The sequence below is a fragment of the Mesorhizobium sp. WSM4819 genome, from assembly GCF_055811215.1.
In genome coordinates this window covers 111,821-321,084 of the sequence record NZ_JBVVQO010000003.1, presented here as the reverse complement: position 1 = coordinate 321,084, position 209,264 = coordinate 111,821, and the positions used below count along the sequence as shown (strand labels likewise).

Here is a 209,264-nt window from a genome sequence, read left to right as displayed (position 1 = left end):
AGTGAATCACGCTTCGCCAGGCGGCGAAATCGCAAACTGGAATTGCAAGGAAACTATCCACAAACTGGCCGTTACCTACAATTCGGAAGCCTGAAAAGTAGACTATTCCTATGCGATATCAGCGGCTTCCGTATTCTTCACGGCCGACTAAAGTTGATCGGCGCAAGCAAGCCGACCGCGATCCGTGCGATCGAGGCGCTGGCCGAAGCCGATATTCTCGTGGAAACCACCGGGAAGAAGCGCGACCGCAGCTTCGCCTATCGCGCCTATCTGGAGTGCCTGAGAACCGGAACGGAATTGGACAGCGGCGGCTGATCGCTATGCGAAATCATACCACGCAAAGCCCACATCCTAGGACCTGCATGAAGCCCCATCTTGTGCAGCGTCCTTTGCTTAGACGCGGAACCATACGGAGCGATACGGGAAGATTTCTGATTTTGGCCCGCGAAAAAGACAATGAAATCAAAGTTCTTGATACATCCTCCGGGCCCACCAAAATTATTCAATATCAACCAGTTATGGTCAACTTCGCTTAGAAGCGGGCCAATCTGGATTCTATGCCCCCAGGAGTCAGGTGCATCGACTCAATCCGTGAGCGGGAAGGGCGAGTTATGCCCGCTCTTAAATTCTATTGTCGTCCAGTTCGTCAGTCAGGTTTGTGCAGCCATGTATAGTCCAGCTATTTCAAGGCTGGAAAGACGCTTGGGCGACGCGTGCGGCAAAAGGCGGTAACGACGTGCTAATGGGATGGTTGGCGCGACCGATCGAGCATGCCGCGGCGGCAAGTAAGCTGGTGTCAACACAGCTGGGCGTACTGCCAACAGGCGAGAGGCACAGCCGTTGCTCGCTGCTCAAAGCGGCGTCTTCCGACTTTCGCGGGATATCACCCATGCTCGCAACGGGTCTGCCATAGACTTTCGCATCGCCTGACCGGTGCTTCCGTCCGATGGTGGCGCAGGCCGAGGCCGTGCAACTTCCTCCGTAGACGCCAGGTGGCGGTCCATGGAGGCTCATGCCAAATCCACGGGCGCCAGCGGCGGAGGTGGCCGATACGGCCGTGGTCAGCAGGAGACAAACATGACCCTGGACAACATTTCACACCCCTCGATCCAGCATTGTGCCGACAGCCTGAACGCGAAGCACGGCAACGGTAGACCGGAGCCCGAATTGGTTCCGTCGCGCTACGCACTGCAGGTCGGCGACATCGATGTGCTGATCGTCAGCGATGGAGTGCTGCCGATACCAGCCCCGGTTATGGCATACAACGTCGACCCGGCCGTCCGGGCGGCCTGGCTGGACGACATGTTCCTGCCGCCGGACGTGCTCGAGTGGCCGCTGAACGTGGTCGTCGTGCGCAGCGGCGGCCAGACCATACTCGTGGACGCCGGGCTGGGGGCGGACCCGGACTTGCACTTGCCGCGGGCCGGGCGGTTGGTCTCGCGACTGGAGGCCGCCGGCATCGATCTCGCGTCCGTCACCGACGTGGTGCTGACCCATATGCATATGGACCATATCGGCGGCCTGCTCATCGACGGGGTGAAGGACCGGCTGCGTCCGGATCTGCGGATTCACGTGGCGGCCGCCGAGCTCAAGTTCTGGGAGTCGCCCGATTTCTCCCGCGCCTCCATGCCAACGGGGTTCCCGGATGCGCTTCGGCGGGCGGCCAAGCGGTTCGTGAACGAGTACCGCAGCCAGTTGCGGCCGTTTGAGACGGAGCACGAGGTGGCGCCGGGGGTGGTTGTCAGACTCACTGGCGGCCACACCCCCGGGCACAGCGTGGTCCGCCTGGCGTCCGGCGGCGATAGGCTGACCTTCGCCGGCGACGCCGTGTTCCAGGTCGGGTTCGACCAACCCGACTGGCACAACGGCTTCGAACACGACCCTGAGGAGGCGGCCCGCGTCCGCATCAATCTTTTGCGGGAGCTGGCCGCGACCCGTGAGCCGCTGGTGGCCACTCACCTGCCATTCCCGTCCATCTGCCATGTGGCGATGGACGGCGATGTCTTTCGTTGCGTACCGGCTGTCTGGGACTACTGACCCGCTTGTCGGGTCAGAGCCGCACCAGGTCGGATCGAGACTTATCGCGCCATGATCGTATGCTCGTGCAATGTGTTGAGCGATCAGGATGTCCGCTCCGCCGTCAAGGCGGAGCGGACGTGCTCGATCCGCCAGGTCTATGGCTGTCTCGGCTGCAGCGCCCAGTGCGGCCGTTGCGCGCGTACTATCCGCCGCATCATTGACGAGGCGCTCGCCAGCGCTCGTGCGGCATCCTGCAACGGCCGCACGCAGTCCTGACTTGGCCGCCTCGGCCGTCCGGCGCAGCCTTTCAGTCAGGAACCCATAGACCAACGTATCGGATGCATGCGTCCTCGGCATGATAGTTCGAACACTGGAAAGGCTGGCATGCTTGGGTCCTCCACAACCCAACCAAGGAGCATCGGGAATGACGCTCGGATTCGTTCTTTCGAGGATGCTGCAGATCTTCCTGAGGGTCTGGGCCGTCGACACGACGGCGCAGCCGGTTAGGCGCGGCGGTAACGGGTTTGCGCGCGCGATGGTCCGGCCGATCTACTTACGCGTCCCGTCGAGGAAGGTTCGTGACCGCGAGTGAACCCGCTCATCCGTGTTAAAGGACGGCTGGCCAAGGAGCGCCGGCCGATATCGATACCGGCAATTTCAAAACCAGAGGCACTCCGATGAGCGGTGGGCATTCCACCTATATTCCCAAGACCAGGATCGGACGCTGGTTCGACGCGCGCCTGCCGGTGCCGCGCCTGGTGCATGGTCAGTTCATCGTCTACCCGGTTCCGCGCAACCTGAACTACGCCTATTCGTTCGGCGGCATCCTGTCGATGATGCTGGCCGCGCAGATCGTTACCGGCGTCGTGCTGGCCATGCACTACGCGGCCGACACGACACTGGCTTTCAATTCCGTAGACAAGATCATGCGTGACGTGAATTCCGGCTGGCTGTTGCGCTACCTGCACTCCAACGGCGCGTCGTTCTTCTTCATCGCGGTCTACATCCATGTCTCCCGTGGCCTCTATTACGGCTCCTACAAGGCGCCGCGCGAACTGCTGTGGATCCTCGGCTGCACCAACCTTCTGTTGATGATGGCTACGGCGTTCATGGGTTACGTGCTGCCCTGGGGACAAATGTCGTTCTGGGGCGCGACCGTCATCACCGGCTTCTTCAGCGCCATTCCGCTGGTCGGCGAATGGATCCAGCAGCTTCTGCTCGGCGGCTTTGCGGTGGACAATCCGACTCTAAACCGCTTCTTTGCGCTGCATTACCTGCTGCCGTTCATGCTGACGGGCGTCGTCATCCTGCACATCTGGGCGCTTCACGTCGCCGGCCAGACCAATCCGGCAGGCATCGACGTGAAGTCGGAAACCGACGTCGTGGACTTCACGCCCCATGCCACAATGAAAGATGTGCTCGGGGCCGTGGTGTTCCTGCTCGCCTTTGCGTACTTCGTGTTCTACGTGCCGAACTATCTCGGGCATCCAGACAACTACACCGCCGCCGACCCGCTGAAGACGCCGGCGCATATCGTGCCCGAGTGGTACTTCCTGCCCTTCTACGCGATCCTGCGCGCCGTCACCTTCAACATCGGGCCGGTCGACTCGAAGCTCGGCGGCGTGCTCGCCATGTTCGGCGCCATCGCCGTGTTGTTCTTCGTGCCCTGGCTCGACACGTCGAAGGTGCGCTCGGCCGTCTACCGGCCCTGGTACAGGCGGTTCTTCTGGCTGTTTGTCGCCAACGCCCTCTTCCTTGGCTGGCTGGGGTCCAAGCCGGCGGAAGGCTGGTATATCCCCGCCATGCAGGTATCGACCCTCTACTACTTCGCGTTCTTTCTAGTCGTCATGCCGCTTCTGGGCGCGATCGAGACGCCGCGCCGGCTGCCGAGCTCGATAACCGAAGCGATCCTGGAGAAAGGCAAGGATTAACACCCAAGGTTCGCTCGTCATGCTCCGAGGCGAGGATTGTGCGAGGATTTTATGGATTCGGATCAGGTCACGAGCTGGTGGAATGCTCCCCATCTCTACATGGTGCTGGTCGGTCTCGCCGGCATAGTCGTTTGGCACGTCATTCCGCGGCGGCTCTCCACCACCAGGCTGATTGTCCAGATCGCATTCTTCCTTACCATGTCGGTCCTGCTGCTTGACGGAGCCGTGCTCCCCTACGAACCGACACGGGGCACCGAGACAACCGCTAGCGCAATCCTCGTCGGTTCGGCCAAGTTGCTGTGGTGGGTTCACCTCGCCTGGGCGCTGATCGGATTTGTCCGCATCTATCTCGTGTTCGAGCGCAAGCCGCGCGAGGCGCGCCTTCTGCAGGACCTCGTCGTCGGCGCCGTCTATGTTGGGATGCTGCTGTCAATCCTGGCTTTCGTCTTCGGTGCGCCGGTCGGAACGCTGATCGCCACCTCGGGCGTCTTTGCCATCGTACTCGGACTGGCGCTCCAGAATACGCTGAGCGACGTCTTTTCGGGCATCGCGCTCACCCTCGGCCGACCTTATGTGCTTGGGGACTGGATCGTTCTGAGCGACGGCACCGAAGGCCGCGTCGTGGAGACCAACTGGCGATCGACCCACCTGCTCACCTTGGCCCACAACGTGGTGGCGCTGCCGAACAGCTTCCTCGCGAAGCTCGGGCTGACCAATGTCAGCAGCCCTGAGGAGAGCCATGGGCTGTCCATCACGATAAGATTGGCGCCGACCAAGATGCCGGCGATCGTCGCGGACGTCATGAACGCGGCCTTACAAAGCAGCAACACAATACTGAGGGAGCCGCCGCCAGTGGTCGCCATCAAAGCTCTGGATGCGACGGCGATCGAGGTCGATCTGTTTTTTCGGGTCGCAAATGTTGGCCAGCGTATTCCAGCGACGAACGAAATCTTCGATCTTGTCTACCGTCATTCCAAGTCCGCGGGTTTGCGGCTGGCAATGCCATCCTCCTCTTCGATTCTCATGAATGACCTGCCGAACGAAGAGACGGCAAATCTCCCAGAAGTCACGCCGATCAAGCTTATAAATGCCATACCAGTATTCTCGGCGTTGACGGACAACGAAAAAGAAGCCCTCGCGGCAACGGTTACGGTGCGCACCTATCGCAAGGGCGACATCATAGCACGACAGGGAGAGATGCTGCCCTCCCTCATGATTGTTCGGACGGGCATCATCGTCCGAGAGCGCGGCGAAGATGACGCCCAGCCGCAGGAGATCGGCCACCTCGCTCCCGGCGACTTTTTCGGAGAGACGGGTCTGCTCGCGGGCATTGGCGAGACCTCGACCTTGCGCACAATGAGCCACGTCGTGGTCTACGAGATTGACCAGCAAAGCTTCGCGCCCCTGCTGCTCGATCGGCCCGAAATGGCTGAAGATCTTGCGGCGGTCCTCTCAGCCAGGATGTCCCTCGGCGGTAGCCGCACCGGACAAGAGCACACGGATTCGAAATTCGCGCTGCTCAAAGCCATGCAGACGATCTTTCACCCAGCACCGTTCCGGCGCGTTTCGAGCGCCGGCAGACCGGGCCTACAAGAAGGGAGAAAGCCATGAGCATCCGACAACCGGCGTCGCAGATATCGATTTGCCGGTGTCCGGTGAACCTGTGAGCGGTTTCAAGGTACGGCGCGTATTGCCCTCCAGGGGCGCCCTGTGAGCCGGCACCCTATTGGCTTGCAGTTAATCCTGACGGGCCTCCATGGCGGGCAGGCGCAATATCACTGTCGTGCCCGAGCCGAAGGCGCTTTCGATATCGACGCGCCCGCCGTGGCGCTCGGCAAAATGCTTCACCATCGGCAGGCCGACGCCGCCCAGGCCCGTGCCCTTGGTAGTGAAAAAGGGATCGAAGGCGCGGAGCACGGTCTCCCGCGTCATTCCGATTCCACTGTCTTCGATACGGAGCTCGACGACGGTGCCAGGATCCTGAACGACCGCGGCGGCGTTTATCGAGATCAACCCGCCGTACGGCATCGCGTCGCGCGCGTTGAATACGAGATTCAAGACCGCGTTCTGCAAACCCAGCGGATTGCATTTCGCAGCGGGTAGATCGCGCCCAAAGCGAACTTCGAGACGAACGTTCGTCTCCCATGCGCTTCGGACAAGGTTTTCGAGCTCGGCCAAGCAGGCGCCCACGCTCGCATGTTCCGGCGCTCGATGACTTGCCGCGGCCCGGCCGACCGTCTCCCTGACAAGTGCGGCAGCTTGCTGCAGGGCGGTCCTGGCGCTGGCGATTACGGGGTCGAGAGCTGGAGCCGTCGAGACGCTCGGGTCGCGGGCGACCCGATTCAGTGCAGATGAAGCGACCTGAATAAGATTGCCCAGATCATGAACAATGCCGGCCGTCGACTGCTCTGCCGGCGGGTCGGACAGGGGAACATCAGTAGTTCGGTCAAAGACATGATTGTCGGCCGTGATTGATCTTGTTTCCGCGCCTGACATTTTCATGCCCTCTTTTGTTCGGTCGACCCTGGCAATCCGGTCGTGTGAGGACACTATATTGAGGAGCATTTCCGGGTCGATTGGATGGAGGACGAGGGCGAGCCATACGGCGGTATATGTCTCGCTGCAGTTTTCGCCGGATTGATCGCCATGGCGGCGCGGCCTTGCCCCGGCGATGCATTCGATCGATGCCGGGAACCTACCCGTGCGCCGACCACCGGCTACAGCTGCCACTCCCCCGGGTGCATCACCTAGACTTTCGGATCGCCTGACCGAGCCGTCCGTCGAATATTTTCGCGCGCCAAGTGGGCGCATTCTTCTCGGTATCGGACGACCCGCCGCACAGGAGAAGACACGTGCACAAGATCATCAGAGCTCTGGCCCTTGTTTACGCATGTTGCGTGTCAGACAGCGCGACGACGCAGGCCGCGGACCATCAGGCAAAACCGACGATCGTGCTGGTGCACGGGGCCTTTGCTGAATCGTCGAGCTGGAACGGCGTCATCGCCGAGCTCAACCGGGAGGGTTTCCGGACCATCGCTGCGGCCAACCCACTTCGCGGCGTTGCAAGCGATGCGGCCGCCGTATCGGCCGTCATCGGATCCATCGGCGGACCGGTCGTCCTGGTCGGCCATTCTTACGGCGGGCCAGTCATCACCGAGGCAGCTAACGGGAAGAACAATGTGAAAGCGCTGGTCTATGTGGCCGGATTCGCCCCCGACAAAGGCGAGTCCAGTCTCACGCTTTCGGGGAAGTTCCCAGGCAGCACGCTTGGCGAGGCGCTCCTGCCGGTGGCGCGACCGGATGGAGGACAGGACCTCTACATCCAGCCGGAAAAGTTTCACCTGCAGTTCGCGGCCGATGTGACGGCAGCGCAGGCCAGCCTGATGGCGGCGACACAACGCCCGGTGGCTGACGCCGCCCTGGCAGAACCCTCCGGCGCGCCTTCTTGGAAGACAATTCCATCCTACGCGATCTACGGCTCGGCGGATCGGAATATCCCGCCGGCGGTCATGAAGTTCATGGCCGAGCGCGCGCATTCGGTGAAGACCATCGTCGTCGAGGGCGGGTCGCACGCGCTGATGGTCTCGCGTCCAGAAGCGATCGCCTTGCTCATAGAGGAAGCTGCATCGGCGCAGTGACGAAACCGGTCGCCTCGCGCCGGCTGCATTCAACAAGTGCAAGCCCCCAGGAGACATCGACATGAAAATCGTGGTCATTGGCGGCACTCGGTACATCCGGTTAGCGACCGTCGAGAGGTTGCGTCAACAGGGGCATGACGTCGTGGCGGCGTCGCCGCAACGTCGTGCCCTCACAACGGTGGCACCTCATGATCCCGGCCACGCTGGCAGACCTCTTCGGGAATTCCTCGAGAACACCGCCTCCGTCCTGCGCCACCTATGGCACGGCCGACAGCTTTGGCTTCGGCTACTACGGCAGCGCCTCGGAGTTCCTGGGTCGGGGCCAAGCGAGGGACGGCTGCGAAGACAGTGTCGCTTGAGCCAAGCCCTTGCGCTGGCGGTCGAGCGAGTCGCAGACGCGCGTCGCTCTCATCGAGGAATTCAGGGCCGGCACGGTTAGAGCCGCCGGCGTTGTTCCAAGTAGATCTTTTCGAAGTCAGAACAGGAGAATGACATGAAAATCGTAATCATCGGTGGCACCGGACTTATCGGCTCCAAGACCGTCGCAAGGCTGAGCGTGAAGGGCCACGACGTGTTGGCGGCGTCGCCAAGTGGCGGCGTCAACACCTTCACCGGTGAAGGATTGGATGAGGCTCTTGCCGGGGCGGCGGTTGTCATCGACCTCGCCAATTCACCGAGTTTCGAGGACGAGGCCGTTCTCGAGTTCTTCGAAACAGCCGGAAAGAACCTGCTCGCGGCGGAAAAGGTTGCCGGGGTGAAACACCACATCGCGCTCTCGATCGTCGGGGCGGAGCGCCTGCCCCGCAGCGGTTACCTGCGCGCCAAGATGGCTCAGGAGAAGCTGATCAGGGAGTCGGGAATTCCCTACACGATCGTTCACTCGACCCAGTTCTTCGAGTTCCTTGGCGGCATTGCGCAGTCGGCAACCGTCGGTGACACGGCTTCGGTATCGTCGGCCTATTTCCAGCCCATCGCCTCCGACGACGTCGCAGATGTGATGGCTGACGTGGCGCTCTCCCAGCCGATTAACGGCGTGATGGAGATCGGCGGCCCCGAGCCCTTCCGCATGAACGAACTGGTCGCGCGTTTTCTGCAGCTCGCCAACGATCCCAGGAAGGTGATCGGTGATCCTCATGCGCTCTATTTCGGGACCGAGCTAGACGACCGATCGCTTGTCCCGGGCGCGGGCGCCCGCATCGGTTCGACGCCGTTCGAATACTGGTTCGACCACGCCCCGTCTCGGCGAAGCGGTGTTGCGGCGTAACGGCGGCATCTGAAGACAACCCGCAAGGGAAACGACGATGGACCACAAGCTGCCCATTGCGCCTCAGGCAAGTCGCCGAGCCCTCCTCCTCGGCGCAGCGGCCGCCGGCATTGCAACCGGCCTGCCCAAATATGCGCTCGGGCAAGGGCCAGCCGGCCAGGAATCGAACTCATCCATCTCTCAAGAAGGATCGAAAGATATGAGCACTACCACCACCAAGGATGGCACCGAGATCTACTACAAGGACTGGGGTCCGAAGGATGCTCAACCGATCGTCTTCCACCACGGCTGGCCGCTCAGCGCCGACGACTGGGACACGCAGATGCTTTTCTTCGTCGGGCATGGATATCGCACCATAGCCCATGACCGGCGCGGGCACGGCCGTTCCGCGCAGGTGAGCGACGGTCACGATATGGATCACTATGCTGCCGACGCGGCGGCGGTGGTCGAGCATCTCGGCCTGAGGGACGCAATCCACGTCGGCCACTCGACCGGCGGCGGCGAAGCCGCTCATTACGTCGCCCGCCACGGCAACGGGCGCACCGCGAAGCTCGTCCTCATCGGCGCGGTGCCGCCAATCATGGTGAAGACGCCGGCCAATCCTGGCGGCCTTCCGATCGAAGTGTTCGACGGGCTGCGCAAGTCGCTCGCCGACAACCGCGCGCAGTTCTACATCGATTTCCCATCGGGCCCCTTCTACAGCTTCAATCGGCCGGGCGCGAAAGCGATCCCGGGCATCATCCAGAACTGGTGGCGGCAGGGCATGATGGGCAGCGCCAAGGCGCACTACGACGGCATCAAGGCCTTTTCGGAAACCAATTTCACCGACGACCTCAAGATCATCGACGTGCCGACACTCGTCATGCACGGCACGGACGATCAGATCGTGCCCATTGCCGATTCCGCGCCGTTATCCGCAAAGCTTCTGAAGAACGGCACGCTCAAGATCTATGAGGACTTTCCGCACGGGATGTGTACCACCCATGCCGATGTGGTGAACGCCGAGTTGCTCACCTTCATCAGGTCCTAGGCTCACGCCGTGTCCTCAGGCGAGAGCCCGATCGCCGGCCGTCCTCCCCTCCGGCCGGCGATCACCCCCAATCTCAACCGCAACTGGAGCCAGACAAATGATCAGGACCATACTTTACAGCACCGCTGCTTTCGCGGCGTTCATCGCCACCGCGGCGCTGGCCGACAATGCGGCTGGCGCTTTCAAGAACGTGAAGCTGGTCTACGACCATCCGCTTCCCAACGTTCCGGGCAAGAGCATGAGGGGCGTGCTCGTTCACTACGAGCCTGGCGGCAGTTCGCCCGCACATCTCCACCCCAAGTCGGCCTTCATCTACGCCACGGTTCTCGAAGGCGCGATCAAGAGCCAGGTCAATGACGGGCCGGTGACCACTTATCGCGCTGGCGAAAGCTGGTCGGAGTACCCCGGCGATCGCCACAGGGTCAGCCAGAATGCCAGCGAGACCGAGCCCGCACGGCTGCTGGCCGTCTTCGTCGTCGACACCGGCGAGACCGAACTTGTGCTGCCTTTCGAAGAGTAAGGTCGGGATTCATCGCCCTGCTGAACGGGGAAACCGCCGCCGAAGCATTGATGCAACCAAGGACGGCCGCAAATGCTCATCGATAAACTGCATGCCTTCACGTCGTCGCGCCTCGCCGTGATCGACGTCAATGCGACGGTGCAGGCGGCCGCGCTGTCGCTTTCCAGGCCCGGCATCGGCCTGGTTGTGGTGTGCAATGCTGGCTGGGTCGCGGAGGGTGTGCTCAGCAAATCCGATCTGGTGCGCCATCTCACCGGCCTGGGGGCCAAGACACCGCCAGTGTCCGACCTGATGAACAGATCCATTGTCTCGTGCAGTCCGCAGGACGATGTCCACGACGTATGGCAGACCATGGCGGCGCGAAGCTTGCAGAACATTCCGGTCATCGACGTCGGCGCCAGGCCTCTCGGCATACTGGACATACGCGACGCAATGAAAGTGTTGTTCGAGCAGGAAGAAATGCAGGAGCGGATGCTCTTCAACTATGTCGCCGGGGTCGGTTACCGCTAGCCGCTTTACCTGCAGCGATGCCTCGCGCCTCCAAGCATCTCCTCCAAAAAAAGGATCGTTGAACATGAAACTATACTACAGCCCGCTTGCGTGCAGTTTGGCCGATCACATCGCCCTACTCGAAGCTGGCGCGCCATTCGAGCGGGAGAGCGTTAACCTGAAGACCAAGCGAACGGCATCGGGGGCCGATTTCAACGATGTAACGCGAAAGGGCTACGTTCCGGCGCTGGTGCTGGACAGCGGAGAAATCCTCACCGAGAACATCGCCGTCCTCGATTGGCTCGCCACGGAGTATCCAACGCTCGGTATTCCAGGAAACCTTGGCCGCACGCGCGTGCTAGAAGCGCTGGTTTTCATCTCGACCGAGGTGCACCGCAGCTTCAAGCCGATGTGGCAAGCAAGCAGCGAAACCCAAAAGGCACAGGCAAGAGCGACGATCTCCAAGCTGCTGGACATACTCTCCGAGAGGCTTGCGGGCCACTACCTGTTTGGCGCAACGCCCAGCGTCGCGGATTTCTATCTGTTCGTTATGCTCTTGTGGGCCGAGCGCTATGATGTCGGCATTCCCGCGCCATTCGTTGCATTGCGTCGCCGCATGGCGAGCCGTCCGGCAGTGCAAGCGGCCATGCGGCAAGAGGGCCTGATCTCATTGATAGACAGTGAAGCGAATGCTCACACCCGTGAAGAGCGCGATCATGTCACTGGATAACAAGGTTGTCATCGTCACCGGAGGAAGCTTTGCCAGGCAAGGTGCGAAGATCCTCATCACGGGATGCCGCCCAGCAATGGTGGAGGAAGCGGCCGCTGAGCACCCGAATATAATGAGTCTCGTCGCCGACGCTGCGAAGCCCGAGGATGCCCCTCGCACCATTGCGAAGGCAATCGACACATGGGGACGTCTGGACATCCTCGTAAACAATGCCGGCGCTGGCGCTCTCTTGCCTCTGGGCGATGCTACCGCTGAGCGGATCGCGGACATCTTCGCGGTGAATGTCGTTGGCCCAAGCCTGCTGGCGTCGGCAGGCCTTCCGCATCTGACGGCGGCGAAGGGAGCGATCATAAACATATCGAGCACGTTCGGTCACAAGCCCGCGACGGGTCTGTCCCACTACGCCGCCAGCAAGGCAGCGCTCGAACACCTGACGCGCTGCTGGGCGCTCGAACTCGCGCCACAGGGAGTGCGGGTCAACGCCATCGCTGCCGGTCCAACCGAATCGGGAGCACCGACGGGTATGATGGGGCTCTCTCCGGAACATGCAGCGGTTATCGAGGAAGCGGAGCGAGAGCAGATACCGCTCAAACGACGTGGCAGTCCGGACGACGTAGCCAGGTGGATCGTGCATCTCGCCGATTCGGCGTCCGAGTGGGTGACCGGGCAGGTAATCGCCGTGGATGGGGGCCTTGGCCTCACATGACGGACGTGCCGACGAACAGCCGTTCGAAAATCGCTGAGGAGACTATAGACATGAACCGAGCCAGCGGTCGAATCCTTGGAGGGGTTTTGGTTCCCGATACGCCGCTTGTGCAGCGGGCCCTCGACTATGCTCGGCGCGAATGCGAATCCTATCTGTTCAATCATGTCGTCCGTTCTTGGCTATTCGCGGCGCGGATTGGACAGCTTCGGAACATCGATCACGACGCGGAAGTCGTCGCCCTGGCGACGCTGCTGCATGACATCACGCTCAACGAGCGCTTTAACGGCCCGCGCCGCTTCGAAGTCGAAGGCGCCGATCTAGCCCGGATCTTCGCACAGCAAGGCGGTGTCGACGAGCGCCGAGCCCAGCTGATCTGGGACAGCGTCGCCCTAAACTCGACACCGTCGATAGGCCTCTACAAGGAGGCGGAGGTGGCGCTCTGTACTGCCGGCATCTGCCTGGATGTGATCGGCCTGCAATACGAGCTTGTCCCTGCAGCGGAGATCGCAAAGATCGTCGAGGAATTCCCGCGGCTCAAGATGAAGCGTCGCATGACCCGGTGCTTCTGTCACATCGCCGAGACCAGGCCGGAAACGACCTACGACAATTTCGTCCGGGATTTCGGTGAACGCTATGTATCTGGATACCGAGCTCCTTCTTCCGTCGATCTCGTGTCGAACTCGCCATTTGAAGGTTGAATACGGCTGGAGCCGGATTGTCCGGATTCGTCGCACCCGGCGAATTCGGCTGTCTACCTTCGCCCGTGGCCGGCGACTCGTGCCCTTCCGGTGAGCCGCTGCCGGAACTGTTTCATGCCGCTGTCCTGGCCCCGCCGACCTCGCGCATCGGCGCGGGCAGAGTTTCCCATTCCCGGATCAACTCACCGATGGAAGCGGCCTCCATCTTGCGCATGACGTTGCCGCGGTGCAGCTTTACCGTCACCTCACTAATGCCGAGGTCGAAGGCGATCTGCTTGTTGAGGCGTCCCCGCGCAACCTGACAAAGAACCTCCCGCTCGCGTGGCGTTAGCGTCTCAAAGCGTTCGACATTGCGCTTGACGACCGCAGCTTCCGCCCGCCGCGCGGCATCCATCGCAATGCCCGCAATAACAGCGTCAAGCAGCGTTTGGTCCCGCACCGGCTTGGTGAGAAAATCCACAGCCCCGGCCTTCATCGCCTGGACGGTCATCGGAATGTCGCCATGCCCGGTCAGGAAAATGACTGGCTTGGGATTGCCGCTTTGGGCCAGATGCCGCTGCAGATCGAGACCGCTCGCTCCCGGCATACGCACATCGAGGATCAGACAACCGGCGCTATCCAGTACGTCGGCATCGAGCAATTCGCGCGTCGAGCTGAAACAGACATGCTGGAACCCGGCGGAGAGTATCAATTCGGACAGCGCCTCCTGAACAGACGCATCGTCATCCACAATGATTACGAGTGGCTGCTCCGCGTCGCTCCTGCGCTGCGATGACGACGGCGCCGATCTCCGTAAGTGCGGCAGCTGCTCAACTCTCATGTTCACCTCCATTTTTCGATTTGCGTAATGCATTGCCGATGGTTGCCAGCATGTCCTGCGCATCGAAGGGCTTTCGGAAGCACCCGCTGACGCCCTGGGCTCTGTCCGCATCGGCAATCTCGTGGCGCCCGGTGATCAGGAACACCGGCAGGTCCGGGCGCACCTTCTTCACCAGACCACAAAGTTCGAAGCCGTCCATGCCGGGCATCCCGATGTCGGTTATGAGCACGTCAAGGCCGGATAGCCCGCTGATGAGCAATGATCGCCCCGACGAGAAGCTGCGGGCCGCATAGCCGGCGGACTCCAGCAGATCCTCCAGCGACTCGAGTAGCCTTGGATCGTCATCGACAACGGCCACGACAGGTCTTCCCTTGGTCACGCCCGGTGCCCTCCCGCTCGGCGCGAGTGGGTGATCGGTATCTCCAGTCGCTGCGCGATACGTACGAGATCGGCGAGCGATGACGCCGCCATTTTCTGCATCACGTTCCTTCTATGGATCTGCAGCGTGACCTCGCTGATTCCGAGTTCAGCGGCTGCCTGTTTGTTGAGAAGGCCGCTCACCACGAGCGGCAGCACCTCGCGTTCGCGCGGCGTCAGGTCGAGATAGCGTTGCTTCAGCGCCACCAGTTCAGCACGCGCGGACCTCCTTTCCCGATCCTCGGCGAGCGCCGCCTGGATTGCAGCCATGAGATCCGCATCACTGAAAGGCTTGGTGAGAAAGTCCACGGCGCCATGCTTGATCGCCTGGACGGAGGACGGGATGTCGCCGTGCCCTGTTATGAAAACGATCGGCGGATGATCTCCCTTTGATATCTGCCTCTGCAGATCCAGGCCGTTGATGTCGGGCAGCTCGACGTCGAGGATGAGGCATGCCGGGATGTCCGGCTTGTTTGCACCGATGTATTCGCTGGCCGATCCGAACGCAGCGGCGCGGATACCGTACGAATCCAGCAGCTCGCTTAGCGCCTCCCGCAGGCGCGCATCGTCGTCCACGATGAAGACGATATGGTCATCTGTGGTCATGGCGCCGCTTTCACTTCAATCGGCAAGGTGAAGACGAACGTCGCCCCCTGTGGTTCGTTCTTCTCCGCCCACAGGCGTCCGCCGTGCGATTCGACGATCGAACGGCAGATCGCGAGCCCCATGCCCATTCCGTTCCCCTTCGTCGTGAAGAACGGTTCGAAGATGTTGTCGGGAAACTCGATCCCCGCGCCACGATCGCTGATCTGCGTCTGAACCACATCGCCTATGCGGCGCACACGGACCTCAAGAACCCGGTCGCCCGTAACGGCGTCCATGGCATCCATGCCGTTGCGAATGAGGTTCACCAGAACCTGCTGGATGTGTACGCGGTCCAGCGCGACGAGCGGCAGGTCGCTTTCGACATCGATATCCATGCGGACGCGCCGCCGCGCCGCTTCCTCGGCCATGAGGTTGCGCGCCTCGACGATAACGCCACTGAGCGCCGTAGAACTCCTTGCCTCGCCGGACTGTTTGAACAGAGCACGGATGCGACTCACGACGTCGGCGGCCGCATTTGCGTCACGAATAATGCGCTCCACCGTCTTCTGCGCACGCTCGAGATTTGGTGGCTCAGCCATAAGCCATCGCTGGCAGGCATGCGAGTTCGCCACCACGGCCGCCAGCGGCTGGTTCACTTCGTGCGCGATGGAAGCAGAGAGCTCGGCAAGGCTCGCGGCCTGACTCGCTCGTGCAAGGCTCTCTTGCGCCAGCCGCAGCTCTTCCTCCGCCCGAACCTCATTTTCAACGTCGAGGCAGATGACATTCCACTGCACGATAGTCCCTTCGGTATCACGCATCGGCGCGGCACGTGTCTCAACCCAGCGATACTCGCCGTCGAACCGCCGCAGGCGGTGCCTGCGCGCATAGGGCTCGCCGGTGGACAACGAATGAGCATATCCTCCCTTGACCCCCGCCAAGTCGTCGGGATGCACACCGGCGTCAAGCGTGCCGGCCAGCCGGGACTTTCCGGTGCCGTCCAATCGCTCAAGCTCATACCCCAGGAACTCGCGGAGCTGTTGGCTACGATAGACCGGCTCGCCATCCGGCGCCGCGCAATCGATCATTGCCGGCAGCGTTTCCACGAGTTGCCAGAGGAAGCGCTCCCGCTCTTGCAGCGCTTCCTGAGAAGTCACGAAATCATGGATATCGACGTTGGCGCCGAACCACCGGATGATGCGGCCGCTCTCGTCACGGAGTGGTTCAGCACGCCCCTCCGTCCAGCGGTATGAACCATCCCACCGGCGGTTGCGAAACTTCAGCTCGAACGGTTCGCCCGTGCTGAAGGAATGGGTCAAGGCCTGCAGCAAAGAGGCCCTGTCTTCTGGATGGACGATGGTCCGGATCGCACTGGGCAGGCCTCCGTCGGCATCAAAATCATCCAGCTTCAGGCCGATATAGTCCATCATCGTTTTGTTGATGTATGCAGGGTCCCCGCCAGGCGTGACGCACCAGATCTGCACGGGCACGGTGTCGATGAGCTGTTGAAGCTGACGTTCCCGGTCGCGCAGCGCTTCCTGCGCGCGCATCTCATCGTCGATGTCAATGGAAATGGCATACCATTGCATGATCGCGCCGCTTTGGTCCCGCACCGGTTCCCCGCGGCCGTCCACCCAACGATACGCGCCATCCGCATGACGCATCCGATACTTCATGGAGTAGGGCTCCCCGGTGGCGAAGGAGTGGCGGACGGTCTCCAGCAGACGTGCGGCATCTTCCGGATGGACGAGGGTCGTTATGGCTGCCGCCAGTCGGCTCATGTCCGGCTTGTCCAATTGGGCCAGGTCGTTCAAGCCGAAGAAGTCGAGCAAGCGCTTGTTGAAGAAGGTCGGCTCGCCTTTCGGCGTCAGACGCCTGATATGGACGGGAACCATATTTACGAGCTGCGAGAGCTCGCGCTCCCTGTCGCGCAAGGCTTCCTGCGCACGCACCTCATCGTCGACGTCGAGCGAAACGCCGTACCATTCCGCGACCTCACCGTCTTCGTTACGCCGAGGCTCTACCCTGCACTCCGCCCAGCGGTACGCGCCGTGCTGTTCGCGCCAACGAAATCGCATCGTGGACATGCCACCGGTTTCGAAGCAATTCCGTAGGGTGTTCTGTACCTTGGGAGCATCTTCGGGATGGATCAGTTCCTGCAGCAGTTGCTCGATGCGCGGCTCCCCGAGAGCTTCGAAATCCGCAATGACGGAGCGGAAATGGTCCTGGTAGCGCTTGTTGAAGTAGACCGGCCCGCCCGTAGGCTTTGCGCTCCAGATCCGGACTGGTACGGCATCGATCGTCTCCTGAAGCTGCCGCTCGCTCCGCCGCAGCGCCTCTTCGGCATGCATCTGATCGTCTATGTCGTGACAGAGCCCGTACCACTGGACAATGCGCCCGTCCTGGTCCTTCATCGGCTCGGCGCGGCTCGACATCCAGCGGTAGACCCCGTCTTGACCGCGCAAGCGATATCGCATCGCAAGGACCTCGCCGGTGGCGAGACAACGGCGGAGCGTGTCCGAGAACGCTGCTCTGTCGTCCGGATGGACGCCGGCCTCTATCATCGCCGTCATGCGGCTCATGCCCGGCTTGATCGTATCCGCCACGTCCAGGCCGAGAAAATCGACCATGCGCTTGTTGAAGAAAATCGGCTCGCCGTCGGGCGCGAGACGCCAGACGTGGCTTGGAACCATATCGACAAGCTGCGAAAGCTCCCGCTCCCGGTCGCGCGATGTGACCAGCGCCAGCTGACGCTGCCGAGATATGGCCGCTACGATGAGCGCCGAAAATGCCGAGATTGCCAGGAAAAGCTGCAGCATGACCTGCCTTTCCCTCTGGAACTCGGGAGCGCCGACAAACTGGCTGTCTCCAGATATCGTGAGCGCCATCGTGATCAGGGCGAGGAGCGTCAAGGCGACGGCGGCGCCTCTGAACTCGAAGCGCGCCGCGGCCCAAAGAAGGGGCGGCATGATGATGTAGGGGGTGGGCAGATAGACGTCGCTCAAGGAGAGCGCGGCGACTCCCAGGAAGATCAGACCCAGGACGCCGGCTTCCACCCGCTGCGCGGAAGAGAGTTGGGTCTTGCTGCGCCAATACTGGATCACGACCAGCGCTGGTGGCGCTACGAGCAGGATTCCGGTAGCGTCTCCAATCCAAAACAGCGGCCATACCGCCGTGAAAGTTTGTGATGCTATGCCAAACCATGCAAGCGTCGCGCTTCCGACTGTCGCGCTTACCAGGGGCGCAACTCCTGCGCCCAGAACGACGAATGCGAGAACTTCCTGCAAGGCTTCCAGCCGGACCGGGCGCCCGCATGTCCGGTTCACCAGCGTTGCGCCGACAGCCGCGCCAAGGGCGTTGCCGACATAGATCAGGAAGCCGGCAGGCAGCGGACTGTGGAACCACACGAGCTGCGCGAACATCTCCGCCAAGCAGCCCGCCAATATCCACCACGGCCAGCTGTAAGGAGAGGTGAGAATGAGCGTTGCGATGAAAACGCCGCCCGGAGGCCAAATGGAAACGGTTATTCCGGGGACGATTGCGAGTGCTTGGGCGAACCCGCAGCCTAGTACATATGCCGCGAAAAAAAGCGCCAGGTGCAGGAATTGGGGGCGCTGCGACCAGACGGACATCATCGGCTTCTCCTGCCGGGCAAAGAAAGGCTGGGGATTGTCAGCGATGGGTGTAGCACGTCTCCGCGATATCTGGGCTGGCGAACTCATGGCCCACTCTAATCCGGCCATTCTCTGGCTGCACCTCATGGAAATCCATGAGGCGTGGCCGAAGCATACCTGGCCTAGCCCTCAGGATGATACCGCCTAGACCAGCCGAGTGGCGACATGGCCTCTCGCATGATGGCTCGGCCCGGCGCGTCCCGGCATGATTTGCAGGCGATAAATCGCCTTCAAGGAGACATTCATGAATATCACCACCAAACCGACGGCGCAGGCCGGGACCAAGCATGGGCCCCGTGTTGACTGGGCCGAGCAATCTCCGGAACTCGTGAAGAAGTTCACCGGGGTTGCCACGGCTCTCCGTGCAGGCTCGATCGAGGAGTCCATCCTCAATCTTGTCAATATTCGTGCTTCGCAGCTCAACGGCTGCTCCTTCTGCCTCGATATGCACGTCAAGCAGGCAAAGATGCACGGCGAGCGAGAACTGCGCCTCTACCACTTGGCCGCGTGGAGGGATTCGACCCTGTTCGCCCCACGCGAGCGCGCCGCACTCGCATGGACGGAAGTCCTGACCAAGCTGCCGGACCAGGGCGTTTCCGATGAGATCTATGAGCGCGTCCGCACGCAGCTGTCGGAAAAGGAGATCTCCGATCTTAGCTTCGCTGTCATGCTGATCAACTCGTGGAACCGCCTCAACGTCGGCTTCAAGACCGTGCCGGGTTCCGCCGATGCAATGTATGGCCTGGACAAGGCGGGGCTCAATTAGCCCGCTACAGACCGGCGGCGCGGCTGTCGCCGTGTCGCCGCTGATCCTTGGCTGTGCGCAATGATCCGCCGGGGACGCGCTATCGACAACCATGCGTATCGCCGGATCGCTGCGGCCGGGCTTCCGCCGCGTTTGGCGCCACTGCCGGCCAGTGCGCCATTCCCATGCTTATTTCACGACAATCCGAGAATTCACCCAGGACTTGTCCGGACACTCGCCCTGCGAGCTAGCCCGGTCGTCTCGAGTTTCATTCCATCGCGCCGGCCAGTTTCGAATTCCAATGCCAGTTCATCGGCCTCGGGCCCTTACCCATGTCATGGCTGCCAATCGGTCACACCGTACTGCGGGCATCCACGACATGGCTGGCGAGAATCTTTCCAGGGGCGTTTGTCACGCTGGCAACTTCGCGTCTTCCATTTGCCTGAGACTCCCTTCGACAAGGGCGTTCGAGGCCAAGGTTGACGGCGGCAAGCTCGGGGTCATGTCGGGCGTCGGCGCGATCGGCATCGGAACCGCCCTCAGCGCCAGGGACGACTGTTCCGCGCGCTTTCTCATGTATCGGGCGAGGCCGATCTTGATCGTGACCAGCACGGGCGCGGCAACCACGAACAGCAGCGCGACTGCGTTGAACGCAGTGTCGAAGGCGATCACTGTGGACTGACCGGCGACCGCTCTGCCCAGCAGGCTCGTTGCAGCCCGGCCAGCTGCCACGGGATCCATTCCTTTTGCCGCGAGCATGGCTGTCGTCGTTGCCAGACGCTCGCTGACCGCGGGAATGCCCGCGGTGACGTTGGCGCCGAGCACCGCGACATTGGCGGCGACATTATTCTCGATCAATGTCTGCAGCCAGGCGACACCCATGAGTCCGCCAAGCTGGCGACCCGTGTTGAAGAGGCCTATGCCGGATGCGATGTTTTGGTCGTTGAGCTTGGTGAAGGCGATGAGGGTGATCGACAGGAACAGGAGGCCGAGGCCGAGGCCACGCAACAGGATTGCCAGCATCATGTCATCCGCGCCGCTCTCGATGGTCGAACCGGACAGCATCCACATCGCGACCATGATCATTAGGATTCCAAAGGGCACCGTGGTGATCGGAGGAATGTGGCGGGCCTGCATCACGAATGCAGCGAGGAGGAGGGCACCGATAAAAAGCGCGCCGCTCGGCAACAAAAGCAGACCCGCCTCGGTGGGCGTGAACGCGAGGACTGACACGGCGAATGACGGAATAAGGAACGCGCTTCCGAACAAGGCGGCGCCGGCGACAAAACTGACGATGAAAGCGAAGGTGAAATCCTCCGACCGGAACAAAGTGAAATCAAGCAGGCCCTGGCCTTTGGCCATAGCCTGTTGGCCGATAAACGCCAGCAGCGCGGCCGTGCCGATCACTGTCAGCCACAGGATGCGGGATTCCTCGAACCAGTCCCATCGGCTGCCCTGGCTAAACACATAGGTGAAGCAGAAGAGTGTGGTGAAGACGAGCGAGAAGCCGATCCAGTCGAACGGTCGGCGTGCCACTTTGACGGGCGCTGGGCAGTCCGCGAGCAGCAGGAAACCGGCCGCCGCCAGCGACACTGGAACGACACTGAAGAAAATCCAGATCCATGACTGGCTGTCGAGCAACCAGCCCTGAAGGGCAGGGGCGATCGTCGCGGGGGCAACGACCGAACCGATTGCGAACAGGGCCTGGAGAAACGGTTGGTGGCGTCGCCGATAGGCAAGAAAAATGATCGCCTGCCCCGCGACGAGCAGGATGCCTCCGGAGAAGCCTTGCATCACGCGGAGCAGGACGAGCAGGTCCAATCGAGCCGTGATGGCGGCAATGGCGCAGGCCGTGCCCATGACCAGGACCGAGCCGACGATCAGGCTGCGTGGGTTCATACGGTTCATCAGCCAGGCCGCGGCCATGAACCCGATCAGCTTCGGAGCGGTATATCCGACATCCAGCCAGGCGAACTCATCGGGTGTTGCATAGGTGTCGCCGATGATGTCGCCGCGCCCGAGCGACAGGACCGTGCTGGCGATCGCCTCCGTCAGGGTGGCGAGCACTATGCCCGCGACGAGAAGCGTTCCTGTCGCGGGTCGATCGCGGCATGGCGTGGCGACAAGCGCCGCGGTCACGAGCCGCTCCCGACATCGATCTCGACGCGGGCGGACAGGCCCGGGACGAGGCGGCCAGGCAGTGGGTTGCCGACAAGCCGGATCTTCACCGGAACACGCTGGACGATGCGAACGAAGTTCCCTGTCGCATTGTCGGCGGGAAGCAGGCTGAACGCTGATCCGCTGCCGGGCGAAAAGCTGTCCACCACGCCTTCAAACATCTCGTCCGGGTAGCCGTCGACGGTAACTCGCACACGCTGACCGGCCCCTATATGTTCGATCTGGGTTTCCTTGAAGTTCGCCACGACCCACAGATCGTTGACCGGAACGATATCGAGCAGGGAGGCACCCGGCGCCACAAGCCGGCCGATGCGAACCTGGCGGTTGCCGACGACGCCGCCGATCGGCGCACGTATCACGGTGTTGTCGAGGTCGATTTGAGCGAGCTCCTCTGCGGCCCGTGCTTGCGCTACTGCGGCTACAGCGGCTTCTCGCTGGGCGTCGAGAACAGCGATGCGCTGCCGCTGTGCCTCCAGCGCTGCCGATGCCGCCGCCACCGCCGCTTCGGCTCTCGACCGCGCAGCGTCGCTTTCATCGACCTGGGCCTGGCTTACGGCGTTGGCGCGAATAAGTTCGCGGCGGCGGTCGGACGCCTTTGTCGCGAGATTCAGCTCGGCCTCGGCCGAACGCATCTGGGCTTCGGCCTGCCTGATGAGGGCGTGCTGAAGCTGGACTTCGGCATCGACATTGCCGAGGCGCGCCTGGGCGGCCTCGACATTGGCCACGGCTTGCGCCAGCCGCGCGCGGTAGTCGCGGTCGTCGATCCGGAACAGGACGTCACCGGCTTGGACGGCCTGGTTGTCCCGAACCTCTACCGCGGTGACATACCCCGCAATCTTCGGCGAAAGACCGGTCACGTCCCCGCGGACGTAGGCGTTGTCGGTCGACGTCTCGCTCGAACGGGCCCAAGCCCATCCCGCACCCAGGGCGAGCACGGCCGAGAGGCACAGTAGCAAGCCGATCGTCTTTTTCCTGCTATGTTGCGGCATGACGGCCTCCGGTAATAGGTGTTACCATTGACGTTTATGGTAATGATTGTTACCAGTCAAGGGATGCATTGGGAGTGGATGAATGGCTGCGGCTGTAAAGACCACGCGGCGCAAGGGCAGCCGGGAGGCGCTTCTTCAGGCGGCCACCGAGGTCTTTTTCGAACAAGGCTACGCCGCGACAAGCATCGACGCGATCATCGAACGTGCCGGCGGATCGAAACGCAACATCTACAATGAGTTCGGCAACAAGGAGGGTCTGTTCTCCGCAATCGTCCGGGAAAGTGCAAACAAAGTGCTGGCGCCCCTGGTGATCGAGGAAATAGAGGGCCACGATCTGCAGGCGACGCTGACGGCGTTCGGCCGTCATTCCGTGGACGCCTACATGTCGCCCACCTTGATCGGAATTTACCGAATTGCCGTCACCGAGGCCAATCGCTTCCCCGATCTCGTGAAATCGTTCTACGAACAAGGGCCCGGTCGGACTACGGTCCGGCTGGCCGAAGTGCTCGAAGCTGCCAGGGAACGAGGAGAAATCCAGGCGGATGATTGCTTGCGCCTGGCCGGGCACTTTGTAGGCATGATCCGCGACAACATTCATCTGCAGGTGGTTCTCGGCCTCCGGCCACCGCCGTCGGACAAAGAAGCGCAGGAGGCGGTCGCTTCCGCCGTGGAAGTCTTTCTGAACGGCGTTCGGCGCGGTCAGAAGTAAAAGGGCAATCGTCATCGTCAGCACCGGGCTGTTTGCCGAGAGGTCGGGCGGTGTGCTGCGTTTGACCAACAAGCCTCGACGCCGACGTGCCTCGCGGGCCTCGTGAACGATCCGCCTCACATCATCGGCGCAGACGTTGTCGCGCCTCATCAGATGCTGGACGATAGGATCGTCCAGCATCTCTTCGAGTGTTGGTTCTGGAGTCACGGGGTCCATGATCTGTTCCCTTGCCGGCTCGGGCTTGCGGGGGCGGGTTTTCACTCGCAGCCCGCCGAAGCATCCCAGGGGACGGTCGCAAAAACAGCTCGCGCGCCCCGTCCACTGGTGCCTCGCCTTCAATGACATCATCTGGCGTTGAACTTGGAAGGTATCTGCGCCTTGCGGCCGCTTGAAAGCTGGAAGATCGCGATCGTCGTGACGCAAAGCCCAACCAGGACGTGCGTCCACATCGCCGCCTGCGCCGATCCGAAGCCGAGCAGGAACGGAGCCGCTATTGCCCAGCACCCCAAGACGAGATTGGACCACTCGGCCCAGGCTCCGTAACGGTAGAGCGCCACTGCCGAGCAGCAGGCAATCAGCACGCCGACGATCCCCGCATTCCAAGCCGCGTCAGGCAGCTCGGTGAACGCGAAGGCAGCGCAGGCCAGACCTGCGCCCAGAACGAGGTTGGTCCATTCCAATCCCTTGCTCGGTACTTCACTTAACATTTTCATCTCCTTCTCCAGTCCGGCTCCGCACTCACGCCATCGATGTCGAGGGCTGCCGGATGCGAGGAGAATGACGCGGTCCTGCGCAGCGGCCTATTCTACGCAGGCATCTGTCGGGCGATGCTAAGGTCTAGTGCGGCCGAACGCGGTGTTGGCGGAGGATATCGGAGCGCTTGGGGTCACAGCGTTCTTGGGCGTAGGGATTCCGCCTTGCTTACTGTCAAGCACGCTCCTGCCGAGCAGCACTGACGTTCAGGATGCCGATCACAGCCGTCCGTCGGCGAAAACAGGGCGGTCTTTCCACAGGTTCCCAGTCGCCAAGCCAGAGTATCCGAGGTCATAAACGGCCTGCATATAGCTGGTGTTGAAAGGATCGAGCATCGAATAGGGGACTTGGGCGTCAATGGTCGCCAGATGGAAACGTGCCCCGGTCAGTTTGGCGTAATTGTAGAGGATGGCCAGTTCGCTCTGTGTCTGGGACTTGAGGAGGATGGAGTATGCTCTTGCGATCACGGACAGCGTTTTATTCCGCGTGGTAGCGAACTCCGGTATGACCGCGTTGTTTACGATCACATGGAAATCAACACTCTGGCGTTTCGCCGGCACGAGAGGGTTCGTGCTTGCCAAAATTGCCTGTGGAAGTATCAAGACCTGCGACGTGGACCCACCATCGGAATGCATTTCCTGGAAGTGACGCCCTCCCGACTCGGCCTCGATCATGACCGCCGGATAAACGCCCGGGATACTTGCCGACGCTATCAGCACGTCCTGGAACAGCTTCAACGCGTCCGGTCGGCCGCTGTTGGCGATGGCGCCCATGTTCCAGACCACGGCACGTTGGGTATCGAGATTGGTCGTGAGGACCAGGAGGCGACGGCCTTCCCGATGTTGGGCTGCAACCTGCTGCAGGACCGCTTGTGTGATGGAGTTTTCGACCATCCGCCTCATTGGCGTGGATCTCAGCAAGCTTGATCCGATCAAGCCCACGGGAAATTTGGTTGCAAGAAGGTCGTCAGCGACGCCGCTCGTAAAGAGATGCACCAGGGTGTGGTCATAAGCCGATCCGAGGAACGCGAATGGCGCGATCAGGGCGCCAGTGCTTACGCCGGTGACTATATCGAATTGCGGGCGGGTCCCGGCCGCGCTCCACGCCGAAAGCACGCCGACACTGAAGGCGCCTCCCGCACCGCCGCCGGAGATCATGAGGACATCGAGGCCATCCGGCTCGGTTGCCGGCGTCCAGTCGCGCACATCTCCCGCAGCGATCCGAGCGTCGCGATATATCCTGATCTCGCCATAGCCGGCGATCGAAGCCTTCTCTGCTTCCGCCGCGTCAAGGGGTATGTCCGTGGCGGCGATCCGAGTGTCGCAACCCGGGAACCAAACCAATGTCGCGACCAGTGCTGCCAGCCCAACGAGCACCGATACTTTCAAAGGACGCAAACCGGATCTCCAACGTACCTGGTGTCGTAAACGTTGGAGCAAGTCCGCTATGCCTAATGGCCGCGGCACACTGTCAGCGCGACATGCCCAACGCATCATGCGCATGGCGTGCTCATCGCTCGACGCGGCGACGTCGTGATGAGCCGGATGGAGCAGGCTATGTGGAAGGTGCGGTCGTAGTCGATTAATTCAAGGATGATGGCGGGCCATACCACGGTATAGGTCGCCTGCTGCAGTGGCCTCGGGAGACGCTAGTTCTATGCGCTGTGATGACGATGGCTCGGTGCGTGTTTCCATCGTCTGAAGTGCGCGCGTGACCCCCGGTAGCCCCGACAGCTCCAGTCCGCCGGACTGAACCACGAAGCAGGCGGCGAGTGTGAGGACATGGAGTGTCGATGCTGCTTTCATCGCTGGTTCCGTGACAATGCCGCGATGGCGGCGGCCTAGTATCCCTTCGGCGGAACGAAGAGGCAGATGGTCCTGCTGTCGGCGGCCCCGGCCACCGAGCACCAGTGATAAACGCCGTCTGGCGAATGCTTCACCCGGCCGTCACTATAGGCGACGACCTCGCCGGTCCCCTTGATGACATAGCCTCGGGTCGCTCGCTGATGGCCTTGTCGCTGACCTGGCGGCAGTCGATGCCGGAGCAGCACGAGTGCGGGTAGCTCCAGCCCAGCGGCTTGGCGGCTGTCGGCAATGCGTCATGCGCACTGACCGGACATGAGAACAGAATCACCGGGAACATGGAGGCGGCAAGAGAAGCGCGGTGGGACGGCATTCCGCTCGAATTGCGCATTGTTTTCCTCCATGGAGGCTTTAGCCAGTACAGAGGAGAATGCGGCGGGCCGCGGCGCCAACCTATTCTACAAGGGTCTTTGTGATGCGATGCAAAGGTACAGAATACTTGCGCTTGGAGCTCATGAAACCAGTCAGGATAGGCACTGTACAGCGGCTTCTGGCGCGATGTGATGGCGATGCGCCACTTTGAAAGCGGCGGAGGGCAGGGAGACTGGAACCCCCGGTCCAACGCACCTATACCGAAGTCTAGGTCAGCCGTTCAAATCGGTAGGTCCGATCACCCTTTGCAGTGTTGCGTTGCCCGCCGCGATACAGGTACGCAAGACCTGACGTACAGACAACGGATTGGCGGGCATGGCTGGCCATCGACGAGTTCCGGCGGCCTCGCGTGAGGCGCAGGTCCTGGTTGACGTGTGACAAATGCGCGGCTGATACTGACTGCGTGAACGCGGCCTTTCGTGTCCAGCATATCTCCCCGAGGCAGGAGTCGTGGGCGTGGCAACTTCAGGGATCGCAGACAGTCCGATAACAATTTTGGTCGACGATGACGCAACGGTTCGCGACGCGTTGGAGGAGTTGCTGAATTCTGTCGGCATAGACACGATGTCGTTTTCTTCGGGCCAGGAATTACTGGACGCAAAACTGCCGGACCGCCCAGGCTGCCTCGTTCTCGATGTGCGAATGCCGGGTCTGAGCGGCCTCGATCTTCAGCATCTCCTTGCAGCCAAAGGCATACTAACGCCGATCGTATTCTTGACGGGTCATGGTGACATCGCCATGAGTGTCGAGGCGATGAAGGCGGGGGCAGTGGATTTCCTGACCAAGCCGGTGCGTGACCAGACGTTCCTCGATGCCGTGTCCACCGCTATCGCCAAGGACGTCGCGCGAAGAGCAGCATCGACCGTGTCGCGCAAGAACTTGGCCGTTTATGAGACCCTTACGCCCCGCGAGCGGGAAGTGCTGAGGCTTGTGGTCTCCGGTGCGATGAACAAGCAGATTGCATCGGATCTCGGCATCAGCGAGATCACCGTAAAGCTCCATCGGAGTAACATGATGAAGAAGATGAACGCGAGGTCCATCTCGCATCTCTTCAACATATGGCAGTCGCTTCCGGTCGACAGCCGGTGAGCGGCTGCGGGAGAGGACAGGTGTTCAATCAGACGTTGGGCTCCGTAACTGACTTGGAAAACGACCGCGATAGGGAGCGGGGACACAGAGGCGGTCGCTAGAGGTCTGAAATGGAGCTGACGTCAACGAAACAGCGCCGCGCCGTGGCATTGGCGATCGGAGCTGCGAGCGTTTTGCTGGCATGGTTCGTCAATGAGCCATACGTTCTGCTGGTCGCAGTTGCAGTCATATGCATCTGCATCGGCTGGGAGGCCGGCTTGGTGGCCGTTACCGCCGCCGGTCTGCTTTCATCCGTGATCCTGTTTTCGCTGGAATCGGGGGCCACAAGCGGCGTGGTCCGTTTGACGGTATTTGTCGTGGCGGCGTCAGCCCTATGGTTCGTGATAACGATTTTCAGGACCATGAGCTTCTATGACCGGGTCTACCATGACACTGGACCGAGCATCGCCGATATTCCGAGCCTCGGATGGTCGGCCTCTCCGGAAGGCCGCCTTCGCGTGGTCAATCCTGCGGCGCTCGAGTATGTAGGTGTGACAGCCGATGAGATGCGCCGGATCATGGATGGCGATGATTATCATTGGACACAGTTCATCCATCCGGACGATGTCGAGGCGAGCATGGCGCGTTGGCGTCACAGCTTACAGACGGGCGAGCCTGTGATCGACGAGCATCGTTTGCGTCGGTTCGATGGGACATATCGATGGTTTCGCGACACCGGGATTGCTTCGCGTGATGAGCACGGAACGATCACCGGCTGGCATGGCCACACGACGGATATCGACGATCAGAAGAAGGCCGAAGCTGCGTTGCGTGAGCGCGAGCGCGAACTGCGCCTGCTGGTCGATACAGTTCCCACCATGATCTGGCTGATGACGCCGGCAGGAGTACCGTACTATTTCAACAGACGGTTCGTAGATTGGGCGGGCATCAACTCGATTAAGGAGGAACCGCGAGGCACGCGGCAATTCGCCCCGCATGTAGAGTTGTTCCATCCAGATGACCGGGCGGCCGTCAAGGCTGTGTTCGAGAAGTCCTTTGCCCGTGGAGAGCCACTCCAGCACAAAGGTCGGCTGTGCCGGAAGGATGGCGAATATCGCTGGATTGATTCGCGGTTCGAACCGCTACGCGACGAAGACGGCACTATCCTTCGCTGGTACGGCGTCAACTTCGACATCGACGATGAGGTTCGCGCCCAAGAATCCCTGCGTCTGGCGGACGAACGGCTCGCGCGCGCCTTGCGCGCAGCCAGCCTGTCCGAACTATCCGTGTCCATTGCGCACGAACTCAACCAGCCGCTCCAGGCGGTCGTGGCCAACACCGGCGCCTTCCAGAGATGGCTGAACGCTGATCCGCCAAATTTCAATCACGCCAGCCGTGTCGCCCAAAAAATCATCAGAAACGCCGACGCGGCGGCACAGGTGATCACCCGCATCCGGGCCCTGTTCAACAAGACGGAAGGCGAACCGCAAGCGATCGATCTGAACGCGGTGATCCGCGAAGTGTGTGATCTCCTGGCCGACAGGCTCGCATCGAGTGGCGTCAAGCTGGAACTTCACCTCGATCCCCGCCTTCCCGCGACGGTCGCCGATCATGTCCAGATGGAGCAAGTCGTTCTCAACATCGTCCGCAACGGCATTGAAGCGATGCAGGAAGTCGACAGCAATGTGCGATGCCTCCGAATCGTTTCGCGGTCTCAGAACGACGGAACAGTTGAAGTCGAAGTGCGAGATAGCGGCCGCGGACTTAGCGATCCAGAACGGATTTTCGAAGCGTTCTACACAACCAAGCCGGATGGAATGGGGATGGGTCTGGCAATCTGCCATTCGATTGTCGAGGCGCACCGCGGACGGCTTTGGGCGGAAAATGCCGAGACCGGTGGAGCATCCATAACTTTCAGCCTCCCCGTTGCCGTTGCCGACTCGGCCCAGACGCCCAGCACGACTATAGGCGCCTGAGTGGCCGCTTCAGAGATTGATCCGGGAATCGGCCATCGACTGTCCGATCTCGATGAGCGTGCTGATTAGAATGTACAAAATTCCAAAGACGATTGCGACCCCCAGCACTGCCGGAAGATCGGCGCTGGCAAAAGCCTGGACCGTGTAAAAACCCAGACCAGGCCACCCGAAAACGCGCTCGACGACAAGCAAATTGCCGAAGAGAATGGGAACCTGCAATCTGAGCATGGACAGTGGGGCCGTGGCGGCATTGCGCAAACCGTGGCGCAACAGCACCTTTATCTCGCTGAGACCCTTGCCACGCGCGGTCCGGATGTATGGCTGCCTCATCACCTCGTGAAGCGCACCGTTCAGGCTTCGCCCAACCGCGACGCCGATTGGCAAGGCCAGCGCAAGCGCCGGCAAGATCATGTGCAGCAGCGCGTCGATGCTGACTTCGGGCCGGCCCACCAGTAGTCCGTCGATGACGTAAAGTCCCGTTGGGCCTGCGAAGTCGCGGTAGGCAAGCCGACCCGCTCCGGGAAGCCAATCGAGACGGAACCAAAAAAAGTAAGCGAGAAGCAAGGCCGACAGAAAGATCGGCGTTGAGCCTATCCCCACTATTGCGAACCTTATCCCGCCAGATCCCGGAATCAGGAACTGAAGCGCCGCCATGACGCCGGCGAGCGCCACTCCCAGAACGATCGACGCCAGTCCAAGTTCAAGCGTAGCGGGAAGATATTCCCGTATGTCGTCAAACACCGGCTGTCGCGTCCTTACCGACGTCCCCAGATCCGCATGCGAGAGGCGCAATAGAAAGCGCCCGTACTGAACAAGGACCGGGTCGTCCAGTCCGAGGTGCTCACGCATCGCTTCGACCGTTTGCGGTGGAGCGCTGGGCCCGGCAATGGCCCGCGCCGGATCGGCGGGAATAATGCTTTGGAGACCGAAAACAATGAAGCTCATCACCAGGAGAACGACGACGGCGCCGACGATGCTTTTGGTGAGATATGCCAGCACTACGCCCCCCTCAGCGCGGCGCGAATGCCGTCGCCCGCAAGGTTGGCGAGGAGACAGAGGAGAAAGATGATCGCCGCCGGCAGGATCGGCAGCCACCAATGGACCGTGAGACTGTCGAGGCTGCGCGCCGTCATCGCTCCGAGCTCAGGCGCCGGTGCTGGCAATCCAAGGCCAAGGAACGACATCAGCGACAAAGTCATGACGATGTTGGCCACATCCAGCGATGCCCCGATGAGCAAGGCTGGGACCACTCCCGGCAACAAGTAACGCAACAGCAGGCGTGGACCGCTGACCCCGGCAATACGCGCCGCCTCGACATGTGGACGGGCCTTCAGGCGACGGATTTCATCACGGGATATGCGCGCATACCAGGGCCACCAGACAATGGCGATCGCGATCATCGTGTTGCCGAGCCCGGGGCCAAGGGAAGCCACGACAGCGAGCGCGATGAGCGTTGCCGGAAGAACCAAGAACAGGTCGACGATCCGCTGGATCACCAGATCGACCTTGTCGCCTACCAGGCCCGAAATCAGTCCGACCAAGGTGCCCACGGTGAGACTGAAGCCGATAACGGCAAGCGCTGGCAGCCACGTATATTGAGCGCCGAGGATGACGCGCGAGAACAGGTCGCGGCCGATTTCGTCGGTGCCGAACCAATGTCCTGCCGAAGGCGGCAGGTAGGCTCCGGCGACGCGCAGCTGCGGGTCGAACGGCGTAATCCAGGGCGCCAGCACGGCCACAACGGTGACGACAGGCACCCCGATGATACCGACGCTTTCAAGCCAGCCGGCCCGCCGGAAGAAATCGCGCCAGTTGAATCGACGCCGCGCAGGCAGCGTGTCCGGGCTTGGCCCTCCGGTCATCGTCCGTGTCCCGGCTGAAGGGACGGCATCGCCGCGACGAGAGATCGCGTGTAGGAGGACTGCGGTGCGGCAACGATGGCATCGGGATCCGCAATCTCAACCAGTTGGCCGTCCTTCAGCACGGCAACACGGTCGGCGATGATCCTGGCGGCCGCTAGATCGTGGGTGACGAACAGCATGGCCATGTCGAGCCGCCGCCTAAGGTCGCTAAGAAGATTCAAGGTGGTGGCCGCCAGCGACACGTCCATGGCGCTGATTGGCTCATCGCATAGCAAAAGCCTTGGGGGGACGATCACTGCGCGAGCCAAAACCGCGCGCTGGCATTGACCCACCGATATCTCGGCGGGCAGCGCGTCCATCAGGACCGGGTCGAGGCCGACCAGCTTCATGGCCTCCCCGACGCGACGGCGGCCGTAATCGCTGTCCGGTGAAATGGCCCGCAGGCGCTCGCCGATCTGCTCGCCGATCGTGAGCCACGGCGTCAGCGCCGCCACGGGGTCTTGAAATACGACTTGCGGAGGAAGCTTGTCGAAGCGTGTGACAGTGCCGCTCTCGGGGACCACAAGCCCGGCAGCAATCCTCAGGAGGGTAGACTTGCCGGCGCCACTCTCGCCCACCAGGGCCACGCACTCGCCAAGCTTGATCGAGAGGGTGACCGACCTGAGAACAGGCTGCGGTTGACGCCGTCCCCAAAACGATCTGGCGCCAGTCGGGAATGTTTTTCCGATGTTAGACAGCCTCAAGGCGGCGGTTTCCTGGATTGCCTGGGCCGGCCATGATTTCGCACCAGCGCGCTGCGTTGTGAGAATTGCGGTTTGCTCGTGATGAAGGCAGGCGACTGCGCCACCATGGACAGAAGCAGGCTCCAGCGGTGGGCGGATCGCCGTGCAATCCGGCTGGGCGATCGGGCAACGTTTCGCGTAGGCGCAGGCGTTTTCAACATTTATGGAGGGCGTGTGCTCGGACGGGAGCGTGGGAAGCGGGCGCAGTCGATCGGAGTCCAGATCGAATCGAGCGGCGAGCAGGCCGGCGGAATAGGGATGCGCGGCATTGCGGGCCACATCCTGCGTGCGGCCCATTTCAACGATGCGTCCGGCATAGAGAACGAGGACGCGGTCGGCCAGTGATGCCGCCACGGTTAGATCGTGCGTAACGAACAGAATTGCCGTCTGCTGATCGCGGGCAAGATCGCGCAACAGGTCGAGAATCTGCGCCTGGATGATGACGTCGAGCGCGGTGGTAGGTTCATCGGCGATGAGAAGCTTCGGTCTTGCCATCATCGCCATGGCAATAAGCACTCGCTGACGCTGCCCCCCCGACAGGCGATGCGGAAGCGCATCGGCGATGCGTTCCGGATCAGGCAGGCCGGTTCGGCTGAGCCAGTCTTCGATCGATCTCTCGGAGCCCCCATTGGATTCGCGCATCTGGCGGCGGATCGTCATGGTGGGATTGAGCGCACCCATCGGATCTTGCGAGATGGCGCGGACGAGGTGGCGGCGGGCCGCCTGCCAAGTATGCCTTCCCGCGCCGACAAGCTCGATCCCCGCAAGCCGGATCGAGCCTGCCACCTGCGGAAGGTATTCGCGCGGCAGGAGCCCCTGAAGCGTCAACCCGATGCTTGTCTTGCCGGAACCGCTTTCCCCGACCAGCGCGGTGATCTCGCCCGGAAACATGTCGAAACTGATGCTATCGAGGATGCGGGAGGGATGGCCTTCGCGGCTAAGAATGACCGACAGGTCTTTGACCGCGAGGACGGGCTCGGTCACGGATTCGGACATTCGGTGCGAAAGCTTGACCATAAGGGACGAGCCTGGCCTGGTTCTGGAATTCAGGGTCCCCAGCGAACGGTGGCGAAGTCGATGTTGCCGGGTGGGTTCACGGGACGGAGTCCAAGGTCCTTCAGACCCTTGGCGTGGACAACCACATCGTTAACGTCGACGAGCGGGATGACGATGCCGGCATCGAAATACATGTGCCCCGCTCTCTCGTAGAGAGCGTCGCGTTCCTTGACGTCGGTCAACTGCCCGGCCTGGTCCACGACGGCATCGGCTTGCGGCAGCACCTGCCCAAAAAAGTTGAGGGAACCGTTCTTGGTGAAGAAAGCCTTGGCCTGGCTCTCCGGATGAGCGGCGTCCGGTCCCGCGATCGTGAGTAGCAAATCGGGAGGGTTTGGGTCGTCTTTCAGGGTGTAAGCAGCGCCTGCGGGCAGCACGTAAGCAGTTGCCTTTACGCCGATCGACGCCAGTTGCGCTATCATCAGGTCGGCGATGCGGCCATAGCTTGGGGCCGCGCTGTACAGACCAATGGTCAAGTTGACCGCGCCATGTCTGGCGATCGCATCTTTCGCTGCCTCGAAGTCGGTCGGAAACCGGATCGGATTCACTGGGTCGAGCATCACGTTCGGATAAACCGACCTCGACAAGCTTGCGAACTCTCCAAAGGCGTCCTTGATCCACAGCGCCGGGTTGATCGCTGTCAAAACGGCCTTGCGGACCTCCGCATCGTCGAGTTGCGAGTTCGGCTTAACGAAGAGATAATACGGTATCATGCTCGGGGCGGCGGTGATCTCCAGACCCCCCGGCAGGCTGGTGAGTTGCGCGAACGGATAGTCGATCGGCACGGCATCGATTGTACCAGCCTGCAATTGAAGTATCTGCTGGCTGATATCGGGCACGACCGCAATCTGGATCTGCCGGAAGAACGGTTTGTCGCCCCAGTAGTCGTCGTTGCGCTCGAGCACATAGCGCTGACCGCGTTTGAATTCAGCCAGTTTGAATGGACCCGTTCCGGCCGCATGCTCATTGAGCCAGGTCGTCGCGAAATCGCGGTTGTCATGCTCGGCGAGCGCTACCGGACTGATGATCTTAGGCCCCCACGGACTGGAAAGGGTATCAAGGAACGACGGCTGAGGATGACCCAACGTGAGCACGACCGTCGATTCGTCGGGCGCCCTCATGTCCTTCACGTTGGCCAGGAAGTAGCTCAGCATAAGTCCACCATCGCGGCGGCGCTCGAACGACCGTATGACCGCCGCCGCATTGAATGGCGTGCCATCATGGAACTTGACACCGTCGACCAGGTGAAAGGTGTAGGTCAGTCCGTCGTCCGAGATCTCCCAACTCTTGGCGAGCAGACCAACAATCCTGGTCGAATCCGGCTCGTAGTCGACGAGCCCTTCATAGACATTGTTGATTGCGCTGATCCCGCCGACCTCGAACCCGTTGTCCGGATCGAAAGTGCCGATATCTGCCACGTAAGGTACGCGCAGCACCTCTTGCGCGTAGACTGGCGCAATCAGGACCAGCAAACCGAGAGCGAATCCCAGCATGCGCAGTCCGAAGCTGGGTTTGTAAGATCGTTCGGTCCGGTATGCGTCGATCTCCATCGAGGATTCCCGTTGGCCTGGTACTTCACTTGGGACTGCGGGAAGGCCACCCGCAGTCAATTCCTGGCCAACGAGGCATTCCACGCTCATGTCCAACTCATCGTCACCCGATGCCATCAAGGTCTTCTTGCGGCGCTTGGCATCGATGCGAATACCCGGACATTTTCGCCAACGCTACCTCAGCCCGCTGATCGCGGTCTATGAGCATCAAGCAGAGGTCACCCTATCCCCAGGGTATAGATCGTGGCACCCTCGGACTGGTATGTGAACGCTTGCAGACGCGCATCCGCTAAAGAACGCGCTTGCAACCGACTAAGCCTGACGGGAAAGCTGGCTGCTGCCCCGCCACGCGCGTGGAGTGCTGACGGGACTGCCTATGTGTCGGTGGTCGAGTCGTAGCCGCGCTCCGGCGTGCCTCAAAAAGTCGCGGCGAACACAAAAATGCGGATGGGCGCCCCGTGCGACGAGAACTTGCCGGACCGGTATGCTCGCAATAGTGTCCGAGCAGGCCGGCAAGCTGCTGGCATTATGAGGCGGGCTGGTGGCTTTTGACTTGCGCCATCCCATCCCAGCGGCGCCGGGCTTAGCCGTCGCACCCGACCGAGCAGAGCGTCCTAGAGGGAGGTCATAGTCTCCCATACTTCGGCATCGTCCAACCGATCCTACCGTTTGATAGGCTGGTGCCGCGGGTTCCACGAACATTGGCTGCATCGGACGGCGGCCCTTGCCGGTTTGGCAGGGGGTGCGTCCAGCCACCCCCTTGAATCTTCCGACCACCCCGGAGGCGTCGATGAGCACCGTCTCTTTCCTCAACATCGGCATGCACGGCTACATTAACCCGACGCTCGCGGTCGTGGCAGAGCTCGCCCGGCGCGGTCACACGGTGACCTATCACACCTCCCCTGCGTTTGCGGCCCAGATTGAGACCGCTGGTGCGAAGGTCTACCTCTACTCCGGGGGCGACCTGCCCTTGCCGGATCCGCCGATCCCCCTCGCGATGCTGGAAGAACTCGCTCGGACCGCCCTCGGCCTGTTGCCCGGCGTGCTCTCGGATTTCCGCGCCATACGGCCCGACCTGATCGTGCATGGGGCGGCCTGTCCATGGGGCGCGGTGGCCGCGCGTGAGCTCGGTGTGCCGGCGGCCGCCACGTTCACCACGTTCGCCTTCAACGGGCAGGTGCCCAGCCCCACCCGCCTCTCCCGTGACTTGGTGGCCGCCGCAGCCGCCCGCCCTCGCATCGGCTGGAGCTACGTTTGCGCGCGCTGGGCCCTGCACCGCGGCTACGACACCGGCGGGCTGCCCCTGATCGACCTGATGAACGCCCGCGAGCCGCTGAACCTGGTCTTCACATCCAGCGCGTTCCAGCCTGGAGCCGACGCATTCGACCCCTCGTACCGGTTCGTCGGGGCGAGCGTCGGATCCCGCCTGACCGATCCGGGATTCGACGCCGCCCGGCTGGAGGACCCCGTGCTGTACGCTTCGCTGGGCACGGTGTTCGATGGGGGCCCCGCCCTGCTGCGGACCTTCGCGACCGCGCTGGCACCGCTGGGCGGCACCGTTGTCGTCTCGACCGGGTCCACGGAACCGGCAGACCTGGGTCCGCTGCCAGCCAACGTGCTGGCCCGCCAATCCGTGCCGCAGCTCCAGGTGCTGGACCGGGCGGCGCTCTTCGTGACCCACGGCGGCATGAACAGTGTCAACGAGGCGATGCGGACCGGGGTGCCGACACTCGTCGTGCCACAGGGGGCGGACCAGCCAATGGTGGCGCGGCGGGTTGTAGAGCTCGGTGCCGGCCTCGAGCTCCGCACGGACGACGCCACTGCAGAGACGGTGCAGGCGCTCGCCCTGACTCTGCTGGACGAGCCGCGCTTCCGCGAGGCGGCAGCCGCACAGGGCGCCGCACAAAAGCAGGCCGGCGGCGCCCGGCGTGCCGCCGACGAGCTCGAGCGGTATCTCGACGACGTGCTCGGAGGCATCGCGACCGATCGAGCACAGGGGCGCTGAACCATGTCGACGACGGTCGCCGTACTACTGGTCCTCGCCGGGCTTTCCGAGAGTGCCGGGCGGGTGCTGCCCCTGGTGGCGCGCAGGCCCAAGCTGTCCCCGCGCCTCGTGGCTGGTCTGATGGTGACCGGCACCGTCGTCGAGGGCACGGTGATCGCGCTGTGGCCCCTTGCCATATGGACCGTCGCCGACTTGGTGCAGCCGGTCGTGGCGCCTGACGCGGCCCCGCTGCCCAGCACGACCGGGCTGGCCTGGACACCCGCCCTGGTCGCCCCGCTGCTCCTGGCCGCCGTCCTCGCGTTCCCGCTCCTCGGGCCGTTCCTGCACATGCTGCTTATGGCCGGTGTCGGAGCAGGGCTGGCCGGCCCGCTCGCCGCGGCGTCGGGACTGGGCTGGTGGACCGCGGTCGGGTGCATCGCGGTTGCGGGGATCGGGCTCGCGGTCACGGTCGAGGTTGTCCGGCGGCTGATCGCCAGGATCATCGCCGGCGCGCGGGAGCGGGAGTCGATCGTGTGAGCGAGCTCCTCCTGCTCGTCGCCCTCTTGGCGCTCGGCCCTTTCCTGCTCGCCGAGGGCCTGCTCGCCCGCTACGAACTCATGGTCTATACCATCGGCCGGCGTGCACCGGCCGCCACGCTCCCACCGGAGGTGCCCTACGCCAGGGGGGCCGATCCAGGGCGGCCGCCGGACGCGTACGTGGTCTACCTGGACGGGATCGGCAAGCGCCGCTTCACCGATACGCGCGATGGCGGCCAGCTCGTCAAGGCCATCATCGCCGGAGCACCGGAGTTGCGCGTGCTGGGCCAGGTCCAGCCCTACTCGCCCCTGGCGGACCCGCTCGTAGGGCGCCCGGTGTGGGATTGGCTACGGCGGCACGTCGGCATCACGCTGTTCCTGCACAACGTCATGCAGACCTTTGTGGCCGCCGATCGCCGATACCGCCCGCTGTACAACCGAGCAGTGGGTGCCCAGATCGCCGACCAGCTCCGGCTCGCAGGCTACGAGCCCGCCAGCGGCATACCGGTCGTCCTGCTCTGCTACAGCGGTGGCGCCCAGGTGGCCACCGGCGCGGTCGAAGAGCTGTTCGCCCAGCTCCGCACTCCGCTGTTGCTGATCACGCTCGGCGGTTTCCACAACGGCGCCAACGACCTCACGCATGCGCGCCACCTGTACCGGCTCACCAGCGCGAACGACTGGATCGAGCGGGTGGGCATCGGACTCTTCCCCCAGCGTTGGCGCCTGTGGCGGCGCAGCCCTTGGAACCGGGCCCTGGACGCAGGGAAGATCACGGTGTGTTCGCTCGACCCGGCAACGCACGTCGGCCCGCAGAGCTACATCAGCCCTACGGCGCGGCTCGTCGACGGGCGCAGCTATCTCGATCGCGCTACCGAGATCGTGATTGAGATCATCCGGCGCGACTGCACAACGAAAATGCTCGGAGGGAGATAAAGCTACGAACCGAGGCTGACACCTTCCTCGACGAGAGCTTGGTTGGGCCCACCATTTTTCTTTGTTATCAAAAGGTTATAATGGGTGCTGCCAAGCCGATTTGGCAGCATTTGGCAGCGCGCCGGCAGCAACGAAAAAGGGCGGCTCGCGCCGCCCCGGTTTCTTTGCTGACGATCCGCAGCGGCGGCGGCGCTGCCGCCGGCGATCATGGTAAGCCTCAAGCCGCTTTGTGCCCTCGACGGCATGCCCAGCGTCGCGATCGCCTCGACGGTCACTTCGTTGTGATGGCGTCTGGCACGAACCGATCGGTCCCCTAGCTTGGTGCTGATCCGATCACCCTAGTTTTGGTAACCGCTGTAACAAATCCGGATGTACAGCATGGCAGAATTGAGCCGCAGTCAAGTTCCGGGATCCACGAGATCGGGCATCTCTCGTCGGACGTTCCTGAAGCACGGTGGCACCTCGGCCGTAGGGGCGGCGTTGCTGGAAGCAGGGGCAGCGCAGGCAGCCGTTGATGGTTCTATGCAGGACGATGCCAACGAAGTGCTTGGCCCTGGTCTGATCCCGATCGATCTCACGATAAATGGACGACGGGTCCCGGTGCAGGCGGAAACCGCCACCACGCTGGTCGACTCGTCCGCAATCACCTCGGCCTGACCGGCACCAAAATCGGCTGCGATCGCGGAGCCTGTTCCGCCTGCACGGTCTGGCTCGACGGTCAGCCTGCCAGCAGTTGCATGACGCTGGCGCTCGACGCCCGGGGCAGGAACATCACCACGATCGAGGGGCTGGCCGAGGGCGGCAAGCTTCATCCGGTGCAGCAGGCGTTCATCGAGCATGACGCCCTTCAATGCGGATTCTGCACGCCCGGAATGGTAATGAGTTGCGCAGCGCTCATAGATCGTAAACCCGACGCCGGCATCGACGAAGTGAAGGCCGCGATAAGCGGTCACCTGTGCCGCTGCGGCACCTATCCGAACATCTTTGCGGCAGTGCTCGCCGTCGCCGGCGAGAATCGGAGGAGGGGCACCTGATGGCTACCGAAAATCAGGCACGGGCCGACCGGCCTTCGTTACGGTCCCAGTCCTTGCTCTACGGTATCGTCGGGCAGGAGATGAGGCAGGTGACTCGGCAGGTGCCGGACGATGAGCCGCCGCAGTTGCCAGTGAACGCCGAACTGCGCTCCATCGGCAAGTCGATCCCGCGGCTCGATGCCGTGCAGAAGGTGACGGGCGCGGCGAAATACACATTCGACGTGCAACTGCCGGGAATGCTCTACGCACGGCAGATCGTCTGCCCATGGCCGCATGCCAGGGTGATCTCGATCGACACCTCGGCGGCGGAGCGTCACCCCGGCGTCCGTGCTGTACATGTGCTCGAGACACTGCTGCAATCCGCCAGGCCTCGCGATCCGGAGGCCGAGGCCCGCAACAAATACCCGACGGTCCGCTTCGCCGGCCAGACCGTTGCCGCGGTCGCCGCCGAGACGCAGCGGATCGCCGACCAGGCGGCGAAGCTCGTCAAGGTCGAATACGAGCGCTTGCCGCATGTCACTGACCTCGATGCGGCAATGGACGATGAGGCACCGATCGTCTTTCCAGGACCGGTCGAGCAGCCATCAACGGCCGGCGGCGGCGGCGCACCGGAAGGCTTGCCGCAGAAGGGCAATGTGCGCGGTCCCAACTTCGGCATGCCGGGTATGACGCCCACGGGCGATATCGACCAGGGCCTGGCGGAGGCGGACGTGATCGTCGAGGCCGAATATCGCACGCAGGTTCAGACTCATGTGCCGATGGAGACACATGGCATCGTCGCGGATTGGCAGGATGACGGGCTGACCATTTATGCCTCCACGCAGCACACGCACAGCGTGCGCGATGAGGCCGCCGAATATTTCGATCTGCCCAAGAGCAAGATCCGGGTAATCAGCGACTTCACCGGCGGCGGGTTCGGCGCCAAATATGGGATCAACAATTTCGGCCTCCTCGCCATTCATTTGTCGCAAAAGGCCGGCGCGCCCGTGCGCATGATGCTGGACCGCCGTGAAGAGCATGTTTCGGCGGGCAATCGACCCAACAGCTTGCAGCGCGTACGGATCGGCGCCAAACAAGATGGCACCCTTACCGCCATCGACGTCATAAGCTGGGGCACCGGCGGCATCGCTGGGGGCGCCGGCATAGGCTTCTGCTACAATGCGCTATATCCGTGCCCGAACATGCGCACCGAGCAGACGTGTTCACGAATGCCGGCCCGTGCGCGGCCTTCCGCGCACCCGGACAGGTGCAGGGCATCTTCTCGCTCGAGCAGGCGATGGACGAACTCGCGGATCGGCTGCAACTCGACCCGCTGATCCTGCGCGATCGCATCGACACAAAGCCCACCGACGACATGCTTGCACGGGCACATGAACGCAAGGTCGCGGCCGAGCGGTTCGGCTGGAGCCGCCGGCGTCCGCCGAACGCCGACGCCGGGCCGATCAAGCGGGGGATCGGCATGGCGCAGGCGCAGTGGGTGTATGTCGTCAGCCCTCCGACGACGGTGGAGGTGCGGGTCGCCGATGACGGGTCGGTCTCCGTCTACAACAGCACGCAGGATGTCGGCACCGGCACGCGGACTGTGCTTGCCCAGGTGGTTGCGGAGGAGTTCGGCCTTAATGCCGAGGACATCGGCGTCTTTATCGGCGACACGCGGTTCCCGTGGGGACCGCCGTCCGGCGGAAGCCGGGTGACTGCGTCGGTGACCGCGCCTGCCCGCAATGCGGCCTATGCGGCGGCACGCGACCTGGCCTCGCGCCTCGCGCCGCTTTTCGACGACGCCGATCCCGATGACATTTTCTTCGCCGACGGCAAGGTGGGCGTCCGCGGCAAGGAGGGAGCCGCAAGGCCGCTCAAGGATGCAGCCAAGGAAGCCAAATTCGGCGAAATCTCGAAACTCGCCAAGCGGCACGACGACTATGAAGATTTGCGGTGCCGGGAGAGCTCGCCATCAGCCGGCATGGGCTGGGCGGTGTCCAATTCGCCGAGGTGGCGGTCGATGTCGAGACCGGCGTGGTCAAGGTCGAGCGCATCGTCGCTGCCAGCGATTGCGGCAGGCCGATCAACCCCAAACTGGTCGAGAGCCAGGTGATCGGCGGCATCATCCAGGGTATCAGCTACGCGATCTACGAGGACCGCATCATGGACGCGGCGAGCGGCCATCAACTCAACGCCAATGTCGATCAATATAAGATGGTCGGATCACGCGAGACGCCGGCGATCGAGGTGCTGCTCATGGAGCAGATCGGGGCGCAGTCGTCGACCGACGCGCGAGGCATCGCCGAGGCAAGCAATGTGGCGACCAGCGCCGCGATCGCCAATGCATTCTACAACGCCACCGGAAAGCGGATTCGCACTTTGCCGATGAACCCGGCAAATGTGCTGGCGACGCTCAGCGCCTGAGATCGGCCAGAAGGAGTCCATCATGGCCATGAACAGCTTCGAATGGGTGGATGCCACGACGGTCGAGCAGGCAGCAGGTCTGCTTGCCGAAAGCACCGAGCAACGCCCCGTCATCGCGAAGGCGGGCGGGATCGACCTTCTGGACTTGATGAAGGAAGGGATTCTAGCGCCGATGCGACTCGTAAATCTGAAGACCATCCGCGGTCTCGACGAAGTCGACACGGAAAACGGGCTGTCGCTCGGCGCGCTTGTGACGCTGGACCGCATCGACAACGATCCACAGATCCGCGCGCGCTACTTGGCGCTGTCGGATGCTGCCGGACATGCGGCGACGCCGCAGGTCCGCAACGCCGCAACGATCGGGGGCAATCTGCTGCAGCGGCCGCGCTGCTGGTATTTTCGGCACGATCATTTTCATGGCGAAGGTGCAGATGAGATGGGGAGCAGGGGCGCTGACGAGAACCAGCATCACGCGATCTTCGACAACGACAAAAACGCGATGGTTCAAGCCTCGACGCCGGCGACGGCACTGGTCGCCTATGATGCAAGCGCCGAACTTGCCGGCGGCGCCAACGGCTCACGCGTCGTAAAGCTCTCGAATTTCTTCTTGCCACCCGAAATGCAGCGCGCTCACGATGCGAGGATCGAGACTGGCGAGGTTATGACGCGCGTGATCGTTCCGCCGCTGAACGCCGGGGCGAAGGCCGCCTACCGCAAGCAGACGGAGCGCGACAGCTACGACTGGCCAATCTGCGATGTGGCGGTGGTGCTGACGATGCATGGCCAGACAGTGCAAAATGCTTCGATCGTCATGGGATGGGTCGCACCAACGCCTCGCCGTGCCGTCGAAAGCGAACGTCTCCTAATCGGCAACAGGCTTACCGACGACTTGGCGCGACAGGCGGCACGTGCCGCGGTGGCCGGCGCTACCCCGCTGGCGAAGAACGGCTACAAGGTGCCAGTGCTGGAGACGGTTGTTCGCCGCACGATCCTGGCCGCTGCCGCGGGCTAGCGACCTGGGGGCGTCCAAAATGGGTTCGGCAACTTCGCAGCCACACGCGGCGCCGGCAGTCTGCCGACGGTTGCGCTCCAAGGGCGCACCCGGGACAGGTTACGGGAGCGGCGTCGACTTCAACGCAGGCTACAGTTCGACCGCAACATTCTGGTGTACCGCCACGGCCGGCGTCGTCGGGCCTGATGACTCCTACGTCCATCCGCACGTATGCATAAGCGATCGGATATGCTTCCTGAGTCCTTCAGAGCAGGATCAAGCTTCATGACATTGGTGGAGAAGGCGACAGGCAACTGTTGTGGGTTTGATTGACTCAACTCTGGGTAGCGAGTCGTCTCTCTGTGAGCGCCGTGACGACGGTTGGCACGCGGCTCACGGCAACCGGCCATTGAGCGTGCATGGTGCCACCAGGAGTGAATAGCTCGACGTTGCCATCAATCGCGGAGCAATACGGAACGATGCGAGAGGTTTTCGAAACCAGCCCATGAAAAAACCCGCCGGTCCGGCTTCAGCCTGAACCCGGCGCCTCATCGGCTCGGCGTCTACTCGGCTGCTCCGCTCTCGGAAGCCAGGGTTGGGCCGGCTTCAGGCCGCCTGCGCCGGAATGTCCTGCGCAGAGCAACGTAGAAGACCGGCGTCAGGAAGAGGCCGAACAACGTCACGCCCAGCATGCCGGAGAACACGGCCGTGCCGAGCGATTGGCGCATTTCCGCGCCAGGCCCGCTGGCGATCACTAGTGGCACCACGCCGAGGATGAAGGCGAACGCCGTCATCAGGATCGGCCGCAGCCGCAGCCGGCAGGCCTCGACGGCCGCCTCGACGGCGTCAAGGCCGCGCTCCTCACCTTGGCGCGCGAATTCGACGATCAGGATAGCGTTCTTCGCCGCCAGGCCGATGAGCACGATCAGCCCGATCTGCACAAGGATGTTGTTGTCGAGACCGCGGAAAGCGACTCCCAAGAGGGCGGCCAGCACGCTGAGCGGGACGATAAGCACGATGGCGAAGGGCGTAATCCAGCTTTCGTATAGCGCGGCGAGCACCAGAAAGACGAACAGAACCGACAGGCCGAAGATGAAGACCGCCGTGTTGCCGGTCTGCCGCTCCTGGAAGGCGAGTTCAGTCCATTCGAAGGAAGTGCCCTGCGGCAGCGATTCGGCTGCGATCCCCTCCATCAGGTCGAGCGCCGTGCCCGTGGCGACACCGGGCGCTGCATTGCCCTGAAGCGGCACGGAGACATACATGTTGTAGCGCTGCACGAGCGAGGGACCGGTGACGTCGCGGATCTCGATCAGTGTGCCGAGCGGCACCAGGTCGCCGGCCGCCGAGCGCACCTTCAGCTTCAATATGTCGTCGCGATCGATGCGGAAAGCCTGGTCGGCTTGCGCCCGCACCTGGTAGACACGACCGAAGGCATTGAAATCGTTGACGTAGGCGGTGCCTAGATTGATCGACAGCGTCTCGAAGATGTTGGGGATCGGCACGTTCAGCATGCGCGCCTTGTCGCGGTCGATCGCCAGGAAGAATTGCGGGCTGGAGGCCGAGAAGGTGGTGAAGACGCCCATCAACCCGGGCGTCTGGTTGGCCTTGCCGGCGATTTCGTTGGCCAACGCCAGAATCGGCCGCATGTCGGCGCTGTTGCGCTCCTGGAGCATCATCTTGAAGCCGCCGGAGTTGCCGATGCCCCGCACTGGCGGCGGCGGCAGCGCGATGATGAAGGCCTCCTGGATGCTTTGCAGGCTGCCAAACAGGGTGCCGATGATCTTGTCGGAAGTATCGCCGCTCTCGAGCCGTTCCTCGAAGCTCTTGAATGGCGCGAAGATCACGCCGGAATTGCTGGCGTTGGTGAATGTCGCGCCGTTGAATCCTGCGAAGGCGACGGCGTTGGCGACACCCGGGGTCCCGCGGATGATATCCGACGCCTTCTGGATGATTGCGTCCGTTCGGGCGAGCGAAGAGCCCTCCGGCAATTGCACGACGACGATCGCATAACCCTGGTCCATGTTCGGGATGAAGCCGCGCGGCACCGTCTGCAGCATGTGATAGGTCGCGTAGAGCAGGCCTGCGAAAACGAGCAGCATGGCGGCAAGCGCCAAAGTCGTGCCGACCAGTCTGTGCACCAGCCAGGCATAGCCGTCCGCCATCCTGTCGAACCCGTTGTTGAACCCGTTCGCCAGAGCGCGGCCGAACCTTGCCAGGAAGAAGTTCGAATGTTCCTCGCTGTGCGGCTTGAAAAGCACGCCGGCGAGAGCCGGCGAAAGCGTCAGCGAGTTGAATGCGGAGATTGCGGTCGAGACCGCGATGGTGATGGCGAACTGCAGGTAGAACTGGCCGGAAATCCCGGGAATGAAAGCCGCCGGAACGAAGACGGAGATCAGCACCAGCGAGATCGCGAGGACCGCGTTTCCCACTTCATCCATGGTCTTGTGCGCAGCGGCGCGCGGAGCGAGCCCCAGCCGGATGTTCCGCTCGATATTTTCCACAACCACGATGGCGTCGTCGACAACGATGCCGACCGCCAGCACCAGCCCGAACAGAGTGAGCATGTTGAGCGAGAAGCCGAAGGCGAGCAGCACGGCAAGCGTGCCGATCAGCGAGACCGGTATCGCCACGATCGGCACGATCGCCATGCGCCACGACTGCAGGAACACGATGATGACGATCACCACCAGCAGGATCGCCTCGGCGATGGTGACATAGACCTCGTTGATGGATTCGGCGATGAACTCGGTCGGATTGTAGATGATCTCGTAGGCCAGCCCCTTCGGGAAATCCTTCGAAAGCTCCGCGATGGTCGCCTGGATTTCTTCCGCCGAGGCCAAGGCATTGGTGCCCGGCCGCTGGAAGATGCCGAGCGCCACCGCCGCCTTGTTGTTGAGATAGGAATTGGTGACGTAGTCCCTGGCGCCGAGTTCTATGCGCGCCACGTCCTGCAGGGAGATCAAGCGGCCGTCCTCGGCCGACTTGACTATGACGTAGCGGAAGTCGCGCGCGTCTTCAAAGCGCCCTTGCGTGGTGACCGTATACTGGAAGGCCGAGCCGTCGCCAATCGGCGGCGCGCCGATCGAGCCGCCCGACACCTGGACGTTCTGGTCGCGCAGCGCCTCGACTACGTCGCCTGCGGTCATGCCGTAGGCGGACAGCTTTTCCGGGTCGAGCCAGACGCGCAGCGAATATTCGCGCTCGCCGAAGATCTGCACGTCGCCGACGCCGTCCAGTCTCAGCAGGACGTCGCGCACGCGCGAACGCGCATAATTCGAGACGTAAAGCTGATCATATGTGTCGTCGGGCGACAGCATATGGACGACCATCATCAGGTCGGGCGAACTTTTCGCCGTGGTGATGCCGAGCCGGCGCACCTCTTCCGGCAGGCGCGCTTCGGCGATCGAGACGCGGTTCTGGACCAGCACCTGCGCCGCATCGAGATCGGTGCCGGGGCGGAAGGTGATGGTGAGCGACATCGAGCCGTCGCCGGAGGAATAGGACGACATGTAGAGCATGTGCTCGACGCCGTTGATTTCCTGTTCGATCGGCGTCGCCACGGTCGCGGCGACCGTCTCGGCGTCGGCGCCCGGATAGGAGGCGCGCACCACGATGGTCGGTGGCGCGATTTCGGGATATTGCGCGACCGGAAGCTGCGTATAGGCGATGCCGCCGACGAGCACGAGCACGATCGACAGCACCGCCGCGAAGATCGGGCGGTTGACGAAGAAATGGGCGAAGTTCATTGCGTCTGCCCTTCGGCTTCAACCTTGGGCGGCAATTTGGTCATCTCGGACTTGACGGTGACGCCCGGCCGCACTCGCACCAGCCCGTTGACTACCACGGTCTCTTCGCCGGTGAGGCCCTCGCGGATAACGCGATAGCCGTCGATGCGCGGGCCGGTGCGGACCGGCTTGGCCGAGATCAGGCCTGCCTGGTCGACAACGAAGACGATGCGGCGGTTCTGGTCGGCGCCGATCGCCTCGTCAGGCAGAAGCACGCCCGGATGCGGCAACGAGCCGGGCACGTTGATGCGGCCGAACATGCCCGGCTGCAGAACGCCGTCCTTGTTGTCGAAGCGCGCCCTGGCCCGCATCGTGCCGGTAGCTTGGTCCAGACGGTTCTCGGCGAAGTCGAGCTTGCCCTTGAACGTCGCTTCATCACGGTCGGCGACACGGACGACAACATCGACGCCGCCGGCGCCTTCCTGCATGACGCCGCCGCGCTCGCGGGCGTCGCGCGCATAAGAGAAGTAGGTCCGTTCATCGATGTCGAAATAGAAGTTGATCGGGTCGATCGAGACGATGGTGGTCAGCACGGTCTGGTCGGCCTGCACCAGATTGCCCGGCGAGATGAGCCGGCGGTCGACCCGGCCGGAAAACGGTGCCTTGATCTCGGTGAATTCGAGATCGAGACTTGCGTTTTCAAGTGCCGCCTCCGCGCCGTCCAGTTGCGCTTGGGCGGCGAGATATTCGCGGCGGCGGTCGTCCAGTGTCGAAACCGGTATGTTGCCTTCGCGCGACAGGGTCTCGGCGCGCTCGAACTGCATCTTGCTGAATTCGACCAGGGTCTTGGCCGAGTCGACCTGCGCCTGCGCCTGGTTCAGCGCCGCCTTGAACGGCCGCTGGTCGATGGTGAACAGGAGGTCGCCCTGCTTGACCAGCGTACCGTCCTGGAAATGGACCTGGTCGAGATAGCCGCCGACGCGGGAGCGCAGCGAAACCTGGTCGACGGCTTCGAAACGGCCGACGAACTCATCGTCCTCGACGATATCGCGCACCAGCGGCTTGGCTACCGTGACGACGGGCGCGGGAGGCGCTTCCTGCGCCTGTGCGGCCGGGGCCGCGAGCAAGCCTAGCGCCGCGAAGGCCGCGGCGGCGGGCCATTTTGCAGGGACGTTTCTGCTGGAGGGGGCGGCCAGAGAATCGTGGCGGAGGCGTGCAGTGTGAACCATGGTTACCCCTCGTAATCGGTCCTTCATGCGAAGTCCGTAACATCTAGGCAGCTTTTGTGCCGCACAAATCAATTTTTTGAAAGCATTGACAGGAAGCTTTTAACCGGGGAGCGCGAACGCACATCTCATCTATTCGTCGAGCGCGATGCTCGCACCACGTATCGTCGATATCTTCAAATGTCACCAGCCAGCAGCTTCTCCTTCGACAGCAGCCCGGCATCTTCAAGCGCCTCGAAATCCGGCAAACCCCGCAGCGTGTCGAGGCCGAACTCCAGCAGGAATTTTTTTGTCGCAACGTAGCTGTATGGCGCGCCTGGTGTCTGGCCATTGAGCAGGCGGTCACCCGGCTCTGTGAGATATTGGGACTAAGCCTTGGGTGGTGCTTCCACTCCGGACATTGCGAGAACCGGCGGAGGGAGCCGAGCGCCTTCGATCTTGACCGCAGCCACGTCAGCATTGAGCTGGTGCAGCTCGTCCTGCGTAAAGGTGATGGCAGCGGCCGCAATGTTCTCGGCGAGGTGGGCGGCCTTCGTCGTACCGGGGATCGGCACGATGAACGGCTTCTGTGCCAGCAGCCAGGCCAGCGCCAGCTGGGCGGGTTTGACCTGCTTGCGTTGCGCCCAGGTCCGCACGACATCGACGAGCGCCATGTTTGCCGCCAAGGCATCCTCAGCCATGCGGGGAACCCAGGCGCGGAAGTCTCGCTCGGGGTCGTCGCCAAAGCGGGTTTCTGCCGTAATCGTGCCAGTCAGGAAACCATAGCCCAGCGGGGCCCAGCTGACGAAGCCGATGCCCAGTTCCTCGCACAGAGGCAGCACGTTGGCCTCGGGACCACGCCAGATCATCGAATATTCGTTCTGGATGGCGGCGAGCGGCAGGATCGCGTGCGCGCGTCGGATGGTCTCCAGTCCCGGCTCCGAGAGCCCGAAATGCAGGACCTTGCCCTCGGCGACGAGATCCTTGACCGCGCCGGCGACGTCTTCGATTGGCACAAGCGGGTCGACGCGGTGCTGGTAGAGCACGTCGATGCGGTCGGTGCGCAGGCGTCGCAAGCTGCCTTCGACGGCGCGCTTGATATGCTCGGGCCGGCTGTTCAGGCCCTCTCCGATTTTGCCGGTCTCAAGATCGACGTTGAACCCGAACTTGCTCTCGACAACGACGGTCTCGCGCAGCCCCTGCAGCGCATCGCCAACGATCTCCTCCGAAAGGAAGGGTCCATAGACTTCCGCCGTATCGATGAGGGTGACGCCTTGGTCCACCGCGCGCCTGATAAGCGCAACGGCGGCGGCGCGATCTATGCGGCTGCCGAAATAATCCTGGGCGGTGCCGTCGTCAGGGCTAGGTTTCCACTGGCATCCGAGCCCCACCGGAAACACTTCGAGGGCGCCCAGCTTGCGGCGCTGGCTCGCGGGTTGCGGGCCGGCCGTTTGCGCCGCCGCTTCGCCAAGCGAAGACAGCAGCCAGGGCGCAACGCCGAGAAAAGCTGCCGACGCCAGAAATTGCCGCCGCTGCGGGTTGTCAATGTTCGAGGGAGACTGGTTGTTTGAGGGAGACTGGTTGGTTCGGTGAGATTTCGTCATGTCACGATCCTTGGCTTGGGACAGGCCATGAGGCCGACGCGCATGCTCGGTGCGGTCGCCGGCCTCAAAGGGTGGTTTGCTGAAGATAGACACGGCCGGCGCCACGGGCAGGGTCGATTCTTGCTCACTTCGTGGCTCGCCGGGTTCAGGCGAAGCTGCCGCCCGAAAGCCTATCGGTGCCGGATCGACTGAGCCCGCGCCTGCCTATGTCCGATGGCGGCACGCCGTACTGCCGCCGGAACAGTTGACGAAAATGATGCAGGTTCGAGAACCCCGCAGCCGCAGCCGCCTGCGGCACGGTTGCCTGGGTCGACCGCAGAGCGTGCAACGCTCGATCCAGCCGACTTGCAGTTACAAAGCGATGCGGCGGCATGCCGAAGGTGTTGGCAAAACTGCGCGCGAAGTGAAACGGGCTGAGTGCGGCGACCTCGGCAAGATCTCCCAAGGTCAGCGGTTTGTCGGCGGTGTCCAGCACCAGTTCCACCACACGCTGACGCCGCCGCGCGTCAAGCGTTCGTCGGATAAGATCGCGTCCACCGAAGTGCCGCCGCAGCACCTGGGCATAGGCGGCGCGAACCAGCGTCTCGGCCTCCATGTCCGACATCGGTATCCACCCGCGCAGGGCGGCGCGCAGTCTGGTCGCGACCGCCTGGATGATCGGGTCCTGCCAGCCATGCACGTCGTCGAGATCGGCGTGGCCTTCGACACGCATGTCCCGCGCCATCTCGCGGCGCAGCGCGGTCGCCCCGGTGATTTCCAGAACGTCGGAGGGGGAGTCCGTCTCCAACCAGGCGATCGGCGTGTCGCCGCCAAGCCCGATTGTCATAGCTGGCACGGGCCGTGGCCTTGCAATGCCATCGGCTACGCGCACAACGGCAGCCGCCTGGCCGGTGAAAGCCATGCCGATCGACCCGGGCGCCGACGTCGACTCGATCTCGCCGTCGCGCCATGCCGGCAAAAGGCAATGCGCCAATCGGAAGGTCTTGCGTTCCCGGCGGATGATCTCGGGTTGCGCGCGGCTCGTCATCCCTTTAGCTCCTCCCGCTGGTGTGGTGGGCGAAAACCGCCGCCTGAGCGGCACCGCGGCTAAAATACGCCGCTGATTTGCGGCATTTTTTCGTCCGCGGCCGATCGCCCTCGCGATGTCGACTGCCATCGGTTTTCCGTTGGCCTCGCGCATGTAGTCGTCAGTCATCTCATCGAGGACAGTGGTGGCTGAATTGCGAGGCAGGCGTCGCAATTCCATGGATCGTTCGGGCACCCTGTGAGTTATGCTGTCACCGAGGCGGGTGATTTTCATCAGGGAAGGAGCAAGGCGATGAAAAAAATGCTTCTCGCAGGGTTTGTTGCCCTGTCGGCGTCAACATCGCTGGCGCAGACGAGCACTGCCCCCGAGCCTACGGCTCCAGCGGCTGCGCCGCCTGCTGCCCAGCAGCCAGGCGGGCCTGCCAATCTCTGCCAGGAGCTCCTCGCCTTCATGAAGGCGCCTGCCGAAGCGGCTACCCCGACCGCGGCTGCCTCGGCTCAGCAGTCTGGCACATCTTCTACCAGCGCAGCCGCGCCCGCCAAGCCCGAGACCGGGACGGGCTCGGCGCAGAAAATTACCGGGCAGGCTGGGGTTGCCAGCGATGCTCCACAACCGAACAAAGAGAAGGTGGCCAGCGGATCGGCGACGAACGCGCCCCAGAAGGAAAGCAGGGCCGCGCCGGTGCCCCCCTCCGATACGTCAAGCACTCCCAAGGATTCCGTGATCAATGCCGCGAAAGCGGAGGAACTGGCCGCCGCCAATGACATTGCACAATGCCAGAAGACCGCGCGGGAAATGCGAGTGGCCGGCGTCTCCATGCCGCCGCCGTTGCTTGCACTGGCGGCGCTCGACCTGCAGTATCAGCAAAAGTCCGGTGCGGCCCCTCAGGGATCTGGCAATCCACCTGTGACGGGGCAGGATCCGGCGCAGCAGACGCCGCCGCCACAATGAGTGACTGCGGACTTTGAGCACGTGAAAGGGAGAAGGCGGGATGGGTATGATCTTGACCGGAATTGTCGTTTCGATCGCAATTGCGTTCGGGGCCGGCTATTTTCTTCTGAGCGCGCAGCAGCAACAGCCAGCATGGCAGGTCTACAGCAGCGAGAGCACTCGCGTCGGCGATCCGGGGCACAATCTGGTCGGTCAAAACTGGACGGGCGAACCGGGCGACAACTCTACCGCAGCCGCGGAGGGCGAGGAGACACCTTCCTAAGATCTACGGTCGCTGACGTGGATTTCGAGGCCCGCGCAATGAAAGCCTGCGAGCACGCCAAAAAATGTCCGGACCTGGCCCGGGCATTTCGATTCCGCGCAGAAGCCGCTATTCAGCGGGTTCGGCCGCCGAGCGCGGCGGTATCGCACCTTTCGCCTCCTGGCTTTCGACCCAAAGCCTATGGTGCTCCTTCGCCCAGTTGATATCGACGGTGCCCGAACCCATTGCTTCATAAGCGCCTTCCATCCCGAGCGTGCCGATATAGATGTGAGCGATAATCACGGCGATCAGGATGACGCCGACAGTCGCGTGCACATATTGGGCCGTCTGCATGCCGTTTATGTCGGTGAATGCGAACGGGAACAGCATGAAAATGCCGGATACCGACAGCGCAATTCCACCGAGCACGACGGCCCAGAAGATGAGCTTCTGGCCGGTGTTGAAACGTCCGGCCGGCGGATGCGTCCTGTTGGTCTTGTCGAAGAAGCCGCCGCCAACTCTGAGCCAATGCGCGTCATGGCGATCGGGAAGGTTATCCCAAGCCCATGTCACCAGCATGACCAATATGCCGAGCATGAACGCCCAGGAGACGAAGTCGTGGGCGTATTTCGCCCAGATCGACCAGGTTGAAAATGCATCGGCCCCGATCAGCGGCATCAGCAGACGCTTGCCGAAGATAAAGTTCAAGCCGGTGATGGCCAGGATGATGAACGCCGTGGCAGTCATCCAGTGGGTCAGCCGCTCCACAGCACCGAAGCGCAAAATCTTTACGCTCGATTCGGGCGCCAGTGTACGGATGCGGCCCCTGTAGACATAGAACAGCGCCAGCAGCAGCAAAATTCCTGTTATCGCGATGCCGCCGATCCACGGCAGCCAGCCCTCGTGGAAGCCGCGGTAATCGCGGCCTTGCGGTTGCTCGAGCAAGCCGGCGGCCGTATTGGGCAGGGTGACGCGCCCCTCGATCTTCCGCAGCTCATCAAGAAGCTGCTGTTCGTTCACCGCCTGAGCGGTCGGGTTGCTCCCGGATGGGGCTTGCGCGTATACGGGCGCCGCGACCAGCAGCGTGAGCGTCATGAACGCCGCGATAGCCTGCAGAATCAGTCGACCAAGCCTGTTGTCCGGCATTTCTCCGTCCTCCCTGCTAGCTCCGTTGCGCGCGAGACGAGCCCAACTGCCTCCTACACGTCGATTGTTTCCCGATAGGCCGTCTGCCAGCCCCAGGCTCCCGAACCATAGCCACGCTGCGTCACACGCTCCTTGTAGATCGCCGCGATGATCTCCCCGTCGCCGGCCAGGAGCGACTTGGTTGAACACATTTCGGCGCAAAGCGGCAGCTTGCCTTCAGCCAGCCGGTTGGCTCCGTACTTGGCATATTCAATTTCGGTGGAATCACCTTCCGGGCCCGCGGCGCAGAAGGTGCATTTGTCCATCTTGCCGCGCGAACCGAAGTTGCCGACACGCGGATATTGCGGGGCGCCGAACGGGCAGGCGTAGAAGCAATAGCCGCACCCGATGCACAGGTCCTTGGAGTGGAGCACCACCGCGTCGGCCGTGGTGTAGAAGCAGTCGACCGGACAGACCGCCGCGCAAGGCGCGTCGGTGCAATGCATGCACGCCATCGAGACGGAGCGTTCGCCGGGCTTGCCGTCATTGATGGTGACGACGCGGCGCCGGTTGATGCCCCATGGCACGTCGTGCTCGTTCTTGCAGGCGGTGACGCAGGCATTGCACTCGATGCAACGATCAGCGTCGCAAAGGAATTTCATCCTGGCCATTTCTGTTCCTCCCGTTCACGCCGCAACGATTTGGCAGAGCGTGCACTTCGGCTCCTGCATGCCCGTCACCGGGTCGTAGCCGTAGGTGGTGATGCTGTTGACGCTCTCTCCCAGAACATATGGATCGGTGCCCTGCGGATAGTGGGCCCTGAGATCCTTGCCCTGGAACCAGCCGCCGAAGTGGAAGGGCATGAACGCGACGCCGCGGCCGACGCGCTCCGTGACCAGCGCCTTCACCCGCGCCTTCGCGTTGTTCTCCGCACCATTGACCCAAACCCAGGTCCCATCGCCGATGCCGCGTTCGGACGCGTCGGCCGGGTTGATCTCGACGAACATCTCCTGCTGCAACTCGGCCAGCCATCTGTTCGACCGCGTTTCCTCGCCGCCACCTTCATACTCGACGAGCCGGCCGCTGGTCAGGATCAGCGGGAACGTCTTGGCGATGCCCTTTTCCACCGCCGCCTGCTGTACGCTGAAGCCTATGTTCGGCAGCCGGAACTGCGTGGCGTCGGGATAGGTCGGATATTTTGCGACCAGATCCACCCTCGGCGAATAGATCGGCTCGCGATGGGTGGGTACCGGGTCGGGCAGGTTCCACGCTACTGCGCGCGCTTTGCCGTTGCCGTAGGGATGGCAGCCATGGCTGAGCACGACGCGCTGGATCCCGCCTGACAGATCCGTCGACCACGAGACCTTGTTGATGTCGTCGCCGATCTTTTCGATCACGGCGCGTTCTTGCGCCGTCAGATCCTTGTCCCAGCCGAGTTTCTTGAGCACGGCCATGGTGAACTCCGGATAGCCGTCGGTGAGTTCCGAGCCTTGCGTGTAGGAGCCTTCCGCCAATAGGGTCTGGCCGTTTCGTTCGACGCCGAAGCGGGCGCGGAACGGGCTGCCGCCGTCCATGACATGCAGGCCGGTGCTGTAAAGATTGGCCGTACCCGGGTGGCGGATCTCAGGCTTGCCCCAACATGGCCACGGCAGGCCGTAATAGTCGCCGCCGACCTCGGGATCATCCTTCGGAGCCCGCATCGTCACCAGGTCGAACTTGTGCTGGTTCTTCATATGCGCCTTGAGCCGCTCTGGCGACTGACCGCAATAGCCCGTCGACCAGCTGCCGCGGTTCATCTCGCGCAGCACGTCCTCCGGCACCGGACGGTCGCCCTCGACGGCTATCTTCTTGAACATCTTGTCGGCAAGCCCGAGCTTCTTCGACAACAGATAGATGACCTGGTAGTCGTCCTTCTGCTCGAAGCTCGGCTTCACGATCTGCTCACCCCACTGGATGGCCCGATTTGAGGCGACGCGCGAGCCTGACGTCTCGAACTGCGTGCAGACCGGCAAGAGATAGGTGTTGTCCTGACGCCCCGCCTCCACCGCCAGCGATGCCCAGGTCGTGGGATGGGGATCGGCGACGACAAGCAGCTCCAGGCCTGTTAGGCCTTTCATCGAATCCGGGATACGGGTGATACTGTTGCTGGCGTGGCCCTGAATGAACATGGCGCGCATGCTGTCGCGCTGCGCTATCTTGTCCTTGGGCAGCGAGACGGAATCGAACCATCTAGTCAGTGGGATGCCCGGGGTTTCCATGGCGTCCTTCGAGTCGAACTGGCTCAGCAGGTCCTCGTAGGGGATCTCCCAGACGCGCGACCAGTGCTTCCAGGCGCTTTCCGTCAACCCGTAATAGAAGGGCAGGGTGACCACATCGAGCCCGATATCCGTCGCGCCCTGGACGTTGTCATGGCCGCGGAAGATGTTCGCGCCGGTCCCCGGCTTGCCGACATTGCCGGTGGCGAGACATAGTATGCAACTTGCGCGTGTATTGGCGGTGCCGACCGTGTGGTGTGTCTGGCCCATGCACCAGATCATCGTCGACGGCTTCTGCGTGGCGAACAGCTCGGCGACGCGCTTCACCTGATCGCCAGGCACGCCGGTGATCTGCTCAACCTCCTCCGGCGTGTATTTCGCGACTTCCTTGCGGACCTCATCCATCCCGTAGACGCGCTGCGCGATGAATTCCTTGTCCTCCCAGCCGTTCCCGAAGATGTGCCAAAGCATGCCCCACAACAGCGCTATGTCAGTGCCGGACCGGAACCGGACGTACTCGGTCGCATGGGCGGCGGTGCGCGTGAAACGGGGATCGATGACGATCAGATTGGCCTGGTTGAGTTCCTTGCCTTCCAGCAGATGCTGCATCGCTATCGGATGCGCTTCAGCCGGGTTGCCGCCCATGATGATCATGGTCTTCGAATTGCGAATATCGTTGAAGGAGTTCGTCATCGCGCCGTAGCCCCAGGTGTTGGCTACGCCGGCGACGGTGGTCGAATGACAGATGCGGGCCTGGTGGTCCTGATTGTTTGTTCCCCACAGCGCCGCGAGCTTGCGGAAGAGATAGGTTCCTTCGTTGGAAAACTTGGCCGACCCCATCCAGTAGGCGGATTCCGGGCCGGACTTTTCACGGATCTCGAGCAGTTTGTCGCCAATCCCATTGATTGCGTCGTCCCAGGAGACACGCTCCCACTGCCCTGCGGTGAGCTTCATCGGGTATTTCAGCCGGCGGTCGCTGTGTACGAGCTCGCGTACGCTTGCGCCCTTGGCGCAATGGGAGCCGCGGTTGATCGGGCTGTCCCACGAAGGCTCCTGACCGGTCCAAACTCCGTTCTGGACTTCGGCGGTAACGGTGCAGCCGACCGCGCAATGGGTGCAGACGCTTTTCTTCAGTTCTATAGGCACGCCCGGCTGCGGCGGACTGATGGCCGCCGCCTTCTGAACGGTGCCAAGCTGGAACGACCCGAGTGCAGCCATTCCGCCGGCCGCGAGACCGGAACGGCGAAGGAAGGTTCGCCGGTCGATGGGAGCGGAGGCGACCGTGCCCATCAGTGTGTGCAATCTTGTGCGGCTCGCCTGACCGCTCTTGCGCTTGGTCAGCATGGCGCCCTCATTTCTTCAACGTCTCATAACCGTTCACACGGTAGAATGCCTTCACGTGCTCGGTCTCGCGGTAGCGAGCCCTCGTCTCCTCCTCACCGGGATCGTAAGCTTGCGCTTCTCCTGGGGTGAGCGTCACGGCGGCGGCGGCCACGGCGGTCGTGGATGCGCCGCCGAAGGCGCGAAGGAAATTGCGGCGGTTCATTGCCGTCTGTTTGTTTTCCTGCATCTGCCTTCCTCCCTATGCGTCGACGCGATCAGGTCACGCGCTTCGTCGCGCCTCCATGGCAAAACCTTGGGCTTCGATGTCGATGAAAATCCGCCCCAACGCGCCGACTGCCCGGTAAAACCTGGCCGAGGCCGCGTTTTCCAGATCGGCCAAGAAACGGCTCGCCCACGGCGCGATGTGACGTTCAAAGAAGTCCCGCTCCTCGCCGGCGGGAACCACGAAATGGGTGGCGGCAAAGCCGCTCATGATCTCGAACAGCGTGCCGAGATGATCTTCCGGGTCAAAATGACCGTCCGCGCGTTCAAGGCCGAGGCGCCTCATGTCCCCGCGCAGGCGGGCAAGCGGCCGCTCGTTGAGGAAGCCGGTCAGGTAGTAGGAGGCGTAGGGAACGAGTTCGCCGCGCCCGACCCCGATGAAGAGCTCGAAATACTCGCGACTGACGGCAACCGGAGAGGCTGAAGAAGCAGCCTGGCCGAGTGCGGCATGAGCCTTGCCGAGCGGGGTCTCGGCGTCGCCTCGCAACCCGGAAAGCCGCGCCATGAGGTTTGCATCCGGAGCGGCCAGGAGAAGCGTGGCGAGCAGCGCGTACTCATCCGCGCGTGCGCTGTTCACGTCGTCGACGTCAGCATCATCTACGCCGGAAACCAGAGCGTCAGCTCCGCACGACGTGCCGATTGCCTCCTCCAGGCGCAAGTCTGGGTTCATCTACTGACCTCGACCGTGCCCCTCAACGAGTGGGTAAAGTGAATACTAGTGCCCCTCCCGGCAATTGCAACAGCGACTGTGCCAAAATGGCAACAAATCCAGATCAGCGCGGCATGGCGCCGCCATGGCGTCGCTGGCGGTGGATCGGCGATGATTCCGCGGCGCCGGCGCCGGCGCCTTCGTCGCGGTCGATGGCGGTCCCGGCGCCGTCGGCCGAAGGAGATTCGGGGTTTGCCAGTTCGATCGAACTGTCCGGCGTGACAGAATCCGACCCATCGGCTGAGGCGTTCACGCCCTCGTCCGCCAAAACGGCGCTGGTCGCTGGCGCCTTCTCCGGCGCCTGCGAAGCCATGGCGGCGGGTGCCGGATCGGTCGGGTTGCCGCCGTTCGACAGGAAATCCACGACAGCTTCGCTGGATGCTTTCAAGGGGCCGAATCCCGCCATGGATCCAGGGCTGTTGAAGTCCCAGGCATATTCGGAAGGCCCGATATGATCACGAATTGCCGGATCGAGCGACCACATCTTGCGCAATGCGGCGCGCTTCAACATTTTGGGCACGCCTTTGCGCAGGAAGGCTGAAAGATCGCTTTGAGCGGTCAGATCCTCGAGGCGAGGGAGGGGCTCGGCGGGCTCGGCGGCCTCCGGCTCGACAATTGCTGGTGCAAGCTGCTCACCAGTATCGGCTGGCGCCGCAACTTCGTCAGGCGAAAGCTGATCGTTCTGCGGCCCCGCAGTCGAACTGTAACGCGCCGCCTGTTTCAGGCGCGACCAGCGGGCGAAGACATTGTCGCGTCCCGCGCTCATTCGGCATCATCCGTCGTTCCGGAACGAGGACCGCGCCTCGCCAGGGCATCAGGGTCCGCCCGATCGCGCTTGCGCTTGATGAAAGGACGCTCGACGTGATGCGTCTCGACAAAGGCGGCCAGCCATTGCTGAAGCTCGATCGGCATCGGCACGGCCTCGATGATGTCGGGGCCAGCCTCGGTCAGCGACTCGCCCTCGAAAGGGTCAGCGGTCACCAGGTGCAGCACAACTCCGGGTGGAGCATCGCTCGACCGGAGCGCGATCCACAGGCTAGGCCGCCCCGAACGGAGGTTGTCCCGGTACATGCCCGTGTCGCACCCGAAGAGCTCAAGCTTGAAAGTTCCGGCATAGAAGCGCGTCACGCCGTCTGATTCGTGCAGCACCGACCATGGCGCCGCGCTCGGCGCGCCCGCCAGCACGGCCACGGGAACCCAGACATGGTCGATCCACGGGTTGTCCAGAGCCCGTCGCTCGACGATCACCCCGACTTCCGCCGTCTCCCGCACCATGGCACCAATCCTCCTAGTTCACCGTCCCTCGGGCGCGAAACGGCAGGCCTGCGACAAGGTTCTGCGGCTTCATGCGGATCGTTCGGTCAGGGGTCATGGCCATTATGAGCCAGACGGGCCTGGCGCCCACCTGCGGCAGTACTTCGCCTGTGTCGGAGAAGGTGAGCCGGAACAGTGCAATCACGCGCTGTGCGGCCTCCGAGTCAAGTTCATCGCCGGCCCAGAGCGTGTTGCCGATGCGGGTCGCTTCGGCGTCGAGGCCGACGAACCAGGCCCAGTCCTCGTCCTCGATCCGCTCCACCGGCTCGATCTCCACGTCCACCGCAAGTAGATGGCGAACCCAGATCTCCATTGCTGTGGCAAGGCCGCGCCGAGTCGGACTGCGCGCGCTGCCCAGCTTGAGCACCATATCGAAAGCGTCGCTCCTGGCGAAGTAACTCTCGGAATTGTTCTCGTCGAGTATCTCCAGATCCGTGACAGCTGGGCCACCAAGCATGCCGAGGAGCGGCGAGGCATGGCGGTTCTGTTCATGCAGTTCAATGGTTTCGGCATCGGCGAGAAGCACCGCCCCCTCGTGGGACGTCACCCGTTGTGGCCGATAAAACAGCTCAGCGGCTCGCACGACGCAGGCGTCGTGCTGACCATCCAGCGCATTGCGCAGGACGACCTGCGCAAGCTGGTTCATGAACAGCGGCGGGATATTTTCGGCCGAGCCGCGCGCCAGCGCGAGATATGCGGCCTCGAGCGAGGGAGCGGCCAGCACATGGTCGCGAAAGGCAATCATGAACTCCCAGTTCTCGCGCGCATCCGGGTCCTCCAAGGCGGCGATCTCCTGCTTTGCGACCGGCCGGCGCGGATGATGCATCAAAAGTTCGTGATGCAGGCGCAGCTCCGCCGGGCAGGCCGTTTCGGGAGGGAGAAGCTCTGGCCGCGCAAAATATGCCTTCAGAAAGGAGTCGGTCACCAGCAGGCGCCCGGCCTCATCCCTGTCGAGAAGGTGATGACCTGAGGAAACCCAGAAATCCTTCACTTCTGCCTCCCGGCCAATGCTAGGAGATCGAACTTTTCCGTCGACTCCTCCTCGCCGTCGATTTCGACAAAGCGGAATGCCGTTGCCGGCTCCAGCCGGCTCGCCTTGCGATGCAGGGTTCGGAAACACTCGCGGGTGCCGGCCTGTTCGCTGGTGCGGTTGACCGCAATCAGCGTGTTTGGCGGGTGGTCGCACAGCGATTGCGCGAATTCTATCTCCTCTTCGGCGGCGGCGCGCGCCGTTTCGGTGTCCGGCGCACCGCATCGCACCACAAGCTGCTCGGCCAGCCGATCGACGGCCGCCGCGCGATCATGCACGGTCGCGTCCGTGACCACGACGAGGGTGGACCAGCCGAAGCTATCAATGCCGAGGAACCCGGCGCGGAACGCCTGCCGTTCCTTGCCGGTAAGCCTGGCCACATCGGCGCCGAAGAACAGGAAGGTGCCGGTCACCGCCCATTCGCCCGGTTCTGCAGCGCGCGAATAGACAAACGTGTCCGATGGATCGAGGCGGATCGTTCGCGGCAGCTTCAAAGCCATGGCGTGCCCGTCATCGGATCGAGCCAGGAGGGCCTGGCAAGCGCCTCGGGCAGGCTTTTTCGCTCGCGAAGCCCGTGAGAGGCCGTGTCGGAAATCAGCAGATCGCCGTTGCCGGCAAGCTCTGCATGCTCATCGCCCTTTCGTGGCAGCCGGTCGAGCCAGCGGCTGGCGATCGAACCGAAGCCGGTATCGCTCCATTCGTGGAATGCGGCCATCAGATGGCGGGAGAAGCTCGCAACGATCTCACCGGCATCGAGCGCCACGAAGCCGAGTTCGTCAAGCGCGCCAAGCAGCGGCCGCAGACCGGGCTCGCCGGCGCGGATGACGGCGGTGCGGATCATGCCGGAGAAGACGATCCAGTCGGGGATTTCGTTCTCCCGGGCCCCTTCTGGCCAGCCCAGGCGGGCGCCGCCGACGAGAACCCCGTCGACACGAACAGTGTCGGGCCAGTCGAAGGTGATGGGCCGCGACGGCGGAGCATGGACCGCAAGCGCATCGGCAAGTGCGTTCATGCCGGCATAGATCGCGCGACGCGCATCCTCCAGCGGCTCTTCAGGCTCGAGCACCACTGCGAATTCGGCCAGATCGTAGCGGCGCACCCAGGCAAGCGTGCCTGCCCCTTCGTCTGCCGCAATCGCGCAGGCGTGCGCAAAGGCGTCACCGGCCTCTCTCAGCGGCACGAGGCTGTAAGGCGGTGGCAGTTGGAGGTCGCTGACAGAGGGCCGCATAGGCCGATCCATATTTTGATGACGGCGACTGTAATGTCTTTATAATACTTCCAGGCAAGAGGCGCTACCGCGTGGACAAGGAAGATGCCACGGGAGTCGGAATGAGCCTGGACAAACCACGCACGGTCCTGGTCTGCTCGTGCGAGCGGAGCATGCCACGCTTCGGCGCCAGCGTCGCCCGCGGATGCAAGGGCGCACGGGTCGAGGCGGGGGACCAGTTCTGCGGCGCGGAACTCGACCGGGTGCGCAGTGCCCTGAGCGGCGGCGAAGCAGTCACCATCAGCTGCACGCAGCAGGCGCCGCTTTTCGGCGACCTCGCCGAGGAACTCGGTTTCGCAGGCGATCTGGTTTTCGCAAACATTCGCGAGACGGGCGGCTGGTCGCAGGATGCTGCTGCTGCCGGCCCGAAAGCGGCGGCTCTGCTCGCCATGGCGGCCGAACCCGCTTCGCCACCCGCGCTGGTTACGCTTTCGAGCCATGGTGTCGTCCTGGTCTATGGCTGCGACGCCACGGCGATCGATGCGGGCCGGCAACTCGCCGAAAAGCTGGACGTCACTGTGTTGCTTAGCCGTCCGCGCGAAATCGCGCCGCACCGGGTCTGGGATTTTCCCGTCTTGCAGGGAACGATCCGGCAAGCGCGCGGCCATCTTGGCGCCTTCGAGCTGACAGTCGACGATTTCGCGGCGCCCAATCCATCTTCGCGCGATCGGCTTGGCTTTGGGATATCGCGGGATGGAGCGGTCTCGAACGCCGACATCATCCTTGATCTCTCCGGCGGAGCTCCGCTTTTCCCTGCTCATGAATTGCGCGACGGCTACGTGAAGGCCGATCCCGGCGATCGCGCCTCCGTCGCCGTTGCGATCGCAACGGCAGCCAATTTGGTTGGCGAGTTCGACAAGCCGCGCTTCATCGATTTCTCCGCCGATCTGTGCGCCCATTCGAGATCGCGCATCACCGGCTGCACCCGGTGCCTCGACCTGTGCCCGACTGGGGCGATAACGCCCGCCGGGAACCACGTCGCGATCGATGCGGAAGTATGCGCCGGCTGCGGCAGCTGCGCGGCGGCATGTCCCACGGGCGCTGCCGCCTACGCCGTGCCGGATGCCGAGTCGCTGCTTCGGCGGCTGCGGACGCTTCTTGTCACCTATCGTGAGGCGGGCGGCCTGGATGCGATTGTGCTTTTCCATGATCTCGGCCATGGCGAGCCGCTGATCGACGCACTTGCCCGCTTCGGCGCGGGTCTGCCCGCAAATGTGCTGCCGGTCGCGGTGAACGAGATAACCCAGTTAGGGATCGAGGCGTGGACCGCGCCGGTCGCCTGGGGCGCTTGCGCCGTAAGGGCGCTGTCGTCGGCCAAGCCAAGGCATGAGCTTACCGGAATTGCCGCAAACATCGCAATCGCCAATCTTTTGAGCCGGTCTCTCGGTTATGGCGCGGAGGTCTGCGGATTGATTGAAGTGGACGATCCCGACATACTCGCCTCGGCGCTCGACCTGATTACTCCAGATGTTGCGTCGCGGCGCCCGGCGGCATTCCTGCCGCTCGGCAAGAAGCGCAGCCTGCTGACGAGCACCATGCTCGAGCTCCATCGAGCCGCGCCGACGCCGGTCGACCGGGTGGCGTTGCCTGCTGCAGCTCCGTTCGGCGGCCTGGGCGTCAATGTCGACGGCTGCACGCTCTGCCTCTCTTGTGTCTCGGCCTGTCCAACCGGGGCGCTTTCCGACAGCGAACAGCAGCCGGCTCTGTATTTTTCCGAGAGCGCCTGCGTGCAGTGCGGCCTTTGCGCCGCGACCTGCCCGGAGAAGGTCATCACCTTGACGCCGCAGGTGGATTTCCAGGCATGGGGTGCTCGCAGCCGGGTCGTGAAGCAAGAGGAGCCGTACAACTGCATCCGCTGCGCAAAGCCGTTCGGCACAAGGAGCACCGTCGAGCGGATCGTCGCCAAGCTCGAAGGCAAACACTGGATGTTTGCAGGCGAGAACGCACGGCGGCTCGACCTTGTACGGATGTGCGACAATTGCCGCGTCGATGCGGCGATGAATGAGGGCTTCGATCCTTATGCAGGCCCTGGTCGCTCGCCGCCGCGAACCACTGAAGACTATCTGCGGGAGCGCAAGGCCTCGAGCGACAAGGCGGTCTGAGCCTTGGGCTGATCGCCCTCAAAAATGCGTTTTCCCGGCGATCGGGGCGGTGAGCCGGCTACGACGGTGACCAAAAAGGTTACACGATCAACACGCAAATAAACGGTTTCAGCAATCAAATCTTAGGCATAGCGTGACATGCTTGCCGCTCGGCTGACCACCGGGTGGCTCGAATGGATGTATGGGAAAGGGGGGCTTCAGGGCCCGTCGATTGGTAGATCGAACGCACCTCGACAGGCAGGACGATCCTGCCGTCACGGCGGAAGTTGAGCGACTTCTGGCGCAGCGCACGCGCGACATCCGGCTCAAAGGCGAGATCAAGCGCCTGTTTCAGGCACGTGTCTGGTCGCAAACGGCCAAGATCATCCGCGCCTGGATGACATGGGTGGCGTTCCTGGACGTCCTGACGCTGGCGCTCAACCTGGTGATGCTTCCAAGGTCGATCGCGCTATCCATGCTCTTGCCTGGCGCCATCATCCCTCCCGTCGCTGCAGCCGTGGTCCTTGTCTGGCGAAAACGGCGCCCGTCCTGGGTCCAGGGGGTTTCCCTGATCACAGGCATGTTCCTCATCCTGTTGTCGATCGTATTGGTCGGCGCAAGCGCCGGCGGCGAGTTCTACGAACGGCACTTGAACATCATGCTGTTCGTAGCGATTACCGCCATCATCATCTTCGGCGTCCCTCAGGCATGGACCGTGACGGTCGCGGCTTTGGCTCTCGGTCTCTATCTCGTCTTCCAGGTGCAGAACCCGGGCCTTGAGATTGGCAATGCGGTGGCTGCCACGTTGTTTTTTGCCAGCGGCATTCTCGCTACGGTCGCCGCGCGGCGTACGATGACAATTCTGGCTCAGAAGACTTTTCTGTTCGAGCTTCGAGACCGACACAGGGTTGCCGAACTGGCAGAAGCGAACGATCGGCTGGAGCTTCTGGCGAGAACCGATCCGCTGACTGGCGTCGACAATCGGCGCCGGATGACGGAAACGCTCGACCACGTCTGGGGCGGTGGCGGCAAATGCCCCGGCGGCGCCGCCATGCTGATGTGCGACATCGACGACTTCAAGAAGCTCAACGATCGTCTCGGTCATGCCGAGGGCGATCGTTGCCTCATCGAGGTCGCCCGCTTGATCCGGGAGAACGTGAGGCGCGATCGCGATCATGTTGCGCGCTACGGCGGTGAGGAATTTCTCGTGCTGCTTCCAAGTGTGAACGAGCAGGAGGCCGCCATTGTAGCCGAGCGAATTCGCGAGTGTGTGGAAGCTGCTCGTCTTCCTAATCCTGGATCCCGCGTGTCCCGCTATATCACCCTCAGCATCGGCGTGGCGGTCCAGGCGCCGGACCAGGCCATTTCGCCGGAGCAGCTCCAGCGCCAGGCCGATGAAGCACTCTATGTTGCCAAGCAGACCGGCCGCAATCGGGCGGTGTTCCACAGGCTGGAGTCATCGAGCCTTTTGGGCGCTCGGTCGATGCGGTGATGTCGAAGTTCAGTCGGTGCGTGTCTCGGCCTGAAGAAAGCGGATCAGGGCTGCCCGATCCTCGGCATTGCTGATCGTCTGTTCAGGCATCTTGGTGCCGGGGGTGTAGGCGTTCGGACCCAGCTCGAACAGCTCTGACACGGTTTCCGGTGTCCAGACGATGTCCATTTTCCGGAAAGCGGGCGAATAGTGGTAACCCGGCACGGACGCTATCTTGCGCCCGAAAATGCCATGCAGCGTCGGCCCGGCTCGATTGCCGTCGTTCGGGTCGAGCGTATGGCAGGCAACGCAGGCGCGAAATACTTCTGCGTCCGGATTGCCTGCGTATCTGGCCATCGGATCGGTCCTGCCTGCTGTAGCGGCTCCAAGACGCTCGCCCGTCTCGATGTTCCATTCCCGCACCAGATGGTCGGCGCCGCCAGCCAGAAGCGTCTTGCCGCCAGCCGCGAACGCAAGCGACCATACCGCCACGCCGGACGTGTCGAACGTGCGGATGGTGGAGAGGCTGATAGCGTCCAGCAACAGGATTCCATCACCGATGCCGGCGATGGCGAGATAGTTCGCGTCTGGCGTGGCGGCGAGAGCAGTCACCGGTTTGCCCAAGACCGGAACTTCCAGCTGCACTTTGCCGCGCCGGTCGAGCAGCCGCAGCTGCCCGTCAGCACCTGCGACGAACAGGCGGTCGCCGGACGCTCTTGCTAGCGCGTTGAGCGGCGTCGGCATGATGGCCCGAAGCGGAGCCGCCCCAGCCTGGCTCGGCCAAAAGATGACTGTCGCGTCATAGCCGGCGCTGACGAGGGTTGCGTCCGCCAGGAAGGCGAGCGCATTGACGTTTGCACGATGGCCTTCCAGGACGCGCGCTGGCCCACCGGCAAGCGGCCAGAGCCGGACGGTGGTGTCCCAGGACGCCGAAGCCAGCATCGATCCGTCGGGTGACAGTTCGAGGTCGGCGACAGGCCCGGTGTGACCCTCCAGGATGCGGGCCGGCTCGCCTCGACCGATTTGCCAGATCGCGATGCGACCATCCGCACCGGCGCTGACAAAGCGCCCGTTCGGCAATGCAGCGACGGCAGTTACCTCACCTTCATGAAAGAGCAGCACGTCGCGTGCTTCGCCGGTCTCAAGCGACCAGATGATTGCCTTGGTATCAAAACTGCCGGTTGCCACCGTTTTTCCGTCCGGTGCCACTGAAATCGCCCGCACCGGACCGCCATGCCCGCGCAGTTCCGCACCATGTGCCGTCGCGCCGGCGAGGAAAACCGCAGCGAGCAAAGCTGTTGCGAGCGTCTTATGCATTGCGCATCATACGTTTCCGTGTTCCGCTGGCGGGCAGCGTCTTTGCCGGGGAATAGCATGCGATCGCGACCCGACCAGCCGCACAGTCCAAGCTATTAGAGGCAATCCTATGACTCAAAACATGGAAACCGATGCCTTCAACGTGTCGATGCGCAAGTTCCTGAAGCAAGTCGGCGTCACCTCGCAGCAGGCGATCGAAAAGGCCGTGGCGGATGCGGGACTGAAAGGGCAGGGGCGCCTGACCGTGAGGGCCGTGATCACGGCCGAACGCGCCGGTCTGCACCACGTCGTCGAAGGCGACATCGACCTTGGCTGAACAGGTTCGGCGGTGCGCCCGGCGCTCCATCGACACCCCACATCAATGGAAGAATCGGACCTGCCCGGCCGGGTCGGTGTCATAGCCCGTGAGTTCTGCGGCGCGCTGAGTGAAGCTGTCCTCGGCCATGAGGCGGATCAGCGCCTGGATCGAAGGCTGGAAATAGGTTCGCTGCCGCATCAGCAGATCGAAATTCTCCCACGCCAATGACACGAATTTGAGGCCGGCGGCGCGCGCGGCGGCGCGTGTGGCAATGCCGCAATCGGCCCTGCCGGTCCGGATCGCGGCAGCGAGTTCCGGCCCTGTCAGGCATGGCGGCTCGAGCCGGTTCAACCGCCTCTGGCTGGCGCCGGCGCGGGCGACCAGGACATCCAGCAGCATTTGGGCTCCGGCCCCGACCTGGCGCATCGCGATCTTGGCGCCGCTTTCTAGGACATCGGCCAGGCTGTTGAGCGATCGGGGGTTGCCCGGCGGCAGCAGCAGCCCTTGTTCGCGCCGCGTGAAACCGATCAGCACCGCATCGTGCAGCCGCGGCATGGCGCGCGCGGCCTCCACATTCGGGTCGGCGGCATCACCGTGGAAATGGATCGCCGCAGCGGCAATCTCGCCACGCAAAAGACGCGCAACGCCGCCTGCCGTCCCCTCGGTCAGCGAGGCGAGGCCGGAGCCCGCCTGACGAAGGCTCCATTCAAGCAGGTCGTCCTGGCTGCCGCCGACTATCGGCGGCGGCTCGGGCGCAATCATTCCGTCGGGACGCGCCAATCCCGACAGAACCCACCGGTCGAGCTCGTTACGCGGAAACAGCCATTTGCCCGTCACTTTGCTGCACGGGATGCCGTTTTTGGCGATCAGCTCGTAAAGCTTGCGTTCGCCAAGGCGCAAATAGTCTGCGGCTTCTGCAGTCGTCAGCAAATCCATCCTGCAATCTTATGCATATTCCTGCGCAGTTTCAATTGTTTGACGAATGCGGAGTAAATGCAGCAGAAATAGCAGGACGACGCAGCGCAGGTGAAAGGGTATGTCAGAAGGCCTAAATGCATGGCAGCTTATCGCGAGTGGCGACGCGACGCTGATCTCGATAGTGCGGCTTTCGCTGACCATTACCCTGGCCGCCGTTGCAGTTGCGGCCGTCGTGGGGCTGCCGCTCGGGGCGTTGCTGGCACTGACCCGTTTTCCGGGACGTTCCGCGCTCGTCGTGCTTGTCAACGGCTTCATGGGCCTGCCGCCCGTAGTCGTCGGCCTGACCGTTTACCTGCTGTTGTCGCGATCAGGGCCGCTCGGCGCGTTCGGCCTGCTGTTCACACCGGCCGCCATGGTCATCGCGCAGGCGCTTCTCGTCCTGCCGATTATCGCGGCTCTGACGCGCCAGACCATCGAGGATTTGTGGCGCGAATATCGCGACGAACTGACGGCGATGGGCGTCGGCCCGACAGGCCGGGTGGCGACGCTCTTGTGGGACAGCCGTTTCAGCCTGATCACCGCAATGCTCGCCGGCTTCGGCCGGGCGGCCGCCGAAGTCGGCACGGTCATGATCGTCGGCGGCAATATCGAGGGCTTTACCCGAACCATGACCACCACGATCGCGCTCGAAACATCAAAGGGAGACCTGCCGCTCGCGATCGGGCTCGGCGTCATCCTGATCGGCCTCATTCTTGCCATCAATGCCGCTGCCTGGGGCCTGCGATTGTGGTCGGAGCAACGGGTGGCTTGATGATGCGGGCCGCGCTGACCGACCTTCCTCTCGTTCTGGACCGGGTCTCGCTCAGCGCCGGCGCCACGACCATGCTCGACCGCCTGAACCTGGCGATTGCTCCCGGTGCGCCGACACTGGTGCTCGGTCCCAATGGCGCGGGCAAGACGTCACTGCTTCGGGTTTGCATGGGACTTGCCGCGCCTTCCGCAGGAACTGTGAGCTGGGGTGGGCGCACCGATCGCGGCCTTGGCCGCCGGGCAATGCTGCTCCAGAAACCGGTGATGCTGCGCCGCTCCGTCGCCGCCAACGTGGCTTACGGACTGGCGCAAGCTGGCTGTCCGCGCCATCGTCGCGCGACACGCACCGAGGAACTTCTCGATCGTGTGGGCCTTCTGGGCCTGGCGGCGCGACCTGCGCGGCGCTTGTCCGGCGGCGAGCAACAGCGCGTGGCGCTTGCCCGCGCACTGGCGCGCGAACCCGAGGTCCTGCTGCTCGATGAGCCCACCGCCAGCCTTGATCCCGCTGCAACCCGCCATGTCGAGGAGATCATCCTCATGGCCTCCCAATCGGGCACCAAGATCGTCATGGCTTCGCACGATCTCGGTCAGGTGCGACGGCTCGCGGGAGATGTCGTCTTCCTCGTTCGAGGCCGACTGTGCGAGCACGCCAGCGCCGGTGTTTTTTTCGATCGCCCCTCATCCGCAGAAGCTGCCGCCTTCATCCATGGGGAGCTTGTTCTTTGATCGCGGAAATGGAGCTTCCAGTGCTGAACCGTCGACTGTTTACCGCAATTGCGGTCATCTTGACTTTCCTCGCCTCCAGCGGCGCATCGGCCAGCGCACAGGAACAGTCGATCGTCGTGGCCTCGACGACCTCGACACGGGATTCCGGCCTTTTCGACCACATACTGCCGTTGTTCACCACAAAGATCGGCATCGAGGTGAGGGTGGTCGCGCAGGGAACCGGCCAGGCCCTCGACGCCGGCCGCCGGGGAGACGCAGACGTGGTCTTCGTCCATGCCAGGGCGCAGGAGGAGAAATTCGTCCAGCAAGGTTTTGGCGTGAGACGCTTCGATGTGATGTACAATGATTTCGTCCTGATTGGGCCCAGAAGCGACCCGGCCGGCATCAAGGGTTCGCCGGATATCGCAGTCGCCTTGACATCGATCCAGAGCAAAAAAGCTGTTTTTGTTTCCCGCGGCGACAAATCCGGAACCCACTTTGCTGAACTCGGACTCTGGAAGGCGGCAGGTGTCGATATCGCGGCGGTGGGGGACCCCTGGTACAAGGAGATAGGGCAGGGCATGGGCGCTGCGCTCAACACAGCCAGCGCCATGGATGCCTATGTGCTTTCCGATCGCGCCACATGGCTGGCGTTCAAGAACCGCGGCGAACTGGAGATCGTGGTCGAAGGCGACAAAAGGCTGTTCAACCAGTACGGCGTCATCCTGGTGAACCCCGCGAGGCATCCGAACGTCAAGGCCGAACCCGGGCAACGCTTCATAGATTGGCTGATCTCGCCGGAAGGACAGCAGGCGATCGGCGAATACAATATTGACGGCCAGCAACTGTTCTTCCCGAACGCTGAGCAGAAGCGCTCCTGAAGTCGGTTGCAAAGCGGTTCGCATCTGCCCCATCATCGGACATGATGAGAATGCAGCCTTCCGTCGGCGCGCTGACCGGTCTCGAAGCGGCTCTCGCCGCACTCCTCGACGGAGTGGAGCCGGTTGCGCCCACTCTTTTGCCGCTTGACCAGACGCTTGGGAAGATCGGCGCCGCCATGCCGCCCCGGGCACGCGCGCATCCCATCCGCGACACGGCAACGACAGACGGCTGGGCGTGCCGCGCGCTCGATCTTGCCGGTGCGTCGGCCTATTCGCCGCTGCCGCTGATGGCAATGCCGGTCTGGATAGAGGCAGGCGGCGCCATGCCGGAGGGATGCGATTGCGTTCTCGATGCCGATCTCATCGATTGCAGCGGCCCGATGCCCCAGGCGCTCGATGAAGCGGCACCGGGCCAAGGCGTGCGACGCGCCGGCGAGGACATGGCGGCGGGCCGACCGCTCATCATTGCAGGGCACAGGCTGTCGGCCGCTGACCTCCTGACAGTGCGAAGCGCAGGGATTGGTGAAATTGCGGTGCGGATGCCGCAGGTGCGCCTGATCGATGTCGCCGCCCCAACGAGCGATACTTTCACGGGCCATCTTGTCGCCGACCTCGCAAGAGCTTCTGGCGCGACGGTGTTCGATATCGAAACGGTTTCGCGCGACGCCAAATCCGTCGCCCAGGCGCTTGGCAATGCAGCCGGCGATCTGATCATCCTGATTGGAGGCACTGGTGCGGGGCGCGCCGACGCTACAGCCGATGCGCTTGCCGCGCGTGGGGCGCTCATCGCCCACAACATAGCGCTACAGCCCGGCCGAACCGCGGCGATCGGACGGCTCGATGCGGTTCCGATCATTGCTCTGCCCGGCGCGCCCGATCAGGCTCTTGCCGCCTTTCTGGCGCTGGTTCAGCCGGCTATCGATCGCCTGACGGACAGGAGCGCCCGGCGACAGACGGTCCTGGCGCTGGAGCGGAAAATCTCGTCCACGGTCGGACTGGCCGAGATCGTCCTGCTGAACCAGCAACAAGACAGATGGCGGCCGCTTGCGATAGGAGATTTTTCGCTGGAGGCGATCCGCCTGGCGGATGCATGGCTTGCCATTCCAGGGGGCAGTGAGGGTTGGGCCGCGGGAACACCTGTCGGCGCCTTTGTGTTCGACGATCCCAGATGAGTCGGTGATGACCAGATCCACCCGCCCAGATACCGGCCAGGAGCATACCGGCCAGGAGCAGTTCCTGACGGTCCTGTCGCGCGACGAGGCGCTCGCCCGTTTCGAGGCGGTGCTATTTCCCAGGACGACCCCGACCGAAGAACTGATGCTGGCGGATGCGCTTGGGCTGCCGCTTGCCGATGATGTCACGGCTCCGATCGACGTGCCGCCCTTCGACCGTTCGAACGTCGATGGTTTTGCCGTGCGCGCCGCCGACATCGCCACCGCGTCGGAGGCGCTTCCTGCCAGGCTCCTGCTCAACCGCGAAACCATCGCCTGCGGTGTCGCCCCGCAAATCCCTGTGCTCGCAGGCACCGCCACCTCGATCGCGACGGGCGGGCCGGTGCCGCGCGGCGCCGATGCCATCGTCATGGTGGAGCACACACAACCGGCCGAAGGCGATGCCATCGAGGTCAGGCGCGGAGCCTCGCCCGGCCAGTTCATCTCGCATGCCGGATCCGACATTGCCCGCGGTGAGGTTTTGCTGCGCGCCGGAACGGTGATCGGCTCGCGTGAAATCGGCATGCTTGCCGCCTGTGGAATTGCGCTGGTGACGGTGGCGCGCAAGCTGCGGGTGGCGGTTTTGTCGACCGGCGACGAACTTGTCCAACCAGGCGACACCCTGCGACCCGCCGGCATTTACGACGCCAATGGCGCAATCGTCAGCGCCGCGATAACCGAAAATGGCGGCCAGGCGAGCTTTCTCGGCGCCTATCCGGATGACGAAGCCACACTCGAAGCCGCCATGCGCGAGGCGCTGGCGGCGCATGACGTGCTGATACTGTCGGGTGGGACGTCCAAGGGCGCGGGTGATGTCAGCCACCGCATCGTGGACCGTCTCGGCGCGCCCGGCATCGTTGCCCATGGCGTGGCGCTGAAGCCGGGAAAGCCGCTTTGCCTCGCCGTCTGCGACGGCAAGCCGGTCGTCGTGCTGCCGGGATTCCCGACTTCGGCCATGTTCACTTTCCACGACATGATCGTACCTGTGCTGCGCCGCATGGCGGGCCTGCCGCCTCGGACCGAAGCGAAGCTCGCGGCAAAGGTCCCACTGCGCATTCAGTCCGAACTCGGCCGCACGGAGTTCGTGATGGTGTCGCTGGTCGAGGGTGAGCAGGGGCTGGTCGCCTATCCCACCGGCAAGGGCTCGGGGGCGATAACGTCCTTTGCCCAGGCGGACGGCTTCATCAGCATCGAAGCTCTAGCCGACAATATGCCTGCCGGAAGCGAGGCGTCGGTGACGCTGTTCACACCGCACGTCCGTGTTCCCGATCTCGTGGTGATCGGCAGCAACTGCACCGGCCTTGATCTTGTCGTGGGCATTCTGTTTCGCGCCGGCCTGACGGTGCGGTCCATCGCGGTCGGCAGCCTGGGCGGCCTGGCCGCGGCCAGGCGAGGCGAGTGCGATATCGCGCCCATCCACCTCTTCGATGCCAAGACGCAAAGCTACAATGCGCCGTTCCTGAGCGAAGGCCTCGAACTCGTGCAGGGATGGCGACGCATGCAGGGCATCGTCTACCGCCCGGGCGACGTGCGCTTCCAGGGGACCGACCCGGAGGAGGCGGTGCGAGCCGCACTCGCCGATCCCAATTGCATGATGGTCAACCGCAACCAGGGCTCGGGCACGCGCATCCTGATCGACCAACTGCTTGGTCCGGCGCGTCCCGACGGATATTGGAACCAGCCCCGCTCGCACAATGCCGTCGCGGCGGCCGTCGCACAGAACCGAGCAGACTGGGGCGTCACCATTGCGCCGGTGGCGCGCTCAGCCGGGCTCGGCTTCATTGCGTTGAAGGAAGAGCATTATGATTTCGCGCTGGTCTCTGCCCGCAAACAGCGACCCGCGGTGCAGGCCTTCCTAACCGCGCTCGCTTCGCCTGGATTCAACGAGGCGGTCGAGCGCATGGGTTTTACCCGACCTGGCCAAGTGTGAGATATCCGGGTTAAGGGTCGACAAGGTGCCCAACCAGCCGTTCGGCCTCGGCAAAGTCTTCGACCGTGTTGACATTGAAGAAGGGATCCACCGGCTTGTCCGGCCAGGACTGGGTTGCAACCTTGTAGCGAGCCGTCCACAGGTCGATCTTGCGAACGTCCTCTTCGACCAGTGCATGGCGTAGCGCATCGCGCATCGCCACTTGCCACAGCCCGATGACAGGATGCGTCCGACCCGCTGACATCGCCACCGCCAGATCCGCAGCTTTCGCCATGCGCGCCCGATGCAGCCGTTCGACGAGGTCGCGCGGCAAGAAAGGACAGTCGGCTGCGACGCTGACGATCCATTCGACATCGGGCCTGTTCGCCGCGGTCCAGTCGAGGCCCGCAAGCACGCCGGCAAGCGGGCCCGGATAATTCTCGACCGGGTCGGCGACGACTGGTAGGCGAAAGCGGTCGAAGCGGGCAGGGTCGCCATTGGCGTTCAGCAACAGCCCGTCGCATTGCGGGCTGAGGCGCTCGAGGACACGCTCGAGGATGGTGAGTCCGTCGATCCGACGCATCGATTTGTCGCCACCGCCCATGCGCCGGGCGAGCCCCCCGGCGAGAACGACGCCCAGGGTCGGCACCTTCTCATTCGCCATCGGCTCATTCGCCATCGGCAGCTCCCTTGCGTCTGTGACGCGGTGCTTCCTCGTCGACGGAAGCGAGGTCCTGGTCGAAGACGATGCGGTCCGCGCCCGACAGCACGGCGAACCGCTTGCCGCGCGCCCGACCGACGAGCGTCAGGCCGGCCTGACGCGCCAAATCCACCCCCCAGGCGGTAAAACCCGAGCGCGAGACGAGGATCGGAATGCCCATTCGAACCGTCTTGATCGTCATTTCCGACGTCAGCCTGCCCGTCGTGTAAAGGATCTTGTCGGCCGGATCGATGCCCTGGCGATACATCCAGCCGGCGATCTTGTCGACGGCATTGTGGCGCCCGACGTCCTCCATGTAGCAGATCGGCGTGCCTTCCCTGCAAAGCACGCAGCCATGAATCGCGCCCGCTTGGAGATAGAGCGACGGCGTCGTGTTGATCGTGCGGGTCATTTGGTAAAGCCAGGAGGTGTGCAGCGCGGCTGGCGGCAGAGTGATATCGAGCGCCTCGAGAAGATCGCCGAACGCCGTCCCCTGCGCGCAGCCTGAAGTCTGCGTCCGTTTCCTGAGCTTTTGCTCGTAATTGGTGTTGCGCTCGGTACGAACGACCACGACCTGCACGTCGTCGTCATATTGGACTTCGGTTACGACGTCGTCGGATTTGAGCATGTTCTGATTGAGCAGGTAACCCAGCGCCAGATATTCGGGGTGGTCGCCGATCGTCATCATCGTGACGATCTCCTGGGCGTTCAGATAGAGCGTCAGCGGGCGTTCAACGGGGACGCGGATTTGAATAGCGGCGCCCGTATGATCGATGCCGCTGACCTGTTCGGTCAATCGGATGTCATCCGGGCTCGGCATGATGATGGCGGGGTCTGGTCTGGTTTTCATCTGCTGCATGGCGCTCTCTTGAAATTGCAATCCCGCGGGCCGGAGTGGACGCGTTACCTCCGGCTTGACCTGCACTATATAGCCTGTTCAAACCGATGCCGGTCCACAAAAGCGCGCACAGGCGCAGACTGGGCTTGCCGGATGGCGCCGAGCTGCCGGCTCGGCCAGATCCATAGAGGCTGAAGGCTCGATGGCGCAACTTTCAGATGACTGCTTCGCTTTCGGCGGCCCGATGCGATCGCTCGATGATACAGCCGCACTGATTGCTTCACGGCTGACCGTCGTCGACGAGACCGAAACCGTCCAGCTGGCGATTGCCGATGGGCGCGTCCTGGCGAGTGATCTGGTGGCGCCGCTGCCCCTGCCGCCTTTCACCAACTCAGCCGTCGACGGCTATGCACTGCGCGGCGACGACCTGCCGGGAACCGTTGAAAAAGCCTTGCCCGTGAGCGGCAGGATCCAGGCTGGGACGGCGCCGGATCGGCCCGCCGCGCCCGGACAAGCCATACGCATCTTCACCGGCGCTCCGCTGCCGAAGGGGGCAGACACGGTCTACATGCAGGAAGATGTCCGTGTCGACGATAGCGGCAGGGTCATTCTTCCACCCGGCCTGAAAAGAGGGGCCAACGTGCGGCCGGCGGGCGAGGACGTCGCAGCAGGCAAGGTGGTCCTGCAGGCCGGCCAGCGCATGCGCCCGCAGGATGTTGCGCTCGCCGCGGCGCTCGGCATGACGCAGGTCGATGTGCGGCGCAAAATTCGCGTCGCGATCTTCTCGACCGGCAACGAGATCGTCGCGCCGGGAAAGGTCCGGGGACCGGCCCAGCTTTTCGATTCGAACCGCTTCATGCTGATGGCCATGCTCGCAAGATTGGGCTGCGAGACCACCGATTTGGGCATTCTGACAGACGACAGCAGCCTGATCGCGGATGTGCTGAGCGAGGCTGCGCCAGGGCAGGACCTGATCCTGGCGTCCGGCGGGGTCTCGACCGGGGAGGCCGACTGCGTCAAGGCCGGCGTCGAGCGTGTGGGCACCCTGGTCTTCTGGCGGGTGGCCATAAAACCCGGCCGGCCAGTCGCCATGGGGGTGATCCGGGGAACAGCCTTCATTGGGCTGCCCGGCAATCCGGTGGCGAGCTTCGTCACATTCGCCCATATTGCGCGCGCCGCGATCCTTGCGCTGGCCGGCGCACGGCAGCAGCCACCAATTTCGCGGCCTGTGCGGGCCGCCTTTTCCTATCGCAAAAAGCCGGGGCGACGCGAATATGTGCGGGTAAGCCTGCGTGGGACGCAGGACGGCACATATGAAGCCGTCAAATTCCCGCGCGAGGGCGCTGGCATGCTGTCTTCATTGGTTCAAACGCACGGCCTTGTCGAACTCGGCGAGGAAATAGCCGAGGTCGAGCCGGGCCAGACCGTTCAGTTCCTTGCCTATTCGGACCTGTATTGACGAACGCCGTCGAGCCGGTGGGCATGCAGTATGCCAAAATGCGGTGCGACGCCTGGCCGCTCTCAACTGCAGTATACCCTGGGTCGGCGACCGTTGACGACCGGTAAGCGGTCCGCCATGGTGCGCCACCATGACGACGAGACAGCTCGATCTGACGGGATTGAAATGTCCCTTGCCGGCGCTGAAAACCCGCAAGGCGCTCAGCGGCCTAAGCCCAGGCGAGCGCCTTGAGGTCCGTTGCACCGATCCGCTGGCAGCCATAGACATTCCCAATCTGATCAACGAAATGGGCGACCGCCTGGAGGCGATGCAACGGCAGGGAGACCACATCGTTTTCTTGATCGAGAAGGCGCAAGCTGCCCCGGTATAGGCCGTGCGACAAATCAGGGCGCAGATCAGTTCTGTCGCGGCGCCCCGGCCATGCTAAAAGTGCCAGACCGGCCTTTGGTTCAATTGTGTGCCACGTCGTTTTGTGTGCCAAGTCCTTGATCCAAGGTGCGCCGGGCTGAAGGCGGCTCACAGCCACATTGGTGGCGGCAGCCGCCTTCCTCAGACGAAGGGTCCGGGTGGAGAGAGAATGACAAAGCAGCAACGGCGAGGCCCCGATCGCGGACCCAAAGGGCGGGCGCTGGATGATGTTGCCCTGGCCGAGGTCCGGGAACTTCTTGGCCAGCGCGAACGCCGCCGGGATCTGTTGATCGAATTCCTGCATTTGATCCAGGACCGCTACGGTTGTCTGTCGGCCGCGCATCTGCGCGCGCTTGCCGAAGACATGCGCCTGTCCCAGGTCGAGGTTTACGAGGTCGCGACCTTCTACGACCATTTCGATATCGTCAGGGAAGGCGAGGCGAGGCCCGCGCCGCTGACAATCCGGGTGTGCGAATCGATAAGCTGCATGCTGGCGGGCGCCGAACACCTGATTGGCGAACTGGCCGCCGACGCCGACCCACAGACAATCCGCGTCATGCGCGCGCCCTGCATGGGCCGCTGCGCCACAGCGCCGGCGGCGCGCATTGGCGACCGTGAGGTCGACCAAGCCAGCAGCCATTTCCTCATCGATCTGGCTCGCTCGGGCGATACGAAGGTTGTCGTGCCCGATTATGTTGGCCTCGATGCCTATCGGGCCGCTGGCGGCTATCAGCTTTTCCGGAAGGTGAAGGCGGGCGAGATCGGCATTGACGCTATCATCGACACCATGGAGCACGCCGGTCTGCGCGGCCTCGGCGGCGCCGGCTTTCCGGCCGGCAAAAAATGGAGCTTCGTGCGCGGCTATCCAGGGCCGCGGCTGATGTCGATCAATGGCGACGAAGGCGAACCCGGCACTTTCAAGGACCGCATCTATCTCGAAAAGGATCCTCACCGCACCTTCGAAGGGGCGCTTATCGCCGCCCACGCAGTCGAAGCCGAACGCATCTATTTCTACATGCGCGACGAATATCCGGCGGTGCTCGCCATATTGCGCACCGAGATCGCGGCGCTCGAGGCAGCCGGCATCGTCAAGCCCGGTTTCATCGACCTGCGGCGCGGCGCCGGCGCCTATATTTGCGGCGAGGAAAGCGCGATGCTGGAAAGCATCGAGGGCAAGCGCGGCATGCCCCGCCACCGGCCTCCCTATATTGCCGAAGTCGGACTTTTCGGACGCCCGACACTCAACCACAATGTCGAGACGCTGTGGTGGATTCGCGACATCGTCGAGAAGGGCCCCGAATGGTTCGCCGCGCAGGGCAAGCCCGGCCATCAGGGAATTCGCTCCTGGTCGGTTTCCGGGCATGTGAAGGAGCCGGGTGTCAAGCTGGCCCCGGCTGGCGTCACCGTGCGCGAACTGATCGAGGATTATTGCGGCGGCATGGCAGACGGGCATGAATTCAAGGCCTATCTGCCAGGTGGAGCCTCGGGCGGCATCCTTCCGGCGTCGATGGGCGACATTGAACTCGATTTCGGCGGCGAACTCGCCAAACAGGGCGCCTTTGTCGGCTCACATGCTGTGGTCGTGCTTTCGCAAGCCGACAACATCAGGGATGTGACCCTCAATCTCATGAATTTCTTCAAACACGAGAGTTGCGGGAAATGCACGCCGTGCCGGGAGGGAACCGAAAAGCTGGTAACGCTCTTGAAAGAGAAGGGCGTGCCGGATGAGACGGCGATGCGCGACCTTGAAACAGTGATGCGCGATTCCTCCATTTGCGGTCTCGGCCAGGCGGCGCCCAATCCGGTCAATCACCTTTTGACGCATTTTAGGGATGATCTTTGAAATGGCAGATGGCGTCATATTCACTCTCGACGGCAAGACGGTCACAGCCGCTGACGACGAGACGATCTGGGACGTTGCAAAGCGCGAAGGCACCAGGATTCCGCATCTGTGCCATGTCGACATGCCCGGCTATCGGCCGGACGGCAATTGCCGCGCCTGCATGGTCGATGTCGAGGGCGAACGGGTGCTTGCCGCCTCCTGCATCCGCAAGCCTTCCGCCGGAATGGTGGTGAAGACGGATACAGAACGGGCTACGAAATCGCGCCAGATGGTGTTCGAGCTTCTCGCCAGCAACATGCGGCCGGCGGCCGACGGTCCGGATCAGCAGTCGATGTTCTGGCAGTGGGCTGGTTCGATGGGCATTTCCGGCGGTCGCTACAGCTCTAAATTCGCCACCGATGATGTCCGGCCAGAATTCGACATCACCAATCCCGCCATTGCCGTCAATCTCGACGCCTGCATCACTTGCGGCGCCTGTGTCCGGGCCTGCCGCGAGGTCCAGGTCAACGATGTGCTTGGCATGGCCGAGCGCGGCAACCACTCGCTTCCCGTCTTCGACATGCACGATCCGATGGGCCTGTCGACCTGTGTCACCTGCGGTGAATGCGTGCAGGCCTGCCCGACCGGCGCGCTCTACGAAAAGTCGCTGATGGATGATGCAGGCAAGACCCGGGTCATCCAGGAATTCGACAAGGTCGTCGACACGCTGTGCCCGTTCTGCGGCGTCGGTTGCCAGACCAGCGTTGCGGTCAAGGACAACAGAATAGTTCAGGTCGATGGCCGCAATGGCTATGCCAACGAGAACCGGCTCTGCGTCAAGGGTCGTTTCGGCTTCGATTATGCGATGTCGCCTGAACGCCTGACCAAGCCGCTGATCCGCCGCGACGATGCGCCGAAGTCGGGCGATGCCGATATGCGCGGCGTCGATCCGCTGACCGTTTTTCGCGAGGCTAGCTGGGAAGAGGCGCTTGCGCGTGCCGCCGGCGGGCTGAAGACGATCCTCAGGGATCATGGCGGGCAGGCGCTGGCCGGTTTCGGTTCGGCGAAAGGCTCGAACGAAGAGGCCTATCTGTTCCAAAAACTGGTGCGCCAGGGTTTTGGCACCAACAATGTCGACCATTGCACGCGGCTTTGCCACGCATCCTCGGTGGCGGCGCTGATGGAAGGCGTCGGTTCGGGTGCGGTTTCGGCGCCCTTCAACGACGCGCTGAAGGCCGAATGCATCATCGTCATCGGCGCACGGCCGACCACCAACCATCCGGTCGCCGCGACCTATTTCAAGCAGGCGGCCAAGCGCGGCGCCAAGCTGATCGTCATGGACCCACGCGGCCAGGACCTGATGCGCCATGCGTCGCATTCGCTGCGATTCAAGGCTGGCAGCGACGTCGCCATGCTGAACGCGCTGATCCACGTCATCGTCGAGGAAAAGCTCTACGACGAGCAATATATCCAGGCCAACGCTTCCGGATTCGAGGCCCTGAAGGCCAAGGTGAAGGATTTTTCGCCCGAGGCGATGGCCGAGGTCTGCGGCGTCGAGGCCAGCGTGCTGCGCGACGTCGCCCGCACCTATGCGACCGCCGAGCGGTCGATCATCTTTTGGGGCATGGGCATTTCCCAGCACACACACGGAACCGATAATGCGCGATGCCTTATCGCTCTGGCGCTGATCACGGGACATGTCGGCCGGCCGGGAACGGGCCTGCACCCACTGCGCGGCCAGAACAATGTGCAGGGCGCATCCGATGCCGGGCTCATCCCGATGTATTTTCCGGACTACAGATCAGTCGAGAATGTCGACATCCGCGGCCAGTACGAGAATTTCTGGGGCCAGACGCTCGACCCGAAACGCGGCCTGACGGTCGTCGAAATCATCGACGCCATCCATGACGGCGAAATCAAGGGCATGTACATACTGGGCGAGAACCCGGCCATGTCCGATCCGGACCAAACCCATGCCCGGCAAGCACTGGCCATGCTCGACCATCTCGTGGTGCAGGACATCTTCCTGACCGAGACCGCCTGGCACGCAGATGTGGTGCTGCCAGCCTCGGCGCATGCCGAAAAGCTCGGCACCTACACCAACACCAACCGGCAGGTGCAGATCGGCCGGCCGGCGCTCGACATGCCGGGCGAAGCCCGCCAGGATTGGGAACTGATAGTCGAACTGGCGAGGCGCATCGGTCTCGACTGGAACTATAACCATGTCTCCGAGGTCTATGCGGAAATGGCGGCCGTGATGCCGTCCTTGAAACATATCTCCTGGGACCGCATCGAGCGCGAAGGTTCGGTGATCTATCCGGCCGACGGCCCCGACAAGCCTGGCAATGAGATCATCTTCTCGTCCGGATTCCCGACTGCGGACGGACGCGGCCGCATCGTGCCGGCCGATTTGCTGCCGCCTGACGAAGTGCCCGATGAAGAGTTTCCACTGGTGCTCACCACCGGCCGCCTGCTCGAGCATTGGCACACCGGCTCCATGACCCGCCGGGCGGGCGTGCTGGACGCGATCGAGCCACAGGGCATCGCTGCGATGAACCCTTACGAGATCAAGCGGCACGGCCTGCGCCAAGGAGAGATGATTGCGGTCGAGACCCGGCGCGGGACGGTAGACGCCATCCTCCGCGCCGACCGGGAAGTCGCCGACGGTACGGTATTCATGCCGTTCTGCTTCAACGAAAGTCCGGCCAACGCGCTCACCAATCCGATGCTGGACCCCTACGGCAAGATCCCGGAGTTCAAATACTGCGCCGCGCGAATTGCGCCGGCGGCGAAGGCCGAAGCTGCCGAATAAACCAGTACCGCGCCATCTGCGAACGGTTGCCCGCAGCCGCACGGGGTAATCCATGCGCTAACGGGGGTTCTCCGAGCGGTTTGTCTTGCGCCACTCCTCGTACTCCCCGCGGGCATCGTCATGCAGCGGATAGTAGCGTTGCAACGGCCCGCCCTCCATCAGCTTCACTCGCGAGAATTCCTCCCAATCGTGATGCTTCTGTGATTCTTCGATCACCTTCGCGGCCATTGCGACGGGAAGCACCACCACCCCGTCGTCGTCGGCGACGATGATGTCGCCGGGGATCACCGTGACACCGCCGCAGGCAATCGGAACGTTGACGGCATTGGGATAGATGCTGGTCTGCACATGATAATTCGGCGTCCAGCCGCGCAGCCAAAGCGGCAGATCGAGCTTTTCAACATTGGGCCGGTCGCGCATGCATCCATCGATGACGATGCCGGCGCCGCCCCTGCCTTTGAAATACGTCGACATCATATCGCCGAAGACGCCCGAGCTCATGTCGCCGCGCGCGTCGACCACGACCACATCGCCCGCCTGCACGTGATAAAGCACGTGCCGATGCAGCTGCGTCTCCGGATCGGCATATTCTCCCTCGGTGAACAGGTCCGGCCGCTGTGGCATGAACTGCAGCGTCAGCGCCGGCCCGACGATCGACTTGCCGTGGTTCTGCGCCACCGGTCCGACCATGTGCGGATTGCGAAAACCCATGTGGCCAAGCGTGCCGGCAACCGTCGCGGCGCCGATCCCGCTGAGCGCGTCGATCAGGTCTTTTGGCGGCCGCGTGATGTCGGGAGCATGTGTCATGTTGGACTCCGGTTGAAAGGCAACTACCAGTTCGTAACAGAACCGTCGCGGCGCTTAAGGTGAGGCGCTTCCCAGAAACGAAAGCTCGCCGCCTGGATCGCCGCCTCGTTGACCTCGACGCCGAGCCCCGGCAGGTCGCCGACCGGATAGTCGGTCCCGTCGAGCCGTGGTCGCACGGGGAAGAAGTCTGAATTGTCGAAGCCAAGCTTAGTTTCGGGTTCCCTGGTCTCGAGCCACGCGAAGTTGGGTACCGCGGCGGCGAGATGCACGGTCGCGGCCGTGCACACCGGACCAAGCGGATTGTGCGGCATCAGGTCGACATAGTGCGCCTCGCTCCAGCCAGCGACTTTCATCGCCTCGGTAAGCCCGCCGACATTGCAGACATCGAGCCGGTTGAACTGATGAATGCCGCGCTCGATGTAGGGCAGGAACTGCCACTTGCTGGAAAACTCCTCGCCGATGGCAAAGGGGATGTCGGTCATCGTACGCAGCGACTCGTAGGCCTCTGGTGTCTCGTCCCGTATCGGCTCCTCGAGGAAATCAAGCACGCCGCGGCCGAGCTTGTTGCAGAAGCTCGCCGCCTCGGCCACCGACAACCGATGGTGATAGTCGATGCCGAGGACGACGTCGTCGCCCAGCGCCTCGCGCGCCCGGTTAAGGATACTGGCGGTAGTGCCGATCGACTCGCGCGGCTCGAAGATGTCCCTGCTGTTTTGCCCGGCGGGGAAGAAGCGGATCGCCTGCCAGCCCTGTGCGCGCAGCTCGCGGGCGCGTTCGATGGCAGCGTCACCTTCGGCCTCGTCTCCGGTCGAGGCGAAGGTGGGGATGCGGTGGCGCTGCTTGCCGCCCAGCAACTCGTAGACCGGCACTCCCAGCGCCTTGCCCTTGATGTCGTGAAGGGCGATGTCGATGGCGGAAATCGCCGCCTGCAGAACACGTCCGCCTTCGAAGTACTGGCTACGATAAAGCTCCTGCCAGATCCGGCCGATCTGCATCGGGTCGCGGCCGATGAGAAACTCGCGATAGTGCTCGACCGCACCGGCCACCGCCTTCTCGCGACCACTCAAGCCGCTCTCGCCCCAGCCGAAGATGCCCTGGTCGGTCTCGACCTTGACGAGCATCTGGTTGCGCGTTCCTACCCATACTGGATAGGGCTTGATCGCGGTGATCTTAAGCTTCGTAGTCATGCGCGCCCACGTTCCAAACGCATCCCCCTGTTTCAGTTGGCGCCCTGTTTCAACTGGCGCCTTGTCTCAGTTGGCCGTAAGGGCCATTTCGGTTTCGCCGTCGAACAGATGCATCCGCTCCTGGTCGAACTCGAGCCAGATCCGTTCATCGGGCGCGACTGCAATGTTCGGTGGCACGCTGACGTTGACGATGGCGCCGGACAGGAACGCCTGCACGAAGGTGACGTCACCGGTCGGCTCCACCGTGTAGGCCTTGGCCGGAATGGCACCGGGGACCGCGCAGTTGCGCAGCTTGATCGTCGAGTGACGTGCGCCGAGCACGACTTTCCTGGTCGTTGCCCTTGCGACCTTCCGGGCGTTGCGCGGCGAGAGCTCAAAGCTCCAGCCCTCCGCGCTGGTCAACACAGCGTTGCCGTTTGCCGTCGATGCCTGCAGCGGAATAAGGCTCATCGCCGGGCTGCCTATGAAGCTGGCGACGAACATGTTGACGGGATGGGCAAAGACCTGCGCCGGTGAATCATATTGCTGCAGGTAGCCGCCGTTCATCACCGCCATCTTGTCGGCCATGGTCACGGCTTCGAGCTGGTCGTGCGTCACATAGATGATCGTTGCCTTGAGGTCCTGGTGGAAGCGCTTGATCTCCGATCGCATCTGCACGCGCAGCTTGGCGTCGAGATTGGAGAGCGGCTCGTCCATCAGGAACACGGCGGGGTCGCGGACAAGCGCACGGCCCAGGGCCACCCGCTGCTGCTGCCCACCCGAAAGTTCGCGCGGCTTGCGCTCGAGCAGGTGCGTCATGTCGAGCACTCGCGCCGCTTCCTTGACCTTCTTGTCGATCTCGTCCCTGGGCAGTTTTCGCATCTGCAGCGGGAACGCCAGGTTCTTGTAAACCGATTTCTGCGGATAGAGCGCGTAGTTCTGGAACACCATGGCGATGTCCCGGTCCTTGGGGTCGAGGTCGTTGACCACCCGGTCGCCGATGACGATGTCGCCCGATGTCATAGGGATCAGCCCCGCGACGAGATTGAGCGTGGTTGTCTTGCCGCAGCCTGAAGGGCCGACGAGCGCAACGAACTCGCCGTCATTGACCGTCAGCGACACGTCGTTGACGGCTTTGAAGCTGCCATAGGATTTTACGAGATCTTTGAGGACCACGTGGGCCATCGGCAACTCCCTAGTGCTTGACCGCGCCTTCTGTAAGGGCGCGTACGAAGTATCGTTGCAGGACGAGGAACAGCACGACGACGGGCACGCTCATCATGAAACTGGCCGCCATCAGGCCCGGAAAGTCCGTCGTATTTTCCGAGAAGAAGCGCTGGATGCCGACCGGCAGTGTCAACTGGTCGTTCTTGGTGAGGAAGGTGTAGGCGTAGATGTACTCGTTCCACGCGCCAATAAATGAATAGATCGCGGTGGCGATGATCCCCGGCGTCGAGAGCGGCATTACAATCAAGATGAAGGCCTGGAACCGCGTTGCCCCATCGATGCGCGCCGCCTGCTCGAGCTGCACCGGAATGTTGTCGTAAAAGCCCTTGAGCAACCATATCGCCAGCGGCAGGCCGAAGGTGAGATAGGTGAGAATCAGCGAGCCATGCGTGTTCATCAACCCGAGCAGGCGCATCAGGATGAACAGCGGCACGAGAAAGATCACCGCCGGGAACATGTTGCGCAGCAGCACGGCGAAGAACAGGAAGTTCCGGCCGGGGAAACTGAAGCGCGAAAACGCGTAGGCCGCAGGGACGGCGACGATCACCGAGAGGATTGTCGTGACGGTCGACACGAAAAGGCTGTTCCAGAAGAAGCGGAGGAAGTCCTGGCCGACGCTGTTCTGGGGATCGAGCAGCTTCTCGTAGCTGGCGAGGGTAGGTTCGTCCGGCCACCATTGCGGCGGGAATTGCAACGCCGCGAACCCGGACTTGATCGAGGTGATCAGCATCCAGATCATCGGCACCGCGGTGTAGAGCAGCATGAACGCGAGGAAGATGCGCCCGGTCCACCGCCATCCGTCGACGCGCATCCGGCGACGGCTCAGGGCTCGCGGGGCGGTCTCGGCAGTCGTGCTCATGCGTTCCCCTCCTGCCGCTCGTTACCGCTTAGCGCACGGACGTAGAAGTAGCCGAGCGTCATCAGGGTGAGGAACAGGAGCACCGAATAGGCAGATGCCACACCCCAGCGCTGCCGGCCGAAGGCGAGCTCATAAATGTGGGTGATCCAGATATGCGATGCGTTGGACGGCCCGCCGCCGGTCATGATCCAGGGGATGATGAAGGAATTGAAGTTGGCCACCGCGAGCAGCAGGATCGTCACCGTCGAGACGTTGCGCAAGTGCGGGAAGGTGACGTGCCAGAAGCGCTGCCAGGCGCTGGCGCCGTCGACCTGCGCGGCGCGCAGCAACTGCTCGGGCACGGTCTGCAGGCCGGCCATCATCATGATCATGGCAAACGGAAACTCGCGCCAGATATTGACGACGATCAGGGAAGGCAGAACCGTGTTGACGCTGTCGATGAAATTCGGCGGTCGGTCGGCCAATCCGAGGCCGACCAGCACCGCACCGATGATCCCGAAGTCCGAATGATAGATCCACTTCCAGATATAGGAGGCGGCGACCGCGCTGATGACCCAGGGAATGATCAGGATTGCGCGCAGCACACCGCGGCCGACAAACTCGCGGTGGAGCGCCAGCGCGGTGGCAAACCCCAGGACAAAGGCAATCAAGGTGGAGCCCAGCGTCCAGATCAGAGTGTTCCAGGTGACTCTCCAGAACACCTCGCTGGTGAGGATGGTCGTGTAGTTGTCGAAACCGATGAAGCTCTTGTCGCGAAGCTGCAGGCCAGGCGGCGTCTTGAAGAACGACAGCTCGATCGAGTAGTAGATCGGATAGGCGATGACGACGAGCATCACGGCGATCGCAGGGAGCACATACGCGTAGTCAGCGCGATGGTCCCATATCTCGCGTAGCACGCCGGACCTGCCGGATTGCAATCTTCGGCGAGCCTCGGCCTTGCCGGTCACGATCGTCACTGTGGCGCGCCCTTATTTCTTCTGAACGAACCGGGTTTCTTCTGAACGAACCGGCTGCACTACGGCGCAGCCGGTCAGGCCTGGACTAGAGTCCGCCCATCAGCTCTCTTACCCTCTTTGCCGCGTCGTCCGCTGCCTCGTCGACGGTCATCGCGCCGGTCAGGGCGTTCTGCAGCATGTCCGGGACGATGATGTTCATGATCTCGGGAGCCTGCGGCAGCGCTGGGAACGGGATGCCGTATGGCAGCATCGAGGTCGTCACGTCGAGGAACTTGATGTTTTCCAGACGTTCCTTCATCCATTTGGTCTTGAAGCCGTTGAGGTTGCCCGGGTTCGAGCCGGCATAGGCCATCTTCAGCGACCATTCAGGGCTCGTCCACATGCAGATGATAGCCTTTGCGGCCGGCTCGTCGACCTTGCCGCCCTCGACATATTCGGGCTTCAGGATGTGAATGTTCGAGCCGCCGAACACGACGGCGCGCTTGCCGTCGGGGCCGGTGGGAATCAGGCCGTAGCGCATGTTGTCGATGACGGTCTGCGCCTTGTCCTTGTCGGCGCCCGTCGCCTTCTTCTGCAGGTCGAGCATGACGTCGTAGTCGGACGGATGCGAGATCATCATGCCGAGCTGGCCGGCGAGGAACAGGGGCTGGTTATCGGCCTGCTGGTTGGTGAGCGCCGAAACCGGAACCGACTTGTCGCGAACATACATGTCGTACGAGGCTTGCAGGGCGGCCTTGCTCTGCGGGCTATCGAGCTGGACATCCTCATAGGTCGGGTTCGCAGTGGCTTCGTCGAAGACGCCGCCGCCATGGGCCCACAGCTGCGGCATGAAGCGGTACGGCGTATTGCCGGCATTCTTGCGAGCCACGAGGCCGTAGCCGGCAATGCCGAGCTTGTCGTGGATCTGCTTGGAATACTTGACGACGTCGTCCCAGGTTGCCGGAGCCTTGTCCGGATCGAGGCCCGCACGCTTGAAGACGTCGGCGTTCCAGATGAACGCCATCGTCTCGTTGTTGGTTGGAATGCCGTAGGTCACCCCCTCCCAGGTCACGGCCTTCATGGCGCCGGGCCAAAAATCCTCGGTGGAATACCCGACATCCTCGGGTTTGAGCGGTTCCAGATAGCCTTTTGAGGCGAACTCGGTACCACCCAGGATTTGCAGGCGGACCGCCATCGGCGCTGCATTGCCGAGGAGCGCCGTGCGGAACTTGTCCAGAAGGTCGTTATAGGTGAGGGCTTGTTCCTCGAGCTGGATGTTCGGATAGGTCTTGCGGAAGGTCTCGAAGAAATCCTTGTAGTACTGGCGCAAAAGGTCGGGGTCGCCCTCGAACACGCCCTGATACCAGAAAGTCAGTCGCCCCTTGTAGTCGAGCGGGGTGACCTTGGCGCAATCGGCCGCGGTGTCAAAATCCTCTGTGCCCGCAATGGAGCGCACATATTCCGGCGACCACTTGCTGAGGTCGACGGGCGCTCCGAGCGCCGATGTCGACATCAGCGATGCCATCAAAGCAGTGGCGACAGTGCCGCGCAGGACCGCACTGCCGAGCGTAATCCTCGTCATAGGTATCCTCCCTGGTTCTCCATGCCGCCCTGCGCCGAGGCAAAGCGGTCTAGCTCGTTCGACCGCGGGACGCTTTCTATTCTATGTATCCCTTCGATCATTTTGTACGTTTTCAGATCGTGGATTGCCTGTCAACGCGCTGGATCGTACATTGTTTGTGAAAACCGTGTGTGATATCGGGCAGGGTATGTGTTGATCAGGGGAGCCGGTCTTGGCCGAAATAGATGACTTTAAAGCCATGCCACCGGTGGAGACTGACCCCATGGCCTCCAGCGAGGGCGCCTCGCTTTATGAACTGATCAGGGAAGACATCATCGAGGGACGGCTCGCCGCCAACGAACGGCTTGTGGTCACCGATCTCGCCCGGCGTCACGGCACCTCGACCAACCCGGTGCGCGAGGCCCTGCAGCTCTTGCGCGGGGAGGGCTTTGTCACCTTTCTCCCCAACCGCGGGGCGCGCGTGCGACCCATAGATCAGGATTTTGTCCGGGATATCTATGAAATCGGTGTTCTGATCGAGCCGGCCCTGACGCGATGGTTTGTGAACATGGCGACCGGCGAGGACATCGCCGAACTCGAACGTCTCCAGGGGCTGATTGAAGAGAACAACTTTGCCGACACATTCAGGCACAGCGAACTGGATACCGCTTTCCACACCGTGATGTACCAGCGGCACTACAACCGCCATGCCGCTGAACTTTGGTGGAAGCATCGCGAAGTGCTGCGAGCCGTGAGCCGGCGTTTCAATTTCACGCTGGCGCGTCGTGCCGCGATCATTCGCGAGCACCGCGAACTCATCGCGCACGTGAAAGCGGGAGAAGCCGACAAGGCGGCCGAACTCGTTTCCCGCCATGTCGAGGGTTCCGGCCGGCATATCCTCGAACAGATGCGTGCGCGCAACGCCGCTCGGGCCGGATAGGAACGAAGGTCCAGTCTCGAACACCGTTAGCCCTAAGCATTTCAGATAAAGGGATTGAGATGAAAATCACGAGCATCCGGCCGTGGCTGATCAAGTCCGATGCTTCTTATTGGGGAGAGTTCCTGTTCGTCGAAGTGACGACCGACGAGGGGGTGAGTGGCTGGGGAGAGATCACCACCACGACAAGGCTCGCCAACCGCGCTCTCTGCACGATCCTGCGGCAGATCGGAGTCGCCGTGACAGGCGAGGATCCAGCGCGTATCGAGCATCTCTGGCACAAGATCTTTCGCAGCTTCACCTATATGGGCAGCCGCGGCGCCGCCGTCGAATGCGTGAGCGCCATCGATATAGCCCTCTGGGACATCCGCGGCAAAGTCCTCGGCAAGCCGGTTTACGAGCTGCTCGGCGGACCGGTACGCGATGAAATCGCGCTCTACACCCATCCCAACCAGGCCAAATTCACCAGCAAGGAGGCGGTGGTCCGCGAAATTCTGGACATCGTCGAGTCCGGACACACTGCGCTCAAGTTCGATCCTTTTCCCCATCAGGGCCGCAGCGCCGATGGCCTGTCCCGCGAACAGCGGGACGGCTACCTCGATGGCAGCATGACCCGCAAGGACGAGCGCGAAGCCGCCGAACTCACGGCTCTGATCCGCGAAACGGCGGGGCCTGACGTCGACATTCTGATCGATGCGCATGGCCGCTTCGACGTTCCCACCGCCATTCGCCTCTGTCGGAGTCTTGAGGAAGCCGGCCAGATCGACTGGTTCGAGGAGCCTTGCCCGCCCGAGAGCCTGAACGCCCTCAAGCAGGTGCGTGAAAAAGTCAGTGCTGCCATCGCGTGGGGCGAGCGCGGCCACACGAAGTGGGATTTCGTGCCGGTACTCGAGAACAGGCTCGCTGACTACATCATGCCTGATATCACCTGGACCGGCGGCATTACCGAACTCAAGAAGATTTCTGCCCTATGCGAAGCCTATTACATCCCGGTCTCGCCGCATGACGCCGCGGGACCGGTCAACGTGGTTGCGGGAGCGCAGGTGATGATGACCGTTCCTAACTTCTACAGGCTCGAAACGTCGGAGTGGAACCTGGGCAAATACGATCACCTCATCGACAGACCGCTCGACGTCTCGAACGGCAGCCTCAAGCTGACGCAGACGCCTGGTCTCGGTATCGAGATGGACCGCGACTACCTGCAGGCCCACGAGATCGAGCTGGCCTAGCAACGCTCCATGCCGGCGCGGCGTGCGGGCGACAAGCCACAGAACGAGGACAAGTCATGGCAAAGACGGCCGACGAGGCGCTCAATCGGGTGAACGCAAACTCCAAGCCATCCCAGCTTCGCATCACCGACATGCGGGTAGCCGAAATCGTCGGCGCGCCGTTCACCTCGACCCTGCTCAAGATTTACACCAACCAGGGCATCGTCGGACTTGGCGAGGTGCGCGACGGCGCCAGCGCCACCTATGCGCTGATGCTGAAGAGCCGGCTGCTTGGCGAGAACCCTTGCAACATCGATCGCCTGTTTCGCCGGATCAAGCAGTTTGGCGGGCACGGCCGGCAAGGCGGCGGCGTCTCGGCGGTCGAAATCGCGTTGTGGGATCTCGCCGGCAAGGCCTATGGCGTGCCCATCTACCAGATGCTCGGCGGCCGGTTTCGCGAGAAGGTGCGCCTCTATTGCGATACCGACGCCACCGTGCCGGCCGAGACCGGCAAGCGCCTCAAGCAGCGCATGGCGCTCGGCTTCACGTTCCTCAAGATGGATCTGGGGCTGATGCAGATCGCCGATGTCCCCGGTGCGGTCGTGTCACCTGCCGGCTCACTTGATGGGTACCGCGTCCAGCCCGGCCGCGGCCAGGTCAAGTCCCTTGAAGAGCGGCGCGCCCGCAACGCCGCCTACGATTTGCACAACGTTCCCCACCCATTTACCGGCCTCCACTTTTCCGACAAGGGCCTCGACTTGCTTGAGCAGTACATTGCCGAGGTTCGCGAGGTTATCGGCATGGATATTCCGCTCGCCATCGACCACGTCGGCCACATCTCGCTGCAGGACGGTATTCGCCTTGCCAGGCGGATTGAAAAATATGTGCCGGCCTGGCTCGAGGATGTGATCCCATGGCAGTACACCGAGCAGTACCGACAACTGCAGGCCGCCACCACGGTGCCGATCTGCACCGGCGAGGACATTTATCTCAAGGAGGGCTTCGAGCCTCTGCTCAAGAGCGGCGGCCTCTCCATTATCCACCCGGACCTGCTCACCAGCGGGGGCATCCTCGAGACCAAGAAGATTGGCGACATGGCGCAGGACCACGGCGTCGCAATGGCCATCCATATGGCGGAAAGTCCAATCGCAGCAATGGCCGCGGCACATGTCGCGACCGCAACCGAAAACTTCATGGCGCTCGAATACCACTCTGCCGATGTCGACTGGTGGGACGATATCGTCACCGGCGTTGCCAGGCCGCTCGTGAAGGACGGCTTTATCACCGTTCCCGACAAGCCGGGCCTGGGGATTGACGACGTCGTCGACGAGGTGATCTCGCAGCATCTGCAGCCGGGTGTCACCGGCATCTGGCAGCCCACGGATCACTGGGACAACGAGTATTCCTGGGATCGCACCTGGAGCTGAGGCGAAAAGAGCCGAAGATGAAGATCACCGACCTCCGTTGCGCTGTTATCGGCAAGCACCCCATCGTTCGCATCGTCACCGACGGGGGCCTCCATGGCCTGGGCGAGGTCGAGTACACCAAGCCCTACCTCAAGCCCTGGGTTCTGCATTTTCGCGAGGCGCTGATCGGCGAGGACCCGACCGACGTCGAACGGGTGATGCTGAAGATCCGCCAACGCGGCTCTTTCAAGCCCTATGGCGCAGCGGTCAGCGCTATCGAGCATGCGCTGTGGGACATTGCCGGCAAGGCCGCAGGCGTGCCGGCCTACAAACTGCTCGGCGGCAAGGTGCGCGACCAGGTGCGCGTCTACAACGGCTCGATCCGCAGGAAGCGCACGGGCGACCGGCCGGAGGATTACGCCGCTGACGTCAAATGGATGATGGAGCAGCCGCAGAACTTCTTCATGATCAAGCAGGGAATCTCGTTCCACTCCAACATGAAGGACACCATTGAGGGCTTCCATTACGGCGTGACGCAGAAGCAGGCCGGCTATCACGGTGCCATGGATCAGGGTGTGATCAGCGAGCGCGGTTTCAATCACATGCTCAACTGCGTGATCGCGATGAAGGAAGTGCTGGGCGACAAGGTGAGCCTGGCGCTCGACTGCGGCCCGGGCTGGATGCTGCCCGATGCGATCAAGTTCGCTCGCGCGGTCGAAAAATACAATTTGATGTGGCTGGAGGACATGCTTACTGGCGACTATGTGCCGTGGGTCAATCCGCAGGCCTATCGGGAGCTGACAACCTCGACCTCGACGCCAATCCATACCGGCGAGCAGATTTACCTCAGGCACAATTTCAAGGAGCTGATCGAGACGCAGGCGGTGCGCGTCATCGGCCCCGATCCTGCCGATATTGGCGGCATTGCCGAGCTCAAATGGGTCGCCGAGCACGCCCATATGCACTCGATCCTGATGGCGCCGCACGGCACGGCGAACGGCCTGCTTGGCCTCGGCGCGCTGATCAATGTCTGCGCCACCTTGCCCGCCAACTACATCGCCTTCGAATATCCGAGCGCCTCCGACCCCTGGTGGGAGGACCTCGTAATCGGCCTGCCGTCGCAGATCGTGACGGACAGCATGGTGGATCTGCTGGAAGCGCCGGGGCTGGGCCTCGATATCGACGCCGAAGCAGCCCGAAAGTATCTCAGGGAAGAGGATGCGGGTTTTTTCGACTAAACCATCCCTGGATGCCAGCATCGGTCAGGCTTTCCAGACCCGGCCGGATGCTGTTTCCCTAAGGATTGCGATGATCGTTCATTTGATAGACGGCACATACGAACTGTTTCGCCACTTCTATGGCCAACGCCGGTTCAACAATGGCCAGGACAAGCCATTTGGCGCCGTCGTCGGCGTGCTGAATACAGTGCTGGAGATGATCGAGAACGGCGCCACACATGTTGGGGTGGCCACCGATCATGTAATCGAATCGTTCAGAAATCAGCTCTGGCCCGGCTACAAGACCGGGGATGGCGTCGAGCCCGCATTGCTCGCCCAGTTCCACCCCCTCGAGGACGCTCTGGCGGCGATGGGAGTGGCGGTCTGGCCGATGATCGAGCTGGAAGCCGACGACGCGCTGGCATCCGCGGCATACAGCGCGGCTGCCGACGAGGGCGTGCAGAAGGTGTGCATCTGGACGCCGGACAAGGATCTCGCGCAGTGTGTGCGCGGCGACCATGTGGTCCAGGTAGACCGCAGGACCCAGAAAATTCGCGATGCCGCCGGCGTACGCGAGAAGTTCGGAGTTGAGCCGGCCTTGATCCCAGATTTCCTCGCGCTCGTGGGTGATGCCGCCGATGGCTACCCGGGTCTCGAAGGCATCGGCCTGGTCTCAGCCGCCCGGCTGCTTGGCCGCTACGGCCCGCTTGAAAGCTTTCCTCCCGAAGCCCTCGGCAAGCGGAGAGAGCTCGCGCTTTTGTTCAAAAATCTCGCGACGTTGCGCACCGACGCTCGGCTGTTCGATAATGTCGAGGAGCTGCGCTGGCACGGGCCGACCAAAGCGTTCGAAATCTGCGCTACCCAGCTAGATGACACTCGGCTCCTCACCCGTGCGCTCAAGGCTCGCCGTTGCTGACTTCGGGAGGCGACGTTAAGTGTCGTTCGGCGCGAAACCAACGCTTTGCCCTCCTACAAGAAATGGCGCATGAGATGCTGCCGCCAGGGCCGGTCGCCGCGTCCAACGAGCGAGTCGAGATAGGCCGTCCGGTTCGCAAGCGGAAGGTCGGGCCGAACGGGCGAGACGAGTTGAGGGTGATCCTGCGAATGATCCTTTGGAGCAGAGATCGCTTCGGATCCGCAGTGCCTGATGCCCAGCACGACCGCACCTCGTCGGCTCGCCGCATCGCCGACTGGATTTCACCAGCGTCGGCCCATTGCCGAATCCAATCAGACAGTTCGGCATGATCACCGAATTAACCACATTCGAAGAAGGCGAGGGTCGGTTGGGTTCGTCACCGATCCGTCTCGCGTAACATGTTACCGTTGGAATTGGGGCATCCGCAGCACGTCCAGGCGCAAAGGCAAGGAAGAGACAGGATGCCGACCTTAAGCAATGGCAGTGAACTCATCGTATGGAACGAACCAGAGAATCCCAATCCGACCCCTGACTCGGTCCTTTTCAGCATTACGGAAACAGACGGCGACGTAATCGGACCGATAGGCGCAAAGCCGGATTTCCCTTTCGGTGGGATCGACCTGGCTTCGGTCGATGTCTTCGATGGCTTCTTCAGCATCACCAGCTTCACCCACGAGGGCAGGACCGAAACCTGGACGACAGTGGAAACGCAGGTCTTCGACAACGAAGGCAATTTTCTCCGCACCGTGTCCGGCCAGGCGGCCTTCCAGTCGGTCCGGATCGTCTCGATCAGCGCCGACAGCCCCGACGACCTCACGGTGACATGGATCGGGGCGAACGAATATTTCGGCGGCGAAAACACCCAATACGGTCAGCACCAGATCATCTTGAAAGGGGGCGTGCTTCAGCCCGACACCTTCGTTAATCACGCGCCCACCGTTGCCGACCTGGACTTGTCGATTTCGCAGGCGCAATCTCTCGACGACGTCAAGTTCAGCGCGACAGATGCCGACTACGATCTCTTGAACTTTATCGTCTTGGACGGGCCGGACAGCGGCATCCTGGAGCAGGAGACGAGTTTCGACGGTAACTACTACCCGTTTCACCAGGGTCATTATGGCACTACCCTGCACTATCATGCGGATTTTCTGAGCGGAAACCTGTTCGACTACACACCGGAAGCAGGGTTCATCGGCACCGACAGCTTTACGGTTTACGCTACGGACGGCCAGGGCCACAGCAATGTGGCGACGATTACGATCACAGTCACTCCGCCGGCCGAATCCATTACCCTGACCGACGCCAAAAACATCGCGAGCTACGCAAGCCATGATCATGCCGTGCTCGTCGCCGCGCTGGGCGGGGGCGACCGCATCAGCGGCACCGCGTTCAACGATACGCTCGACGGCGGTGCCGGCCACGACCATCTGCTCGGCGGCGCGGGCGCGGACGACATCATTGGAGGCGCGGGCACCGATTGGCTGAAGGGCGGCGCTGGCGATGATGAGATCAGCGGTGGTGAGGGCGCAGACGGCGTCCGCGGTGACACTGGCGACGACGTCCTCGACGGCGGCGCCGGCTCCGACGACATGCGAGGTGGTGCTGGCGACGACATCCTCAATGGCGGCGCCGGCCGCGACTGGCTGGCCGGCGAGGGGGGCAGGGATGTCTTCGTGTTCGACGCACTTGGGCCGGCGAACTACGACAGGATAGAAGACTTCAATGCGATCGACGATGTGTTCTGGCTGGACAGCTCCGCATTCGTCGGGCTGTCGGCCGGCTCGCTTTCCGCTGCAGTTTTCGTCGTCGGCAAGCACGCCATCGATGACAACGACCACATCATTTACGACAAGGAGACCGGCGATCTGCTGTTCGATGCGGACGGGGCAGGAGGAGCGGCGACTGTCAAGTTTGCCGCCCTGGACCCGAGCACATTCCTCACAGTGGACGACTTCTTCGTGCTATAGGCGCGCATGGTGGGGCGCAGCTACATGGACCGGGCGTGGCGGAGCCCCGGGTGGCTCACGCGGCAATCCATCGTCGTGAGCCAGCCGATGCTATTGTGCTAGTTTCGCCGCACTGCGGGTGGCTATATCATCCAAGACAGCATGAAGAAGCGTTCCGACTTCCTGTTCGGCCAGCCCGGGTGCAATTCCTGATTCGGCTAATTGAACGAGAATTGCCTTGGCGGTGTTGCGCCAGAAGGCGTTCGCGTCCTCCCCGTTCTTGGACTCCAGGACCAGGGCGATCCCTTCGACCAATTTCCGCCGCCGATGCAGCGGAAATGCGCTTACGTTCGAATCGCACATCGATCACCTCACCCCTTCAATCGCGCGAATAAGCATTGGCGGGTTAGAAAATTTGGTTAACAGCGCTCTTTTCGACGGCGGTCAGCCATGGAACGAAGCGTCCGCTGGGCTCGATGGTCGTGCCGCGAATAGCGGCTGGACGCAGCGGCATGGCGAGTTCGAGTCCCTGTTGAAGAATTACGGCCTAGGTCTGACGGCGCAGGAGTCCGGCATGAGTGCCAGCATGCGGCTCAGCTGGCGGCCGATCGACGCCTGAGGCTTACCGGATCGGCGTCTCGCCGCGAAACAGCGGCTGGTGCGCCCGCATCAAGGCGGTAATCCGGTCGGCGACTTTTCGGACCGGCGGCGCGTGACGTTCCTCGTGATGGGTGACAATCCATTGGTCGGTTTCGAGTTCGGGGACAGGCTGAGCGACGCGAACCAGCCGCGGATCGCTGTCACCGACGAAGCACGGGAAGATCGAAAGGCCGGCGCCGGCAGCCACCAGTTCGCGCACCGAATGGGTGTTGTTGCCGCGCACGGCGATGCGGTCGCCGTGATGGGCTTGCAGCCAGCGCGCCGAGGCAATGTTTGCCGCTTCGCCGGTGACGCCGACGAACAACCCGGCGGCGATGCCGTTGATCATGCGGCGTCCGGAATAAATGGCGTAGGCGACCTTGCCGCTCTGACGGCCGGCCAGCCACTGCTCGGTCGGTCGCTCGCCGCGGATGCCGATGTCGGCGGCACGGCGGCCGATGTCGACACGGTCGGTGGTGGTGACGAGCTCCACCCTTATGCCGTCATCGACCGTCCAGATCTCGCCGATATGGGCGGAAACGAAGGCTGAGGTCCATGGCCCGGCCGAGACGCGGACAATGCGGTCGGGCAGGTTTCCCTCGCGCCAGCGGGTCAGCGACTGCATTGCCGCCTCGACGTCTTCGGCGCGCCGCAGCAGTTCTTCACCGACCGGGGTCAGCCGGTAGCCTGTCTGCTGACGCACGAACAGCGGTTCGCCGATCTGCTTTTCGAGCGCGGTGACGCGTCGTCCAAGGGTGGCTGCGCTGAGGCGCGTGGTTCCCGTCGCTGCGCTCAAGCCACCCAGCCGCGCAACGTCGAGAAACAGCCTCAGATCGTCCCAGTCGATATACATTTTGCAGAAATGAAAAACTCCTTGCGAGCGTGGCTGTAGCGCGAAGCGGGCATCACGCGCAAGCATGCAGGCATTGAAGGCGTCGGACAATCCTGCCTGGAGCGACAGTGACAAGCGCCTCGGCTGGCCAAGAAGCCAGCGCAATCCTTGCGAAACGCGCATGCGCTTCGCGCAGATGCTTTGCGTTTTCGACCAACCCAAGCGCGCGGGCTTTCTGCGCGCCAAAGGAGACGATCATGTTCGATAAACTTCGATACCGTTTCGCCCGCTGGCTTGCCTATCGCCAGACGCTTGCGAGCTTGAGGCAGGCCCCAGACAGCACACTGGCGGATGCTGGCATTTCTCGCGAAGAGATCCGCGAGCATGCCCGCCACGCCAGCCTGCGTCGTTGAGATAATGGAGGCGGGCAGATGATGGAGCTTCGGGATCGCCGCTCGGTACCGCGCATCGGGATCGGCATCTGGGCGGCGGGTGGCGCCGCGCGCTGGCGTGACACCGCGACCATCTATGGCGAGGCCCAATCGACCGATATTGGCCCAGGATTCCACCGTGCCTGAAGAAATCAACGTGCATTGATCAGGTCAGCACCGGGTGGCCGTTGCGAGAGCTCAGCTATCAGATGGTCGGCAACGACCCGAACGGAGGGAAGCTGCCCGCGACGATGCGGCATCAGCAGAGTGGTCGCCACGCCGCGCGCTGTCCAGTCCGGTAAGATGCGGACAAGCGCGCCGGATTCAATCAGCGGCGCACAGAAGCTACTCGCCAGGCAAGCCACCCCGAGCCCCGCCCTGGCGGCTTCCCGCAGGGAGACGGTTTCGTTGGCGAAATAGCGCGGCGATGGCTCGATCTCGGCAACGGCGCCTTCCCCATCATGAAGCGTCCAGACCCTGTCCGACGATGCCATGAGCCCGTCGAGCCCATTCGCTTCCTCGGGTCGAGAAGGCATGCCCTTCTCCCTGATGTAATCGGCCGAGGCGACGAGCCAGGCGGGGTCGTAATCGATGCGACGTTGCACGAGATCGGTATCCGGCAACGGAGCGAAGTGGTTGCGGATGGCGATGTCGAAGCCCTCCTGCACGATGTCCACGAACCTGTCGGAGACGTCGAGCATGATGCGGACCTTCGGATAGCTCGCAGCGAGACGCGGAAGCAGCGGCGCCAAACGGAATTGAGCGATCGGCAGCGATGCCGTGATCCGCACGGTTCCGTTTGGTTCTGCAAGACGACCCTTGATGACATGCTCCGCCGCCTCCGCTTCGATCAACATGGCGGCGGCATGGCGATGAAAATCTCGGCCGACCTCGGTCACGGCGAAGCTGCGCGAGGTCCGCTGGACCAGACGCACGCCAATTGCCTTTTCCAGCTCGGAGAGCCGTTTGCTGAGCGTGGACTTGGGGATGCCCAGGGCGCGCCCGGCCGCAGCGAAACCGCCGTGATCCACCACCTGAACGAAAACGAGGAGGTCGTTGAGATTCAGCATCTGGAACTCTCATCGTTCCTAAATGTGGACGATAGGTCTACTGATAGCCCACTACTGCTTCTGCGTCCAATATCGCATTTCTTTGTAGCCGCCGCCATAGGGGCGGGGCTGCAACTCGGAATGTAGAAGGACGCACGTACATGGCCAATATCTCGATCCTCGGCCTCGGTGCCATGGGGCAGGCGCTGACCGCCCGCTTTCTTCAACAGGGCCACACGGTCACGGCCTGGAACCGCACGCCCGGCAAGGCCGCATCACTGGTCGCCAAAGGCGCGCGCGAGGTGAAGTCCGCCGCCGACGCCATCGCCGCAAGCGACGTCCCCGTGATGTGCGTGCTGGACTATGCCGCGTCGGATTCGTTGATCGATGATGCGGCGTCGGCGCTCTCCGGGCGTGCGCTGGTCAATCTCACCAATGGCACGCCGGCACAGGCGCGCGCCGCCGCCGAGCGAGTGGCCGGGCTGGGCGCTGCCTATCTCGACGGCGGCATCATGGCGACGCCTCCGATGATCGGCGGGGAACATGCGCTCATTCTCTACAGTGGGTCGAAGCCGACCTTCGATGCGCACGACCGAACGCTCGAGGCGCTTGGCGCCGCGAACTATCTCGGTGCGGATCCCGGGCTGGCCTCACTTCACGACCTCGCCCTTCTCAGCGGCATGTATGGCCTTTTCGCGGGCTTCTTCCACGCCAGCGCGCTCATCGATTCCGAAGGTATTCCCGCTGGCGCGTTCCTCAAGCTCCTTGGCCCATGGATGACCGCGATGATGGGCGAGCTGCCCGGTTATGCGGAGAAGATCGACAGCGGCAGGCACGGCGTGAATGTGGTGTCGAACCTCGGCATGCAGGCCGCCTCGCTGGACAACATCCTTACCGCTAGCCGCGAGCAGGGCGTCGCCACCGATCTGCTCGACCCCATGCTGGAACTGTTCCGCGAACGGGCCGGCGCCGGTTTCGGGGACGAGGATATCTCAGGCATCTTCGAGCTGATCCGGCGAAAGAGTGGGAAGACGAGGTGAAGCCATCGCGGATGGCCCGCTGTCCCATCGCTGGCGACATTCACGCTCGCAGCGACAATCTAACTCACAGCGATGCGCACGCCGGTGTCATCGAAAAGATGCAGATGGCTGGTATCGAACTTCAGATCCACCGTGTCGCCGGAAGCCACCGGATATTGTCCGGCGACAACCGCCAGCATGGTCTGGCCGCCGCTTGTCCTGGTGTGGACGATTGTCTCGGAGCCGAGGGCTTCGACCAGCGCGACGCGCGCCGCAACGTCTCCCTTGCCGGCACCGGCGAGGCTGATGTGGTGTGGCCGCAGCCCGAGCGTCACGTCGCCATTGGCCGCGCTGACGTTCCCGTCGATCTCGAATCCAGCTGAACCGTCCAACGTGAGGCTTGATCGGCCAGCGCCCCCGGGTGCCACCTTTACCGGCAGGAAGTTCATACGAGGTGCACCGATGAAACCGGCGACGAACAGATTGGCCGGATGGTTGTAGAGCTCGAGCGGCGTGCCAATCTGCTCGATGCGGCCGGCGCGCAGCACGACGATGCGGTCGGCAAGTGTCATCGCCTCGATCTGGTCGTGCGTGACATAGACCATCGTCGCCGACAGCCGCTCGTGCAGGGCGGCCAGTTCGGCGCGTGTCGAGATGCGCAGTTCGGCGTCGAGATTGGACAGCGGCTCGTCAAGCAGGAAAGCGGTTGGATTGCGCACGATGGCGCGGCCGATCGCGACGCGCTGGCGCTGGCCGCCGGAGAGCTGGCCGGGGCGCCGGTCGAGATATGGCGCGATTTCCAGCATCCGCGCGGCTTCGGCGATGCGCGCATCGATTTCGGCGCGCGCCATACGGGCGTTCTCCAGTCCGAAGGCCAGGTTCTGGCGCACGCTCATGTGCGGGTACAGCGCGTAGGATTGGAACACCATCGCCAATCCCCTGTCGGCGGCCGGAACGGTGGTCACGTCCTTGCCGTCGATCGCGATGACGCCGCCTGTCGGCCGGTCAAGCCCGGCGATGAGCCGCAGCAGCGTGGACTTGCCGCAGCCGGAGGGGCCGACGAAGACGATCAGCTCGCCGTCAAGGATGTCGAGATTTATGTCGTGCAGCACGCCGACCTTGCCGAAAGCCCTCGATACGCCGGTGAGTGTGATCTGGCTCATGATAGCCTCTATTTCAGACCGGAGCCGGCAATGCCGGTGGTGATGAAGCGCTGAAGGAAAATGAACACCAGCACGACCGGGATCATGGTGACGACGGTCATGGCCAGGATGTAATGCCATTGCACATTGAGTTGGCCGGCATAGGTGTTGAGACCGACCTGCAGCGTATAGACCTCCTTGCGCGACAGGACGATCAGTGGCCAGAGGAAGTCGTTCCAGCGCCAGACGACGGAAAAGATCGCCAGCACCGCCAGCGCCGGGGCGGTCAGCGGCAGGATGATGCGCCAGTAGATCTGCCATTCCGACGCCTTGTCCATGCGCGCTGCATCGATCAGCTCGTCGGGGATCGTCAGCATGTACTGGCGCAGCATGAAGACGCCCGTGGGCGTCGCCACTGTGGGCAGGATCACGCCCCATAGCGAATTGAACAGTCCCATTGCCGAGATGACCGAATAGAGCGGCACCAGAATGACGGAGAGCGGCACCATCAGTGTCGCGACGATGAGCATCATCACAGCGGAGCGTCCGCGAAAATTGTACTTCGACAGTGCGAACGCGGCCATCGAATTGGTCAGCAGCGTAATCAGGGTGGCGACCACGGTGACGAAGACCGAGTTGCGCAGGTAGAGGAAGAAGTCAAAGGCGAGGAAAGGCTGGACATAATTGTCGAGCGCGAAGGCGATGCTGCGCTTGGGCGTACGGTTCTTAATGTTGACGCGTATGATCTCGCCCGGGTTGGCGGGATCGACCATCTGCGCGACGGTGCCGAGGCGGCGCACTTCGGCGAGCACGCGCACGCTGCCGTCGTCATTGCGCACTTCAAAGAGCTGCAGCGGCTCCTCATACCCTTCCACGATCGCTTCGGCGGTGACATAGGGCAATACAGTCGGCGGAAACTCCGCCAGCGCAGCAGGCGTCTTGAACGACGAGTTGACCAGCCAGAGCGCCGGGCCGAACATGACAATCAGCCCGCCGATCAGCCAGAACCAGGTGAAAACGTCGGTCCAGTGCCAGCCGGCGCCGCCGCGCCGGCGGAACAGAAATTCCGCAACCCTGCTCATCGCATTTTGCCCCGCTGCTCGTTGCGCCTTGCGATGCCCAGCTGGATCAAGGTCAGCACGACCAGCACCGCTCCCATGAGGATCGAGGCCGCGGAGGCGAGCCCCGGATTGCGCAGCATCGAGGCGAAGCCGACCTCGTAGATGTACTGCGTGAGGAACAGCGTGCTGGTCCCGGGACCGCCTCCGGTCAGCACATAGATCTCATCGAATATCTGCACGGCGCGGATGAGTGTCAGCACCAGCACGACCAGGAGGTTGGGCGCCAGCAAGGGCAGCGTTATGCGCCAGAAGACGCGCATGGGCCGCGTGCCGTCCATCTCGGCGGCCTCATAGAGGTCTTTCGGAATAGCCTGAAGGCCGGCGAGAAGGATCAGCGCATAGAAGCCGACATGGGCCCAGACCGACACCATGATCGCGGCGGTGAAGGCCCAGTTGCGCTCCACCAGCCAGTTGACCGGGGTTCCGCCCGCCTCGAACACCATCAGGTTGAGCAATCCCTGCCGCTGCAGGATCCAGCGCCAGATGAGACCGACCACGACCGGCGACAAAAGCACAGGGAAGAAGAACACGGCGCGCCAGAAACTGCGCGCACGCAACTCACGGTTGAGAACGAGTGCGGTGACGAGCGCCACGGCAACCATCATCGCCACTTGCAGCACGACGAAGGCCAGGGTGTTCCAGACCGCGATCCAGAACAGGTCCTCGGTGCAGCTCTTCGGATCGAGATAGCTGCCGCAACTGAACAGCCTCCCATACTGATCGGCGCCGACGAAGGTGCGCTCGCCGAGGAACAGCGCCCCGCCACCGGTCATCGAATAGAGGATGTTGATGACCAGCGGAAACAGCACGAAAATGCCGAACACCAGCATGTTCGGCGCCAGGAAGAACACGGCCATGCCATTGCTGCCCGTGCGCCGTTGCAACATGCGCAGTGGCGCATCGAAAACTTTCGCAAGCCAGCCGACCGGCGCCAGGATCGTGGCGCCGGCGCGGGTTGCTATGCCGTTTCGGACGTCTGCCATGACACTGCCGCGACGCTACTTCGATGCCTCGGCCACCTGTGCCTTGATGTCCTCGTCGATACGGACGAAAGCCTCGTCGAGCTTCAGCTCGCCGGCCATGACCTGACTGATGCGGGTCACCAGCGCGCCATAAACCGGAGTTCCCCATTTCCATGCCGGCAGGGCGGCGGCATTCGGCGCGATCTTGCCCGATGCCTTCAGGAAGGCTTCGAGCGACGCCTTGACGTTCTCGTCATCGGTCTTGTAATCGATCTTGCCGGCGAGAACGCCCTTGTGTGCGGGCAGGAACAGGGTGCGCTCGGTGAATTCGCGCATGATGTCCTCGCGGCCCAGGAAGTCCATCACCTTGCCGACTTCAGCGGCGTTCTTGGTGTATTTGACGGCGACCAGCGCGGCGCCGCCCGGCATGCCGGTGCAGGCGGCGGTGCCGCACGGCGAGCCCGTCGCCACCCAGTCGAAGTTCTTGCCGATCTTGCTGGCCAGGTTGGCAACCTGCCAACTGCCCGAATAATAGTAGGCAATCTGCCCATTGATGAAGTCGTCGGCCCCGGCGCGATAGGTGGTGCCCGACGCCGACACCCAGATTTCCTTGTTCATGCGGCCGTCGGCAACCCAATTGACCAGCTTTTCGGCGAAGGCTTTCGTGCCGGCGTCAATCGGCGCCGGCAGTCGATCACCGCCGATGTAGTTGGCGCCATAAGAAATGTTCGCCGCCGAGATACGATGGCCGCTGCGGTCGATGGCAAAGGCGGCGTTGAGCTGCTGGCTCTGCTGCACCTTGCCGGCGGCATCGACCCATTCGTCCCAGGTTGCGGTGTCGGCCGGGATCGGCACGCCGGCCTGTTCGAAAAGCGTCTTGTTGACGAAGCCGCCGGTCAGCGTGATCTGGGTCATGAAGCCCGGAATGATCTTGGAACCGTCAGGGCGCATCCAGTCGAACTGGTCGCCGAAATTCGTCTGCCAGTATGCTGGATCGGCAACAACAGGCGTCAGGTCGAGCCAATGATCTGCGAGTTCCTTGATGTTGGTGACGCGGGCGATATCGGGACCCCGTCCTGCCTCGAGTTCGACCGGAAGCTGCTCCTGAACAACCTTGTAGGCGACATTGTCGAGAATGACGTTGATGTCCGGATTGTCTTTCATGAAGCGGTTGAGCAGGTCCTGTATAACCTCGCCCTCGACGCCGTCCGAGTACCACATCACGCGAACGTCGCCTGCGAACGCGGTCGACGACAGAAGGCCCGCCGAAAGGCCCAGGATTATCGAATTCATTCTCATGGTTCACTCCTCCGCTTTTGCGGTCTTCACCGCTTGATTGTCGCTGTCCGAGCTGCTTGACCTGCTCCTTTTGATCCGATCCTCACCTGGTTGCGATGGCGTCGGCCGTGAACAACGTGGCTTCGCCGCTGACCTGCCAGTCGGCCGGATCGACGACACGGTCCTCAGCCTCCATGCGGCCATCCGGATGGAACAGCACGTCGCCGTATTCCGGGTCATTGACATGCAGAAGGTCGTTTTTTCCGTGGCCGAGCGCGAGCTGAGAAAACTGCGCCTCGAATTCCTCCAGCGACCCGTATTGCCGGTGCCGGCCCAAGCGGATGATCCATGCGGCATGATGGCCCGGCACCCGCAACTCGTTTCCAGCGGTCGGCCCGCGGCCGACGAGCTCGAAGGCGCTGTCGGCCTTCAGCATCGCGAACCCATCGCCGCCGCGCGCCGAAGCGATGTGTTCCTTGACTCTCGTTTCATCGAACGCGCTCTGTGGGAACCAGGCATGGGTAAAGTCGGGCTGCTCGGCAGCGCAGCTGAACAGCACAACCGCCAGGTCGCGGTATTGATGCACGCGCGGCAGAGATCCGCAGCCGCCCCAGTAGGACGGCCGGCCATAGCCTGAATGAATCGTCTCGCCCGGATGGTTGATCCATATCTGCGCGTCGGGATTGCCGCCGAGGCGCAGGTGCAGCACCGTTTCCTGATAACCCCATTCGTTCCAGCGATAGGCTGCTGCGCTTCCCATGGCGAAATCGCGGGTCTTGTAGTGGTAGAGCTTGGCGATCCGGTTCTGGCCCTGCGCGAAGCACCATTCCTGCGCGTCGTCGCCCGCCATGCAAGCGATGCCGGTCAGTTCTTGCGGGACGTCGAGCCCATGGTCGCGCAGGCAGAGCGCAAGCTGCGGCAAGGCGTGGAAGCGCATGCCGTAGAAACCTTTGCCCCACAGCATGCGTGCAATGCCGGAAAGTTCCAGCGAACGGGCGGCGCGCAGCGTGTGTTCGTAGGAGCGGCCCTGCGCGCCGGTAAGCATGCCCTGCTGAGCCGAGCGGGCGACGATCTCGAGCAGGCGGTTGATCGCAGCCCCGGCACGCCGGCGCACATCGGCATCTGGCCCAAGCGCGTAAAGAATCGTCAATCCCTTGAGATCGATCGGGAAATAAGGGGCGGAGTTGAATTCCGCCATTTCCCATGCCTCGAAATGATCAAGCCAGGCGCGCACGCGCGCAAGGCCCACGGTCGACTGCTCCGCGCCGGTGCGCCCTGAGCGGACAAAGCGGGCATCGGGCAAGAGATGGCCGCCGAGATAAGCCGCGGTGTGAAACAGAAGCGCGTGGTTTTCGGAAAAATACCACTGCACGTCGTTGCCCGGCTCATCCATCCAATAGCGGTAATTGAGGATCGCCTCGTCAATGCGGTGACGAAGATCGACCGCGATCCTGTCGCCATAGGCACGACGGCACCAGAGCAGTGGAACCAGGATGAAATCGGCGCAGTCGTGGCAATCCTCGATCGCCGGCAGTGCAGCAGCAATGATGGCGTCGGTTTCGGCGCCGCTGCGGCCCGTCGCCAGCCGCGCCAGCGCCCGCACGGTATCGGCCTCGGCGAAACTGGAGACCTGTTCCAGGGCTTCGTCGATCCTGTCGGCAAGGACGGCGGGAGCGCGGCCCTGACGCGCCGCATGACAGATCTCGACGCCGAAGACCCGCCGGGCAACAAAGCCTGAAGATGAGAGCGATACGGCAAAATGCCGGAAGTCGGCGGGAAGGTCTTCCGTGGCAGCGATCGTGATGCGTCTTGCCCCCGCTTCGATGCGGCGGCGGAAGATCACGGGCGCCTCGATCGACATGAAGTCGCCCTCGATCACAACAGCTACATCCACCGCAACCGGCAGCGCGACATCCGTCACCAGCGCCACTTCGCCGCCGGAATAAAATGGACGCTCGAAATGCATGGCGTCGAGAGCGGCTTCCATGGCCGCCGCGACGTCGCCTTTGACGGTCGTGGGCAAGACCTGTTCGGCAGCTGGGCCCCGGAGATAGTCGAGTTGGAAGAAGTAGCGTGCGTCACGCTCGGCGAGATCGTCGAACCAGATGCTGATCTCGTTGGCGCCGGCGACGAGATCGACCTCGAAATCCTGGGAAGCCTCGAGGTTGCGCCCGTAGGGCGCCATCCAGCCGGCCTCTATCCCGTTGACGAACAAAACGGCGCCGCCGCAGGTGCGCAGCCGCAGCCGCGCGCGGCCGTCCGAGCCTGCGTCGAGCACGGTACTTGCCCAGGTGGCGACCACGGTCGGGCGGAACCAGAAGCCCGACAGGTCGACACGGGGCGAGCCGAACGGAAGCCAAACACGGTCCGGCTCGAACACGCCCTGCGGCTCGGGCCGTTTCCCGCGGCGTTCGGCGGCAAACTCGGTTCGGCAGGGATATTCGTGCGGGACGAAATTCTTGTGCTTGGTCAGGAAGAAGAAGGGATCCATCTCCCCTTGCATCGGCTGATCCGCAACATCGTAGCGCTGCTCGGACGTCGTGCCGACGAGCCAGTAAACGACGGGGCCGCCGAGCGCGAGCGGCCGGCGCAGCGCAAGATCGTGCGTGATCGGTTCCACGGTGTTCATCGCAGCGTCTCAACGGGCACGGGCGACACGTCGTTATAGGCCTGGTTCTCACCGGTCATACCCCAGACGAAGGCGTAGGGGCCGGTTCCGCTGCCCATATGGATCGACCAGGCCGGCGAGATGACACAGTCGCCATTGGCCACGATCAGATGGCGGGTATTGTCCGGCCGTCCCATCAGATGGATTACCCGATCTTCCGCCGCGAGATCGAAATAGAGATAGGCTTCCATGCGCCGCTCATGCAGGTGAGGGGGCATGGTGTTCCAGACGCTGCCTGCAGCGAGATCGGTGATGCCCATCAGCAGCAGACAGGAAGGCGCGACTTCCGGATGAATGTACATGCGCAATGTTCGCTTGTTGGCGCGTCGCTCCTCGCCGAGTTCGAGCGGCTTCGCCTCGGATTTCGTGATCAGCCGATGCTTGATGTCTGCGCCGGCCGGAACCGAGTTCATATAGAACCAGGCGGGGTGCGCGGCGCTGTCGCTTTCGAGCGTCACTTGCTTAGCGCCGCGCCCGACATAGAGCACATCGCGGTTGGCGAGCGCGAAGCGCTGCTGGTCGACGCTCACCGTTCCTGCGCCGCCGAGATTGGCGATGCCCATCTCGCGCGCGGTGAACAGATGCGGCGTGCCGACGTCCGCGCCATCGCCGAAACTCAGCGGCTCTCCGGTTGGGCACGCGCCGCCGACGATCATGCGGTCGACATGGGTGTAAGCGAAGGCGAGGCGGCCGGGCTCGAACAGCCGCTCCACCAGGAACTCGGCGCGTAGCCGCTCCGTCCCGTAGCCATCGATGTCGCTCGGACCGGCGCCGAAGAGAACGCGCATCGTCATGCCGCTGCCTCGTCAGCTTCGGCATGGATCATCCCCTCGGTGAGGCAGAGGATCGCCAGGGCCTGGCCGTAGCCGGTAGGCTGGAGCGGGATGTCGCGGTAGAATTGGAGATCATGGCCCATGCGGGTGCCATAGGAAACGTTTCCGAGCACGCCGTTCTCGTCGATGCTGGCCAGCACCGCGTCGAGTGCGCGCCGGCCCGCTGGACCGCACGCCTTGGGCCCGAAGCCCAGGCGCGCAGCTTTCATGAGACCATAGCCGATGCCGGCGGTGGCCGACATCTCCTCATAGGAGGCCGGGTCATCGAGCAAGGTGTGCCATGCTCCCGATGGCGCCTGCAGGCGCAGCAGCGCTTCGATCTGCGCTTCCAGCACGCCGAGCAGATAGGCTTCGACCGGCTTGCCGACACCACCATTTTCGATCAGGTCGAGGATTCCGACCGTGATCCAGGCGTTGCCGCGGGCCCAGAGAGCGCCGGCAAAATTATGTCGGCCGGCAAATGTCCAGCCATGGAACCACAAGCCGGTTTTCGGGTCGGCGAGATAGCGCGCATGGACGAGGAACTGGCGAACAGCCTCGTCGATGCAAGCTTGCCGGCCGGCCGCGCGGCCGTGGAAAGCGAGGAACAGGCCGGCCATGAACAACGTGTCGTCCCACAATTCGTCGTCGTTGATCTTGTCTGAGACATTGTGCTGGAACCCGCCCTCGGGCGTGCGAGGCATGTCGCGAAGCAGCCTTTCGGCCCATTGGCCGAGAGGCGTTTCCCAGCGCGGATCGCGTGTCTCGCCCCAGAGCAATGCCAGCGCCATCATCGGAGCGGTGGTGTTGATGTTCATCGGCGGCAGGCCCGCCCTTAAATGGCGCTCGTACCAATCTTCGATTGTCTTTAGGAGTTTCGGGTCGCGATTGTGCCGCCAGAGGCAAACGAGGCCGTAGAGGCCTACACCCTGCGGCCATTCCCAGGAATCGAAGCTGATGTAGTCGCCGGCCGTGCCGTCGAGGTTGGGCTCGTCGAAACGGCCGTCATGGCGCAGGCCGGTCAGGCCGCGCACGAGCAGGTCGAGCTTTGAGCGCATATCTCTCATGGACGACGCCACCACTCCTCCCAAGTTTGCGCGATGTCGGGCAAATGGGTGCCACAGGAATTTTTATTGCGCAATCTGAAATTTTTTTGCAGCATGAAGGTCTGGTGAGGAAACAGCCTATGGTCGTCAAGGTCGAAAGCGGGAAGCGCGGCACGCCCAGCCGGCGCGTGCGGCTCGAAGACGTCGCCGCGCGCTGTGGCGTATCCGTCAGCACGGCGTCGCGGGCGCTTGCTGGCGGCAAGGGCGTGCGCGGCGACCTTCGGTCGACCATCATCGAAACCGCGAGGAAGTTGAACTACACGATCCCCACGTCGATCGCCGGCCGCAAGGTGATCCTCGCCGCAAGCAACGCTGCGAGGATCGACTATGGCCGCAACCAGTTCACCTTCTATGTGCTCGACGGACTGAACGAGCGTGCAAAAACTCTCGGTGTCGAGCTGGTGTCGCGCTCGATCGCCGACTCCGGTGAGCAGATCGCGCTGCTCAATGAGGCAAGCCAGGACAAGAGCGTCGTCGGTTGCCTGTTTCTGACGCTTGACGACGAGGCGGTGCTGACGCTGACCGGCGGTTTCGGCAAGCCGATCGTGCTCATAAACGGCGACGACCCGGCGATGCACCATTCGAGCCTGACGCCATGCAACCGCTCGGCGGCGCATCTCGCGACGCAGCACCTGCTCGACCTCGGCCACCGGCGCATCCTGTTCCTGATGCGACGCGGGCGGCGCACGATCGAGCGTCGCTTCGAGGGCTGGCAGGATGCACTGCGAGAGCGCGGCCTGGCGGCCGGCGACCTGGCCGTGGAGGTGGCGGATTGGCTGCCGGACCTTGCGGCGGAAGCGATTGCGCGGCGCATCGAGGCGCGTGGCCTCGATTTCACCGCTGTGCTCGCCGCGGGCGACAGTCTTGCTATCGGCGCGATGATGGCGATCCGGAAGTCGGGTTACGAGGTGCCGGCCGACGTGTCGATCATGGGCATGGATGACCTTCCGCAGGCGGCTTTCCAAAACCCGCCGCTCACGACGATGCATATCCCGATGCGCGAGATTGGCGCGGCGTCGCTCGACCTGCTGCTCGCCGATCTCGGCGGGGACCTGCCGCCGCGCCGTATCGAATTCGCCTGCCATATCGTGCAACGCCAGTCGACCGGCCCGATTCGCGCCTGAGACGTATGGTTCACACGGCTGTCCGGGCCAGGCCATCACTACATCGATGGGGTCACGTTCGAACCGTCTTCGAAGCGTCCGTAACCTCCGCCGAAGAAAAGCAGAGGTTCACCGTCTCGCAAGGTCGCGGCGGTTACGCGGGCAACGACGATCAAATGGTCGCCGCCCTCATGCCCGGAGATCCGCACGCATTCGAACCGCGACAGGCAACCACCCAGCAGCGGCACGCCGGCATCGTTCAGGTCGTGCGGGAGGCCGTCGAAGGCTTGACCGGCGCGAGCGAAGCGCTGGCTCAGCTCAATCTGCTCCGCGCCCAAGACATGAACCGCGAAATGCTCGCAACCAGCGAAGGCGGCAAAGCGCCTCGAATGCCGGCCGATCGACCAGAGCACGATCGGCGGGTCGAGGGACACCGATGCAAAGCTGTTCGCGGTGATGCCGACGGGACCATCAGGCGTCATCGTCGTGACGACGGTGATACCGGTCGCAAACCGGCCGAGCGCGTCGCGGAACTCGCGCTTGCGGTCGGGGCCGGGCACGAAGCTTTTCATCGGTTGCTGCTCGGGGTTGAGGAAGTGGTACATCAGGCGCCCTCCTGGCCAAGGGCTGCGGTGGAAGCTTCAATCTCGTTGACGCGCATTCGCAGCATCATCATCGCCGCTCCCCGGTTCCGAGCGGAGTCGCCGGGGTGATGTCCGGCACCCGGCCATAGACATGCGGCAGCGAGCAGGTGTTGATGTTCGGCAGCACGCGCTTGCCGAAGGACAGGGCCTCGTCGAGATGCGGATAGCCGGAGAAGATGAAGGCGCGGATGCCCATTTTCCGGTATTCCTCGATCTCGCACATGACTTGATCGGTCGAGCCGACGATCGCGGCGCCGCAACCAGAGCGTGCGCGGCCAACGCCGGTCCACAGATGCCGCTCGACATAGCCTTGTGCGTCGGCGCCGGCGCGGTTCTTTGCCTGGTGCGCGACGCCCAGGGATGTCGCGTCCAGTGCGCGGCCGCGGATAACGCTGCCCTGCTCGTCATCGAGTTTCGAAATCAGTTCCTCGGCATATTCGCGGGCTTCGGCTTCGGTGTCGCGCACAATCACGTGGACGCGCAGGCCATAATCCAATGTGCGGCCATGGGTGGCTGCACGCTCGTGAACATCACGCATGCGGTGCGCCAACACGTCCTTCGCCTCCGGCCACATCAGATACACGTCACACTGTGCGCCGCAGAGTTCGAGCGCGTCGGGCGAATAGCCGCCGAAATAGAGTAGCGGCCCGCCATTCTGTTGGTAGGGCTTTGCGGGGTCGGCGGTTACTTTCCCGAATTGGTAGACCTCGCCCTGATGGTTGATTTCGTCGCGCGTCCAGGCCTGACGCAGGATCTCGATGACCTCGCGCGAACGCTGATAGCGGAAGCGGCTGTCGGCGAGTTCGCCGGGAAAGTCGGAAGAGATGACGTTTATAGTCAATCTGCCCTTTAGCATGTGGTCGAGCGTTGCGAGCGTGCGCGCCAGCATGATCGGTTGCATTTCGCCGCAACGCACCGCCGCGAGAAGGTTGATCGAATGGGTTATCGGAGCGCAGCCCGCCACGAAGGACAGAGTATCCTGGCCAACCTGGTAGGACGAGGGACACAGGATATTGCGAAAGCCCAGTCCTTCGGCTGTCTTGACGATGTCGGAGCAATGCTCCCAACTCGACCGCAGCGTACCATCCGGTACGCCGAGATAGCGGAAATCATCGGAACACAAAGCGGAAAACCACGACACTTCAGCAGCATCGAGATCTGCGGACGTCACCGGAACGACCGTCAATGTCGGCACTCCTCGCTGTCAGAGGCTGGAATTCCCTGTTGCATATCATTCGTGTTTGTATAGATCAATAGTGTATCAATTTTGCGTTGGAGACAATGTGACCACGTCCAGAAACGCCTACGCGCTTCCGATGCATCAAAAGGTCAGCGAAATGCTTATTCGCGAGATCGCGGCCGGGAGGATGATCGAGGGCGAGAAGCTTCCGCCGGAGCGCGACATGGCTGCGGGCCTTGGAATAGCGGTCGGTACTTTGCGCAAGGCGCTCGGCGATCTCGAGCGCAAGGGCTTGCTCAGTCGCATCCAGGGTTCCGGCAACTACGTACGGTCGCAACCCGACGTGGCCAGTGTCTATTCCATGTTCCGGCTGGAGCTCCTGGAGGGAGGCGGGCTGCCGACGGCGCGCGTTCTGTCAGTCGATCGGCTGGCGAAACCGGCGGACCTGCCGGTGTTCGGGTCGAGCAGCGAGGCCCATCGAATAAGACGGCTGCGGAGCCTCGGCGGCAAGCCGGCGGCGCTGGAGGAGATCTGGCTCGACGGTTCCCGTGCGGAGACGGTCGCTATCGAAGAACTGTCGGATTCGCTCTATCTCTACTACCGCAAGGCGCTCGGCATCTGGATCTTGCGTGCAGAGGACCGCGTCGGGGTCGGCCAGGTGCCGGGATGGGCGCCGCCTGAGTTCGGCCTCGCGCCGGGCGCCGCCGCCGGCTTCATCGAGCGTACCGGCTGGATGCAGGACGGCGCCAGCGCGGAGTTTTCCAGGACCTGGTTTGATCATGGCGTCGCGCGCTATGTCGCGCGGCTGCGATAGGGAACGGCTATGGCGAAGCACATTTCCTACGGCATCATCGGCTGCGGCATGATGGGGCAGGAGCATCTTCGCAATATCGCGCTGCTGCCCGGTGTCGGCGTCGCGGCGATTTTCGAGCCCGACGCGACGATGCGCGCCCGCGCGGCAGACCTCGCCCCGCAAGCGTCGATCGCCGGCTCGGTCGCGGAGGTGGCGGCCGATCCGCGCGTCGACTGCTTGCTCATCGCCAGTCCGAACCATGTGCATTTCGCGCAGCTTAGGGAAATCGCTGCTGTCCGTGCGCTGCCTATCCTGGTCGAAAAGCCGCTTTTCACCGATCCGGTCGAGGCGGCCGCGGTGAAGGCGTTCGCCGCGACCTATGCCGCACCAGTCTGGGTGGCGATGGAATACCGCTATATGCCGCCGGTCGCTCGGTTCATCGAGCAGGCGCAGAACGTGACCGGCGGCATCCGGATGCTGACAATCCGCGAACATCGCTACCCGTTCCTGGACAAGGTGGCCAACTGGAACCGCTTCAACCGTCGATCGGGAGGCACGTTCGTCGAGAAATGCTGTCATTTCTTCGATCTCATGCGGCTGATCCTGAAATCGGAACCGGTGAGAATCATGGCGTCGGCCGGACAGGAAGTGAACCATCTCGACGAGCATTATGATGGCGAGACACCCGATATCTGGGATTGCGGCTACGTGCTGGTCGATTTCGCCAGCGGCGCGCGCGCCATGCTGGAACTGTGCATGTATGCAGAGGGCAGCCGCTATCAGGAGGAGATCAGCGCCGTCGGTGCGCGCGGTAAAATCGAATGCCTGGTGCCGGGTCCCGGCCGCTTCTGGCCATCCCATCTCGGCGCGGCGCCGACGCCGCAGTTGATCGTCAGCCCGCGCTTTCCGCAGGGACCGTACACCGTCGAGATCCCGGTCGACCCGCAATTGTTGACGGCCGGCGATCACAACGGCTCGACTTTCTATCAGCATCAGCGGTTCTGCGCCGCCCTGCGAGGCGAAGGGCCGGTTGAGGTGACGTTGGACGATGGCTGGAAAGCTGTCGCCATGGGTATCGCCGCACAATTGTCGGCAAACCAGGGCACGGCCATTTCCAACCCACTCGACGCATCAGTGACCACTTGATCTTGCTGACCAAGTGGTAGCGGAGACGGCTAAATCGCAAGATCCACGGCGTGAGCCGCCTAAAGCGCGTCGCGTTTGCCCCGGCCTCATGCGACGCGCTTCAGGTTGTTGTTTTTATGCATGTCGTTGTCGCAAAACCGCTGCACACTTTTGCGCGACATGCATTGGTGGGATCAGTCAACCCTTGCCTCCGATTGCCGCTATGGTTCTGACCAGCCTGTCCGCGACACAGGTCGATGCTCCAGCCGCCATGAGCATCTGCGGCAGGATCAACCATTCCAGCGTCCAGGCTGCACCAGAGCGCTCTTGCTCATGGATCAGCGCATGATGCATTCCCGACAATTGGACTGCGTTGAAGCGGGCAAGCGTCACCAGCATCTCGGCGTCGATGGGATTGCGCTTGTGCGCCATGGCCGACGACGAACCGCCGCCCGCCCTTTGCAACTCGTCGCCTGCCTGCGCCATCAGCGCAATGTCCTGCCCGAACTTGCCGAGGCCGCCCGTCACAAGCGACAGCCAGTTGGCCAGTTCAGCGATGCGGTCGCGCTGGCTGTGCCATTGCGGCGCGTCGCCGAGGCTTAGCCGCCGGGCCAGCGCGGCACGGATGGCGGCGCCCTTGTCTGCAAACTTCTCGAGTGTCCCGGTGGCGCCGCCGAACTGGACGACGAGAACCGATTCTCGCACCGAGTGAAGCCGCTCATGGTGGCGCACGAGCGGTTCGCGCCAGCTTGTGACGCGGTCGGCTACGGAAATCGGAATCGCTGCCTGCATTCGGGTTCGGGCCATCAGCGGGCGATCGCCAAACCGATGGCCGAGATCGGCGAAGGCGACCACCAGAGCCGAAAGCCGTTCTTCCAACAGGTCGATACAGGCGCGAATTCTCAGGATCATGGCCGTGTCGATCACGTCCTGGCTGGTCGCACCGAAATGCACATGCTGCGAATGCGGCTCTCCGACAGCATGCCTGATCTGCCGCACGAGTTCCGGCACCATGACGCCGTCGCGCGCCGTTGCGTCCCTCAGGGCCTGGATTTCCGGCCGGAAGTTGTCGAGAACGCGCCCGATGGCGCTTGCTGCAGCCGCCGGGACGATGCCGAGCGCAGCTTCTGCGTCGGCGAGCGCTTTCTCGAATTGCAGCATCGTCGCAAGTTCGGCCTCGACGCCGAGCAGTGTCGCCATCTTCTCATCGCCGAGAAGCCCGGACAGGAGGGGATTGTCGAATGCTGCGATCATATGTCGAAGAAGACCGTCTCGTTGATGCCCTGGAGATGAATGTCGAACTTGTAGATGTCGCCATCGCGCGGCGCGACCAGCGTTGACACGCGCTCTTTCTGCTCAATGCGCATCAGGACGGGATCCTCGGCGTTGGCGGTTTCCTCGTCGCTGAAATACATGCGGGTGTGAAGGCCAATGTTGATGCCACGCGCGACGATCCAGACCGTCAAATGCGGCGCCATCTTGCGACCGTCAAAAAACGGCACGCGACCGGGTTTGATGGTTTCGAACAGGCATTCGCCCGTCGTCATGTCGGTGGGCAGCCGGCCCCAGCCGGTAAAGTTCGGGTCGGCGGAGCCGCGCAGATCCGAGGGCGAATTGTAGATGCCGGCGGCGTCCGCCTGCCAGATCTCCACAAGTGCGTCGTTCAACGGCGAGCCGGCGCCGTCGATCACCCGGATGTTGACCCTGATGCGTTCGCCCCTGGTCTTGTCGTTGACCATCGCGGTGCCAAGGTCGCGTTCATAGACGCCCGAGATACCGGCAAAGTTGGGCGTCAGCCCGATATGGACATAGGGTCCCGCGGTCTGCGAGGCGCTTTCCTTCAGCCGGCCGAGAGCCTGGACCATCAGTTGCCCTCGATGCGGTTTTCGAACAGCGTCGAGCGGCGGCCGCGCAGTACAATGTCGAATTTGTATGCCCGCGCATCCATCGGTATCGTTGCCTCCATGTCGAGTGCGGCGGTGAGGCCTTCAATAGCGCGGCGGTCGTTGATGGTCCGCACGATCGGGCACCTCCAGATCATCGGGTCGCCCTCGAAATACATCTGGGTGATCAGGCGCTGCGCGAAGCCGTGCCCGAAGATCGAGAAATGGATGTGCGCTGGACGCCAGTCGTTGGGTCCGTTGGGCCAGGGATATGGCCCCGGCTGGATCGTGCGGAAACAATAGGAGCCATCCTCGCCGGTGATCGTGCGGCCGCAGCCGCCGAAGTTCGGATCGAGTGGCGCGAGATAAGTCTCCTTCTTGTGTCGATAGCGTCCGCCGGCGTTGGCCTGCCATACCTCCAGCAACGCACCGGCGACGCCGATGCCGCGCTCGTCGAGCAGGCGGCCATAGACGAGGATGCGCGACCCGATCGCGCTTTCGCCCGGCCCGGCAAAATTGTGTATGAGGTCATTGTCCAGTTCACCGAGAATACTTTGGCCGAAGACAGGCCCGGTAAGCTCCGACAGCGTGTTGTCGAGGGAAAGAAGCGGCCGTTGCGGCGAGCGCAGCACGGACGTCTTGTAGGCTGGCGTGAAGGCCGGCGGATGCCAGTTGCGGTCGCGCGGAAAGAAGGCGCCGATTTCCGGCGTGCGGTTGGCGGGTAAGCGCGACTTGGTCATGATCAGCCGGCTTGAGCGTCGATTTCGTCGAACGTCTTCCTGGCGATCTTCATCGCATGATTTGCCGCCGGCACCCCGGCATAGATTGCCACATGCAGCAGCGCCTCGCGTATGTCGTCGCGCGTCGCCCCGGTATTGACGCTGGCGCGGATATGCATCGCAACCTCTTCATCCTGCTTCAGCGCCGCGAGCAGCGCGATGGTGATCATGGACCGCTCGCGCCTGGTGATGTGAGGCCGCGACCAGACGTGGCTCCATGCAGCCTCCGTGATCAGTTCCTGGAAAGGAATGTCGAATTCGGTCTTGGCCGCCTCTGCGCGGTCGACATGGGCGTCACCCAGCACCGAACGGCGCGTCGCCATCCCTTCGACGTGTCGGTCGCCGTGTCGTGGCTTGCTCATTTGCGCTCTCCTGGCATGTCGTTCAGGAAGCCACGGATCAGCCCGGCCAGCCTTTCCGGCTGCTCGACGCAGGGGATGTGGCCCGCACCGGCGATGATCTCGAACCGTGCGGCAGGGATTGAGCGGGCCAGCGATTCCACCAGTTCAGGCGGCGTCGATCCGTCCTGATCGCCGACAATGCAGAGTGTCGGCACTTTGATCGCGGCGGTCGTCGCGGTGAAATCGGCGTCGCGGATAGCCGCGCAGGCAGCAGCGTAGCCGGCCGGATCCTGGCGCGTCAGCATCGTTTTATAACCCGCCAGTTCCTCGCCGCGATTGTTGTGGAAATCCGGCGTGAACCATTTTCGCATCACGTCGTCGGCAAAGCTGGCGATGCCCTCCGACAGGGTCGCGTTGATGCGCCCGTTCCACATCTCGACTGTGCCGATTTTCGCTGCCGTATCGCAAAGGATCAATCCCTCGATCAAATCCGGCCGCGTCTTGTAAAGGCATTGCGCAATGACGCCGCCGATCGAAAGCCCGCAGATCACCGCGCGCTTTACGCTGAGATGGTCGAGCAGCCCTGCAAGGTCCGTCGCATGGGTCTCGATTGTTTGCGGCGCGCCACCCAGTTCGCTCAGGCCGTGTCCGCGCTTGTCGAACGCAACGGATGTACAGTCGTCGGCCAGCCTTCGCTCGACCTCGTTCCAGATGCGCATATCCGTGCCGAGCGAGTTCGCGAAGACGACCGTCGGCCTGCCAGTTTTGGGACGATGCCGGTAATGGATCGTCGCGCCATTGATGCGAGCAAAGTTCATACTTGTCATAGCTTTGGCATTCCTTTGGGCCGCATCAGCCGTTTTTGCGCGGCGATGCGGAATGGTGCGTTCGGCGCACCATAGCCTGCATAAGCGCCGCGCCGTTCAACAAACTCGATAATGAATCCCTCTCCGAATGTCGGCGCATAGAGCTGAAAAAATTCGCCGTTGTCGTCGCGGTCATAAAGGATGTTGGCCGAGCGTAACCGATCGGCGACCTCCGGATCCAGACCGAAGCGCGCTTCTACGTCGTCGTAGTAGTTCATCGATATCTGAAGCGGTTCGAAGCCGTTGGCCTGCAGCTTCGCCGCCGTCGCAAAGATGTCATCCGTCGCGAGTGCCAGGTGCTGGACGCCGGAACCAAAGGTTTCGGCGATGAAATGGCCAGCCAGGGTGCGGTGACTCTCGGCGCCGTTCAGCGTGAGGCGGAAGCGCTTGTCCAGACCTTCGATGACCTGGCTGCGCACGAGGCCGGCCGGATCAACGATGTCGACCATCGGGGTCTTGCTCGTCCTGAAGATCGAGACATAGAACAGCAGCCAGCTCGGCATCTCCTCTTGTGCCATGGTCTGCCCGACATGATCGATACGGGTGAGGCCGACGCCATTGCCGGAACTTGCCGACGTGACCGGCGTGAACTCCATGTCCCAGACCTTCGCCAGGTCGGTCTTGGCATCGAGGAAGTAGATCAGTCCGCCGCCGACGCCGCGGATCGCCGGGATCGACAACTCGCCGGGCCCGACCCGCTGGTGAAAGATCTCCGCGCCCAGTGCCTCGGCGCGCGCCACCGTGGCGGCGGCGTCCTCGACCTTCAGGCCCATCGCGTATGCCGACGTGCCATGGACAACAAAGGAAGAATGGGCAAAGCCCTGCCGCTCGGTATTGATGACGATATTGATCTCGCCCTGGCGATAGAGCGTGACGTCCTTCGAGACGTGCCGACCGGCCTCGACAAAGCCGAGCATGCGCAACAGCGATCCAAGCTGTCCGGCGTCCTGGCGATCGGCCGCGAACTCGATGAACTCGACCCCTCCGACCCCGACGCGGTCGGGCATTGGCGGGATGGCCATGTCAAGTGCCGGTTCTTCACGCCGCACCTGGTCCATCAACCATACGAGCGAACGCCGTCCGTCGACGGAGATCGCCTTTGCCGACCCGCCACGGAACTGGTCGTTGAAAATCTCGAGCGACAGATAGCCGTCATAACCGGTTGCCGCGACCGCCTGCATGAACTGTCGCACCGGCAGATCGCCTTCGCCTGGCATGTTGCGGAAGTGCCGGCTCCAATAGAGCAAGTCCATGTCGATCAGCGGCGCGTCGGCGAGTTGGACAATGAAGATCTTGTCCGCGGGTATCGAACGGATCGAGCCGAGCTCAATCCTGCGGGCCAGCGTGTGGAAGGAATCGAGAACCAGCCCGACGTTCGGATGGTCGGTCCTGCGCACGATTTCCCAGGCATCGCGATGATCGTTGACGTGACGCCCCCAGGCCAATGCCTCGTAGCCGACGCGCAGACCGCGCCTGGCGGCGCGCTCGCCAAGCTCGCGAAAGTCCATGGCCGCCCGGTCGATCCCGCCAAGCGAGACGGGCGACACCGACGAGCATACCAGCATCAGATCGGTGCCGAGTTCCTGCATGACGTCGAACTTGCGCTCGGCACGATCGAAGGCGCGGTTGCGCTGCGGCTCCGGCAACCCCTCAAAATCCCTGAACGGCTGGAAGAGCGTTATGGTCAGACCTGTGTCACCAGCCATTCGGCCGACGTCGCGCGGCGAGCCGTCAAAGGCGAGGAAATCGTTCTCGAAGATTTCGACACCGTCGAAGCCCGCGGCGGAAATTGCCGCGAATTTCTCCGCCAGGTCACCGGCGATCGACACCGTCGCGATCGACGTCTTCAAACGCGCCTCCTCCCTGGTTTGTCGTGAACGAACCAGTTCGTACATAACTAAGGCAACGCTGGCAGCACCGCAAGTTTCGGCCGCTCAGCGTTCTGCGGGAGCTTCGTCCTTCGCGACAAAACGCAACAGCATCTCCACGCTGTTGCGTTTGAGCCGCTCGAGTTGTGCCGGCGCGCCGAAGTCGCGCCCGAAGATCATCGAAAAGGTGGTGCGATTGGAAACGTTGAAGAAGCACAGCGCGCTTACTTGCCAATGGAGTTCGATCGCGTCGAGTCCCGGCCGGAAGACCCCCTCTTCGACACCGCGTGAATAGATGCGAGAGATGTGGTCGATCGCCGTCACGTTCAGTTCGCGGATCGCATCCGATTGTTGGAGGTATTGGCCGTGATGGATGTTCTCGATCATCACCATGCGGATGAATTCCTCGTGTCGGTGATGGTGGTCGAAGGTGAACTCCACCAGGCGCGTCAGTGCCGCCACGGGGGGCAGACCTTCGATATCAAGTTGAGCCTCGCCCTCGCGCACCTGACGATACGCGTTCTCGAGCGCGCGTAGGTAGAGGCCTTCCTTGTCGCCAAAATAGTAGTAGATCATGCGCTTGCTGAAGCGTGTGCGCGCCGCAATCTCGTCTATGCGCGCGCCCGACAAACCGTTCAGGGCAAACTCCTTGGAGGCGATCTCCAGGATGTTGCGGCGCGTGCCCTCAGGGTCCTGGATACGCGTCGTGCTCGCGTCCGGCTTCGGCTTTCGTTCTTTCTTGATAACGGCCATGCAGTTTGAGTTCCCGTCCCGGCACAGCCGGCATTTGACTAAACTAACCAGTTAGTACATCATTCGCAAATCACGACGGACTCATTTACCGGCGCGTTTGGCGTGAACACAAGGGCGATCCAGGAATTGCCGCATTTGGGCTGGGAGGCGGCCCGCACAGGGAGGAATTTCGGGAGATGGGCGACAGCCTTGTCGACCTGCTTTGCCGTCTTGCCGACGAGCACAAGGGCGCCGCCAGCGGCGACAGCGAAAAGGTCGTGATTGGCCTCGTCGGACGCGGTATTCAGTCCTCGCGCACTCCCGGCATGCACGAGCGGGAAGCCCGGCGCCTCGGCATCGGCTATTCGTACCTTTTGCTCGATTTCGACCGGCTCGGATTTCCCGACGCGGCGATCGGCGACTTGATCGCGGCGGCGGAGATTGCAGGCTTTCATGGCCTCAACGTCACGCATCCGTTTAAACAGGCTGTTATGCCCGTCCTGGATGCGCTGTCGCCGGAAGCGCGCGCGATAGGCGCGGTGAATACGGTCGTCTTCGCTGGCGGACGCAAGGAAGGCCACAACACCGACAGCTGGGGTTTCGCGGAGAGTTTTCGCGAGGCGATGACTGGCGCATCGATGGGCTGCGTCGCGATGTTCGGCGCCGGCGGAGCGGGCGCCGCAGTCTCAAACGCGCTGATGCAAATGGGCGTTGGCCGGCTGTTCGTCCTCGACAGCCAACCCGGTCGCGCCTCGGATCTTGCGTCGCGCATGGGCGCCTTGTTCGGCGGTCGCGTCGAGACCTGGCCGGACCCGGCCGCAGCCGTGCGCATGGCAAACGGCATCGTCAACACGACGCCGGTGGGCATGGCGAAGTACCCCGGAACACCGTTCGACACGGCTCTTCTGACAGCTGAAAAATGGGTCGCCGACATTATCTACTTTCCGACCGAAACAGAGTTGCTGGTCGCGGCCCGTGCGATCGGCTGCAGAACGCTGCCGGGCATCGGCATGGCGATCTATCAGGCCGTCCGCGCGTTCGAACTCTTCACCGGGCGCAAGGCCGACCGCCGCGCCATGGCAGATCATTTCGAGGCCGCCGCATGAAGGCAATGACGCCTATAACCATATGAAGACCATAGGGAGGAAATCGACATGAAAGCTGAAATGAACCGACGCCTGTTTATGGCCGCCGCCGGCGCACTCGCCGCCGCGACCGCCGTTCCCGCCTTCGCCCAGGACAAGCCGAAGCTGCGTTTCTCGGCCGTGTTCTCGGAACAGGACATCCGGGCCGAGATGATGAAAATGTTCGCCGACGCCATCAAGGACGACTTTGCCTTCGAGGGTTATTACGGCGGCAACCTGTTCAAGCAGGGCACCGAACTTGTTGCCATCCAGCGTGGCAACCTCGAGATGGGCAACGTGGCCCCGCAGGACATCTCAAAGCAGATTCCGGCGTGGTCCATCGTCACCGCCGGCTATCTGTTCCGTGACGCCGCGCACGTGAAGGCGTTCTTTGCCAGCGATGCCGGTACGGAGCTGAAGCGGATGACCGAGGACCAGCTCGGCGTGAAGGTGCTCGGCCCTACCTATTTTGGCCTGCGCCAGGTCGGTCTGAAGCCGGACAAGGAAATCAAGTCTCCCGCCGACATGGCAGGCATCAAGCTGCGTATGCCGGGCGGCGACGCCTGGCAATTCCTCGGCCAGGCGCTCGGTGCGAACCCTACGCCAATGGCCTACGCCGAGGTCTATACCGGCCTGCAGACAGGCGCAATCGACGGACAGGACAACCCGTTGCCCAACGTCGAGAACATGAAGTTCTACGAGGTCATGTCGCAGATCGTATTGACCTCGCACCTTGTCGGTTTCGACCTTCTCAGCATCTCGAAAAAAGTGTGGGACGAGATGCGGGCCGAGAAGCAGGCAAAGGTCCAGGCCGCGGCGGACAAGGCGATCGACTTCTCGACAGAGAAACACCTGACGCGCGAGAAGGAACTCGTTGAAACATTCAAGGGCAAGGGCCTGAAGATCTACGAACCCGATGTCGCAGCATTCCGCAAACATGTGCAGGAGCAATATCTTGCCTCCGACCTGGCCAAGGAATGGCCTGCCGGGATGGTCGAAAAGATCAACGCGCTTTGACGCGACGAACGCGCCGGCCGGTCCGCTTGCGACCGGCTGGCCGGTTTGGCCAGGCGCCCGTCAGGGAGGCATCATGAACCCGGGATTGAGAAAGGTCGGCGGCTGGCTCTACCGGCGCGCCGAGAACGCGATCGCCATCGCCATCGGCGCCATGTTCGCCGCGTTTCTGCTGCAGGTTGCTTTTCGCTACCTTCTCAACTGGCCGACCGGCTGGAGCAACGAGCTCACCGTCGTACTCTGGATCTGGGTTGTGCTGTTCGGCGCAGCGTTCGTCGTTCGTGAAGAAGAGGAAATCCGTTTTGATCTCCTCTACGCCACAGTCGGTCCGGACATCAGGCGGGTAATGACGCTTGCCTTCGCAATCGCTCTCGTCGCGCTCTATGGCTGGTCCTTTCCGGCTGTCTTCAGCTACGTGACCTTCATGAAGGTCGAGAGCACCGCCTACCTCAAGATACGCTTCGACTGGCTGTTCTCGATCTATCTCGTCTTCGTGGTCGCCGTGATCGCCCGTTACCTGTGGCTGGCGTGGCGTGCTCTGCGCGGCGAAGCACCGGCGGAATTCGACCCCACGAAAGCGAGCTCCGGCGTATGAATCTCGCGAGTCCCTTTTCGCTGTCAGTCGTTGCGATCACAGCGCTGGCCCTGCTTGGCCTGCCGATCGGTCACTCGATGATCGCTGGGTCGATCCTCTATCTCTGGCTTGCAGGGCTCGACATGGGCACGTCGGCCGAGCAACTCCTCAACGGGCTCTACACAAGCTACATTCTGCTTGCCGTACCGATGTTCATTCTCGCCGCGGAGTTGATGAACGCCGGGACAATGACCGACCGGCTGCTGCAATTCTGCAACGCCGTTGTCGGCCGTTTCCGCGGCGGTCTGGCGCAAGTCAACGTGCTGCAGTCGATCATCTTCGCCGGTATGTCCGGCTCGGCCATCGCCGACGCCGCGGGCACCGGCAAGATGATGCAGCAACTCATGACCAAGGATGGCAAGTACCCGGCGAGCTATGCCGCTGCGCTGACAGCCGTCACCTCCGTCGTCGGCCCGATCATTCCTCCGTCGATTCCTCTGGTCATCTACGCGCTGATCTCGGATGCATCCATCGGCTACCTGTTCATTGCCGGTATCGTGCCGGGCCTTCTTCTCGCCCTGTCGCAGATGATCATCGTCGCCATCGACGCGCGCCGGAAGAACTTTCCGGTCGAGAAGCCGGTGCCGCTCAGGGAATTGCCGGGGATCACCTTGCGCGCATTTCCGGCGCTGATGCTGCCGGTCGTTCTGCTGGTCGGCATAAGGGGCGGCGTGATGACCCCGACCGAGGCCGCGGCGGTCGCCGCCGGCTACGCGCTGCTCATCTCGGTCGCGATCTATCGCAGCGTGACGCCGGGCCAACTCTACCATGCGCTTCTCAACAGCGCCCGCACCACGGCCTCGATCGGCATGCTCATCGCCGGCGCCCTGGTGTTCAACTACGTTGTCACGGTCGAGAACATTCCGCAGTCCCTGTCGGTGATGCTGCAGTCCTGGGATCTTTCGCCGATGTGTTTCCTGATCCTGGTCAACATCCTGCTGCTGATCCTGGGCTGCGTGCTGGAAGGGACGACCATCCTGCTGGTAATCGTACCGGTGCTGATTCCGACGGCGCAGGCGCTCGGTGTCGACATGGTGCATTTCGGCGTAATGGTCGTCGTCAACATCATGCTCGGGCTCGTCACCCCGCCCTACGGCTTGCTGCTGTTCATCATGACCCGCATCGCAGAGGTGCCGCTGCGCGACCTGGTGCACGACGTAATGCCGTTTCTCTACGCCATGATTGCCGCCCTGATGCTGATCACCTTCTTCCCATCGCTGGTGCTGTGGCTGCCGCGCCTGCTGGGCTATCAAGGATAGGACCATGACCAAGCCAATCTTCGTTCTCAACGGCCCCAATCTCAACCGGCTCGGCATGCGCGAGCCGGAGATCTATGGGCGGACGACACTCGCAGAAATCGAGCGGATGTGCCGTGACGCCGCCGGCGACCATCCGATCCGTTTTCATCAGTCGAACATTGAGGGCGAAATCGTCAATTGGGTGCATGAGGCGATCGACGACGGCGCGGGCATTTTGGTCAATCCCGCGGGTTTGAGTTTTGTTTCGATCCCGGTGCTCGATGCGCTCAAAATGTTTCCGGGCCCGATCGTCGAACTGCATATCTCGAACATCCATCGCCGCGAGGAGATCTATCATCGGTCGCTGGTATCGAAGGTCGCCACCGGCGTGATCGCGGGGCTCGGCGCCGCGGGCTATCCGCTCGCGATCCGCTGGCTCATCGACCAGGTCGACCGATAGTATCGCCATGCCTGAACCCTGTATCATCGCCGTTGCGATCACCGGCTCGCTGCCGCGCAAGGAAGACAATCCTGCGGTGCCGATCAGCGTGGCCGAACAGATCGAGTCGACCCAGGAAGCCTTTGAAGCAGGTGCGTCGCTGGTGCACATCCACGTGCGCAATGACGATCAGAGTTCATCGTCTGAACCAACGCGCTTCGCTGCCGTTCAGGCGGGGGTGCGTAGGCACTGCCCCGGCATGATCGTCCAGTTTTCGACCGGCGGGCGCGGTCGTGATCCCGCCGCGCGTGGCTCGGCACTTTATCTGAAGCCGGACATGGCCTCGCTTTCGACCGGTTCGGTCAACTTCCCATCCATCGTCTACGAGAACCATCCCGCCCTGATCGGTGATCTCGCAACCGCGATGAAGGCAAATGGCGTGCTGCCGGAGATCGAGATCTTCGACCTCTCGCACCTTCACACTGCCAGGCGGCTGGCCGACGGTGGGCTTATCGGCGAGCGCCCGCACATCCAGTTTGTCATGGGCGTGCAAAACGCACTGCCTGCGCAGGAGAGATTGCTCGATGTGCTCCTCGGGGAAGCGAAACTCCTGTTTCCACAGTCCACCTGGACAGCGGCCGGAATAGGCCGCAACCAGACGATCGTCATGGAATGGGCGTTGGCGCGCGGAGCAGACGCAGTGCGCACCGGACTTGAGGACAATATCAGGATCACCAGGGAACGCCTGGCGCGCAGCAACACCGAGCTTGTTGAAATCGCGGCGGCCTCAGTCGGGAAGTTTGGCCGGCGTGTGGCCACCGTCAACGAGGCGCGCCAAACGCTTGGTCTGGCGTCAGGATCGTAATTCCTGGGCCGCAACTTCGCGCCGCGCTGTCGGACCTGTTGCGCCTTGGCCAGCGTCCTGGAATTACGGTGACAGTGCACTATTTTCTTTCCCCGCCTGGCCGCGTTTTCCCGATTTCACGGCTTTTCCGGTTTGCTCGGCAATCCGGTCCAGAAGTGGTTCGCCGCCCTCCGGCCGTTCAGATGCCGACATCGGCAGCGCGGCGATGCTAGTCGAGCCGTGCGTTCAACTACACGCAGGAAGGCCTCCGATCGGTAGGTGCGGCGAACGGCGGCAACGACGTGCGAATAGGATGGTTGAGTGTATGATCGAAAATGCCGTAGCTGCAGTCTAACGCGAAATGCCGAGCGTCTGTGATCCATCGGTCATTGCAGCGGCGATGAACCGGAATCATGACCCCAAGCCGACCTTCAGCAACCCGTTTTGCTGCCCGATAGCCGACATTCGTGGCAACCAGCGCTGATGGCCGGAGAGCGACTTACGCAAACCGCGACGTGAACGGCAGCTTCGCGCCCGATCTTGGTCATTCCGGGTACCATTGCCACTGCCCAAAACCAGACATTACCGGCGTCTGGGAGAGCACGTGTGGCCCTTACACCCTCCATTCAATAATCCGTCGATCGGCTGACCTCGTCCCACTTGAGCGCGGCCGCGGCTCGGACGGCATCCGTCTGTGCTATGCGCTCTAAGGCATCACGTCCCAGAATCTCCCCGCGCTGGGTGTACCGGCGACAGGCAAGAGACACAGCCGTTGTTCGCTGCTCAAAGCGGCATCCTCTGACGCTTTGCGGGAGATAACCCCATGCTCGCAACGGGTCTACCATAGACCTTCGCATCGCCTGACCGACACTGCCGTTCGATAGTCGCGCGGACCGAGGCGGCGCAATCTCCTCCGCAGACACTAGGTGGCCATCCATGGAGGCGCATGCCAACCCACGGGGGCCAGCGGCGGAGGTGGCCGATACGGCCGTGGGTAAGGCGATCAGCAGGAGACAAACATGAGCTTTGGACAACACCTCACACCCCGGTAGGCCGGAGCCTGACGAGTTGGTCCCGGCGCGCTACGCGCTGCGGAGCCGTTAGCGGCGACCCGATTAAACGGGCTGAACTCGTGAGCCCGCAATTGATAGCCTGATGGCCGCGCAGAAGCGGGCGTGGCTGAGTTGAGAACTGAAAAGGATCATTAAATGGCTAAATTTGAGGTCGGCTACGTTATTGGTAGCCTCGCGTCTCAATCTATCAACCGACGGCTTGCGCTCGCGCTCGTCAAACTCGCTCCTTCGAATTTGAGGCTCAGGGAAATCCCCATCCGGGATCTGCCGCTCTACAGCTACGATTATGACTCCAATTATCCAGAGGTCGCAAATCGCTTCAAGAGTGCCATAGCTGATACCGACGCCGTCCTTTTCGTTACGCCAGAGTACAATCGTTCGATACCCGGCGCGTTGAAGAACGCGATAGATTGGGCTAGCCGGCCGTACGGGCAGAATGCGTTCACGAGGAAGCCATCGGCGGTGATAGGAACGTCTCCCGGTTTGATTGGCACCGCCGTCGGCCAGCAGCACTTGCGCACTGTCCTCGGCTTCTGCGATTCGCCGCAGATGAACGCGCCGGAGGCTTACATCCAGTTCACGCCGGACCTTATCAGCGATGATGGCGAAGTGTCGCGCGAATCCACAGCCGAATTCCTGAAGACCTTCATGGTGGAATTCAGTGGCTTCATCGAACGGGCACGTACCGTGCCGGTTTCCGCCTGAGCGATCCGGGGTTCGACGCCGTCCGGCTCGAGGACCCCGTGCTGTACGCGTCGCTGGGCACGGTGTTCGACTTGATCTGAAGTTCCGGAGTTCCGGGAATTCATGCTTGTCCACCTTCCTCCGACTAGCCCCGCCCCTGCCGGCGCCGCGGACCAGGCAAAGGCTGCGAGCCTTCCAGGCTCAGGCTGGGATCAAGGGTAAAGAGCTCCTGCGCGCGTCCGACGCCACGCAACGCGAAACGGCCGACTGAAACGAGCTTTTTGCGCTCCTCGCCGAGTAGCAGCTCGGCGAATTCCGATGAGCAAAGCATATTGCGACCGGCCGACTCGCACATGGAGCTGATCCGGCTGACCTCATTGACCGGCGGGCCGACAACGGTGAAATCGAGACGGTCCGGAGTGCCGATATTGCCGTAGAAGACCCTGCCGGCATGCAGGCCCAAGTGAATGTCGGCGACAGAAAGGCCATCGTTTTTGCGGCGTTTGGCAAGCTGCAGCAGCCGTGTGCGCATGTCGCGTTCTGCCTCCACCGCGGCGCGACAGGAATATTCGGGCCGCGAACTGGTGAAGATGGCCAGGACTCCATCTCCGATCAGTTTTAGCACATCGCCGCCGGCGGCCTTCACTGCGCCGATGACCGCTTCGGCGTAGTCATTGATCAACGGCACGAGTTGATCGTTTTGAACCGACTCGGACAGGTTCGTATAGCCAGTAATGTCGGAGAACCAGAGTACGGCGTTGATCCTCTTCACCGAGCCGTGGCGGATGCCGCCGCTCAGCACCTGGCGACCAGGCCCCCGGCCGAGATATGCCTCGACCAGCGTCTTGGTGAGCCTTGTCTGCGCAGCCGAACGAACCGCCAATCCCAGATGCGGTGTAAGCCGGGACAGAACAGCGACTTCCTCCTCCGAAAATCCACCCGGGCGCGCTGTGGTCCAGCGGGCGTAGAATGCATCGACATCCTCGACCCTCATCGCCTGCCGGATACGATAGACGATCGCAAGATAGTCCGTCTGGCCGGCATCGCGCAGCTCCTCGATCGCCGGAAAGCCGCGCGTTTCGCCTGCTTCGAGCCGGCAACGTAGGGTCAATTCACGCCGCCGCAGCATCTCCAGAAACGGGCTGCGCTTCCACAACTCCGCTCCCTTGCCCTCACGGCTCGACGGGTATTCTTCTTCGCGGAAGCTGATCGACTCGTCCTCGTCCCAGAAGAAGGCGCGTGCCTCATGCATCGGGTGCAGCGTGTCGATCATCACAAACGCCTTGCCCAGCGGCAGCCCTGCTTCGACGCAACGCTCGCAGAAGGCCTGTACAAGCGATTCCTCGCTGCGGATGCCAAGCAGCCCAGCCTCCGCGAGCCAGGTGGCAATTTCATCGCAATCGCTGATCTTCATTGCCGACGATACTTCCCATTGCACCGCAAAAACGGCGCCACGGTGTTTTATATCACATGCGTGGTCAACGGAGCACACGCACGTCACCCGATGACAAGCTGATGCTTGCTGTCCTGGATCGGATGTTGTCGGTGCTCCAAATGGGGATTTACGAGTCTCGGCACGGACTCTGAACCGAACCGAGTAATGTTACCGCAATTCCGACAGGATGCGCACCCAACCGCGTATTCCCTTGCGAAGCCGATCGACACCGTACCGCTCGTTAGGGGCATGAATGGCATCGTCGGCGAGGATGAAGCCCGTGACGATGCAATTGAAGCAAAGGCGGTCGGTGAGGAGCCCGATCAGTGGAACGGTGCCGCCTGTTCCCTTGATCAGCGTCGGCTCTGGCCATTCTGCGTCAAGCGCTCGCGCCGTGGCTGCGATGTAGGGGCTGGCTTCGTCACCGTTCCCGCCGGCCCCCTCGAACACAACCTGACAGCCGGCAGGAAGGCGAGCCTCGACGAAGTTTCGAAACAAGGCGCGGATATGTTCCGGTCGCTGACCACCAACCAGGCGGAACGACAGTCGAGCTGTGGCCGATGAGGGTAGAACCGATCGTTCGCCGGGGCCTATATTGCCGCCCACGATGCCGTTGAAGTCGATGCCCGACGCCGATGATCCGACTGACCCGGAAGAGGTATGGAAGAGTTCCGAGACGACACCCCAGCGCGAAGCGAAAGAAAAAACGTCGGAAGAACCAGACGGGCGTGTCGCCGATGCGGGCGACGTCGGTGGCGGTCAGCCTTCGCCCTACGAGACGGAAGTGCAGGCGGACAGCGTTGCCCAGCAGACACACCGCAACAGGCAGACTGGTGAGAAGCCGAAGCCATCCCAGGAATGAAAAGCCTCGTCATCCACAGGCGCACCGCGCCGTTCGACCGGCACGCCGTCACGATCGGCGAGCAGGACGCAGCATCCGACATCGCCCACCGCAAGATAGAGCCGGTCCAAGCTCGATTGGGCGGCCCGGACGAGCGGTTCAATGCGTTGCCGGGCCTCTCCCAATTCCGCCTCTGTCAGATGGCGTGGCGGGCCGAGCACGGCAAAAAGTCCACTGTCACCGAAATGCCCTTCACCGAAATACCCTTGCGCCGACACCACGGGATGGCGGCTGACGCTTCGCTCGTCTGCCCTGCCTGGCTCAACGCGGCCGCCGCAGCATCGGGACTTGCGTCGGCGATGACCCGACCTGGATCGCGCCGAGCGGTTCGAAGCCGTGGCGCCGGTAGAAGGGAATGTTGCGCGGGTTCGAGGATTCCAGATAGGCGGGCGCGTGATCGCGATCGCACTGCGCGAGCGCGTATGCCATCAAGGCGTCGCCGAGACCTTCGCCCTGATGCGCCGGGTCGACGCCGATCACGGGCAAGTACCAATGCGGTTCGGACGGATGGTATTTCGCCATCTGCTCGAATATAGCGGTGACTTCAGCGGCAAGAGAGGGCGCAACCGTGCCCTCGACAAGCGCACCAAGCTCTTCCTCGTCGGGATGCACACCGGGCGACAGCCACAGCGCCGTCCCGACATAGCCATCGGTGCAAAAGCCGCTTCCGTTTGAGAATGCCCTGGCCCCGAAGGCGCGGACCAGTCGCGGCATGGCCGCAAGGTACTGGTGTGCGTGCGGCCAGGTCCATCGCGCCATGGGATCGGCTGCAAACGCCAGCACGATTGTTCCGATCGCCGGATCTTCATCGGCCGCGGCCATGACTCTCACTGTCGGCGATTTCATGCTGCCCTCCAAACGACGCAAATGGTTCGACGAGGCGCCCGCGCCGGCAACGGGCGCGCCGCAACAAGCGGGCAGGGATCAGACAGTCCCGCCCCACATCTGGCTACCATATTTCGCCTCCGGCGTTAGGTTTAACGCCTGACGCAACAAGTCGTTTCGAGAAACGGAAAGGAAATCCCCGAGGAAGGAGACAGCAGCGATGAGGAAACACAAGACCGGAACACGCGAGGAATGGCTTGGAGCGAGGCTCGCACTGCTCGAGGCGGAGAAACGGCTCATGCGGCAGAGCGACGAGCTGGCGCGACAGCGACAGGAGCTGCCTTGGGTTCGGATCGATAAGGAGTATCTATTGGAGACCGAGGAGGGCAGCGCCTCGCTCGCCTACCTCTTCCAGGGGCGTTCGCAACTCTTCGTCTATCATTTCATGTTCGGCTACGGATACCGGCTCACCGATGAGCGCCAGGGATGCACCGGATGCTCGTTGATCGCCGATCACTTCGACTGCGTCATCCCCCACTTGAACGGCCGCGACATTACCCTCGTTTGCGAATCGATCGCCCCGTTGCAGGACATCCAGGACTACAAGCAGCAAATGGCCTGGCGTTTTCCGTGGGTTTCGTCGCTCGGCAGCGATTTCAAATACGACCTCGGCGCCGCCTTCACCGAAGAGCAGCAGAGAGACGGCGCCGACTACAACTATCAGCATGTCGACAGGGCCGAGCCGCAGAAGGAGGGAATGAGCGTCTTTGCGCTCCAGGACGGTGCCGTCTACCACACCTACTCGACCTACGCCCGTGGCACCGAGGCGTTTATGGGGGTCTACCGTTTACTCGACCTGGCTCCGTGGGGAAGGAACGAGGACGGGCTCGAGTTCCCCCAGGCGTGGTGGCGCCGCCACGACGAGTACGGCAACCGCTGAATGTCGCAGGGGCGCAGATCCGCCTCCTGAACAATAGTGCGCGTCCGCCCGCCGGGCCGTCAACCTGATGGCATTTTCTCGAACGTCGTCAGCCCGGTTTCCATCTTGTCCCAGGGGAGGGCCCGGATACCGTACGTCACCACGGTCGGATTGAACCGGCCCGGATCGTCGAGGCTTGCGGCATGGACCGTGATCGCGTCCGGCATGGCAGTGTATGTCAGGTGGGTCGGCGTTCCGCAGACCGGGCAGAAGGAATGGATTTTGACATTCCCGTTGTCCGCCGCAACACGCCAGTCCGTCGTCGTGCCGGTGATGGCCACGTCGGCTCGCGACGCAAACGTCAGATAGGATCCATGACCGGTGCCGCTTCTTTTCTGGCAGTCGTGGCATTGGCAGTGGTTCTCGAAGATCGGAGCTGCCTTTGCCTCGTAGCGGACCGCGCCGCACGCGCATCCGCCGGTGTAGAGAGTGCTCATCTGCTCGGTCCTTTGTTCTGGATCAGGGCGCCAGTTCGGACGCGCGCGGCCTGGCGAAGGCATCGATCGCCTGACCGGTTTCGAGGAAGGATTTCAGGCTGGAGAGGACGATCGGCCAACCCTTTTTGATGCCGTTCGCCATGCCGCTGCCGGCTTCGAGGTCGTCATGGCTGACGGTCAGCCGGACCATGGCCTCGTATTCCTCGAGCTCGAAGGTCACCCGGCTGTAGCTCGCCGGATCGGACGCCTGCGAAGCGTTTGCCCAGGTGATGACGAGACGGGTCGGCGGCGACACCTCGACGACCTTGCCGACGAGCTCGACGGTCCGTTCGTCATTAGCGCGGATGTGCTGCCAGCTCGAGCCGGGCTTCCAGTCGGAGACGTTCTCGTGGCCCCAGTAGCGCCGTGCGAGTTCCGGTTTGGTTATGGCCTCGAACACCTTTCCCGGTGTCGAGACAATATAGGTCGTGTAAGTAAAGCTGATCGTTTCCCTGGTCATTGCTACGCTCCTTTTGTTTCGCGAGCATAGGTAGATGGGGAAACCGGGTTCGTGTGAGTGACAATCTTGTCGCGAATTGCATCTGATATGAAAATGAGATGAAAAAAGGTTGACGCATGAGGCGCTGGCAGCTTGCTCATGGACGGCATCTCGATCTTAACGCGCGATCGTTGCTGATGGGGATTTTGAACGTCACGCCGGACAGTTTTTCCGACGGCGGAGAATTCGACCGGCCGGAGCGGGCGCTGCAGCAGGCGCGGCGCATGATCGGCGAGGGCGCGGCGATCATCGATGTCGGCGGCGAATCCACCCGGCCCGGCGCCGGCGCCGTTTCGGCGCGCGAGGAACAAGCGCGCATCCTGCCGGTCATCGAGGCGCTGTCGTCCGACGGCGGCAGCCTGGTTTCGGTCGACACCTACAGGGCCGAGACGGCGCGGCTGGCGGTCGCCGCGGGCGCGCATATCGTCAACGACGTGCATGGCCTGCAGCGCGAACCCGACATCGCCCAGGTTGCGGCGGAAACCGGCGCCGGCCTCGTCATCATGCACACCGGGCGCGGCCGCGAAAAACTGGCGGATGTGATCGCCGACCAGTTCCTGTTCCTGAACAGATCGCTGGAGATCGCGCGCGACGCCGGCATCCCGGACGAGCGGATCGTGCTCGATCCCGGCTTCGCTTTCGCCAAGGACGGCGAGGAAAACCTCGAGCTCATGGCTCGCTTCGGTGAATTGCGCGCGCTCGGTTTTCCATTGCTCGTCGGCACGTCACGCAAGCGCCTTGCCCGTCACCTGGTCGGCGGAAGTGACGAGGGGCGAGACGTCGGCACAGCGGCAACAAGCGTCATCCTGCGGCTGAAGGGCGCTGCGATCTTTCGCGTGCACAACATTGCCGTCAATCGCGACGCACTGGCATTCGCCGACGCGGTGCGCGAGCGCGAGACCGGGGAAGAGATCAGGCGGGCTCGGTGACGACGCCAATCCGCCGATAGACGAATTGTTCGTCGTTCGAAGGAACTGCCGCAGCACGCTGGGCTTCGTCGATCAGCATGGCCATGCGCGCATGGATCGGCGATTTCGCGCAAGCCGGGTCCGTCGCGGCGGCGTCGCCGGCAATCGCCATCGCCTGGCAGCGGCAACCGCCCCAGTCGATCTCACGCCGTTCGCAGCTGCGACAGGGCTCAAGCATCCAGTCGGTGCCGCGAAAGGCGTTGAATGCCGGCGAATCGGTCCAGATTTCGGCCAGGCTGCGCGGGCCGAAACGCTCAAAACTGAGCGACGGGATGGTCTGTGCGGCATGGCATGGCAGCACGGTGCCGTCCGGCGCCACCATGAAGGCGTCGCGCGCCCAGCCGCCCATGCACGGCTTGGGATAGATGGCGAAATAATCCGGCGTGACGAAATCGATGTTCATGATGCCGGTGAGCCGTTCGCGCGCCGCCGCGACGATCTCTGCCTGACGGTCGACCGCAGCACGCTCGGGCATCAGTTGATCGCGATTGGTCAGCGCCCAGCCGGCATACTGCACGTTGGCGATCTCGAGCCGCTCCGCGCCCAGAGAAAGCGCCAGGTCAATGAATTCCGGCACTTCCTCGATGTTGTGGCGATGGATCGGCGCGTTGATGGTAAGCGGCAGGCCGGCAGCGCGCGCGCGGCGTGCCGTCTCCAGCTTCTTTTCGTGGCCGCCTTTGAGATTGCCGACGCGGTCGGTCGTCGCCGGCCGTGCGCCTTGAAAGCTCAGCTGCAGATGGTCGAGCCCGGCTTCGGCAAACGCCTCGATGCGGCCTTCGGCAATGCCGACGCCGGCGGTGATCAGGTTGGTGTAGACGCCGCGCGCCGAAAGCCCGGCGATCAATTGCTCGAGGTCGCGGCGCAGCGTCGGTTCGCCGCCCGACAGATGCACCTGGAGAACGCCGAGATCGGCGGCCTGCGAGAACAGATCGAGCCAGGTCTGCGTATCGAGTTCGCGATTGGCCTTCAGCAATTCGAGCGGATTGGAGCAATACGGGCATTGCAGCGGGCAGCGATGCGTCAGTTCCGCCAACATGCCGATCGGAGGGAGATGGGGCTCGCTCATAGTTTTACCAGCAGCTTGTCCGACCATTCTTGCAGGAAGGCGACGACGTCGGCCGCCACCGCCTCCTGTTCGGCGTCATAATCCGCGGCAAGCTCGGCGATGATGTGGCCGACCGTGGACCGTCCATCGCAGCGGCGCAATATATCGAGGCTAATGTCGTTCGGCCAAAACACCTTTTCCGGCGAGAGCACGGCGAACGCCTGCCGCACGGGATCGTACTGTATGCGCACGTGCTTCGGCAGCGACGGCACCGATCGCGACGACACCAAAGCTCTTTCGCGCAGCGCCATCATTGGGCTGGCTCCGGACGGAAGACGCCGGGCGGGATGTTTCCGGGCTCGCCATAGGCGTGTTGAAGCGCGTCGAGCATGACCCACAGTATATCGCATTTGAACACCAGCGCATCGATCGCCTGCTGCTGGCGTTCCGCCGTGTCGGCATGGCCGAGCACGTAGGCGAGGGCGAAGTCGGCGTCGCGTGAGGCCTGTTCGGGCCGTCGGCTGAAATAGGCCAGCGTATCCTCGGTGATGTAATCGTATTTGGCCAGCATCGCTGGAACCCGTTCGCCGATGATGAGCGGCGAGAACATCTCGGTCAGCGACGATGCGACCGCCTCGAACAGCGTCCGGTTCGTGCAAAAGGCGAGGTAGGCGCCGACCGCGAAACGTGTCGCCGGCAGCGCCAGCCTTTCGCTCTTCACGTCATCGGCATCGAGGCCGAGCGAGGTCGCCAGATGCAGCCAGCGCGCGATGCCGCCGCTCCAGCCGTCCTCGCCATCATGGTCCTCGATGCGTTTGCGCCAGGCGGCGCGAAACGCCGGATCCTGCGCATGTGCGAGGATCATGGCGTCCTTGCGCGGGATGACGGCCTGGTAGCAATAGCGGTTCAGCGCCCAGGCCTGCATCTCGGTCCTCGACAGCGCACCGCTGGTCATCCTGTGATGGAAAGGATGGCGGTTGTGATAGCGCTCGGCGCCGACCTGCCGCAGCACGGCATCGAGCTCGCTGGAGGACAAGCCGTTCCTGGCCGCGTCGTGGAAATCGCTCAAAATTCCATCTCCATGCCGTCGCGGGCGACTTCCCAGCCAGCCGCTTTGACCGCTGCGTGTTCGGCGGAATTCTCGTCGAGAACGGGATTGGTGTTGTTGATGTGGACGAAGACACGGCGGCCGATCCTCAACGCGGCAAGGCCGGCGATCGACCCATCGTCTCCCGACATGGCCAGATGCCCCATGCGCGCACCGGTCTTTTGGCCGACGCCGGCGGCGATCATCTCGTCGTCGGTGTAGACCGTGCCATCGAACAGGACGCAGGCGGCATCGGCCAGGCGCTTGCGCAGGGCCGCATCGATGCGCGCGCAACCCGGGATATAGAAGACGGAGCCGCGACTGCCGGCACCGCCGATGCGGACGCCGATCGTGTCGCCGGCGTCGGAACTGAAATTGGCTTCCGGCCGGCTTCTTTCCTCGAGATAGAGGGCTATCTTGCCGGGCACGGGAAAACTCTCGACAGTCACGCCGGTGTCGTGGCCGTCTGCGTCCCAAATCGCCAGTTCTTCCGCCGGCGGCAAGGTGCGTCGCGGCACGAGCGCCGGATCGACGACATTGAAGATCGAATTCGCCTCCAGCGTCGCCAGCACCTGTGTCGTTGCGTAGATGGCGAAGGGCTGCCGCTCACGCAGGCTGAGTAGGCCGGCGACATGATCGACATCGGCATTGGTCAGCACCACCGCGCGGATGGGCGTCGAACGCAACGGCGCATCCTGCGCCGGCTGCAATTCAGGCGTTTGCGCAATCTGCTGGCGAATATCGGGCGAGGCGTTGAAGAGAACCCAGCCGGCCCCATCCACTGAGGCGGCGATGCTTGATTGGGTTCGCGAATGCACGCCAGCCATCCCGGTGCGAGCCGCGCGGCTCAGGCGATAGTTGCAATTCCACTGCGGGAAGCCGCCGCCTGCCGCCGAGCCGATGATCTTCAAGCGCATTGCAATGCCCGCTCTGCGGCTTGTTCAACCAACAGCAAATTTTCGACCGCGAATGGCTTCGCGCCCGCATTGAACGCATCAAAGCCTTTCACGAAGACCTCGCGCGAAATGGCAGTGCGTGTCCCCGTTGCCGGGGACACGCACCTCTGCGGCCTACTTCTTGGGAGTAATTTCAGCAGGCAGATACCGCGAAATCTCGAAGCCCGCAGCAACTTGGCACATGGTCGGTTTTGTCCAGCTCTTCTTCATGGCATATCTCCTCTTCTACCAGCCCGAAGGGGCCGATCCTTTTCTCAGTCAACCATTGCTGGGCACCATTGCAATGGCTCGTCCATCAGCTCTCAAAATGGACAAATGAAACGGCAGGTCCTGAAAAGTCGAAAAACAAGAAAATAACAATGCTCATCCTCAATTGCTAATCACATAAGGCTTCCTTTCCTCCAGCGGAAGGTTGGCACGTTCCCATCCATCGGCGCCGGGCGGATACCAGATCACCGAACTGTAGCCCCATTCGATGGCCCGTTTCGCGGCATTCCACGACATCCAGCAATTCGTCATGCAATAGAACAGAATGGCACGCGACTTGTCGCGACCGGCTTCGGCCGCGAGGCCTTGGCGAAAATAGTTGGCGGTCTCCTCGGAAATAGCACCGTAACCGACATTGGCCAGCCAGGTGCTGCCTGGGATGTCCTTTCTGATCTTGGCTCTCCAAATCGTTCCCGCCGGCAAATTGGCCGGCTTCGGCGTGTTCGGCATGACGTCGAAGAACACGGCCTTCTTCTCCCGCCACAGCGCCTCCGCCTCCGCCGTCGTCACGACCTTCGCGCCCTGCAGCGTCTGCGGCACCGGCGCCCGATAGTCGTCCATCCGGTAGCCACCGGGCTCGGCGATATCGCCAGCCAACATCGGTTCGGTCAGACCGAGAAGGCCCGCTGCAACCAGCAAAATCGTCTCCTTTCCCTTCATGCGTTTCTCGTCATTGCGTGATCGGGTTATCGTGTTCGTCGATCAGCGGCACATCGTAGTCCAGCAGGATCCTGGTGATCTCCGCCTGGTTTTCCCTGATCACCCGGTTGAGCGTCCGCTTCCATTCCTGGTCGGATGGACGCACGCCCATGGTGATGCGGTATGACATGCGCGAGCCGGTTTTCTCCTTCACCAGCGGAACGATCGTGAGATCGGCGCCGAGTTGCTTGGCATAGTAGCCTGCCATCGGTCCCCACATGACCGCCGCATCGATCTTGCCGGCGAGCATGTCCTTGATCATGACTTCCCCCATCGAAGGGGTGAGGCGGGTATCCACCGCCAGCGGATAGATCTTGGCCGTTCGCATGAGCTTGTTGGCGGCCATGTTGGCAGTCGGCGGTGTGCTTTCGACGACGCCGATCCTTTTGCCGGTGAGTTTCGGATCCTCGATGGTCTCGACGCCTTCCATGCCGTTGCCCTTCGGGTGCACCAGCACATAGGACGAGCGATAGTAGGCGTTGGTGTTCTGCACCAGTTCATCGCCCTGGGCATAGCCCATGATGATGTCGCATCGGTTGGCCGCCAGCGTGTTGCGCACGAAGCCGGCGACAAGAGGAAACCATGTATAGGCGACGGACTTTCGGCCGGTTTTCGCGGCAACCAGGTCGGCCAGCCGGTTTTCGAAGCCTTCGCCGCTCTCGTCGGTGAACGGCATGTTCGAAGGATCGGCGCAGACGCGCAGAATGTCCGGGTCGACCAGTTCGCCCGCGGCACCAAGGCCGGCGTCCTGCGCCTGGGCGTTCGCAGGCAGCAAGGCGAGTGCGCCGAGCATCGGCAGGACAAAACACAGCTTCAACGCGTCACGGCCAATCATATCATCCACCCATGCAGGATGCTTCGGCATCCTTCGCTGCCTGTGGCTTGTCTGCTTTCTTCGGCGGCCTGCCGCGCGGCGCCGCACCGTCGGCGCGGGCACGCAGATAGACGTAGAGATCATCCATGTAGCAATAGACGTTCTTGTTGTCGCCAAAGGCAGGCATGACATTTTCCTTGCCGCCGCCGACATTCTTGCGGCCCTCGGCGACGATCGAGATGAAAGTGGCGTAATCCATTGTTTTCAGGCTGTTGAGCAAGGCCGGCGCATAGCTCGAACCGGTGCCGTCCGGTCCGTGACAGACATGGCAATCGGAGTGATACCGGCGGTAACCGCTGAACGTGTACCAGTCGACGGCTCCGTTTTCGATCTTGAAGGTCGGATTTCCCTCCGCGTCGAAATGCTTGCCGCCTTCTTCCGTCACGGCCTTGGCTTTTTCAGCGCTGTCCTGGGCATGCGCGAGGCTTGAACTTGCCAGAGGCAGCGCCAGGGCGAGAGCGGAAATTACAATGCGAACGGACATTCAGCTACTTCCTTGATTTCTTGATTTCGCCTGCACACGGTATTGCTGTCGTGAAGCGGCATGGATCGATGTGGGTGCGCGGCGAAATTGAGAGCCCGGTCCTGGCTTCCCGGTGATCCGGGCTCTCGCTTTTCAAGCCTTGGTCTTCTCAAAAAACCGAGGCGTGCCTATGGTTCCCGTGTCTCAGTCCGGGAGACCGAAGACGGTGAGCTGGCCGCCCAGCGTCGTGTAGTCGGCAAGTGCTGCGTAGCCACCGACCGCGCCCAGACCAGCAGTCCCAACGACCGCAGCCTCGTCGCCTTGCGCACGGCCCTGATCGACGGCGCCATGCCAGGCAGCGGCGTTTTCGGGCGAAAGCAGTCCGCCTGCCAGACCGATACCGGCCCATCCGCCGACGCCGGACAGAACGGCAATGTATTGCTTGCCGCCATGCTCATAGGCCGTGATGTTGCCGATGATGCCGGACGGGGTCTTGAACTTGTAGAGTTCATTGCCGTCATGATCGACTGCCTTGATGTAGCCCTCGAGCGTGCCGTAGAAGACGACGTCACCGTCGGTCGCCAGCGCGCCCGACCAGACCGAGAACTTCTCGGGCTTGGACCAGACGATCTCGCCCTTGGCAGCATCCCAGGCAATGAAGTTGCCCATGTGGTCGGCTCCAGCGGGAGGATACATCGACACGGTGGCGCCCACGTAAGGCTGACCGGCGGTGTAGCTCACCTTGTAGGGCTCATAGTCCATGCAGACATGGTTTGTCGGCACGTAGAACAGACCGGTCTTCGGCGAATAGGTCGCCGGTTGCTGGTCCTTGGTTCCAAGCGCGGCCGGGCAGATGCCCGTCGAGTTGGTGTCTTCGCCGTTCTGCTGGGTCGAATATTTGGCGACCACCTGCGGGCGGCCGTACTGGTCGCTGCTGGGGTCCATGTTGACTTCCGTCGCCCAGTTCACTGCCGGATCGTATTTCTTGGCGACGAGAAGCTCGCCATTGGCGCGATCCATGGTGTAGGCAAAGCCATTGCGGTCGAAGTGCACCAGCACATCGCGCTTGGCGCCCTTGATGTCCATGCCGTCGACAAGGATCATCTCGTTGACGCCGTCATAATCCCATTCGTCATGCGGGGTCATCTGGTAGAGCCACTTGGCCATCCCGGTATCCGCATCGCGAGCCATGATCGTCATCGACCAGCGATTGTCGCCTGGCCTCTGGACCGGGTTCCAGGTCGATGGATTGCCGGTACCATAGTAGATCAGGTTAAGCTTGGGATCATAGGCGTACCATCCCCAAGTCGTGCCGCCACCGGTCTTCCACTGCTCGCCTTCCCAGGTGTTCGTGCCCGAGTCCGCGCCGACTGGTTTGCCGAGATGGGTGGTCTTTTCGGAATCGATCAGGGTTTCTGCATCGGGTCCCGTCGAATAGGCCCGCCAGGCAAGCTTGCCATCCGAAAGATTGTAGGCCGAGAGGTGGCCGCGAACACCATATTCGGCGCCAGAGATGCCGACGATAACCTTGTCCTTGACGACCACAGGCGCCGACGTGCCGGATTCGCCCTTTCCGCCGTCGATCTGGTCGCCGTTCTTGACCGTCCAGACGACTTTTCCGGACTTGGCATCGAGCGCCACGACGGTGGTGTCGGCCTGGTTGAGGATGATCTTGCCGTCACCATAGGCGACGCCACGGTTAACCGTGTCGCAGCACATGATGCCAATAACATTCGGGTCTTGCTTGGGCTCGTATTTCCAGAGGATCTTTCCGTCATTCTTGAGGTCGAGAGCATAGACGGTGTTCGGGAACGGCGCGTGGACATACATCACATCGCCGATGACCAGCGGCCCGCCTTCATGGCCGCGCAGCACGCCAGTGGAGAAGGTCCACTTGACCTGCAGGTTCTTCACATTGTCCTTGGTGATCTGGTTGAGCTTGGAAAAGCGGGTGTTGGCGTAGTCACCCGTCTGCATCACCCAGTCCTTGGGGTTCTCGGCCATTTTCATCAGTTCTTCATTGGCCGACGTCATGTGGACCGCGCCGAACGACATGAGCGCCGCGGTCGTTAGTAGGTAGGCAGTTTTCGCTAATACACGCATCAAAGTCCTCCCAGGGTGCACAATGACGAATCGTCCGTTGAGCCCACCAGGGCTTGCCCAAGCGATTCATGTGGGGGAAGTATTTCCGGCAGCGTGTCACGACCTAAGCCGAATGAGCAGAGGGCACCGTTACTGCCCATCCCACCTGGCCTACGAAAGACTGTCGCCGCTCCCTAATTGACGGTGACGCCCTTGAAGCCGGAAACAGGATGAAGCTATGTCATCCCCAGAAGGAAGGCAAGAAAAATCACTTCCATCTATGTTGCACTGCAATATAGAGAAATAGATATGAAAAAATCCGGACTGAAAGCTATTGATCGACTGTGGATGAAGCGCGATTTATATAAGTGGCTAAATTTTACGTATTTTTTGGGCAAAATGTATTGATTTTTATTTGGGAATATTCGCTGGATCGTATGATTTTAAGTATGCGCGCGTAGCTTCGGGTGCCGATAGTGGAGGAGACCTGAAATCAAGCTCAGCACCAGGATTCGGAGCCGATGTTCGTGCTGTCGGGGAGGCCTTTTGCCGGCCGGGACGGCCCTGTCCTTTGGTACTATATGGCCTGCATGAGAACTTGACGGGCGTGGCGACAGGAGGCCAACTGGTGCGGTGATCCGTCTCGATCCATTGGGCTCGATCTGTCACGTTCCGGGCCAATCGGAGGTTCCCCATGATCAGATATGTCGGCTTTTCGAGCTTGCCGCTGTTGCTCACGTCGGCCCTGGCCTTCGCCAATCCGGCCGGCGCCGCCTCAGATTATCCGACGGTGACGGTTGTCGACTATGTGCTCGGCTGCATGCAGACGAATGGCCAGACACGTCGGGCGCTGGAGAGCTGTTCCTGCTCGATCGACGTCATCGCCTCGATCCTTCCCTTCGAGGACTATGAAAGGGCCGAGACCTTCAAGAGCATGTCCCTGACGACAGGGGAGCGTTCGGGACTGTTCCGCGAAAGCGCGCCGGCAAAAGCCGCAAGCACGGGACTGAAGCGCGCGCAGGCGGAAGCCGACGTGCGCTGCTTTTAGACGCTGTGTAAGACCGCCGACGGCGGCTGCATACGGTTTCGAGGCTTCAAAGCCCCGTAGCCTCCAGCGGCCATTGATTGCGAAATACCTTGCCGTCCGTATCGATCGCTTCGACCTGGATTTGGCCAGTGCCGTGCGCGGTGAAATCGAACCGGAAATTGGGATCTTCCGAAATCGATATCCCCCCTTCCATCGACAGGATCAGCCGGTCTGCCTGCGAGACCGACAGTTTCTGAACGAAATGCGCGGGGATGAAATACTGGGTCAAGGGGTTGCGCTGCAGGCCCGAATTGTTCGGGTGGCGGATCATCAGCTGCAATTCCTGCGCCTTTGTCATCGTCTCTTGCGGCGGGAATTGGCGCAGCTTCATCTGCCCCATCGTCGCTATCGCCTCGTCCTGGTTCTTGAGCGCCGGGGCGGAGCATCCGCCTGACGCCTTGACGAAGGTCTGGGCCATGTGAAGCTCGCCGCCCTGCGTCTCTGCTATGGCACGCAGATAGGAATAGTCGTCGACGCGCACGCGCGTCGACAGATGTGTCACACCGGCGTCCTTGCCGATCTCGAACGTCGCCGCTACCGGCGCTGGATTGACGTCGATGATCAAGGTGACGGATTTGATGCCGGCGGGCGCCTTGGCCGGGTCGATATAGATGTCGACGGGCACGATGGCGGCATCCTGCGCCCGCTTCGGCGCCTCGATCCTGACGACGCCGCTATCGACCAGAATTGCCCGATCGCCGAACACGTCGCCTTTCATATCCTGCCAGATCCTGTCCGAAGAGGCGGTTGTCTGCTGGGCGTTGGCGGCGCCGGAGGCGCCAAAGAGCGCGCCGATGGCCAGGATGATCGCGGCGAAGATGGCTGCGAGCGGCAAGCCGAGCTGCCGGCTCCGGTAAGCGTGGTTCTGCATTTCGATGCCTCCACCAATGTCAGAGAGGTGGTGCCCAGGCCGATGTCGAGGATAGACCCTTGACGATGCGTTTGGCAAATCGATCCGCCACGTCCAGCGTTCGTCGCTGTGACCTATTCCCATTCGAGTTCGGCAAAGGCGGCTGTTGCATTGCGCTCGTTGTAGTCGTCGAACAGATGCCAATTGCTCCGTTCGCTTGCGCCGGCGGTCTTGACGGCGTCGCGGAGCGGCGTCCCGTCGGCGATCGCCTTGCGAATATCGCGCGCCAGAATTTCGAAATAGCGCCGCTCTCCCGTCAGCGCCGCCGGCCAGTCGGCCGGCACCGGGCCATGACCCGGCACGACGCGCGCGGCGCCAATCGCGGCGAGCCCATCCATCTGGCGGAGCCAGCCGAGCAGCGATCCGTCGAGCGTCGGCAAGGAACCGATGAAAACCAGATCGCCGGCAAACAGCGTGCGGGTCGCGCTATCGAAGACGGTCAGGTCGTTGTCGGTGTGAGCCGCCTTCCATGCCTGCAATTCGAGCACGCGTCCGCCAAGGTCGAGCTGCAGGCGGTCGTCGACCAGCATGGTCGGCGGTATGATCTCGATCCCTTTGATGAGCGCGTCGCCGATCTGTTCGCGAAAGCTCTGCAGGTAGAACGCGCCGCGTGCCTCGAGGGCTCGCGGCAGATTGTGGTGGCCGACGATGGTGGCGCCGATCTGCCGGAACGCCGCGTTGCCGAAGACATGGTCGGGGTGCATGTGGGTGTTGATCAGGTAGCGGACCGGCCTGGCGCTTATCTTGCCGATCGCGGCGATGAGGGCGTTCGCCTCGATCAGGCTGCCGCCGCTGTCGATGACGGCGACGGCGTCGGCGCCGACGACGACGCCGAGGTTGGAGATCGCGCCCTGGTTGGCGGCGCTCATCAATTCATCGACGCCCTGGAACGCGAAGACGCCGTCGGCGACTTTCCTGAGCTTGAATTCAAGGCCGTGGGCTGCGGCGAGAGCGGCCCGCCCGAGGCAACAGGGCAGCATCGCGGCGCTGACCGCGGTGCAGGCGAAGCCGTTCACAAGCTTGCGTCGTATCCTGTCGATAGGCATGGCTTCCTCCCGATTCCGAACTGCAAGGCGATCAGGCCACGCCCGGAAATTTTTGCTGGAACGACCGCAAAAGGTCGCTCATCACCTGTGGATTGCGATAGTGCCGCGGCAGCCTTACGTCGAACATGCCGAGCACATGCGCCGGCCGCTGCGCGAGCACGATGATGCGGTCCGACAGCATCAGGGCCTCGCGCAGATTGTGGGTTACCATTAGGGCGGTCGTGGGCCGCGCCGACCACACGGTCAAAAGCAGGTGCCGAAGCCGCTCGGCGGTCCGTTCGTCGAGTGAGGCAAAGGGTTCGTCCAGGAACAGCACCGCCGGTTCGGTGGCGAAGGCCCTGGCAAGCGCTGCCCTGCGTGCAAGGCCGAGCGAAAGCTCGGCCGGATAGAGCGAGCGCATGCCGGCGAGGCCGAGCGTGTCGAACAGCCCGTCGAGATTTTTCGTCCTCAGGCTTTTCGGCAGCGCCAGCCTGACATTCTGCTCCACCGTCCGCCACGGCAGCAAGACCGGCTCCTGGAACACGGCGGCGATCCGGTCGGAGCCGCCTTCAGGCAGCTGGAACGAGCCGGAAAAGTCCTTGTCCAACCCAAGCAGGATGCGCAGCGTCGTGGTCTTGCCGCAGCCGGACGGCCCTAGCAAGCAGGCGAATTCGCCTTGCCGGACCTCGAAGGAAAGGTCCTGGAGCGCCTTGATCGAGACGCCTTGCGCGGACCTAAAGATCTTTTCGGCGATGTCGACCCTAAGCGGGACGACGCCGCCAACGGGTTGCATGTCGTTCAACGGGCTGCACCAGAAAGAGTTCGATGACAAGCATCACCGCCACGAAAGCCAGGGTGTAGGCAAGAATGGCGGCGACGTCGAAGAGCTGGAAATAAAGATAGATCTGGAAGCCGACGCCGTTGGAGCGGCCGAGCAGTTCGACCACCAGGACGATCTTCCAGATGAGGGCGATGCCGGATCGTGAGGCGGCGGCAAGATAGGGCTGCAGTTGCGGCAGCAGGACATGGCGGGCGCGGTCGAGGAAACCAAAGCGGTAGACGGCGGCCATTTCGGCGTAACTCGGATCAAGCGCCCTGGCGCCCTCGCGCATCGTCACCACGACATTCGGGATCTTGTTGACGGCAACCGCGCCAATCGCCGCCGCTTCGTTGAGGCCGAACCAGATGTAGGCAAGCACGATGACGACCAGTGCGGGAATGTTGAGGAACAGGACCACCCAGGGAGCGAAGAACCGGTCTGCGCTGCGGTGGCTGCCGAGGAGAACGCCGATGACCGAGCCAACAACCATCGCGACGACATAGGCCGCGGCAACCCGGCCGAGCGTCGCGCCGAGATGGTAGAAAAGATCGCCGTTCGCCGCCTCTGCGAGCAGCACCTGCCAGACCAGTCCCGGCCCTGGAAAGGCACGGCTCGGCCAGGCATGTGCCGCAAGACCCCACAGCAGGCAAAGCCCGAGCAGAGAGGCCGCGACCGTCAGCACCGGTGTCAGCGCCGCTGCCAGGCCGGATTGGCTGGCCATGCCGGCCGCAGCGCCAGGCGGGCGATCGCCGGTGTCAGGTGCGCTCATTGCTTGGCTACCTGCCAGAACGTGCCGGGCGCCATTTCGGGGGCGCGGCCGACCAGCTTTTCGCCGCCGATCTCGGCCAGCACGCGATAGAGTTTTCCTGCATCGGCCGCATCCTCGGCGACGGGGCGTCTGGGAATGCCCTCGCGATAGCGGTCACGCAGTTTTGCCAGTTCCTCGCCTTGCGCGCGGATATCAGGCGCAAGGCGCAGCCACTCATCGTCGGATCGGGCCAGCAAGTCCTTGGACTGCGCCGAAGCCTTGATGAAGCCCCTGATAGCGTCCGGATGTTCGTTCGCCCATTTGTCATGAAAGACATAGCCGAGCGCCGATACGGCGCCCGAGGCACCGAGCGCTTTCGCCGCAGCATCGGCGCCGATCAGGCGACGAAAGCCGTTGGCCTCGAGGCGGGCGCAAAAATGCCAGAAATTGAGCACCGCATCGAGCTCGTCCTGCATCGCCTTTTCCGAAATCAGCGGCGGCGCGCCAAAGACGATGTCGCTGGTTGCCGCCAGGTCGAGGCCGTGATCGCGTCTGGCCAGCGCCTGGATCAGCAGCCAGCTTTTGTCGAGCGGTCCGCCGGCGACGCCGAGCTTTTTTTCCCTGAGATCGGAGATCGTGCGGATCGGCGCTCCCTCCTTCACCATGATCGCCCCGACGGCGGTCGAATAGGGGACCAATGTGAGGTCGACGCCTTCGGAGCGCTGGCGCGAGACCCACAGCCAGTCGGAGACGATCATGTCGATCGCGCCGGCCAGCATGGCGATGTTGGTTGCATCCTCGCCGGCGAAATCGACGACCTCCAGATCGATGCCGTTGGCTGTGTCGAACTTGTGGTGCTTCAGCGTGTCAAGCGCCCAGCTCACGGTGCCGAATTTCAGCACACCGATGCGAATCCTGTTCGTGGCGAAGGAGGGCTTTGGGACAAGTGCCGCGGCTGTTCCAAGAGCCGCCAGCCGGAGCGTTCCTCGACGCGAAATCATGGTGATGTCTCCTCCCGGGGCCGTAACGGGCCGGGGCGCCGATCAGATCGCACGGTCTTTGTTCGGCAAAGCGCATTTCCAGCGCTTGACCTTGAGGGTCGGGTGTTCCTGCGACCATTTCGCGATTTCGGTGGGCGCCAGCATCATGCATTGGAACAGAGAGCCGCGGCTCTCGAAATAGAGATGTTCGTCTCGGCAATTGCCCGGATTGGCAATCAGGCAAACCGTCAATATGAGGTCGACCATATCCATTCAGCACCTCTTGCGCGCTTGAAGACGCCCGCTTTGGCGAGTTCCGGCCCGATCCGCGAGCCTGGACAAAATCGCCAACTGCCGGAGTCCCGAGGTGCCCATGGAAAACCGGAATGGTTTGAGGCTACGCGTTCGCCCGATGGCCGTCAATCGCGCCGTCGGTGAAGCTGCCGATCTCCCCCCTTGCGGGGGAGATGCCCGGCAGGGCAGAGGGGGGTGCTGTCCCTCCGACCTGTCGACCAATTACAGCCACGCCCTCAGGCTGATTCCGGTTGGGATGGATAGAGCCGAAAGTTGGCGATCCTTCCCACCCCCCTCTGTCCTGCCGGACATCTCCCCCGCAAGGGGGGAGATTGGATGTCGCTTCGGCTTTCGCCAACCATCAACGCTGGAAGGCAGCGCAAACCTGAAGCGACTGCCTTGAACTCGGGTAGTGGTTGACATCGCTCATCTGCCGGGTAGCTTCCAGGGTGCAGGCGCTGCAACTCCACAAGGGAGACGTTGTCGCTCTGCACAAAACGATGCATGCCGATGATCAGACAAAGGCATGCGCAAATCGTCCAGGGCACCTTGACGATCAATGAGGAAATGCCATGCGTGCAGTCGCATTTTTCGCCGTCGTGTCCGTTGCGACGTTTATTACGAACCAATCGCAGGCACAGGATGCCGCGGCGGGTGAGAAGGTCTTCGCCAAATGCAAGGCCTGCCACGTCGTCGACGAGGACAAGAACAAGATCGGTCCGTCGTTGAGCGGCGTTATCGGCCGGACGGCCGGCACGCATCCGGGGTTCAAATATTCCAAACCGATGGCCGAGGCGGGTAAATCCGGCGTCAAATGGGACGAAGCCACGCTGACGAATTATCTTCGCGACCCGAAGGGCATGATCAAGGGTACGAAGATGGCGTTTCCCGGCCTCAAGAAGGACGAGGATCTTGCCAACGTCATCGCCTATCTGAAGCAATACTCCAAATAACCCGGTTTTTCCGCAGGAAATAACCCGGTTTTTCCGCAGGAAATAACTTCGCCGGCCGTTCGCAAACTGCGCTCGGCCGGCGCGCCCGCACTGGTGGCGCCGGTCACGCGGCGTCTTGCAGCCTGCGCATGGCGGAAGGCAGATCGAGCAGGCCGTCGCAAACCAGGTCGGCGCCAAGCGCTTCAACGGCAATTTGGGTGTAGCCGCCACGCAGCAGGATAGCGGGCATACCGGCGGCGCGGGCGGCGGCCACGTCCGCGCCGCTGTCTCCGACCATCAGCGCGTCACGAGGCTCGACCTGAAGCTGGTCGAGCGCCAGCAGCAGAGCGTCGGGCGCCGGTTTCAGGCAAGTCACGGCGTCTCCGCCGACGATCGCGCCGAGATGGTCCGTCAGCCCGAAATGCAGCAGGATTTCGCGAGCCGCCAGCTGCGGCTTGTTGGTCACCACGCCCATGGCTATTCCGCTCAAATGGAAGTGGGTGAGAACCTCCCTGACGCCGGGCATCAGCGTCGTCAGGCCGGTTAGATGTCTGCGGTAGATCGGCGCCATGGCACGGTTGGCCTCGTCGAGGGCGCTGCCGAGGAGCGGCGCGCCGGATGCCGCGAAGGCTCGCTCGACCAGTTTCCTGACGCCGCCGCCGATCATCGCCTTGACCTGTTCCAGGTGCAGCGGCGGCAGATCGCGACCAGCCAGCAATTCGTTGACCGCGGCGGTTATATCGGGCGCCGAATCGACCAGCGTGCCGTCGAGATCGAACAGGATCGCCTTCGGCGATCGAAACGGCCTACTCATGCCGACGTTCATGCGGCGTCCTTCCACTTGATCGAGCAGCCGATCGAAGCGATCTGGTCCAGCGGTCCGTCGCCGGTTCGGGCGATCTGTCTCATCGCCTCGAACAGGTCGCGTCTCAGTCCGGGCGGTCCCGCGTCGCGCCGCGCCGCGTCCAGCCGGCCGCGATATTGCAACGTCAATTCGCTGTTGAGCCCGAAGAAATCCGGAGTGCAAACGGCTCCATAGGCACGCGCCACCGTCTGGCGCTCGTCGTGGAGGTAGGGGAAAGTGAAGCCGTTCGCCTTGGCGAAGAGCTTCATGTTGTCGAAGGAATCATCCGGATAGGCGTCGGCATCGTTGGCGTTGATCGCGACAAAGCCGATGCCTTCGGACTTGAGGTCGTTGGCATCGCGGACGATGCGGGAAATCACCGCCTTCACGTAAGGGCAGTGGTTGCAGATGAAGGCCACCACCAGCCCGTTCGGGCCGGCGTGGCTGAAGATCGAATGCGATTTGCCGTCGACACCGGGCAAGACGGCATCGCTGGCTGGCCAGCCGAAATCGCAGACAGGTGGGATTGCCCCCATGTCGTCCTCCGATGAAATGGTTTACGCGGCTTTCCGGATCGCGCCGTCGGCTGCCAACCTGATGGCGCCGATATTGGCGCGATAGGCCGCCTCGCTGCCGCCCTTGAAGATAGCCGAGCCGGCGACCAGCACATTGGCGCCGGCCGCGGTGACCAGCGGGGCGGTCTCGGGGGTGGCGCCGCCGTCGATCTCGATGTCGATCGGGCGATTGCCGATCAGCGCCTTGACCCGCCTGACCTTGTCGACGACCGCCGGAATGAAAGCCTGGCCGCCGAAACCCGGATTGACCGTCATCAGAAGCACCAGATCGAGCCGGTCGAGCACATATTCGATGACGCTTTCCGGCGTCGACGGGTTCAGCGACACGCCGGCCTTCTTGCCGAGATTCCTGATCGCCTGCAGCGAACGGTCGAGATGCGGCCCGGCCTCGGCGTGCACGGTGATGATGTCGCAGCCGGCATCGGCGAAGGCGGCGAGATAGGCGTCGGCCGGCGAGATCATCAGATGGCAGTCGAAGACCTTGTCGGTTCGGTCACGAATCGCCTTGATCACCGGTGGACCGAAGGTGATGTTGGGCACGAAATGGCCGTCCATCACGTCGAGATGGATCCAGTCGGCGCCCGCCCGGACGACTGCTTCGACCTCGTCGCCAAGCCGCGAGAAATCCGCAGAAAGCACCGAAGGGGCGATGATTGTCTTGGTACCCATGGTCGGCTCCCATTCTGTCTTGCGTTCGATCGCTGCACGCCAAACCGGCGTCTTGTCAGCGCGCCTTCGTCTCCGGTTCGCCTTCGAGCTTGCCTTCTGCGAAAACGCGGCTGCCGCGAATATCGGATTCCTCAATGGTGATAAGGTCGGTCTTCGTCAACACCCGGTCTCGCGACGTGAAAAGCCGGTTGGCCTGGCGAAGCCGCGCCCGGTCGAGCCCATTGCGGACCGAGCGAGCGTTGGAGAAATGCGGCAGCCGCATGCGGATCGGCAGATACTCTTCGAGCGCCTTGGCCGCCGCCTCGCTGAGACGGTAATTCTGTTCCGCCAGCATGATCTCGGCGATCGATTTGAGCTCGCCGACGCCGTAGTCGGGAAAGTCGAGGTGGTGGGCGATGCGCGAGCGCATGCCGGGATTGCTGTTGAAGAAGCGGTCCATCTTGTCCTTGTAACCGGCAAGAATCACAACCAGGTCGTCACGGTTGTTTTCCATGCATTGCAGCAGGATCTCGATCGATTCCTGGCCGTAGTCACGTTCGTTCTCGGGCTTGTAGAGATAGTAGGCCTCGTCGATGAAAAGCACCCCACCCATGGCGCGCTTGATCACTTCGCGGGTTTTGGGCGCGGTGTGGCCGACATACTGGCCGACGAGATCGTCTCGCGTCACTGCGACCATGTGGCCCTCGCGGACATAGCCGAGACGATGCAGGATTTCGGCCATCCTGAGCGCCACGGTGGTCTTTCCGGTGCCGGGGTTTCCGGTGAAGTTCATGTGCAGGGTCGGCGCGCCCGAGGTCAGGCCGAACTTGCGGCGAAGCCGGTCGACCAGGAGCAGCGCCGCGATCTCGCGGATGCGGGTCTTGATGGGCTTCAGGCCAACGAGTTCGCGGTCGAGCTTGCCCAGCACCTCATCGATGTTGGACGCCTCGAACTCGGCCTGCAGATCGACCGATTCGTCCGGCGCGGCAGTGCCCTTTGCTATCGCGTCCAGCATGGTTTCGGCTAGCTCCGCTCGCCTTCGGGCCTGTCGGTCGCATAAGGCACGATCGAATAGCCCTGGCTGCGGCCATCGCGCTCCTGGCGCAGCAGCCGGAACCCGGGTTCGTTGGGCGGCCGGTTGACGATGAACGACATGCGCGGCGCTTCCCAGCCCTTGCTCGAATCGAAGGCGGTGACCCGGACATACATGTTGGGCATGGCTTTCCGGCAATTGTTGACTTCAAGCAGGATGCCCGCCGGGTCCTTCAGGTCGAACATCGGGTTGCCGTACATCTCCCAATAGGTGTTTCGCGGATGCGGATCGTCCGTGTACTCGACGCTGACCGCCCAGTGGTTTTTCAGCGCGTATTTGATCTGCGCCGAAATCTGCTCATCGGTCAGGTCGGGCAGGAACGAAAACTGTCCCTGCGTGACCTTGTTTCCCGGATTGGTCATCATGGCGACGGTTCCTTTCGTCTAGAAGCTGGGCGTTGCGGTTGGCACGAAGTCGGCCGTGTCGGTCGATTCGTAGTTGAATGTGACGTCCTTCCAGGTCTCCAGGGCCGCCTTCAGCGGCGTGCACCATCTGGCCGCCTGTTCGAGGATTTTGGTGCCTTCGCGCAGATAGTCGCGGCCCTCGTTGCGGGCGAGGATCATCGCTTCCAACGCGACGCGATTGGCCGTTGCGCCGGCCTGGATGCCGTCCGGATGGCCGATCGTGCCGCCGCCGAACTGCAGGACGACGTCCTCGCCGAGATAATGGATCAGCTGGTGCATCTGGCCGGCATGGATGCCGCCCGAGGCGACGGGCATCACCTTGTTGAGCGAGGCCCAGTCCTGGTCGAAGAACAGCCCGGTTTCGAGGTTCTGCGGCGTGCGCTCCTCGCGAAGCGTGTCATAGAAACCCTTGATCATCAGCGGGTCGCCTTCCAGCTTGCCGACCACCGTGCCGGCATGGATGTGATCGACGCCGGCCATCCGCATCCATTTGCAGATGACGCGAAAATTCATGCCGTGGTTCTTCTGGCGCGAATAGGTCGAGTTGCCGGCGCGGTGCAGGTGCAGGATCATGTCGTTGCGGCGTGCCCATTTGGCCATCGACTGGATCGCCGTGTAGCCGATGACCAGGTCGATCATGACGATGCAGGAGCCAAGCTGTTTTGCGAATTCGGCGCGCTCGTACATCTCCTCCATCGTGCCGGCGGTGACGTTGAGATAATGGCCCTTGACCTCGCCGGTGGCGGCCGACGCCTTGTTCACGGCCTCCATGCAGTAGAGGAAGCGGTCGCGCCAGTGCATGAAGGGCTGCGAGTTGATGTTCTCGTCGTCCTTGACGAAGTCGAGGCCACCCTTCAGCGCCTCGTAGACGACGCGGCCATAGTTGCGGCCTGACAGGCCAAGCTTCGGCTTGGTCGTCGCGCCGAGCAGCGGCCGGCCGAACTTGTCGAGCCGCTCGCGTTCCACCACGATGCCGGTCGCCGGCCCCTGGAAGGTTTTGAGGTAAGCCACCGGGATGCGCATGTCCTCGAGCCGCAAGGCCTTGACTGCCTTGAAGCCGAACACGTTGCCGATGATCGATGCAGTCAGGTTGGCGATCGAGCCCGGCTCGAACAGGTCGAGGTCGTAGGCGATGTAGGCGAAGTACTGCTGCTCGGTCTTGGTGCCGGGACCGGTGTTCGGCACCGGCTCGGATTTGAACGCCTTGGCGCGGTAGAGCTCGCAGGCGGTCAGCCTGTCGGTCCACACCACCGTCCATGTCGCGGTGGAGGATTCACCGGCGATGGCGGCGGCCGCCTCCTCGTGGTCGACGCCGGGCTGCGGCGTGATCCGAAACATGGCGATCAGGTCGGTTTCCTTGGGCCGGTAGTCCGGCTCCCAGTAGCCCATCTTCTTGTAGGGGATGACGCCCGACTTGTAGCGTTCCTTGCCTTCCTTGAGCGTGCCAGCTGACGGCATGTCGATCTTGTTCATGACAGGTCTCCTGTTTGCCGCTCAGGCGGCTTTCGCGGTTGCGATTTGCGGGTCGAGCTTTCCCGCGGCGTAACGTTTGGCCATCTCGTCCATGGCGATGACTTTGATCTTCGAGGCGTTGCCGGCGGTGCCGAAGCGCTCGAAGCGATCGCGGCACAGGTCGCGCAGGGCATCCATGGCGGGTTTCAGGAATTTGCGCGGATCGAATTCGCGCGGGTCTTCCGTCGCGACGCGGCGGAACTGCCCGGCCATGGCCATGCGGCAATCGGTGTCGATGTTGACCTTGCGCACGCCGTAACGGATGCCGCGCTCGATCTCCTCGACCGGAACGCCAAAGGTCTGGGGCATCTCGCCGCCATATCGGTTGATGACGTCCTGCAGTTCCTGCGGTACCGAGGAAGAGCCATGCATGACCAGATGCGTGTTGGGCAGCTTTTCGTGGATCGCCTCGATCACCTGCATGGCGAGGATGCCGCCGTCGGGCTTGCGGCTGAATTTGTAGGCGCCGTGCGAAGTGCCGCAGGCGATCGCCAGCGCGTCGACCCGGGTGGCGGTGACGAAGTCGACCGCCTGATCGGGATCGGTCAAAAGCTGGTCGTGGGAAAGCGCGCCTTCGGCGCCATGCCCGTCCTCGGCCTCGCCCTGGCCGGTTTCCAGCGAGCCGAGCACGCCGAGCTCGCCTTCGACGGAAGCGCCGACCCAATGCGCCATGCGTGCGACACGTTCGGTGATGGCGACGTTGTAGTCGTAGCTCGCCGGCGTCTTGGCGTCCGCCATCAACGAGCCGTCCATCATCACCGAGGTGAAGCCGTGGCGGATCGCCGAAAGGCAGGTGGCTTCGTTGTTGCCGTGGTCCTGATGGATGCAGAGCGGAATGGCCGGATGCATTTCGGTCAACGCCTCCATCATCTTGGCCAGCATGATGTCGTTGGCATAGGAGCGGGCGCCGCGCGAGGCCTGGATGATGACCGGTGCGTCGCAGGCCCTGGCCGCCTCCATGATGGCAAGGCCCTGTTCCATGTTGTTGATGTTGAATGCCGGAACGCCATAGCCGTGCTCGGCGGCATGGTCGAGAAGCTGGCGAAGGGTGATGCGGGCCATTTTGGGGTCCTTCCTAGATGATGAGCTTCAGCGCCGCTGCGGCGACGGCTTCGGGCGTGATGTCAAAATGCCGGTAGAGATCCGGGGCAGGGGCGCTGGCGCCGAAACCGGCCATGCCGACGAAAGCACCGGTGTCGCCGATCCAACGGTCCCAGCCGAGCCGTGCTGCGGCTTCGACGGCGACGCGCGGCGCCGAGCCGAGGACTGCCTTGCGGGTGTCGGCATCCTGTTCCTCGAACAGCTCCCAGCACGGCATCGAGACGACGGCGGCGGCGATGCCGTGCTCGGTCTCCAGCCGTTCGGCGGCGGCAACGGCGATCTCGACCTCCGAGCCGGTGGCGATCAGCGTCACGGCGCGGTGCCCGGCCGGCTCGCGCAGGATGTAGGCGCCCTGGCTCGACCGGTTCTCGTCGCTGTGTGGCTCGTCGCTATGTGTGTGGCGCAGCATCGGCAGGTTCTGCCGCGAGAGCACCAGCACGCTCGGCCGGTTCTTGCTCTTCAGCGCCAGTTCCCAGCACTCCGCCGTTTCGATGATGTCGGCCGGACGGAAGACGTTGAGGTTGGGCGTTGCCCGCAGCATCGCCAGGTGCTCGATCGGCTGATGGGTCGGGCCGTCCTCGCCGAGACCGATGGAATCATGGGTCATCACATAGATGACGCGCTGGCCCATCAGCGCCGAGAGCCGCATCGCGCCGCGGGCATAGTCGGCGAAGCACAGGAAGGTGCCGCCATAAGGCACGAAGCCGCCATGCAGCGCGATGCCGTTCATGGCCGCGGCCATGCCATGCTCGCGGATGCCGTAGTGGATGTAGCGGCCGGTATAGATACCAGGCGCTATGCGATCCATGCCCTTGGTGATCGTCAGGTTCGAATGCGTCAGGTCGGCGGAGCCGCCGACGGTCAGCTCGGTTGCGGCGTTGATGGCACCGAGCGCCATTTCGGAGGCTTTTCGCGTTGCGACCTTGGTCGCCTTTTCGACATGCTCCTTGCGGAAAGCGGCGAGCGCTTCGAAGACCGCGTCGGGCAGGGTGCCGGCGACCGCACTCTCGAAGGCCTGGCGCTGCGGCGAGGCGGCAAACCGCTGCTCCCAGGCGTGCCGCGCCGCTTGCCCGCGCTCGGCAATTTCGCGCCAGGCGAACAGGATGTCGTCCGGCACCTCGAACGGCGCGCAGGCCCAGCCGATGTTCTCGCGCGTCGCGGCGATCTCGGCATCGCCCAGAGGCGCGCCGTGCGTCTTTTCCGAGCCGCCCAGATTGGGCGCGCCCTTGCCGATCACCGTTCGGCAGGCGATCAGCGACGGCCGGTCCGACTGCTGCGCCGCTTCGATTGCCGCAGCGACGGCTTCCGTGTCGTGGCCGTCCACCGACTGCACATGCCATCCGGCGGCTTCGAACCGTGCCGGCTGGTCCATCGATGTCGACAGCGACGTCGGTCCATCGATCGAAATCGCATTGTCGTCCCAGAAGACGATCAGCCGGGCGAGCTTCAGGTGACCGGCAAGGTCGATCGCCTCGTGACTGATGCCTTCCTGCAGGCAGCCGTCGCCGGCGATCGCATAGGTGAAATGATCGACGAGATCGGCGCCGTGGCGGGCAGCCAGCATGCGCTCGGCCAGCGCCATGCCGACGGCGGTCGAGATGCCTTGTCCAAGCGGACCGGTCGTCGTCTCGATGCCAAGCGCATGGCCATATTCGGGATGTCCGGCGGTGCGGCTGCCCAGCTGACGAAACCGCTGCAATTGCTCGATCGGCATGTCTTCGTAGCCGAGCAGGTAGTGCAGCGCATATTGCAGCATCGAGCCGTGCCCGGCCGAAAGCACGAAGCGGTCGCGATCGGGCCAGTCGGGCACCGACGGATCGATGTTGATGAAGCGGCCGAACAGCACCGTCGCGACGTCGGCCATGCCCATCGGCATGCCCGGATGACCGGAATTGGCCTTTTGGACGCTGTCCATCGCCAGCGCGCGAATGGCGTTCGCCATGTCGCGCTCCGAGACGGCGGCGACGGGCTTCAGGGCTGCTGCTTGGCTGTTCATGGCGTCCTCCTCACGACACACGGTTCTTGCGTTCGATCAATTGCAGGATGAGCGGCGTCAGGATCAGCTGCATGGCAAGATCGAGCTTGTTGCCTGGCACCACTATGGAATTCGGCCGCGACATGAACGAGTCGTGGATCATCGAAAGCAGGTAGGGGAAATCGATGCCGCGGGGATTGGCGAAGCGGATGACCAGCATCGATTCGTCGGGCGTCGGGATCCAGCGCGCGATGAACGGGTTGGACGTGTCGACGATCGGCACACGCTGGAAGTTGATGGCGGTCTGCGAGAATTGCGGGACGATGTAGCGGACATAGTCCGGCATGCGGCGCAGGATGACGTCCATCACCGCCTCGGTGGAATAGCCGCGGGTTGCCCGGTCGCGATGGATCTTCTGGATCCATTCGAGATTGATGACCGGCACCACGCCGATCCTGAGGTCGGCATGCCTGGCCAAGTCTATCTTGTCGGTGACGACGCAGCCATGCAGGCCCTCGTAGAAGAGCAGGTCGCTCGGCGGGAATTCGCGCCATTCGGTGAATTGTCCGGGCGGCGTGCCGTACTGCTTCTCCTCGTCCTCGTCATGGATGTAGGTGCGGGTCTTTCCGGTTCCGCGGCGGCCATATTCCTCAAACACCTCTTCGAGGATTGCGAGCTCGTTGGCCTCGGCATGGAAGTGGGTGAAGTTCGGATTGCCGGCCTTCTCCTCCTCGGCCACCTTGACCTTCATCGTGGCGCGGTCGTAGCGGTGAAAGGCGTCGCCTTCGATGAAGGCGGCGTCGATGTTCTCACGCCGGAAGATCAGCTCGAAGATGCGCTTGACCGAGGTGGTGCCGGCGCCTGACGACCCGGTGATGGTGATGATGGGGTGCTTTGCCGACATGATGCTCAGGCCCTGAACAGGCCGCGGCGGCTGAACAGCGGTGCACGCTCGCCGATCGCGCTGGGCTCGGTGTGGTAGCGGGTGATGCGCGCGACCTCGCGCGCCGATCCGAACACCACGGGCACGCGCTGGTGCAGGCCCTCGGGCTCGATTTCGAGGATGCGGGTGATGGTGTCGGTGGCGGCGCCGCCTGCCTGTTCGATGAGATAGGCGATCGGGTTGGCCTCATAGACGAGGCGCAGCCGTCCCTGGCGGTAACCCTTGCGCTTGTCGCCTGGATAGAGGAACACGCCGCCGCGCATCAATATGCGGTAGCAGTCGGCGACGAGGGAGGCGATCCAGCGCATGTTGAAGTCCTTTCCGCGTGGGCCTTCAGTGCCTTCGAGGCAGTCGTCGATGTAGAGCCGCACCGCCTCGTCCCAATGCCGGTAGTTGGCGGCGTTGATGGCGAACTCCTGGGTACGCTGCGGGATGATCCGGCTCTCGTAGGCCTGGACGAAGGTGCCGAGCCTGGTCGAGAGAACGAAGACATGCGTGCCGCTGCCGAGCGACAGGACCAGTGCCAGCTGCGGCCCGTAGATGAAGAAACCGGCGCCCAGCTGCTTCACGCCCGGCTGCAAAAAAGAGGCGGCCGGATTTTCGTCCGGCGCGCCAGTTGCAGGGAGGAGCGAGAAGATCGTTCCGATCGACACGTTGGTGTCGATGTTGGAAGAGCCGTCGAGCGGGTCGATGGCGATGGCGAGAGGCGCCTGGCCGTCGAGCAGGACCGGCTGCTCCAGTTCCTCGGAGGCGTAGAGCGCGACCGGAGCGTGGCGCATGGCGTCGAGAAAGATGTCGTCGGCGAAGATGTCGAGATCCTTCTGGATGTCGCCGTCGGCATTGGCGCTGCGGGTCCCGGCAAAGGCGGTGCCGAGCACTCCCTGATTGATGGTGTTGCGGACCTTGGTGGCGGCCTGCGTCAGCTGACGGACGGTCGCGACGACTGCCGAACGCAGTTCGTCGGGCAGGCCGAGATAGGAATTCAGAAATGCGTCGAGCGTTGCCGCTGGCATCGTAACCTCCCGATCCAGCCGCAAACTCCTCCGGCCGGATTGGGGAATGAGAACAAACTGCCATGGATAAGTAAAATTCAATAACTTTACTTTCATGCTAAAAAAAATTTAGTATGGCGCATGAGAAACCTCACGCTCAAGCAATTCAAGACCGTCCAGGCCATCATCAGCCATGGAAAAATCGTTAGCGCCGCCAAGGTGTTAGGCTTGTCTCCTCCAGCGGTCACGATCCAGTTGCGGCAGGTCGAGGAGGAGTTCCAGCTGGCCTTGTTCGACCGGACGTCGGACGGCATGCGTCCGACTGCCGCAGGTCTGGCCTTCGTCGAGACGGCGCAGGCGATCGAGGAGAGGCTTCGCCTGCTCGAAGACAAGATGGATGCGATCAAGGGCGTGCGTATCGGCAGCTTGCGGCTCGGCGTCGTTTCCACCGCCAAATATTTCGCGCCGCGGCTGATGGCCGGCTTCATGAAGGAACATCCCGACATCGACATGCGGCTCGCCATCGGCAACCGCGCCGAAACCATCAACAGTCTTAAGAACCACGACATCGACATCGCGCTGATGGGACGCCCGGCGAGGGAAGTCCCGGTGCGTGCCTCGGTCTTCGGCGATCACCCGCTGGTCATCATCGCGCCGCCCGACCACCCGCTGGCGTCGGCGCGCGAGATATCCAAGGAGCGGATCTCCGAAGAGCATTTCCTCATCCGCGAGCCCGGCTCCGGCACGCGCATCTCGCTGGAAATATTCCTCAGCGACGTGCCCGGCCGCATCGACGATCTCGGCGTCGAGATGGGCTCGAACGAGACGATCAAGCAGGCGGTGATGGCCGGGCTTGGCATTGCCTTCATCTCTGCCCACACCATCGCCGCCGAAACCGAAGCCGGCCGGCTGGTCATCCTCGACGTCGTCGGCATGCCGATCCGCCGGCAATGGTTTTCGGTGATGCGCAGCGATCACGCGATCTCGCCGGCGATGGCGACGTTCCACGATTTCCTGATGCGCAAGGGCGCGATGTATCTGCCCCTGTTCGGCAAGCTCTATCCGCACGAAGGACCGAATATTGGAGGTCGCGCCTGAATTGAGGGCGGAATGCGTCGCTGGCAGCCACCTGCCAGGGCGGCTAGTTCGATTTGCCGAGAGCTTTCAGGACAAAGCGAATCTGCGTGCGCAGGCCCGCTTCGGTGTCTTCGCCGTGTTGAACGCAGTGCTCGATCAGAATCGGGTGGAAGAACGGCGTGAACGCGGCGTTGACCGCACGCGCCGCAACGCGCCGCTTCTGCCGGGTCCTCGACCTTGAGTTCGCCCGCCTCGGTCCCCTCGCGAATGATCGCCTCAAGGATTTCCAACATTCGCTCGACATGCGACTTGATGACCGCCCGATTCTCGCGCAGGGCGGCGACGATCAAGTCGTGCATGCTTCTTTCCTTGATCAATTTCGTCTTGTTGTGCTGGTGAACGGCGGTCAGGAGCCGGTCGAGTTTCTCCAAGGCCGGCGCGTTGGTGCGTGCGATCGCAACGGCGATGTCCGCGACCTCGTTCACGACCTGCCTGCAGATGGATTCGTTGATTGCATCCCTGGAGGAAAAGAAACGGTAGACGTTCGCCCGGCTCATGCCGAGTTCGGAGGCGATGTCGGCTACCGACGTCTTATGGTAGCCGATGCGGCGAAAATGCGCCTCCGCCACCTCCAGGATGCGAGCGCGCACCTCGTCGGGATCCGTTCGCGTTCCGACCGGATGATTCATGGATGTCTCCAGAACTGATGATGGATCTGCCGGGCTCGCCCTGAACGATCATTTGCAAGCGGTAAGGTCGTGCGACTGGCCCCGCGTATGTTCAGGCAAAGCCAGCGGCGAAATCTTGATCCGCCTGCTCGACAACAGGGCCCTATTCAGCAGCAATTGCCGTGTGCATTTCCAGTTCCTCCGCCGCGCCCTCACGGACCTCGTCGGCAGTCGGCTTGATGCCGAACCACGCGGCGTAGAGCGCGGGAAGGAAGAGCAGGATCAGCACCGTGCCGGCCGCCGTGCCGCCGATCAGCGTATAGGCCATCGATCCCCAGAAGACGGAGTGCGTGAGCGGGATGAAGGCCAGCACGGCGGCGAGTGCCGTCAGGATCACGGGCCTCGTGCGTTGCACCGTCGCCTCAATCACGGCGTGATAGTCATTAAGGCCGGCAGCTCGGTTCTCCTTGATCTGTTCGGTCAGGATCAGCGTGTTGCGCATCAGGATGCCGGCCAGTCCTATCATGCCCAGAATGGCGTTGAACCCGAAGGGCTGGTTGAAGGTGAGCAGCATCGGCACGACGCCGACAAGGCCAAGCGGCGCCGTCAGCATGACCATGGCCATCGTCGAGAAGGATCGCACCTGCAGCATGATAACAATCAGCATGGCGGCGATCATTGCCGGAAAGACTTTGCCCAGCGCGGTGTTGGCCTTTTCAGCCTCCTCGATCGATCCGCCCAATTCGATGCGATAGCCGGCCGGAAGGGATGCAATCAGCGGCTGAAGGGCCTTCACGATCGCCTTGGAAACCTCTGGAGGCTGAGTCGCTTCGTTGATATCCGAGCGGATCGTGATGACAGGCGTGCGATCGCGACGCTTCAGGATCGGCTCTTCCAGACGGATTTCCGAATGGCCGATCTGGTCGAGCGGAATCGGGCGACCGTCCCGGCTCATCAGGGAGAAATCCGCCAAACGCGTCGGATCCAGCCGCTCGCCGCCGGCGCTGCGTGCGACGATGGGGACGTTGCGGATGTCCTCGCGAACCTGCGTAACGGGGATGCCGGTAAGCAAGAACTGGAGTTGCTGGCCCACTTCCGCCGGCGACAGGCCGATGAGGTTCAGTCGATCCTGATCCGGGACGAAGCGGAGCACGGGTGTGCGATTGCCCCAATCGTGGTTGGCCTGACGCACGTCCGGGACGCCCCGCATGATGTCGAGGGCCTTCTCGGATATGCCGTAGAGTTGCGCGGGATCAGGTCCGATAATCCGGAACTCGACCGGGAATGGCGTGTAGGGGCCGAACACGAGTTGCGTGACGCGGACATTGGCCTCGGGTGCAAGCCCCTCTGCCACCGCCTCGCGCAGGCGGTGCTTCAACACCTCACGCGCCTCGGCGTCCGGGGTCAGCACGACGATCTTGGCGAAGGCAGGATCAGGCAGTTCCGGCGCCATTGCGAAAAAGAAGCGTGGTGCGCCCTGACCGACATAGCTCGTGACGATCTTGGCCTCGGCCTGGTCGTCCAGCCAGCCTTCGAGCTTCTCGACCGTAGCGGTCGTCGTCTCGATGCTGGTGCCTTCCGGCAGGCGAACCTCCACCAGCACTTCGGGTCGGTCGGATGTCGGGAAGAACTGCTGTTTGAGAGAGCCCATGCCGACAACGGAAAGCACGAAGGTGATGCCAACGATACCGCTGATCATGAACTTGTGGCGCACGGCGAAGGTGATGAGCCGCCGCAAGCGCCGATAATTGGGTGTGTCATAGATCGCGTGGTGGCCGCCTTCGACCGGTTTGATCGCGGGCAGCATCTTGACGCCGAGGTAAGGTGTGAAGACCACCGCGACGATCCAGGAGACGATGAGGGCGAACCCTACGACCCAAAAGATGTTGCCGGCGTATTCGCCGGCCGTCGAGCGGGCGAAGCCCACCGGCAGGAAGCCGGCGATCGTCACGAGCGTTCCGGACAGCATCGGCGCCGCAGTGTGGCTCCACGCATAGGCCGCCGCCTTGATGCGGTCCATGCCTTCTTCCATCTTCACCACCATCACCTCGATGGCAATGATGGCGTCGTCCACGAGAAGACCGAGCGCCAGGATCAGGGCGCCGAGCGTGATGCGGTCGAAGAACCGGCCGGTCTCCAGCATGATGAGGAACACGACGGCAAGCGTCAGAGGGACGGCAGCCGCCACCACGATGCCGACGCGCCAGCCGAGGCTCAACAGGCTCACCAAGAGCACCACACCGAGCGCCATCGCAAACTTCATCATGAATTCGTCGACCGCAGAGGTGATGTTGACGGCCTGGTCGGTCACCTTGTCGAGCGTCATCCCGAGAGGCAGTGTCTGTGCGATGGCTGCTGTCCTGTCCTCCAGCGCCTTGCCGAGCGCGAGACCATCCCAGCCCTCCTGCATGACAGCCGCGAGCATGATGGTGGGCTCACCCTGACGTCGAATGAGGTAGGTGGGGGGATCTTCATAGCCGCGCCGGACTTCGGCGATATCTGAGAGCTTCAGCGTCCGCCCCGCAGCGGCAATCGGCGTGTCGGCGATCGCCTGAACGCTGTCGTAAGCGCCGTCGACCCGGATGAAGACCCGCGGCCCCTTTGTGTCGATCGAGCCTGCCGGCGTGAGGCTGTTCTGCCGCTGCAAGGCGGCGACGATGTCCTGCGCCGACACGCCGAGGGTGGCCAGCTTGGCGTAGGAAAATTCGACGAATATCTGTTCGGGACGTTCACCAAGGATGTTGATCTTCTTGACGCCGGGCACGTGCAGGAGGTCTTGGCGGATCGCCTCGGCCTGTCTCGCCAACTCACGCATCGGCATGCCCTTGGCCTTCAGCGCGTAAAGGGCGAAGCTTACATCCGAATACTCGTCGTTGACGAAGGGCCCGAAGACGCCGGACGGCAGGTTGCGGGCTTCATCCCCGAGCTTCTTGCGAGCCTGGTAGAACTCCTCCTGCACGACAGATGGCGGTGTGCTGTCCTTCAGCGTGACCGTCATATACGCGTAACCCGGCCGTGTGGTCGTCTCGACCCGGTCGTACCAGGTCATCTCCTGAAGCCGCTTCTCCAACGGTTCGGCGACGAGGTCCTGCATCTCGCGCGCCGTTGCGCCCGGCCATGCCGTCGTGACCGTCAGGGTCTTGATGGTGAAGTTGGGGTCCTCCGCCCGCCCGAGCATGACGAAAGCGTAAGCGCCGGCGGCCACCAGCAGGAGGATGAAGAACAGGGTAACGGCGCGTTCGCGAACGGCGATCGCGGAGAGATTTAGGTTCATCATCATTTGCCCCTGCTTTCGGACGCAGTCCTGACGCGAGCGCCCTCCTGCAGGAGATGGGCGCCGAGCGAAACAATCGGATTGCTGGAGTTCAGTCCGGAGACCACAGCGGTTTCGCTGGTCACACGAACAAGCTTGACAGGCTGAAACTGTACGGTCGAGGTGGCGCTGTCCAGGACCCAAACGCCTGTCTTCTCGCCGTCATCGAGCACGGCTCCCAGCGGCACCTGGACTTCCCGCTGGCGTGCCTGGCCCGCAAGCCGAATGGTTACCGTCGCGCCAAGCGGTGCTGCCGCGGCCTCACCGTCGAGCACATAACGGGCCTCATAGGTACGGGTCTGGGCATCGGCGGAGTTCGATAGTTGCCGGAGATGTGCCGTGTAACGACGCCCATCGCCGCCATACACGCTGGCCTCGGCCGCCGACCCAATCGCCGGCCGGATAGTTTCGGGAAGCGCGACCACCGCTTCGCGGGAGCCGGCCTTGGCGATCCGGGCCACTGTCTGGCCGGCGGAGACGACCTGCCCCGGCTCGCCAAGCGTTTCGACCACCGTTCCATCCGCGTCGGCCAGCAGGACCGCGTAGACCGCCTCGTTCTCGGCGACCCGTGCTTCGGCTTCGGCGGCGGCGAGTTGCGCCTCGGCCGTATCAGCCGCGGCCTTCGCCTGCTCGTAGCGCTGTCGGGGGACCCATCCATCCCTGAGCAAACTGGCGTATCGCCGTTCATCCGGTTCCGTCTGAACGACTGTTGCGCGCGCTGCGGCAACGGCGTTGCGCTTCGCCGTGAGCGCGAGGCGAAGGTCGGTGTCGTCGATGCGCATCAGTGGCTGACCAGCTTTGACCTCCTGACCCACATCCACGAGCCGCTCCACGATTTTGCCGGGGACGCGAAAGCCGAGATCGCTCTGCACCCTCGCCCCGATAATACCGGTGAAGCCGCGTTCGGATCCGGTCACCGGCGCTGCCGTCACCAGTCTGACGATCGGCGGTTCCTGCCTCGGGTCGCCTACGGCGGAGGCTCCCTGCGTAGGAATGGCAAGTATGGCAAATGCCGCCGCTCCTGACATCGCGATCAGCATGCTCCCCAGTACAACAGCGGGTCTCTTTTTCACGTTCGTCGCCTCTCAAGAAAGATTGGGTTTGACCTTTACATCGGCCCGACGGACGCGAGCCCAGCACGCAGGCTGCCGTCTGCAAGGCGGGTCGGTGCATTGGCATCGGCGCGCATGCCTGTCTCGGACGACACCGTCACCTCCTCGCCGGACCGCGAGAACGCGTAGAGCGGGCCGCGGTGGCCGGGCATCGAAAATGCCACGGAGTCGCCGTCGGCGAGGCCCATGACGACGCGCTGCGGATCGCCGCCGGTCTTCGGCGCGAAGGTGGCGGTGACCTCCAGGAGGTCGCCCTCGGCCGGGACGTAATAGACGACCATGTCGAGGTGGCCCTCGTGCAGGCTGCCGGCTTCGATCGGGCTTCCTATGGTGGCTTCCTCGGCAAACGCCGGGGCGGCAAGAAACAGCGTGGCCAAAACCGAGGCGCTCAGGGTGTTGCGAATCATCTCGTATCTCCTTCGTTTTAGATTTCGTTCGAACTCTATAACTAAGTTAGATTACGAATGCAATCTAAAAAATGGAAATTTTTGATGCATGTGAGTCCCATGGCGCATCGCGCAGACAGAATGGAGGGCTGCCCGATTGACGCGCTCGGTTCGGATGCCGCCGGGCAGGGCGCCGACGTGAGGCATCATTCGAGGCCGGGGATCAGGGAATACTCTGGAATGCTCGATAGCTGGGTTGGCGAGGGCAGGGCAAGGAGCCCAACTGCAAGGCCATTCTCTCGACAACGGCCGGCGCGGTGCTCCTCTCGCGACCGTCAACGACGAGCGGCTGTCGAAGCGGTTCCCGCAAGCGGCCGTCGAGCACGCGCTGATGGGGTCGGCATGGCCACGGGCTAGCGTACCCGCGGTTACGCTGCGGGCCGCTGACTGCGCTTCTGCTAGCCTAAAATTGGTTCGGCGACAGCCTCTTCGAGGCCAGTTGCCGCTTGGGCGGCAAGACCGCGGGCCGCTGCTTGTGAATCGTAGAATTCCTCAAGCGCATAGACCTTGCCCCACCGCAGCGTGAACACGTGGAGACCGCTGTTGATGTAGGAGGCGTCGCCGTTGAGCAGCGTCGCGGTGCCGTCCCACTGGGCAAATACGGTGGTGTGCCACGGCCAGCCCTTCACCCAGACGTGGTTGACCGTGAGATGAAGATTGGGCAGGACGCGGCCGAGGCGCTCAAACCAGCGGCGCACGGCCTGCTTGTCGTGGCGCTCACCACCAAGCGCATGGTCACCGGAAACGCGGTGATGGACATGCGGCACGAGTGCTTTCACCGCCTCGTCCCAGCGATGGTTGTTGACGTGGTCGAAGCTCTGCCGGATCGATTTCTCGACGATATGACTGTATAGCATTTGACCTCTCCTCCAAATTGGATTGCGTTCGTACTCTATATCTGTTATAGATGTCGAACACAAGCTAATTTAAGGAGGTCTACATGCGTGTGAGTCGCATTCAGGCGGCGGAAAACCGCGAAACCGTGATCAATGTGGCAAGCCGGCTTTTTCGGGAGCGCGGCTTTGACGGCATCGGCCTCAAAGACCTGATGCAGGCTGCCGGGCTGACCCAGGGCGCGTTCTACAAGCAGTTCGCCTCCAAGGACGATCTGGCGGTGCAGGCGTCGAGGCGGGCGATGGAGAGCGCCACGCTGCGGTGGTCGGCCGCGACTGCGGCAAAATCCGAGGATCCGCTTGGCGCGGTGATCGCATTCTACCTCAGCATGGGCCATCGCGGAGAAAAGATGGACGGCTGCCCGATTGTCGCGCTCGGCTCGGATGCCGCCAGACAGGGCAGCGAGGTGAAAGCGTCGTTCGAAGCCGGGATCAAGGAGCATCTCGAAATCCTCGGCCGTTTCATTGCCGACGCCAAAGCTGAGGAGCCCGACAGAAAGGCCATGGCAATTCTCTCGACGATGGTCGGCGCGCTGATGCTGTCGCGCGTCGTCAACGATCCGGATCTCGCCCAGGCCTTCCTGGACGCGGCGACCGGACAGGTTCGCGAAGCAGCCGCCACTTGAACGGCGTGCGCAGCGCTGGCGACGCAGCCAACTCGATAGGAAAGCAGATGCGACGGATTGTTGTTACAGGCATGGGAGCCGTCACGCCCCTTGCTGCCGATGTCGAAGCGTCGTGGTCGCGGCTGCTGGCCGGTCGCTCGGGCATCCGCAGGCTTCCGGACGCTATGGTGGCAGACCTCCCGGCCAAGATCGGCGGGGTGGTTCCCTCGCCGGAAGACGATCCGGAGGCTGGTTTCGATCCGGATACCGTCCTGGCTGCGAAGGACCAGCGCAAGGTAGACCGGTTCATCATCTTCGGGCTCGCCGCTGCACAAGAGGCCCTCGCGCAAGCAGGGTGGGCGCCCGTCTCGGAAGCGGATCGCCTGCGCACGGCCACGATCATCGCCTCCGGCATCGGCGGCTTCCCCGCCATCACCGAGGCGGTGCGCACGGTCGACCAGCGCGGCGTCCGCCGCCTCTCGCCGTTTACGGTGCCGTCCTTTCTGGTGAACCTCGCGGCGGGCCACATCTCGATCCGCCATGGCTTCAAGGGGCCACTCGGCGCGCCGGTGACGGCGTGCGCGGCCGGCATCCAGGCGATCGGCGATGCGGCCCGCCTCATCCGCGCCAACGAAGCCGATATCGCCGTGTGCGGCGGGACGGAAGCCTGCATGAACATCGTCAGTCTTGGTGGTTTTGCTGCAGCACGATCTCTTTCGACCGGCTTCAGCTGGGCGCCGGCTCAGGCGTCACGGCCTTTCGACGTGTCGCGGGACGGCTTCGTCATGGGCGAAGGAGCCGGCGTGCTGGTCATCGAGGAATTGAGCCACGCGCTGGCGCGCGGCGCGAAACCGGTCGCCGAGTTCGTCGGCTACGGCACGACGGCGGATGCGCATCACGTCACCTCCGGTCCCGAGGATGGCGACGGGGCGCGCCGAGCCATGCAGATCGCGCTGGCCCAGGCCGGCATTTCGCCGCGTGAGGTTCGCCACCTCAATGCTCACGCGACCTCGACGCCGGTCGGTGATCTCGGGGAAATGGCGGCGATCAAAACACTCTTCGGCGCAGATTCCACCATCGCCGTCAGCGCAACCAAATCGGCGACCGGACATTTGCTCGGAGCCGCCGGCGGGCTTGGAGCCATCTTCGCAATCCTGGCGCTCAGGGATCAGGTGGCGCCGCCAACCCTCAATCTGGGCGCGCCGGATCCAGCCGGCGACGGCATCGACTTCGTCGCAAACCAGGCCCGGCCGATGACAATGGACTACGCGATCTCAAACGGCTTCGGCTTTGGCGGCGTCAACGCCAGCGCGCTGTTCCGGCGCTGGACCGATGAACTCGTCGGTGCGAACGCCAGAGGCGCTCATAACTGACGCCTCCGACCTTTCGTGCTTCCCCCACGCCAATCCAAAATCAGTCCAACCCCAGAGAAAGAGATGATTTCCATGAACAAGACCAATCCTGGCATCGCCCTGGTGACGGGGGCGTCCTCCGGCATCGGGCGCGCAACGGCCATAGCCTTGCAAAACGCCGGTTTTCGCGTGTTCGGCACCAGCCGTCGCGCAGCCGCCAAAAACTCCGACGGCCTGTCCATGCTGGCCTGTGACGTGACCGATGACGCGTCGGTGGCGAAACTGGTCGATGACGTGCTGGCCGAGACCGGGCGCATCGATCTGCTTGTCAACAATGCCGGCATGGGTCTGTTTGGTGGCGCGGAAGAGTCGTCAATGGTCCAGGCTCAGGCACTGTTCGATGTGAACGTCTTCGGCGTGCTCCGCGTGACCAACGCGGTCCTGCCGATAATGCGCCGTCAAGGCAAGGGTAGAATCGTCAATCTGAGTTCGGTGCAGGGGTTCATCCCAGCTCCCTATTTCGCACTTTATGCGTCGACCAAACATGCCATCGAAGGCTATTCCGAATCGCTCGACCATGAACTGCGCCCGTTCGGGATTCGCGTTGCATTGGTCGAACCCGCTTATACCCGCACGTCGTTTGAAGATAATCTCGCCAAGCCGGACCAGTTGCTTGATATCTATGACGCTGCGCGCGTTGGCATGAACGCAATCGTGCGGAAAGCAATGGAAAAAGGCGATTCGCCCGAATTGGTCGCCAAGACCGTTTTGGCGGCTGCGACCGATCCCGTTCCGAAGAGGCGCTATGCCGCGGGAAAAATGGCGCGCCAGGTCAGTCTCCTGCGCCGTTTCGTCCCCGCATCCGCATTCGACAAGAGCCTGCGCAAGCAGAACGGGCTGCCGGTCTGAGGACATGGAAGACACCCCGTGAAGATCGGAATCATCGACGCCGGAAACGTCGGCGGCGCATTGGCGCAACGCCACCTGAAGCAATTGCCTAGAACAACGCCCGGTGGTTGTTGGTGTTAGATAAGCGATATGTTATATTGCGGTGCGAAAGAGCGGGGGCACGTCCTTTCACACCCGTAAGCGATCTGTATGTGCGACCCTGCAGACTGGTCGGTATCACTGAAACTCCCGGGCATGGGGTTCGGGATTCGATGGGGGTTATGGGGCAATGCTTTATACGCTGGTTATGATGGTCTGCTTGACGGATGTGCCGCAGACCTGTGAACAACGCGAACAGATGGTGGACGGCCTGGCGATGAACCCAGGGACCGCCTTCATGCAGGCGCAGCCGCTGGTAGCCCAGTGGATCGAGACGCATCCCGGTTATTTCGTGCAGCGCTGGCGCGTGCTGCCCGGCCGGGGAACGTAAGATCCGTTGCGGAAATAGAGGGTCTACTTCTTCGCTGCGAGGGTTTCCGAGACGGCCTTGGACAATTGATAAAGCCGCTGCTCGATGATCGTCGGCACTTCACAGACGTAAGTCAGTGATTGGACGCGTTCATTGAAAATTCGCGTTGCGAATTTCAGCTGCTCGGTTCGCCGTTCGATGTCGTCGGGATCCGCATCCGGCTTTGCCCGCAGCGCATCGACGTTGGACGCTGCCTTGCGCAGGGCGGCGGCCATTTCGAGCTGCTTGTGGGCGTAACGGGAAATGCCTGAGATCACCTGCGAACGCTCGGCGTCCATGTGATCGAACATGCCTTGCACCAGCATCGCCATTTTCGGCGCAAGCTGCTCGGCCGGCAGCGAGGCGGCGAAATCCTTGATCTTCTTTTGGGCTTCGGCGATCGGCATCCGCCGGGCCGCCACCTCCTCGACCAGGGTGGAGACGGCAGGGTCCTTCGAAAAGTCCTTCGCCGCTGGCGGAAGCTCCGGCCCGTTCCAGATCTGGCCGAGCGAGAGTTGCGGTACCTTGCGCTGTATGCAGGGCCAGTCCGGATCGGTATTCGCCGCCCTGGCGTTCACGCTCGGCGTGAGCATGGCAACCGCAGCCAGGCTGCGAACAAGGCTCATTCGTGCCATCAGCCATTTCCTCCGGTGTCTTGTTTGCGGGTCACCAGGCCGCGCGAAGGGTCGTAGGCGATGATGGCGGCGGCAAGGAACAGAACAGTGCAGCCGGCAACGACGCCCAGCGACAGCCACTCGATCTGGCCGTAGAAGGCGAAGCGGATCAGTTCGACGGCATAGGTGAACGGATTGGCGAGGCAGATCTTGTGCAGCAGCGGGCTCGCCTCCTGGATGCGCCACAACGGATAGAGCGCCGGAGAGGCGAAATAGCCGGGAAAGATGACGAAGTTCATGATGCCGGCGAAATTTTCGAGCTGCTTGATCATCGACGACAAAAGCATGCCGAGCGCGCAAAGCATCATTCCCGACAGGAACAGCGCCGGCAGCACCATGAGATAGCCGATCGGCGGCGCCTTGACGCCCCAGAACCAGGCAACGATCAGGAACGCATAGACCTGCGCGATCGATACGGAGACGCCGGCGAGCATCTTCGACACCAGCAGGAACCAGCGCGGGAAGGGGCTGACCAGCAAGGTGCGCATGTTGCCCATCTCGCGGTCATAAACCATCGACAGCGAAGACTGCATGCCTGAGAACAACAGGATCATGCCGCACAGCCCCGGCGTGATGTAGACCTCGTAGAGCACGTAGGTCTTGTAGGGCGGGATGATCGACACGCCGAGCACCTGCCGGAATCCGGCGGCAAAGATGAACAGCCAGATGAGCGGCCGAACCAGCGAGGATATGAAGCGCTCGCGCTGGTGCAGGAAGCGCAGGCATTCCCGCAGGACGACGCCCTTGAGGCAAATGAGATAGTGGCGCAGGCCGAATTTTTCGAACTTCGCCGGGATGATGCCGGCGACTTTTTCGGGCATTGAAGGAGCGCTCATGGCGATATCCCCGCGGTGCCGGCCGCCTCGATGCGGCTGAGCCTGGAAAAGGCGTCGCGGATCGAGCCGGCGCCGCTCGTCCTGACGACATCGGCCACCTTGCCCTTGGCGACCAGTTCGCCCTGCCGCAGCACGACGACATGGTCGCCGTCGTCAACCTCGTCGATCAGATGCGTTGCCCACAGCACGCCGATGCCCTCGGTTTCGACGAGCTTGCGGATGGTGGCGAGAATGCCGGCGCGCGACTGGATGTCGAGACCGACCGTCGCCTCGTCGAGCAGCAGCAGCGACGGGCGGTGGAGCAGCGCCCTGGCGATCTCGATGCGCCGCATCTGGCCGCCGGAAAGGCTGCGTGCCTTGTCATGCTGACGGCCCGGCATGTCGACGATATCGAGCAGCGCGGCAATGCGCTGCCGGGCCTCGCGTCCGCCGATGCCATGCAGGGCGGCGTGGTAGGAGAGGTTCTGGTAGACGCTGAGATCGAGGTCGAGCGTGCGCGCCTGGAACACGATGCCGACCCGCCTGAGCGCCTCGCCGGAGGCGCGGCTGACGTCATGGCCGAAGATGCGGATCGATCCGCGGCGCGTGTCGTAAAGATAACTGATCAGCGAGAACAGCGTCGTCTTGCCGGCGCCGTTTAGACCGAGAAGAACGGTGAACGTCGCCGGCGCGATCGAGAACGAGACGTCGTTGAGCGCCGGCTTCGAACCATAGGAATGGCTGACGGCGGCGACGTCGAGCGCCGCCACCTGATCTCCCGGTCCGCTTGTCCTCACATGCTGCACGCCGGCTGGCTCCCTTGTCGTCGACAACAGTTTGGCCCAAGTCTAGCCCACGGGGCGCGATCGCGCAGGTCCTGCTTTTCAAACCTTACTTGATCGTGATCGTGCCCTTCATGCCCTTGTCGGCGAGGTCGGGCACCGACCATGTGTAGATGCCGGGCCTCACGGTGGTGAACTGTACCTGGATGGTGCCGTCGGCGTCGAATTCGAGCCATGCGGGTGCGCCGTTCATGTGCACCTCGAGGTCATTGATGACGATCTGGTTGTTCCACACATTGCGGAACAGGTCGGTGTGGAATTTGTACTCCAGCCCGCCCGCCGCGGTGATCTTCCAGCGATAGCCCTGGCCGGCGATCAGCTCAAAATCCTTCTGGTTGGCGGTGAACTGGTCTTCCTTGCTGCCGAGGATAAGTTCCGGCATGTCCTTGCTGGCCCGGGTCGCCTTCTCGGCTTTCGGGCTGGCCTCCGTGCTGGCCGCTCCGGCGGCGGCGTCATCGTCATCGCCGTCCTGCGCCCAGACCTGGCCTTGGGTGAGCGCCATGCCCACCAGCGCGGCGAAAGCGACTGCCCGAAATTTCCGCATGATTTCCTGCCCTTCTGCTGTTTTTCTGCCTGCTTGATTCACTTGGTTTATTCAATGGTTCATTTGGCGGAGTCATTTGGGCGAGACGACGACGCCCCACGGCAGCGCGCCGACGGTCACCGACTGCACCGGCTCGTCGGTCGCCACGTCGATGAAGGTGATGTCGTTCGACACGCCGTTGGTCGAGATGATGGTCTTCTGGTCCGGGGTGAAGGCGAGCTGCCAGACGCGTTGGCCGACCAGCACGTATTTCTCGACCTCGTATGTCTGTGTGTTGACCACCGCGACGCGGTTGGCCGGCCCGAGCGCCACATAGGCTTTCTTGCCGTCGGCGGTGATGCGCACACCGACCGGCTGGATGGATTCGGGCCTCAGGCCGGCAACCTCGAAGGTGATCTTCTGGACGACTTCGCGCGTTTGATTGTCGATCACCGAAACCGTGCCACCGATCTCGGCGCTCACCCAGGCCTGCTTGCCGTCGGGGGTGAACTCGACGAAGCGCGGACGCGCGTCAACCAGCACGTTGTCGGTGATCTCGTGCGACGACGTATCGATGAAATGCGCCATGTTCGTCGTTTCCGACGTGTTGACCATGGTCTTGCCGTCCGGGCTGACACCCATGCCCTCCGGTTCGACGCCGACCGGGATTTCCGCCAGCACCTTCTTACCCTCGATGTCGATGACGGTGACGAGATTGTCGTCCTCATTGGCGACATAGAGCGTCTTGCCGTCAGGCGACAGCACGAACAGCTCCGGGTCGGGCCCGGAAGGCAAGGTATCGACGATCTCCAGCGACGCCGTGTCGATGACCTCGATCGAATCATCGTCGCTGGCGCAGAGATAGATGTGCTTGCCGTCGTGGGAGATGGTGATGCCGCGCGGACGCTGCCCGACATTGACGGTCTTCACCACCTGCATCGTCGCGGTGTCGACCACGGTCATCGTGTTGTCTTTCTCGTTGGAGACATAGGCCATGTAGGCCGACGCCGGACCGGCCATGAAGCCGGTCGCAACGATGGCGAGTGCGCAAGCTCGTCTCTGCACCGAAATTCCTCCCAATCTTTTCTACTTAAGCACGCATTTTGTTTCCGGCTCGTCGACCCCGAGCGTATCGAGCTCCGACAGCTGGTGCAAAAATCCCTCCTGCGGCGATGTCGAGACGACCGACCTGGTGTCGCCGAGGAAGATCGGCTGCCGCAACTGCTGGTTCCATTTGCGGAAGGTCAGTTTCTGCCCCTTGAAGGCGGCGATCGAAAAATCGTCGGAGCGGATGAAATCGGCCATCTTGCGCGGGTCGGCGCCCTGCGTGCGGGTCGCCGCCTCACCGAGGATGCGCACCGCGGTCCACGCCGCCATGTCCTTCGACACCATGCGGCGGCCGTTTGCCTTGGCGAAGCGGTTCTGGATCTGGGTGCCGCCCCATTGCTCGCTGGCCGGATGCCAGGCCGACGGGGTGAGGCCGGCGGTGCCGGCGACCGGCCGCGGAATCCAGGTGCGGAACGGAACGTAGGTGCCGAACACCTCGCTCTCGTCGGCGACCAGCAGCACATCGTGCTCCGGCAGGTCCTGGGTGAAGACAGGCATCTGCCGCTGGATCTGGACGACACCGGAATCGGTCCGCCGCGCCGTGCCGGTATCCTCGAACAGCTTTTCGCCGACGATCTCGCCGCCGAAGCGCGTCGCCGCCCGGCGCAGCGCCTCGGCAAAAAGCTGGTCGCGCTCGTGCGAGCCGTAGATCAGCACCCAGCGCCGCCATTGCTTCCAGATCAGATATTGCGCCAGCCCGTCGGCCAGCATGCTGCGCGTCGGGATGGTGTGGAAGATGCTGGCGCGGCATTCCTCCTCGCGAAGACTGTCGTCGGTGGCGCCGGCGTTGAAGATCAAAACGCCGTTGTCGCGGGCAAGATCGGCGATCGACAGCAACTGCCTGGCCGAGAGGTCTGCGACCACATAGCGGTTGCCTTTGGCGATCATCTCCTGGAAATTCGGGACGACATCGGCATCCGGCTTCACCTCGGTTACGTCGAGGCTGAATTTCTGGCCGAGGAAGCTGCCGGTCGTGTTGTTGTCGGCAATCGCCACATTGCCGCCGGCGACACCTTCATCGCGCGGCGGGACGTCGAGCACCGACAAGGCCAGTTGCGGCGCATAGGCGCGCAAATAGCCTATCTTGATCTCGGTCAGCTTTTTTTCCGGCTTGGCCGTTGCGGTCGGTTGCTTGCCCGTCGCTTCCTGGGCGAGCGCGCCCGCAATGTTGACGGTCAGGGAAAAAAAGCACAAAAAGGCCGCCAGAGTGCCCGGCACTGCGCTCGTCATCGATAAAATTACCCGTTCTTGCGCTAAAGTCCGATTGTTGTCGGAGCGGCGCGAAGTCAAGGTGCCCGTGATGAGCTTAGCTGACCCGCAAATTTTATCAAACCCTGAAAGTGGACTTCTCACGTCTGCTTTAGTGCCATGCCTGCTCGCCCGAACGGCGACCGAGCGGATTTCGGTATTCGGGCCCAAAAGCGTCCTTTTCCTCATGCCGGAGAAAGTCCGTCAATGACCAGAATGCTGGCCAGCGTCACCGGCGTCGACGAGGCGGAGATCGCGCTTTCTGGCGGCGTCGACATCGTCGACCTGAAGGATCCGAAGGCGGGAGCGCTGGGCGCGGTGTCCACGCAGACCATCCGCCGGACGATTTCGCTGATCGCCGGCCGGGCGCCGGTCAGCGCGGTCTGCGGCGACCTGCCGATGGAGCCGGAGACGATCCGCGCCAGGGCCGAAGAGATCACTGCCGCCGGCGCCGATTACGTCAAGATAGGTTTGTTTCCGTCGGCAAATGTTGCGGCTTGTGCGGCGGCGCTCGCGCCGCTCGCCGCGCGAACGAAACTGATCGCCGTGCTTTTCGCCGACCTGACGCCGGATTTCGAGCTTCTGCCGATGCTTGCCGAACATCGCTTCCATGGCGCCATGGTCGACACGGCCAACAAGGCCAACGGGCGGCTGCTCGACCATCTGCCGCCCGAGCGTATCCCGGGATTCATCGATCGAGCGAAATCGCTCGGCCTCATGGTTGGGCTGAGCGGATCGCTGGAAGCCCCTGATATTCCGAGGCTGCTGCCCTTCGGTCCCGATTTTCTCGGCTTTCGCGGGGCGCTGTGCGGCGATTCCGGCCGCGTGGGTTCGATCAGCGCCGAGGCGGTTGCGCAGATCCGCGAACTGATCCCGGAAGCATCCCGGGCCGGCGGCGCGTCGAGCGTCGACTACCGTCTGCTGGCGGCGAGGGGCTATTCGCCGGGCACCGACCCGACATTGGGCACCGACAAGATCTTCGTGCGGGACTTTGTCCTGCCGGTCCAGATCGGCGCCTACAGTTTTGAGCACGGCCATACCCAAAAAGTGCGTTTCGACGTGACCGCTGACGTACTGCAAGTCACCGACCATCCCGAAGACATGCGCCATGTCTTCTCCTACGACATCATCATGGACGGCATTCGCACCATCGTTGCGCGGGGCCACATCCAGCTCAGCGAGGCCCTGGCCGAGCAGGTGGCGACCTACATCCTGGAGAACCCGCGTGTCGTGCGGGTCACGGTAAGGGTGGAAAAACTCGAGCTCGGCCCAGGCGGCGTCGGCGTCGAGATTGAACGCAAGCGCCAATCGGCAGGCCGCGGCGTTGCCTCCGGCCCTGCCGGGCGAAAAGACCAAGGCGCCGTTTCCCGGCCGCGACAGGAAAGGCCCGAGGCCATCAGGCGAGCCGCCGTCAAGCCGTCCGTCGTCAAGCTTGGCGGCAGCACCGTCCATGCGGCGGAACTGGAAAGCTGGATCGCGGCGCTGGCGGGCTCCCAGTTGCCGATCGTCATCGTGCCCGGCGGCGGCCTGTTCGCCGACCAGGTGCGCGAGACGCAGATTTACATGGATTTTTCCGACACCGCCGCCCACGCCATGGCGATCCTCGCCATGGAGCAGTTCGCCCAGGTCATCCTCGACCGCGATGAAAGGCTGGCGCCGGCACGGTCGCTGGAAGAAATGCGGCGGGCGCTGGACGCGGGGAAAATCCCGGTGTGGCTGCCGTCGTCATTGGCGCTGCCGGCGCCGGACATTCCGGCGTCCTGGGATGTTACCTCCGATTCGCTTGCCGCCTGGCTTGCCGGCAAGCTCGGCGCGAACGCGCTGCTCTTGATCAAGCAGACCGGCGCCTTCTCCGGCAGCGACACGATCGACAGCCTGGCGGTCAGAGGCATCGTCGACGCCGGGTTCGCCGCCACGCTGCCCGACGGTGTCGATGTCCATCTCGCCGGCCCGAAAGATGTCGCCGAGGCCGGGGCGCTGCTCGCGGCGGGCAATCTGCCCGGCATTGCAATCGCGGCTTCGATCCGGTCGGCAAGAAAAGCAGGGTAGGCGATGGCGATGCTGCATACGCCGCGCTGGGCATGGGTTTTGACCGGTTCCGGTCATTTTTTTACGGAGAGTTTTGCACTCATCCACCAGATCGAGCATTGCGATGTCTTTGTGTCGAAAGCCGCCAACGAAGTGCTGCGCATGTACAAGCTCAAGCTCGATTTCCCGGAGACGACGCGCGTGCTGCACGACAAGACGGCGAGCGCGATCCCGGTCGGTGAATTCTATCACGGCGTCTATCATACGGTGGTGGTGGCGCCGGCCAGCTCCAACACGGTCGCCAAATGCGTGCACGGCATTTCCGACACGCTCGCCACCAACGTCTTTGCCCAGGCCGGAAAATGCCGGGTGCCGGCCATCGTCTTTGCCTGCGACACCGCGCCGGAACTCGAAACCATGGCGCCGCATGGGCTGGTCAAGGTCTATCCGCGCAGCATCGACCTCGAGAATACCAACCAGCTGAAGAGTTTTGAGCGAACCCAGGTGGTCGAGTCGCTTGCCGATCTCGAAGCCTCGGTCAGGCGGCGCCACGCCGAACTCGCAAGCCATGGCTGAGCGGCTGGTCTTTCTTACCGGCCATCTGGCAAAAGTCCGGCTGGAAAGGCTGCTGGCCGGACTGGGCGAAACCGAATTTGCCTGGGAGATCATCGACATCGGCGTCAAGGTCGCGGCGCTGATGAGCGAAGACATCATCAAGCGGCGGCTTACCTTGGCAGGCGCCGCCGATCGCGTCATCCTGCCAGGCCGCTATCGCGGCGACATCGAGCATCTGTCGGAGCATTTCGGCGTGCCCTTCGTGCGCGGGCCCGACGAGATCGCCGATCTGCCGGCCTTTCTCGGCCGGACGGGCGAGGCGCCTGACCTTTCGCGTCACGACATGCGCATCTTCGCCGAAATCGTCGATGCGCCAATGCTGTCGGTCGAGGCGCTGGTGGCGAGAGCACGGACGCTGGCCGCGGCCGGCGCCGACGTCATCGATCTCGGCTGCCTGCCGGAAACACCGTTTCCGTTGCTGGACGAGGCGGTGCGCGAACTGAAGGCACAGGGATATCTGGTCAGCGTCGATTCCGCCAGGTCAGACGAACTGTCGATCGGCGCAGGCGCCGGTGCGGATTTTCTTCTCAGCCTCGATGAGAACACGCTGCCGTTGGCCCTGGACCACAAGGCCGTGCCAGTGCTGATCCCGTCCACGCCCGGCGACCTGGATTCGCTCGGACGGGCCATCGAAGCGGCGCAAAAGGCCGGCATCGCCTTCCTCGCCGATCCGGTGCTCGACCCGATCCATTTCGGCTTTGCCGCCTCACTCGCGCGTTTCATCGAGGCGCGCCGCCGCTGGCCCGAGGTCGAGCTGCTGATGGGCACCGGCAATCTCACCGAATTGACCGACGCCGACAGTTCCGGCGTTACCGCGGTTCTGGCCGGGCTCTGCTCGGAACTTCAGATCCGAAACGTGCTTGCCGTGCACGTCAGCCCGCACACGCTGCGAACCATCGAGGAGCACGACATTGCCCGCCGCATCCTGTTTGCCGCCAAGAGTGACGGTGCGCTGCCGCGAAGTTACCATCCAGGGCTGCTGCAGGTTCACGACCGCAAGCCGTTCACCGCCTCGACCGAGGATATCGCAGCACTGGCGGCGGAGGTGCGCGACACCAACTTCCGCATTATGACCGCCGAGGACGGCATCCATGTTTTCAACGGCAAGGGGCACGCGGTTGCCACCGATGCGTTCGAACTCTTTGCCGGGCTTGGCGTTGAGGCGGATGGAGCACACGCGTTCTATCTCGGCGCCGAACTGATGAAGTCCGAGATCGCGTGGCGCCTCGGCAAGCGCTATGTGCAGGACGAGCCGCTCGCATGGGGCGTTGCCGCGCCGGCTCCCGAAACCGACCGCAGCCGTCTTGCGGAACCGGGCCACACGCTCCGCGCGAAGAAAGAGCGCTAAACCATGCCGTTCATTCGCGAATCGATCATCACTACGGTCAACAAAGCCGGCGACGTCCACATCGCGCCGATCGGCATCATCGCCGAGGAGGACGGCTGGGTCATCGCGCCGTTCCGGCCGTCCATCACGCTCGACAATCTCGCCGAAGTGCCGTTCGCCATTGCCAATTACACCGATGACGTCCGCATCTTTGCCGGCTGCCTGACTGGCCGCAAGCATTGGCCGACCGTTGCCGTCGACGGGTTTCCAGTGCCGCGTCTCGCAGCGGCGCTCGCGCATTCGGTCCTCGAAGTCGAAAGCGTCGACGACGATGCCATGCGGCCTCGCCATTTCTGCCGCGTGGTGCAGGAGGAAACGCATGCGCCGTTCACCGGCTTCAACCGCGCCAAGGCGGCGGTGCTGGAACTGGCCATCCTGGTCAGCCGGCTCGGCATGCTGCCGCGCGACAAGATCGAGGCGGAAATCGCCTACCTTTCGATTGCCATCGAAAAGACTGCGGGCGAGGGCGAGAAAGAAGCCTGGGGCTGGCTGATGCAGCGTGTTTGCGATCACCTCGCGGCCGAGGATGCCAGCGGCGAGGATGCGCGGGGGTGAACCGGATATGCTGAACCAGGGTAAGCGTCCGGGCTGACGCGTTTTAGCATGGTACGCGGTGGCGGTGGCGCTGATCTCAAACGGCGGTGTTCGATCCTTTTGCGGGCATTGAGCCCGGTATGCACGATGACTGGAGTGGGCCGGAAGGAGACGTTCAGCTTCTGGCTACGGATCTTCTAGGGCGGACATTCAGCTCACAATGGGCATCGTCGTGATCTGCCCCTAACCGGCCATTCCCGAGCCGAAATGTTGCTCAAAAGCTGACGTTCGGCGGAACCGGTATTCCTGACCCTGACCGGACCTTCCTGCCGCCAATAAGCATCTCGGAAACGAACGTTCAGCCGAACCAGCACTCATGACCCAAGCCAGGCCTTCCTGTTTTGTTGGAAGAAGGTCTGGAAAGGGGTGAATTGCGACACCGCGCGAGGTCAGCGGCGTGTACCAGATCGGCGATGTGTAGGCTCGCTCGGTGATCGTCATTGCTGTCCCCGGCAGAGAGTCGACCCCATATCGCTTGGCATCGTAGGCAGTCCGGCGCGGCGTCGGGATCTCGATCACTCGGTCGCAGTAGAGGGCGGGCAACCTCGGGTCGAACTCCGGGTCTTTCCACACCTTGATGAGCTCGGGCGCGCCGATCGTATTCGTCCAGGTCGCATTCTCCACATCGACGGTGCTGCCTACCGAACGAAATTTGCCGTCGCCGCCTGGCTTGCGGTCGCCCGACCATGCGACGTCGTAGATTTTCTCGTGCAGATTGCCATTCTTGTCGAGCCAACCTTTGACGATCTGGTAGCGGTCAAGGTTGGCGCGATGCGTTCGGCCGGCGGCACGCAGTCCGGGCCGCCGTCCTTCGTCACCCTCGCGACAAAGTCGCGGACGGCCGACTTCGCCACGCCTTCGTTCCGGGAGGGAAGCGGGTCCGGCATTATGCGGCCGCCCCATGGGCGTGGCCCTCATGGCTGTGCCTGCGCAGCCGGAACGCCAGCCCGACCAGCATCACGCCGAAGACGATGGCATAGGCGCCGATGACCCAGAGCAGACCGAGCGCCCCGGCGCCCGGAGCTATCGCGATGATCGCGCCGACCAGCACGGATAGCGCTCCCGCCGCGACCAGCCACCACTCGTTGTCGATCTCCTTCCTGAGCCGGATCGCGCCGATGATCTGCATGACGCCGGTGGCGATCATCCAGCCGGCTATAAACAAGACAAGCACGATCGCGGTCATGCCCGGCAAGGCCATCGCGACCAGACCCGCAAGGATGCCGAGCACGCCGACCAGCGCCATCCACCATCGCGGCGCCGGCGCCCCGCCCTTGATGGCTGCAATGAGCGCCAGCACGCCGTCGACGAGCGCATAGGCGCCGTAGAGCACGACGAGCGTCACAAGCGAGATACCCGGCCAGATGAAGGTCAGCACGCCGAACAGAATCCCACAGATGCCGCGCAGCAGGATCAGCCACCAGTTCCGCGCCAGCGCATGAAGCATCATTCTGCCGGCTATTGGCCCGGCTGGACGTGTCGTGCTCATTGTTCACCTCCGTTCAGTTGCGATCGGTCGATGCGCCGGCGTAGCAGGTATGCTCGTCGCCCGCAGCGTGGTTTAGTGCTCGCTTGTGCTGGCCTCTGCCAGTGCCTTCAACGCGTCGTGACCTGACGTTGACTAGCTGGGCGGCTTTCCCCCGCCGCGATCAAGCCACGCGGAGACGACGAACAATCCTGCGCTTGGTCACGGACTTTTTCAACGGTATCGGCGGATAGTGTTGAAGAAGTTGGCGATGAAGCCGTGGATCCACTCGCACCGAAGCGTCTTGATTAAGGTCGACGCGACCTCCTCGCCCTAAGTGGCTCGGATGGGTGTCCCGAGGGTGCATATCTTGGCCAATTTCCTGAGGTTCTGGGCGATGGCTGCAAGGTGGAACTCATCGCGGGCACCACAGGGGCCGCGCAATCGCAATCGATCGAGCTTCAGGATGCGCTTGAGGTGCGCGACAGCATCTCCACCTTCTTCCGCTGATAGCGTGAGATCTGGTAGGCGTCGGTCTTGGCGATGTCGCGGGCCATGTCGCGCGCGCCCTCATAGATCGAGCGCAGCACCTTGCGCGCCGGCTCCTTCGGGCAACAGCGGGGCTTCAGGGCACAGGCGTCGCAATCCAGCTTGCTGGCGCGATGCACCGGCCGGCTCGATCGCGCCAATTCGCGACATTCAGGGCGCTTCTCCACAGCGGACCTTGCGCAGCGGCCGGAGTCGACCACCCTTTGCAGCCATCCAGCGCGGACCAGCGCCTTTTTGCCACTATCTGTGGCGCGCGGCCGGGCAGCGCCATTTCATGACCTATGCAGCCATCCGCTCGGAAGTCAGGTTCTTTGGCCAGAGCGGACGTAGGAACCGACCTGTCCGCGTAGCTGCGAGGGACCAAAAGGCGTGCAATGGGGTCGCGGCATGGCCGGCGTTCAAGTGCTTCGGGACGAGGATCTTTGGGTCCTGATTGTCGTCACACGAGAAGGTGGCGTGGAGGAGGAGGGCGTGGGGCGCTCCTTTACGCAGCTTGCAACGTTTTGTGCCGGAGTATAAGCTTCATCTAAAGTTATAATTGGCTGATTTCCCGCAGTCGGGCTGGGGGATCACCGCACCGCACCTGTGGAGGCGTGGTGCTTATGGGGCACGCATGGAGCAGGTGCAGCGGAAGCTCGCCGTTATCCTTGCCGCCGACGTGGTCGGTTACTCTCGCTTGGTCGAGGAGGCAGAGGAAGCAACGCTAGCGCTCCTCCATTCGTACCTGGAAATCGTACATCGCCTCGTCGCACTCCATCAGGGCCGAGTCTTCGGCAGAGCGGGCGACAGCTTTGTCGCTGAATTTCCCAGCCCCGTAGAGGCTTCCCGCTGCGCGCTGGAGATCCAATCAAGTCTGACGCGCGAAAATGCACAGTTGGAAGAGCGCCGCCGCATGCTCCTGCGTATCGGAATCCATCTGGGCGACGTTGTAGTCGAAGGCGACAGTCTGCAGGGCGACGGCGTGAATATCGCATCCCGGCTTCAGGCTCAGGCCAGCCCGGGGACTGTCTTGATTTCGAGCGATGTCTACCGCCAGGTGCGGAACAAGCTTGAAGTCGGATTTCTTGACCTCGGTCGCCGGAAACTGAAAAACATCGCCGAGCCGATGCAGGTTTATCAGGTGCTGATGGAGCGCCCGCGGCTGATCGGCAGACTTCGCACGCGTCGGGCCGTCCGGCGGGCAGCCGCTGTCGGCGCGGTACTGGCCGCGGTTGCGGCAATAGCCGTGCCGCTACTGTTATTTCGCCCGCAAGTCTTTGATTCATTTGGCGTCATGAGGCCGCAGGCTTCGCGGCCCGACCGCCCTTCAATCGCAGTCCTGCCGCTACAAAATATTGGAGGAAATCCCGATTATGATTACTTCAGTTCCGGTCTAACGAACGACCTGACCACCGACCTTGCGAAGTTCAAGAACCTGTTCGTCGTAGCGAACAACTCTGCCAACGCCTACAAGGATAGGACGGCAACGACCCAAGAGATTAGCCACGCGCTTGGCGTGCGCTATATCCTTGAGGGAAGCGTGCAACGTGATGCCGACCGCCTCCGCGTCAACGCGCAGCTTATCGATGCCACGACAGGAGAACATATCTGGGCCGAACGCTACAGCCGCAATATGACAGAATTGTTTTCCGTTCAGGATGATATATTGCAGCATATTGTTTCATCTCTCTCCGTTGAGGTGCGCTTCGCGGAGGAAGAGCAAGCAATGGAGAAGGAAACTTCGAACCTGCTTGCTAAAGATTACTATTGGAAAGGCCGCGAATATTTAGACGAATACACGAAGGAATCTATAGATAATGCGCAGGATATGTTCGAAAAGGCATTAGCCTTGGATGAGCACTATTGGCATGCGCTCAGCGACCTGGCCTACGTGCATCTGGTTCGATACCAGGAGCTTTGGAGTCAGGATCCCGATCGGGACCTTGCAATTGCGAACGACATGGCATTCCGCGCGATGCAGGCTGCGAGGGACGACTATTACAACATCTGGGGCTACGCAATGGTTCTTCACGCTCGCGCAGGCGCCGCCGAGCAGAAGGGATTAAAAGAGAAGAGCGACCAACTCCTGCGCGATGCGATCGCGACCTACGACTTGGCGATCAAATCGAACCAGAGCGACCCAGGGCTGCTCGTCATGCACGCGGACCTCCTCGCATATCAAGGAGAAGCGGCCGCTCGACGAGGTGTCGAGCAAATTCATCGCGCAATGGAGATCAACCCGTTCCATCCTGAATGGTATCTCTGGTCGTTGGGCGCGGCATTGTTTCACGCACACGAATACGACGAAGCGGTGGCCACGTTTTTGCGGATGAAGGACCCTCAGCCGCGCGTGCACCTGCATTTAGCCGCCTGTTATGCGCGGTTGAGCGAGACCGCTGCGGATAAGGACAAACCTACCCTTCTCGACCAGGCGCGTAAGGAGCTTTCGACATTCCGTCAGTTGAGCCCGGACTGGACCATGGAGCGGGAGCAACGGGAAAAGTTCTCGTCTCAAGAGGCCAAGGAGCACTGGATCCGCGCTTTGCAAATAGCCGGCGCCTAGCGGCCCTCAGGTCACCCCCAAGACCGTGTGCAACCGCGCGCGGAGGCCAGCTCGCAAACATTCACTCGTAAGTGGAGAGGACCAATGGCGAAAGCAAAAGCAAAACCCGATAGAAGCAGCCAGGCACTCGAGCACTATAGACAGGGGCGGGAGTTCCTGAACCGGCATACTCGCGAATCGATGCAGATGGCGCAGGAACAGTTTGAGCGTGCGTTAGAGGTGAAACCGGATTTTTGGCAGGCCCTTGGCGATATCGCTTATGTGCATCTTGTCCGATATCAGGACCTTTTGAGCGATCATCCCGATGAGCAGCTGCGTCTTGCTGATCAAAAAGCCCTGAGGGCTAAGAACGAAAATCCCCGTGATTACTACAATCTCTGGGGCTATGCCATGGTCCTTCATGCCAAGGCGGGTCTCGCTGAATTTCATGGCCGGGCAGAGGAGAGCAATGAGCTTCTCTGCGAGGCAATTGCTACTTACGACCAAGCGCTTAAGTTGAACAAAAACAGCGGCCCCGCGGACCCAGGGTTGCTCGTCCTCCATGCCGATCTTCTGGCTTATCTGGGTAGGGCCGAAGCGCTGCGAGCGGCCGGACAGATCCGTCGGGCGATGCGGATGAATGCCGGTCACCCGGAATGGTATTTCTGGTGTTTGGGCGCGGCCTATTTCCATGCGCGTGACTACAGCCAGTCGGTAACGTCCCTTTTGAGTATGAAAGAACCGGAGCCGCGCGTACCCTTGCACCTGGCCGCCAGCTATGCGCGCCTGAGCGAGACGGTCGAAGATCCCGAGAAGAAGAAGTTTCTCAACCTTGCCCAACACGAACTTGAGGAAGCCCAGCAGATGACGCCCGGTTGGACGCTGGACCGCGAGCGCAAGGAGAAATTTGCGATTGCCGAGGACAAGCAGCATTGGATTGGAGCTTTGGAGCTTGCGGGCGCTCAGTGAGGGCTACGGTGTATAGCATCCATTTGCATATAGCTGTGTCGACCGACGCTTACGGTAGGTATCCGACTGCGGAAAATCCGCCATAGCCGAATAGCGGGCAAACCTACTGGGCCGGCTGGCGCCGATCTCCCACAGCTGCTGTCTCATCTGCTTCGTTTCGCGACTTTCACGCTGGCACAAGCTATGACCGGCGCGGGTCATGGGCGTGAGTTCAGCCGAGGGCGAACGAACTTTCACAACGGGTCGACTCGAGCCTTTGCGCGAAGGTCAGCTTCGGAGAAGCGCCGGGAATGTCAAGAAATGGCGCACCCGCGACCTCCCGAATGGTCGCCAACAATGTCTGCTTTCAGGCAGTGGCAATGGTCACCTCAATGGCCGATATCAGGCGCGGACCGGACATGCGCCGAGCGGATGCCGAACGTCAGCTTTCCACCCTGTTGCGAGCTTGCGCGCGGTCCGATTTTGGATGCGCTGGTACGGGTTGAGATCTTTCAAGCCGGGCCAATTCCACGGCGGTATCTCATCTCCCCAATTGATCGGATGGCCATCATAGAGCACCTACGATTGAGATCCCGCCAGCAGCGCCACCGCTGACGCGGGCGCCACGCTACTGGCTTCGCTGCGAACGGTGTCATCTGCGGGGATGATTTCGGCGAAATCGACGAAGCGGCGTTCCATGCGTTCGGCTAGCCGCCTGATCTGCCAGCGGCCGATTCCGGCGCCGACGATCGGCGCATCCTGGGCAACGGCCCCGGCAACCAGGGACCCGGCAACCAGGGACGCTGCGTCGTGGATCTTGCGCAATTGCTGTTCGCTGAACCAGCGCGCGATTTCATGCCATTCCGGCAGGGTCAGCTCGGCGGCGTCGCGCCCGATCATGCGCGCCAGCCGCGCGATCGAGCCATCGACGGTCTTTTCCTTGCCGTCGGCGGAAGCGTGCCTGTCGTCCTTTTCGTCGAGCACCCCGAGGATCCGGTGCGCATCGGTGATCGAGGCGAAATACTCGTTCATCAGCGGTGTCAGCCTGCCGCGGACGGGGGCCGACGAGGCGACGCCGAACAGGAACGTCCTGGTGAAGCCGGTATAGACCAGTTCGCCGCTCAGCAGCCGTCCGGCATCGGTGTAGCCGTCATTGGCGACGGCGCCATTTCTAATGGCGATGATGTCGGTGGTGGTCGATCCCATGTCGACGAACAGGGCATCGCCGGCGAGTTTCGCCACCAATGACGCTGTCGCATGCCAGTTGGCAGAGGCGACGTCGGCGCTCAGCCGCGCTGCCTGCTCGACCCCGACAAATCCGGACGGTCCGGCATAGATCAAGTTTTCGCCTGGGACCCGCGTTGAAATCTCATCCAGCAAGGCCGCGACGCCGGCATCGCGGGACGGAAAGATATCAGCCAGTTCGCCGGTCATGGTGAATGCGTTGAGATCGGCGCCGGCATAGATCGGGGCCGTTTCCTCGAATGCCGAAGTCAGGGTATGGAGCCCTAGCCAAAGCGGCGTGGCGATCGTTACAGCCTCGACGATGCGGCCGTCTTGCGCACGCGTCACCTTCAGATGGGCGCCGCCAATATCGAAGCCGGCAACGATGCTCTTTCTTTTTTCCACGCTTCAAGCTTTCATCAGAGTTGGTCAGGGGCAGTTGGTCAGCGAGAAAAAAGAACGTTGCGTATCATCCCGGTTCTCGACCTGAAAGGCGGCGAGGTGGTGCGCGCCCAGCAAGGAAAACGCGATCGCTACAGGCCGATCGTCACGCCGCTCAGCCAAACTTCCGATGTCGTTGCGGTCGCTGAGGGTCTGCGCCGGCTTTACCCTTTTCCGACCTTCTATATCGCCGATCTCGATGCCATCGAAGGCGGAACGCCAAACAGTGCCGCGCTTGCCCGGCTGGAGGCGATGGCGGAGCCGCCCGAGCTTTGGGTCGATGCCGGTTTCGCCGACGAGAAAACACTTTCGGCAGCACTTGCCGAACCTTGGCTTTGCCCGGTCGTGGGATCCGAATCGCAGCAGGACGAAGCGCTATTGCGGCGTTTTTGCGGTCATCCGGAGCTTATCCTGTCGCTGGATTTCTTCGACGATGGGTTTCGCGGTCCGGCATCAGTTCTCGACGAGCCGGCGCTTTGGCCGCAAAAGGTGATCGTCATGACATTGGCCAAGGTCGGCTCCGCCTCCGGTCCCGATTTCACGCGGCTCGAGGCGATCAAGGCGAAGGCTGGAAGCCGCTCCGTTATCGCGGCCGGCGGGGTGCGCAACGAGGCTGACATTCGCGCCCTTTCATCGCTCGGTATCGCCGCGGCGCTGGTTGCGACCTCGCTGCATGACGGCACGCTCACGCCGGGGCACCTCGCAACGCTTGGCGCCTGACATTCGCGGCAACCTCGAACTTCGGTCTCGGAAACCGTGCCTTGGATCTAGAGCGGCGAACTCTCAAGTCGATCGTCTCGCCGCTCTATCTCTTTGCTGGAGCATCGGATTTCCCAAAACCGGTTCCCAACCCTCGGGTCAATTCCGAGGGCAGGTTTTGGGGTCCGATGCTCTAAAGGCCCAGAAGCTTTTTCAGGCGACGCAACAGACCATCCGGCTCCGCGGAGGGTTTTGCCTGTGCGGGGCTGTCTCTTGTCTAAGCCGCGAACGGATGCTTCACCTGATCCCGCTTGGCCGTGGCCTCGGCGGCGGTTGGCGTTCCCGAGACCGCGCGCTGGATGGCTTCTTTCGTCGCTTCATAATTGTATTTCTGGATCTTGGCGTCGTCGGCGGCGTCCCAATGGATGAAAACGCCGACGCAGATGAACAGATCGTCCGCCTCGTTGGCGGGAATGATGTCCTCGGCGACGGCATCCTGCACGGCCTTGGCGACCGCATGCTGGGCCGGGCCGAACATCTGCACGGCCTGCTTGGCGCCCTTGATCGTGACCTTGTTGAACATCACGGTGTTGGGCTTGCACTGAAGATTGGGCGCGATCACCGCCAAAAGGGAGGTAAAGCCGTCCTTGTTGTTGGTCAGCGCGTTGCAAAATGCTGTTTCGACTGCGCTCCCCCGTGGGCCGATGAGCAGGTCGACATGCGCCACTTCGTTGCCGTCTCCTACCAGCGATTCACCGACCATTACTTTCGAGATCTTTGCCATGCCAATTTTCCTCCAAGACACAGTTAATGGTGTCCAAAGACGCCGCAAACCGAGCGAGCGCTCGATGGACAGCTATCCTTGTTGGCAGCGCCCGGGGATCCGGACCGGTTGGCTGGATAGCCGCGGAAGCCCAGCTTCCGCTCCTGAAAGTCAACCACCAACGTTGCGATTATGCAAGCTGAACGCCGAGAGTGTGGACTAAAAGAGTAGCCACGGTCAGGTCGGCCGAGGTGCCGGGGTTGACGCTGTTCGCTTTCAGCCGGCGGTCCAACTCCATGAGCAGACGAATGCGTGACGTCTCGTCGTCATTGCCATGCAGCGCCGCTTCAACGGCAAGAGCTTCTTGCCGCGCCTGATTTGCGGCTTCAGCGCCATGGTTGCGCACCACATGACTGTCCGGGAAGCCGGCGAGAAACGCCATATAGGCGAACACCGTTGGCCACATGCCGCCTTCGCCGCGCGCCAAGGCGGCTTGCAGAGCCGCAAGCCCGACGCCGAACACGTCGCCGAAACCGGTAGCATACTGGCGGGCGATCATATCGCGGTCGGCCGCCTCCCGCATGGCGTCGAGCAGATGAACCTTCGGCTCCTGCCGCACATCGTTCGCCGCCTCTCCGAGGCCGCCCGGCGCGGCGGCGACGATCGCCTCGAACACCGCCCTGGTATCGTCCATGCTCATCGCGCGCAGCACCGCGTCGAGATTGTCACGCAGGCGATTGTCAGGCAGTCGATTGTCGGGCAGTTGGGCGCCCGCCATTTCAGCGGCGCATAGCAGGGGCCCTGCCAGAAGGATAATACCGAGATTGGTATTGGTCTGGACCGCCAGGCGTGTCGCGCGGACCGCTTCCAGCATGCGCCGTCCGACCGGCAGGCGCGGATCGGTCAGCGGGACGGACGAGACCTCGGCGCTGGTCATGAACTGGGCGGCGGACATGCCGTGCCCGTCGGCGAACAGATGGACGTTGCCCGGTTTCAGCGCCTCGATCTCCATCCGGCAGGCGTCCTTGTAGGCAGCCCGGAGGCGTTCTCGCGAATGCGCCATGCCGTCGGTCACGAATTCGCCGGCGCGGTGAGGCGGTAGGGTCGCGACGCCGCCGCCTCTGGGTGATCAGCTGGGCGATCAGCCAGGAATTTCAGCAGGGCGTCGGCAATCGCATCGGCGATGTTGACCGCGACCACCGATTGAAGCCCGGACCAGGCGGGCATGCTGTTGACCTCCAGCACCAACAGCTTGCCGTCTGCCGCCGGCACGATATCGACGCCGGCGAAATCCGCTGAGATAGCGGCGGCGGCGGCCCGTGCCAGCGCCGCCAGTTCGGTTTCGCCATGCAGCGAAACCTGCCCCGAAACCAGTTCGGGCACCGCCCCGCGATTGACGTTGGTGATCCAGTCGTCGCCACGGCGGCTCATCATCGCCAAAACCTCGCCGGCGCAGACGAAAACGCGAAAATCGCGGAAAGGAGGGCCGGGGCGCGGCACGTAATGCTGGAGATAGTAGACGCCGTCCACTTCTTCTTCGGCGGGGAGATCGGACAGTGTTTCGATCAGCCGGATGCCGCGGCCCTGGGCGCCGAAAAGCGGTTTTAGCACCAGCGGCGTGAACGGCAGTTCGCGTCTGGCGACCGCTTCGGCCATGGCAAGACCCTCGACCGCGAATGTCGGCGGCGTCGGCACACCGGCATTCTTCAGGAGGAAGGTCGTCATCGACTTGTCGACGCAGCGTTCTATCGCCTGCGCGGAATTCCACACCGGAATGGAAAGCTTGCCGAATGCGTGCAGCACGCCGAGACGCCGGGTGACCGCTTCGAACGATCCGGCGGCGATCGAACGGACAAGCACGGCGTCGGGCAGCGCGCCATCGAAGCCGGGGATCGACAGTCCGCTCGGGCTGCCGGTGTCGAACGCGATTGCCGCCAGCGGCACGGTTGCGACCACGGCGCCACGCCGCTCCAGCCTTGCCGCCAGGCCCTTGGAGCGGGCGTCCGAGACGTCGCTGACGATCAGGATGCGAGGGATCATGTCAGGCCTTGGATACCGGTATTTCGCGTTGTCGCGCCTCGATGGGTGAGGGATGCAGCGCGGCGGCCCGGCAGGCGGATGACAGACGGTTCCATTTGCAGCGCCATGGTCTAGCCGAGGCTCCGTTCGAGCATCTGCAGATCACGCTCGCCGGCGCGGAACGTATCGCCGGTCTCGATCGCCGTGACGATCACTTCGGCCGGGCTGAACAGCAGCGGATCGATGGCATAGAAATCTCCCTTGAACCGCTTGAAGACTTCGGCGAAGGGGTGGCCGTGGTCGCGCGAGGCGTGGCTCGGCAACCGCTCCGCGAGCTCGCTGGCGTCTTTCGCCGAGCCTTTTACGAACAGCTGGACGCTGCCGCCATAGATGATGGCGTCGTTGGTCCTGCCCATGGCGGTCAGGAAATCCGGATGCGGGGCGGGGATAGGCGCCGTGCCGATGCCGTCGACAACGTTGTCCAGCGGAAACTTGAGATCGTTGGTCTTGTGCAGGGCAACCTCGAGCGCGCGCGCAACGATCTGCACGCCGCCCGCCAGGCTTTGTGTCGGCGCATAGAGGAAGGTGAGCTTTTCGGGTGCCAGTCCGGTTGCCCTGCCGACCTTCTCGACGATCGCCTGGGGCGGCGGTTTGGCGGTCTCCAGGATCAGCACGGCGGACGACGCGGTATCGCGATAGGAAAGTGTTTCGAACAGCGGTTCGACGCGGGCGAGCGCCCGCGCCGGTCCCGATCCCATGGCAAAATAATCCTGGCTCGACAGGTTCCAGCCCGCATACTGGCTGCCCAGGCAGGCAAGCACCGGCTGCGACGACCGCACTTCGATGGTGAACGGCCATTTTGGCGACCCACGGTCCATGCACACCGAAATGCTGCCGAGGCCGCCCATCGCGGCTTCCGCCATGCGCAGCCCGGCCTCGACGCCGCCGGCGGCCTTGGCGCCGGCGTCGATCAGGCGCTCGCCCAAAGGCCCGGTGGAAACGCCGATACGCAGGCGTTCGGCGTCGCCGATCATGCCGTCGATGATGCGCTGCGCATTGTCGTTGAGGAATGCCGAACCGTTTTTCATGCCCGGTCTCCTTCCCATTGGTGTTGCAATCGGCTGGCTTGTCCCTTGATCAGCCGCCTGGTCAGATCGGCGCTCGGACCGCGCGCGAAGATGGTGCAGACCGGATCGCCGGCGATCAGCCGGGTGCCGGGCGACTGATGGTCGGCAGTCCATTCAGGCCAGGCAATCGATGGAAAGCGGGCGATCGGCGCCGCCGCATAGGTCACCATCGACGCCATCGAATCGACGAAGCGCGGCAGGCGGTATTTCTTGCCCGCCGCGGCGCGCAGATGCGCTTCGATCAGTGGCGCGTCGGCATCGTCGAAAATGTCGAGCGTGGCGCCGGGCCGCGGATTGATCTCGATGAGCTTGTAGCCATCCGGCCCGCGAATGAAATCGGCGCTGCACAATCCAACCAGGCCGGCGCGGCGCGCCAGACCTGAAAGCCAGCCGCGGATCATCGCCGCCTGGCTGCGATCGAAGCGTCTCAACCGCACGGCGCCGCCATAGCGATAGGGCGCTGCCGGGGCAGGCGACGCCCATTGTTGGCTGAAGCCGACGATGTCAGCGCTTTGGCCGTCGCCGACGAACAGGGCCGAGACACTGCGGCCGGCAATGAAACGCTGGAAATAGCGGCCGCCAGGAGCCTGACACTGTAAAATCGGGGTTTCTCCAGCGGCCCGTCTGATATGCGCGCCGCCGGCGCCGCCTGCGGTCTTCACCACCCAGTTCTCCGGATCGGGCGGCGGGTCCCATTGGAAATCCGGATGCGGAATGCCGAGTTCGGCGCAATCGGCGGCCAGCAATTGCGGGTCCTTGATCCAGCGGATCGCGGCGCCGCTGTTGCCGGCGAGCGGAAAATGGCGCGCGATCTCGTCGACGGTCTCCGTCATCCGCTCGAAGCCCGAACCCAGGACGATGGCGACCGGCTGGTCGTCTCCGGCCAGGTGCCGAAGCGTCTCGATGATGCGCTCGCCGTCGATGCCGCCTTGCAGGTCGCCCGGCAGCGTCGTCGCGCGCTCGGCAAGCGCGATCGTGTCGGTATCGCAAAAGAAATCGGCGACCAGCGGACGATAGCCGGCGCGGCGCGCGGCGGCAGCCAGCGCCCGGCCTGAAATAGCCGCGATCAGCAGAGTTCCGGCGTTATTTGGCGGTCTCGCGTGCAAGGGAAAATGCTTCCTGGAAATCGAGCGTGATGGTTTTTTCGGATTCGATCATTCTTTTGAAGAGGCCGAATTCGACCTTGTATTTCACGTTGCCGATGGCGAGCGGACCAATGCCGACAGCTTTTGCCGCTTCGAGCGGATCGCCATTGGCATTGACGGCCACGCCCTCGATGCCGGCCGGCGGGACCGCGTTGACGTCGGCGGCAATGAGCAGGCCGTCGCCTTTCAACTGGGCTTTCGAGACCACCTGGACGCCGGCCTTGGCGCACGCCAGGATCACCTCGCTCGCCTCGATCAGCTTCGTCTTGCGGGCGTCGCTCGATCCGTCAGCCGCATCGACGGCGATGTTGAACCGGCTCTTGATCTCGGCCGCGATCTGCTTGACCCTTTCGATGCCGTCATGGCCGACCAGCGTCACCCCCGCGCCTTCCCTGGCGGCGATGACGGCGGTGCAGAAGCCGACGACGCCGGTGGCGCCGAAGACAGCGATCCTGGTGTCTTTCAGCCCGCGCTCGAATTTCTTCTCCAGCGCTTTTTCGACCTTGGCCACCATCGCCGCCGCCGTGGTGAACGAGCCGGCCGGATCGGCAAATACCGAAACCTGGAAAGGCGGCACCATCGCTTTTCGCGCTGCGTCGAACATGTCGAGCGCCAGCGAGGCATCCTTGCCGGCGATAAAAATGCCGGTATCGACGCCCGCATCGGGCGGGCGCGAGAAGATCGCGTCCTGCACGAGGCCTGTCACCTCTCCCAGGTTTACATCGACATAGGGGACGACGGCGTCGAAACCTGCATCGAGCGCCATGTTCACGTCGAAAGGGCTCATATGCTTCAACGGCGTCAGCATGTGCAGGATGTGTTTGCGGGCCATTTCTCGCCTTTCTTCTTGAACCTGATGGTGTTGCCCAGCCGTCAGCTGCCGACGAGATCCAGTCTGGTCGAACTGATCTTCGCGCCGGAATTCCTGCCCTTGACGATCCTGATCTCGATGCCGTCCTCAACTGTCTGCTGAACCGCGCTGACGAAGCTGACTGCAGCGTCTTGCGATGGGGCGAAGGCAAACCCTGTCGGCCCCCACGAACTCTGGCCGATGCCGACGGCGCCTGCTTCGTTGAGAGCGTGGGCAACGCTCTCGACCCGCCTGGAGGTGAACACGCCGCCTTGCGCCGGGGCGAAATGGGTGCCGATCAGCATCTGGATGGCGGCGACGGCGGCGCCGAAGGCTGGCAGGTCGTGCTCGACGAGAGCCGGCATGATGCCCATCAGCACCCGCCGGCAGATCTCACCGCTGCCGGATGCCGGGAACGGCGGCAGCGAACGAAACGCCGCGATCTCGGCATCGCCATGCAGTCCATGCCCGCCATGGTCGAGGATCAGGATGACGCGCCACTCTTCCGGGAACGGCAGTCGCGCCACGACCGGAGGCGGCCTGCCGCTGTCGTCCTTGCCGGCGTCGACAATGACGCCACCGCTTTCGAAGCTGGCGATGCCGATGCCGGATCGTCCGCCGCGATCGAGCAGGGTCGCATCGCTGCCGATATCGAGCGGCAGTTTGTGGAGCGTGCGCAGCGCCGCGGCGACGGCAAGGGCGATCTGCGTGCCGGAGCCCAGGCCGGCATGGCTCGGGATCGACTGTTCGATCACCAGACGGTGCTGACCGCGAATGCCGAGATGGCTGCAGAGCGTCGCCAGATGTTCGCCGGCGCGCCGGCTCTCGGCGCCTCCGACGATGGTCTCGCTGGACCGTGACAGGGTGACTGTTGTTTCGGGTTCGCTCAGCGGCAGCCCGACGCTGCCAAAGCGACGCCCGGTATCGCCATTGAGATCGAGGAAGCCAAGATGCAGGCGGGCGGGCACTTGTAAGGTGACAGAATTCGACATCTACCCCCCGATGGGTGCATCATAGACGCATCATGGAAGTTTAGGTGCCCGTCGCCATGATAGCTGTTTTCGTCGAAGGGGCAAGCCGCAGAGAGTGCATTCGTTTTATCTTCTTTTGGCTCGGCGCGAGAACGGACCGGGCAATTCGCGGAGGTCGAGATGAACGAGACGCCGAGGGAAAAGGTCTATTCGGAAGCCGAGATTGCCGACCGGCTCGAGAAGGAACTGCCGAAATGGTATTACGAGAACGGCTGGATCCGGCGCAAATACAAGACCCACAGCTGGAAATCGACACTGATGGTCATCAACACGGTCGGCCATCTCGCCGAGGCGGCATGGCACCACCCCGACATCACGGCGTCCTATGCCTGGGTCGAGGTGCGCCTGATGAACCATGCGGCCAAGGGCATCACCGACAAAGACTTCGAGCTGGCCAAAAAGATCGAGGATGTCGTCCAGTGGCAGCCGGCCCGAGAAGGCGGCGCGCTGGAAGGCACTCCGCCGACCGATCAGCGCTTCGCTTACATCAAATATGATTAAGCGCGGTCGGAATTTGTTGATGGCGTAAGAAAACATTCGCTAATCTGCTGACAGGCGGGGTTCACGGCCAATCCAGTTTCGTCTAGGATCGGGCTGGCACCAGAAAGTAGCGTAGTGAATGGCGGTTGCTTGGATCGGCAACCGGGAAACGCTGGTCGAGCGCGCGGCCGCACATGCCGCCGCGCTGTTGGGGTCAAGCCGGTGCCCGGTTTTCAGCCTGGATACGGATATACACGGCACCAGGGCGGCGATCGCGCTGGCTGAGCGGGTTGGCGCGGCATATGATCATGCCCATGGCGCGGCAGTTTCCCGAGAGGCCGCCCTTTTTACCGACAAAGGCGCGATGACCGTCGCGCCCGGCGAGACGCGCCGGCGCGCCGACGTCGTGGTGATCGTCGGCGAACTCCCGCAGATCCACCATCAATTTGTCGGCGAGCTTGCCGAGACGGTTCCCGATCTCTCGGCCAAGAATCAGCGCGAGATCTTTCTGGTCGGGTCGAACGAAACGTCTGCGCCGCGGTTGAGCAACGGGCGGACGGCGACGCTGCTGTCCTGCGGCGAGGCAGGCCTCGGCGCGACGCTGGCGGCACTGAGGGCGCAGTGGAGGGGGCGCCAGACATCGCAGCCGGTGTCGAATTTCGACGATTTCGCCAAAGCCCTGGAGGCTGCGCATTTTCCCGTCTTCCTGTTTTCAGGCGACGCAACAGACGGGCTGGCGCTGGAGATGCTGCAAGGGCTGATCACCGATCTCAACCGCAAATCACGCGCATCCGGCCTGCATCTGCCGGCGAGGGAGAACGGATGGGGAAGCGCGCTCGCCTCGACCTGGATGACCGGTTTTCCGCTGCGCACCGGCTTTGCGCGCGGCTTCCCGGAGTTCGATCCCTGGCGTTACGATGTCGCGCGCATGATCGCTGCCGGCGAAGCCGACCTGCACCTGCGGATTTCGTCCTCGATTGGCCAGCCGCAGAAGAAAAGGAACCGCATGGCGCTGATCGCCCTGGCGAAAACGCATGAGCCGGTGGCGGGTGCTGCGGTCACCATCGCCATCGGCGAAGCGGGCGTCGATCATCAGGCGGTGGTCTATTCCAGCCGCACCGGATCGCTGCGGTCGGTCGACGCGCGCGCGGCGTCCGAACTGCCCTCCGCTGCGACCGTTGTCCGGTTGGTTGCCAGTCATGTCTCCGCCGAGGCGGCGTTGCCATGCTGACGAAAATCGCCGGCGGCGACATCATCGATCCGGTCAACAGCCGTCTCGGCAAGGGCGACCTGTGGATCAGCGACGACAAGATCGTTGCGGCGCCGGCGGGTGGCGCTGCCGACCGGACCATCGACGCTGACGGCTGCATCGTCATGGCGGGCGCCATCGACATCCATTCCCACATCGGCGGCGGCAACGTGAATACGGCACGGCTGCTGCTGCCGGAGCAGCACGCCGCGCACCAGGCGCGGCCGGCGGCGACGCCGCTCTCCAATGCCGGCTGGTCGACTTTCCAGACCGGCTGCCTTTACGCCAAGATGGGTTTCACCACGGTGGTCGAGCCGGCGATGTCGCCGGGAGCCGCGCTTCACACCCATCTCGAACTGGCCGACATCCCGATCATCGACAAGGCGACGCTCGCCATTCTCGGCAACGACGATTTCCTGCTGTCGATGATCCGCGACGACGCCTCCTCGCAAATGATCGAGGACTATGTCGCCTGGACGGTCGCCTCGACGCGGGCGCTTGGGGTCAAGGTGATCAATGCCGGCGCGGCGGCCGCCTTCAAGGAAAACGTCCGCACCTTCTCGCTGGACGACTTGGTGCCTTCCTATGGCGTCAGCTCGCGCAAGATCGTCAAGACGCTGCAGGCCGCCGTCGCCAGTCTCGGCATCCCGCATCCGCTGCATGTCCATTGCAACAATCTGGGCAGCCCCGGATCGGCGGACACGGCGGCCGCGACGATCGCGGCGGCGGAAGGATTGCCGCTGCACCTCGCCCATCTCCAGTTCTATGGCTACGGCACGGAAGGCAAGCGCAGGTTTTCCTCGGCCGCGGCGCGCCTTGCCGAACTGGTCAACGCGACGCCGGAAGTCACCATCGATATCGGCCAGGTGATGTTCGGCCAGACAGTCACCATCTCCTCAGACGTCATGCGGCAGTTTTCGGCGCGTGGCAGTGCGCAGCCGAAGAAGTCCGTCATTCATGACGGCGACGGCAATGGCGGCGGCATCGTGCCCTACCGCTATGGCAAGGATTTCTATGGCACGATGCAGTGGGCGATCGGGCTTGAGCTTTTTCTCCTGATCGACGATCCGTGGCGTGTCTTCTTCACCACCGATCATCCCAACGGCGCGCCCTTTACCGCCTATCCGGCCCTGTTCGAGTTGCTGATGAGCCGGGAAGCGCGCACCGAAATGATCGCCGGACTTTCACCTTCCGCCATGGCGCTCTCCACGCTGGCGGCGATCGACCGCGAATACAATTTCGAGGAAATCGCCATCATGACGCGCGCGGCCCCGGCCAGGCTGCTCGGGCTGACGGACCGCGGCCATCTCGGCGCCGGCGCGACAGCCGACATCGCTGTCTACCGCAGGGACCAAAACATCGCGAAAATGCTGGGGCAGGCGGCGTATGTCTTCAAGGACGGCGATCTCGTCGTGCAGGACGGAGAGATCACCCACTACCGCTGGGGCAAGGCGCTCAGGCTCAATCCGTCGCCGGACAAGGCGATGCTGCGGCGCCTGGAGGATTATCACCAGCAGCGCTACGGCCTGTCGCTGGACTGGTTCGATTTCCCGGATTCGGCGGTCGCGCGCGAACACCCATTCGGCGAGGTGGCATGCCGAACGTGAGCGTAAATGGCATAGTGATCGACGATACCTTTGCCGAGGCCTTCGGCATGCGCGCGACCGCCATCATCATCACCGCGCCGAACCGGAAATGGGCGCGCCAGGCGGCGATCACCATGACCGGCTTCGCCACCTCGGTGATCGGCTGCGGCTGCGAAGCGGCAATCGATGTCGAGCTGCCGCCATCGGCGACACCGGATGGCCGGCCCGGCTGCCGGGTGATGATCTTTGCGATGGGAACAGACGAGCTGCAGAAACAACTGCTCAATCGCGTCGGCCAGTGCGTTTTGACCTCGCCGGGTTCGGCCTGCTTCGCCGGACTGGAGGGCAGCGCCGCGTTGAAGCTCGGTTCGGCGCTGCGTTATTTCGGCGACGGCTGGCAGATCTCCAAGAAAATCGGCGGCAGGCATTTTTGGCGCGTTCCGGTCATGGACGGCGAATTCCTGTGCGAAGCAACGACCGGGCTGACCAAGGCTGCCGTCGGCGGCGGCAATTTCTTCGTCATGGCTGAAACCAGCGCCAGGGCCTTGCTCGCCGCCGAGGCCGCGGTTGCCGCGATCGGCCTGGTGCCGGGCGCGATCGTGCCGTTTCCGGGCGGCATTGCCCGTTCGGGTTCCAAGATCGGCGGTAAATACAAGGGCATGATCGCCTCGGCCAACGAAGCCTACGCGCCGACACTGCGCGGTGTCGTCAGGAGTGAGCTCGGCGCCGACATCAACGCCGTCCTGGAAATCGTCATCGACGGCGAGACCAACGATGCCGTTGCCGCGGCGATGAAGGCCGGCATCAAGGCCGTCATCGAGCTCGGGCCGAAGCGAGGCGCGGTTCGCATCAGCGCCGGCAATTACGGCGGCAAGCTCGGCAAGTTCATCTATTCGCTGAAGGATATGCTGCCGTGAAAGCGCTGACCTTCACCCTAGTCGCCGAGCCGCCCGAGCGCCTTGACCTGTCGCTGCTGACGGCGGAGCGGCTTGCCGGGATCGAAAGGCGCGATTTCGAAAAAATCCGGATCGGCATGTCGAAACATCGATCGAAGGTCGGCGATATTTTTCGCGTCGCCGGCAACGATCTGCTGGACATCGTCTTCGAAGGCGGCAGCGCGCGCCTCGACCGGGTGGCGGAAGGCATGCGGGGCGGTTCGGTTCACGTCGTCGGCGATGCCGGCGCCCAGGCCGGGCGCGCCATGCGCGGCGGCACGCTCACCATCGAAGGCAATGCGGGCCCGCATGCCGGCTCCGGCATGCGCGGCGGCAGGCTTGAAATAACCGGCAACGCCGGTGATCACCTTGGGGCGCCGCTCGCCGGCGAACTGGCCGGCATGAATGGCGGCGTGCTGATCGTCAGGGGCAAAGCCGGCGCTTTTGCCGCCGACCGCATGCGGCGCGGCCTGATCGCGGTGCTGAAAGGCTTGGGCGACAATGCCGGCAGCCGCATGATCGCCGGCACGCTTGTGGTGGCCGGCGGCACCGGCGAGATGCCCGGCTATCTGATGCGTCGCGGTTCGATCCTGCTCGATCGCGCGCCGAAAAGCCTGTCGCCGAGTTTTGTCGAATGCGGCGCGCCGGAGAGCGTCTTCGCCGCCGTCATCGATCGCCATCTGATCGCCGAGGGTATTTTGAAACGGCCGCTGCTGGGCAACGCGCCGCAGAAATATGGCGGCGACAACGCGGTGCTTGGCATGGGTGAGGTTCTTTTCCCTCGCTGAGGCGTGCTGCAGACGCCCTTGCGGTAAGCCGCGATGGATGATGGCCGGCATGTCTGCTGGGTCAACGATCGTCGTTGGCAATCAGTTTCGTCAGGCAATCCCCCGCCTGGCTCTCCGGCAGGCCGAGATCTCTGACACTGTCCATGTGGTTGCGGTTGGCGAGAACAAGCGACGTTACCGGCAAACCCTGCTGCAGCAGGTGGACTTTGAATCGATCTGCTTGCTGATGGAAAGGCGGCGTCTCGTTGGCTCCGACCAGAACCATCGCCCTGGTTTGAGGATCATGCCGATAGGCAAGCGGTGTAAACTTGGCGACTTCCTCATCGGTGATTGCAATCTCGATGGCGAGAAAGGAATTTTGGAGCGGTTTCAAATCGTAGAGCCCGCCGAGCAGAAGGGCTGCCCGCACATTGGAGGGGGTATGCTCGCTGTTGAACAGGAACGTTGAAAGATGTGCCCCGGCCGAATGACCGCTGACGGTCAGGTTTGCCGGGTCTCCGCCATGGTCGGCGATATGGGCCAGAACCCACCGCTTGGCGCGGCGCACCTGGTCGATGATCGTCGCCATCCTGACCTTGGGCATCAGAGCATAGTCGACGATGGCGGCAATCGCACCGGCCTGGGTAATCGTCGCCGCGACATATGAATAGTCACGCTTGGAGAACATCCTCCAGTAGCCGCCATGGATGAACATGTGCACCGGCAGGCGGCTTCGTTTGCCCGGGGGAAAGAACAGGTCGATGGTTTCGGTCTGATCCGGCCCATAGGCAATGTCCGCTGTCATCGGGATGGTTGCGCGGACGGCCTCGCTGCGGTGAACGATGTCCTGGACGATTTGATCGAAATCGGCGACATGGTCGCGGATGCGGAACGGATCGTTTTGCACTCTTCCTCCGCTCAGATGCTGATGGCGAGATATTTCGCCTCCATGAACTCGGCAATGCCGTGATGCTGGCCGCCCTCGCGGCCGAGGCCGCTCTGCTTGACCCCGCCGAACGGTGCTGCCGGATCGGACATCAAGCCGCGGTTGAGAGCGACCATCCCGGCTTCGATCCTGGATGCCACCCGCATTCCCCGCGCAAGATCGCGCGTGTATATGTAGGCGGCAAGACCGTATTCGGTGTTGTTGGCACGCGCGATGATTTCGGCTTCCGTTTCGAAGCTCGAGATCGGCGCCACCGGCCCAAAAATTTCCTCGTGCGCCATCTCCGCCTCGGCCGGGACGTCGCAGAGCACGGTCGGCGGATAATAGTATCCCGTTCCCGAGCCTGCCTTGCCTCCGCACAGCACCCGCGCGCCACGGGCGACAGCATCGTTGACCAGGCGGTCGATCTTGTCGACGGCCTTCCTGGTGATCATAGGCCCGCACTCCGTGGCCGCGTCGGTGCCGGCGCCGATCGTGAGTGCCGACATCCGCCTAGCGAGGCTTTCGCAAAACGCATCGTAAACGCCGGACTGGACATAGATGCGGTTTGCAGCCGTGCAGGCCTCGCCGGCGTTGCGCATCTTCGCCACCATCGCCCCATCGACCGCCGCGTCGAGATCCGCGTCATCGAACACCAGAAATGGCGCGTTGCCGCCAAGTTCCATCGAACACGAAACCACGTGCTTTGCGGCCTCGGCCAGCAGAACGCGCCCGACAGAAGTCGAGCCGGTGAAGGAGAGTTTGCGCACCCGCGGATCGGCCAGCAGCGCGGCCGTCACCGGACCGGGATTGGAGGTTGTCAGAACGTTGACAACCCCTGGCGGAACACCTGCTTCCTGGTAGAGCGCGGCGAGCGCGTAGGCGGTGAGCGGGGTCTCGCTGGCCGGCTTCAAGATCACCGTGCACCCGGCAGCCAGGGCGGGCGCGATCTTGCGCGTCGCCATGGCGGCAGGAAAATTCCAGGGTGTTACAAGGACGCAGATGCCGATCGGCTCGTAGTCGACGACGATGCGGTTGGTGCCGGAAGGCGCCATCCCGAATTCGCCGGTGATGCGAACCGCTTCCTCGGCATTCCAGCGAAAGAATTCCGCGGCATAGGCGATCTCGCCACGCGCGTCCCGCAGCGCCTTGCCGTTTTCCAGCGAGATCAGGGTGGCCAGCGTCTCGCAACGCTGCGTCATCAGCTCGAAGCAATTTCTGAGGATTTCGGAGCGCTTGCGGGGCGCCGTCGTGCGCCAGCATTCGGCGGCCTTGGCCGCAGCCTCCACGGCGGCCGCGGCATCTTCGATCGTCGCATCGGGAACCGCGGCGATCACCGCTTCCGTGGAAGGGTCGACGACCTGGATTTCCCTGCCGTCGGCGGATTGCCGCCATTGGCCGCCAATATACAAGCCGTGGGAGAATCTATGGAAGCCGGCAGTGTCCTGCTCGTCCTCCAGCATCTGATGAGATATGTTCATGGCCTGCTCCTCGGTTGCTCACATGACACAGGCGGCGAGGTCGCCATCATAGGCGGCCTGGATCAGGCGCCGCATGGCTGCCGGATCGAATGGACGCGGATTGTTCTTGATGAGACGGTCGATGCCGAGCGCCTGTTCGGCCGTCCAGTCGAGCCTGTCGGCGGGAAGCCCCAGCCTGGCCAGCGTAGGCGTAATCCCGATCGCTGCAAACAGCCGGCCGATCTCGTCGATTGTCGCGTCGGCCATCTCAGCGGTGCTCCGGTCCCTGCCGTCGAGACCAAGGGCAAGGCCGATCTCGGTCATCTCGGTGGCCGCGGCGGCCCGGTTGTACTTCATGACATACGGCAGCATGGTGGCGACACCCAGCCCGTGAGCGGTATGGGTAAGGGCGCCGACCGGATATTGCACCGCGTGCGCCGCCGCCGTTCCGGCCGTCCCGAACGCGCAGCCGGCTGCAAGCGCGCCCATCATCACATCGGCGCGAGCGTCCTCGTCGGTCGGGGCGCGGCAGGCCTTCTCGAGACTGCGGCCAAGCAGCTTGATCGCGAGCAGCGCAAAATGATCGGTCAGCGCGCTCTTGCCGATGAAGACATGCTGTTGGGGCAGGCCGGGGTCGGTGCCGCGCCTGGCGGCGGTAAAAGCCTCGACCGCATGGGTCAGCGCGTCTGCGCCGGCGATCGCCGTCAGCCCCGGGGGACATGTCATCGTCAGTTCCGGGTCGCAGATGGCGGCTGCCGCGATCAGATGCGGGCTGGAGATGCCTACCTTCATGGTGCGATCCGGATCGGAGATCACGGCGACAGGGGTCACTTCCGAGCCGGTGCCGGCTGTCGTTGGCACCGCGATCAGCGGCAGCGTCGGACCGGGCACCTTGAACTCGCCGTAGTAGTCCTGGAGCAGGCCGCCGTGGCTGATGAGCAACGCGGCGCATTTGGCCATGTCGAGACAACTGCCGCCGCCGATGCCGATCACCATGTCGGGCGCAAACTCCCGCGCCTCCTCGACACAGACGGCAACCGTGTCGCGCGGCACATCCGGCTGCACACGATCGTGAACCAGCACAGCGATCGATGCGCCCTCGAGCGCCGCGATGATCTCGGCGAAGGCGACAGTTGCGGCAAAGCGCTCGTCCGTACAGACGAGAGCGCGACGGCCAAGCCTGGCCGCAACGGTTGCAATGACATGGCGCTGACCCTTGCCGAAGAGGATTTCACGCGGCAGCCTTATTGCAGCGAAAAGGCTCATGGTCTTGCGTCCCTCGATGATGGAGGAAAGGCGAAATCTCGCCGAGCTCCCAAGGTATCCTCTATCAAATCGTATAGGATATAGGATTGTGTTGGGCGAAGCATCGTGTTAGCCAGTGATCCTGTCAAGGGGCAAAAAAGATGCAGGTCACGAACGCAAGCAATGCCCGAGAAGTCGACCCCGCCAGCGGGCGCATCCAGCGATCCACCAGCCTGGTGGAGGACGTCTATGAAGCGATCTTCGCGCAACTCATGGCGCTGAAGATCGCGCCTGGCTCACGGATCACCGTCGACAGCCTGGTCAAGGAACTCGACGTATCCCACACGCCGATCCGTGAAGCGCTTGGCCGCCTCGAAGGCGAAGGCCTTGTGCTGAAGACACATTTGATCGGCTACCGCGCCGCGCCGCAGATAACCAGGCGCCGATTTGACGAACTCTATGAGCTTCGCCTGCTGCTCGAGCCGCATGCGGCTGCCAAAGCAGCCGCATTGATGGATGAGACGAAACTTGCGGTGCTTGAGGAGTCCGCAGGCGGCATGGCGCGCCGCGAAGGCAAGGATGAACGCCTGCGTTACTCCAATTTTGCGCGGCAGGATGCCATTTTCCACGACCGGATCATGGAATTTGCCAACAATGAACTCGTGCGCGAGACGCTCGCGTTCCAGCATACCCACTTCCATATCTTCCGCCTGATGTTCCATTCGCGCGTCACCGAGGAAGCGCTCGACGAGCATCAGGCCATCCTGGCCGCCTTCGCCGCCTCCGACCCCGCGGCGGCGGAACAGGCGATGCGCCGTCATATCGAGCATTCCCGTGATCGTTTGTTGCCGGCGTTCGATTGAGACCCGCGCCGCCGGCGAGTGCAACGCCCGCCCGACTTCCATTCCAAAACGAGGAACCGACCATGCCAGGCAAGAAAATACTGATGTTGACCGGTGAGTTCACCGAGGAATACGAGATCTTCGTCTATCAGCAGGCGATGGAGGCGGTCGGCCACATCGTCCATGTCGTCTGTCCTGACAAGAACGCTGGCGACCTGATCAAGACGTCGCTTCACGATCGAGGGTGACCAGACCTACACCGAAAAACCCGGCCACTACGCGTTGCTGAACAAGACCTTTTCGGAGGCGGAAAGACAGCTCGACCAGTATCATGCCGTCTATTGCGCCGGCGGCCGTGGCCCCGAGTACATCCGCACCGACAAGCGTGTGCAGGCGATGGTTCGCCATTTCCACGAGACCAGGAAGCCGATCTTTACCATCTGTCATGGCGTCCAGATCCTGATCGCGGTCGACGGCGTCGTGCGTGGCAAGAAGGTCGGTGCGCTGGCTGCCTGCGAGCCGGAAGTGACGCTGGCCGGCGGAACCTATATCGACCTGTCGCCGACCGAGGCCTATGTCGACGGGACGATGGTCTCGGCAAAGGGCTGGACCGCACTTGCCGCGTTCATCCGCGAGTGCCTGAAGGTGCTGGGGACGGAAATACGCCACAGCTAAAGTCAATAGTCCGATGCATCCCAGACGGGATGCATCGTGATTGCCAGATCTGTCGCTGCAGTCAGGGCTCGGCAGGCCTGAGATGCGTCACGGCTGCGTCGGCCGCGTCGCCGCCGCCAGCGTGTCGATGTCGTCGTAGAGCGCCTGGCTGTGATAGTAGAGCTTGTCGAAAACGGGTTGGGTGCGCCTGTAGGTCTCGGCCCATCTGGGGTCCGGCAGGATTTCTGCGCCGTAGCTCACGAAGCGCTCGGCCGCCTGTTCGACGCGCGAGAAGCGGCCGGTCGCCGTCGCGGCCATCGCGGCACAGCCGACAATGCCGCATTCGGGCTCTCGCGGAACCAGGATCGGAATGTTGAAGGCGCTGGCCTTGATCTTCAGCCAAAGTTCGGCGCGCGCCCCGCCGCCGGCGGCGATGACGCGCTCCAGCGGCTTGTTTGACGCCTGTTCCATGATGCGGATGTGGCGCGTCATGGCAAAGGCGATGCCTTCCAGGATCGAGCGATGCAGATGCTCCATGCCATGCGCGGCGCCCAGTCCGAAGAACTGTGCGCGGGCGTTGCGATGGCGCCCCAGGCGTTCGCCGGTGAGAAAGGGCATGAACAGCAGCGCGTCGCAACCGGCCGGCGCCTCGGCGGCGCGGGCGACGATCTCGTCATAGGACAGCGCGTTGCCGTGGAAGGCACGGCGTGCCCAGCCATGCCGTCGCCGCCGGTCTCCAGCAGCACGAATTGCGCCCAGTTGCCTTCGACCGTCGCAACGTTCGAGATTTCCGGGTCAAGCAGCGGCTTCTCCGCGATAACAGTGATGATGGCGCCGGTGCCCGTGCTGTCGGAACCCAGTCCCGGGCGACAGGCGCCTGAGCCGAGCAGTGCCACCGGATAGTCGGCGCCACCGACCAGCACCGGGGTTCCAGAGCGCAGGCCGCTGTCGAGCGCCGCCTGTTCGGTGACGTGGCCGACGACATCCAGCGGGTTGCGGATCGGCGGCAGCTTGGCGGCATCGAGACCCATGCGCTCGATCATCACCGGCGACCAGTCGAGCCGCTCTGGGTTCATCAGGAAGCTGCAGGACGCGTCGCCCGTATCCATGGCGATCTCGCCGGTCAGCCGGTAGTTGATGTAATCCTTCGGCATGACGGTGACTGCGCTTCGGGCGTATGCGGCGGGATCGTTGTCTCGGACCCATTGTAGTTTGAAGCCCGGCCATGCCGGGGTCGGCGTGTTGCCGCTTTCGGGCAGGTAGCTGTCCGGCTGGTTCGCTTGCTCGAAGCGACGGACGAGATCGACGGTGCGCTTGTCGTTCCAGAGCGGTGCCGTGTCGCGCGTCAGCGCTCCGTGCGCGTCGAGCAGGACCAGCCCGTGCATCTGCCCGCAGACGCAGATGGCGGAGATGTTTTCGCGGGCACCTTCGACGCGGTCCAGCACCGTCTTGACGCTGGCTCGCGCACCCTCCCACCAGTCGAGCGGCCGCTGTTCGGCCCAGCCGAATTCCGGCACGATCTGGTCGTGCTCGCGCGACGCAAGCTCGAGGATCTTGCCGGCGACATTGATCAGTGCGGCGCGGACGCTGCCGGTGCCGACGTCGATGGCGAGGAAAAGCTCGCCGCTCATTTCGGAAGAGTCCTGAGATGGGCAAACATGTGATCCTCTGTCTATCAGTCAAAGCGAGCGCGGTGTGACAAGACCGACGGCGTCAGGCTTTCGCCGCTTCGATGGCGATGCGCGACATCGCGTCGAAATCCGGCCCGGACACCGGGATCGCGATGTCGAAGACCTCTGAGATCACCTGCGTCCAGCCATGCAGGAAATATGTCCAACCATCCTCGATCTGCAACTGCTGTCGGGCCTGCTGCCGCCTTGCCTGGTCGAGGAAGATCAGGTCGCCGCGATAGTTGAGATCCCAGGCAATGCCGCGCTTGGGGAACACGCCGTCATCGGTAATCGGCGAGCCGGGCGCGTCCTTGCCAAGTCCGGTCGCGTTGATCACCAGCGAGCCTGGTTTCAGCGCCGCCAACGTCTCGTCATTGATCTCTGGTCGGTCCGCCAGGACATATTCGAGCTCGACCGTCGACGTCATGTCTCTGTGGATGCGCTCGATTTCATCGAGACGCGGCTGCGAACGGTCGCTGACAATGATGCGCGAAGGCAAGTCGGCGCCACGTTGCTTGCGCATCAGGTGCCAGGTGATTGCTATCGTCGATCCGCCGGCGCCCATCGACAGGACCTCCGCGCCGGTGTCCGCAAAATATCCCGCCGGAATGAAACCGTCTATCGCAAGGCCCGAAGAGATCGGATCCTTGGCATGGCAGACGAGTTTTCCGCCCCGCTTCGACAGGCAACTGGTCTCGTGCATCAGGCGGGCGTGCGGATCGATAACATCGAACAGGTCGCGCGCTGCGTTGAAAAGATCGATCTTGTGCGTGGTGACCAGCGCGCCAAGCGACTGCGGGTCGGATTTTATGAAGGAGACGACCTCACGGTAGGCCTCCGGATCGGCATGGAGTGGAAAGTCGATGCCCCTGAGAACCGCATCCTTGAGAACCGCTTCCTTCAGCCCGAGGTGGCGCGCCCATGCCGGGAAAACCCGCATGATCGAGCTGCTCGTCGTCGTGACGCCGATAAAATAGAATGTCGGCTGGGTGGCCGGCCGATAGCGGTTCATTTGCCATTCTCCCGGATTTTCTCCGCGCGCAGTGCAGCAATGCTAAATGAAGCAGCGATCTCGTAGCGAGCCTTCATGCCGGCGCCGTGCCGGATTGTTGCCCATAGAGGGCAGAGATCAGCTTTGCGTCACGCGGTCGCCAATCCGGGTTGTCGACTTGCCTCCAGCCTCCATCGCCGGCGACCACGCGCGAGCGCATGCCTCCCGATCTCGCGATGATCTCGTAGTCCTGCCCTGAATCGGCGGGGTAGCAGAACAGCATCACCAGATCGCCTTCCCCGACATTGATCGAGCGGTGGATCCAGAACGGCGGAACATAACAGACGGTCTGGGCGTCGATCGGCAGGATGCGAACCTCGCCCTCCGGCGACTCCATCAGCATGAGACCGTGGCCTTTCTGGCCATAGTAGATCTCGGGCCGGTTGGCCTGCCTGTGGATATGGCCGCGCGTCATGAAATACTCGTCGCCGACCTTGCCGGGCGCCATGTGCGTGACGCCGAAAATCAGGTCGCCCGACTGCTCGGTCGGTCGGAACTCGGAGACCTCGTAGACGATGCGCTCACCCCATGTCACGCGCATGGCTTCGAACGCCGCGGCGTCGGCATAGAGCCCGTCCAGATCGCGGAAGCGCTTCTGGTAGCTGCCGGTTGCATTTCCCATCGCACCAGTCGACAGGTCGACCTTGCATGCAATGGGCTCAAACAGTCTCGTCAAAGGACTACCTCATACTGCATTGCAGGTGGCGTCGGCGCTGATCTGGCCCGCACCTCCTGCTTTCGACAAGACCACTTGCTTTGCAGGGTACGATTTGCTCCCTATGCAGACCAGCCTGGAGGTTGCTGGATTATGGCAGGTTTCGACCACGAAGCACACGACAGTGGGTTGGGCGGCATGCCGCATCCGCTGTCTTAAGCAATCCGAGAGAACCGCCTTGCTCCTCCAAGTCGCCTTCGACAAGCCTGAACACCTGGCCCTGCTCGCGCAGATGAAGGAATTTGCCGACATTATCGAGATCGGCACGCCATTGCTGAAACGCCTCGGCCTCTCGGCCATCGCCACGGCGCGCGAGCTCTGCCCTGAAGTCATGGTGTTGGCCGATACCAAAACCGTCGACGGCGGCCGGTTCGAGGCTGATATGGTATTCGGCGCCGGTGCCGCGTTCATGACGGTGCTTTCGTGTGCTTCGTCCGCCACGCATGAGACGGTGGGAAAACGTGCCGCAGCCTTCGGCGCGACGGTGATCGTCGACACCATCACCGAGATGGGCAAGGCAGAATTGCTTCCCTTGAATGCTGTCTTCCCCGAAAGCTTCGGCTATGTCGCGGTCCACTCGCCAACCGATGCGCGGCTGGCCGGCAATATTTCCACGTCACATTTCGACACAGTCAGGAAGATGCACGATCGCGGCTTTCTGGTTTCGCTCGCCGGCGGGATCGGCCCCGACACGCTGCAAGCGGTGATCGCAGTCGAGCCCGAAATCCTCGTGGTTGGCAGCGCCATCACGGAATCCGCAAGTCCGAAAGAGGTAGCACGATGGATTCGCGACAGATTGCCCAATCCAGGCCGTGGCTGGCCGTGGGACAGGAGATAGCCGACCTTCTCGGCCGGATCGACGCCGACGCCTTTGCAAGGCTGGTGCAGGCGTTCGATGACCCTGATCAGCGATGGTTCTTTTCCGGGCAGGGACGCTCCGGCCTTGTCGCGCAGATGGGTGCGATGCGCATCATGCATCTTGGCCGAACGGTGCATTTCGTCGGTGAGGCATCGGCGCCATCGATCCGCAGGGGCGATGCGCTGCTGATCATCTCCGGCTCCGGGGAAACGCCGGTCAGTACAGGCTTTGCCCGCATCGCCAAGGCGGAGGGCGCCAAGGTCGTTACGCTGACGCATCAGCCGGCCGGGACCCTGGCCGGCATTGCCGATCTCACGCTGCATGTCCCTGTCGAGAAATCGAAACAGTTTGGCGGCAGCCTGTTCGAGCAATCCTGCCTCATCCTGCTCGACAGCATTGTGCTCTTCATGGCCCAGCAGATCCGCGACGCGCACAGACTGATGTTGCACCGCCACACCAACTTGCAGTGACGCCCGTGCCGACGGTGGTGTGACGGGGATTGTCGATGCGGTGGAATACTCCCCAGGCAAGATCGAGCGGTCTTCTGGCGACTCCGCGCTAAAACCGCTGCGCGTTTTTGGGCGACATGCATTAGCCGGGAAGCCCGCGGGGCAGCTCACCTTCCGTCGCGGCAAGGCACTGGACTCGCTGCGCGATGCCGATATTGTGCTTGGCAAGCGTTGGTGCCGTGCTCTGGCGACGGCAACCGACGGGGAGATACCGGCGGCTTGGTTCGCAGGAACATGTCCCGGTCAACACGGGAGGAAGTCTGATGAGAATTGGGGTCTTTCTGGCCGGCTTTTCGGCTTTTACCGCGCTGGTTGGCGCGCCTGCCTTTGCCCAGGACAAGCCGTTTGCGGGGGTTACAGTGAACGTCATTACGCAGACCGGTGCGATTCAGGAGCCGCTACAGCGGCGCGCGCCCGAGTTCGAAGCGCTCACCGGCGCCAAGATCAATGTCATCGCGGTGCCCTTCTCGGATCTTTATCAGAAGATTCTCACCGACTGGGCGAGCGGCACCAACTCGGTCGACGCCGGCGTGTTCGCCCCGCAATGGATGGTCGACTACATTGCCGGCGGCTACCTCGAGGACCTGACGCCGCGGGTCGAGGCCGACAAGGACATCCAGCAGGACGATGTGGGCGCGTTCTTCCGGGACTTCTCCGAGAAGTACAGCGGCAAGACCTATATGATCACGCTCGATGGCGACTTCCACATGATGTACTACCGCAAGGACGTGCTCGAAGCGGCTGGCCTGGCGGTGCCGAAAACCTGGGACGAGTATCTCGAGGTCGCCAAGTCCACGCATGGCAAGGACATGAGCGGCGATGGCACGCCGGATTTCGGCTCCTGCATCGCCAAGAAGCGCAACGCGCAGAGCTATTGGTTCGTTACCGATGTGGTCGGCTCGATGACCCAGTCCAAGGGAACCAGCCAGGGCACTTTCTTCAACACCAAGGACATGACGCCGCTCGTCAACAACGACGCCTTCCGCAGGGCGCTCGACTTCCTGTCTGAATCGACCAAGTACGGCCCGCCGGACGAACTGAACCTCGACGTCAGCGATACAAGGCCGCTTTTCGCTTCCGGCCGCTGCGCGCTGAACCTCGACTGGGGTGATGTGGGTACGATCTCGATCGATCCGAAGCAGTCCAAGGTGATGGGCAAATGGGGCGCTGCGATCATGCCCGGATCCAAGGAGGTCCTGAACTGGGACACCGGCAAGCTGGAAGCCTGCACGGCAGAAAACTGCCCGCACGCGATCGACGGCGTGAACCATGCACCATTCGCCGCCTTTGGCGGCTGGGGCGGCGGCATCAACGCGGCGGCCGATCCGAAGGTGAAGGACGCCGCCTACGCCTACTTCTCGTTCATGACGCAGCCAGCGCAATCGAATGCCGACGTTACCGTCGGCGGCACCGGGTTCAACCCGTACCGCACCTCGCAGCTCGGCTACAGCGACCTTTGGAAGAAGGCCGGCATGAGCGAGGAGGAGGCCAAAGTCTACCTGGGCGCGATCAACGACAGCATGAGCAGCCCGAACATGATCCTCGACCTGCGCATCCCACAAAATCAGAAGTACCAGCAGGTCGTGCTCGACGAGGCGGTCTCGCGCTTCCTCGCCGGCGAAATCGACAAGGAAGCGACCGTCGCGGCGGTCGAGGAAGGCTGGAATGAGCTGAACGAAGAGGTTGGCAAAGACGAGCAGCTCAAACTTTACAAGGCGACCATCGGCGCCAAATAGGCAGCCAAGCAAACAACCCGGCGTGGCATCGTCCGCGCCGGGTCTGATGCCTGCCCCACTTTCTCAGGATATGATGACCGCAACCGACACGATGCCAGACGCTGCCGACCGCCGCAGCTGGGCCGAATGGCTGGACGGTCACTCAGGCCGGATCATGGTGCTGCCAGCCGTCGTCGTGCTTCTCTGCTTCGCGATTTTTCCGCTCATCATCTCGGCCTATCTCGCGCTTTCGCGCTTTGCGCTCGCGTCGGGCGGATTCACGCTGAAATTCATCGGACTTTTGAACTTCCGCAAGCTGCTGGTCGGCTCGCAGCAGTATCACCTGCTCGGTAAGTTTGGCACGTTCGGCTTTGTCCAATTCGCTTTGCTGGCCTTGATCGCGGCAGGGCTGTTTTTCCTCCTCGCCCGCTACTTGTTGCGTGGCAGGCCGACCGTCGTCGGCACGGTTGGTCGGCTTCTGGCGACCTCGATGGCGATGGGCCTGGCGGTTCTTGCGCTGGCCACCATGGCGCCGGGCGGCGTGCCGGGGACTGTCGTCAACACGCTTCTCTACGTGTTCGTCGGCGTGTCCGTGCAGTTCGCACTGGGGCTCGGCCTCGCGCTGCTGTGCGGCCAGCCGATCCGCGGCCGGAATTTCTTTCGCGTCCTCTTCTTCATCCCGCTGATGGTGACCCCGGTCGGCATCGCCTACACGTTCCGCATGCTCGCCGACATGCAGAAGGGGCCCTTCGCCCCGCTCGTGCGCGCTTTCGGCATCAGCGAGTGGTCGTGGGCCACGGAGGCCTGGTCGGCGCGGCTGATGGTGTTGGTCGGCGACACCTGGCAGTGGACGCCGTTCATGTTCATCGTGCTGCTGGCGGCCATCGAAAACCAGCCGCGCGATCAGGTCGAGGCGGCACGGCTGGACGGCGCCAACGGCTTCCAGATTTTTCGCGACATTACCTGGCCAGCGATCGCGCCGATTGCCGCTACCGTCGTGCTGATCCGGCTCATCGAGGCTTTCAAGATCATCGATCTGCCGAACGTGCTCACCGGCGGCGGCCCCGGCCTGGCGACGGAAT

General features: G+C 62.8%; 198 protein-coding genes and 9 pseudogenes (1 of these 207 cut by a window edge). 91 read left to right on the top strand and 116 right to left on the bottom strand.

Annotated features, from left to right (window positions below; all coding sequences use genetic code 11):
• The 6 genes and pseudogenes from AC0L18_RS05365 to AC0L18_RS05340 form a co-directional block, all read left to right on the top strand.
• Positions 1 to 315 (top strand): annotated as a pseudogene (locus tag AC0L18_RS05365) (hypothetical protein); the annotation flags it as partial.
• 762 nt (positions 316 to 1,077) lie between these two features.
• Complete coding sequence (locus tag AC0L18_RS05360) at positions 1,078 to 2,037, top strand: MBL fold metallo-hydrolase (RefSeq protein ID WP_473490920.1); 960 nt, start codon at positions 1,078 to 1,080, stop codon at positions 2,035 to 2,037.
• 51 nt (positions 2,038 to 2,088) lie between these two features.
• Positions 2,089 to 2,295, top strand: a complete 207-nt coding sequence (locus tag AC0L18_RS05355) for a (2Fe-2S)-binding protein (protein ID WP_473490919.1) — start codon at positions 2,089 to 2,091, stop codon at positions 2,293 to 2,295.
• A 148-nt stretch (positions 2,296 to 2,443) separates the two neighbouring features.
• Positions 2,444 to 2,611: a hypothetical protein gene (locus AC0L18_RS05350; RefSeq protein WP_292545199.1), complete on the top strand. Its 168-nt coding sequence runs from the start codon at positions 2,444 to 2,446 to the stop codon at positions 2,609 to 2,611.
• 85 nt (positions 2,612 to 2,696) lie between these two features.
• Positions 2,697 to 3,950 carry a cytochrome b gene (locus AC0L18_RS05345; protein ID WP_473490918.1) on the top strand — a complete coding sequence of 418 codons (1,254 nt, stop codon included), beginning with the start codon at positions 2,697 to 2,699 and terminating at the stop codon, positions 3,948 to 3,950.
• A gap of 99 nt (positions 3,951 to 4,049) precedes the next feature.
• Positions 4,050 to 5,561, top strand: coding sequence for a mechanosensitive ion channel family protein (locus tag AC0L18_RS05340; RefSeq protein ID WP_473490917.1), 1,512 nt, complete (start codon positions 4,050 to 4,052; stop codon positions 5,559 to 5,561).
• A gap of 126 nt (positions 5,562 to 5,687) precedes the next feature.
• Here the strand turns inward: AC0L18_RS05340 and AC0L18_RS05335 are convergent, their stop codons facing one another.
• Positions 5,688 to 6,446, bottom strand: coding sequence for a sensor histidine kinase (locus AC0L18_RS05335; protein WP_473490916.1), 759 nt, complete (start codon positions 6,444 to 6,446; stop codon positions 5,688 to 5,690).
• A gap of 356 nt (positions 6,447 to 6,802) precedes the next feature.
• Here AC0L18_RS05335 and AC0L18_RS05330 point away from each other — a divergent pair, with 356 nt between their 5' ends.
• The 9 genes and pseudogenes from AC0L18_RS05330 (at position 6,803) to AC0L18_RS05290 (ending at position 13,025) form a co-directional block, all read left to right on the top strand.
• Positions 6,803 to 7,588: an alpha/beta fold hydrolase gene (locus AC0L18_RS05330; protein ID WP_473490915.1), complete on the top strand. Its 786-nt coding sequence runs from the start codon at positions 6,803 to 6,805 to the stop codon at positions 7,586 to 7,588.
• Positions 7,589 to 7,649: 61 nt separating this feature from the next.
• A pseudogene (locus AC0L18_RS05325) lies at positions 7,650 to 7,745 on the top strand (NmrA family transcriptional regulator); the annotation flags it as partial.
• 336 nt (positions 7,746 to 8,081) lie between these two features.
• On the top strand, positions 8,082 to 8,852 hold the full coding sequence (locus tag AC0L18_RS05320; protein WP_473490914.1) for an SDR family oxidoreductase: 771 nt from the start codon (positions 8,082 to 8,084) through the stop codon (positions 8,850 to 8,852).
• A 199-nt stretch (positions 8,853 to 9,051) separates the two neighbouring features.
• Complete coding sequence (locus AC0L18_RS05315; RefSeq protein WP_473490913.1) at positions 9,052 to 9,882, top strand: alpha/beta fold hydrolase; 831 nt, start codon at positions 9,052 to 9,054, stop codon at positions 9,880 to 9,882.
• Positions 9,883 to 9,979: 97 nt separating this feature from the next.
• Entirely contained in the window at positions 9,980 to 10,402 is a 423-nt protein-coding gene (locus tag AC0L18_RS05310; protein WP_473490912.1) for a cupin domain-containing protein, read from the top strand.
• A 72-nt stretch (positions 10,403 to 10,474) separates the two neighbouring features.
• Positions 10,475 to 10,912 (top strand): CBS domain-containing protein, encoded by a 438-nt coding sequence (locus AC0L18_RS05305; RefSeq protein ID WP_473490911.1) that lies wholly within the window; start codon positions 10,475 to 10,477, stop codon positions 10,910 to 10,912.
• 64 nt (positions 10,913 to 10,976) lie between these two features.
• Entirely contained in the window at positions 10,977 to 11,621 is a 645-nt protein-coding gene (locus AC0L18_RS05300) for a glutathione S-transferase C-terminal domain-containing protein (RefSeq protein WP_473490910.1), read from the top strand.
• Positions 11,608 to 12,327 (top strand): SDR family NAD(P)-dependent oxidoreductase, encoded by a 720-nt coding sequence (locus AC0L18_RS05295; protein WP_473490909.1) that lies wholly within the window; start codon positions 11,608 to 11,610, stop codon positions 12,325 to 12,327. The genes AC0L18_RS05300 and AC0L18_RS05295 overlap by 14 nt, the downstream gene beginning before the upstream one ends.
• A gap of 50 nt (positions 12,328 to 12,377) precedes the next feature.
• On the top strand, positions 12,378 to 13,025 hold the full coding sequence (locus AC0L18_RS05290; RefSeq protein WP_473490934.1) for an HD domain-containing protein: 648 nt from the start codon (positions 12,378 to 12,380) through the stop codon (positions 13,023 to 13,025).
• A 112-nt stretch (positions 13,026 to 13,137) separates the two neighbouring features.
• On the opposite strand, the gene AC0L18_RS05285 is transcribed toward AC0L18_RS05290, so the two are convergent.
• The 4 genes from AC0L18_RS05285 to AC0L18_RS05270 are packed head-to-tail and all read right to left on the bottom strand — an operon-like array spanning position 13,138 to position 18,479.
• Positions 13,138 to 13,845: a response regulator transcription factor gene (locus tag AC0L18_RS05285; protein ID WP_128177292.1), complete on the bottom strand. Its 708-nt coding sequence runs from the start codon at positions 13,843 to 13,845 to the stop codon at positions 13,138 to 13,140.
• Positions 13,835 to 14,224 (bottom strand): response regulator, encoded by a 390-nt coding sequence (locus AC0L18_RS05280; RefSeq protein WP_128177265.1) that lies wholly within the window; start codon positions 14,222 to 14,224, stop codon positions 13,835 to 13,837. The genes AC0L18_RS05285 and AC0L18_RS05280 overlap by 11 nt, the downstream gene beginning before the upstream one ends.
• Positions 14,221 to 14,868: a response regulator transcription factor gene (locus AC0L18_RS05275; RefSeq protein WP_128177267.1), complete on the bottom strand. Its 648-nt coding sequence runs from the start codon at positions 14,866 to 14,868 to the stop codon at positions 14,221 to 14,223. The genes AC0L18_RS05280 and AC0L18_RS05275 overlap by 4 nt, the downstream gene beginning before the upstream one ends.
• On the bottom strand, positions 14,865 to 18,479 hold the full coding sequence (locus tag AC0L18_RS05270; protein WP_473490908.1) for a PAS domain-containing protein: 3,615 nt from the start codon (positions 18,477 to 18,479) through the stop codon (positions 14,865 to 14,867). The genes AC0L18_RS05275 and AC0L18_RS05270 overlap by 4 nt, the downstream gene beginning before the upstream one ends.
• Positions 18,480 to 18,762: 283 nt before the next feature.
• Here AC0L18_RS05270 and AC0L18_RS05265 point away from each other — a divergent pair, with 283 nt between their 5' ends.
• Positions 18,763 to 19,284: a carboxymuconolactone decarboxylase family protein gene (locus tag AC0L18_RS05265; RefSeq protein ID WP_473490907.1), complete on the top strand. Its 522-nt coding sequence runs from the start codon at positions 18,763 to 18,765 to the stop codon at positions 19,282 to 19,284.
• Between the two features lie 390 nt (positions 19,285 to 19,674).
• Here the strand turns inward: AC0L18_RS05265 and AC0L18_RS05260 are convergent, their stop codons facing one another.
• Together AC0L18_RS05260 and AC0L18_RS05255 are read right to left on the bottom strand one after the other, a co-directional pair.
• The gene (locus AC0L18_RS05260) at positions 19,675 to 21,402 is read right to left on the bottom strand and encodes a DHA2 family efflux MFS transporter permease subunit (RefSeq protein ID WP_473490906.1); all 1,728 of its coding nucleotides are present in this window, start codon (positions 21,400 to 21,402) and stop codon (positions 19,675 to 19,677) included.
• Positions 21,399 to 22,430, bottom strand: a complete 1,032-nt coding sequence (locus AC0L18_RS05255; RefSeq protein WP_473490905.1) for an HlyD family secretion protein — start codon at positions 22,428 to 22,430, stop codon at positions 21,399 to 21,401. Before AC0L18_RS05255 ends, AC0L18_RS05260 begins: the two co-directional genes overlap by 4 nt.
• A gap of 82 nt (positions 22,431 to 22,512) precedes the next feature.
• On the opposite strand from AC0L18_RS05255, the gene AC0L18_RS05250 reads away from it, so the two are divergent.
• Positions 22,513 to 23,139, top strand: a complete 627-nt coding sequence (locus AC0L18_RS05250) for a TetR/AcrR family transcriptional regulator C-terminal domain-containing protein (RefSeq protein WP_473490904.1) — start codon at positions 22,513 to 22,515, stop codon at positions 23,137 to 23,139.
• 344 nt (positions 23,140 to 23,483) lie between these two features.
• On the opposite strand, the gene AC0L18_RS05245 is transcribed toward AC0L18_RS05250, so the two are convergent.
• From AC0L18_RS05245 to AC0L18_RS05235, 3 genes and pseudogenes are all read right to left on the bottom strand, one after another.
• Complete coding sequence (locus AC0L18_RS05245; RefSeq protein ID WP_473490903.1) at positions 23,484 to 23,846, bottom strand: SPW repeat protein; 363 nt, start codon at positions 23,844 to 23,846, stop codon at positions 23,484 to 23,486.
• A 264-nt stretch (positions 23,847 to 24,110) separates the two neighbouring features.
• Positions 24,111 to 25,289 (bottom strand): patatin-like phospholipase family protein, encoded by a 1,179-nt coding sequence (locus AC0L18_RS05240; protein ID WP_473490902.1) that lies wholly within the window; start codon positions 25,287 to 25,289, stop codon positions 24,111 to 24,113.
• Between the two features lie 443 nt (positions 25,290 to 25,732).
• Positions 25,733 to 26,034, bottom strand: a pseudogene (locus AC0L18_RS05235) (cupin domain-containing protein).
• A 542-nt stretch (positions 26,035 to 26,576) separates the two neighbouring features.
• Between AC0L18_RS05235 and AC0L18_RS05230 the strand changes: the two are divergent.
• Positions 26,577 to 27,215, top strand: a complete 639-nt coding sequence (locus AC0L18_RS05230) for a response regulator transcription factor (RefSeq protein ID WP_473490901.1) — start codon at positions 26,577 to 26,579, stop codon at positions 27,213 to 27,215.
• A gap of 110 nt (positions 27,216 to 27,325) precedes the next feature.
• On the top strand, positions 27,326 to 29,170 hold the full coding sequence (locus AC0L18_RS05225; RefSeq protein ID WP_473490900.1) for a PAS domain-containing sensor histidine kinase: 1,845 nt from the start codon (positions 27,326 to 27,328) through the stop codon (positions 29,168 to 29,170).
• Positions 29,171 to 29,179: 9 nt separating this feature from the next.
• On the opposite strand, the gene AC0L18_RS05220 is transcribed toward AC0L18_RS05225, so the two are convergent.
• From AC0L18_RS05220 to AC0L18_RS05205, 4 genes are read right to left on the bottom strand one after another with little or no spacing between them, the layout of a single operon-like run.
• On the bottom strand, positions 29,180 to 30,265 hold the full coding sequence (locus AC0L18_RS05220) for an ABC transporter permease (RefSeq protein WP_473490899.1): 1,086 nt from the start codon (positions 30,263 to 30,265) through the stop codon (positions 29,180 to 29,182).
• Positions 30,169 to 31,032, bottom strand: coding sequence for an ABC transporter permease (locus AC0L18_RS05215; protein WP_473490898.1), 864 nt, complete (start codon positions 31,030 to 31,032; stop codon positions 30,169 to 30,171). The genes AC0L18_RS05220 and AC0L18_RS05215 overlap by 97 nt, the downstream gene beginning before the upstream one ends.
• Positions 31,029 to 32,831: an oligopeptide/dipeptide ABC transporter ATP-binding protein gene (locus tag AC0L18_RS05210; protein ID WP_473490897.1), complete on the bottom strand. Its 1,803-nt coding sequence runs from the start codon at positions 32,829 to 32,831 to the stop codon at positions 31,029 to 31,031. Before AC0L18_RS05210 ends, AC0L18_RS05215 begins: the two co-directional genes overlap by 4 nt.
• Positions 32,832 to 32,860: 29 nt before the next feature.
• On the bottom strand, positions 32,861 to 34,417 hold the full coding sequence (locus AC0L18_RS05205; RefSeq protein ID WP_473490896.1) for an ABC transporter substrate-binding protein: 1,557 nt from the start codon (positions 34,415 to 34,417) through the stop codon (positions 32,861 to 32,863).
• A gap of 790 nt (positions 34,418 to 35,207) precedes the next feature.
• On the opposite strand from AC0L18_RS05205, the gene AC0L18_RS05200 reads away from it, so the two are divergent.
• Genes AC0L18_RS05200 through AC0L18_RS05190 form a run of 3 tightly spaced genes read left to right on the top strand, consistent with a single transcriptional unit; the run spans position 35,208 to position 37,870 of the window.
• The gene (locus AC0L18_RS05200) at positions 35,208 to 36,422 is read left to right on the top strand and encodes a macrolide family glycosyltransferase (RefSeq protein ID WP_473490895.1); all 1,215 of its coding nucleotides are present in this window, start codon (positions 35,208 to 35,210) and stop codon (positions 36,420 to 36,422) included.
• A 3-nt stretch (positions 36,423 to 36,425) separates the two neighbouring features.
• Positions 36,426 to 36,938: a hypothetical protein gene (locus AC0L18_RS05195; protein WP_473490894.1), complete on the top strand. Its 513-nt coding sequence runs from the start codon at positions 36,426 to 36,428 to the stop codon at positions 36,936 to 36,938.
• Positions 36,935 to 37,870, top strand: a complete 936-nt coding sequence (locus tag AC0L18_RS05190) for a hypothetical protein (RefSeq protein ID WP_473490893.1) — start codon at positions 36,935 to 36,937, stop codon at positions 37,868 to 37,870. The genes AC0L18_RS05195 and AC0L18_RS05190 overlap by 4 nt, the downstream gene beginning before the upstream one ends.
• 2 nt (positions 37,871 to 37,872) lie before the next feature.
• Here AC0L18_RS05190 and AC0L18_RS05185 read toward each other — a convergent pair whose 3' ends face one another.
• Positions 37,873 to 38,079 carry a hypothetical protein gene (locus AC0L18_RS05185; RefSeq protein WP_473490892.1) on the bottom strand — a complete coding sequence of 69 codons (207 nt, stop codon included), beginning with the start codon at positions 38,077 to 38,079 and terminating at the stop codon, positions 37,873 to 37,875.
• A gap of 169 nt (positions 38,080 to 38,248) precedes the next feature.
• Here AC0L18_RS05185 and AC0L18_RS05180 point away from each other — a divergent pair, with 169 nt between their 5' ends.
• The 6 genes from AC0L18_RS05180 to AC0L18_RS05155 all read left to right on the top strand — a co-directional run bounded on the left by AC0L18_RS05180 (position 38,249) and on the right by AC0L18_RS05155 (position 42,319).
• Positions 38,249 to 38,527, top strand: a complete 279-nt coding sequence (locus AC0L18_RS05180; protein WP_473490891.1) for a hypothetical protein — start codon at positions 38,249 to 38,251, stop codon at positions 38,525 to 38,527.
• An 80-nt stretch (positions 38,528 to 38,607) separates the two neighbouring features.
• Complete coding sequence (locus AC0L18_RS05175) at positions 38,608 to 38,904, top strand: (2Fe-2S)-binding protein (protein WP_473490890.1); 297 nt, start codon at positions 38,608 to 38,610, stop codon at positions 38,902 to 38,904.
• The gene (locus AC0L18_RS05170) at positions 38,904 to 40,220 is read left to right on the top strand and encodes a xanthine dehydrogenase family protein molybdopterin-binding subunit (protein ID WP_473490889.1); all 1,317 of its coding nucleotides are present in this window, start codon (positions 38,904 to 38,906) and stop codon (positions 40,218 to 40,220) included. The genes AC0L18_RS05175 and AC0L18_RS05170 overlap by 1 nt, the downstream gene beginning before the upstream one ends.
• A complete protein-coding gene (locus AC0L18_RS05165; protein ID WP_473490888.1) occupies positions 40,103 to 40,996 on the top strand; it encodes a molybdopterin cofactor-binding domain-containing protein in 894 nt (297 codons plus the stop codon). The genes AC0L18_RS05170 and AC0L18_RS05165 overlap by 118 nt, the downstream gene beginning before the upstream one ends.
• Positions 40,918 to 41,307 (top strand): molybdopterin cofactor-binding domain-containing protein, encoded by a 390-nt coding sequence (locus tag AC0L18_RS05160; RefSeq protein ID WP_473490887.1) that lies wholly within the window; start codon positions 40,918 to 40,920, stop codon positions 41,305 to 41,307. The genes AC0L18_RS05165 and AC0L18_RS05160 overlap by 79 nt, the downstream gene beginning before the upstream one ends.
• A gap of 22 nt (positions 41,308 to 41,329) precedes the next feature.
• Positions 41,330 to 42,319 (top strand): FAD binding domain-containing protein, encoded by a 990-nt coding sequence (locus AC0L18_RS05155; RefSeq protein ID WP_473490886.1) that lies wholly within the window; start codon positions 41,330 to 41,332, stop codon positions 42,317 to 42,319.
• A gap of 542 nt (positions 42,320 to 42,861) precedes the next feature.
• Here AC0L18_RS05155 and AC0L18_RS05150 read toward each other — a convergent pair.
• The 5 genes and pseudogenes from AC0L18_RS05150 to AC0L18_RS05130 all read right to left on the bottom strand — a co-directional run bounded on the left by AC0L18_RS05150 (position 42,862) and on the right by AC0L18_RS05130 (position 49,859).
• Positions 42,862 to 46,044 carry an efflux RND transporter permease subunit gene (locus AC0L18_RS05150; RefSeq protein ID WP_473490885.1) on the bottom strand — a complete coding sequence of 1,061 codons (3,183 nt, stop codon included), beginning with the start codon at positions 46,042 to 46,044 and terminating at the stop codon, positions 42,862 to 42,864.
• Positions 46,041 to 47,150, bottom strand: coding sequence for an efflux RND transporter periplasmic adaptor subunit (locus AC0L18_RS05145; protein WP_473490884.1), 1,110 nt, complete (start codon positions 47,148 to 47,150; stop codon positions 46,041 to 46,043). The genes AC0L18_RS05150 and AC0L18_RS05145 overlap by 4 nt, the downstream gene beginning before the upstream one ends.
• Before the next feature lie 275 nt (positions 47,151 to 47,425).
• Positions 47,426 to 47,572, bottom strand: a pseudogene (locus AC0L18_RS05140) (SMC-Scp complex subunit ScpB); the annotation flags it as partial.
• Between the two features lie 45 nt (positions 47,573 to 47,617).
• Positions 47,618 to 48,832 carry an aldo/keto reductase gene (locus tag AC0L18_RS05135; protein WP_473490883.1) on the bottom strand — a complete coding sequence of 405 codons (1,215 nt, stop codon included), beginning with the start codon at positions 48,830 to 48,832 and terminating at the stop codon, positions 47,618 to 47,620.
• Between the two features lie 145 nt (positions 48,833 to 48,977).
• Positions 48,978 to 49,859 carry a helix-turn-helix domain-containing protein gene (locus AC0L18_RS05130; protein WP_473490882.1) on the bottom strand — a complete coding sequence of 294 codons (882 nt, stop codon included), beginning with the start codon at positions 49,857 to 49,859 and terminating at the stop codon, positions 48,978 to 48,980.
• Positions 49,860 to 50,096: 237 nt separating this feature from the next.
• Here AC0L18_RS05130 and AC0L18_RS05125 point away from each other — a divergent pair, with 237 nt between their 5' ends.
• Both AC0L18_RS05125 and AC0L18_RS05120 read left to right on the top strand, forming a co-directional pair.
• Entirely contained in the window at positions 50,097 to 50,810 is a 714-nt protein-coding gene (locus AC0L18_RS05125) for a hypothetical protein (protein WP_473490881.1), read from the top strand.
• Between the two features lie 46 nt (positions 50,811 to 50,856).
• The gene (locus AC0L18_RS05120; protein WP_287180486.1) at positions 50,857 to 51,072 is read left to right on the top strand and encodes a hypothetical protein; all 216 of its coding nucleotides are present in this window, start codon (positions 50,857 to 50,859) and stop codon (positions 51,070 to 51,072) included.
• Between the two features lie 108 nt (positions 51,073 to 51,180).
• Here the strand turns inward: AC0L18_RS05120 and AC0L18_RS05115 are convergent, their stop codons facing one another.
• The 10 genes from AC0L18_RS05115 to AC0L18_RS05070 form a co-directional block, all read right to left on the bottom strand.
• Positions 51,181 to 52,197: a formate dehydrogenase subunit gamma gene (locus AC0L18_RS05115; protein WP_473490880.1), complete on the bottom strand. Its 1,017-nt coding sequence runs from the start codon at positions 52,195 to 52,197 to the stop codon at positions 51,181 to 51,183.
• A gap of 53 nt (positions 52,198 to 52,250) precedes the next feature.
• Entirely contained in the window at positions 52,251 to 52,847 is a 597-nt protein-coding gene (gene fdh3B, locus AC0L18_RS05110) for a formate dehydrogenase FDH3 subunit beta (protein ID WP_027151217.1), read from the bottom strand.
• A gap of 15 nt (positions 52,848 to 52,862) precedes the next feature.
• Complete coding sequence (locus tag AC0L18_RS05105) at positions 52,863 to 55,775, bottom strand: formate dehydrogenase subunit alpha (RefSeq protein ID WP_473490879.1); 2,913 nt, start codon at positions 55,773 to 55,775, stop codon at positions 52,863 to 52,865.
• Between the two features lie 7 nt (positions 55,776 to 55,782).
• The gene (locus AC0L18_RS05100) at positions 55,783 to 56,001 is read right to left on the bottom strand and encodes a formate dehydrogenase (RefSeq protein ID WP_292403870.1); all 219 of its coding nucleotides are present in this window, start codon (positions 55,999 to 56,001) and stop codon (positions 55,783 to 55,785) included.
• A gap of 33 nt (positions 56,002 to 56,034) precedes the next feature.
• Positions 56,035 to 56,706 (bottom strand): TorD/DmsD family molecular chaperone, encoded by a 672-nt coding sequence (locus AC0L18_RS05095; RefSeq protein WP_473490878.1) that lies wholly within the window; start codon positions 56,704 to 56,706, stop codon positions 56,035 to 56,037.
• 103 nt (positions 56,707 to 56,809) lie between these two features.
• On the bottom strand, positions 56,810 to 57,511 hold the full coding sequence (locus AC0L18_RS05090; protein WP_473490877.1) for a DUF3306 domain-containing protein: 702 nt from the start codon (positions 57,509 to 57,511) through the stop codon (positions 56,810 to 56,812).
• Positions 57,508 to 58,020, bottom strand: a complete 513-nt coding sequence (locus AC0L18_RS05085; RefSeq protein WP_023797599.1) for a DUF3305 domain-containing protein — start codon at positions 58,018 to 58,020, stop codon at positions 57,508 to 57,510. The genes AC0L18_RS05090 and AC0L18_RS05085 overlap by 4 nt, the downstream gene beginning before the upstream one ends.
• Before the next feature lie 13 nt (positions 58,021 to 58,033).
• Positions 58,034 to 59,050 (bottom strand): DUF6352 family protein, encoded by a 1,017-nt coding sequence (locus AC0L18_RS05080; protein ID WP_473490876.1) that lies wholly within the window; start codon positions 59,048 to 59,050, stop codon positions 58,034 to 58,036.
• On the bottom strand, positions 59,047 to 59,589 hold the full coding sequence (locus AC0L18_RS05075) for a DUF6505 family protein (RefSeq protein WP_473490875.1): 543 nt from the start codon (positions 59,587 to 59,589) through the stop codon (positions 59,047 to 59,049). Before AC0L18_RS05075 ends, AC0L18_RS05080 begins: the two co-directional genes overlap by 4 nt.
• Positions 59,580 to 60,317: a biotin/lipoate--protein ligase family protein gene (locus AC0L18_RS05070; RefSeq protein ID WP_128246315.1), complete on the bottom strand. Its 738-nt coding sequence runs from the start codon at positions 60,315 to 60,317 to the stop codon at positions 59,580 to 59,582. The genes AC0L18_RS05075 and AC0L18_RS05070 overlap by 10 nt, the downstream gene beginning before the upstream one ends.
• A 101-nt stretch (positions 60,318 to 60,418) precedes the next feature.
• On the opposite strand from AC0L18_RS05070, the gene AC0L18_RS05065 reads away from it, so the two are divergent.
• Together AC0L18_RS05065 and AC0L18_RS05060 are read left to right on the top strand one after the other, a co-directional pair.
• A complete protein-coding gene (locus AC0L18_RS05065; RefSeq protein WP_473490874.1) occupies positions 60,419 to 62,458 on the top strand; it encodes a 4Fe-4S binding protein in 2,040 nt (679 codons plus the stop codon).
• A gap of 211 nt (positions 62,459 to 62,669) precedes the next feature.
• Positions 62,670 to 63,929 (top strand): GGDEF domain-containing protein, encoded by a 1,260-nt coding sequence (locus AC0L18_RS05060; protein ID WP_236473696.1) that lies wholly within the window; start codon positions 62,670 to 62,672, stop codon positions 63,927 to 63,929.
• 9 nt (positions 63,930 to 63,938) lie between these two features.
• Here AC0L18_RS05060 and AC0L18_RS05055 read toward each other — a convergent pair whose 3' ends face one another.
• On the bottom strand, positions 63,939 to 65,225 hold the full coding sequence (locus tag AC0L18_RS05055; RefSeq protein ID WP_473490873.1) for a hypothetical protein: 1,287 nt from the start codon (positions 65,223 to 65,225) through the stop codon (positions 63,939 to 63,941).
• 109 nt (positions 65,226 to 65,334) lie between these two features.
• Between AC0L18_RS05055 and AC0L18_RS05050 the strand changes: the two genes are divergently transcribed.
• Positions 65,335 to 65,541 carry a DUF6494 family protein gene (locus AC0L18_RS05050; RefSeq protein WP_031254328.1) on the top strand — a complete coding sequence of 69 codons (207 nt, stop codon included), beginning with the start codon at positions 65,335 to 65,337 and terminating at the stop codon, positions 65,539 to 65,541.
• Between the two features lie 42 nt (positions 65,542 to 65,583).
• On the opposite strand, the gene AC0L18_RS05045 is transcribed toward AC0L18_RS05050, so the two are convergent.
• Positions 65,584 to 66,459: a substrate-binding domain-containing protein gene (locus AC0L18_RS05045; protein WP_473490872.1), complete on the bottom strand. Its 876-nt coding sequence runs from the start codon at positions 66,457 to 66,459 to the stop codon at positions 65,584 to 65,586.
• 100 nt (positions 66,460 to 66,559) lie between these two features.
• On the opposite strand from AC0L18_RS05045, the gene AC0L18_RS05040 reads away from it, so the two are divergent.
• The 5 genes from AC0L18_RS05040 to AC0L18_RS05020 are packed head-to-tail and all read left to right on the top strand — an operon-like array spanning position 66,560 to position 71,978.
• Positions 66,560 to 67,252, top strand: coding sequence for an ABC transporter permease (locus AC0L18_RS05040; RefSeq protein WP_128173391.1), 693 nt, complete (start codon positions 66,560 to 66,562; stop codon positions 67,250 to 67,252).
• 2 nt (positions 67,253 to 67,254) lie between these two features.
• Entirely contained in the window at positions 67,255 to 67,977 is a 723-nt protein-coding gene (locus AC0L18_RS05035) for an ATP-binding cassette domain-containing protein (protein WP_473490933.1), read from the top strand.
• Positions 67,978 to 67,997: 20 nt separating this feature from the next.
• Positions 67,998 to 68,837 carry an ABC transporter substrate-binding protein gene (locus AC0L18_RS05030; protein ID WP_473490871.1) on the top strand — a complete coding sequence of 280 codons (840 nt, stop codon included), beginning with the start codon at positions 67,998 to 68,000 and terminating at the stop codon, positions 68,835 to 68,837.
• A 50-nt stretch (positions 68,838 to 68,887) separates the two neighbouring features.
• Positions 68,888 to 70,009, top strand: a complete 1,122-nt coding sequence (locus tag AC0L18_RS05025; protein ID WP_473490870.1) for a molybdopterin-binding protein — start codon at positions 68,888 to 68,890, stop codon at positions 70,007 to 70,009.
• Positions 70,010 to 70,016: 7 nt separating this feature from the next.
• Positions 70,017 to 71,978, top strand: a complete 1,962-nt coding sequence (locus tag AC0L18_RS05020) for a molybdopterin biosynthesis protein (RefSeq protein WP_473490869.1) — start codon at positions 70,017 to 70,019, stop codon at positions 71,976 to 71,978.
• 10 nt (positions 71,979 to 71,988) lie between these two features.
• Here AC0L18_RS05020 and mobA read toward each other — a convergent pair whose 3' ends face one another.
• Positions 71,989 to 72,636, bottom strand: a complete 648-nt coding sequence (gene mobA, locus AC0L18_RS05015) for a molybdenum cofactor guanylyltransferase MobA (protein WP_473490868.1) — start codon at positions 72,634 to 72,636, stop codon at positions 71,989 to 71,991.
• Positions 72,626 to 73,516, bottom strand: coding sequence for a formate dehydrogenase accessory sulfurtransferase FdhD (gene fdhD / locus AC0L18_RS05010; RefSeq protein WP_473490867.1), 891 nt, complete (start codon positions 73,514 to 73,516; stop codon positions 72,626 to 72,628). Before fdhD ends, mobA begins: the two co-directional genes overlap by 11 nt.
• Positions 73,517 to 73,697: 181 nt before the next feature.
• On the opposite strand from fdhD, the gene AC0L18_RS05005 reads away from it, so the two are divergent.
• From AC0L18_RS05005 to fdhF, 4 genes are all read left to right on the top strand, one after another.
• A complete protein-coding gene (locus AC0L18_RS05005; RefSeq protein WP_473490866.1) occupies positions 73,698 to 74,954 on the top strand; it encodes a molybdopterin molybdotransferase MoeA in 1,257 nt (418 codons plus the stop codon).
• Between the two features lie 130 nt (positions 74,955 to 75,084).
• Positions 75,085 to 75,324 carry a sulfurtransferase TusA family protein gene (locus AC0L18_RS05000; protein ID WP_473490865.1) on the top strand — a complete coding sequence of 80 codons (240 nt, stop codon included), beginning with the start codon at positions 75,085 to 75,087 and terminating at the stop codon, positions 75,322 to 75,324.
• 207 nt (positions 75,325 to 75,531) lie between these two features.
• On the top strand, positions 75,532 to 77,205 hold the full coding sequence (locus AC0L18_RS04995; RefSeq protein ID WP_473490864.1) for an NADH-ubiquinone oxidoreductase-F iron-sulfur binding region domain-containing protein: 1,674 nt from the start codon (positions 75,532 to 75,534) through the stop codon (positions 77,203 to 77,205).
• Position 77,206: 1 nt separating this feature from the next.
• Positions 77,207 to 79,996: a formate dehydrogenase subunit alpha gene (fdhF, locus tag AC0L18_RS04990; protein WP_473490863.1), complete on the top strand. Its 2,790-nt coding sequence runs from the start codon at positions 77,207 to 77,209 to the stop codon at positions 79,994 to 79,996.
• Positions 79,997 to 80,053: 57 nt separating this feature from the next.
• Here fdhF and AC0L18_RS04985 read toward each other — a convergent pair whose 3' ends face one another.
• From AC0L18_RS04985 to AC0L18_RS04960, 6 genes are all read right to left on the bottom strand, one after another.
• Complete coding sequence (locus AC0L18_RS04985) at positions 80,054 to 80,803, bottom strand: ribonuclease activity regulator RraA (RefSeq protein ID WP_473490862.1); 750 nt, start codon at positions 80,801 to 80,803, stop codon at positions 80,054 to 80,056.
• A gap of 23 nt (positions 80,804 to 80,826) precedes the next feature.
• Entirely contained in the window at positions 80,827 to 81,990 is a 1,164-nt protein-coding gene (locus tag AC0L18_RS04980) for a mandelate racemase/muconate lactonizing enzyme family protein (protein ID WP_473490861.1), read from the bottom strand.
• 66 nt (positions 81,991 to 82,056) lie between these two features.
• Complete coding sequence (locus AC0L18_RS04975) at positions 82,057 to 83,154, bottom strand: ABC transporter ATP-binding protein (protein WP_473490860.1); 1,098 nt, start codon at positions 83,152 to 83,154, stop codon at positions 82,057 to 82,059.
• 10 nt (positions 83,155 to 83,164) lie between these two features.
• Positions 83,165 to 84,055 (bottom strand): carbohydrate ABC transporter permease, encoded by an 891-nt coding sequence (locus AC0L18_RS04970; protein ID WP_023797625.1) that lies wholly within the window; start codon positions 84,053 to 84,055, stop codon positions 83,165 to 83,167.
• On the bottom strand, positions 84,052 to 85,011 hold the full coding sequence (locus AC0L18_RS04965; RefSeq protein ID WP_473490859.1) for a carbohydrate ABC transporter permease: 960 nt from the start codon (positions 85,009 to 85,011) through the stop codon (positions 84,052 to 84,054). Before AC0L18_RS04965 ends, AC0L18_RS04970 begins: the two co-directional genes overlap by 4 nt.
• Positions 85,012 to 85,096: 85 nt before the next feature.
• Positions 85,097 to 86,572 carry an ABC transporter substrate-binding protein gene (locus AC0L18_RS04960; protein WP_473490858.1) on the bottom strand — a complete coding sequence of 492 codons (1,476 nt, stop codon included), beginning with the start codon at positions 86,570 to 86,572 and terminating at the stop codon, positions 85,097 to 85,099.
• A 211-nt stretch (positions 86,573 to 86,783) separates the two neighbouring features.
• On the opposite strand from AC0L18_RS04960, the gene AC0L18_RS04955 reads away from it, so the two are divergent.
• The 6 genes from AC0L18_RS04955 to AC0L18_RS04930 all read left to right on the top strand — a co-directional run bounded on the left by AC0L18_RS04955 (position 86,784) and on the right by AC0L18_RS04930 (position 94,202).
• On the top strand, positions 86,784 to 87,491 hold the full coding sequence (locus AC0L18_RS04955; RefSeq protein WP_027151244.1) for a GntR family transcriptional regulator: 708 nt from the start codon (positions 86,784 to 86,786) through the stop codon (positions 87,489 to 87,491).
• A 59-nt stretch (positions 87,492 to 87,550) separates the two neighbouring features.
• Complete coding sequence (locus tag AC0L18_RS04950) at positions 87,551 to 88,717, top strand: mandelate racemase/muconate lactonizing enzyme family protein (protein ID WP_473490857.1); 1,167 nt, start codon at positions 87,551 to 87,553, stop codon at positions 88,715 to 88,717.
• A gap of 56 nt (positions 88,718 to 88,773) precedes the next feature.
• Positions 88,774 to 90,123, top strand: a complete 1,350-nt coding sequence (locus tag AC0L18_RS04945; RefSeq protein ID WP_473490856.1) for a mandelate racemase/muconate lactonizing enzyme family protein — start codon at positions 88,774 to 88,776, stop codon at positions 90,121 to 90,123.
• A gap of 17 nt (positions 90,124 to 90,140) precedes the next feature.
• On the top strand, positions 90,141 to 91,340 hold the full coding sequence (locus tag AC0L18_RS04940; protein ID WP_473490855.1) for a mandelate racemase/muconate lactonizing enzyme family protein: 1,200 nt from the start codon (positions 90,141 to 90,143) through the stop codon (positions 91,338 to 91,340).
• Positions 91,321 to 92,235, top strand: coding sequence for a 5'-3' exonuclease (locus AC0L18_RS04935; RefSeq protein ID WP_473490854.1), 915 nt, complete (start codon positions 91,321 to 91,323; stop codon positions 92,233 to 92,235). Before AC0L18_RS04940 ends, AC0L18_RS04935 begins: the two co-directional genes overlap by 20 nt.
• 461 nt (positions 92,236 to 92,696) lie before the next feature.
• Positions 92,697 to 94,202: a calcium-binding protein gene (locus AC0L18_RS04930; RefSeq protein WP_473490853.1), complete on the top strand. Its 1,506-nt coding sequence runs from the start codon at positions 92,697 to 92,699 to the stop codon at positions 94,200 to 94,202.
• Between the two features lie 90 nt (positions 94,203 to 94,292).
• Here AC0L18_RS04930 and AC0L18_RS04925 read toward each other — a convergent pair whose 3' ends face one another.
• Together AC0L18_RS04925 and AC0L18_RS04920 are read right to left on the bottom strand one after the other, a co-directional pair.
• Positions 94,293 to 94,544, bottom strand: a complete 252-nt coding sequence (locus tag AC0L18_RS04925) for a DUF6074 family protein (RefSeq protein WP_473490852.1) — start codon at positions 94,542 to 94,544, stop codon at positions 94,293 to 94,295.
• A 259-nt stretch (positions 94,545 to 94,803) separates the two neighbouring features.
• Entirely contained in the window at positions 94,804 to 95,787 is a 984-nt protein-coding gene (locus tag AC0L18_RS04920; protein WP_473490851.1) for a LysR family transcriptional regulator, read from the bottom strand.
• A 122-nt stretch (positions 95,788 to 95,909) separates the two neighbouring features.
• Here AC0L18_RS04920 and AC0L18_RS04915 point away from each other — a divergent pair, with 122 nt between their 5' ends.
• Positions 95,910 to 96,065, top strand: coding sequence for a YjiS-like domain-containing protein (locus tag AC0L18_RS04915; RefSeq protein WP_473490850.1), 156 nt, complete (start codon positions 95,910 to 95,912; stop codon positions 96,063 to 96,065).
• Between the two features lie 18 nt (positions 96,066 to 96,083).
• Complete coding sequence (locus AC0L18_RS04910; RefSeq protein ID WP_473490849.1) at positions 96,084 to 96,230, top strand: hypothetical protein; 147 nt, start codon at positions 96,084 to 96,086, stop codon at positions 96,228 to 96,230.
• Between the two features lie 5 nt (positions 96,231 to 96,235).
• Here AC0L18_RS04910 and AC0L18_RS04905 read toward each other — a convergent pair whose 3' ends face one another.
• Positions 96,236 to 97,153, bottom strand: a complete 918-nt coding sequence (locus tag AC0L18_RS04905; RefSeq protein WP_473490848.1) for a LysR substrate-binding domain-containing protein — start codon at positions 97,151 to 97,153, stop codon at positions 96,236 to 96,238.
• A gap of 140 nt (positions 97,154 to 97,293) precedes the next feature.
• Here AC0L18_RS04905 and AC0L18_RS04900 point away from each other — a divergent pair, with 140 nt between their 5' ends.
• Entirely contained in the window at positions 97,294 to 98,172 is an 879-nt protein-coding gene (locus AC0L18_RS04900) for an NAD(P)-dependent oxidoreductase (protein ID WP_473490847.1), read from the top strand.
• A gap of 59 nt (positions 98,173 to 98,231) precedes the next feature.
• Here AC0L18_RS04900 and AC0L18_RS04895 read toward each other — a convergent pair whose 3' ends face one another.
• From AC0L18_RS04895 to bglB, 7 genes are all read right to left on the bottom strand, one after another.
• Positions 98,232 to 99,314: an ABC transporter ATP-binding protein gene (locus tag AC0L18_RS04895; protein WP_473490846.1), complete on the bottom strand. Its 1,083-nt coding sequence runs from the start codon at positions 99,312 to 99,314 to the stop codon at positions 98,232 to 98,234.
• An 8-nt stretch (positions 99,315 to 99,322) separates the two neighbouring features.
• Positions 99,323 to 100,375: a carbohydrate ABC transporter permease gene (locus AC0L18_RS04890; protein WP_473490845.1), complete on the bottom strand. Its 1,053-nt coding sequence runs from the start codon at positions 100,373 to 100,375 to the stop codon at positions 99,323 to 99,325.
• Positions 100,372 to 101,397 (bottom strand): carbohydrate ABC transporter permease, encoded by a 1,026-nt coding sequence (locus AC0L18_RS04885; RefSeq protein ID WP_473490844.1) that lies wholly within the window; start codon positions 101,395 to 101,397, stop codon positions 100,372 to 100,374. The genes AC0L18_RS04890 and AC0L18_RS04885 overlap by 4 nt, the downstream gene beginning before the upstream one ends.
• Before the next feature lie 15 nt (positions 101,398 to 101,412).
• Positions 101,413 to 102,675 (bottom strand): ABC transporter substrate-binding protein, encoded by a 1,263-nt coding sequence (locus AC0L18_RS04880; protein WP_027151261.1) that lies wholly within the window; start codon positions 102,673 to 102,675, stop codon positions 101,413 to 101,415.
• An 82-nt stretch (positions 102,676 to 102,757) separates the two neighbouring features.
• A complete protein-coding gene (locus AC0L18_RS04875) occupies positions 102,758 to 105,283 on the bottom strand; it encodes a hypothetical protein (RefSeq protein ID WP_473490843.1) in 2,526 nt (841 codons plus the stop codon).
• Positions 105,280 to 106,116, bottom strand: coding sequence for a 5-dehydro-4-deoxy-D-glucuronate isomerase (kduI, locus tag AC0L18_RS04870; protein WP_473490842.1), 837 nt, complete (start codon positions 106,114 to 106,116; stop codon positions 105,280 to 105,282). The genes AC0L18_RS04875 and kduI overlap by 4 nt, the downstream gene beginning before the upstream one ends.
• Positions 106,113 to 107,201: a beta-galactosidase BglB gene (gene bglB, locus AC0L18_RS04865; protein ID WP_473490841.1), complete on the bottom strand. Its 1,089-nt coding sequence runs from the start codon at positions 107,199 to 107,201 to the stop codon at positions 106,113 to 106,115. The genes kduI and bglB overlap by 4 nt, the downstream gene beginning before the upstream one ends.
• A gap of 119 nt (positions 107,202 to 107,320) precedes the next feature.
• Here bglB and AC0L18_RS04860 point away from each other — a divergent pair, with 119 nt between their 5' ends.
• Complete coding sequence (locus AC0L18_RS04860; protein WP_473490840.1) at positions 107,321 to 108,364, top strand: LacI family DNA-binding transcriptional regulator; 1,044 nt, start codon at positions 107,321 to 107,323, stop codon at positions 108,362 to 108,364.
• A gap of 38 nt (positions 108,365 to 108,402) precedes the next feature.
• On the opposite strand, the gene AC0L18_RS04855 is transcribed toward AC0L18_RS04860, so the two are convergent.
• Complete coding sequence (locus AC0L18_RS04855) at positions 108,403 to 108,948, bottom strand: flavin reductase family protein (RefSeq protein ID WP_473490839.1); 546 nt, start codon at positions 108,946 to 108,948, stop codon at positions 108,403 to 108,405.
• Positions 108,949 to 109,015: 67 nt separating this feature from the next.
• A complete protein-coding gene (locus tag AC0L18_RS04850; RefSeq protein ID WP_473490838.1) occupies positions 109,016 to 110,173 on the bottom strand; it encodes an LLM class flavin-dependent oxidoreductase in 1,158 nt (385 codons plus the stop codon).
• A 130-nt stretch (positions 110,174 to 110,303) separates the two neighbouring features.
• Here AC0L18_RS04850 and AC0L18_RS04845 point away from each other — a divergent pair, with 130 nt between their 5' ends.
• Together AC0L18_RS04845 and AC0L18_RS04840 are read left to right on the top strand one after the other, a co-directional pair.
• Positions 110,304 to 110,981: a GntR family transcriptional regulator gene (locus AC0L18_RS04845; protein ID WP_473490932.1), complete on the top strand. Its 678-nt coding sequence runs from the start codon at positions 110,304 to 110,306 to the stop codon at positions 110,979 to 110,981.
• A 9-nt stretch (positions 110,982 to 110,990) separates the two neighbouring features.
• Positions 110,991 to 112,106, top strand: coding sequence for a Gfo/Idh/MocA family protein (locus AC0L18_RS04840; RefSeq protein WP_473490837.1), 1,116 nt, complete (start codon positions 110,991 to 110,993; stop codon positions 112,104 to 112,106).
• A gap of 177 nt (positions 112,107 to 112,283) precedes the next feature.
• On the opposite strand, the gene AC0L18_RS04835 is transcribed toward AC0L18_RS04840, so the two are convergent.
• From AC0L18_RS04835 to AC0L18_RS04805, 7 genes are all read right to left on the bottom strand, one after another.
• Positions 112,284 to 113,339, bottom strand: a complete 1,056-nt coding sequence (locus AC0L18_RS04835; protein WP_473490836.1) for a 3-carboxy-cis,cis-muconate cycloisomerase — start codon at positions 113,337 to 113,339, stop codon at positions 112,284 to 112,286.
• A complete protein-coding gene (gene pcaG / locus AC0L18_RS04830; protein ID WP_473490835.1) occupies positions 113,336 to 113,950 on the bottom strand; it encodes a protocatechuate 3,4-dioxygenase subunit alpha in 615 nt (204 codons plus the stop codon). Before pcaG ends, AC0L18_RS04835 begins: the two co-directional genes overlap by 4 nt.
• Entirely contained in the window at positions 113,950 to 114,708 is a 759-nt protein-coding gene (pcaH, locus tag AC0L18_RS04825) for a protocatechuate 3,4-dioxygenase subunit beta (RefSeq protein ID WP_473490834.1), read from the bottom strand. The genes pcaG and pcaH overlap by 1 nt, the downstream gene beginning before the upstream one ends.
• 2 nt (positions 114,709 to 114,710) lie before the next feature.
• Positions 114,711 to 115,109, bottom strand: a complete 399-nt coding sequence (gene pcaC, locus AC0L18_RS04820; RefSeq protein WP_473490833.1) for a 4-carboxymuconolactone decarboxylase — start codon at positions 115,107 to 115,109, stop codon at positions 114,711 to 114,713.
• Positions 115,106 to 115,906, bottom strand: coding sequence for a 3-oxoadipate enol-lactonase (pcaD, locus tag AC0L18_RS04815; RefSeq protein WP_473490931.1), 801 nt, complete (start codon positions 115,904 to 115,906; stop codon positions 115,106 to 115,108). The genes pcaC and pcaD overlap by 4 nt, the downstream gene beginning before the upstream one ends.
• A 5-nt stretch (positions 115,907 to 115,911) precedes the next feature.
• Entirely contained in the window at positions 115,912 to 117,804 is a 1,893-nt protein-coding gene (locus AC0L18_RS04810) for a bifunctional sugar phosphate isomerase/epimerase/4-hydroxyphenylpyruvate dioxygenase family protein (RefSeq protein ID WP_473490832.1), read from the bottom strand.
• Between the two features lie 84 nt (positions 117,805 to 117,888).
• A complete protein-coding gene (locus tag AC0L18_RS04805; RefSeq protein WP_128166363.1) occupies positions 117,889 to 118,575 on the bottom strand; it encodes a TetR/AcrR family transcriptional regulator in 687 nt (228 codons plus the stop codon).
• Between the two features lie 176 nt (positions 118,576 to 118,751).
• On the opposite strand from AC0L18_RS04805, the gene AC0L18_RS04800 reads away from it, so the two are divergent.
• The 7 genes from AC0L18_RS04800 (at position 118,752) to AC0L18_RS04770 (ending at position 125,625) form a co-directional block, all read left to right on the top strand.
• Entirely contained in the window at positions 118,752 to 119,660 is a 909-nt protein-coding gene (locus tag AC0L18_RS04800) for a shikimate dehydrogenase (protein ID WP_473490831.1), read from the top strand.
• Positions 119,661 to 119,708: 48 nt separating this feature from the next.
• Positions 119,709 to 120,695, top strand: a complete 987-nt coding sequence (dctP, locus tag AC0L18_RS04795) for a TRAP transporter substrate-binding protein DctP (protein ID WP_473490830.1) — start codon at positions 119,709 to 119,711, stop codon at positions 120,693 to 120,695.
• Between the two features lie 73 nt (positions 120,696 to 120,768).
• Positions 120,769 to 121,287 (top strand): TRAP transporter small permease, encoded by a 519-nt coding sequence (locus AC0L18_RS04790; protein ID WP_091595709.1) that lies wholly within the window; start codon positions 120,769 to 120,771, stop codon positions 121,285 to 121,287.
• Positions 121,284 to 122,585 carry a TRAP transporter large permease gene (locus AC0L18_RS04785; RefSeq protein ID WP_473490829.1) on the top strand — a complete coding sequence of 434 codons (1,302 nt, stop codon included), beginning with the start codon at positions 121,284 to 121,286 and terminating at the stop codon, positions 122,583 to 122,585. The genes AC0L18_RS04790 and AC0L18_RS04785 overlap by 4 nt, the downstream gene beginning before the upstream one ends.
• 4 nt (positions 122,586 to 122,589) lie before the next feature.
• Positions 122,590 to 123,024, top strand: a complete 435-nt coding sequence (locus tag AC0L18_RS04780; RefSeq protein WP_473490828.1) for a type II 3-dehydroquinate dehydratase — start codon at positions 122,590 to 122,592, stop codon at positions 123,022 to 123,024.
• A gap of 7 nt (positions 123,025 to 123,031) precedes the next feature.
• Positions 123,032 to 123,868 (top strand): 3-oxoadipate:acetyl-CoA acetyltransferase, encoded by an 837-nt coding sequence (locus AC0L18_RS04775; protein WP_473490827.1) that lies wholly within the window; start codon positions 123,032 to 123,034, stop codon positions 123,866 to 123,868.
• A 1,187-nt stretch (positions 123,869 to 125,055) separates the two neighbouring features.
• Positions 125,056 to 125,625, top strand: a complete 570-nt coding sequence (locus AC0L18_RS04770) for an NADPH-dependent FMN reductase (protein ID WP_473490826.1) — start codon at positions 125,056 to 125,058, stop codon at positions 125,623 to 125,625.
• 124 nt (positions 125,626 to 125,749) lie between these two features.
• On the opposite strand, the gene AC0L18_RS04765 is transcribed toward AC0L18_RS04770, so the two are convergent.
• Positions 125,750 to 127,018, bottom strand: coding sequence for an adenylate/guanylate cyclase domain-containing protein (locus AC0L18_RS04765; protein ID WP_473490825.1), 1,269 nt, complete (start codon positions 127,016 to 127,018; stop codon positions 125,750 to 125,752).
• A gap of 270 nt (positions 127,019 to 127,288) precedes the next feature.
• Here AC0L18_RS04765 and AC0L18_RS04760 point away from each other — a divergent pair, with 270 nt between their 5' ends.
• Positions 127,289 to 127,603: a hypothetical protein gene (locus tag AC0L18_RS04760; protein WP_473490824.1), complete on the top strand. Its 315-nt coding sequence runs from the start codon at positions 127,289 to 127,291 to the stop codon at positions 127,601 to 127,603.
• Between the two features lie 58 nt (positions 127,604 to 127,661).
• Positions 127,662 to 127,901 (top strand): hypothetical protein, encoded by a 240-nt coding sequence (locus AC0L18_RS04755; RefSeq protein WP_473490935.1) that lies wholly within the window; start codon positions 127,662 to 127,664, stop codon positions 127,899 to 127,901.
• On the opposite strand, the pseudogene AC0L18_RS04750 reads toward AC0L18_RS04755, so the two are convergent.
• A pseudogene (locus AC0L18_RS04750) lies at positions 127,892 to 128,092 on the bottom strand (sigma-54-dependent Fis family transcriptional regulator); the annotation flags it as partial. The gene AC0L18_RS04755 and the pseudogene AC0L18_RS04750 sit on opposite strands and share 10 nt — an antisense overlap.
• Positions 128,093 to 128,201: 109 nt before the next feature.
• The gene (locus AC0L18_RS04745; RefSeq protein WP_473490823.1) at positions 128,202 to 128,786 is read right to left on the bottom strand and encodes a GNAT family N-acetyltransferase; all 585 of its coding nucleotides are present in this window, start codon (positions 128,784 to 128,786) and stop codon (positions 128,202 to 128,204) included.
• Positions 128,787 to 128,985: 199 nt separating this feature from the next.
• Here AC0L18_RS04745 and AC0L18_RS04740 point away from each other — a divergent pair, with 199 nt between their 5' ends.
• Entirely contained in the window at positions 128,986 to 129,705 is a 720-nt protein-coding gene (locus tag AC0L18_RS04740; RefSeq protein ID WP_473490822.1) for a DUF899 domain-containing protein, read from the top strand.
• Between the two features lie 59 nt (positions 129,706 to 129,764).
• On the opposite strand, the gene AC0L18_RS04735 is transcribed toward AC0L18_RS04740, so the two are convergent.
• Both AC0L18_RS04735 and AC0L18_RS04730 read right to left on the bottom strand, forming a co-directional pair.
• On the bottom strand, positions 129,765 to 130,181 hold the full coding sequence (locus AC0L18_RS04735; protein ID WP_473490821.1) for a GFA family protein: 417 nt from the start codon (positions 130,179 to 130,181) through the stop codon (positions 129,765 to 129,767).
• 22 nt (positions 130,182 to 130,203) lie between these two features.
• Positions 130,204 to 130,680, bottom strand: coding sequence for an SRPBCC family protein (locus AC0L18_RS04730; protein ID WP_473490820.1), 477 nt, complete (start codon positions 130,678 to 130,680; stop codon positions 130,204 to 130,206).
• A gap of 176 nt (positions 130,681 to 130,856) precedes the next feature.
• Here AC0L18_RS04730 and folP point away from each other — a divergent pair, with 176 nt between their 5' ends.
• Entirely contained in the window at positions 130,857 to 131,648 is a 792-nt protein-coding gene (folP, locus tag AC0L18_RS04725; RefSeq protein ID WP_473490819.1) for a dihydropteroate synthase, read from the top strand.
• Here the strand turns inward: folP and pqqE are convergent.
• Genes pqqE through pqqB form a run of 4 tightly spaced genes read right to left on the bottom strand, consistent with a single transcriptional unit; the run spans position 131,632 to position 134,736 of the window.
• On the bottom strand, positions 131,632 to 132,753 hold the full coding sequence (pqqE, locus tag AC0L18_RS04720; protein WP_473490818.1) for a pyrroloquinoline quinone biosynthesis protein PqqE: 1,122 nt from the start codon (positions 132,751 to 132,753) through the stop codon (positions 131,632 to 131,634). The two genes, folP and pqqE, sit on opposite strands and share 17 nt — an antisense overlap.
• Positions 132,750 to 133,046, bottom strand: a complete 297-nt coding sequence (gene pqqD, locus AC0L18_RS04715; RefSeq protein ID WP_023797669.1) for a pyrroloquinoline quinone biosynthesis peptide chaperone PqqD — start codon at positions 133,044 to 133,046, stop codon at positions 132,750 to 132,752. Before pqqD ends, pqqE begins: the two co-directional genes overlap by 4 nt.
• Positions 133,043 to 133,801, bottom strand: a complete 759-nt coding sequence (gene pqqC, locus AC0L18_RS04710) for a pyrroloquinoline-quinone synthase PqqC (protein ID WP_473490817.1) — start codon at positions 133,799 to 133,801, stop codon at positions 133,043 to 133,045. The genes pqqD and pqqC overlap by 4 nt, the downstream gene beginning before the upstream one ends.
• Positions 133,798 to 134,736, bottom strand: a complete 939-nt coding sequence (gene pqqB, locus AC0L18_RS04705; RefSeq protein WP_473490816.1) for a pyrroloquinoline quinone biosynthesis protein PqqB — start codon at positions 134,734 to 134,736, stop codon at positions 133,798 to 133,800. Before pqqB ends, pqqC begins: the two co-directional genes overlap by 4 nt.
• A 220-nt stretch (positions 134,737 to 134,956) precedes the next feature.
• On the opposite strand from pqqB, the gene AC0L18_RS04700 reads away from it, so the two are divergent.
• Positions 134,957 to 135,094, top strand: a complete 138-nt coding sequence (locus AC0L18_RS04700) for a hypothetical protein (protein WP_023797673.1) — start codon at positions 134,957 to 134,959, stop codon at positions 135,092 to 135,094.
• A 50-nt stretch (positions 135,095 to 135,144) separates the two neighbouring features.
• Here the strand turns inward: AC0L18_RS04700 and AC0L18_RS04695 are convergent, their stop codons facing one another.
• The 4 genes from AC0L18_RS04695 to AC0L18_RS04680 all read right to left on the bottom strand — a co-directional run bounded on the left by AC0L18_RS04695 (position 135,145) and on the right by AC0L18_RS04680 (position 139,181).
• Positions 135,145 to 135,702 carry a PQQ-dependent catabolism-associated CXXCW motif protein gene (locus AC0L18_RS04695; RefSeq protein WP_473490815.1) on the bottom strand — a complete coding sequence of 186 codons (558 nt, stop codon included), beginning with the start codon at positions 135,700 to 135,702 and terminating at the stop codon, positions 135,145 to 135,147.
• Between the two features lie 10 nt (positions 135,703 to 135,712).
• Positions 135,713 to 136,576: a quinoprotein dehydrogenase-associated putative ABC transporter substrate-binding protein gene (locus tag AC0L18_RS04690; protein WP_051407715.1), complete on the bottom strand. Its 864-nt coding sequence runs from the start codon at positions 136,574 to 136,576 to the stop codon at positions 135,713 to 135,715.
• Position 136,577: 1 nt separating this feature from the next.
• A complete protein-coding gene (locus AC0L18_RS04685; RefSeq protein ID WP_023797676.1) occupies positions 136,578 to 137,099 on the bottom strand; it encodes a c-type cytochrome, methanol metabolism-related in 522 nt (173 codons plus the stop codon).
• A 183-nt stretch (positions 137,100 to 137,282) separates the two neighbouring features.
• On the bottom strand, positions 137,283 to 139,181 hold the full coding sequence (locus AC0L18_RS04680) for a methanol/ethanol family PQQ-dependent dehydrogenase (protein WP_353682180.1): 1,899 nt from the start codon (positions 139,179 to 139,181) through the stop codon (positions 137,283 to 137,285).
• A 673-nt stretch (positions 139,182 to 139,854) separates the two neighbouring features.
• On the opposite strand from AC0L18_RS04680, the gene AC0L18_RS04675 reads away from it, so the two are divergent.
• Positions 139,855 to 140,208, top strand: coding sequence for a hypothetical protein (locus tag AC0L18_RS04675; protein ID WP_023797678.1), 354 nt, complete (start codon positions 139,855 to 139,857; stop codon positions 140,206 to 140,208).
• A 46-nt stretch (positions 140,209 to 140,254) separates the two neighbouring features.
• Here the strand turns inward: AC0L18_RS04675 and AC0L18_RS04670 are convergent, their stop codons facing one another.
• The 6 genes from AC0L18_RS04670 to AC0L18_RS04645 form a co-directional block, all read right to left on the bottom strand.
• The gene (locus AC0L18_RS04670) at positions 140,255 to 141,118 is read right to left on the bottom strand and encodes a quinoprotein dehydrogenase-associated SoxYZ-like carrier (protein ID WP_473490814.1); all 864 of its coding nucleotides are present in this window, start codon (positions 141,116 to 141,118) and stop codon (positions 140,255 to 140,257) included.
• A gap of 113 nt (positions 141,119 to 141,231) precedes the next feature.
• Positions 141,232 to 142,203, bottom strand: a complete 972-nt coding sequence (locus tag AC0L18_RS04665; RefSeq protein ID WP_473490813.1) for a quinoprotein relay system zinc metallohydrolase 2 — start codon at positions 142,201 to 142,203, stop codon at positions 141,232 to 141,234.
• Positions 142,204 to 142,234: 31 nt separating this feature from the next.
• Positions 142,235 to 142,975, bottom strand: coding sequence for an ABC transporter ATP-binding protein (locus AC0L18_RS04660; RefSeq protein WP_473490930.1), 741 nt, complete (start codon positions 142,973 to 142,975; stop codon positions 142,235 to 142,237).
• On the bottom strand, positions 142,944 to 143,723 hold the full coding sequence (locus tag AC0L18_RS04655) for an ABC transporter permease (RefSeq protein ID WP_473490929.1): 780 nt from the start codon (positions 143,721 to 143,723) through the stop codon (positions 142,944 to 142,946). The genes AC0L18_RS04660 and AC0L18_RS04655 overlap by 32 nt, the downstream gene beginning before the upstream one ends.
• A gap of 44 nt (positions 143,724 to 143,767) precedes the next feature.
• Positions 143,768 to 144,751 carry an ABC transporter substrate-binding protein gene (locus AC0L18_RS04650; RefSeq protein WP_473490812.1) on the bottom strand — a complete coding sequence of 328 codons (984 nt, stop codon included), beginning with the start codon at positions 144,749 to 144,751 and terminating at the stop codon, positions 143,768 to 143,770.
• A gap of 42 nt (positions 144,752 to 144,793) precedes the next feature.
• Positions 144,794 to 145,003 carry a hypothetical protein gene (locus tag AC0L18_RS04645; protein ID WP_023797684.1) on the bottom strand — a complete coding sequence of 70 codons (210 nt, stop codon included), beginning with the start codon at positions 145,001 to 145,003 and terminating at the stop codon, positions 144,794 to 144,796.
• 593 nt (positions 145,004 to 145,596) lie between these two features.
• Between AC0L18_RS04645 and AC0L18_RS04640 the strand changes: the two genes are divergently transcribed.
• On the top strand, positions 145,597 to 145,977 hold the full coding sequence (locus tag AC0L18_RS04640) for a c-type cytochrome (protein ID WP_027151302.1): 381 nt from the start codon (positions 145,597 to 145,599) through the stop codon (positions 145,975 to 145,977).
• Positions 145,978 to 146,080: 103 nt separating this feature from the next.
• Here the strand turns inward: AC0L18_RS04640 and gph are convergent, their stop codons facing one another.
• Genes gph through AC0L18_RS04590 form a run of 10 tightly spaced genes read right to left on the bottom strand, consistent with a single transcriptional unit; the run spans position 146,081 to position 156,064 of the window.
• Positions 146,081 to 146,782: a phosphoglycolate phosphatase gene (gph, locus tag AC0L18_RS04635; RefSeq protein WP_473490811.1), complete on the bottom strand. Its 702-nt coding sequence runs from the start codon at positions 146,780 to 146,782 to the stop codon at positions 146,081 to 146,083.
• Positions 146,779 to 147,336 carry a thioredoxin family protein gene (locus AC0L18_RS04630; protein ID WP_473490810.1) on the bottom strand — a complete coding sequence of 186 codons (558 nt, stop codon included), beginning with the start codon at positions 147,334 to 147,336 and terminating at the stop codon, positions 146,779 to 146,781. Before AC0L18_RS04630 ends, gph begins: the two co-directional genes overlap by 4 nt.
• Before the next feature lie 21 nt (positions 147,337 to 147,357).
• A complete protein-coding gene (gene rpe, locus AC0L18_RS04625; RefSeq protein WP_473490809.1) occupies positions 147,358 to 148,044 on the bottom strand; it encodes a ribulose-phosphate 3-epimerase in 687 nt (228 codons plus the stop codon).
• Between the two features lie 55 nt (positions 148,045 to 148,099).
• Entirely contained in the window at positions 148,100 to 149,038 is a 939-nt protein-coding gene (cbbX, locus tag AC0L18_RS04620; RefSeq protein ID WP_027151306.1) for a CbbX protein, read from the bottom strand.
• Between the two features lie 8 nt (positions 149,039 to 149,046).
• A complete protein-coding gene (locus tag AC0L18_RS04615; protein WP_023797690.1) occupies positions 149,047 to 149,481 on the bottom strand; it encodes a ribulose bisphosphate carboxylase small subunit in 435 nt (144 codons plus the stop codon).
• An 18-nt stretch (positions 149,482 to 149,499) separates the two neighbouring features.
• Complete coding sequence (locus tag AC0L18_RS04610; RefSeq protein WP_095496323.1) at positions 149,500 to 150,993, bottom strand: ribulose-bisphosphate carboxylase large subunit; 1,494 nt, start codon at positions 150,991 to 150,993, stop codon at positions 149,500 to 149,502.
• A 21-nt stretch (positions 150,994 to 151,014) separates the two neighbouring features.
• Positions 151,015 to 152,094 (bottom strand): class II fructose-bisphosphate aldolase, encoded by a 1,080-nt coding sequence (fba, locus tag AC0L18_RS04605; RefSeq protein WP_287225677.1) that lies wholly within the window; start codon positions 152,092 to 152,094, stop codon positions 151,015 to 151,017.
• A gap of 13 nt (positions 152,095 to 152,107) precedes the next feature.
• Entirely contained in the window at positions 152,108 to 154,129 is a 2,022-nt protein-coding gene (tkt, locus tag AC0L18_RS04600; RefSeq protein WP_473490808.1) for a transketolase, read from the bottom strand.
• 10 nt (positions 154,130 to 154,139) lie between these two features.
• Positions 154,140 to 155,012: a phosphoribulokinase gene (locus tag AC0L18_RS04595; protein WP_023797694.1), complete on the bottom strand. Its 873-nt coding sequence runs from the start codon at positions 155,010 to 155,012 to the stop codon at positions 154,140 to 154,142.
• Positions 155,013 to 155,017: 5 nt separating this feature from the next.
• On the bottom strand, positions 155,018 to 156,064 hold the full coding sequence (locus tag AC0L18_RS04590; protein ID WP_473490807.1) for a class 1 fructose-bisphosphatase: 1,047 nt from the start codon (positions 156,062 to 156,064) through the stop codon (positions 155,018 to 155,020).
• 120 nt (positions 156,065 to 156,184) lie between these two features.
• Here AC0L18_RS04590 and AC0L18_RS04585 point away from each other — a divergent pair, with 120 nt between their 5' ends.
• Entirely contained in the window at positions 156,185 to 157,141 is a 957-nt protein-coding gene (locus AC0L18_RS04585) for a LysR family transcriptional regulator (RefSeq protein WP_473490806.1), read from the top strand.
• Here the strand turns inward: AC0L18_RS04585 and AC0L18_RS04580 are convergent.
• From AC0L18_RS04580 to AC0L18_RS04560, 5 genes are all read right to left on the bottom strand, one after another.
• Positions 157,102 to 157,809 (bottom strand): TetR/AcrR family transcriptional regulator, encoded by a 708-nt coding sequence (locus AC0L18_RS04580; RefSeq protein ID WP_473490805.1) that lies wholly within the window; start codon positions 157,807 to 157,809, stop codon positions 157,102 to 157,104. The two genes, AC0L18_RS04585 and AC0L18_RS04580, sit on opposite strands and share 40 nt — an antisense overlap.
• A 142-nt stretch (positions 157,810 to 157,951) precedes the next feature.
• A complete protein-coding gene (locus AC0L18_RS04575; RefSeq protein ID WP_473490928.1) occupies positions 157,952 to 161,062 on the bottom strand; it encodes an efflux RND transporter permease subunit in 3,111 nt (1,036 codons plus the stop codon).
• A gap of 2 nt (positions 161,063 to 161,064) precedes the next feature.
• The gene (locus tag AC0L18_RS04570) at positions 161,065 to 162,174 is read right to left on the bottom strand and encodes an efflux RND transporter periplasmic adaptor subunit (protein WP_473490804.1); all 1,110 of its coding nucleotides are present in this window, start codon (positions 162,172 to 162,174) and stop codon (positions 161,065 to 161,067) included.
• 35 nt (positions 162,175 to 162,209) lie between these two features.
• The gene (locus tag AC0L18_RS04565; protein ID WP_473490803.1) at positions 162,210 to 162,620 is read right to left on the bottom strand and encodes a hypothetical protein; all 411 of its coding nucleotides are present in this window, start codon (positions 162,618 to 162,620) and stop codon (positions 162,210 to 162,212) included.
• A gap of 437 nt (positions 162,621 to 163,057) precedes the next feature.
• Positions 163,058 to 163,516 (bottom strand): nuclear transport factor 2 family protein, encoded by a 459-nt coding sequence (locus tag AC0L18_RS04560; protein ID WP_473490802.1) that lies wholly within the window; start codon positions 163,514 to 163,516, stop codon positions 163,058 to 163,060.
• Between the two features lie 83 nt (positions 163,517 to 163,599).
• On the opposite strand from AC0L18_RS04560, the gene AC0L18_RS04555 reads away from it, so the two are divergent.
• The 4 genes from AC0L18_RS04555 (at position 163,600) to AC0L18_RS04540 (ending at position 166,887) form a co-directional block, all read left to right on the top strand.
• The gene (locus AC0L18_RS04555) at positions 163,600 to 164,178 is read left to right on the top strand and encodes a TetR/AcrR family transcriptional regulator (protein WP_473490801.1); all 579 of its coding nucleotides are present in this window, start codon (positions 163,600 to 163,602) and stop codon (positions 164,176 to 164,178) included.
• A 47-nt stretch (positions 164,179 to 164,225) separates the two neighbouring features.
• On the top strand, positions 164,226 to 165,530 hold the full coding sequence (gene fabF / locus AC0L18_RS04550; RefSeq protein WP_473490800.1) for a beta-ketoacyl-ACP synthase II: 1,305 nt from the start codon (positions 164,226 to 164,228) through the stop codon (positions 165,528 to 165,530).
• A 72-nt stretch (positions 165,531 to 165,602) separates the two neighbouring features.
• Positions 165,603 to 166,418, top strand: coding sequence for an oxidoreductase (locus AC0L18_RS04545; RefSeq protein WP_473490799.1), 816 nt, complete (start codon positions 165,603 to 165,605; stop codon positions 166,416 to 166,418).
• 268 nt (positions 166,419 to 166,686) lie between these two features.
• The gene (locus AC0L18_RS04540; RefSeq protein ID WP_023797709.1) at positions 166,687 to 166,887 is read left to right on the top strand and encodes a hypothetical protein; all 201 of its coding nucleotides are present in this window, start codon (positions 166,687 to 166,689) and stop codon (positions 166,885 to 166,887) included.
• Between the two features lie 23 nt (positions 166,888 to 166,910).
• On the opposite strand, the gene AC0L18_RS04535 is transcribed toward AC0L18_RS04540, so the two are convergent.
• The 6 genes from AC0L18_RS04535 to AC0L18_RS04510 all read right to left on the bottom strand — a co-directional run bounded on the left by AC0L18_RS04535 (position 166,911) and on the right by AC0L18_RS04510 (position 172,096).
• On the bottom strand, positions 166,911 to 167,540 hold the full coding sequence (locus AC0L18_RS04535; RefSeq protein WP_473490798.1) for a hypothetical protein: 630 nt from the start codon (positions 167,538 to 167,540) through the stop codon (positions 166,911 to 166,913).
• On the bottom strand, positions 167,540 to 168,415 hold the full coding sequence (locus tag AC0L18_RS04530; protein WP_473490797.1) for an ABC transporter permease: 876 nt from the start codon (positions 168,413 to 168,415) through the stop codon (positions 167,540 to 167,542). Before AC0L18_RS04530 ends, AC0L18_RS04535 begins: the two co-directional genes overlap by 1 nt.
• Positions 168,412 to 169,200: an ATP-binding cassette domain-containing protein gene (locus tag AC0L18_RS04525; RefSeq protein WP_473490796.1), complete on the bottom strand. Its 789-nt coding sequence runs from the start codon at positions 169,198 to 169,200 to the stop codon at positions 168,412 to 168,414. The genes AC0L18_RS04530 and AC0L18_RS04525 overlap by 4 nt, the downstream gene beginning before the upstream one ends.
• A gap of 85 nt (positions 169,201 to 169,285) precedes the next feature.
• Positions 169,286 to 169,780 carry a cupredoxin domain-containing protein gene (locus AC0L18_RS04520; protein WP_473490795.1) on the bottom strand — a complete coding sequence of 165 codons (495 nt, stop codon included), beginning with the start codon at positions 169,778 to 169,780 and terminating at the stop codon, positions 169,286 to 169,288.
• Positions 169,781 to 169,852: 72 nt separating this feature from the next.
• Positions 169,853 to 170,779 (bottom strand): YVTN family beta-propeller repeat protein, encoded by a 927-nt coding sequence (locus AC0L18_RS04515; RefSeq protein WP_473490927.1) that lies wholly within the window; start codon positions 170,777 to 170,779, stop codon positions 169,853 to 169,855.
• 66 nt (positions 170,780 to 170,845) lie between these two features.
• Positions 170,846 to 172,096, bottom strand: a complete 1,251-nt coding sequence (locus tag AC0L18_RS04510; RefSeq protein WP_473490794.1) for an ABC transporter substrate-binding protein — start codon at positions 172,094 to 172,096, stop codon at positions 170,846 to 170,848.
• Between the two features lie 225 nt (positions 172,097 to 172,321).
• Between AC0L18_RS04510 and AC0L18_RS04505 the strand changes: the two genes are divergently transcribed.
• From AC0L18_RS04505 to AC0L18_RS04490, 4 genes are read left to right on the top strand one after another with little or no spacing between them, the layout of a single operon-like run.
• Positions 172,322 to 174,163 carry a (5-formylfuran-3-yl)methyl phosphate synthase gene (locus AC0L18_RS04505; protein WP_473490793.1) on the top strand — a complete coding sequence of 614 codons (1,842 nt, stop codon included), beginning with the start codon at positions 172,322 to 172,324 and terminating at the stop codon, positions 174,161 to 174,163.
• Between the two features lie 3 nt (positions 174,164 to 174,166).
• A complete protein-coding gene (locus AC0L18_RS04500) occupies positions 174,167 to 174,718 on the top strand; it encodes a flavoprotein (RefSeq protein WP_473490792.1) in 552 nt (183 codons plus the stop codon).
• On the top strand, positions 174,711 to 176,105 hold the full coding sequence (locus tag AC0L18_RS04495; RefSeq protein ID WP_473490791.1) for a DUF6513 domain-containing protein: 1,395 nt from the start codon (positions 174,711 to 174,713) through the stop codon (positions 176,103 to 176,105). The genes AC0L18_RS04500 and AC0L18_RS04495 overlap by 8 nt, the downstream gene beginning before the upstream one ends.
• A 3-nt stretch (positions 176,106 to 176,108) precedes the next feature.
• Positions 176,109 to 176,699, top strand: coding sequence for a DUF447 domain-containing protein (locus AC0L18_RS04490; RefSeq protein ID WP_473490790.1), 591 nt, complete (start codon positions 176,109 to 176,111; stop codon positions 176,697 to 176,699).
• A gap of 432 nt (positions 176,700 to 177,131) precedes the next feature.
• Here AC0L18_RS04490 and AC0L18_RS04485 read toward each other — a convergent pair.
• The 3 genes and pseudogenes from AC0L18_RS04485 to AC0L18_RS04475 all read right to left on the bottom strand — a co-directional run.
• Positions 177,132 to 177,506: pseudogene (locus AC0L18_RS04485) on the bottom strand (DUF3604 domain-containing protein); the annotation flags it as partial.
• Positions 177,507 to 177,624: 118 nt separating this feature from the next.
• Complete coding sequence (locus AC0L18_RS04480; protein ID WP_473490789.1) at positions 177,625 to 178,227, bottom strand: HdeD family acid-resistance protein; 603 nt, start codon at positions 178,225 to 178,227, stop codon at positions 177,625 to 177,627.
• A gap of 309 nt (positions 178,228 to 178,536) precedes the next feature.
• Positions 178,537 to 178,868 (bottom strand): annotated as a pseudogene (locus AC0L18_RS04475) (transposase); the annotation flags it as partial.
• Between the two features lie 497 nt (positions 178,869 to 179,365).
• Between AC0L18_RS04475 and AC0L18_RS04470 the strand changes: the two are divergent.
• Both AC0L18_RS04470 and AC0L18_RS04465 read left to right on the top strand, forming a co-directional pair.
• Positions 179,366 to 181,294 carry an adenylate/guanylate cyclase domain-containing protein gene (locus tag AC0L18_RS04470; protein WP_473490788.1) on the top strand — a complete coding sequence of 643 codons (1,929 nt, stop codon included), beginning with the start codon at positions 179,366 to 179,368 and terminating at the stop codon, positions 181,292 to 181,294.
• A gap of 84 nt (positions 181,295 to 181,378) precedes the next feature.
• Complete coding sequence (locus AC0L18_RS04465) at positions 181,379 to 182,242, top strand: hypothetical protein (protein ID WP_473490787.1); 864 nt, start codon at positions 181,379 to 181,381, stop codon at positions 182,240 to 182,242.
• A 558-nt stretch (positions 182,243 to 182,800) separates the two neighbouring features.
• On the opposite strand, the gene AC0L18_RS04460 is transcribed toward AC0L18_RS04465, so the two are convergent.
• Positions 182,801 to 183,850, bottom strand: coding sequence for a hydantoinase/oxoprolinase family protein (locus AC0L18_RS04460; RefSeq protein ID WP_473490786.1), 1,050 nt, complete (start codon positions 183,848 to 183,850; stop codon positions 182,801 to 182,803).
• Positions 183,851 to 183,907: 57 nt separating this feature from the next.
• On the opposite strand from AC0L18_RS04460, the gene AC0L18_RS04455 reads away from it, so the two are divergent.
• Positions 183,908 to 184,606 (top strand): HisA/HisF-related TIM barrel protein, encoded by a 699-nt coding sequence (locus AC0L18_RS04455; RefSeq protein ID WP_473490785.1) that lies wholly within the window; start codon positions 183,908 to 183,910, stop codon positions 184,604 to 184,606.
• Positions 184,607 to 184,862: 256 nt separating this feature from the next.
• On the opposite strand, the gene fae is transcribed toward AC0L18_RS04455, so the two are convergent.
• The 7 genes from fae to AC0L18_RS04420 form a co-directional block, all read right to left on the bottom strand.
• Positions 184,863 to 185,369, bottom strand: a complete 507-nt coding sequence (gene fae / locus AC0L18_RS04450; protein WP_029350398.1) for a formaldehyde-activating enzyme — start codon at positions 185,367 to 185,369, stop codon at positions 184,863 to 184,865.
• 169 nt (positions 185,370 to 185,538) lie between these two features.
• Positions 185,539 to 186,423 (bottom strand): triphosphoribosyl-dephospho-CoA synthase, encoded by an 885-nt coding sequence (locus AC0L18_RS04445; protein ID WP_473490784.1) that lies wholly within the window; start codon positions 186,421 to 186,423, stop codon positions 185,539 to 185,541.
• Entirely contained in the window at positions 186,420 to 187,388 is a 969-nt protein-coding gene (locus AC0L18_RS04440; protein WP_473490783.1) for an ATP-grasp domain-containing protein, read from the bottom strand. Before AC0L18_RS04440 ends, AC0L18_RS04445 begins: the two co-directional genes overlap by 4 nt.
• Before the next feature lie 110 nt (positions 187,389 to 187,498).
• Entirely contained in the window at positions 187,499 to 188,455 is a 957-nt protein-coding gene (gene mch, locus AC0L18_RS04435) for a methenyltetrahydromethanopterin cyclohydrolase (protein ID WP_473490782.1), read from the bottom strand.
• On the bottom strand, positions 188,452 to 189,600 hold the full coding sequence (locus AC0L18_RS04430) for an ATP-grasp domain-containing protein (protein WP_473490781.1): 1,149 nt from the start codon (positions 189,598 to 189,600) through the stop codon (positions 188,452 to 188,454). The genes mch and AC0L18_RS04430 overlap by 4 nt, the downstream gene beginning before the upstream one ends.
• Positions 189,578 to 190,471: an NAD(P)-dependent methylenetetrahydromethanopterin dehydrogenase gene (locus AC0L18_RS04425; protein WP_473490780.1), complete on the bottom strand. Its 894-nt coding sequence runs from the start codon at positions 190,469 to 190,471 to the stop codon at positions 189,578 to 189,580. Before AC0L18_RS04425 ends, AC0L18_RS04430 begins: the two co-directional genes overlap by 23 nt.
• Before the next feature lie 41 nt (positions 190,472 to 190,512).
• Complete coding sequence (locus AC0L18_RS04420; RefSeq protein WP_473490779.1) at positions 190,513 to 191,481, bottom strand: beta-ribofuranosylaminobenzene 5'-phosphate synthase family protein; 969 nt, start codon at positions 191,479 to 191,481, stop codon at positions 190,513 to 190,515.
• A gap of 159 nt (positions 191,482 to 191,640) precedes the next feature.
• On the opposite strand from AC0L18_RS04420, the gene AC0L18_RS04415 reads away from it, so the two are divergent.
• The 5 genes from AC0L18_RS04415 to AC0L18_RS04395 all read left to right on the top strand — a co-directional run bounded on the left by AC0L18_RS04415 (position 191,641) and on the right by AC0L18_RS04395 (position 196,558).
• On the top strand, positions 191,641 to 192,021 hold the full coding sequence (locus AC0L18_RS04415; protein WP_473490778.1) for a 4a-hydroxytetrahydrobiopterin dehydratase: 381 nt from the start codon (positions 191,641 to 191,643) through the stop codon (positions 192,019 to 192,021).
• A 118-nt stretch (positions 192,022 to 192,139) separates the two neighbouring features.
• On the top strand, positions 192,140 to 193,231 hold the full coding sequence (locus tag AC0L18_RS04410; protein ID WP_473490777.1) for a tungsten formylmethanofuran dehydrogenase: 1,092 nt from the start codon (positions 192,140 to 192,142) through the stop codon (positions 193,229 to 193,231).
• A complete protein-coding gene (locus AC0L18_RS04405) occupies positions 193,225 to 194,856 on the top strand; it encodes a formylmethanofuran dehydrogenase subunit A (RefSeq protein WP_473490776.1) in 1,632 nt (543 codons plus the stop codon). The genes AC0L18_RS04410 and AC0L18_RS04405 overlap by 7 nt, the downstream gene beginning before the upstream one ends.
• On the top strand, positions 194,844 to 195,752 hold the full coding sequence (fhcD, locus tag AC0L18_RS04400; protein WP_473490775.1) for a formylmethanofuran--tetrahydromethanopterin N-formyltransferase: 909 nt from the start codon (positions 194,844 to 194,846) through the stop codon (positions 195,750 to 195,752). The genes AC0L18_RS04405 and fhcD overlap by 13 nt, the downstream gene beginning before the upstream one ends.
• A complete protein-coding gene (locus tag AC0L18_RS04395; protein WP_473490774.1) occupies positions 195,749 to 196,558 on the top strand; it encodes a formylmethanofuran dehydrogenase subunit C in 810 nt (269 codons plus the stop codon). Before fhcD ends, AC0L18_RS04395 begins: the two co-directional genes overlap by 4 nt.
• Before the next feature lie 61 nt (positions 196,559 to 196,619).
• On the opposite strand, the gene AC0L18_RS04390 is transcribed toward AC0L18_RS04395, so the two are convergent.
• Genes AC0L18_RS04390 through AC0L18_RS04380 form a run of 3 tightly spaced genes read right to left on the bottom strand, consistent with a single transcriptional unit; the run spans position 196,620 to position 200,188 of the window.
• On the bottom strand, positions 196,620 to 197,444 hold the full coding sequence (locus AC0L18_RS04390; RefSeq protein ID WP_473490773.1) for an alpha/beta hydrolase: 825 nt from the start codon (positions 197,442 to 197,444) through the stop codon (positions 196,620 to 196,622).
• Between the two features lie 11 nt (positions 197,445 to 197,455).
• Entirely contained in the window at positions 197,456 to 198,943 is a 1,488-nt protein-coding gene (locus AC0L18_RS04385; protein WP_473490772.1) for an NAD-dependent succinate-semialdehyde dehydrogenase, read from the bottom strand.
• A gap of 18 nt (positions 198,944 to 198,961) precedes the next feature.
• The gene (locus tag AC0L18_RS04380) at positions 198,962 to 200,188 is read right to left on the bottom strand and encodes an iron-containing alcohol dehydrogenase (RefSeq protein WP_473490771.1); all 1,227 of its coding nucleotides are present in this window, start codon (positions 200,186 to 200,188) and stop codon (positions 198,962 to 198,964) included.
• Between the two features lie 140 nt (positions 200,189 to 200,328).
• Between AC0L18_RS04380 and AC0L18_RS04375 the strand changes: the two genes are divergently transcribed.
• Positions 200,329 to 201,030: a GntR family transcriptional regulator gene (locus AC0L18_RS04375; RefSeq protein ID WP_473490770.1), complete on the top strand. Its 702-nt coding sequence runs from the start codon at positions 200,329 to 200,331 to the stop codon at positions 201,028 to 201,030.
• 62 nt (positions 201,031 to 201,092) lie between these two features.
• Positions 201,093 to 201,684 (top strand): annotated as a pseudogene (locus AC0L18_RS04370) (DJ-1/PfpI family protein).
• Positions 201,685 to 201,771: 87 nt separating this feature from the next.
• On the opposite strand, the pseudogene AC0L18_RS04365 reads toward AC0L18_RS04370, so the two are convergent.
• The 3 genes and pseudogenes from AC0L18_RS04365 to AC0L18_RS04355 form a co-directional block, all read right to left on the bottom strand.
• A pseudogene (locus tag AC0L18_RS04365) lies at positions 201,772 to 203,294 on the bottom strand (xylulokinase).
• Positions 203,295 to 203,376: 82 nt separating this feature from the next.
• Complete coding sequence (locus tag AC0L18_RS04360) at positions 203,377 to 204,345, bottom strand: shikimate dehydrogenase family protein (protein ID WP_473490769.1); 969 nt, start codon at positions 204,343 to 204,345, stop codon at positions 203,377 to 203,379.
• A 73-nt stretch (positions 204,346 to 204,418) separates the two neighbouring features.
• Positions 204,419 to 205,060: a glucose-6-phosphate isomerase gene (locus AC0L18_RS04355; RefSeq protein ID WP_473490768.1), complete on the bottom strand. Its 642-nt coding sequence runs from the start codon at positions 205,058 to 205,060 to the stop codon at positions 204,419 to 204,421.
• Positions 205,061 to 205,085: 25 nt separating this feature from the next.
• On the opposite strand from AC0L18_RS04355, the gene AC0L18_RS04350 reads away from it, so the two are divergent.
• The 4 genes from AC0L18_RS04350 to AC0L18_RS04335 form a co-directional block, all read left to right on the top strand.
• The gene (locus AC0L18_RS04350; protein ID WP_473490767.1) at positions 205,086 to 205,937 is read left to right on the top strand and encodes an orotidine 5'-phosphate decarboxylase / HUMPS family protein; all 852 of its coding nucleotides are present in this window, start codon (positions 205,086 to 205,088) and stop codon (positions 205,935 to 205,937) included.
• Entirely contained in the window at positions 205,922 to 206,428 is a 507-nt protein-coding gene (locus AC0L18_RS04345) for an SIS domain-containing protein (RefSeq protein WP_473490766.1), read from the top strand. The genes AC0L18_RS04350 and AC0L18_RS04345 overlap by 16 nt, the downstream gene beginning before the upstream one ends.
• A 302-nt stretch (positions 206,429 to 206,730) precedes the next feature.
• Positions 206,731 to 208,203, top strand: coding sequence for an ABC transporter substrate-binding protein (locus tag AC0L18_RS04340; RefSeq protein WP_473490765.1), 1,473 nt, complete (start codon positions 206,731 to 206,733; stop codon positions 208,201 to 208,203).
• A 73-nt stretch (positions 208,204 to 208,276) separates the two neighbouring features.
• Positions 208,277 to 209,264, top strand: partial view of a carbohydrate ABC transporter permease gene (locus AC0L18_RS04335; RefSeq protein ID WP_473490764.1) — the 5' portion only. 149 nt of this gene lie beyond the right edge of the window; 988 of the gene's 1,137 nt are visible here — the first part of the coding sequence; the start codon lies at positions 208,277 to 208,279; its stop codon lies off the right edge, out of view.

Excerpts from the sequence above, each read along its gene's own strand:
- AC0L18_RS05360 (WP_473490920.1), top strand. The coding sequence starts at position 1,078 with ATGACCCTGGACAACATTTCACACCCCTCGATCCAGCATTGTGCCGAC.
- AC0L18_RS05355 (WP_473490919.1), top strand. The coding sequence starts at position 2,089 with ATGATCGTATGCTCGTGCAATGTGTTGAGCGATCAGGATGTCCGCTCC.
- AC0L18_RS05350 (WP_292545199.1), top strand. The coding sequence starts at position 2,444 with ATGACGCTCGGATTCGTTCTTTCGAGGATGCTGCAGATCTTCCTGAGG.
- AC0L18_RS05345 (WP_473490918.1), top strand. The coding sequence starts at position 2,697 with ATGAGCGGTGGGCATTCCACCTATATTCCCAAGACCAGGATCGGACGC.
- AC0L18_RS05340 (WP_473490917.1), top strand. The coding sequence starts at position 4,050 with ATGGTGCTGGTCGGTCTCGCCGGCATAGTCGTTTGGCACGTCATTCCG.
- AC0L18_RS05335 (WP_473490916.1), bottom strand. The coding sequence starts at position 6,446 with ATGTCAGGCGCGGAAACAAGATCAATCACGGCCGACAATCATGTCTTT.
- AC0L18_RS05320 (WP_473490914.1), top strand. The coding sequence starts at position 8,082 with ATGAAAATCGTAATCATCGGTGGCACCGGACTTATCGGCTCCAAGACC.
- AC0L18_RS05315 (WP_473490913.1), top strand. The coding sequence starts at position 9,052 with ATGAGCACTACCACCACCAAGGATGGCACCGAGATCTACTACAAGGAC.
- AC0L18_RS05310 (WP_473490912.1), top strand. The coding sequence starts at position 9,980 with ATGATCAGGACCATACTTTACAGCACCGCTGCTTTCGCGGCGTTCATC.
- AC0L18_RS05305 (WP_473490911.1), top strand. The coding sequence starts at position 10,475 with ATGCTCATCGATAAACTGCATGCCTTCACGTCGTCGCGCCTCGCCGTG.
- AC0L18_RS05300 (WP_473490910.1), top strand. The coding sequence starts at position 10,977 with ATGAAACTATACTACAGCCCGCTTGCGTGCAGTTTGGCCGATCACATC.
- AC0L18_RS05295 (WP_473490909.1), top strand. The coding sequence starts at position 11,608 with ATGTCACTGGATAACAAGGTTGTCATCGTCACCGGAGGAAGCTTTGCC.
- AC0L18_RS05290 (WP_473490934.1), top strand. The coding sequence starts at position 12,378 with ATGAACCGAGCCAGCGGTCGAATCCTTGGAGGGGTTTTGGTTCCCGAT.
- AC0L18_RS05285 (WP_128177292.1), bottom strand. The coding sequence starts at position 13,845 with ATGAGAGTTGAGCAGCTGCCGCACTTACGGAGATCGGCGCCGTCGTCA.
- AC0L18_RS05275 (WP_128177267.1), bottom strand. The coding sequence starts at position 14,868 with ATGACCACAGATGACCATATCGTCTTCATCGTGGACGACGATGCGCGC.
- AC0L18_RS05270 (WP_473490908.1), bottom strand. The coding sequence starts at position 18,479 with ATGATGTCCGTCTGGTCGCAGCGCCCCCAATTCCTGCACCTGGCGCTT.
- AC0L18_RS05265 (WP_473490907.1), top strand. The coding sequence starts at position 18,763 with ATGAATATCACCACCAAACCGACGGCGCAGGCCGGGACCAAGCATGGG.
- AC0L18_RS05255 (WP_473490905.1), bottom strand. The coding sequence starts at position 22,430 with ATGCCGCAACATAGCAGGAAAAAGACGATCGGCTTGCTACTGTGCCTC.
- AC0L18_RS05250 (WP_473490904.1), top strand. The coding sequence starts at position 22,513 with ATGGCTGCGGCTGTAAAGACCACGCGGCGCAAGGGCAGCCGGGAGGCG.
- AC0L18_RS05245 (WP_473490903.1), bottom strand. The coding sequence starts at position 23,846 with ATGTTAAGTGAAGTACCGAGCAAGGGATTGGAATGGACCAACCTCGTT.
- AC0L18_RS05225 (WP_473490900.1), top strand. The coding sequence starts at position 27,326 with ATGGAGCTGACGTCAACGAAACAGCGCCGCGCCGTGGCATTGGCGATC.
- AC0L18_RS05215 (WP_473490898.1), bottom strand. The coding sequence starts at position 31,032 with ATGACCGGAGGGCCAAGCCCGGACACGCTGCCTGCGCGGCGTCGATTC.
- AC0L18_RS05210 (WP_473490897.1), bottom strand. The coding sequence starts at position 32,831 with ATGGTCAAGCTTTCGCACCGAATGTCCGAATCCGTGACCGAGCCCGTC.
- AC0L18_RS05205 (WP_473490896.1), bottom strand. The coding sequence starts at position 34,417 with ATGGAGATCGACGCATACCGGACCGAACGATCTTACAAACCCAGCTTC.
- AC0L18_RS05200 (WP_473490895.1), top strand. The coding sequence starts at position 35,208 with ATGAGCACCGTCTCTTTCCTCAACATCGGCATGCACGGCTACATTAAC.
- AC0L18_RS05195 (WP_473490894.1), top strand. The coding sequence starts at position 36,426 with ATGTCGACGACGGTCGCCGTACTACTGGTCCTCGCCGGGCTTTCCGAG.
- AC0L18_RS05185 (WP_473490892.1), bottom strand. The coding sequence starts at position 38,079 with ATGATCGCCGGCGGCAGCGCCGCCGCCGCTGCGGATCGTCAGCAAAGA.
- AC0L18_RS05180 (WP_473490891.1), top strand. The coding sequence starts at position 38,249 with ATGGCAGAATTGAGCCGCAGTCAAGTTCCGGGATCCACGAGATCGGGC.
- AC0L18_RS05175 (WP_473490890.1), top strand. The coding sequence starts at position 38,608 with ATGACGCTGGCGCTCGACGCCCGGGGCAGGAACATCACCACGATCGAG.
- AC0L18_RS05170 (WP_473490889.1), top strand. The coding sequence starts at position 38,904 with ATGGCTACCGAAAATCAGGCACGGGCCGACCGGCCTTCGTTACGGTCC.
- AC0L18_RS05155 (WP_473490886.1), top strand. The coding sequence starts at position 41,330 with ATGGCCATGAACAGCTTCGAATGGGTGGATGCCACGACGGTCGAGCAG.
- AC0L18_RS05150 (WP_473490885.1), bottom strand. The coding sequence starts at position 46,044 with ATGAACTTCGCCCATTTCTTCGTCAACCGCCCGATCTTCGCGGCGGTG.
- AC0L18_RS05135 (WP_473490883.1), bottom strand. The coding sequence starts at position 48,832 with ATGACGAAATCTCACCGAACCAACCAGTCTCCCTCAAACAACCAGTCT.
- AC0L18_RS05130 (WP_473490882.1), bottom strand. The coding sequence starts at position 49,859 with ATGACGAGCCGCGCGCAACCCGAGATCATCCGCCGGGAACGCAAGACC.
- AC0L18_RS05120 (WP_287180486.1), top strand. The coding sequence starts at position 50,857 with ATGATCTTGACCGGAATTGTCGTTTCGATCGCAATTGCGTTCGGGGCC.
- AC0L18_RS05115 (WP_473490880.1), bottom strand. The coding sequence starts at position 52,197 with ATGCCGGACAACAGGCTTGGTCGACTGATTCTGCAGGCTATCGCGGCG.
- fdh3B (WP_027151217.1), bottom strand. The coding sequence starts at position 52,847 with ATGGCCAGGATGAAATTCCTTTGCGACGCTGATCGTTGCATCGAGTGC.
- AC0L18_RS05105 (WP_473490879.1), bottom strand. The coding sequence starts at position 55,775 with ATGCTGACCAAGCGCAAGAGCGGTCAGGCGAGCCGCACAAGATTGCAC.
- AC0L18_RS05100 (WP_292403870.1), bottom strand. The coding sequence starts at position 56,001 with ATGCAGGAAAACAAACAGACGGCAATGAACCGCCGCAATTTCCTTCGC.
- AC0L18_RS05095 (WP_473490878.1), bottom strand. The coding sequence starts at position 56,706 with ATGAACCCAGACTTGCGCCTGGAGGAGGCAATCGGCACGTCGTGCGGA.
- AC0L18_RS05090 (WP_473490877.1), bottom strand. The coding sequence starts at position 57,511 with ATGAGCGCGGGACGCGACAATGTCTTCGCCCGCTGGTCGCGCCTGAAA.
- AC0L18_RS05085 (WP_023797599.1), bottom strand. The coding sequence starts at position 58,020 with ATGGTGCGGGAGACGGCGGAAGTCGGGGTGATCGTCGAGCGACGGGCT.
- AC0L18_RS05075 (WP_473490875.1), bottom strand. The coding sequence starts at position 59,589 with ATGGCTTTGAAGCTGCCGCGAACGATCCGCCTCGATCCATCGGACACG.
- AC0L18_RS05070 (WP_128246315.1), bottom strand. The coding sequence starts at position 60,317 with ATGCGGCCCTCTGTCAGCGACCTCCAACTGCCACCGCCTTACAGCCTC.
- AC0L18_RS05065 (WP_473490874.1), top strand. The coding sequence starts at position 60,419 with ATGAGCCTGGACAAACCACGCACGGTCCTGGTCTGCTCGTGCGAGCGG.
- AC0L18_RS05055 (WP_473490873.1), bottom strand. The coding sequence starts at position 65,225 with ATGCATAAGACGCTCGCAACAGCTTTGCTCGCTGCGGTTTTCCTCGCC.
- AC0L18_RS05050 (WP_031254328.1), top strand. The coding sequence starts at position 65,335 with ATGACTCAAAACATGGAAACCGATGCCTTCAACGTGTCGATGCGCAAG.
- AC0L18_RS05045 (WP_473490872.1), bottom strand. The coding sequence starts at position 66,459 with ATGGATTTGCTGACGACTGCAGAAGCCGCAGACTATTTGCGCCTTGGC.
- AC0L18_RS05040 (WP_128173391.1), top strand. The coding sequence starts at position 66,560 with ATGTCAGAAGGCCTAAATGCATGGCAGCTTATCGCGAGTGGCGACGCG.
- AC0L18_RS05035 (WP_473490933.1), top strand. The coding sequence starts at position 67,255 with ATGCGGGCCGCGCTGACCGACCTTCCTCTCGTTCTGGACCGGGTCTCG.
- AC0L18_RS05025 (WP_473490870.1), top strand. The coding sequence starts at position 68,888 with ATGCAGCCTTCCGTCGGCGCGCTGACCGGTCTCGAAGCGGCTCTCGCC.
- AC0L18_RS05020 (WP_473490869.1), top strand. The coding sequence starts at position 70,017 with ATGACCAGATCCACCCGCCCAGATACCGGCCAGGAGCATACCGGCCAG.
- mobA (WP_473490868.1), bottom strand. The coding sequence starts at position 72,636 with ATGGCGAATGAGCCGATGGCGAATGAGAAGGTGCCGACCCTGGGCGTC.
- fdhD (WP_473490867.1), bottom strand. The coding sequence starts at position 73,516 with ATGCAGCAGATGAAAACCAGACCAGACCCCGCCATCATCATGCCGAGC.
- AC0L18_RS05005 (WP_473490866.1), top strand. The coding sequence starts at position 73,698 with ATGGCGCAACTTTCAGATGACTGCTTCGCTTTCGGCGGCCCGATGCGA.
- AC0L18_RS05000 (WP_473490865.1), top strand. The coding sequence starts at position 75,085 with ATGACGACGAGACAGCTCGATCTGACGGGATTGAAATGTCCCTTGCCG.
- AC0L18_RS04995 (WP_473490864.1), top strand. The coding sequence starts at position 75,532 with ATGACAAAGCAGCAACGGCGAGGCCCCGATCGCGGACCCAAAGGGCGG.
- fdhF (WP_473490863.1), top strand. The coding sequence starts at position 77,207 with ATGGCAGATGGCGTCATATTCACTCTCGACGGCAAGACGGTCACAGCC.
- AC0L18_RS04985 (WP_473490862.1), bottom strand. The coding sequence starts at position 80,803 with ATGACACATGCTCCCGACATCACGCGGCCGCCAAAAGACCTGATCGAC.
- AC0L18_RS04980 (WP_473490861.1), bottom strand. The coding sequence starts at position 81,990 with ATGACTACGAAGCTTAAGATCACCGCGATCAAGCCCTATCCAGTATGG.
- AC0L18_RS04975 (WP_473490860.1), bottom strand. The coding sequence starts at position 83,154 with ATGGCCCACGTGGTCCTCAAAGATCTCGTAAAATCCTATGGCAGCTTC.
- AC0L18_RS04970 (WP_023797625.1), bottom strand. The coding sequence starts at position 84,055 with ATGAGCACGACTGCCGAGACCGCCCCGCGAGCCCTGAGCCGTCGCCGG.
- AC0L18_RS04960 (WP_473490858.1), bottom strand. The coding sequence starts at position 86,572 with ATGACGAGGATTACGCTCGGCAGTGCGGTCCTGCGCGGCACTGTCGCC.
- AC0L18_RS04950 (WP_473490857.1), top strand. The coding sequence starts at position 87,551 with ATGAAAATCACGAGCATCCGGCCGTGGCTGATCAAGTCCGATGCTTCT.
- AC0L18_RS04945 (WP_473490856.1), top strand. The coding sequence starts at position 88,774 with ATGGCAAAGACGGCCGACGAGGCGCTCAATCGGGTGAACGCAAACTCC.
- AC0L18_RS04940 (WP_473490855.1), top strand. The coding sequence starts at position 90,141 with ATGAAGATCACCGACCTCCGTTGCGCTGTTATCGGCAAGCACCCCATC.
- AC0L18_RS04935 (WP_473490854.1), top strand. The coding sequence starts at position 91,321 with ATGCGGGTTTTTTCGACTAAACCATCCCTGGATGCCAGCATCGGTCAG.
- AC0L18_RS04930 (WP_473490853.1), top strand. The coding sequence starts at position 92,697 with ATGCCGACCTTAAGCAATGGCAGTGAACTCATCGTATGGAACGAACCA.
- AC0L18_RS04925 (WP_473490852.1), bottom strand. The coding sequence starts at position 94,544 with ATGTGCGATTCGAACGTAAGCGCATTTCCGCTGCATCGGCGGCGGAAA.
- AC0L18_RS04915 (WP_473490850.1), top strand. The coding sequence starts at position 95,910 with ATGTTCGATAAACTTCGATACCGTTTCGCCCGCTGGCTTGCCTATCGC.
- AC0L18_RS04910 (WP_473490849.1), top strand. The coding sequence starts at position 96,084 with ATGATGGAGCTTCGGGATCGCCGCTCGGTACCGCGCATCGGGATCGGC.
- AC0L18_RS04905 (WP_473490848.1), bottom strand. The coding sequence starts at position 97,153 with ATGCTGAATCTCAACGACCTCCTCGTTTTCGTTCAGGTGGTGGATCAC.
- AC0L18_RS04900 (WP_473490847.1), top strand. The coding sequence starts at position 97,294 with ATGGCCAATATCTCGATCCTCGGCCTCGGTGCCATGGGGCAGGCGCTG.
- AC0L18_RS04895 (WP_473490846.1), bottom strand. The coding sequence starts at position 99,314 with ATGAGCCAGATCACACTCACCGGCGTATCGAGGGCTTTCGGCAAGGTC.
- AC0L18_RS04890 (WP_473490845.1), bottom strand. The coding sequence starts at position 100,375 with ATGAGCAGGGTTGCGGAATTTCTGTTCCGCCGGCGCGGCGGCGCCGGC.
- AC0L18_RS04885 (WP_473490844.1), bottom strand. The coding sequence starts at position 101,397 with ATGGCAGACGTCCGAAACGGCATAGCAACCCGCGCCGGCGCCACGATC.
- AC0L18_RS04880 (WP_027151261.1), bottom strand. The coding sequence starts at position 102,675 with ATGAGAATGAATTCGATAATCCTGGGCCTTTCGGCGGGCCTTCTGTCG.
- AC0L18_RS04875 (WP_473490843.1), bottom strand. The coding sequence starts at position 105,283 with ATGAACACCGTGGAACCGATCACGCACGATCTTGCGCTGCGCCGGCCG.
- kduI (WP_473490842.1), bottom strand. The coding sequence starts at position 106,116 with ATGACGATGCGCGTTCTCTTCGGCGCCGGTCCGAGCGACATCGATGGC.
- bglB (WP_473490841.1), bottom strand. The coding sequence starts at position 107,201 with ATGAGAGATATGCGCTCAAAGCTCGACCTGCTCGTGCGCGGCCTGACC.
- AC0L18_RS04860 (WP_473490840.1), top strand. The coding sequence starts at position 107,321 with ATGGTCGTCAAGGTCGAAAGCGGGAAGCGCGGCACGCCCAGCCGGCGC.
- AC0L18_RS04855 (WP_473490839.1), bottom strand. The coding sequence starts at position 108,948 with ATGTACCACTTCCTCAACCCCGAGCAGCAACCGATGAAAAGCTTCGTG.
- AC0L18_RS04845 (WP_473490932.1), top strand. The coding sequence starts at position 110,304 with ATGCATCAAAAGGTCAGCGAAATGCTTATTCGCGAGATCGCGGCCGGG.
- AC0L18_RS04840 (WP_473490837.1), top strand. The coding sequence starts at position 110,991 with ATGGCGAAGCACATTTCCTACGGCATCATCGGCTGCGGCATGATGGGG.
- AC0L18_RS04835 (WP_473490836.1), bottom strand. The coding sequence starts at position 113,339 with ATGATCGCAGCATTCGACAATCCCCTCCTGTCCGGGCTTCTCGGCGAT.
- pcaG (WP_473490835.1), bottom strand. The coding sequence starts at position 113,950 with ATGGTCCAGGCTCTCGGCCGGCTGAAGGAAAGCGCCTCGCAGACCGCG.
- pcaH (WP_473490834.1), bottom strand. The coding sequence starts at position 114,708 with ATGACCAAGTCGCGCTTACCCGCCAACCGCACGCCGGAAATCGGCGCC.
- pcaC (WP_473490833.1), bottom strand. The coding sequence starts at position 115,109 with ATGAGCAAGCCACGACACGGCGACCGACACGTCGAAGGGATGGCGACG.
- pcaD (WP_473490931.1), bottom strand. The coding sequence starts at position 115,906 with ATGAACTTTGCTCGCATCAATGGCGCGACGATCCATTACCGGCATCGT.
- AC0L18_RS04805 (WP_128166363.1), bottom strand. The coding sequence starts at position 118,575 with ATGGCCGTTATCAAGAAAGAACGAAAGCCGAAGCCGGACGCGAGCACG.
- AC0L18_RS04800 (WP_473490831.1), top strand. The coding sequence starts at position 118,752 with ATGGGCGACAGCCTTGTCGACCTGCTTTGCCGTCTTGCCGACGAGCAC.
- dctP (WP_473490830.1), top strand. The coding sequence starts at position 119,709 with ATGAAAGCTGAAATGAACCGACGCCTGTTTATGGCCGCCGCCGGCGCA.
- AC0L18_RS04790 (WP_091595709.1), top strand. The coding sequence starts at position 120,769 with ATGAACCCGGGATTGAGAAAGGTCGGCGGCTGGCTCTACCGGCGCGCC.
- AC0L18_RS04785 (WP_473490829.1), top strand. The coding sequence starts at position 121,284 with ATGAATCTCGCGAGTCCCTTTTCGCTGTCAGTCGTTGCGATCACAGCG.
- AC0L18_RS04780 (WP_473490828.1), top strand. The coding sequence starts at position 122,590 with ATGACCAAGCCAATCTTCGTTCTCAACGGCCCCAATCTCAACCGGCTC.
- AC0L18_RS04775 (WP_473490827.1), top strand. The coding sequence starts at position 123,032 with ATGCCTGAACCCTGTATCATCGCCGTTGCGATCACCGGCTCGCTGCCG.
- AC0L18_RS04770 (WP_473490826.1), top strand. The coding sequence starts at position 125,056 with ATGGCTAAATTTGAGGTCGGCTACGTTATTGGTAGCCTCGCGTCTCAA.
- AC0L18_RS04765 (WP_473490825.1), bottom strand. The coding sequence starts at position 127,018 with ATGAAGATCAGCGATTGCGATGAAATTGCCACCTGGCTCGCGGAGGCT.
- AC0L18_RS04760 (WP_473490824.1), top strand. The coding sequence starts at position 127,289 with ATGAATGGCATCGTCGGCGAGGATGAAGCCCGTGACGATGCAATTGAA.
- AC0L18_RS04755 (WP_473490935.1), top strand. The coding sequence starts at position 127,662 with ATGCCCGACGCCGATGATCCGACTGACCCGGAAGAGGTATGGAAGAGT.
- AC0L18_RS04745 (WP_473490823.1), bottom strand. The coding sequence starts at position 128,786 with ATGAAATCGCCGACAGTGAGAGTCATGGCCGCGGCCGATGAAGATCCG.
- AC0L18_RS04740 (WP_473490822.1), top strand. The coding sequence starts at position 128,986 with ATGAGGAAACACAAGACCGGAACACGCGAGGAATGGCTTGGAGCGAGG.
- AC0L18_RS04735 (WP_473490821.1), bottom strand. The coding sequence starts at position 130,181 with ATGAGCACTCTCTACACCGGCGGATGCGCGTGCGGCGCGGTCCGCTAC.
- AC0L18_RS04730 (WP_473490820.1), bottom strand. The coding sequence starts at position 130,680 with ATGACCAGGGAAACGATCAGCTTTACTTACACGACCTATATTGTCTCG.
- folP (WP_473490819.1), top strand. The coding sequence starts at position 130,857 with ATGGGGATTTTGAACGTCACGCCGGACAGTTTTTCCGACGGCGGAGAA.
- pqqE (WP_473490818.1), bottom strand. The coding sequence starts at position 132,753 with ATGAGCGAGCCCCATCTCCCTCCGATCGGCATGTTGGCGGAACTGACG.
- pqqD (WP_023797669.1), bottom strand. The coding sequence starts at position 133,046 with ATGATGGCGCTGCGCGAAAGAGCTTTGGTGTCGTCGCGATCGGTGCCG.
- pqqB (WP_473490816.1), bottom strand. The coding sequence starts at position 134,736 with ATGCGCTTGAAGATCATCGGCTCGGCGGCAGGCGGCGGCTTCCCGCAG.
- AC0L18_RS04700 (WP_023797673.1), top strand. The coding sequence starts at position 134,957 with ATGGTCGGTTTTGTCCAGCTCTTCTTCATGGCATATCTCCTCTTCTAC.
- AC0L18_RS04695 (WP_473490815.1), bottom strand. The coding sequence starts at position 135,702 with ATGAAGGGAAAGGAGACGATTTTGCTGGTTGCAGCGGGCCTTCTCGGT.
- AC0L18_RS04690 (WP_051407715.1), bottom strand. The coding sequence starts at position 136,576 with ATGATTGGCCGTGACGCGTTGAAGCTGTGTTTTGTCCTGCCGATGCTC.
- AC0L18_RS04685 (WP_023797676.1), bottom strand. The coding sequence starts at position 137,099 with ATGTCCGTTCGCATTGTAATTTCCGCTCTCGCCCTGGCGCTGCCTCTG.
- AC0L18_RS04680 (WP_353682180.1), bottom strand. The coding sequence starts at position 139,181 with ATGCGTGTATTAGCGAAAACTGCCTACCTACTAACGACCGCGGCGCTC.
- AC0L18_RS04675 (WP_023797678.1), top strand. The coding sequence starts at position 139,855 with ATGATCAGATATGTCGGCTTTTCGAGCTTGCCGCTGTTGCTCACGTCG.
- AC0L18_RS04670 (WP_473490814.1), bottom strand. The coding sequence starts at position 141,118 with ATGCAGAACCACGCTTACCGGAGCCGGCAGCTCGGCTTGCCGCTCGCA.
- AC0L18_RS04665 (WP_473490813.1), bottom strand. The coding sequence starts at position 142,203 with ATGCCTATCGACAGGATACGACGCAAGCTTGTGAACGGCTTCGCCTGC.
- AC0L18_RS04660 (WP_473490930.1), bottom strand. The coding sequence starts at position 142,975 with ATGCAACCCGTTGGCGGCGTCGTCCCGCTTAGGGTCGACATCGCCGAA.
- AC0L18_RS04655 (WP_473490929.1), bottom strand. The coding sequence starts at position 143,723 with ATGGCCAGCCAATCCGGCCTGGCAGCGGCGCTGACACCGGTGCTGACG.
- AC0L18_RS04650 (WP_473490812.1), bottom strand. The coding sequence starts at position 144,751 with ATGATTTCGCGTCGAGGAACGCTCCGGCTGGCGGCTCTTGGAACAGCC.
- AC0L18_RS04645 (WP_023797684.1), bottom strand. The coding sequence starts at position 145,003 with ATGGATATGGTCGACCTCATATTGACGGTTTGCCTGATTGCCAATCCG.
- AC0L18_RS04640 (WP_027151302.1), top strand. The coding sequence starts at position 145,597 with ATGCGTGCAGTCGCATTTTTCGCCGTCGTGTCCGTTGCGACGTTTATT.
- gph (WP_473490811.1), bottom strand. The coding sequence starts at position 146,782 with ATGAACGTCGGCATGAGTAGGCCGTTTCGATCGCCGAAGGCGATCCTG.
- AC0L18_RS04630 (WP_473490810.1), bottom strand. The coding sequence starts at position 147,336 with ATGGGGGCAATCCCACCTGTCTGCGATTTCGGCTGGCCAGCCAGCGAT.
- rpe (WP_473490809.1), bottom strand. The coding sequence starts at position 148,044 with ATGGGTACCAAGACAATCATCGCCCCTTCGGTGCTTTCTGCGGATTTC.
- cbbX (WP_027151306.1), bottom strand. The coding sequence starts at position 149,038 with ATGCTGGACGCGATAGCAAAGGGCACTGCCGCGCCGGACGAATCGGTC.
- AC0L18_RS04615 (WP_023797690.1), bottom strand. The coding sequence starts at position 149,481 with ATGATGACCAATCCGGGAAACAAGGTCACGCAGGGACAGTTTTCGTTC.
- AC0L18_RS04610 (WP_095496323.1), bottom strand. The coding sequence starts at position 150,993 with ATGAACAAGATCGACATGCCGTCAGCTGGCACGCTCAAGGAAGGCAAG.
- fba (WP_287225677.1), bottom strand. The coding sequence starts at position 152,094 with ATGGCCCGCATCACCCTTCGCCAGCTTCTCGACCATGCCGCCGAGCAC.
- tkt (WP_473490808.1), bottom strand. The coding sequence starts at position 154,129 with ATGAACAGCCAAGCAGCAGCCCTGAAGCCCGTCGCCGCCGTCTCGGAG.
- AC0L18_RS04595 (WP_023797694.1), bottom strand. The coding sequence starts at position 155,012 with ATGTCGGCAAAGCACCCCATCATCACCATCACCGGGTCGTCAGGCGCC.
- AC0L18_RS04590 (WP_473490807.1), bottom strand. The coding sequence starts at position 156,064 with ATGCCAGCGGCAACGCTCGACGCATTTCTGAATTCCTATCTCGGCCTG.
- AC0L18_RS04585 (WP_473490806.1), top strand. The coding sequence starts at position 156,185 with ATGAGAAACCTCACGCTCAAGCAATTCAAGACCGTCCAGGCCATCATC.
- AC0L18_RS04580 (WP_473490805.1), bottom strand. The coding sequence starts at position 157,809 with ATGAATCATCCGGTCGGAACGCGAACGGATCCCGACGAGGTGCGCGCT.
- AC0L18_RS04575 (WP_473490928.1), bottom strand. The coding sequence starts at position 161,062 with ATGAACCTAAATCTCTCCGCGATCGCCGTTCGCGAACGCGCCGTTACC.
- AC0L18_RS04565 (WP_473490803.1), bottom strand. The coding sequence starts at position 162,620 with ATGATTCGCAACACCCTGAGCGCCTCGGTTTTGGCCACGCTGTTTCTT.
- AC0L18_RS04560 (WP_473490802.1), bottom strand. The coding sequence starts at position 163,516 with ATGCTATACAGTCATATCGTCGAGAAATCGATCCGGCAGAGCTTCGAC.
- AC0L18_RS04555 (WP_473490801.1), top strand. The coding sequence starts at position 163,600 with ATGCGTGTGAGTCGCATTCAGGCGGCGGAAAACCGCGAAACCGTGATC.
- fabF (WP_473490800.1), top strand. The coding sequence starts at position 164,226 with ATGCGACGGATTGTTGTTACAGGCATGGGAGCCGTCACGCCCCTTGCT.
- AC0L18_RS04545 (WP_473490799.1), top strand. The coding sequence starts at position 165,603 with ATGAACAAGACCAATCCTGGCATCGCCCTGGTGACGGGGGCGTCCTCC.
- AC0L18_RS04540 (WP_023797709.1), top strand. The coding sequence starts at position 166,687 with ATGCTTTATACGCTGGTTATGATGGTCTGCTTGACGGATGTGCCGCAG.
- AC0L18_RS04535 (WP_473490798.1), bottom strand. The coding sequence starts at position 167,540 with ATGGCACGAATGAGCCTTGTTCGCAGCCTGGCTGCGGTTGCCATGCTC.
- AC0L18_RS04530 (WP_473490797.1), bottom strand. The coding sequence starts at position 168,415 with ATGAGCGCTCCTTCAATGCCCGAAAAAGTCGCCGGCATCATCCCGGCG.
- AC0L18_RS04520 (WP_473490795.1), bottom strand. The coding sequence starts at position 169,780 with ATGCGGAAATTTCGGGCAGTCGCTTTCGCCGCGCTGGTGGGCATGGCG.
- AC0L18_RS04515 (WP_473490927.1), bottom strand. The coding sequence starts at position 170,779 with ATGGCCGGTCCGGCGTCGGCCTACATGGCCTATGTCTCCAACGAGAAA.
- AC0L18_RS04510 (WP_473490794.1), bottom strand. The coding sequence starts at position 172,096 with ATGACGAGCGCAGTGCCGGGCACTCTGGCGGCCTTTTTGTGCTTTTTT.
- AC0L18_RS04505 (WP_473490793.1), top strand. The coding sequence starts at position 172,322 with ATGACCAGAATGCTGGCCAGCGTCACCGGCGTCGACGAGGCGGAGATC.
- AC0L18_RS04500 (WP_473490792.1), top strand. The coding sequence starts at position 174,167 with ATGGCGATGCTGCATACGCCGCGCTGGGCATGGGTTTTGACCGGTTCC.
- AC0L18_RS04495 (WP_473490791.1), top strand. The coding sequence starts at position 174,711 with ATGGCTGAGCGGCTGGTCTTTCTTACCGGCCATCTGGCAAAAGTCCGG.
- AC0L18_RS04490 (WP_473490790.1), top strand. The coding sequence starts at position 176,109 with ATGCCGTTCATTCGCGAATCGATCATCACTACGGTCAACAAAGCCGGC.
- AC0L18_RS04480 (WP_473490789.1), bottom strand. The coding sequence starts at position 178,227 with ATGAGCACGACACGTCCAGCCGGGCCAATAGCCGGCAGAATGATGCTT.
- AC0L18_RS04470 (WP_473490788.1), top strand. The coding sequence starts at position 179,366 with ATGGAGCAGGTGCAGCGGAAGCTCGCCGTTATCCTTGCCGCCGACGTG.
- AC0L18_RS04465 (WP_473490787.1), top strand. The coding sequence starts at position 181,379 with ATGGCGAAAGCAAAAGCAAAACCCGATAGAAGCAGCCAGGCACTCGAG.
- fae (WP_029350398.1), bottom strand. The coding sequence starts at position 185,369 with ATGGCAAAGATCTCGAAAGTAATGGTCGGTGAATCGCTGGTAGGAGAC.
- AC0L18_RS04440 (WP_473490783.1), bottom strand. The coding sequence starts at position 187,388 with ATGATCCCTCGCATCCTGATCGTCAGCGACGTCTCGGACGCCCGCTCC.
- mch (WP_473490782.1), bottom strand. The coding sequence starts at position 188,455 with ATGAAAAACGGTTCGGCATTCCTCAACGACAATGCGCAGCGCATCATC.
- AC0L18_RS04425 (WP_473490780.1), bottom strand. The coding sequence starts at position 190,471 with ATGGCCCGCAAACACATCCTGCACATGCTGACGCCGTTGAAGCATATG.
- AC0L18_RS04420 (WP_473490779.1), bottom strand. The coding sequence starts at position 191,481 with ATGTCGAATTCTGTCACCTTACAAGTGCCCGCCCGCCTGCATCTTGGC.
- AC0L18_RS04415 (WP_473490778.1), top strand. The coding sequence starts at position 191,641 with ATGAACGAGACGCCGAGGGAAAAGGTCTATTCGGAAGCCGAGATTGCC.
- AC0L18_RS04410 (WP_473490777.1), top strand. The coding sequence starts at position 192,140 with ATGGCGGTTGCTTGGATCGGCAACCGGGAAACGCTGGTCGAGCGCGCG.
- AC0L18_RS04405 (WP_473490776.1), top strand. The coding sequence starts at position 193,225 with ATGCTGACGAAAATCGCCGGCGGCGACATCATCGATCCGGTCAACAGC.
- fhcD (WP_473490775.1), top strand. The coding sequence starts at position 194,844 with ATGCCGAACGTGAGCGTAAATGGCATAGTGATCGACGATACCTTTGCC.
- AC0L18_RS04385 (WP_473490772.1), bottom strand. The coding sequence starts at position 198,943 with ATGAACATATCTCATCAGATGCTGGAGGACGAGCAGGACACTGCCGGC.
- AC0L18_RS04380 (WP_473490771.1), bottom strand. The coding sequence starts at position 200,188 with ATGAGCCTTTTCGCTGCAATAAGGCTGCCGCGTGAAATCCTCTTCGGC.
- AC0L18_RS04375 (WP_473490770.1), top strand. The coding sequence starts at position 200,329 with ATGCAGGTCACGAACGCAAGCAATGCCCGAGAAGTCGACCCCGCCAGC.
- AC0L18_RS04360 (WP_473490769.1), bottom strand. The coding sequence starts at position 204,345 with ATGAACCGCTATCGGCCGGCCACCCAGCCGACATTCTATTTTATCGGC.
- AC0L18_RS04340 (WP_473490765.1), top strand. The coding sequence starts at position 206,731 with ATGAGAATTGGGGTCTTTCTGGCCGGCTTTTCGGCTTTTACCGCGCTG.